The sequence below is a fragment of the Bordetella bronchiseptica genome, assembly GCF_900636925.1.
Classification (GTDB): Bacteria; Pseudomonadota; Gammaproteobacteria; order Burkholderiales; family Burkholderiaceae_B; genus Bordetella; species Bordetella pertussis.
The window spans coordinates 4,125,163-4,354,712 of sequence record NZ_LR134326.1 but is presented as its reverse complement, the minus strand read 5'-3'; the positions used below and the strand labels follow the sequence as shown (position 1 = coordinate 4,354,712).

194 protein-coding genes, 1 tRNA gene and 2 riboswitches (2 of these 197 only partly in view) are annotated in these 229,550 nt (G+C 68.6%); of the genes, 106 read left to right on the top strand and 89 right to left on the bottom strand.

Features of this window, described 5'->3' with window-relative positions:
* The 9 genes in view from EL288_RS20305 to EL288_RS20265 are tightly spaced (at most 34 nt apart) and all read right to left on the bottom strand, a layout consistent with a single transcriptional unit that may run on beyond the window.
* A protein-coding gene (locus tag EL288_RS20305) for a tetratricopeptide repeat protein (RefSeq protein ID WP_003808247.1) crosses the window boundary here: on the bottom strand, positions 1–302 show its beginning. 601 nt of this gene lie to the left of the window's left edge; 302 of the gene's 903 nt are visible here — the first part of the coding sequence; it begins with the start codon at positions 300–302; its stop codon lies beyond the left edge, outside the window.
* The gene (mshL, locus tag EL288_RS20300) at positions 299–1,936 is read right to left on the bottom strand and encodes a pilus (MSHA type) biogenesis protein MshL (RefSeq protein ID WP_003808249.1); all 1,638 of its coding nucleotides are present in this window, start codon (positions 1,934–1,936) and stop codon (positions 299–301) included. The genes EL288_RS20305 and mshL overlap by 4 nt, the downstream gene beginning before the upstream one ends.
* Before the next feature lie 13 nt (positions 1,937–1,949).
* A complete protein-coding gene (locus tag EL288_RS20295) occupies positions 1,950–2,714 on the bottom strand; it encodes a type II secretion system protein (protein WP_003808251.1) in 765 nt (254 codons plus the stop codon).
* Positions 2,711–3,310: a hypothetical protein gene (locus EL288_RS20290; RefSeq protein WP_126622025.1), complete on the bottom strand. Its 600-nt coding sequence runs from the start codon at positions 3,308–3,310 to the stop codon at positions 2,711–2,713. Before EL288_RS20290 ends, EL288_RS20295 begins: the two co-directional genes overlap by 4 nt.
* Before the next feature lie 25 nt (positions 3,311–3,335).
* Positions 3,336–3,845 carry a hypothetical protein gene (locus EL288_RS20285; protein WP_003808255.1) on the bottom strand — a complete coding sequence of 170 codons (510 nt, stop codon included), beginning with the start codon at positions 3,843–3,845 and terminating at the stop codon, positions 3,336–3,338.
* Positions 3,842–5,212: a hypothetical protein gene (locus EL288_RS20280; RefSeq protein ID WP_033473244.1), complete on the bottom strand. Its 1,371-nt coding sequence runs from the start codon at positions 5,210–5,212 to the stop codon at positions 3,842–3,844. Before EL288_RS20280 ends, EL288_RS20285 begins: the two co-directional genes overlap by 4 nt.
* 4 nt (positions 5,213–5,216) lie before the next feature.
* On the bottom strand, positions 5,217–5,723 hold the full coding sequence (locus EL288_RS20275; protein WP_003819516.1) for a hypothetical protein: 507 nt from the start codon (positions 5,721–5,723) through the stop codon (positions 5,217–5,219).
* Between the two features lie 6 nt (positions 5,724–5,729).
* Complete coding sequence (locus tag EL288_RS20270) at positions 5,730–6,524, bottom strand: type II secretion system protein (protein ID WP_003808263.1); 795 nt, start codon at positions 6,522–6,524, stop codon at positions 5,730–5,732.
* 34 nt (positions 6,525–6,558) lie between these two features.
* Positions 6,559–7,599 carry a type IV pilus twitching motility protein PilT gene (locus EL288_RS20265; protein WP_003808265.1) on the bottom strand — a complete coding sequence of 347 codons (1,041 nt, stop codon included), beginning with the start codon at positions 7,597–7,599 and terminating at the stop codon, positions 6,559–6,561.
* A 234-nt stretch (positions 7,600–7,833) separates the two neighbouring features.
* On the opposite strand from EL288_RS20265, the gene EL288_RS20260 reads away from it, so the two are divergent.
* The 19 genes from EL288_RS20260 to tssH all read left to right on the top strand — a co-directional run bounded on the left by EL288_RS20260 (position 7,834) and on the right by tssH (position 29,807).
* Complete coding sequence (locus tag EL288_RS20260; RefSeq protein ID WP_223851126.1) at positions 7,834–8,673, top strand: prepilin peptidase; 840 nt, start codon at positions 7,834–7,836, stop codon at positions 8,671–8,673.
* Positions 8,674–8,821: 148 nt separating this feature from the next.
* Positions 8,822–11,185 (top strand): type VI secretion system Vgr family protein, encoded by a 2,364-nt coding sequence (gene tssI / locus EL288_RS20255; protein WP_003808272.1) that lies wholly within the window; start codon positions 8,822–8,824, stop codon positions 11,183–11,185.
* Between the two features lie 16 nt (positions 11,186–11,201).
* The gene (locus EL288_RS20250) at positions 11,202–11,615 is read left to right on the top strand and encodes a DUF3592 domain-containing protein (protein ID WP_003808274.1); all 414 of its coding nucleotides are present in this window, start codon (positions 11,202–11,204) and stop codon (positions 11,613–11,615) included.
* Positions 11,612–14,236, top strand: a complete 2,625-nt coding sequence (locus EL288_RS20245) for a DUF2169 family type VI secretion system accessory protein (protein ID WP_126622024.1) — start codon at positions 11,612–11,614, stop codon at positions 14,234–14,236. The genes EL288_RS20250 and EL288_RS20245 overlap by 4 nt, the downstream gene beginning before the upstream one ends.
* Positions 14,226–15,287 carry a pentapeptide repeat-containing protein gene (locus EL288_RS20240; protein ID WP_010925945.1) on the top strand — a complete coding sequence of 354 codons (1,062 nt, stop codon included), beginning with the start codon at positions 14,226–14,228 and terminating at the stop codon, positions 15,285–15,287. Before EL288_RS20245 ends, EL288_RS20240 begins: the two co-directional genes overlap by 11 nt.
* Before the next feature lie 30 nt (positions 15,288–15,317).
* Positions 15,318–16,226: a PAAR-like domain-containing protein gene (locus EL288_RS24560; protein ID WP_126622023.1), complete on the top strand. Its 909-nt coding sequence runs from the start codon at positions 15,318–15,320 to the stop codon at positions 16,224–16,226.
* The gene (locus EL288_RS20230; RefSeq protein WP_232018708.1) at positions 16,207–16,827 is read left to right on the top strand and encodes a suppressor of fused domain protein; all 621 of its coding nucleotides are present in this window, start codon (positions 16,207–16,209) and stop codon (positions 16,825–16,827) included. The genes EL288_RS24560 and EL288_RS20230 overlap by 20 nt, the downstream gene beginning before the upstream one ends.
* Positions 16,828–17,482: 655 nt before the next feature.
* Complete coding sequence (gene tssA, locus EL288_RS20225; RefSeq protein ID WP_010925946.1) at positions 17,483–18,532, top strand: type VI secretion system protein TssA; 1,050 nt, start codon at positions 17,483–17,485, stop codon at positions 18,530–18,532.
* Between the two features lie 42 nt (positions 18,533–18,574).
* Positions 18,575–19,138, top strand: coding sequence for a type VI secretion system contractile sheath small subunit (gene tssB / locus EL288_RS20220; RefSeq protein WP_003808284.1), 564 nt, complete (start codon positions 18,575–18,577; stop codon positions 19,136–19,138).
* A 21-nt stretch (positions 19,139–19,159) separates the two neighbouring features.
* Positions 19,160–20,662, top strand: coding sequence for a type VI secretion system contractile sheath large subunit (tssC, locus tag EL288_RS20215; RefSeq protein ID WP_003808286.1), 1,503 nt, complete (start codon positions 19,160–19,162; stop codon positions 20,660–20,662).
* Between the two features lie 57 nt (positions 20,663–20,719).
* Positions 20,720–21,205, top strand: a complete 486-nt coding sequence (locus EL288_RS20210) for an Hcp family type VI secretion system effector (RefSeq protein ID WP_033449640.1) — start codon at positions 20,720–20,722, stop codon at positions 21,203–21,205.
* A gap of 49 nt (positions 21,206–21,254) precedes the next feature.
* Positions 21,255–22,064, top strand: a complete 810-nt coding sequence (locus EL288_RS20205; protein WP_033456254.1) for a type VI secretion system accessory protein TagJ — start codon at positions 21,255–21,257, stop codon at positions 22,062–22,064.
* Positions 22,061–22,579 (top strand): type VI secretion system baseplate subunit TssE, encoded by a 519-nt coding sequence (gene tssE, locus EL288_RS20200; RefSeq protein ID WP_003808292.1) that lies wholly within the window; start codon positions 22,061–22,063, stop codon positions 22,577–22,579. Before EL288_RS20205 ends, tssE begins: the two co-directional genes overlap by 4 nt.
* A complete protein-coding gene (gene tssF / locus EL288_RS20195) occupies positions 22,579–24,492 on the top strand; it encodes a type VI secretion system baseplate subunit TssF (RefSeq protein ID WP_010925948.1) in 1,914 nt (637 codons plus the stop codon). The genes tssE and tssF overlap by 1 nt, the downstream gene beginning before the upstream one ends.
* A 34-nt stretch (positions 24,493–24,526) precedes the next feature.
* Positions 24,527–25,186 (top strand): DUF3540 domain-containing protein, encoded by a 660-nt coding sequence (locus tag EL288_RS20190; RefSeq protein WP_010925949.1) that lies wholly within the window; start codon positions 24,527–24,529, stop codon positions 25,184–25,186.
* Positions 25,183–26,277, top strand: coding sequence for a type VI secretion system baseplate subunit TssG (gene tssG, locus EL288_RS20185; RefSeq protein ID WP_015064508.1), 1,095 nt, complete (start codon positions 25,183–25,185; stop codon positions 26,275–26,277). Before EL288_RS20190 ends, tssG begins: the two co-directional genes overlap by 4 nt.
* Positions 26,274–26,807, top strand: coding sequence for a DUF2778 domain-containing protein (locus EL288_RS20180; protein WP_003808301.1), 534 nt, complete (start codon positions 26,274–26,276; stop codon positions 26,805–26,807). The genes tssG and EL288_RS20180 overlap by 4 nt, the downstream gene beginning before the upstream one ends.
* A complete protein-coding gene (locus EL288_RS20175; protein WP_015064507.1) occupies positions 26,797–27,174 on the top strand; it encodes a DUF2195 family protein in 378 nt (125 codons plus the stop codon). The genes EL288_RS20180 and EL288_RS20175 overlap by 11 nt, the downstream gene beginning before the upstream one ends.
* 23 nt (positions 27,175–27,197) lie before the next feature.
* The gene (tssH, locus tag EL288_RS20170; protein ID WP_010925951.1) at positions 27,198–29,807 is read left to right on the top strand and encodes a type VI secretion system ATPase TssH; all 2,610 of its coding nucleotides are present in this window, start codon (positions 27,198–27,200) and stop codon (positions 29,805–29,807) included.
* 98 nt (positions 29,808–29,905) lie between these two features.
* Here tssH and EL288_RS20165 read toward each other — a convergent pair whose 3' ends face one another.
* Positions 29,906–30,706 carry a hypothetical protein gene (locus EL288_RS20165; protein WP_010927651.1) on the bottom strand — a complete coding sequence of 267 codons (801 nt, stop codon included), beginning with the start codon at positions 30,704–30,706 and terminating at the stop codon, positions 29,906–29,908.
* A gap of 27 nt (positions 30,707–30,733) precedes the next feature.
* Positions 30,734–31,129, bottom strand: a complete 396-nt coding sequence (locus EL288_RS20160) for a TssQ family T6SS-associated lipoprotein (RefSeq protein WP_010925952.1) — start codon at positions 31,127–31,129, stop codon at positions 30,734–30,736.
* Between the two features lie 264 nt (positions 31,130–31,393).
* On the opposite strand from EL288_RS20160, the gene tssJ reads away from it, so the two are divergent.
* The 8 genes from tssJ to EL288_RS20120 all read left to right on the top strand — a co-directional run bounded on the left by tssJ (position 31,394) and on the right by EL288_RS20120 (position 43,026).
* On the top strand, positions 31,394–31,936 hold the full coding sequence (gene tssJ, locus EL288_RS20155) for a type VI secretion system lipoprotein TssJ (protein WP_003808314.1): 543 nt from the start codon (positions 31,394–31,396) through the stop codon (positions 31,934–31,936).
* 45 nt (positions 31,937–31,981) lie between these two features.
* On the top strand, positions 31,982–33,316 hold the full coding sequence (gene tssK, locus EL288_RS20150; protein WP_003808316.1) for a type VI secretion system baseplate subunit TssK: 1,335 nt from the start codon (positions 31,982–31,984) through the stop codon (positions 33,314–33,316).
* 20 nt (positions 33,317–33,336) lie between these two features.
* Positions 33,337–34,617, top strand: a complete 1,281-nt coding sequence (locus EL288_RS20145; RefSeq protein WP_003808318.1) for a DotU family type VI secretion system protein — start codon at positions 33,337–33,339, stop codon at positions 34,615–34,617.
* Positions 34,614–38,219 (top strand): type VI secretion system membrane subunit TssM, encoded by a 3,606-nt coding sequence (tssM, locus tag EL288_RS20140; protein ID WP_033459559.1) that lies wholly within the window; start codon positions 34,614–34,616, stop codon positions 38,217–38,219. The genes EL288_RS20145 and tssM overlap by 4 nt, the downstream gene beginning before the upstream one ends.
* Positions 38,216–38,950, top strand: coding sequence for a type VI secretion system-associated protein TagF (gene tagF, locus EL288_RS20135; protein ID WP_003808323.1), 735 nt, complete (start codon positions 38,216–38,218; stop codon positions 38,948–38,950). Before tssM ends, tagF begins: the two co-directional genes overlap by 4 nt.
* Before the next feature lie 24 nt (positions 38,951–38,974).
* Entirely contained in the window at positions 38,975–40,177 is a 1,203-nt protein-coding gene (locus EL288_RS20130) for a serine/threonine-protein kinase (RefSeq protein ID WP_033459557.1), read from the top strand.
* 97 nt (positions 40,178–40,274) lie between these two features.
* Positions 40,275–41,441: a calcium:proton antiporter gene (locus EL288_RS20125; RefSeq protein WP_003808328.1), complete on the top strand. Its 1,167-nt coding sequence runs from the start codon at positions 40,275–40,277 to the stop codon at positions 41,439–41,441.
* A 172-nt stretch (positions 41,442–41,613) separates the two neighbouring features.
* The gene (locus EL288_RS20120) at positions 41,614–43,026 is read left to right on the top strand and encodes a DUF1254 domain-containing protein (protein WP_003808331.1); all 1,413 of its coding nucleotides are present in this window, start codon (positions 41,614–41,616) and stop codon (positions 43,024–43,026) included.
* A gap of 7 nt (positions 43,027–43,033) precedes the next feature.
* On the opposite strand, the gene EL288_RS20115 is transcribed toward EL288_RS20120, so the two are convergent.
* Positions 43,034–45,997 carry a BB0821 family autotransporter gene (locus tag EL288_RS20115; protein ID WP_003808333.1) on the bottom strand — a complete coding sequence of 988 codons (2,964 nt, stop codon included), beginning with the start codon at positions 45,995–45,997 and terminating at the stop codon, positions 43,034–43,036.
* A gap of 353 nt (positions 45,998–46,350) precedes the next feature.
* Here EL288_RS20115 and EL288_RS20110 point away from each other — a divergent pair, with 353 nt between their 5' ends.
* Positions 46,351–47,925 carry a phospholipase D family protein gene (locus tag EL288_RS20110; RefSeq protein WP_214443067.1) on the top strand — a complete coding sequence of 525 codons (1,575 nt, stop codon included), beginning with the start codon at positions 46,351–46,353 and terminating at the stop codon, positions 47,923–47,925.
* A 6-nt stretch (positions 47,926–47,931) separates the two neighbouring features.
* On the opposite strand, the gene modC is transcribed toward EL288_RS20110, so the two are convergent.
* From modC to EL288_RS20090, 4 genes are all read right to left on the bottom strand, one after another.
* Positions 47,932–49,041 carry a molybdenum ABC transporter ATP-binding protein gene (gene modC, locus EL288_RS20105; RefSeq protein ID WP_010925958.1) on the bottom strand — a complete coding sequence of 370 codons (1,110 nt, stop codon included), beginning with the start codon at positions 49,039–49,041 and terminating at the stop codon, positions 47,932–47,934.
* Between the two features lie 11 nt (positions 49,042–49,052).
* Positions 49,053–49,733 carry a molybdate ABC transporter permease subunit gene (modB, locus tag EL288_RS20100; RefSeq protein WP_003808339.1) on the bottom strand — a complete coding sequence of 227 codons (681 nt, stop codon included), beginning with the start codon at positions 49,731–49,733 and terminating at the stop codon, positions 49,053–49,055.
* A 21-nt stretch (positions 49,734–49,754) separates the two neighbouring features.
* Positions 49,755–50,510 (bottom strand): molybdate ABC transporter substrate-binding protein, encoded by a 756-nt coding sequence (gene modA, locus EL288_RS20095; RefSeq protein ID WP_003808340.1) that lies wholly within the window; start codon positions 50,508–50,510, stop codon positions 49,755–49,757.
* 135 nt (positions 50,511–50,645) lie between these two features.
* Positions 50,646–51,530 carry an alpha/beta fold hydrolase gene (locus tag EL288_RS20090; RefSeq protein ID WP_080705006.1) on the bottom strand — a complete coding sequence of 295 codons (885 nt, stop codon included), beginning with the start codon at positions 51,528–51,530 and terminating at the stop codon, positions 50,646–50,648.
* Between the two features lie 87 nt (positions 51,531–51,617).
* Between EL288_RS20090 and EL288_RS20085 the strand changes: the two genes are divergently transcribed.
* Positions 51,618–52,199, top strand: coding sequence for a CGNR zinc finger domain-containing protein (locus EL288_RS20085; protein WP_033446719.1), 582 nt, complete (start codon positions 51,618–51,620; stop codon positions 52,197–52,199).
* A gap of 101 nt (positions 52,200–52,300) precedes the next feature.
* Here the strand turns inward: EL288_RS20085 and EL288_RS24555 are convergent, their stop codons facing one another.
* From EL288_RS24555 to EL288_RS20055, 6 genes are all read right to left on the bottom strand, one after another.
* Positions 52,301–52,423 carry a hypothetical protein gene (locus EL288_RS24555; RefSeq protein WP_003808344.1) on the bottom strand — a complete coding sequence of 41 codons (123 nt, stop codon included), beginning with the start codon at positions 52,421–52,423 and terminating at the stop codon, positions 52,301–52,303.
* 45 nt (positions 52,424–52,468) lie between these two features.
* Positions 52,469–52,768: a DUF4148 domain-containing protein gene (locus EL288_RS20075; RefSeq protein WP_003808346.1), complete on the bottom strand. Its 300-nt coding sequence runs from the start codon at positions 52,766–52,768 to the stop codon at positions 52,469–52,471.
* A gap of 151 nt (positions 52,769–52,919) precedes the next feature.
* Positions 52,920–53,396, bottom strand: a complete 477-nt coding sequence (locus EL288_RS20070; RefSeq protein ID WP_172607929.1) for a hypothetical protein — start codon at positions 53,394–53,396, stop codon at positions 52,920–52,922.
* Positions 53,397–53,411: 15 nt separating this feature from the next.
* Entirely contained in the window at positions 53,412–53,765 is a 354-nt protein-coding gene (locus EL288_RS20065) for a DUF6152 family protein (protein WP_003808351.1), read from the bottom strand.
* Between the two features lie 67 nt (positions 53,766–53,832).
* Positions 53,833–55,932 (bottom strand): TonB-dependent receptor, encoded by a 2,100-nt coding sequence (locus EL288_RS20060; RefSeq protein ID WP_033451722.1) that lies wholly within the window; start codon positions 55,930–55,932, stop codon positions 53,833–53,835.
* The gene (locus tag EL288_RS20055) at positions 55,929–56,357 is read right to left on the bottom strand and encodes an Lrp/AsnC family transcriptional regulator (RefSeq protein WP_010931297.1); all 429 of its coding nucleotides are present in this window, start codon (positions 56,355–56,357) and stop codon (positions 55,929–55,931) included. The genes EL288_RS20060 and EL288_RS20055 overlap by 4 nt, the downstream gene beginning before the upstream one ends.
* 153 nt (positions 56,358–56,510) lie before the next feature.
* Between EL288_RS20055 and rocD the strand changes: the two genes are divergently transcribed.
* Both rocD and rocF read left to right on the top strand, forming a co-directional pair.
* Entirely contained in the window at positions 56,511–57,752 is a 1,242-nt protein-coding gene (rocD, locus tag EL288_RS20050; protein ID WP_003816336.1) for an ornithine--oxo-acid transaminase, read from the top strand.
* A complete protein-coding gene (rocF, locus tag EL288_RS20045; protein ID WP_003808362.1) occupies positions 57,749–58,693 on the top strand; it encodes an arginase in 945 nt (314 codons plus the stop codon). Before rocD ends, rocF begins: the two co-directional genes overlap by 4 nt.
* Before the next feature lie 16 nt (positions 58,694–58,709).
* Here the strand turns inward: rocF and EL288_RS20040 are convergent, their stop codons facing one another.
* Positions 58,710–59,519 (bottom strand): response regulator transcription factor, encoded by an 810-nt coding sequence (locus EL288_RS20040; protein WP_003808364.1) that lies wholly within the window; start codon positions 59,517–59,519, stop codon positions 58,710–58,712.
* Positions 59,520–59,831: 312 nt separating this feature from the next.
* Between EL288_RS20040 and EL288_RS20035 the strand changes: the two genes are divergently transcribed.
* From EL288_RS20035 to EL288_RS20025, 3 genes are all read left to right on the top strand, one after another.
* Positions 59,832–60,359: an META domain-containing protein gene (locus EL288_RS20035; protein WP_003808367.1), complete on the top strand. Its 528-nt coding sequence runs from the start codon at positions 59,832–59,834 to the stop codon at positions 60,357–60,359.
* A 91-nt stretch (positions 60,360–60,450) separates the two neighbouring features.
* The gene (locus EL288_RS20030) at positions 60,451–61,266 is read left to right on the top strand and encodes an META and DUF4377 domain-containing protein (protein ID WP_003808369.1); all 816 of its coding nucleotides are present in this window, start codon (positions 60,451–60,453) and stop codon (positions 61,264–61,266) included.
* 60 nt (positions 61,267–61,326) lie between these two features.
* The gene (locus EL288_RS20025) at positions 61,327–62,061 is read left to right on the top strand and encodes a sulfurtransferase (RefSeq protein ID WP_015064495.1); all 735 of its coding nucleotides are present in this window, start codon (positions 61,327–61,329) and stop codon (positions 62,059–62,061) included.
* Positions 62,062–62,098: 37 nt separating this feature from the next.
* Here EL288_RS20025 and metG read toward each other — a convergent pair whose 3' ends face one another.
* Together metG and EL288_RS20015 are read right to left on the bottom strand one after the other, a co-directional pair.
* A complete protein-coding gene (gene metG, locus EL288_RS20020) occupies positions 62,099–64,177 on the bottom strand; it encodes a methionine--tRNA ligase (protein ID WP_010925962.1) in 2,079 nt (692 codons plus the stop codon).
* 249 nt (positions 64,178–64,426) lie between these two features.
* On the bottom strand, positions 64,427–64,699 hold the full coding sequence (locus EL288_RS20015) for a hypothetical protein (protein WP_003808374.1): 273 nt from the start codon (positions 64,697–64,699) through the stop codon (positions 64,427–64,429).
* A 101-nt stretch (positions 64,700–64,800) separates the two neighbouring features.
* Here EL288_RS20015 and apbC point away from each other — a divergent pair, with 101 nt between their 5' ends.
* From apbC to dcd, 4 genes are read left to right on the top strand one after another with little or no spacing between them, the layout of a single operon-like run.
* Positions 64,801–65,886: an iron-sulfur cluster carrier protein ApbC gene (gene apbC / locus EL288_RS20010; protein WP_033448044.1), complete on the top strand. Its 1,086-nt coding sequence runs from the start codon at positions 64,801–64,803 to the stop codon at positions 65,884–65,886.
* 3 nt (positions 65,887–65,889) lie between these two features.
* A complete protein-coding gene (locus tag EL288_RS20005; RefSeq protein ID WP_003808378.1) occupies positions 65,890–67,794 on the top strand; it encodes an autotransporter assembly complex protein TamA in 1,905 nt (634 codons plus the stop codon).
* Complete coding sequence (locus EL288_RS20000) at positions 67,791–71,465, top strand: translocation/assembly module TamB domain-containing protein (protein ID WP_126622022.1); 3,675 nt, start codon at positions 67,791–67,793, stop codon at positions 71,463–71,465. Before EL288_RS20005 ends, EL288_RS20000 begins: the two co-directional genes overlap by 4 nt.
* Positions 71,466–71,525: 60 nt before the next feature.
* A complete protein-coding gene (dcd, locus tag EL288_RS19995; protein WP_003808382.1) occupies positions 71,526–72,089 on the top strand; it encodes a dCTP deaminase in 564 nt (187 codons plus the stop codon).
* A gap of 7 nt (positions 72,090–72,096) precedes the next feature.
* On the opposite strand, the gene EL288_RS19990 is transcribed toward dcd, so the two are convergent.
* Genes EL288_RS19990 through EL288_RS19980 form a run of 3 tightly spaced genes read right to left on the bottom strand, consistent with a single transcriptional unit; the run spans position 72,097 to position 73,513 of the window.
* Positions 72,097–72,519, bottom strand: a complete 423-nt coding sequence (locus EL288_RS19990; RefSeq protein WP_003808385.1) for a VOC family protein — start codon at positions 72,517–72,519, stop codon at positions 72,097–72,099.
* A gap of 27 nt (positions 72,520–72,546) precedes the next feature.
* Positions 72,547–72,966 carry a VOC family protein gene (locus EL288_RS19985; RefSeq protein WP_003808387.1) on the bottom strand — a complete coding sequence of 140 codons (420 nt, stop codon included), beginning with the start codon at positions 72,964–72,966 and terminating at the stop codon, positions 72,547–72,549.
* A 28-nt stretch (positions 72,967–72,994) separates the two neighbouring features.
* Positions 72,995–73,513: a GNAT family N-acetyltransferase gene (locus EL288_RS19980; RefSeq protein ID WP_003808390.1), complete on the bottom strand. Its 519-nt coding sequence runs from the start codon at positions 73,511–73,513 to the stop codon at positions 72,995–72,997.
* Positions 73,514–73,565: 52 nt separating this feature from the next.
* Here EL288_RS19980 and EL288_RS19975 point away from each other — a divergent pair, with 52 nt between their 5' ends.
* From EL288_RS19975 to gcvP, 8 genes are all read left to right on the top strand, one after another.
* Positions 73,566–74,063, top strand: a complete 498-nt coding sequence (locus tag EL288_RS19975) for a hypothetical protein (RefSeq protein WP_003808391.1) — start codon at positions 73,566–73,568, stop codon at positions 74,061–74,063.
* Positions 74,064–74,217: 154 nt separating this feature from the next.
* The gene (locus EL288_RS19970) at positions 74,218–76,488 is read left to right on the top strand and encodes an arginine/lysine/ornithine decarboxylase (protein WP_003808393.1); all 2,271 of its coding nucleotides are present in this window, start codon (positions 74,218–74,220) and stop codon (positions 76,486–76,488) included.
* A gap of 75 nt (positions 76,489–76,563) precedes the next feature.
* Positions 76,564–77,769, top strand: a complete 1,206-nt coding sequence (locus EL288_RS19965) for a BaiN/RdsA family NAD(P)/FAD-dependent oxidoreductase (RefSeq protein WP_050484719.1) — start codon at positions 76,564–76,566, stop codon at positions 77,767–77,769.
* Between the two features lie 102 nt (positions 77,770–77,871).
* Positions 77,872–78,507, top strand: coding sequence for a superoxide dismutase (locus EL288_RS19960; protein ID WP_033446726.1), 636 nt, complete (start codon positions 77,872–77,874; stop codon positions 78,505–78,507).
* A complete protein-coding gene (locus tag EL288_RS19955) occupies positions 78,504–79,397 on the top strand; it encodes a ZIP family metal transporter (RefSeq protein WP_003808402.1) in 894 nt (297 codons plus the stop codon). The genes EL288_RS19960 and EL288_RS19955 overlap by 4 nt, the downstream gene beginning before the upstream one ends.
* Positions 79,398–79,477: 80 nt before the next feature.
* Positions 79,478–79,570, top strand: a riboswitch (glycine riboswitch).
* A 21-nt stretch (positions 79,571–79,591) separates the two neighbouring features.
* Positions 79,592–79,711: riboswitch (glycine riboswitch) on the top strand.
* An 80-nt stretch (positions 79,712–79,791) separates the two neighbouring features.
* Complete coding sequence (gcvT, locus tag EL288_RS19950) at positions 79,792–80,892, top strand: glycine cleavage system aminomethyltransferase GcvT (protein ID WP_003808404.1); 1,101 nt, start codon at positions 79,792–79,794, stop codon at positions 80,890–80,892.
* Between the two features lie 81 nt (positions 80,893–80,973).
* On the top strand, positions 80,974–81,348 hold the full coding sequence (gcvH, locus tag EL288_RS19945; RefSeq protein WP_010929676.1) for a glycine cleavage system protein GcvH: 375 nt from the start codon (positions 80,974–80,976) through the stop codon (positions 81,346–81,348).
* 59 nt (positions 81,349–81,407) lie between these two features.
* Complete coding sequence (gene gcvP / locus EL288_RS19940) at positions 81,408–84,278, top strand: aminomethyl-transferring glycine dehydrogenase (RefSeq protein ID WP_126622021.1); 2,871 nt, start codon at positions 81,408–81,410, stop codon at positions 84,276–84,278.
* A gap of 354 nt (positions 84,279–84,632) precedes the next feature.
* Here gcvP and EL288_RS19935 read toward each other — a convergent pair whose 3' ends face one another.
* Positions 84,633–85,373 carry a FadR/GntR family transcriptional regulator gene (locus EL288_RS19935; protein WP_003808411.1) on the bottom strand — a complete coding sequence of 247 codons (741 nt, stop codon included), beginning with the start codon at positions 85,371–85,373 and terminating at the stop codon, positions 84,633–84,635.
* Positions 85,374–85,442: 69 nt separating this feature from the next.
* On the opposite strand from EL288_RS19935, the gene EL288_RS19930 reads away from it, so the two are divergent.
* Genes EL288_RS19930 through EL288_RS19920 form a run of 3 tightly spaced genes read left to right on the top strand, consistent with a single transcriptional unit; the run spans position 85,443 to position 88,481 of the window.
* The gene (locus EL288_RS19930) at positions 85,443–86,654 is read left to right on the top strand and encodes a CaiB/BaiF CoA transferase family protein (protein ID WP_003808413.1); all 1,212 of its coding nucleotides are present in this window, start codon (positions 85,443–85,445) and stop codon (positions 86,652–86,654) included.
* 28 nt (positions 86,655–86,682) lie between these two features.
* Positions 86,683–87,651 (top strand): Bug family tripartite tricarboxylate transporter substrate binding protein, encoded by a 969-nt coding sequence (locus tag EL288_RS19925; RefSeq protein WP_003808415.1) that lies wholly within the window; start codon positions 86,683–86,685, stop codon positions 87,649–87,651.
* A gap of 17 nt (positions 87,652–87,668) precedes the next feature.
* Positions 87,669–88,481: an enoyl-CoA hydratase/isomerase family protein gene (locus EL288_RS19920; RefSeq protein WP_033448787.1), complete on the top strand. Its 813-nt coding sequence runs from the start codon at positions 87,669–87,671 to the stop codon at positions 88,479–88,481.
* 50 nt (positions 88,482–88,531) lie between these two features.
* Here EL288_RS19920 and EL288_RS19915 read toward each other — a convergent pair whose 3' ends face one another.
* From EL288_RS19915 to EL288_RS19875, 9 genes are all read right to left on the bottom strand, one after another.
* Entirely contained in the window at positions 88,532–90,556 is a 2,025-nt protein-coding gene (locus EL288_RS19915; protein ID WP_010925965.1) for a DUF945 family protein, read from the bottom strand.
* A 127-nt stretch (positions 90,557–90,683) separates the two neighbouring features.
* Entirely contained in the window at positions 90,684–92,132 is a 1,449-nt protein-coding gene (locus EL288_RS19910) for a YdgA family protein (RefSeq protein ID WP_003808423.1), read from the bottom strand.
* Between the two features lie 175 nt (positions 92,133–92,307).
* Positions 92,308–93,783, bottom strand: coding sequence for a M81 family metallopeptidase (locus tag EL288_RS19905; RefSeq protein WP_003816379.1), 1,476 nt, complete (start codon positions 93,781–93,783; stop codon positions 92,308–92,310).
* 43 nt (positions 93,784–93,826) lie between these two features.
* Positions 93,827–95,485, bottom strand: a complete 1,659-nt coding sequence (locus tag EL288_RS19900) for a dipeptide ABC transporter ATP-binding protein (RefSeq protein ID WP_050486124.1) — start codon at positions 95,483–95,485, stop codon at positions 93,827–93,829.
* A 3-nt stretch (positions 95,486–95,488) separates the two neighbouring features.
* Positions 95,489–96,388 carry an ABC transporter permease gene (locus EL288_RS19895; RefSeq protein ID WP_003808428.1) on the bottom strand — a complete coding sequence of 300 codons (900 nt, stop codon included), beginning with the start codon at positions 96,386–96,388 and terminating at the stop codon, positions 95,489–95,491.
* Between the two features lie 2 nt (positions 96,389–96,390).
* Complete coding sequence (locus tag EL288_RS19890; protein ID WP_003808430.1) at positions 96,391–97,332, bottom strand: ABC transporter permease; 942 nt, start codon at positions 97,330–97,332, stop codon at positions 96,391–96,393.
* A gap of 45 nt (positions 97,333–97,377) precedes the next feature.
* Positions 97,378–98,943: an ABC transporter substrate-binding protein gene (locus tag EL288_RS19885; protein ID WP_015039029.1), complete on the bottom strand. Its 1,566-nt coding sequence runs from the start codon at positions 98,941–98,943 to the stop codon at positions 97,378–97,380.
* A 285-nt stretch (positions 98,944–99,228) separates the two neighbouring features.
* Positions 99,229–100,722 carry a CoA-acylating methylmalonate-semialdehyde dehydrogenase gene (locus tag EL288_RS19880; protein ID WP_003808433.1) on the bottom strand — a complete coding sequence of 498 codons (1,494 nt, stop codon included), beginning with the start codon at positions 100,720–100,722 and terminating at the stop codon, positions 99,229–99,231.
* Between the two features lie 31 nt (positions 100,723–100,753).
* Positions 100,754–102,079 carry an aspartate aminotransferase family protein gene (locus tag EL288_RS19875; RefSeq protein ID WP_033446730.1) on the bottom strand — a complete coding sequence of 442 codons (1,326 nt, stop codon included), beginning with the start codon at positions 102,077–102,079 and terminating at the stop codon, positions 100,754–100,756.
* 182 nt (positions 102,080–102,261) lie between these two features.
* On the opposite strand from EL288_RS19875, the gene EL288_RS19870 reads away from it, so the two are divergent.
* On the top strand, positions 102,262–103,719 hold the full coding sequence (locus EL288_RS19870; protein WP_003808438.1) for an aminotransferase-like domain-containing protein: 1,458 nt from the start codon (positions 102,262–102,264) through the stop codon (positions 103,717–103,719).
* On the opposite strand, the gene EL288_RS19865 is transcribed toward EL288_RS19870, so the two are convergent.
* From EL288_RS19865 to EL288_RS19855, 3 genes are read right to left on the bottom strand one after another with little or no spacing between them, the layout of a single operon-like run.
* Entirely contained in the window at positions 103,683–104,180 is a 498-nt protein-coding gene (locus EL288_RS19865) for a dihydrofolate reductase (RefSeq protein WP_172607928.1), read from the bottom strand. The genes EL288_RS19870 and EL288_RS19865 overlap by 37 nt on opposite strands.
* Positions 104,181–104,210: 30 nt before the next feature.
* Positions 104,211–105,182 (bottom strand): thymidylate synthase, encoded by a 972-nt coding sequence (locus tag EL288_RS19860; RefSeq protein ID WP_003808442.1) that lies wholly within the window; start codon positions 105,180–105,182, stop codon positions 104,211–104,213.
* Between the two features lie 52 nt (positions 105,183–105,234).
* Positions 105,235–105,672 carry an OsmC family protein gene (locus EL288_RS19855; protein ID WP_003808444.1) on the bottom strand — a complete coding sequence of 146 codons (438 nt, stop codon included), beginning with the start codon at positions 105,670–105,672 and terminating at the stop codon, positions 105,235–105,237.
* 123 nt (positions 105,673–105,795) lie between these two features.
* On the opposite strand from EL288_RS19855, the gene coq7 reads away from it, so the two are divergent.
* The 10 genes from coq7 (at position 105,796) to EL288_RS19805 (ending at position 118,586) form a co-directional block, all read left to right on the top strand.
* Positions 105,796–106,464 carry a 2-polyprenyl-3-methyl-6-methoxy-1,4-benzoquinone monooxygenase gene (gene coq7, locus EL288_RS19850; protein WP_003808447.1) on the top strand — a complete coding sequence of 223 codons (669 nt, stop codon included), beginning with the start codon at positions 105,796–105,798 and terminating at the stop codon, positions 106,462–106,464.
* Between the two features lie 727 nt (positions 106,465–107,191).
* Positions 107,192–108,295, top strand: coding sequence for an MraY family glycosyltransferase (locus tag EL288_RS19845; RefSeq protein WP_003808448.1), 1,104 nt, complete (start codon positions 107,192–107,194; stop codon positions 108,293–108,295).
* Positions 108,296–108,400: 105 nt separating this feature from the next.
* Positions 108,401–109,675 carry a Vi polysaccharide biosynthesis UDP-N-acetylglucosamine C-6 dehydrogenase TviB gene (tviB, locus tag EL288_RS19840; RefSeq protein WP_033450575.1) on the top strand — a complete coding sequence of 425 codons (1,275 nt, stop codon included), beginning with the start codon at positions 108,401–108,403 and terminating at the stop codon, positions 109,673–109,675.
* A gap of 11 nt (positions 109,676–109,686) precedes the next feature.
* The gene (locus EL288_RS19835) at positions 109,687–110,712 is read left to right on the top strand and encodes an SDR family oxidoreductase (protein WP_010925970.1); all 1,026 of its coding nucleotides are present in this window, start codon (positions 109,687–109,689) and stop codon (positions 110,710–110,712) included.
* Between the two features lies 1 nt (position 110,713).
* The gene (gene murJ / locus EL288_RS19830) at positions 110,714–112,081 is read left to right on the top strand and encodes a murein biosynthesis integral membrane protein MurJ (RefSeq protein ID WP_126622019.1); all 1,368 of its coding nucleotides are present in this window, start codon (positions 110,714–110,716) and stop codon (positions 112,079–112,081) included.
* Complete coding sequence (locus tag EL288_RS19825) at positions 112,082–113,218, top strand: glycosyltransferase family 4 protein (protein WP_010925971.1); 1,137 nt, start codon at positions 112,082–112,084, stop codon at positions 113,216–113,218.
* A gap of 46 nt (positions 113,219–113,264) precedes the next feature.
* Entirely contained in the window at positions 113,265–115,190 is a 1,926-nt protein-coding gene (gene asnB, locus EL288_RS19820; protein WP_126622018.1) for an asparagine synthase (glutamine-hydrolyzing), read from the top strand.
* Entirely contained in the window at positions 115,187–116,308 is a 1,122-nt protein-coding gene (locus EL288_RS19815) for a glycosyltransferase family 4 protein (RefSeq protein WP_003808455.1), read from the top strand. The genes asnB and EL288_RS19815 overlap by 4 nt, the downstream gene beginning before the upstream one ends.
* Positions 116,305–117,459: a glycosyltransferase gene (locus EL288_RS19810; RefSeq protein WP_003808458.1), complete on the top strand. Its 1,155-nt coding sequence runs from the start codon at positions 116,305–116,307 to the stop codon at positions 117,457–117,459. The genes EL288_RS19815 and EL288_RS19810 overlap by 4 nt, the downstream gene beginning before the upstream one ends.
* Positions 117,456–118,586 carry a glycosyltransferase family 4 protein gene (locus tag EL288_RS19805; protein WP_003808460.1) on the top strand — a complete coding sequence of 377 codons (1,131 nt, stop codon included), beginning with the start codon at positions 117,456–117,458 and terminating at the stop codon, positions 118,584–118,586. Before EL288_RS19810 ends, EL288_RS19805 begins: the two co-directional genes overlap by 4 nt.
* A 7-nt stretch (positions 118,587–118,593) precedes the next feature.
* Here EL288_RS19805 and pgi read toward each other — a convergent pair whose 3' ends face one another.
* Both pgi and EL288_RS19795 read right to left on the bottom strand, forming a co-directional pair.
* Positions 118,594–120,159, bottom strand: coding sequence for a glucose-6-phosphate isomerase (gene pgi, locus EL288_RS19800; RefSeq protein WP_003808462.1), 1,566 nt, complete (start codon positions 120,157–120,159; stop codon positions 118,594–118,596).
* A gap of 6 nt (positions 120,160–120,165) precedes the next feature.
* Positions 120,166–121,548, bottom strand: a complete 1,383-nt coding sequence (locus EL288_RS19795; RefSeq protein ID WP_003808464.1) for a phosphomannomutase/phosphoglucomutase — start codon at positions 121,546–121,548, stop codon at positions 120,166–120,168.
* Positions 121,549–121,826: 278 nt separating this feature from the next.
* Between EL288_RS19795 and EL288_RS19790 the strand changes: the two genes are divergently transcribed.
* The 5 genes from EL288_RS19790 to EL288_RS19770 all read left to right on the top strand — a co-directional run bounded on the left by EL288_RS19790 (position 121,827) and on the right by EL288_RS19770 (position 128,030).
* The gene (locus tag EL288_RS19790) at positions 121,827–122,438 is read left to right on the top strand and encodes a BPTD_3102 family carboxylase-like protein (protein WP_003808465.1); all 612 of its coding nucleotides are present in this window, start codon (positions 121,827–121,829) and stop codon (positions 122,436–122,438) included.
* 91 nt (positions 122,439–122,529) lie between these two features.
* On the top strand, positions 122,530–123,945 hold the full coding sequence (locus tag EL288_RS19785) for an FAD-binding oxidoreductase (RefSeq protein ID WP_003808467.1): 1,416 nt from the start codon (positions 122,530–122,532) through the stop codon (positions 123,943–123,945).
* A gap of 14 nt (positions 123,946–123,959) precedes the next feature.
* Complete coding sequence (locus tag EL288_RS19780; RefSeq protein WP_003808473.1) at positions 123,960–124,670, top strand: response regulator transcription factor; 711 nt, start codon at positions 123,960–123,962, stop codon at positions 124,668–124,670.
* Complete coding sequence (locus EL288_RS19775) at positions 124,667–125,989, top strand: sensor histidine kinase (protein WP_003808475.1); 1,323 nt, start codon at positions 124,667–124,669, stop codon at positions 125,987–125,989. Before EL288_RS19780 ends, EL288_RS19775 begins: the two co-directional genes overlap by 4 nt.
* A 79-nt stretch (positions 125,990–126,068) precedes the next feature.
* Positions 126,069–128,030, top strand: coding sequence for an LTA synthase family protein (locus EL288_RS19770; protein ID WP_003808478.1), 1,962 nt, complete (start codon positions 126,069–126,071; stop codon positions 128,028–128,030).
* Positions 128,031–128,141: 111 nt separating this feature from the next.
* Here the strand turns inward: EL288_RS19770 and fahA are convergent, their stop codons facing one another.
* Both fahA and hmgA read right to left on the bottom strand, forming a co-directional pair.
* The gene (fahA, locus tag EL288_RS19765) at positions 128,142–129,455 is read right to left on the bottom strand and encodes a fumarylacetoacetase (RefSeq protein WP_003808480.1); all 1,314 of its coding nucleotides are present in this window, start codon (positions 129,453–129,455) and stop codon (positions 128,142–128,144) included.
* A gap of 108 nt (positions 129,456–129,563) precedes the next feature.
* Positions 129,564–130,862 (bottom strand): homogentisate 1,2-dioxygenase, encoded by a 1,299-nt coding sequence (gene hmgA, locus EL288_RS19760; RefSeq protein WP_126622017.1) that lies wholly within the window; start codon positions 130,860–130,862, stop codon positions 129,564–129,566.
* 182 nt (positions 130,863–131,044) lie between these two features.
* Here hmgA and EL288_RS19755 point away from each other — a divergent pair, with 182 nt between their 5' ends.
* Entirely contained in the window at positions 131,045–131,953 is a 909-nt protein-coding gene (locus EL288_RS19755; protein WP_003808483.1) for a LysR family transcriptional regulator, read from the top strand.
* A 9-nt stretch (positions 131,954–131,962) separates the two neighbouring features.
* Here EL288_RS19755 and EL288_RS19750 read toward each other — a convergent pair whose 3' ends face one another.
* The 4 genes from EL288_RS19750 to mutM all read right to left on the bottom strand — a co-directional run bounded on the left by EL288_RS19750 (position 131,963) and on the right by mutM (position 135,835).
* The gene (locus EL288_RS19750; RefSeq protein ID WP_003808487.1) at positions 131,963–132,172 is read right to left on the bottom strand and encodes a DUF2783 domain-containing protein; all 210 of its coding nucleotides are present in this window, start codon (positions 132,170–132,172) and stop codon (positions 131,963–131,965) included.
* 11 nt (positions 132,173–132,183) lie between these two features.
* The gene (locus EL288_RS19745; protein ID WP_003808489.1) at positions 132,184–133,863 is read right to left on the bottom strand and encodes an FAD-dependent oxidoreductase; all 1,680 of its coding nucleotides are present in this window, start codon (positions 133,861–133,863) and stop codon (positions 132,184–132,186) included.
* A 101-nt stretch (positions 133,864–133,964) separates the two neighbouring features.
* Entirely contained in the window at positions 133,965–134,918 is a 954-nt protein-coding gene (locus EL288_RS19740; protein WP_010931313.1) for an MBL fold metallo-hydrolase, read from the bottom strand.
* Between the two features lie 89 nt (positions 134,919–135,007).
* Entirely contained in the window at positions 135,008–135,835 is an 828-nt protein-coding gene (mutM, locus tag EL288_RS19735; protein WP_010925978.1) for a bifunctional DNA-formamidopyrimidine glycosylase/DNA-(apurinic or apyrimidinic site) lyase, read from the bottom strand.
* On the opposite strand from mutM, the gene EL288_RS19730 reads away from it, so the two are divergent.
* The 19 genes from EL288_RS19730 (at position 135,834) to EL288_RS19650 (ending at position 160,799) form a co-directional block, all read left to right on the top strand.
* On the top strand, positions 135,834–137,720 hold the full coding sequence (locus tag EL288_RS19730; RefSeq protein ID WP_003808496.1) for a tetratricopeptide repeat protein: 1,887 nt from the start codon (positions 135,834–135,836) through the stop codon (positions 137,718–137,720). The two genes, mutM and EL288_RS19730, sit on opposite strands and share 2 nt — an antisense overlap.
* The gene (gene lolB / locus EL288_RS19725) at positions 137,717–138,316 is read left to right on the top strand and encodes a lipoprotein insertase outer membrane protein LolB (protein WP_015039049.1); all 600 of its coding nucleotides are present in this window, start codon (positions 137,717–137,719) and stop codon (positions 138,314–138,316) included. The genes EL288_RS19730 and lolB overlap by 4 nt, the downstream gene beginning before the upstream one ends.
* A 48-nt stretch (positions 138,317–138,364) precedes the next feature.
* Positions 138,365–139,264 (top strand): 4-(cytidine 5'-diphospho)-2-C-methyl-D-erythritol kinase, encoded by a 900-nt coding sequence (ispE, locus tag EL288_RS19720; protein ID WP_003808500.1) that lies wholly within the window; start codon positions 138,365–138,367, stop codon positions 139,262–139,264.
* A gap of 1 nt (position 139,265) precedes the next feature.
* Positions 139,266–139,342 (top strand) — tRNA-Gln (locus EL288_RS19715).
* Between the two features lie 130 nt (positions 139,343–139,472).
* Positions 139,473–140,423: a ribose-phosphate pyrophosphokinase gene (locus EL288_RS19710; protein WP_033446928.1), complete on the top strand. Its 951-nt coding sequence runs from the start codon at positions 139,473–139,475 to the stop codon at positions 140,421–140,423.
* Between the two features lie 122 nt (positions 140,424–140,545).
* Positions 140,546–141,160 carry a 50S ribosomal protein L25/general stress protein Ctc gene (locus EL288_RS19705; protein WP_003808505.1) on the top strand — a complete coding sequence of 205 codons (615 nt, stop codon included), beginning with the start codon at positions 140,546–140,548 and terminating at the stop codon, positions 141,158–141,160.
* Between the two features lie 128 nt (positions 141,161–141,288).
* Positions 141,289–141,885, top strand: coding sequence for an aminoacyl-tRNA hydrolase (gene pth / locus EL288_RS19700; RefSeq protein ID WP_033446931.1), 597 nt, complete (start codon positions 141,289–141,291; stop codon positions 141,883–141,885).
* On the top strand, positions 141,882–142,664 hold the full coding sequence (locus EL288_RS19695; protein ID WP_033449273.1) for a CPBP family glutamic-type intramembrane protease: 783 nt from the start codon (positions 141,882–141,884) through the stop codon (positions 142,662–142,664). Before pth ends, EL288_RS19695 begins: the two co-directional genes overlap by 4 nt.
* 72 nt (positions 142,665–142,736) lie before the next feature.
* Positions 142,737–143,828 (top strand): redox-regulated ATPase YchF, encoded by a 1,092-nt coding sequence (gene ychF / locus EL288_RS19690; RefSeq protein ID WP_003808511.1) that lies wholly within the window; start codon positions 142,737–142,739, stop codon positions 143,826–143,828.
* Between the two features lie 279 nt (positions 143,829–144,107).
* On the top strand, positions 144,108–144,350 hold the full coding sequence (locus tag EL288_RS24485) for an Arm DNA-binding domain-containing protein (RefSeq protein WP_232018707.1): 243 nt from the start codon (positions 144,108–144,110) through the stop codon (positions 144,348–144,350).
* Positions 144,351–144,359: 9 nt separating this feature from the next.
* The gene (locus EL288_RS24480; RefSeq protein WP_172607918.1) at positions 144,360–144,806 is read left to right on the top strand and encodes a tyrosine-type recombinase/integrase; all 447 of its coding nucleotides are present in this window, start codon (positions 144,360–144,362) and stop codon (positions 144,804–144,806) included.
* Positions 144,751–145,236, top strand: a complete 486-nt coding sequence (locus EL288_RS24475) for a tyrosine-type recombinase/integrase (RefSeq protein WP_172607917.1) — start codon at positions 144,751–144,753, stop codon at positions 145,234–145,236. Before EL288_RS24480 ends, EL288_RS24475 begins: the two co-directional genes overlap by 56 nt.
* Before the next feature lie 242 nt (positions 145,237–145,478).
* Positions 145,479–146,372: a WYL domain-containing protein gene (locus EL288_RS19680; protein ID WP_033447746.1), complete on the top strand. Its 894-nt coding sequence runs from the start codon at positions 145,479–145,481 to the stop codon at positions 146,370–146,372.
* A gap of 7 nt (positions 146,373–146,379) precedes the next feature.
* Entirely contained in the window at positions 146,380–149,937 is a 3,558-nt protein-coding gene (locus EL288_RS19675) for a helicase-related protein (protein ID WP_126622016.1), read from the top strand.
* Positions 149,934–150,986 carry a hypothetical protein gene (locus EL288_RS19670; RefSeq protein ID WP_033448697.1) on the top strand — a complete coding sequence of 351 codons (1,053 nt, stop codon included), beginning with the start codon at positions 149,934–149,936 and terminating at the stop codon, positions 150,984–150,986. Before EL288_RS19675 ends, EL288_RS19670 begins: the two co-directional genes overlap by 4 nt.
* Positions 150,987–153,884 (top strand): DUF1156 domain-containing protein, encoded by a 2,898-nt coding sequence (locus EL288_RS19665; RefSeq protein WP_033448694.1) that lies wholly within the window; start codon positions 150,987–150,989, stop codon positions 153,882–153,884.
* A 3-nt stretch (positions 153,885–153,887) separates the two neighbouring features.
* Positions 153,888–156,683 carry a TrlF family AAA-like ATPase gene (locus tag EL288_RS19660; protein WP_033459551.1) on the top strand — a complete coding sequence of 932 codons (2,796 nt, stop codon included), beginning with the start codon at positions 153,888–153,890 and terminating at the stop codon, positions 156,681–156,683.
* A gap of 1 nt (position 156,684) precedes the next feature.
* Positions 156,685–157,959 carry an ATP-binding protein gene (locus EL288_RS19655; protein WP_033459550.1) on the top strand — a complete coding sequence of 425 codons (1,275 nt, stop codon included), beginning with the start codon at positions 156,685–156,687 and terminating at the stop codon, positions 157,957–157,959.
* Positions 157,956–160,799 (top strand): ATP-binding protein, encoded by a 2,844-nt coding sequence (locus tag EL288_RS19650; RefSeq protein WP_033446622.1) that lies wholly within the window; start codon positions 157,956–157,958, stop codon positions 160,797–160,799. Before EL288_RS19655 ends, EL288_RS19650 begins: the two co-directional genes overlap by 4 nt.
* 138 nt (positions 160,800–160,937) lie before the next feature.
* On the opposite strand, the gene EL288_RS19645 is transcribed toward EL288_RS19650, so the two are convergent.
* The 5 genes from EL288_RS19645 to EL288_RS19625 all read right to left on the bottom strand — a co-directional run bounded on the left by EL288_RS19645 (position 160,938) and on the right by EL288_RS19625 (position 167,415).
* The gene (locus EL288_RS19645; RefSeq protein WP_033446623.1) at positions 160,938–161,801 is read right to left on the bottom strand and encodes a phage integrase N-terminal domain-containing protein; all 864 of its coding nucleotides are present in this window, start codon (positions 161,799–161,801) and stop codon (positions 160,938–160,940) included.
* A 601-nt stretch (positions 161,802–162,402) separates the two neighbouring features.
* Positions 162,403–163,251, bottom strand: coding sequence for a hypothetical protein (locus EL288_RS19640; protein WP_232018706.1), 849 nt, complete (start codon positions 163,249–163,251; stop codon positions 162,403–162,405).
* 872 nt (positions 163,252–164,123) lie between these two features.
* On the bottom strand, positions 164,124–165,128 hold the full coding sequence (locus EL288_RS19635; protein ID WP_014905962.1) for a Bug family tripartite tricarboxylate transporter substrate binding protein: 1,005 nt from the start codon (positions 165,126–165,128) through the stop codon (positions 164,124–164,126).
* Positions 165,129–165,501: 373 nt separating this feature from the next.
* Positions 165,502–166,242, bottom strand: a complete 741-nt coding sequence (locus tag EL288_RS19630; RefSeq protein WP_003808529.1) for a TetR/AcrR family transcriptional regulator — start codon at positions 166,240–166,242, stop codon at positions 165,502–165,504.
* Between the two features lie 225 nt (positions 166,243–166,467).
* Entirely contained in the window at positions 166,468–167,415 is a 948-nt protein-coding gene (locus EL288_RS19625; protein ID WP_003808531.1) for a hypothetical protein, read from the bottom strand.
* A gap of 216 nt (positions 167,416–167,631) precedes the next feature.
* Here EL288_RS19625 and EL288_RS19620 point away from each other — a divergent pair, with 216 nt between their 5' ends.
* On the top strand, positions 167,632–168,807 hold the full coding sequence (locus EL288_RS19620) for an MFS transporter (RefSeq protein WP_003808533.1): 1,176 nt from the start codon (positions 167,632–167,634) through the stop codon (positions 168,805–168,807).
* A 46-nt stretch (positions 168,808–168,853) separates the two neighbouring features.
* On the opposite strand, the gene EL288_RS19615 is transcribed toward EL288_RS19620, so the two are convergent.
* The 5 genes from EL288_RS19615 to EL288_RS19595 all read right to left on the bottom strand — a co-directional run bounded on the left by EL288_RS19615 (position 168,854) and on the right by EL288_RS19595 (position 175,896).
* Positions 168,854–169,564: a GntR family transcriptional regulator gene (locus EL288_RS19615; protein ID WP_033452270.1), complete on the bottom strand. Its 711-nt coding sequence runs from the start codon at positions 169,562–169,564 to the stop codon at positions 168,854–168,856.
* Between the two features lie 71 nt (positions 169,565–169,635).
* Entirely contained in the window at positions 169,636–171,297 is a 1,662-nt protein-coding gene (locus tag EL288_RS19610; protein ID WP_010925994.1) for a thiamine pyrophosphate-binding protein, read from the bottom strand.
* Between the two features lie 74 nt (positions 171,298–171,371).
* A complete protein-coding gene (locus EL288_RS19605; protein ID WP_010931485.1) occupies positions 171,372–172,337 on the bottom strand; it encodes a tripartite tricarboxylate transporter substrate binding protein in 966 nt (321 codons plus the stop codon).
* Between the two features lie 54 nt (positions 172,338–172,391).
* Positions 172,392–173,300 (bottom strand): TauD/TfdA dioxygenase family protein, encoded by a 909-nt coding sequence (locus EL288_RS19600; protein WP_003808542.1) that lies wholly within the window; start codon positions 173,298–173,300, stop codon positions 172,392–172,394.
* A gap of 307 nt (positions 173,301–173,607) precedes the next feature.
* On the bottom strand, positions 173,608–175,896 hold the full coding sequence (locus tag EL288_RS19595) for an NADP-dependent malic enzyme (protein ID WP_126622015.1): 2,289 nt from the start codon (positions 175,894–175,896) through the stop codon (positions 173,608–173,610).
* 141 nt (positions 175,897–176,037) lie between these two features.
* Between EL288_RS19595 and EL288_RS19590 the strand changes: the two genes are divergently transcribed.
* The 6 genes from EL288_RS19590 to EL288_RS19565 all read left to right on the top strand — a co-directional run bounded on the left by EL288_RS19590 (position 176,038) and on the right by EL288_RS19565 (position 184,107).
* A complete protein-coding gene (locus EL288_RS19590) occupies positions 176,038–177,009 on the top strand; it encodes a LysR substrate-binding domain-containing protein (protein WP_010931487.1) in 972 nt (323 codons plus the stop codon).
* Positions 177,010–177,260: 251 nt separating this feature from the next.
* Positions 177,261–178,202, top strand: coding sequence for an ABC transporter permease (locus EL288_RS19585; RefSeq protein WP_003808548.1), 942 nt, complete (start codon positions 177,261–177,263; stop codon positions 178,200–178,202).
* Entirely contained in the window at positions 178,202–179,035 is an 834-nt protein-coding gene (locus tag EL288_RS19580; protein ID WP_003808549.1) for an ABC transporter permease, read from the top strand. The genes EL288_RS19585 and EL288_RS19580 overlap by 1 nt, the downstream gene beginning before the upstream one ends.
* A 3-nt stretch (positions 179,036–179,038) precedes the next feature.
* Positions 179,039–180,889 (top strand): dipeptide ABC transporter ATP-binding protein, encoded by a 1,851-nt coding sequence (locus EL288_RS19575; RefSeq protein ID WP_126622014.1) that lies wholly within the window; start codon positions 179,039–179,041, stop codon positions 180,887–180,889.
* Positions 180,890–180,957: 68 nt separating this feature from the next.
* Positions 180,958–182,550 carry an ABC transporter substrate-binding protein gene (locus EL288_RS19570; protein WP_003808553.1) on the top strand — a complete coding sequence of 531 codons (1,593 nt, stop codon included), beginning with the start codon at positions 180,958–180,960 and terminating at the stop codon, positions 182,548–182,550.
* Positions 182,551–182,568: 18 nt separating this feature from the next.
* A complete protein-coding gene (locus tag EL288_RS19565; RefSeq protein WP_126622013.1) occupies positions 182,569–184,107 on the top strand; it encodes a M81 family metallopeptidase in 1,539 nt (512 codons plus the stop codon).
* A gap of 93 nt (positions 184,108–184,200) precedes the next feature.
* Here the strand turns inward: EL288_RS19565 and EL288_RS19560 are convergent, their stop codons facing one another.
* Positions 184,201–185,142, bottom strand: coding sequence for a LysR family transcriptional regulator (locus tag EL288_RS19560; RefSeq protein WP_003808557.1), 942 nt, complete (start codon positions 185,140–185,142; stop codon positions 184,201–184,203).
* Between the two features lie 144 nt (positions 185,143–185,286).
* Here EL288_RS19560 and EL288_RS19555 point away from each other — a divergent pair, with 144 nt between their 5' ends.
* Complete coding sequence (locus EL288_RS19555; RefSeq protein ID WP_226376503.1) at positions 185,287–186,051, top strand: hypothetical protein; 765 nt, start codon at positions 185,287–185,289, stop codon at positions 186,049–186,051.
* A 61-nt stretch (positions 186,052–186,112) separates the two neighbouring features.
* On the opposite strand, the gene EL288_RS19550 is transcribed toward EL288_RS19555, so the two are convergent.
* Together EL288_RS19550 and EL288_RS19545 are read right to left on the bottom strand one after the other, a co-directional pair.
* Positions 186,113–186,619: an SRPBCC family protein gene (locus tag EL288_RS19550; protein ID WP_126622012.1), complete on the bottom strand. Its 507-nt coding sequence runs from the start codon at positions 186,617–186,619 to the stop codon at positions 186,113–186,115.
* Entirely contained in the window at positions 186,616–186,954 is a 339-nt protein-coding gene (locus EL288_RS19545) for an ArsR/SmtB family transcription factor (protein ID WP_003808563.1), read from the bottom strand. The genes EL288_RS19550 and EL288_RS19545 overlap by 4 nt, the downstream gene beginning before the upstream one ends.
* A gap of 428 nt (positions 186,955–187,382) precedes the next feature.
* On the opposite strand from EL288_RS19545, the gene EL288_RS19540 reads away from it, so the two are divergent.
* Both EL288_RS19540 and EL288_RS19535 read left to right on the top strand, forming a co-directional pair.
* Positions 187,383–189,902 carry an AsmA family protein gene (locus tag EL288_RS19540; RefSeq protein WP_003808566.1) on the top strand — a complete coding sequence of 840 codons (2,520 nt, stop codon included), beginning with the start codon at positions 187,383–187,385 and terminating at the stop codon, positions 189,900–189,902.
* Positions 189,899–190,285, top strand: coding sequence for an MOSC N-terminal beta barrel domain-containing protein (locus EL288_RS19535; RefSeq protein WP_003808567.1), 387 nt, complete (start codon positions 189,899–189,901; stop codon positions 190,283–190,285). The genes EL288_RS19540 and EL288_RS19535 overlap by 4 nt, the downstream gene beginning before the upstream one ends.
* Before the next feature lie 7 nt (positions 190,286–190,292).
* Here the strand turns inward: EL288_RS19535 and EL288_RS19530 are convergent, their stop codons facing one another.
* From EL288_RS19530 to rsmD, 4 genes are read right to left on the bottom strand one after another with little or no spacing between them, the layout of a single operon-like run.
* Complete coding sequence (locus tag EL288_RS19530; protein WP_033459313.1) at positions 190,293–191,510, bottom strand: benzoate/H(+) symporter BenE family transporter; 1,218 nt, start codon at positions 191,508–191,510, stop codon at positions 190,293–190,295.
* On the bottom strand, positions 191,507–191,758 hold the full coding sequence (locus tag EL288_RS19525; protein ID WP_003808570.1) for a YfhL family 4Fe-4S dicluster ferredoxin: 252 nt from the start codon (positions 191,756–191,758) through the stop codon (positions 191,507–191,509). The genes EL288_RS19530 and EL288_RS19525 overlap by 4 nt, the downstream gene beginning before the upstream one ends.
* Positions 191,759–191,812: 54 nt before the next feature.
* On the bottom strand, positions 191,813–192,322 hold the full coding sequence (gene coaD / locus EL288_RS19520) for a pantetheine-phosphate adenylyltransferase (RefSeq protein ID WP_003808574.1): 510 nt from the start codon (positions 192,320–192,322) through the stop codon (positions 191,813–191,815).
* 20 nt (positions 192,323–192,342) lie between these two features.
* Complete coding sequence (gene rsmD, locus EL288_RS19515) at positions 192,343–192,963, bottom strand: 16S rRNA (guanine(966)-N(2))-methyltransferase RsmD (RefSeq protein WP_003808577.1); 621 nt, start codon at positions 192,961–192,963, stop codon at positions 192,343–192,345.
* Positions 192,964–193,170: 207 nt separating this feature from the next.
* On the opposite strand from rsmD, the gene ftsY reads away from it, so the two are divergent.
* A complete protein-coding gene (gene ftsY, locus EL288_RS19510) occupies positions 193,171–194,238 on the top strand; it encodes a signal recognition particle-docking protein FtsY (protein WP_010925998.1) in 1,068 nt (355 codons plus the stop codon).
* Positions 194,239–194,284: 46 nt separating this feature from the next.
* Here ftsY and EL288_RS19505 read toward each other — a convergent pair whose 3' ends face one another.
* The 7 genes from EL288_RS19505 to EL288_RS19475 form a co-directional block, all read right to left on the bottom strand.
* Complete coding sequence (locus tag EL288_RS19505) at positions 194,285–195,883, bottom strand: CYTH and CHAD domain-containing protein (RefSeq protein WP_033453969.1); 1,599 nt, start codon at positions 195,881–195,883, stop codon at positions 194,285–194,287.
* Between the two features lie 187 nt (positions 195,884–196,070).
* Positions 196,071–196,892, bottom strand: a complete 822-nt coding sequence (phnE, locus tag EL288_RS19500; RefSeq protein ID WP_003808584.1) for a phosphonate ABC transporter, permease protein PhnE — start codon at positions 196,890–196,892, stop codon at positions 196,071–196,073.
* The gene (gene phnE / locus EL288_RS19495) at positions 196,889–197,758 is read right to left on the bottom strand and encodes a phosphonate ABC transporter, permease protein PhnE (protein WP_172452875.1); all 870 of its coding nucleotides are present in this window, start codon (positions 197,756–197,758) and stop codon (positions 196,889–196,891) included. The genes phnE (EL288_RS19500) and phnE (EL288_RS19495) overlap by 4 nt, the downstream gene beginning before the upstream one ends.
* 17 nt (positions 197,759–197,775) lie before the next feature.
* The gene (gene phnC, locus EL288_RS19490; RefSeq protein WP_003808589.1) at positions 197,776–198,546 is read right to left on the bottom strand and encodes a phosphonate ABC transporter ATP-binding protein; all 771 of its coding nucleotides are present in this window, start codon (positions 198,544–198,546) and stop codon (positions 197,776–197,778) included.
* Between the two features lie 2 nt (positions 198,547–198,548).
* The gene (gene phnD / locus EL288_RS19485) at positions 198,549–199,556 is read right to left on the bottom strand and encodes a phosphate/phosphite/phosphonate ABC transporter substrate-binding protein (RefSeq protein ID WP_003808591.1); all 1,008 of its coding nucleotides are present in this window, start codon (positions 199,554–199,556) and stop codon (positions 198,549–198,551) included.
* A 148-nt stretch (positions 199,557–199,704) separates the two neighbouring features.
* Positions 199,705–200,532: an IclR family transcriptional regulator gene (locus tag EL288_RS19480; RefSeq protein ID WP_003808594.1), complete on the bottom strand. Its 828-nt coding sequence runs from the start codon at positions 200,530–200,532 to the stop codon at positions 199,705–199,707.
* Between the two features lie 5 nt (positions 200,533–200,537).
* The gene (locus EL288_RS19475; protein WP_010927717.1) at positions 200,538–201,335 is read right to left on the bottom strand and encodes an HAD-IIB family hydrolase; all 798 of its coding nucleotides are present in this window, start codon (positions 201,333–201,335) and stop codon (positions 200,538–200,540) included.
* Positions 201,336–201,480: 145 nt separating this feature from the next.
* On the opposite strand from EL288_RS19475, the gene ribBA reads away from it, so the two are divergent.
* From ribBA to EL288_RS19445, 6 genes are read left to right on the top strand one after another with little or no spacing between them, the layout of a single operon-like run.
* On the top strand, positions 201,481–202,656 hold the full coding sequence (gene ribBA, locus EL288_RS19470; RefSeq protein ID WP_003808597.1) for a bifunctional 3,4-dihydroxy-2-butanone-4-phosphate synthase/GTP cyclohydrolase II: 1,176 nt from the start codon (positions 201,481–201,483) through the stop codon (positions 202,654–202,656).
* 13 nt (positions 202,657–202,669) lie between these two features.
* Positions 202,670–203,197 (top strand): 6,7-dimethyl-8-ribityllumazine synthase, encoded by a 528-nt coding sequence (ribH, locus tag EL288_RS19465; RefSeq protein ID WP_003808598.1) that lies wholly within the window; start codon positions 202,670–202,672, stop codon positions 203,195–203,197.
* A 7-nt stretch (positions 203,198–203,204) separates the two neighbouring features.
* Positions 203,205–203,669 carry a transcription antitermination factor NusB gene (gene nusB / locus EL288_RS19460; RefSeq protein ID WP_003808599.1) on the top strand — a complete coding sequence of 155 codons (465 nt, stop codon included), beginning with the start codon at positions 203,205–203,207 and terminating at the stop codon, positions 203,667–203,669.
* 39 nt (positions 203,670–203,708) lie between these two features.
* Positions 203,709–204,725 carry a thiamine-phosphate kinase gene (gene thiL / locus EL288_RS19455; protein ID WP_003808600.1) on the top strand — a complete coding sequence of 339 codons (1,017 nt, stop codon included), beginning with the start codon at positions 203,709–203,711 and terminating at the stop codon, positions 204,723–204,725.
* Positions 204,722–205,264, top strand: coding sequence for a phosphatidylglycerophosphatase A family protein (locus tag EL288_RS19450; protein ID WP_003808602.1), 543 nt, complete (start codon positions 204,722–204,724; stop codon positions 205,262–205,264). The genes thiL and EL288_RS19450 overlap by 4 nt, the downstream gene beginning before the upstream one ends.
* Positions 205,261–205,827, top strand: coding sequence for a CinA family protein (locus tag EL288_RS19445; RefSeq protein ID WP_003808604.1), 567 nt, complete (start codon positions 205,261–205,263; stop codon positions 205,825–205,827). The genes EL288_RS19450 and EL288_RS19445 overlap by 4 nt, the downstream gene beginning before the upstream one ends.
* 137 nt (positions 205,828–205,964) lie before the next feature.
* Here EL288_RS19445 and pyrF read toward each other — a convergent pair whose 3' ends face one another.
* The 4 genes from pyrF to EL288_RS19425 all read right to left on the bottom strand — a co-directional run bounded on the left by pyrF (position 205,965) and on the right by EL288_RS19425 (position 209,541).
* Positions 205,965–206,786: an orotidine-5'-phosphate decarboxylase gene (gene pyrF, locus EL288_RS19440; protein WP_003808606.1), complete on the bottom strand. Its 822-nt coding sequence runs from the start codon at positions 206,784–206,786 to the stop codon at positions 205,965–205,967.
* A 7-nt stretch (positions 206,787–206,793) separates the two neighbouring features.
* Positions 206,794–208,113 (bottom strand): NAD(P)/FAD-dependent oxidoreductase, encoded by a 1,320-nt coding sequence (locus EL288_RS19435; protein WP_003808608.1) that lies wholly within the window; start codon positions 208,111–208,113, stop codon positions 206,794–206,796.
* Between the two features lie 50 nt (positions 208,114–208,163).
* Positions 208,164–208,562, bottom strand: coding sequence for a diacylglycerol kinase (locus EL288_RS19430; RefSeq protein WP_003808610.1), 399 nt, complete (start codon positions 208,560–208,562; stop codon positions 208,164–208,166).
* 88 nt (positions 208,563–208,650) lie between these two features.
* Positions 208,651–209,541: a YihY/virulence factor BrkB family protein gene (locus EL288_RS19425; protein WP_003808614.1), complete on the bottom strand. Its 891-nt coding sequence runs from the start codon at positions 209,539–209,541 to the stop codon at positions 208,651–208,653.
* A gap of 301 nt (positions 209,542–209,842) precedes the next feature.
* Here EL288_RS19425 and brkA point away from each other — a divergent pair, with 301 nt between their 5' ends.
* Positions 209,843–212,875, top strand: coding sequence for a serum resistance autotransporter BrkA (gene brkA / locus EL288_RS19420; RefSeq protein ID WP_033459310.1), 3,033 nt, complete (start codon positions 209,843–209,845; stop codon positions 212,873–212,875).
* Between the two features lie 101 nt (positions 212,876–212,976).
* On the opposite strand, the gene groL is transcribed toward brkA, so the two are convergent.
* The 3 genes from groL to EL288_RS19405 all read right to left on the bottom strand — a co-directional run bounded on the left by groL (position 212,977) and on the right by EL288_RS19405 (position 216,208).
* A complete protein-coding gene (gene groL, locus EL288_RS19415; protein ID WP_003808619.1) occupies positions 212,977–214,620 on the bottom strand; it encodes a chaperonin GroEL in 1,644 nt (547 codons plus the stop codon).
* Positions 214,621–214,652: 32 nt separating this feature from the next.
* Positions 214,653–214,940 (bottom strand): co-chaperone GroES, encoded by a 288-nt coding sequence (groES, locus tag EL288_RS19410; RefSeq protein WP_003808621.1) that lies wholly within the window; start codon positions 214,938–214,940, stop codon positions 214,653–214,655.
* 284 nt (positions 214,941–215,224) lie between these two features.
* The gene (locus tag EL288_RS19405; RefSeq protein WP_033446540.1) at positions 215,225–216,208 is read right to left on the bottom strand and encodes a helix-turn-helix transcriptional regulator; all 984 of its coding nucleotides are present in this window, start codon (positions 216,206–216,208) and stop codon (positions 215,225–215,227) included.
* Between the two features lie 265 nt (positions 216,209–216,473).
* Here EL288_RS19405 and EL288_RS19400 point away from each other — a divergent pair, with 265 nt between their 5' ends.
* Positions 216,474–218,450 carry an alkyl/aryl-sulfatase gene (locus EL288_RS19400; RefSeq protein ID WP_003808624.1) on the top strand — a complete coding sequence of 659 codons (1,977 nt, stop codon included), beginning with the start codon at positions 216,474–216,476 and terminating at the stop codon, positions 218,448–218,450.
* A 220-nt stretch (positions 218,451–218,670) separates the two neighbouring features.
* On the opposite strand, the gene EL288_RS19395 is transcribed toward EL288_RS19400, so the two are convergent.
* From EL288_RS19395 to EL288_RS19365, 6 genes are all read right to left on the bottom strand, one after another.
* Positions 218,671–219,300: a DUF4286 family protein gene (locus tag EL288_RS19395; RefSeq protein WP_010926000.1), complete on the bottom strand. Its 630-nt coding sequence runs from the start codon at positions 219,298–219,300 to the stop codon at positions 218,671–218,673.
* Positions 219,297–219,998: a maleate cis-trans isomerase family protein gene (locus EL288_RS19390; RefSeq protein ID WP_003808629.1), complete on the bottom strand. Its 702-nt coding sequence runs from the start codon at positions 219,996–219,998 to the stop codon at positions 219,297–219,299. The genes EL288_RS19395 and EL288_RS19390 overlap by 4 nt, the downstream gene beginning before the upstream one ends.
* 48 nt (positions 219,999–220,046) lie before the next feature.
* Positions 220,047–220,682 carry a DUF4286 family protein gene (locus tag EL288_RS19385; protein WP_003808631.1) on the bottom strand — a complete coding sequence of 212 codons (636 nt, stop codon included), beginning with the start codon at positions 220,680–220,682 and terminating at the stop codon, positions 220,047–220,049.
* A 43-nt stretch (positions 220,683–220,725) separates the two neighbouring features.
* Positions 220,726–222,435: an FAD-dependent oxidoreductase gene (locus EL288_RS19380; protein WP_033446960.1), complete on the bottom strand. Its 1,710-nt coding sequence runs from the start codon at positions 222,433–222,435 to the stop codon at positions 220,726–220,728.
* Positions 222,436–222,496: 61 nt separating this feature from the next.
* Positions 222,497–223,447, bottom strand: a complete 951-nt coding sequence (locus EL288_RS19375; protein ID WP_003808634.1) for a tripartite tricarboxylate transporter substrate binding protein — start codon at positions 223,445–223,447, stop codon at positions 222,497–222,499.
* A 605-nt stretch (positions 223,448–224,052) separates the two neighbouring features.
* Positions 224,053–225,027, bottom strand: a complete 975-nt coding sequence (locus EL288_RS19365) for a LysR family transcriptional regulator (RefSeq protein ID WP_309545047.1) — start codon at positions 225,025–225,027, stop codon at positions 224,053–224,055.
* Positions 225,028–225,113: 86 nt separating this feature from the next.
* Here EL288_RS19365 and EL288_RS19360 point away from each other — a divergent pair, with 86 nt between their 5' ends.
* Both EL288_RS19360 and EL288_RS19355 read left to right on the top strand, forming a co-directional pair.
* Positions 225,114–226,859, top strand: a complete 1,746-nt coding sequence (locus EL288_RS19360) for an FAD-dependent oxidoreductase (protein WP_003808638.1) — start codon at positions 225,114–225,116, stop codon at positions 226,857–226,859.
* 146 nt (positions 226,860–227,005) lie between these two features.
* The gene (locus tag EL288_RS19355) at positions 227,006–227,935 is read left to right on the top strand and encodes a Bug family tripartite tricarboxylate transporter substrate binding protein (protein ID WP_225665669.1); all 930 of its coding nucleotides are present in this window, start codon (positions 227,006–227,008) and stop codon (positions 227,933–227,935) included.
* Positions 227,936–227,971: 36 nt separating this feature from the next.
* On the opposite strand, the gene EL288_RS19350 is transcribed toward EL288_RS19355, so the two are convergent.
* The 3 genes from EL288_RS19350 to EL288_RS19340 form a co-directional block, all read right to left on the bottom strand.
* Entirely contained in the window at positions 227,972–228,724 is a 753-nt protein-coding gene (locus EL288_RS19350) for an IclR family transcriptional regulator (RefSeq protein ID WP_003808642.1), read from the bottom strand.
* Positions 228,725–228,838: 114 nt separating this feature from the next.
* Positions 228,839–229,222 (bottom strand): carboxymuconolactone decarboxylase family protein, encoded by a 384-nt coding sequence (locus tag EL288_RS19345; protein ID WP_003808644.1) that lies wholly within the window; start codon positions 229,220–229,222, stop codon positions 228,839–228,841.
* A gap of 15 nt (positions 229,223–229,237) precedes the next feature.
* Positions 229,238–229,550: the end of an NAD(P)-dependent oxidoreductase gene (locus tag EL288_RS19340; RefSeq protein ID WP_225665673.1), read on the bottom strand. The gene runs 596 nt beyond the window's last position; 313 of the gene's 909 nt are visible here — the last part of the coding sequence; the start codon falls outside the window, past its right edge; the stop codon is at positions 229,238–229,240.

The following is a 229,550-nucleotide window of genomic DNA, read 5'->3' as shown; positions in this document are numbered from 1 at the left end:
AGCGCATTGAGCTGCTGCGCATCGGAGGCGGGGCCGCGCGCGGCCTGCGCGGGCAGGCCGTCCGGCGCCGCCGGCGGCGGCAGCGGGCGCGCCGGGCCGGCGCCGTCGGCCAGGCCGTCGGCGGCCAGGATCCAGCCGGCCATGCCCAGGCTGGCGCCGAACACGACCGCCACGGCCAGGCTCCTGGCGAACTGGCCGCCGCGCGCGGGCCGCGCCGGCGCGCCGGCAAAGCCGCGGCCCACCGGAGCGCCCGGACCCGTGGCGGACGGGCCATTGCGCAATGCGTCGTAGATCAGGCTCATATCACGCGTACCCTCAGGATGATGACCAGCTCGCGGCTCTTGTGGCTGTCGCTGCGGTTGTCGAACAGCACGCCCGCGCCGGGGATGTCCGACAGCCCGGGCAGCCCCTTGTTGGCGTTGGTGAATTGCTGGTCGATCAGCCCGCCCAGCACGACGGTGTCGCCGTTGTTCAGGTTGAGCGTGGTGGTGATGCTCTTGGTGTTGATGATGGGCAGCGTCACGCTGTTGCCGTTGCCCACGTCCACCAGCGCCAGGCTCTGCGGCTGTACCTGGGTCTGCATGGGATGCACGAACAGCTCGACCCGGCCGTCCTCGTGGATGAAGGGCGCCACGCCCACCACCACGCCGGAGAACAGCGAATCGGTCTGCACGTCGGAGGACGAGTTCGACGAGCCGCCGCCGATGTTGTTGAAGGTGGTGCTGATCTCGGTGACGTAGCGCACGTTGGCGCCCACGCTGAGATAGGCGGGCACGCCGTTGCGCACGCGCACGGTCGGGTTGGACAGCACCTTGACCGATCCGAACGAGCGCAGGGCGTTCAAGGCCACCGAGAAGCTGTCGTTGGCGAAGCCGATGCCGCCGCCCACGCCGGCGGCGCTGCCGATGACCTGGGCCGGGATGTTGATCGAGCGCGGCAGCAGTCCGCTGCCCGGCTGCGTGCCGGCCGGCGTGTTGGCCGTGATGGCGCCCGAGCCGTAGCGGCCCGACAGGTGGTTGGTCAGCAGGTTCCAGTCCACGCCGAACTCGAATCCGTCGTTCAGCTCGATGTCGATCAGCTGCGCCTCGACCTGGATCTGGCGCCGTATGGTGGCCTGGTTGCGGCGGATCAGCTCCTCGACCGCGCGCACCTTGGCCGGGCGCGCGCGCACGTACAGCGAGCCGGTGGTGCGGTCCAGGCTGTAGCGGCTTTTCTCGGCCGGCGCGCCGCCCGGCACGCCCGACGAGGTGTCTTCCAGCACCTTGCCGATGGCTTCGGCCAGCTGCTTGTAGGCGTCGGCATCGTCGCCGACCTTGCCGCTGAGCTTGAGGTCGCCGCGCAGCGTGCTGCTGCCGCCGCTGCTGCCGCTGCCGCCGAACACGTCGCCGCCGGTCTGGATGTCCAGCGCGGTGTTGCCGCCCAGCATCTCGATGGTGAACACGCGCTCCTGCATCAGCGACACGGTCAGCACGTTGCCGTGCACCGCGCCGTGCAGGTCGAATACCTGCAGGATGCGGTCGAACACCTCGCGGGCCGATACGCGCTGCAGGTACAGGCTGGCGCGCTGCGGCATGTCCAGCACCTGCGGATCGACCACCAGGTTCATGCGCAACTGGTCGGACAGCGCCCACAGCAACTGGCCGACCTTGGCGTCGTGCATGTTGACGCTGATGATCTTGTCTTCCAGCGGGTCGTATTGCGGTGCGATCGGGTCTAGTTTCGGCACGGTGGGCTGGATGCGCTGCACGCGCTGGAGCATTTCGTCGTTATGGGCCAGCAGCTTGGCCGATTCCTCGGCCACGGCGTTCGAGGTGGTCTGCAAGGCCGCGTGATCGGTCTTGGGGAAGTTCTGCACGCTGCGGGGCGTGTCGGCGCAGCCGGCCAGGGCCAGCACGAGCGCGAGGGGGGCGAGGGGAGCGAAGGATCGGGATTTCATCTGGGCAACTGTGTCAATGCGCGCGGGCGGCAAGCCAGCCCAGCAGTTCCGCTGTGCCGACTGCCGCGACCGCGTCGCTGTTCTGGTTGGCGCGCCCGCCGGCCGGGGCGATGGCGCACAGCGCCGCGCCGCGTGCCAGCGCGGCATGCGCGGCGGAGAAAACCGGTAGCGCGCCGCCGGCGGCCGGCGTGGCGGGCGCAATCACGACGAACGCCGGATTGACCTGCGTGGCGCCGGCGCACGGGTCGGCCACGCCCTGGCGGGCGGTGGCCAGGCGCAGCGCCGCGCCGTCGTAGGGCATCTGGCCGGCGCGGCGCAGCGTCTCGTACAAGGCCGCTTCGCCGCCGGGGCTGTAGTCCACCGGCGCGGCGCCGGCGCTCGGACGGAACAGATCGGGGCCGCCGGGCACGCGCAACGCCGCGTAGGCCAGCCGGCGGCCGTTGGCGCCCGGCGCGGCGGCGCCGGCCAGGCCCAGGGTTTCGTAGGGCAGCCAGCCCGAGGCCTGGCTGCACTGGCCGTCGGCATGGCTGGCCCAGCCGTTGCCGGTGGTGTCCGGGCAGGGCAGGCGCTGCATGCGCAGCGCGTAGGCCAGCACCGCCTGGCGCGCCCGCTCGGCCTCGGCCTGGGCCTGGCCCTGGCTGCCATGGCTGTACAGCGCCTGCTGGGCGCCATACAGGCCCGCGCCCAGCAGCCCGACGACCGCCAGCGCGATGGCGACCTCCAGCAGGGTGTAGCCCTGCTGGCGGCCGGCCGCCGAGGGGCGGGCGCGGCGCGTCATGGGCGCGCCGCCGGGGTGTCGATGACGTAATCGGTACGCAGCTGCTTTTGCAGCGCCGCGACTTCGTCGCCGATCCTGCGCATCGCTTCGGCGCGGCCCGGTTCGCTGGCCGGCTGCTGCTGCAGCGCCTGCAATTGCTGGCCCAGCACCGACAGGCGCTCGGCCACGCGCAGGTTGGCGCGCAGCACGTCCAGGCGCACGCCGCCCACTTCGGGCGAACCGTGGGCCTGCTCCAGATCGCGCAGCGCGCGGTCCAGTTCGGCCAGATCCGGGGCGGGCGAGGCGCTCAGGCGCTGCAGCCTGGCGTGCGCCTCGGCCATGGCCTGTTCGCGCGCCGAGAGGGCTGGCGCGGCCGCGGGCGCGGGGCGAGCGGCCGGCGCCGGCCGGGCGCGGTTGCCGGCCGCCCAGGGCGGCGGCGCGCTGTCGGCCGCCGGCTCGGGCAGCACGGGCGGCGCCGGCGGTTGCGGCCGTTCGGCGCTCAAAGGCGGTTCGACCGGCGCGGCGGGCTCGGGGGGCGGCGCGAACTGGCGATAGGCCAGCAGGCCGGCCGCGGCTATGGCCAGGACGGCCAGGGTGGCGTAGACGCGGATTCTCATGTCGTCATCCGGGCGCGGGGGCGGGTCATGGGTTGTCCTTGAAGGCGTGGCGCAGGGGGTAGGTGCGCTGCAGGCCGATGGCGTCTTCCAGCGTCACGGCGGCCATGTCGATGCGCGCGACGCGCGTGCCGTCGGCCAGCCGCTGTCCTTCGCGCACGTACTCGCCATCGACGATGGCCAGCCGCGCGCCGCGTCCGCCGGCCATGATCATGGTGACCACGCGGGCCGATTCGCCGCTGCCGGCGCGCCCCGGCGCGGCGCCCGCGCGCGGCAGGCCGGGCTGGGCGTCGGTGGCCAGCGCCACGTTGCGCGCCGGCGCCGCGCCGGCCGCGTCGGCCTGCGCCATCGATTGCAGGGTGGCGGCCAGCTTGTCGGCCGCCTCGATATCGCGCAGCAGCGCGGGCGGCACCGCCGCGGCCGGCGCGCGCATGGCGTACAGGCGCACCGATGGCTGCGTGGCGTAGTTGTAGGCGGCCCAGCCGCCCAGCAGCAGCCAGGCCGCCAGCGCGCTCAGCGCATAGTGGCGCGGCTTCATGGTTGCTTCCTCGCAAGCGCCACCGGCGGCGCCTGCCTCAGGTGATAGGAGAAGAATCCGGCCGGCGGCTGCGACGAGGCGCTGGCGGCGTTGGGGTCGACCGAGGTGGCCACGTAGCCGTTCTCGCGCAGCACGCCGACAAAGCGCGCCAGCAGCGCGCCCGGCGTGCTGCCCTGGCTGCCGTCGAGCACGCCGTCGACCGCCAGCAGCCGTTCGCCCGCCGCGCCCGCCTGCTGCGGGCGCGTGGTCGTGACATGCACGCGCAGGATGCGGATGCCGCCGGCGCTGGCCGAGCGCAGCGCGTTGAGCACCTCGACCGGATCGGTCTGTTCGCGCAGGGCGTCGGCGCGTTCGAGAAAGGCGCGCTGCGCCGGGTAGGCCTCGGGCATGGCGCGGGTGGCGGCCAGCCGGCCGATCTCGGCGCGCAGGGGTTCGCTGTCGCGGGTTTCCTGCAAGGCCTGCTGCTGCGCCTTGCCGGCTTTCAGGGCCCAGCTGCCGGCCTGCACCGACAGCACCGCGGCCAGCGTCAACGAGGCCACGCTGGCCCAGGGCAGGGCGCGCTCGGCCAGGTACATCAGCTTGGACGCGTTGTCGTTGACGGCCACCCGCACCGGGGCGGCGGCCACCAGCGCCGGCAAGGCGCTGTAGACGGCGCGCCCGGCCTCGTCGCGCAAGGCCTCGGCCGGCGCCAGCCGCGTCGCCAGGCCGCTTTGCTCGGCGAAGCGGCGCGCCAGGCGCTCGTCCATCTCCAGGCTGTCGGCGGCCAGGCTGACGGTCCAGGAGATGAGCAGGCGCTCGACGTCCTCCGGGTTGTCGCCCACTTCGTCGCGAATGCTGGCGGCCAGGTTCAGCACCGCCGTGTCCAGGTCTTCCTCCTGGTCGCTGAATGTGATGGCGCTGGCGTACAGCATGCGGTGCTTGGCCTGCGCCATGAAGATCAGCTGGCGGCCCAGCCGCAGCATCACGCCGCGTCCGCTGCCCACCGCCGACCACAGCAGCGCCGCCAGCGGCACCAGCGGGCAATGGTCGGCCTGGTTGCCGCTCCAGGTGGTCAGGTTCTGCCAGTCGGCCAGCGTCACCGCGGTGTACAGCGCCTGGTAGCCCTTGCCGAAATGCTTGACGTGGTGCACCAGGATGCGCGATTCCTGGTCGATCATGCCGTCGGCGCGCAGCTTCTTCTCGATGACGGCGGCGGCATGCTGCGGGCTGCCTTCGAGCAGCGTCATGCCCAGGGTGGCCTGGCCGAAGTCGGACACCGCTACCACCGGCCGGGCCAGGGTCGGGTAGCCGGCCTGCGCGGTCAGCTGGCCGTCGGCCAGCAGGTGCCAGGCGCCCTCGTGGTGCAGCAGAATGGATTGGATATGCATGGCGCTACCTGTCCAGGCGGAACAGCAGGGTGCCGCGCAGGGTCAGCACGACGTCCGGGTTGTTGCCCGAGGTGGCATGGAACAGGCCGTCCTCGGGGCGCGTGACCGACAGGTCGAACTGCTCGGCGCCGAACAGCCGGCCGGTGCCGGTGGAGGCTTCCCTGAGCAGGTCGTTGACCGCATGGCGCGTCATGGCCGATTGCTGGATGCTGATGCGGCGCTCGCTCCAGCCGCCGGCGGCAAAGCCGGTGGCCTCGGCGCTGGCCAGGATGCGGCGCGCCGCGTCGGCGCGCTCGGCTTCCTTGCGCGCCACGGTCAGTTCCTGCGTGGTCTGCACGCGCTGGCGCTCGCTCAGCGACAGGGCGGCGTAGGCGTGGTCCAGGTCCTGGCGCGCGCCATGGAAGCCGTAGGCGGCCACGGCCAGCACCAGCAGCGACAGCGCGAACAACTGCAGCGAGCGCTTGCGCGACAGCTGCCAGCGTCGCCCGGAGAGTCGGGGAAATCGCGGCATGGCGGCCTACTGGTTCATCTTGTAGTGGGCGATCAGCGTCAGGACCTGGCCTTCGGCGTTGCCGGTCTCGACCTTCTCGGCGTCGCCCGTGCTGCCGTACGTCTGCGTGTTGTTGCCCTTCCATTCGACGCCGGGCTGCGAGCCCGCGCCCGAGGCCACCGAGTTCTGGCGGAAGCTGCCGCCGCTGGCGTCGCCGTTGCCGTCGATGGCCGACGACAGCGAGCGCGCCAGGTCCGGCGTCAGGCCGGTGAGAATCATCACGTTGCCCGAGCCCGAATGCGTGCCGGGCGGGTTCCACTGGAAGCAGACCTGGATTTCCTGCGGGTTGCCGTTGGTGTCCAGGTAGACGTAGCGGTCTTCGTAGCCCTGGCCGCGTCCCTGCGGCAGGGTGATGCCGGCGCGCAGCATGACTTCGCGCAGCTGCACGTCGCCGTCGACCGGACGGTCGATGCCGGGCGCCGTGCCGCCATTGCAGATGGCCGAGGGCAGGTTGGAGATGCGGCTCATGTCGCCGCCCGACAGCGATCCGTTGGAACCGGTGAACTTGGCGCCGTTGACCATCAGGCGCGGCGCGCGCTGGTCGTCGCCGGGCGGCACGCCGGTGCGCTGCACGTAGTTGTTGTAGGCCAGCGCCCACTGGTTGACGAAGTTCTGGCGGATGCGCGTGTACTCGGCGTTGCGTTGCGCGTCGCGGCCTATCATGACGGCGCCCAGGATGATGCCGATGATGACCAGGACCACGGCCATTTCCACCAGCGTGAAGCCGGCCTGGAGCTGGCGGGAGCGTTGCGGTGCGTTCATAGGAAGAGCTCTGCGTAAAAGGGAAATGGGGGGCTCACAGGCCCAGCGAACGCCGGTCCCTGGCGTAGGCCAGGGCCTGCTCGGCGGAAATCAGTTTCTTGCGCAGCAGGTCCTGCAGCGCCTGGTCCAGCGTCTGCATGCCGTGGGCCTGCCCGGTCTGGATGCTGGAGACCATCTGCGCGATCTTGTCTTCGCGGATCAGGTTGCGGATGGCCGGCGTGCCGACCATGATTTCCCAGGCGGCGCAGCGTCCGCCGCCTTCCTGCTTGAGCAGGACTTGCGCGATGACCGCGCGCAGCGATTCCGACAGCATCGAGCGGATCATGCTTTTCTCGCCGGCCGGAAACACATCGATGATGCGGTCCACCGTCTTGGCGGCCGAGTTGGTGTGCAAGGTGGCGAACACCAGGTGGCCGGTCTCGGCGGCGGTCATGGCCAGGCGCATGGTTTCCAGGTCGCGCAGCTCGCCCACCAGGATGATGTCCGGGTCTTCGCGCAGCGCCGAGCGCAGCGCGGCCGAGAAGCTGTGGGTGTCGCGCCCGACCTCGCGCTGGTTGACCAGGCTGCGGCGCGATGGGTGCACGAACTCGATCGGATCCTCGATGGTGAGGATGTGATGCTCGCCTTCGCGGTTGAGGTGGTCGATCATCGCCGCCAGCGTGGTCGACTTGCCCGAGCCGGTCGGGCCGGTCACCAGGATCAGCCCCTGCGGCTGGCGCACTAGCTCCTTGAACGAGGCCGGGCAGCCCAGTTCGTCCAGCGTGCGGATGGCCGACGGAATGGTGCGCAGCACCGCGGCCGGGCCGCGCTGCTGGTTGAAGGCATTGACGCGAAAGCGCGCCAGGCCTTCGACGTCGATCGAGAAATCCAGCTCCTGGCGCGTCTCGTATTCTTCGCGCTGGGCCGGCTGCATCAGCTGGTGGATCATGGCGCGCAGGGCGTCGGGCGTGAGCGCCGCGACGTCCTGGCGCACCACGTCGCCGTTGATGCGCAGCATGGGCGGCAGCCCCGCCGACAGATGCAGGTCGGAGGCGCCGCGCGCCACGGTCAAGGCCAGTAGTTCATCGATGGTCATGGTGGTTCGGCTGCCGTGCCGGCGCGCCGTGGCGCGCCCGGATGTGTCTTGCGACAAGGAGGTCGACGCAGTGGAAATCTGTGTCAGAATGCGGCGCTCTTCATGCGTATCCCGCCCACTGCCAAGTCGTACTGAATTCTAGGAATTTCGTAATGTGACGACTTGTCAGCGCGTGCCAACTTGTTGGCATGGCGTCCCAATTGTTGGCATGGCGTCTCAACCAAGGAGGCGAGGGTGCAAACCTGGATGGAAATCCGCCTGCCCGGCCTGGACGGGGCGGGCTGGCTGGCCGGCGCGGCCGTGCTCGGACTGGCGCTGGGCAGTTTTCTCAATGTGGTGCTGGCGCGCCTGCCGGCCATGCTCGAATACCGCTGGCGCCTGGACGGCCAGCCGGACGGCGCTGCCGCGTGCGCGCCGCCGCCCGGCCTGGCGCATCCGCCGTCGCGCTGCCCGCATTGCGCGACCGCGCTGCGCTGGCGCCACAACGTGCCGGTGCTGTCGTGGCTATGGCTGCGCGGGCGCTGCGCATTCTGCGCGGCGCCCATCGCCGCGCGCTATCCGCTCGTCGAGGCCGCCACCGGCGCGCTGTGCGCCGGCATCGCCGTTCTGTACGGCCCCACGCTGCTGGCGCTGGCCCTGATGGGGCTGGCCGCCATGCTGCTGGTGCTGGCCTGCTTCGACCTGGAGCATCTGCTGCTGCCCGATTGCCTGACCCTGCCTCTGCTGTGGGCCGGCCTGCTGGCCAACGCCGCCGGCATGGGCCTGGCCACGCCGGCCCAGGCGATCGCCGGCGCGGCCGCGGGCTATGCGCTGCTGGCTGGCGTGGCCTGGGCGTTTCGCCGCCGCACCGGCCGCGACGGCCTGGGCCTGGGCGATGCCAAGCTGCTGGCGGCGCTGGGCGCGTGGCTGGGCTGGCAGGCGCTGCCGGCCTTGCTGCTGGCGGCCGGCCTGTGGGGCGTGGCGGCGGGGCTGCTGGCGCGCTGGCGCCGGCGCGCGGCCTTGCAGCCGCTGGGGCCGGGGCTGGCGTTCGGCGCCGCCCTGATCGTGGCCGGGGCCGGGCTGATGGCGCGCTGAGCCGCGCGAATTTGTGTGCGGCGGCAACTTGTGTAACGTCGTCCCGGGGAGGGATGTTACGAAGCCGCCTGGGTGAAGCTTGGGCGTCATGCTGGCTTCCTAGGATCGTGCCCAACCGTTCGCGGCCCTGTCGGCCCCGGGCGTACCCATGGAGACGATCCTCGCAATGGCCGAACGCATCGTACGCGCCCTGACCCCGCTGCCCCCGCAAGCCCTGCAGTTTCGCAGCATGCACGGCCACGAAGGCCTGTCGGCGCTGTACGAATTCGAGGTGGACCTGCTGGCGGCCACCCATACGCTGGAACTGAAATCGCTGCTGGGCAAGCCGGTTTCGCTGGAAATCGAAACCGGCGGCGCGCCGCGCTACCTGTCGGGCCAGGCGACCCGCTGCGCCCTGGTGGGGCGCGAAGGCGACAGCGCGCGCCAGTATGTGTACCGGGTGACCATGCGGCCCTGGCTGTGGTACCTGACGCAGACCTCGGACAGCAAGATCTTCCAGCAGATGTCGGTGGTGGACGTGCTGCGCCAGGTGCTGGCCGACTACCCGTTTCCGGTCGAGTACCGGCTGGCCGGCAGCTACCGCCGCTGGGAATACTGCGTGCAGTACCAGGAAACCGATTTCGCCTTCGTCAGCCGCCTGATGGAGCACGAGGGCATCTACTACTGGTTCCGCCACGAGTCGGGCAGGCACACGCTGGTGCTGACCGACGACATCACCCAGCACGACGAGTGTCCGGGCGCGGCGCAGCTGCCGTATTACGGCCCGGATCGCGCCACGGTGCCTCAGGAGCAATACGTATCGCAGTGGCAGGTGGCCGAGGAGATCACGCCCGATGGCTTCGCCACCGTGGACTACGACTTCAAGAAGCCGGCCGCCAGCCTGGACGCGCAATCGAGCAACCCGGGCGCCTACGAGCCGGGCGGGCTGCAGGTGTACGAGTGGCTGGGCGGCTATACCGAGCCGGACCAGGGCGAGCGCTATTCGCGCATCCGCCTGGAGGCCCTGCAGGCGCACGGCGAAAGCGTGACCGGCGCGTGCAACGTGCGCGCCTTCGCGCCGGGTTACCTGTTCACGTTGCGCAACCATCCGCGCCCGGCCGAGAACCGCCAATACCTGATCGCGCAGGCGCATTACCGCATCCAGGAAGGCGGCTACGCCAGCGGCGCCGAGGATGCCGTCTTCGATATCGACTTCCGCGTCCTGCCGGCCACGGTGCCGTTTCGCGTGGCGCGCGCCACGCCGGTGCCGCGCACGCACGGGCCGCAGACCGCCACGGTGGTGGGCCAGGCCGGCGAAGAGATCTGGACCGACGAGTACGGCCGCGTCAAGGTGCACTTCCACTGGGACCGCTACGGCAAGAAGAACGAGAACAGCTCGTGCTGGGTGCGCGTGTCCAGCCCCTGGGCCGGCGGCGGCTTCGGCGGCATCCAGCTGCCGCGCGTGGGCGACGAAGTGATCGTGGACTTCATCGGCGGCTATCCCGACCGGCCCATTGTCATCGGCCGCGTCTACAACGCCAGCAACATGCCGCCCTGGGACCTGCCCGGCAACGCCACGCAAAGCGGGTTTCTCAGCCGCTCCAAGAACGGCGACCGGGGCACCGCCAACGCGCTGATGTTCGAGGACAGCGCGGGCGCCGAACGCATCTGGCTGCACGCCGAGCGCGACATGGACTGCGAGGTCGAGGCCAACGAGTCGCACACGGTCGACGGCAACCGCACCACCCTGATCGGCGGCAACGATACGCTGACGGTGCGGGGCACGCGCACCACCACCATTGACGGGCTGGACACCGAAACCTTCAACGCCGGCGCCACGCGCACCGTCACCGGCGAGGTGTCGGAGACCACCACCGGCAACGAGACGCGCACCTTCAACGGCGACGTGACCGAAACCGTCAACGGCGTGGAGACGCGCACGGTCAACGGCGACTGGAAGGAAACCATCACCGGCGAGATGACCGAAACGCGCACGGGCGACGAAACCCGCACGGTGACCGGCGCCGTCACGGAGACCATTACCGGCGACGTGACGCAGACCATCACCGGCGCGGTCACGCAAACACAGACCGGCGCGCACGACATCACCATCACCGGCGACCAGACCTCCAGCATCACCGGCGCGGTGTCGCACACGGTCACCGGCGCGTATACCCAGACGGTCACCGATCCGGTCACGGTCAACGCCAACACCAGCATGACCGTGGTCACGCCGTCGTGGACCGTCTCGTCGGCGTCGCAGCAGGCGTTCTGGACCGCCAACACCTTGCGCGGCACGCCGGCGCGCCTGACGGTGGTCGGCGCCGCGGCCGACTTCTGGGGCGTGCGCCAGCAGGTCTACGGCGGCATCAACTCGCAGTGGTCCACCGTGAAGATCGACCTGGCCGCGTTCAAGAACGGCTCCAACGGCTTCGAGAGCGGCCAGGCCGGCGCGCAGATCAAGGCCATCGGCGCGCAGATCAAGACCGGCGGGGCGGCGGTGATCTCGCGCGTCATCAATCTCTTCACCTAGCGGGCGGCGCGACGGCATGGGCAGCACGGCATGGTGGATAGCGGGTACGTTGGCGACGCTGGCGGCGGTGGGCTTGGTGGCCTTGCTGGTGCGCGGCGGCGCGCGGCCCTACGAGACCGAGCGCGCGCTGGCCGCGCAGCTGGCGCGAACGGGCCGGCCGGCCCAGGCCGAAGTGCTGGCGCTGGACCGCCAGCCCGGCGGCGAGCTGTACGCCGCGCCGATGAAGCTGGCGCTGCGCTACGCCGACGCCATGGGCCGCGCGCGGCAGGCCGAACTGCACGTCTACATCGACAGCGAGCTGCTGGTCAACTTCATGCCCGGGCAGGCCATCCATGTGCGCTTCGACCCGAACGACGCGGCGCGCATCGCGGTGGACCGCGAGCGCTCGCCCACCGAAATCCCCGCCGCCTGGCGCCGCCGCCATCCATGAAGATCGTCAAGCCCTTGCGCCTGGGCCTGCTCAGCCGGCCCTACCGCATGCGCGGCCGCCAGCGCCTGGGCCTGGCCGTGTTCGCCCTGGCCACGCTCGACGAGCAGGCGCTGCTGCAGCCCGAGGCCGACCTGTGGAGCCTGGCTGGCGAGGCGCTCGGCGAGGACGGCGTGCTCGACCTGGCAGTGCCCAAGCCGTGCGCCGAATTCCTGGTCAGCGGCGCCGCCTACACGGCCCACCAGCAGGACCGCACGGCCTGCATGGCGCGCGTGCGCGTGGGCGAACTGGAGAAAACCCTGGCGGTGTTCGGCGACCGCTATTGGCTGGACGGCAAGCCCACCCCGCCTGCGCCGTTCGAGGCCATGCCGCTGGACTGGGCCCATGCCTTCGGCGGCCCCGAATACGCCGACAACCCGCACGGCCGCGGCGCCGGGGACGAACGTATCGCCGGGGTGCGCACGCGCCGCCTGCCCAATGTCGAGCCGGCGCGGGGCCGCATGCAGCGGCCCGACCAGCGTCCCGAGCCGGCCGGCTTCGGGCCGGTTTCGCCCCTGTGGCCGCGCCGTTTCGCGCGCGCCGGGCAGTACCACGAAAGCTGGCTGGATGACGGGTTTCCCGGCTTTCTGGATACGCTGGACCCGCATTTCTTCAATGCCGCCGCGCCCGACCAATGGTGGCCGGGCCAGCCCGGACTGGCCGCGGGCACGCCGTATGCCCTGTGGAACCTGCACCCGCACCTGCCCTGCCAGCAAGGCGCGTTGCCGCGCTGGCGCGCGCGCTGCCTGTTGCGCCGCGCCGGCGAAACCGCGCTGGAGGACGTGGCGCTGCGCCTGACCACGGCCTGGTTCTTTCCCGACCGCGAGCGGCTGCTGCTGATCTACCACGGCGCGACCGACATCGCGCAGGACGACGGGGCCGACATCGAGCTGGCCATGCCGGCGCTGGATGCCGCCGATGCGCCGCGTCCGCTGGCGCACTACGAAGCCGTGCTGGCGCAGCGGCTGGATGCGCAGGACGGGGCCTTGCACGCGCTGCGCGACAAAGACTTGTTGCCGGCGCAGGCGCTGGGGCCGTGGGACGCCCTGCAGGCGGCCAATCCGATGGAGCAGCCCTTCGCCGTCAACCAGCGCGCGCGCGGCGCGGCGATCCGCGCGCAGCTGGGCGAGCAGGCGCGGGCGCACGGCGTCGACCCGCGCGCCTACGAGCCGCCGCCGGCGCCCATGCCGGCCGCGCCGCAACTGGACGACCTGCCGGATATCGCCCGGCACATGCGCCAGGCCGCGCAGGAGGCGCGCATCGACGCCTTGCATGCGCGGCGGCGCATGGCCGAGGCCCTGCAGGCGCGCGGGGCAGAGCTGCCGCCGGCCATGGGCGCGGCCGCGCTCGCCGCCGCCGCCGATGGCGCGGGGCGGGGCGGTCCGCCCTCGCTGCACAGTCACCCCGCGCTGGCCACGCTGCAGGAACTGGCCCGCGCCCAGCCGCTGGGCAGCGGCGCCGACCGGCTCGACGCCGGCTCGGTCGGCGCGCGCCTGCGCGAGGCGCAGCAACAACTGGGCCGCCTGTACCTGCATGCCGCCCATCACCAGCCGCCGGCCGAAGCGGCGCGGCCCGCCCGCGCGGCGCGACTGCGGCGCCGCGTGCAGGCGCTGATGGCGGGCAGCCGCGACCTGGCGGGCCTGGACCTGACCGGCGCCGACCTGTCCGGGCTGGACCTGCGCGGGGCGCGTTGCGTGGGCACGTGGATGGAGGGCGCCGACCTGTCGGGCGCGTTGCTGGACGAGGCGGACCTGTCGCAGGCCGTGCTGGCGCGCGCGCACGCCGAAGGCGGCTCGTGGCGGCGCGCCGTGCTGGCCGGCGCCAACCTGGGCCAGGCGGCGCTCGACGGCGTGGACCTGGCCGGCGCGCGCCTGTCCTCGCCCGTGCTCGACGGCATCGTCCTGGTCGATTGCGCCTTGTCCGCCAGCCGCTGGAACGATTGCCACCTGGCCGGCGCGCGGCTCGAGCGCTGCCGCTTCGACCAGGCCGAGCTGGATACCGTGACGTTCTGGCAGGGCACGCTGCTGCGCGAGACCGGCTTCGCGGCCGCCCGGCTGGCGCGCGTGACCTGGCTGGACTGCGAACTGGATGGCCTGGATTTCGCCGGCGCGCGCTTGCGCCGCTGCGCCTGGGTGCAGTCGCAATGCGGCGCGGCGCCCAATTGGGCCGGCGCCGAATTGCAGACATGCTGCGTGGTCGAGACCGATATGCCGCATGCCGTGTTCGCCGGCGCCACGCTGCGCGAATGCAGCCTGCGCGATACGGTGCTCGACCACGCCGATTTCACCGGGGCGGCGTTGTGGCGCTGCGATCTGTCGCAAGCCAGCCTGGGCGGCGCCAGCCTGGCGCGGGCGCGCGCGCCGGACAGCCTGTTCATTCGCGCCGACCTGGGCGGGGCCAGCCTGGCCGAGGCCGACCTGCCCGGCGCGCTGCTGCAGAAGGCCACGCTCACCCATGCCGACCTGCGCGGCGCCAACCTGTTTCGCGCCGACCTGGGGCTGGCCGTGCTGGACGATACCAGCGACACGCGCGGCGCCTATACCCACCTGGCCAACACGCGGCCGCGAGCCCGTCATGGACGCTGAGACGCTGCGCGACTGGGTCCGGCAGGGGCGGCCGCTGGTCGGCCTGGACTTGCGCGCGGCGGCGTTGCAAGGCGCGGACCTGGCCGGCGCCCTGCTGCAGGACTGCGACCTGCGCGGCGCGGCGCTGGCCGGCAGCCGCTGGCGCGACAGCCGCTTCAGCGGCTGCCGCATGGAGCAGACCGATTGGCGCGGCGCCGATGTGGCGCAGTGCGCGTTCTTCCGCTGCGAACTGGCCGAGGCGGTGTTCGCCGCGGCCGAGTGCGCCGGCGCCTCCTGGGTGGAGTGCCGCGCCGCCGGCGCCGATTTCCGCGCCACGCCGCTGCATGGCAGCCATTTCGTGCAGTGCGCGCTGGACGGCGCGCGCCTGGACCGGGCCGAGATGCGCGAGGGGGGCTTTGCCGAGTGCACGCTGGAGCAGGCCAGCCTGGCCGGCGCGGCATTGCGCCAGACGCTGTTCTTTCGCGCCGACCTGCGCACCGCCGATCTGGCCGGGGCGCGGCTGGAGCGCGTGGTGTTCGTGGAGTGCGACTTGAGCGGCCAGCGCCTGGCCGGGCAGTTCCTGGGCGGCAGCCAGTTCGTCGAGGCGCGCATGGATGGCTGCGACCTGCGCGAGGCCAGCATGGCGCAATGCAATTTCAAGGGCGCGTCGCTGCGCCGGGCCTGCCTGGCCGGCGCCAGCGGCGCGCGCGCCATGTTCGCGCAGGCCGACCTCGGCGGGGCCGATTGCAGCGGCGCGCGCATGCCGCAAAGCCTGTGGGCCGACGCCATTCTCGACGGCGCCGTCTTCAGCGGCGCCGACCTCGCCCAGGCCATGCTGCACCGCGCGCGCGCGGCCGGGGCGCGCTTTGACGGCGCGGGGCTGCACTACGCCGATTTTTCGTATGCCGACCTGCGCGACGCCGACCTGCGCGGCGCCCGCTGCCTGCGCACCCAGCTGCATCGCGCCCTGCAGGAGGGCGCGCGCTGGGATTCGCGCATCGGCGTGCTGGAGAACGACCCCGCGCTGTACGAGGCCGAGCTCTGGTCGGCGCGCCGGCGCGCCGGCCCGTAAGGCGCGGACCGCCAGACTACAAGGAGCCACATGTTCGCCGATTGCCAGTTGATGGGGATGGACCTGGCCTTTCCCGATATCTGCAAGACGCCGCCGGCGCTGCTGCCGATTCCCTATCCGAACTTCGCGCTCGGTCCGATGGGCATCCCCAATGTGTGGAACGTGCTGCTGATGGCCATGCCCGCGCACAATCTGCTGACCACCATCGCCCTGTCCAACGGCGACAACCCCGGCATCGGCATGGGCCTGATATCGCAGACCGTGATGGCGCAGGCGCGCCGCATCACCTGCGTGCCCAACGTGCTGTTCGGCTGCATCCCCGCCACCCGCCTGACCGGCCTGACGGTTCAGAACACCATCAACACGGTCGGCATGCGCGTGGTGCCCAGCCAGTTGAAGGTCGTGCTGCTGGGCGGCGGCGGCGGGGGCGGCGGCGCGGCCAAGGCGGCGAAGTCCGCCAAGGCCGGCAAGGGGCCGGGCGCGCGCGCCGGCGCCACCGCGCGGCGCGGCGCCGGCGGCAAGGGCGGCGCGGCAGGCAAGGGCGGGCAGGGCGGCGGCAAGGCGGCCGGCTCGGGCAAGCCCGGCGGCGGCAAGGGCGCCAAGCCCCGCAAGCCGGGCGACGATCCGCGCTACCGCCGCGGCAAGTTCCGCAAGGGGGTGCGTGACAAGGCCTGGGACCAGGAGGCCAGGCGCAGCAAGGATGGCGTGGTGCGCGACCCGGTCTCGGGCAAGAAGATGAAAAAGGACGAGCCCTGGGACATGGGCCACAAGCCCGGGTACGAACACCGCAAGCACGTACGCAGCGCCAAGGAACGCGATATCGATCGCAAACAGTTCCTGGATGAATACAATGACCCTTCGCACTATCGTCCCGAGTTGCCCAAGTCGAACCGCGGGCACCAGGGCGAGCTGAAAACGGATGACTACTTTGGCCCCTGAATCGAAAGCCTCCGCCCAGCCCTCGCCGCGGCACAAGGCCGTGGCGCGCCACGCCCTCAGGGTATTCGGCGGCACCCCGGTCGTGCATGCCTACCGCCACGACCAGATCGACACCCTGTCGATCGACATGCTGGCCGTCGACGACAGCCCCGACGACGGGCTGGTGTCGTACAGCACGCTGGGGCTGTTCGACCTCGAGCTGCGCCACGACGACGGCCAGCCCATGGCCACGCGGGTGGAGCTGTGCGCCGACATGCCCGAGGACCTGCAGTCGTGGGCCAACGTGCTGGCCACCGCCGCGTTCGGCCTGATGCGCAGCGGCCAGGCGGTCATGCCGGGCTCGGTGCTGCCCGATTGCGTGGCCGAATACTATCCCGACGCCACCGTGCCGCACCTCTACCTGTGCGTGCCGTTTTCGTGGCAGGACGGCGAATTCCCGCGCTGCGACGCCGATGGCTTGCTGGTGAACTGGCTGCAGGCCGTGCCCATCAGCGAAACCGAGCGCCAGTTCATCGAAACCGCCGGCCCCGACGCCTTCGAGGACGAACTGCTCGAAGCCGACCCCGACATCTACGACCTCTCCCGGCCAGCGGTACGCTGACCGCGCCGGGTCCCAGGCTCCCGGCCTGCGCCCGGGTGCCTCGCCTGGGTGCCTGGCACCCATGGCCGGCACCGTCTCTTCCACGCCAACAACCACGACCTCAGCGGACCCGGGTGCCTGGCTCCCGCCACACCGGCCCGCGCCACTGCGCCGCCCTGCGCGGCGGGTGCCTGGCACCTTGCCGCCACCCACGTGCCAGGCACCCGCCGCATACACCGCGCTGCTCGCAGCGGCCATCGCAGCGGGTGCCAGGCACCCATGGCCGGCACCGTCTCTTCCACGCCAACAACCACGACCTCAGCGGACCCGGGTGCCTGGCTCCCGCCACACCGGCCCGCGCCACTGCGCCGCCCTGCGCGGCGGGTGCCTGGCACCTTGCCGCCTCACCCGCGTGCCAGGCACCCGCCGCATACACCGCGCTGCTCGCAGCGGCCATCGCAGCGGGTGCCAGGCACCCATGGCCGGCACCGTCTCTTCCACACCAACATGACACCACCGCGTCAACACGCCGGAAGAAGTGTTTGAATCTCTACGCAGGTGTTAATGGAACGTAAGAAGAAGCAGCACTTGTTAGTTGTCATAAAGGGGCGCCGGATGCGCTGCCTAGAATGCCGTCGACGCATAGGGACGCCCATCGGCGCCCGGCACAGGATGCTTGCCGCGCATGACGACGAACATGGAATTTGCCGACCTGTTGAAGACGCTGACGCCCAGCCTGCCCTGCGGGGAGGACCTGGAGTACGACGCTGATTTCCTGCAGTTGCAGCAGGCTGCCGTGGGCCGCAGCGAGCAGCAGTTCGGCGCCACCATCATCCCCGCGCAGGCGCCCGACTGGCGCGCGGTGGAGCGGCTGGCGCTGGGGCTGCTGGAGCGCACGCGCGACCTGCGCATCATCGCCTACCTGACGCGCGCCTGGACCGAGATGCGCGGCCTGCCCGGCTATGCCGAGGGCGTGACGCTGGCCGCCGGCACGCTGGAGCAATACTGGGACGCGGTGCATCCGATGCTGGCCAGCGGCGGCGAGGAAGACCCGATGCCGCGCGTCAATGCGCTGGCCTCGCTGGGCGACCCGCAGGGCTGCGTGCGCGGCATGCGCTCGGCCTGCCTGCTCGACGATGTGCATGGCCGCCTGTCGCTGCGCGATGCCGAGGCCCTGCTCGACGGCGGCAGGAGCGAGGCCGACTATCCGGGCGGGCGCACGCGCCTGATCGAGAACCTGCGCCAGGCGCGCCTGCGGCGCGACGACGCGGCGCTGGCCGTGGGCGCGGCCGCCGGCGCGCTGCGCCGCATCCAGCAGCAGGCCACCCAGCGCCTGGGCTCGGCCTGGTGTCCGGACTATGCGCAGGCGCTGCGCGCGCTGGATGCCTTGCTGCGCACCTGGAGCGACCTGGACGAAACCGCGGCGGCGCCCGCCGCGGCCATGCCGGCCGAAGCGCATCACGCGGCCCCGGCGCCTGAACCCCAACCCGCGCCCGCCAGCTGGCACGACGCGCGCATCGCCACGCGCGAAGACGCGATGGCCATGCTGGCCAAGGTCAGCGCCTACTTCGAAACCCATGAGCCCAGCCATCCGGCGCCCTATCTGATCCGCCGGGTGCAGCAGCTCATTCCCCTGGATTTCCACGACATCCTGCGCAACCTGGCCCCGCAGGGCCTGGCGCAGTTCGAGGCGTGGACCGCGCGCGAGGCCGCCAGCCAGTCCTAGGACCGGTTCAGGCCCCAGTCCCTTCATCAGGAGATAACAACCATGGCAACCACGCTCAAAGGCAGCGGCCAGAAATTCATCGCCAGGAATCGCGCGCCGCGTGTGCAGATCGAGTACGACGTGGAGATCTACGGCGCCGAGCGCAAGATCCAGCTGCCCTTCGTCATGGGCGTGCTGGCCGACCTGGCCGGCAAGTCGAACACGCCGCAGCCCGAAGTGGGCGAGCGCAAGTTCCTCGACGTCGATATCGACAATTTCGACGAGCGCATGAAGTCGGTCGCCCCGCGGGCCGCGTTCCAGGTGGCCAATACGCTGACCGGCGCCGGCCATCTGAACGTGGACATCACCTTCGAGAGCATCGACGATTTTTCCCCGGCCACCGTGGCGCGCAAGGTGGGCGCGCTCAACGAGATGCTGGAGGCCCGCACGCAGCTGGCCAACCTGCTGACCTACATGGACGGCAAGACCGGCGCCGAGGAGCTGATCGGCCAGGTGCTGCAGAACCCGGCCCTGCTGGGCGCGCTGGCGGCCGCGCCCAAGCCCGCCGACGCCGGGCCGGCCGATGCCGACGCCGAGAGCGCGCAGCCCGGCCCGCAAGCCCGATAAGCCATCGATACGGAGAACGCCATGACCGCAGTGGCCCGGCGCGAACGCGCGCAAGCCGAATCCAGCCTGGCGGCGGACGACCTGTCCGCCCTGCTGAAGAAAGAGTTCAAGCCCAAGACCGAGCAGGCGCGCGAGGCCGTGGAGCACGCGGTGCGCACGCTGGCGCACCAGGCCCTGGAAAACAGCGGGCTGGGCCTGTCCTCGGACGCCTACCGGACCATCCAGGCCATCATCGCCGAGATCGACCGCAAGCTGTCCGAGCAGATCAACCTGGTGATGCACCATCCCGACTTCCAGCAGCTCGAAGGCGCCTGGCGCGGACTGCACTACCTGGTCACCAACACCGAGACCGACGAGCTGCTGAAGATCCGCTTCATGTGCCTGTCCAAGAACGAGCTGGGGCGTACGCTCAAGCGCTACAAGGGGGTCGGCTGGGACCAGAGCCCGATCTTCAAGCGCGTCTACGAGGAAGAGTACGGCCAGTTCGGCGGCGAGCCCATCGGCTGCCTGGTGGGCGACTACAGCTTCGACCACAGTCCGCCCGATGTCGAGCTGCTGGGCGAGATCGCCCGCATCAGCGCCGCCGCCCACTGCCCCTTCATCGCCGGCGCCTCGCCCAACGTGATGCAGATGGATTCCTGGCAGGAGCTTTCCAACCCGCGCGACCTGACCAAGATCTTCACCAATACCGAGTACGCCGCCTGGCGCAGCCTGCGCGAATCGGAAGACGCGCGCTATGTCGGCCTGGCCATGCCGCGCTTCCTGGCGCGCCTGCCCTACGGCGCGCGCACCAATCCGGTCGATGAGTTCGATTTCGAGGAAGAAACCGACGGCGCCAACCACGACCGGTACACCTGGGCTAATTCGGCCTACGCGATGGCCGCCAACATCAACCGTTCGTTCAAGCTGTACGGCTGGTGCACCTCGATCCGCGGCGTGGAATCCGGCGGCGCGGTCGAGAACCTGCCATGCCACACCTTCCCGACCGACGACGGCGGAGTGGACATGAAGTGTCCCACCGAGATCGCCATCAGCGACCGGCGCGAAGCCGAGCTGGCCAAGAACGGCTTCATGCCGCTGGTGCATCGCAAGAACTCCGATTTCGCCGCCTTCATCGGCGCGCAGTCGCTGCAGCGTCCGCAGGAATACCACGACGCCGACGCCAGCGCCAACGCCAAGCTGGCCGCGCGCCTGCCCTACCTGTTCGCCTGCTGCCGCTTCGCGCACTACCTGAAGTGCATCGTGCGCGACAAGATCGGTTCGTTTCGCGAGCGCAGCGACATGGAGCGCTGGCTCAACGACTGGATCATGAACTACGTCGACGGCGACCCGGCCAACTCTTCGCAGGAAACCAAGGCGCGCAAGCCGCTGGCCGCCGCCGAGGTGCAGGTCACCGAGATCGAGGACAACCCGGGCTATTACGCCGCCAAGTTTTTCCTGCGGCCGCACTATCAGCTCGAGGGGCTGACGGTGTCGCTGCGGCTCGTGTCCAAGCTGCCTTCGCTCAAGCAGAACGAAGGCTGACGGGCATCCATCCGCGCCGGCTCGCGCCGGCCCCGCGACTATTGAGGGAGAAAGCAAGTGGCTGTTGATATGTTCATGAAGATCGAAGGCGCCAATGGCGAATCCAAGGACGCCAACCACAAGGACTGGACCGATATCGTGTCCTTTTCGTGGGGCGCCACCCAGCCGGCCAGCCTGGCGACCGGCGGCGGCCAGGGCGCGGGCAAGGCCAGCTTCAACGATCTGCACGTGGTGGCCCGCATCGACAAGGCGGCGCCGGCGGTCATGAAGCACTGCGCCAGCGGCAAGCACCTGGGCAAGATCGAACTGTCGGTGTGCAAGGCGGGCGGCGCGCAGGTCGAGTACAGCAAGGTCACGCTGGAAGACGTGCTGGTCACCTCGGTGCAGATCGCCGCGGACAACGGTTCGGAGGCGGTGCTGGTCAACTATGCCTTCCAGGCCGCCAAGGTGCGCCAGCAGTACTGGGAGCAGACCGAGTCGGGCGGCAAGGGCGCCGAGAGCCTGGTCGCGTGGGACATCAAGCAGAACAAGGAAATCGGCTGAACGGCGCCGGGGCCGCCCGGCCCCGGCACGCCTTGCCGAACACGTATTCATGCAGACATCCGTGCTTGCGATGCCCCCGCGCGACGGCGGCCTGGCCGGTCAGGCCGCGGCCGTGCAGGCGCGCATCCGGCGCGCGCCGGCCGACGCCGATTTGCGCGCGCAACTTTTCCAGCTGGCTGCCGTGCAGGGCGACTGGCGCCGCGCCGCCGAGCAATTGCAACTGTGCGCCCGGCTGAACCCGCTGGCCCAGCCGATGGCCAATCTCTACCTGGCGGCCATCCATGGCGAGCTGCGGCGCGAAGCCGTGCTGGCGGGCCAGGCCGAACCCGGCTTCCTGGCCGAGCGGCCCTGCTGGTGCGAGCCGTTGCTGCAGGCGCTGCGCGCCCAGGCGAGCGACCCCGAGCGGGCCGCCATGCTGCGCGCCCAGGCGTTCGATGCGGCGCAGGCCAGCGCCGGCACGCTGGAGGACGCGGCCGCCGGCCAGGCCGGCTATGCCTGGATCTGCGACGGCGATAGCCGCCTGGGGCCGGTCTGCGAACTGATTCTCGACGGCAGCTATGCGTGGCTGCCGTTCGCGCAGGTGGCCGCCGTGCATCTGCCGGCCCCGCAAGGGCTGTGCGATCTCGTCTGGGCGCGCGCCGAAATCGCCCTGGCCGACGGCGCGGTCGTGCGCGGCCTGGTTCCGGCGCGCTACCCGCCGTCGGCCGGGCAGGATGACGGCCTGAGGCTGGGCCGGGCCACGTGCTGGCGGCCGCTGGGCCAGGACGGCTACGCCGGCGAGGGCCAGAAGATGTGGCTGACCGACGCGGGCGAGTTCGCGCTGCTGGACGTGCGCGCCCTGCGCCGGGAGGCGCCATGAGAATCGCCGACGAACGGGTGGCGCGCGACCGCCTGCAGCCGTCGCTGCTCGATCGCCTGGTCGATGACGAGCCATGGCGCCGCAGCGAGGCGCCCGAAGCGGCGCTGTTGACGCACGCCGGGCTGCGCGCCGCGGTGCTGCGCGACCTGCGCTGGCTGCTCAACACGGTCAACCTCGCCTCGTCGCAGGATCTGGCGCCGTACCGGCACGTGCCCGCCTCCAGCGTCAATTTCGGCGTGCGCGCCATGGCCGGACGCCGCATGTCGGAGATCGACTGGGTCGATGTCGAGACGTCGATCCGCGACGCCATCGCGGCGTTCGAGCCGCGCATCCTGGAATCCTCGGTCGAGGTGCGCTGCGTCAGCGACACCCGCACGCTCGAGCACCACAATGTGCTCAGCCTGGAAATACGCGGCATGCTGTGGTGCGTGCCGCACCCGCGCGAGTTCCTGTTCCGCACCGATATCGACCTGGAAAGCGGGCACATGGACCTGCGCGACCTGGGAGGGGCGTGATGGACGCGCGCCTGCTCGACTACTACAACCGCGAGCTGGTCTATATGCGCGAGCTGGGCGCCGAGTTCGCGCGCCAGCATCCCAAGGTGGCGGGGCGGCTGGGCATGCACGGCACCGAGGTGGCCGACCCGTACGTCGAGCGCCTGCTCGAAGGCTTCAGCTTCCTGGCCGCGCGCATCCACCTGAAGATGGACGCCGAGTTTCCGCGCTTCACGCAGCGGCTGCTGGAGGTGGTGCATCCGCACTATCTCGCGCCCACCCCGGCGATGGCGGTGGCGCAGTTCTCGCCCAGCATGAACGAAGGCACGCTGGCCGGCGGCTTTACCCTGCCGCGCGGCACCGTGCTGCGCGGCGGCCTGGCGCGTGGCGAACAGACGCCGTGCGAGTTCATGACCGGCCACGCGCTGCGGCTGTGGCCGCTGCGCGTGACGGCGGCCGAACTCACCGGCGCGCCCACCGACCTGCCGCTGGCCCGCCTGGGCCTGGGCGGACGCGAGGCCGGCGTGGCCAGCGCGCTGCGCCTGCGGCTGGAAGTCTGCGGCGGCGTCAGCCTGGAAGAGCTGGACCTGGATCAACTGGTGTTCTACCTCAACGGGCCGGACGCGCCCATGCAGCGCCTGCTGGAGCTGATCATGTGCCACACGGTCGCCGTGCTGGGCCACGACAGCGAGCGGCCCGTCTCGTGGATCAACCGGCTGCCGGCCGACGCGGTGCGCCACGAGGGGTTCGCCGACGACCAGGCGCTGCTGCCCACCGACACGCGGGTCTTCCAGGGCTATCGGCTGCTGCAGGAGTACTTCGCGTTCGCGCGCCGCTATCTGTTCTTCAGCCTGAACGGCCTGAAGCAGGGCCTGTGCACGCGGCGCGCGGCGCCGGCCGCGGCGGCTGGCCCGGCCGGCACCCGGCGTTTCGACCTGACGCTGCTGCTGTCGGCCGCAGCGCCCGAGCTCGAAGGCGCGATCTCGGCCGGGAACCTGGCGCTGCACTGCGCGCCCATCGTCAACCTGTTTCCGCGCCGCGCCGACCGCGTGGCGGTCACGCCGCGCCACCACGAGTACCACGTGGTGGTCGACCGCACCCGGCCGCTGGACTTCGAGGTCTACAGCCTGACGCGGGTGCTCGGCCATATGTCGGCGCAGCGCCCCGAACAGGAGTTCCGTCCGTTCTACGGCTCGTTCGGCGCGGACGCCGACGATTACGGCGCCTATTACTCGTTGCGGCGCGAGCCGCGGCTGGCCTCGGACAGCGCGCGCCGCCATGGCACGCGCACCAGCTATACCGGCAGCGAAGTCTATCTGTCGCTGGTCGATCGGCACGAGGCGCCGTTTGCCGATACGCTGCGCCATCTCGGCATCGACGCGCTGTGCACCAACCGCGACCTGGCGCTGCTGCTGCCGCTGGGCGGCGCCAGCGATTTCAGCCTGCGCGTGTCCGCCCCGGTGGGCGCGATCAAGGTGCTGCATGGGCCGTCGCGGCCGGCCGCGGCCATGGCCGACCACGGCACGGCATGGCAATTGATCAGCCACCTGGGGCTGCACTACCACAGCCTGACCGACCTGGACGAGACGCGCGGCGCGCAGACGCTGCGCGAGCTGCTCAACCTGTACGGCAACCTGGCCGATCCGGTGGCGCGCAAGCATATCTCGGGCGTGCGCCACGTGCGGGTCGAACCCATGCACCACCGCCTGCCCGTGCCCGGCCCCATCGTCTACGGCCGCGGCGTGCGCATCGACCTGCAGGTCGACGAGACCGCCTTCTCGGGCATCAGCCCCTACCTGTTCGGCGCGGTGCTGGAGCAGTTCTTCGCGCGCCACGTCTCCATCAACATGATGTCGGCGCTCACCCTGTCCACGCCGCAGCGCGGCGCCGTGGCGAGCTGGCGGCCCCGCATGGGCCGCCGTCCCGCGGTCTAGGCGGCGCCGCGTCCGCCGCAACGAGGAAACCCACATGCAGACCCGCAACGCCCGCCGCCTCTATCCTGTCTACGACCCCGTGCACCTGATCGGCACCGTGGCCCGCCGCGAAGACGACGGCGCCTGGACGGTGTGGTGCGACGGCCGCCCCTGGCGCGTGCGCCGGGCCGCCAGCTGCCTGCTGGTCCCCGAAGAGGGCGATACGGCGCTGATCAGCGGCCCGGATGCCGAACGCGTGTACCTGATCGCGGTGATCGAGCAGGCCGACGCGGCCCAGGCCACCCTGGAACTGGAAGGCCGCGTCAGCTTGCGTTCGCGCACCGCCGATGTCAGCCTGGAGGCGGCCGGCGAGGTGCGCCTGCGCGGCGCGCAAGCGGTGCGCGTCGAGACCGAGGCCTTGTCGGTCAAGGCCGGCCAGGCGGCGTGCGCGGCCGCCCGCATGCATTATGTGGCCGACGAGGTCGAAGGCGCGGTGGGCAGCATGCGGCTGGTCGGCAAGGTCTACGAGGCGGTGCTCGACCGCCTGACGCAACTGGCCCGCATGGCCGTGCGGCAGACCAGCGAGGTCGAGCACGTGCGCGCCGGCACCCTGGACTACCAGGCCGAGCAGAGCGCGCGCGTGCATGCGCCCTATACGATGCTGACCGCCGATGCGCTGGTCAAGGTCGACGCCAAGCAGATCCACATGGGTTGAGCATGGACGCAGCGGCCAGGACGGATCGACACGCGGCGCCGGCGGTGCTGCCGCCTGCCTTCTGGCAGGCCCTGGCGGCGGCGCCGCACGGGCACGACCTGTTTCACGTGCTGCGCTGGATCGACGCGCGCGCCGGCGCGCGCGCGCCGCTGGGCCGCGGCGCCTCGCCGCGCCACGAACCGGTGCGCATGCGGCAGGAGCCTTCGCTGGCTTTCGCGCCGGCCACCCTGGCCGCGGCGCGCGCGCCGGGCGAGGGCGCCGCGCCCGAGCTGTCCATCTACAGCTTCGGCCTGTTCGGTCCCAATGGGCCGCTGCCGCTGCACCTGACCGAGCACGCCCGCGAACGCCGCCAGCATCACGGCGACCACTCCCTGGCCGCGTTCGCCGACCTGTTCCACCATCGCCTGATCCTGCTGTTCTACCGCGCCTGGGCCGATGCGCAGTCCACCGCCAGCCTGGACCGCGGCCAGGAGCGCTTCAGCGGCTACGTGGCCAGCCTGCTGCACCTGGGCGCGCCGTCGCTGCGCCGGCGCGACAGCGTGATGGACCATGCCAAGTACCACATGGCCGGCCATCTGCTGCGCCAGACCCGCAACCCGGAAGGCCTGTGCCAGGTGCTGCGCGCCTTCTTCGGCCTGCCCGTGGGGGTAGACGAGTTCGTGGCGCAGTGGATAAGGTTGGAGGCCGGCCAGCGGCTGCGGCTGGGGGCGGGCGGCGGGCTGGGCGGCGGCGCGCCCCTGGGCGTGGCCGTGCGCGACGCCCAGCACAAGTTCAGGATCCGCCTCGGGCCGCTGGACTGGCAGGACTACCTGGCGTTCCTGCCCGGTTCGGCCCGCGCGCGCCAGCTGCTGCATTGGGTGCGCCTGTATGTGGGCGTGGAGTTCGCCTGGGAGGTGCGGCCGGTGCTGCGCCGCGACGCGGTGCGCAGCGTGCGCCTGGGCGCGGCGGCGCCGCTGGGGCTGGCGTCCTGGCTGGGCCGGCGGCCGCCGCGCCTGGGCGACGCCGCCGAGCTGTTGCTGGACTACGAGGGGCGCGAGCGCCAGGCGGCGCGGCGCGCGCAAGCGTTTCATGAAAAGGAGCAAGCGGCATGATCCACGATATGTCATACGACGGCCAGATACTGGCCTGGCCCGGCCACGGGCAGTTCCGCGCCACCAGCGGCATGCGCGGGTTCCAGCATCCCGGCCAGGCCTGCACGCCCGACAGCGGTCCGGTGCCGCCGGGGCTGTACCGCGTGCTGCTGGCCGATCGCGGCGTGGCGCTCGACGACGGGCGCGGCGTGTGCAACCTGGCGCCGGCCTGGGGCATCCAGCAGGTGCCGCGCGGCGCGGCCGCCGGCGAGTGCGAGCCTTACTGGGCCAACTGGGGCGAGAACCGCGCGCGCATGGAACCGGCCGACGCCGCCACGCGCAATCGCTGCGCCCCGGCACGCGGCGGGTTCTACCTGCACGACTCCACCAAGGGCTTCAGCCACGGCTGCATCGAGGTCGAGGGGCGCATCTTCGCGCTGCTGCGCTCGTATGCGCGCCAGCGCGGCCGCAACGCCATGATCCTCAAGGTGGCCTATGTCGCCGACCGCGCCACCAACGGCGGCACCGCGGGAGACGGCCATGCGCGCTGATCGCCATGCCTGGCTGCTGGCCGCCTGCCTGGCGCCGGCGCTGGCCGCCGCGGGCCCGCTGCGCGTGGAGAACCGGCTGGCCGAATGCGTGCGGGTGCAGCCGGGCCTGCGCAGTGTCGAGCACAACGTGGTCCTGCAGCGGTTCGACCTGACGGTCGTGCGCCCCATCGGCGATTGCGGCTGCAAGTCCGCCCTGGTCGCCTACCAGGCCAGCGTGGTGCGCGAGGACGGCACGCGCGGCGCCAGCCAGTCCGGCGTGTTCGGCGCCATGCGCTCGGGGCCGCGCATCCTGCCGCTGGCCAGCGACGCCGCGCTGCTGGGCGAGCGGCCGGTGGCGCTCGGCCTGGGCTGCGCGCCAGCCGACTGATTTCCAACGACTGACGGAGCACCATGTCCGATATCGGCCGCGCCGAGCTGTTCGGCAAACTCGATTCCCTGTCCTATCGCGCCCTGGAGGACGCCACCGCCCTGTGCAAGCTGCGCGGCAATCCCTACGTGGAGCTGGCGCACTGGGTGCACGCCATCGCGCACGCGCAGGACAGCGACCTGCACCATATCGCGCGCGCGTTCGAGCTGGATCTCGGCGCGCTGCAGCAAGACCTGGTGCGCGCGCTCGACCAATTGCCGCGCGGGGCGGGGGCGGTCTCGGACCTCTCCGAGCACGTGGACCACGTGGTGGAACGCGCCTGGGCGCTGGCGTCGCTGCGCTACGGCGCTGCGCGCATCCGCAGCGGGCACCTGCTGCTGGCGCTGCTGCGCGACCCCAGCCTGCGCGGCGTGCTGGCCGGCATGTCGGGGCAGTTCGCCCGCGTCGTGCCAGACCTGCTGCTGCAAGGCCTGCCCGAGATGACGCGCGGCTCGCCCGAGGCGCGCGCCGACGCTGCCGTGGCCGATGCGCCGCCGGATGGCGGCGGCGCGGCCGGCGCGCTGGCGCGCTACGCGGTGGACCTGACCGCCCAGGCGCGCGCCGGCCGGCTCGATCCGGTGACCGGGCGCGACGACGAAATCCGCCAGTTGATCGACGTGCTGATGCGGCGGCGCCAGAACAATCCCCTGCTCACCGGCGAGGCCGGCGTGGGCAAGACCGCGGTGGTCGAGGGCCTGGCCCTGCGGCTGGCGCGCGGCGATGTGCCGGCGCCGCTGCGCGAGGTGGCGCTGTACCTGCTGGATATCGGGCTGCTGCAGGCCGGCGCCGGCGTCAAGGGCGAGTTCGAGCAGCGCCTGCGCCAGGTCATCGACGCGGTGCAGGGCAGCGAACGCCCCATCGTGCTGTTCATCGACGAAATCCATACCCTGGTGGGGGCCGGCGGCGCGGCGGGGACGGGCGATGCCGCCAACCTGCTCAAGCCGGCGCTGGCGCGCGGACAGCTGCGCACCATCGGCGCCACGACCTGGGCCGAATACAAGCAGTACATCGAGAAAGACCCGGCGCTGACGCGGCGCTTCCAGGCCATCCAGGTGCACGAGCCCGACGAGGCCGGCGCGCGGCGCATGCTGCGCGGCCTGGCCGGCGCCCTGCAGGCGCATCATGGCGTGCTGCTGCTGGACGAGGCCGTGGAGGCCGCCGTGCGGCTGTCGCATCGCTACATCCCGGCGCGCCAGTTGCCGGACAAGGCGGTCGCCCTGCTCGACACGGCCTGCGCGCGCGTGGCGGTCAGCCAGCAGGCCACGCCGGCCGCGCTGGAAGACGCGCGCCGCCGCATCGACGCGCTGGATCTCGAGCTGGAAATCGCCGCGCGCGAGGCGCGGCTGGACGCCGGCCCGGCCGAGCGCGTGGCGGGGCTGCGCGAGCAGGGCCAGGCGGCGCGCGCCGAGGCCGACGCCCTGGCGGCGCGCTGGGAGCGCGAAGCGGCGCTGGCCGGCCAGGTGTTCGGCCTGCGCGAACAGCTGGACGCGGCCGACGAGCAGTCCGCGCCGGCCTTGCGCGCCGCGCTGCGCGAAGCCGCCGACGCGCTGGCGCGCAGCCAGGGCGAGGCGCCGCTGATCCACCCGGCGGTCGATGCCGCGGCCGTGGCGGCCGTGGTGGCCGATTGGACCGGCATCCCCGTGGGCCGCATGGTGCGCGACGAAGCGCAGGCCGTGCTGGCGCTGGCCGACACCCTGGAGCGCCGCGTCGTCGGCCAGCGCCATGCGCTGGAACTGATCGCGCGCCGCATCCAGACCGCGCGCGCCGGTCTGACCGACCCGGGCAAGCCGGTCGGCGTGTTCCTGCTGTGCGGCCCGAGCGGCGTGGGCAAGACCGAGACCGCGCTGGCCCTGGCCGAGGCCCTGTATGGCGGCGAGCAGAATCTCATCACCATCAACATGAGCGAGTTCCAGGAGTCGCACACGGTGTCGACCCTGAAGGGCGCGCCGCCGGGCTATGTGGGCTACGGCGAGGGCGGCGTGCTGACCGAAGCGGTGCGGCGCCGCCCGCACAGCGTGGTGCTGCTCGACGAGGTCGAGAAAGCCCACGCCGACGTGCACGAGATTTTCTTCCAGGTGTTCGACAAGGGGTGGATGGAAGACGGCGAAGGCCGTTACATCGATTTCCGCAACACGGTCATCCTGTTGACCGCCAACGTGGGCGCGGACCTGATCGCCAGCCTGTGCGCCGACCCCGAGCTGGCGCCCGAGCCCGACGCGCTGGCGGCGGCCCTGCGCGCGCCGCTGCGCGACGTGTTTCCCGCGGCCTTGCTGGGCCGCCTGGCGGCCGTGCCCTATCTGCCGCTGTCGGACAGCATGCTGGCGCACATCGTGGCCTTGCAGTTCGAACGCGTCGGCCAGCGCCTGCGCGAGCGCCACGGCATGGATTTGGAAGTCGAACCGGCCGCCGCCGAGCTGGTGGTGGCGCGCTGCGTCGAGGTCGAATCCGGCGCGCGCATGGTCGACGCCATCCTGAGCCAGCGCGTCCTGCCGCAGATCGGCCGCGAATTGCTGGGCGCCTCCCTGCAGCAACGCACCTGGCGCCGCGTGCGCGTGCGGGCGGTCGACGGCGAGTTCGCCTGCGAGTACGAGTAGAACGGATCCGCGGCGCGCCTGGTCCCCGCATGGGGATGAGGTGCCTGCCCGCGCGGCGCGCCTGTCCCAGCGGGGACAGGCGCGTCCTGCCGCGGATGTCAGTCCGCCTGGTCCGCGCGCGGCGCGGCCGGGCGCAGGAAGGTGCCTCCCGCCGGCGCATGGTCGTGCGCGGCCGGGCCGTCGCCGGCCGCGTGGCGCGGCAGCAGCGTGTCGCGCACCGGGTCGGCGCGCAGCGGCGCCAGCGGATCGTGCGCGGGCAGGGCCGACGGGGTGGCGTCGGCGAACACGTCCGCGCCGCCATGCGGCGCGTCGAACAGCGCCAGCGGGTCGCCCGCCGGGCGGCTGACCGCGGCGTCGCCGGCCGGCAGATGCGCCAGCGGATCGGCGGCGTTGCGCGCCTGCGCCGAATCCAGGTCGAAGGGGTGCGTGGCGGCATCGGCGGTGCCGCCCACCGGCAGGGTGCCGGGGCCGAACAGGCCGCTGAATATGTCCTCGGCCGCCCCGGCGCCGGCTTGCCCGCGCCGGGGCGCATCGGCGGGCGTGTCCGCCGCCGCCTCGGGCAGTGCTGCCGGCCGTGCGTCGGGCGCATCGGGCCCGCTCACCTCCAGCGTGTGCGCGCCCACGCGCAGCGTATCGCCCGCCTGGATGGCGCGCACGGCGCCGGGCGCGAGCGCCGCGTCGTTGATGTGCACCGCGGCCATGCCGCTCAGGTTGTGCAGGCGCCAGCCTTGCGCGTCGGCGCGCAGCGCGGCCTGCACGCGGCATAGCTGGCCGGGCGCGGCCGGCAGGGCCAGGCAATTCTCGGCGTCGCGGCCCAGCGTGCCGCCGGGCGCGTGGAAATCCGCCCGGCGCGCGCTTGCGCCAGGCTCGGGGTTGCGTACGATCAGCGTCAGCATCATGGCGTGGGTCCGTGCCAGGGAAGGGCGTCAGCCGGCTGGCGCCGCGCGGGCGCGCTCGTAGGCCGGCCCCCATTGCGGATGGCCGGCCTCGTTGGGTTCCAGCGTGAACGCGGGATCTGCCTGCAGGATGCGGCGAAAGCCCGCCTCGCACAGCACCCGGTGGTCCGTGACGCAGTAACTGAAGGCCTGCAGCTTCCAGGCCTCGATGCGCATGGACTGGGGCGCCTGCGCCAGCGCATCGGCGTGCGCCACCTGGCGGATCACGTCGCCATAGGCGCCGGCGCTGTATGACTGGCGGATCTGTTGCAGGTCGCGCTCGGCCTGGTCGCTGGCTGGCTCGCCGGCGCGCTCGGAGGTGGGGCTGGCGCAGCCCGCCAGCAGGATGGCGCAGCCCAGCAGGGTCGCGTGAAATCGCAGAGTCATGAACGGAAAGGTCGTGGCGGTCTTCGATTCCCGCGCGGCGCGTTACCGCATGTGTGCCGCGTGGATGGTCTGGCCATGATATCGGCGCCGTGCGACAGAAATAATTCGAGGGGTAAACCAATCATGACCAATTGCTGGCGCGGCGCGCCGCGGACGTAACAGGCGTAACCATATCTTCGTTGTCATAAAGGTGCCGTGCGCGTCGCTTGTCATAGCGGCTTTCCTCGACATGGAAAACGGACCTGCCGGATGGCGAATCGACGCTTGCTTGTTGCTGTGCCCACGCGGCGCGCGTTGCGCGCGGCGGCCTGGATTGCCGTCGCGGTGCTGGCCGCCGGGTGCGCGTCCACGGCCAGCCGCAAGGCGGCGCCTTACGCGATCGAGCTGAAGGCCGATCCGCGCGTCAATCCCGATGCCTCGGGCCGGCCCTCGCCGATCCAGGTCACGCTGTACGAGCTGCGTTCGTCCGCCGAGTTCGAGGCGCGCGATTTCTTCACCCTGCAAGGCGACGCGCAGGCCGCGCTGGGCAAGTCGCTCATCGAAACCGACCAGGTCATCCTGCAGCCCGGCGAAACCCGCAAGCTGTCGTATCCGGGCAATACCGAGGCGCGCGTGGTCGGCATCGTGGCGGCCTATCGCGACCTCGAGCGCAGTCCCTGGCGCATCGTCGTGCCCCTGCCGCAGGCCCAGAACACCAACATCTACAAGTTCTGGCAGTTCTCGCCCAACGAGGAGACCGTGCGCGTCGCGGTGGGCGGACAGGGCGTGCAAATCGTCGACCGGGAGCGTTCCTGGTGGCCCTTCTGACGCCGCGCCGCGGGCGCCGGCGTGTCTTCATCTCTTGAATCGCATATGGCACTGGACAACAAGGTCGTCTGGTCGGAGGGCATGTTCCTGCGGCCGCAACATTTCCAGCAGTTCGAACGGCATATCGAGGCGCAGTTGCGCGTGCGCGCCGCGGCGGCCTCGGGCTGCGGCTGGGGCTACACCGCGCTGGAGATCGATCGCGACGCGCTGGCGCTGGGCAAGCTGGCGCTGGCGCGCGCCGCGGGCGTGCTGCCCGACGGCACGCCGTTCGAGTTCGAGCGCGCCGACGAGGGGCCACCGGCGCTGGACATCGACCCGGCCATGCGCGATGCGCGCGTGATGCTGGCGCTGCCGCGCCGCCGCGCCGGCGCCTGCGAAGTGGTCTACGAAGACGGCGCGGATACGCTGGCGCGCTATTGCGTGCATGAAGGCGAGATCGAGGACTCCGGCTCGGTGGGCCTGGAGCCGGCGCTGGTGCAGCTGGGCCGTTTGCGCCTGCGGCTGGTTCCCGAAACCGAGCTGGGCGACGAATGGGTGGCGCTGGGCGCCGCGCGGGTGCTGGAGCGCCGCGCCGACCACCGCGTGGTGCTCGACGAGATGTACATCCCGCCCTGGCTGGCCGCCGACGCCAATCCGGCGCTGCGCGGCTATGCCGGCGAGCTGTCCGGGCTGCTGCAGGCGCGCGCAGCGGCGCTGGCGCAGCGGCTGGCGCAGCCGGGCCGCGGCGGCGTCTCCGAAGTGGCCGACTTCCTGCTGCTGGCGCTGGTAAACCGCTACGCCGGCGCGCTGTGGCACGCGCGCCAGGTGCCGGCCCTGCATCCCGAACGGCTGTTTCGCGACTGGCTGATGCTGGCCTGCGACCTGGCCACCTATACCTGCGCCACGCGCCTGCCCGAGGTGCTGCCCGATTACCGCCACGACGACCTGCAGGCCAGTTTCGGGCCGCTCATGGCCGAGCTGCGCCGCTCGCTGTCGGTGGTGCTGGAGCAGCACGCCGTGCAGATCCCGCTGCATGACCGCGGCCAGGGCGTGCGCGTGGCGCAGATCGCCGATGCCGAACTGCTGCGCAGCGCCGGCTTCGTGCTGGCCGTGCACGCCGACATGCCGGCCGAGACGGTGCGCACGCGCTTTCCGGCCCAGGTCAAGATCGGCCCGGTCGAGCGCATCCGCGACCTGGTGCACCTGCAATTGCCCGGCGTGGCGGTGCGCGCCCTGCCGGTGGCGCCGCGCCAGATTCCCTACAGCGCGGGCCACGTGTACTTCGAGCTGGACAAGAACGGCGAGTTCTGGCGGCAGCTGGAGCGCACCGGCGCGCTGGCCCTGCACCTGGCGGGCGAGTTTCCCGGCCTGGCGCTGGAGTTCTGGGCCGTGCGCGACTGAACCGGGCACAGGAGACCATCATGCACGCCGCCAATCCTCCCTTTCCCGACTTCGGCGCCGACGCGGCGGCCGACCCCGGCGCGGCCAGCCGGCTGCGCCCGCACGAGTACGTCATCAGCGGCTCCAACCCGCTGGTGGCGGCGGCCAATCCGCTGCTGGACCTGATCCCGCAGATCCGCGCCACCACGGCCCATCCCGCGCCGGCCATGCTGCGCGAGTACCTGGTCGACGAAGTGCGCCAGTTCGAGCTGCGCGCGCAACAGGCCGGCATTCCCAACGAAACCATCCTGGGCGCGCGCTACTGCCTGTGCACGGCGCTGGACGAGGCCGCCGCGCTCACGCCGTGGGGCGGGGGCGGCGTATGGTCGGCGCACAGCCTGCTGGTGACGTTCCATAACGAAACCTGGGGCGGCGAGAAGTTCTTCCAGCTGCTGGCCAAGCTGTCGCAGAACCCGGGCCAGCACCTGGATTTGCTGGAGCTGCTGTACTACTGCCTGCTGCTGGGCTTCGAGGGCCGCTACCGCGTCATCGACAACGGCCGCACGCAGCTCGAGACCTTGCGCCAGCGCCTGCTGCGCATCCTGCGCGGCGCGCGCGGCGAGTATCCGCGCGCGCTCTCGCCGCATTGGCGCGACACGCCGGTGCAGCAGGCGCTGCGCCGCCTGCCGGTGCCGCTGTGGGCCTACGGGGCGCTGGCGGCGGCGCTGGCGCTGGCGTTGTTCTGGGGCCTGTCGTGGCGCCTGGGCGAACGCTCGGATGCCGTGTTCGCCGCGGTCGCGCGGCTCAAGCCGCCCACGGTGCAGATCGCCCCGGCGCCGCGCCCGGCGCCCGCGCCCCGCCTGGCCGTGTTCCTGCAACCCGAGGTGCGCGACCGCCTGGTGACGGTGCGCGACGAGGTCGATCGCAGCGTGGTGGTGCTGCGCGGCGACGGGCTGTTCGAATCGGGCGCGGTCGCGGTGCGCGACCGCTATGCGCCGGTGCTGGCGCGGGTGGCCGAGGCGCTGGGCCAGACGCGCGGCGATATCGTGGTGCGCGGCTATACCGACAACGTTCCCATCCGCACGGCGCGCTTTCCGTCCAACTGGCATCTGTCGCAGGCGCGCGCCGAGGCGGTCAAGGCGGTGATCGACGCGCGCCTGGGCCAGGCCGGACGCGTGCGCGCAGAAGGGCGCGGCGAGGCCGATCCGCTGGCCCCCAATGACACCCCCGCCGGACGCTCGGTCAACCGGCGGGTCGAAATTACCGTGATGGTGCCGCCGGCGCCGCATGCCCGCACGCCCGAAGAAGGAGCCACGCCATGATCCCGCGCCTGTTCGGATGGCTGTTCTCGCGCGGCCTGTGGAGCTTCCTGGGCCTGGTGGCGCTGGCCCTGCTGGTGTGGATCGCCGGGCCGCTGCTGGCGATCGGCGCGCTGCGCCCGCTGGAAAGCGAGACCGCGCGCGTACTGGTCATCGCCGCGCTGTTCGCCTTCGCGCTGCTGCGCCTGCTGTGGCGCAAGTGGCGCGAAGGCCGCCTCAACGCCCAGCTGCTGGGCCAGCTGCGCCGGCCGGCCCGTCCCGAGGCCGAGGCCGCGGCCGAGCCGCCGCCTTCGGACCTGCGCGAACTGGAAGGCCGTTTCGACGAGGCGGTGGAGCTGTTGCGCAAGACGCGCTTCGACGGAGGCGGCGGGCGCGGCTGGCTGCAGCGCTATTCGCGCCAATACCTGTACCAGCTGCCCTGGTACGTCATTATCGGCGCGCCAGGCTCGGGCAAGACCACGGCCCTGGTCAACTCGGGCCTGGACTTCCCGCTGGCCGAGCGCTTCGGCAAGGCCGCGCTGCGCGGCGTGGGCGGCACCCGCAACTGCGATTGGTGGTTCACCGACGACGCGGTGCTGCTCGATACCGCCGGCCGCTACACCACCCATGAAAGCGACCCCACCGGCGACGAGGAGTCCTGGCGCGGCTTTCTCGGCCTGTTGACGCGCTTTCGGGGCCGCCAGCCCATCAACGGCGCCATGCTCACCGTCAGCATCGAGGACTTGCTGGCCGCGTCCGACGCCGAGCGCGCGCGCCACGCCGCGGTGCTGCGCCGGCGCCTGCAGGAGCTGCGCGAGCAGCTGGGCATCCATTTCCCGGTCTATGTGCTGGTGACCAAGGCCGACCTGCTGGCCGGCTTCGAGCAGTACTTCGCCTCGTTCAGCCGCGAAGACCTGGAGCAGGTATGGGGCTTCACCTTGCCCTATGCGCGCGCCCAGGAGCCGGACTTCGACCTGTACGAAGCCTTTCATGCCGAGTACCGGCTGCTGCAGCGCCGGCTCGACGATGCCCTGCCCGAAGTGCTGGCCGCCGAGCCGGACGAGGCGCGCCGCGCGCTGGCCTACCTGCTGCCGCAGCAGTTCGCCGGCCTGCAGGCCGTGCTGGGCCATTTCCTCAGCGACGTGTTCGCCAGCTCGCGCTTCGAGGAGCGCCTGGTGCCGCGCGGCGTGTACTTCACCAGCGGCACCCAGGGCGGCGAGACCTTCGACCAGGTCACCGGCCACCTCAAGCGCTATCTGCGCATCGAAAGCGGGCCGGCCCCGGCCGCCGCCGAGGAAGGCCGCAGCTTCTTCCTCAAGCGGCTGCTGCAGGACGTGATCTTTCCCGAGGCCGGCCTGGCCGGCCGCAACCTGCGCTGGGAGCGCCGCTACCGCCGCCTGCACTGGGCCGGCTACGGCCTGATCACGCTGGCGTTCCTGGGCCTGGCGGCGGGCTGGCTGGCCAGCTACGGCAACAACGTGCGCTATCTCGACGAAGTGGCGCGCCGCGTGCCGACGGTGGACAAGCTGGGGCGCGATATCAAGATCACCCGCTCGGGCGATGTGCTGGGCCTGATGCCCTTCCTGGACGGCCTGTGGTACCTGCCGCGTGACGCCGCCTTCGAGCCGGACGCGCCGCCGCTGTCCTATCGCTTCGGGCTGTACCAGGGCGGCAAGATGCACGCCGCGATGCAGGGCGTTTATCGCGGCACGCTCGACAGCGTCCTGCTGCCGCAGGTGGCGCGCCGCATCGAGGCGGCGCTGCGCGCGGCCCGCGCCGACGACCTGGAGTACGGCTACGAGGCCCTGCGCGCCTACCTGATGCTGTACGAGGCTGACCACTACGACGCCGAGTTCATGCACGCCTGGCTGCTGTCCGACATGCAGGGCACGCTGCCCGAGGGCTACACGCGCCGGCAGTACGACCTGATGTCGCTGCACCTGCGCCAGCTGGCGCAGGGCGGCGTGCTGGCCTCGCCGTTTCCGCGCGACGAGGCGCTGGTGCGGCAGGCGCGCGACGAACTGGCGCGCCACACGCTGGCGCAGCGCGCCTACAGCCGGCTGCGCCGCATGCTGGCCGGCGCCGACGATCAGCCGCCGACCACCGCGGTGACGCTGGGCGGGCCGCAGGCCAGCGCCGTCTTCGTGCGCAAGAGCGGCAAGCCGCTGGCCCAGGGCATCGCGGCGCTGTACACCTACCGCGGCTATTGGGACGTGTTCAATCCGCGCGTCACGCGCGTGGCCGAGCGCCTGCGCAGCGACGATGCCTGGGTCCTGGACATCGCGCCGCCGGGCGTGCTGGACGAGGCTGCGCGCCAGCAGCTCATCGTCGACATCAAGCGCCTGTACCTCAACGACTACGTGGCGCGCTGGGACGGCTACCTGGACGACCTGGCGCTGGCGCCGCGCAGCTCGCTGCTGCAAAGCATCCAGCTGGCGCGCACCCTGTCGGCGCCCGATTCGCCGCTGGTGCGGCTGACCCAGGGCGTGGCGCGCGAGACCACGCTGCTGCGCGACGCGGGCGGCGACGAGCGCTCGCTGGCGGACCAGGCGCGCGACCGCGTCAGCAGCACGCGCGAGGCGCTGGAGCAGATGTTCGGCCCGACCGGCCCGGGCGCGGCCACGCGCGCCGACGCCGGCGACGGCAAGCTGGAGCGCGTGGTCGACCAGCACTTCGAGCCATGGCGCAGGCTGGCGCGCGCCGACGGGCAGGGCGGCGCGCCGATTGCCGCCACCACCAGCCTGGTCAACGAGCTGTACACCTATCTGACGGCGGCCGACGCGGCTCTGCGCAGCGCCAGCCCGGCGCCCGCCTCCGATGTGGTGACCAAGCTGCGCGCCGAGGCTGGCCGCCTGCCGCGGCCCTTGCGCGACGTGCTCGACGACTTGTCCACCGGCGCGGCAGGCGAAGTGTCCGGCGTGGCGCGCGAGCGGCTGGGCGAAGACCTGTACGCCACCATCGGCCTGTTCTGCCGCCAGGCCATCGCCGGCCGCTATCCTTTCGCGCCCGGCTCGCCGCGCGACGTCGCGCCCAATGACCTGGCGCGGCTGTTCGCGCCCAACGGCATGATGGACGAGTTCTTCCAGAAGAACCTGGTCAGCCAGATCGATGTGTCCGAGGCGCGCTGGCGCTTCAAGCCGGGCATGGACGGCACGCCGGGCCAGGCGTCGGCGCTGCTGGATTCGTTCCAGCGCGCCGCCGCGATCCGCGACGCCTATTTCCTGGCCGGTAGCGCGGAGCCGGCCTTTCGCGTCTCGATCCGTCCGGTGGAAATGGACCCGGCCATCACGCAATTCGTCATGGACGTGGACGGCCAGACCGTGCGCTATGCGCATGGCCCGCAGGTCGCCACCTCCGTGCAATGGCCGGGGCCGCGCGGCGCCAACCAGGTGCGCATCGAGCTGACGCCCCAGGTCGGCGCGGCGGGCCTGTCGGCCAGCGGACCGTGGGCGCTCAATCGCCTGCTCGACCAGGCCCGCGTCACGCGCGGCGCCTCGCCCGAGATCTCGCTGGCCAGCTTCGATATCGGCGGCCGCAAAGTGGTGCTGGAGATTCGCGCGGGCAGCGTCAGGAGCCCCTTTCACCTGGCCGAGATGCGGGGTTTTTCCTGCCCGGGCCGTTCATGAGCGGCGGACGCGCCATGCCGGGCGCGGACCCGGACGGCGGCGTGGGCTGGTACGGCAAGATCCCGGCCGCCGGCGACTTCATGCGCCGGCGCCTGTCGCACGGGCTGGTGGCCTGGTGGGACAAGTGGCTGCAGTACGGGCTGGCCGCCTTGCGCCAGATGCCCGCCGGCGGCGCCGAGTGCGCCTACGCGGCCGCGCCGTTGTGGAACTTCGCCATCCCCGCCGGGGCCGGCGCCGGCGCGGTCCTGCTGGGCGGCATGGCGCCCAGCCGCGACCGCGTGGGCCGCGCCTATCCGTTGAGCGCCATGGCGGTCGTGCCCGCGCAGGCCTATCAGCCCGGCCTGCTGGAGGACGCCGGCGACTACTACCGCCAGCTTGGCGCCACCTTGCTGGCGGCGGTGCGGCGCGGCGGCGCGGCCGAGCAGCTGGACCGCCAGCTGCAGGCCATGCCGCTGCCCGTGGCCATGCCGCCGGCGCGGCCGGCCCCGGCCGGCCAGGACATCCTGGACATCCTCAACGCCGGGCAGGCCGGCAATGCGCCACTGGCCGGCGCGCGCGGGCTGGCCGCCTGGCCCGAGCTGCCGTTCTGTTTCAACCCCGGTTCGCACACCAGCTACTGGTGGACCAACCAGGCCGATGGCGCCGCCTTGCAGACGTACGTGCACGGCGGCGCCCTGAACGCCACGCTGTTCCTGCGCCTGTTCGCGGCGCCGCCGGCGTGGCGCGTGTAACGCAAGGCCGCCTCCGGAGCCCTCATGCGCCCATCTTCCGCCACCGATACCGCGTCCGTCCTCGAGGCCGCCGCGCCGCGGCCCCTGGACGTGGATGCGGCCGCACCCATGCCGCCGGCGCGTGTGCGCCGGGTGCTGGCCGACCTGCTGGAACAGCTGGCGCCCTTGCATGAGCGCTGGCGCGTGCACGGCCGCATCGCGCCGCGGACCGTAGGCCTGGACGGCGACGGGCGGGCTCGCCTGCTGGTCGACGCCGCGCAGCCGGCGGCCGATGCCGAGGCGCTGGCGCACGCGGCCGGTTTCGCCGCCTTCGAGCAGTACAGCGACGATCCAGGCCAGCCGTGCGGACCCTGGACCGACATCTACGGACTGAGCGCGCTGGCCTATGCGCTGGCCACAGGCGCGGCGCCGCCGTCGGCCCTGCGGCGCTGCGTGCGCGACGATTGCGCGCCCTTGGCGCGGCGCCTGGACGAGAAGCGCTGGCAGGCGCTGGCGCAAGCCATCGATGCCGGGCTGGCGCCCGACTATCGCGATCGTCCGGCGAGCCTGGCGGCGTTCGCGCGCCTGCTGGATGCGGCCGACAGGCAGGCCGAGCCGCCGCCGATCGCGCCCGTCGCGTCCGCCACGTCCGCCACGGTGGCCGTGGCGCAGGCACCGGCGCCGGCCGCCTTGCCGTCCCGGGCGCCCGCGCGGCGTCCGGCGCGCACGTCCGCGCTGGCGGTGCTGGCTGTCCTCGCCGTGCTGGCCGTCGTCCTGTATGCCGCCCTGGGCGGCCGCGCCGGCGACGAGCCGGCCGCATCCCTGGCCGCCGCGCCCATGCCCGCGCCGACGTCCGCGCCGACGTCCGCGCCCATGCCTGCCCCCGAACCCGCGCCCGAGCCTCCAGCGCCCGCGCCCGAACCCTCGCCGGCCTCCGAGCCCGCCCCGTTGCCCGAGCCCACGCCAACCCCCGAATCCGTATCGGCGCCGGCGCCGCAACCGGCGCCCGCGCCGGCCGCGCCACCGCCGGCCGCGCCGCAGCCGGTCAGCGTACGCGTCGATATCCGGCCATGGGGCGAGGTCTGGATCGATGGCCGCTCGCGCGGGGTCAGCCCGCCGCTCAAGCAGCTGAGCCTGCCGCCGGGGCGCTATGCCGTCACGGTGCGCAACCCGGCCGGCCCGGACCATCGCCTCGACCTGCACGTCGCCGCGGGGCAGGGCGCCGCCATCGCCCATGCATTCGAATGAATCGCCGCGCCGGGTTATGCTATGGCCTTCTTCAATCCCGCGCCGGGACGACCCGGCGCGTGTACTGGCCTGAGGACGACCTCGCGAGATCCCATCCGTGTCGTCCATCCATCCCGCTCCCACCGATTCGCGCACCCTGGTGCCGCGCGCCACGCGCATCCGCCTGGCGATCGCCTGGCTCGTCACCCTGCTGTTCCTGACCCTGGGCGAAGGCCTGCTGGCCGCGCCCACCGCGCCGCTGGCCACGCTGCTTTCCGTGCTCCTGGTCGGCACCATCATCATGGCCGCCTTCGTGGTGGTGCGTGAGGCCGACCATCTGGCCGAACAGCTGGGCGAGCCCTATGGCACGCTGATCCTGACCCTGTCGGTGGTCGGCATCGAGGTCATCCTGATCGCCGCCGTCATGCTGGGCCCGGGCGAGTTTCCCACCATCGGCCGCGACTCGATCTTCGCGGTGATGATGATCATCCTCAACCTGGTGACAGGCCTGTGCGTGCTGCTGGGCGCCTGGCGCCACGGCGCGCAGGCGTACAACGCGCAGGGCGCGTCGGCCTACCTGGCCATGATCGCGCTGCTGACCGGCATGGCGCTGCTGCTGCCCAATGCCACCGTGTCCGGCGGGCCGGGCATGTTCTCGCCCGCGCAGGCGATTGCGTTCTCGGTGCTGACGGTGGCGCTGTACGCGGCGTTTCTGGCGCTGCAGACGGGGCGCTGCCGCCACTTGTTCATACAGCCCGCCGGCGGCGCCATGGCGATTGCCGCGCCGGCGAGCGCGCCGCGTCCCGAGGCCGGCCATGGCGCCGGCGGACGCCGGACCGCGCTGGTGCGTTCGCTGGTGCTGCTGGCCGCGCTGCTGCCCATCGTGCTGCTGTCGCACAGCCTGGCCGTGGTGGTCGACTACGGCATTTCGGCCGCGGGCCTGCCTGCCGCGCTGGGCGGGCTGGTCATCGCCATCATCGTGTTCACCCCCGAATCGGTCACGGCGGTGCGCGCGGCCCGCGCCAACGAAATGCAGCGCGTCATGAACCTGTGCCTGGGGGCCTTCGTGTCCACCGTGGGGCTGACCGTGCCGGCCGTGCTGGCCATCGGCCTGCTGACCGGCAAGACGGTGGTGTTCGGGATCTCGGCGGCCGAAACCGTGCTGTTCGCGCTGACGCTGTTGCTCAGCCTGTTCACCTTCATGGGCCAGCGCACCACGCCGGTCACCGGCCTGGCGCACCTGGCGCTGTTCGCCGTGTTCGGCGTGCTGCTGTTCGCGCCGTGACGGCGCGCCGCGCAATCGTCCATCCGCATAGTCCGCGCGCCCGATGCCGGCCTAGTCCGTCCGCCGGCGGATCGCTGCTAGTCCCGTATGGCAAACGCGCCGCCGTTGTGCGACGCTAGTGCGGCGCGGGGCGGTCCGGCGCGGGCGGCATTCTCCGGGACGGGAGTACGGCATGGGCAAGGCGACGTGGCGACAAGTGTGGGAACGGGCGCGGGCGCTGGCCGGCGCGGCGGCCCTGGCGGTGCTGGCCGGGTGCGCGGCGCCCGGCGCGCAGGATCCCGGGCAGGCGCGCAACACGGCGCGCGAGGCCTACATCTATGCCTACCCGATGCTGTACCACTACCGCTCCATGTACGAGCAGGCCATCGATACGGCCTCGCCCGCCTACCTGGGCGGCTTCGGCGTGTTCCAGCATCGCGCCGAGCCGTACACGCCGCAAAGCGTCGACGTGGCCACCCCCAACGTCGACACGCTGTACTCGCGCGCCTGGCTCGACCTGCGCGCCGAGCCCTGGGTGCTGTCGCTGCCGGCGGTGCCGAAATCGCGCTACAACGCGTTCCAGCTGGTGGATATGTACACCTACAACCTGGCCTACCTGGGCACGCGCGCCACGGGTTTCGGGTCGGGGCATTACCTGATCGCCGGCCCGGGCTGGACCGGCCCCGTGCCCAAGGGCATCACGCAGGTGGTGCGCGCCGACACCGATTTCGTCGCCGTGCTCGGCCGCACCGCGCTGAACGGCCCGGCCGACATCAAGGCCGTGCACGCGCTGCAGGCGCGCTATGGCCTGCGGCCGCTCAGCGCCTACACCGGCACGGCTGCGCCGGCCGGCGCGCCGCCGGTCGATTGGCTGCCCTGGAACGAGCAGCGCGCCAGTTCCATCGGTTTCATCGCCTATCTGAACCAGTTGCTGGCCCATACGCAGCCGCAGCCGGAGTCCGAAGCCGACATGATGGCGCGCTTCGCGCGCATCGGCATCGCGCCCGGCCGCGACTTCGAACCGGCCAGGCTGGACGCGGCCACGCGCCGCGCCATGGACGCCGGCATCGTCGATGCCCAGCAGGCCATCGAGCAGGGCGCCCGCCACGCCGCGGCTCCGGCCACGCCGGCCAGCCTGTACGGTTCGCGCGAGCAACTGGGCGGCGACTATCTCAAGCGCGCCGTCGCGGCGGCTGTCGGCATCTACGGCAACACGGCCGACGAAGCCATCTACCTGACCATCGGCGAAGACGCGCAGGGCAGGCCGCTCGATGGCGCGCGGGCCTACGAGCTGCGCTTCGCGCCCGGCCGCCAGCCGCCGGTGCGGTTCTTCTGGTCGATCAGCGTGTACGCCTTGCCCGCGCGCGGCCTGGCCGAAAACCCCATCGACCGCTATGCCATCGGCAGCCGCACCAAGGGCATCAAGCGCGGCCGCGACGGTTCGCTGACGGTGTATCTGCAGCACGACGCGCCGGCGCGCGCGCATGCGCCCAACTGGCTGCCCACGCCGGCCGGGCCATTCGTCGTGGTGGCGCGCTTCTATGGCCCCCAGCCGGCGCTGCGCGACGGCGCCTGGGTCATGCCGGCGCTGGTGCCGGCGCGCTAGGGGCGCCTCACCACGAATAGCGCACGCCGATGTTGCCGTAGTAAGCCTGGCGCTGGTTGCCGTCCAGGTCGAAGCCGTAGCCCGCCGAGGCGTACAGCTCGGTCTGGCGGTTCAGCGGCGCGGCCAGGCCGATGCGCAGGTCCATCGAAGTCGACCCGTACTCGGTGCGGATCGAATCGCTCGGCCCGAACGAGACCGATTCGCCGTGGCTGAAGCGGTGCCAGAGATTGATGCGCGCGTAGGGGCGGATCCTCTCCGGCTGGTCGGCGTTGCCCTGCAGCAGCAGGCCGATGCGGCCGGTCAGCGCGCCGCCGCCGTGGTAGCGGATGGTCGAGTAGGCGTCGTGCGTATCGTCCAGCGAGGTGTACTGGTAGACCAGTTGCGCCTGTGGCTGCAGCATGATGTCGTGGCGCGGAAAGAACGAATAACCGGCTTCGGACGAGGCCGTGAAGCCCCAGCCCTCGAGCGAGGCGGCCACTCCTCGGTCCGAGCGCGAGCGCCCCGTGTAGTAATTGCCCATCAGCACATTGTCCCAGTACCAGTTGGTGTGCTTGAGCCGCGTCCAGTAAAGGCCCAGGCCATAGGCTTCGACGCGCAGCTTGCCGGCCTGCTTGCCGTGCTCGCCCTGCACGAAGCCATCCACGCGGCCGTCGGCCTGCCCATAGGCGCCGAACAGCCCGAGGCGGTCGCTCAGGCCGTCGTCGCGATCGCGCTCGAGCATGTCGGCGCCGGCCTGCGCGATCCAGATGTTGCCCTTGAAGCGCGGCTCCACGTCGCCATCCCAGCGTTGCGTCAGGCGCTGGCCGATCACCCGGCCCCAGCCGGCCTTGCGTTGCGCCGAGTTCAGCAGGGCGTATTGGTCGCCCATCCGGTCATGGAAGGTATCGAGCATGCGCGCGCCGACCTGGCGCGCCACTTCGGGCGCCATGACCGCGCCCGGGGTCTCCGGACGATAGGTGGGGATGGGCTCGCCCGGCTGGTCCGGGTTGGTCGGGTCCACGGGCGGCAGGATGGCCGAGCGCAGGTACCAGTTCTGTTCCTGCTCGGGTGTCTGCGCGCCCCGGTACAACTGGTAGTCGTAGGCGCCCACCACCACGGGTTCGGACAGCGAGAACGCGGTCGCCGTCGTGGTGCCGCCGTTGCGGGTGTCGACCACCAGGATGCCCTGCGCCTGGGTCGCCGCGCCCGGGCCGCCGGTATTCTTGATGCGCAGCTTGCTGCTGCCGCTGGCGGTGCCGCCATCGATCACCAGCTTGTCCGACGGGGAGTCGTCCGCGCCCAGGTAGGTGTTCAGGGCGATGGTGCCGTCGCCGCTGTAGTTGCCCACGGTCAGTGTCTTGTAGGCGCCGCCTTGCGGCGCCGCGAAGTCGATCAGGCTGGGATCGTTGACCAGGTTGGTGATGGTCGAGCTGCCCGTCATGTGCCAGGTGGTGTCGATCAGCGTGACGTGCGAGGTGTTGCCCGGCTCGGTGATGGCCGCGCCGGTCAGGTCGGCATTGCGCGCCACGACCGTGGCCGTGGCGGCGATGCCGGCGGCGCGCGTGCCATGCAGGATGGCGGGAAAGGCGGGCGCGTCGGTCTGGCTCGGATCGCGCCCGGGCACGGTGACGTCGCGCAGGACCGCCAGGGCGCCCGAGTCGGCCACGTGCAGCCAGTTGGTCGCGCCGTCGACGGCCGTGCCGTCCAGTTCGACGCGCGCGGTGCCGCCCTCGATGCCGATGGCGCTGCCGCGCAGGCTGCGCAGGCTGCCGCCGCTGACGGTGGCGGTCTGCGCATCGCGGTCGCTGGACATCAGCAAGGCCATGGCGCCGTCGCCCTGCGCCTGTATCGCCGTGCCGTCGGCCGAGAACCTCGATTCGCCGGCCACCACCACGGCGTGCGCCTGCGCGCCGCTGGTGGCGACCGTGCCGCGGGTCAGCGCCACATCGGTGCCGTAGCCTTGCGCGAGCACGCCATAGCTTTGCGCGCCGGCGGTGGCGATGGCGGTGTCGGCCGCCCGCACTTGCGTGGCCGTCTCGCCGATGGTGGTCAAAGCGTACAGGCCGGCGGCCTCGTCGCCGCGCGTCTGCAGGCTGGCGTTGGCGAACTCCGCCTGCGAGCCGTTGATCGCCCACAGTCCATGGCTGCCTTGCCCCTCGGTCAGGATGGTGGCGTGGCCGCCGGCGTGCGGCGCAACCAGCAGATGGCTGGTCGGCGCGCCATAGCGATACAGATAGAAGCCCGTGCTGTTGGCGCCGGTCGTATGGATGTCGGTATTGCCCTGCATCAGCGCCTCGCCCACGCCCAGCATGTAGAAGGCGTCGGAGTCCTGGCCCGTGGTGCTCAGGTTCAGGTTCGAGCCCGGCGCCGCGGTGAACTTGTCGGCCGCTGCGTCCGGGTAGGTCAGGCTGATGGACAATTCCAGCGCCCGCGCATAGCGTCCGCCGCTCGTGCCCAGGCCCAGCGTGCCGCCGCTGGCCACGACGACCGAATTGTTGTTGTTGATCAGCAGGCCCTTGGGCGCCATGCCGGTGCCGCTGGCATTGACGCGCAGGGTCGCGCCGTCGCCGATGCTCAGGCGGTTGGGGGCGGCCCGCGGCGTATGCGCGAGGTTGATGCCCTGGTAAGCGTTGATGGTCAACGAGGAGTCCGCCTGCAGATCGATGGCTGTGTTCGAACTGGACGAAGTCAGGATGCCCACGCCGGCGGTGGGCGATGTGACGTTCAGCGTGACGACGCTGCTCGGCAGGAAATTGATGAGCGCGCCCGCGCCGTTGGTGGCGAAGATGCCAGTGCCTGTCGCGTTGACGGTGATCGGGCCGGCGCCGAAATTCAGCGTGGCGCTGCTCATGCGCACGGCGGTGGCGCCGTTGACGGTGTCGTTGCCCTGCAGCGTGAAGTCGTCGCCCGGGTTCAAGGTCAGCCCCGGATAATCGGCGGCATATGCCGAAGCGGCGCAGCACGCCGCCAGCCATCCCAGGTGGCGCAGCATGCTTGCGCCCGCTGCCAGTCTCGTGCTTGCTGCCATGGCGATACCCCCAACGCATGCCGGCGCAGACCAGAAACGCTACCGGCGGATTGGCGCGCCGCGGATGCGGGGCGCGGGGACCAGCGACCAGCTTGAGGAGCTCAGGACGGCGCGTTCCCGGACGGGCCGGCGCCAGCATGGATTGTTGCGCTTTATTGCGTATCTGTATTTGAATTTTGCGTCCCTATGTATCCACCAGGCGCCCGGCGCGCCCGCCAGCGCCGCGCTTTCCCCCGCCGGGGATCTTTTGCATAATCGTGGCCTGCGTCGGCCGGCCCAGCCGCGTCCGACTCCGTTTCAAGGCCCTCCGGAGTTCCATGCCCCGTCTACTCTCGCGCATCCGAGCTGTCCGCGCGCGGGCGGCCGCGCTGTTGGCGTTGGCCGGCTGTGCCATCCTGCTGGGAGCCTGTACCTTGCCGCCGCCCGTCGACCGCACCGCCTCGCACGCCCTGGATGCCTCGCAGGCGCGCGCCACGCCACTGGGCCAGGGCATCGGCGATCTGGCCGACGCCCATCCCGGGCTCAGCGGTTTCCATGCGCTGGGCGATGCGCAGGACGCCTTCGCCGCGCGCATGCTGCTGGCGCGCGCGGCCACCCGCACGCTGGATGTGCAGTACTACATCTGGCGCAACGACATGACCGGCACCCTGTTGCTGCAGGCCCTGCACGCGGCCGCCGAGCGCGGCGTGCGGGTGCGGCTGCTGCTCGACGACAACGGCATCTCCGGCCTGGACGACGCGCTGGCCGCGCTGGACGCGCATCCCAACGCCGAAGTGCGGCTGTTCAATCCGTTTCCCACGCGCTCGTTCAAGGCGCTGGGCTACCTGACGGATTTCTCGCGCCTGAACCGGCGCATGCACAACAAATCATTCACCGTCGACAACCAGGCCACCATCATCGGCGGGCGCAATATCGGCGACGAGTACTTCGGCGCGACCGACGGCGTGCTGTTCGCCGACCTGGACGTGCTGGCGGTGGGGCCGGTTGTGGGCGATGTGTCCGCCGAGTTCGACGCCTACTGGGCCAGCGAGTCCGCCTGGCCGGCCGGCCCGCTGCTGCCCGCGCCGGGCGCGCAGACACTGCGCGCCCTGGCCGAGCGCGCCGCGCGCATCGAACAGGACCCGGCCGCCGGCGACTACATGAGCGCGCTGCGCGAGTTGCCCTTCATCCGCGAATTGATGGCCGGCCGCCTGCCGCTGCAATGGGCGCCGGCCCGCATGGTCAGCGACGATCCGGCCAAGGGCCTGGGCAAGGCGCCGCCGGCCGGCCTGCTGACGCAGCAGCTCAGGAACATCCTGGGCGAGCCGCGCCGCACGCTCGACCTGGTGTCGCCGTATTTCGTGCCTACCGAGGCCGGCACGCAGGCGTTCGCCGCGCTGGCCCGGGGCGGCGCGCAGGTGCGCGTGCTCACCAATGCGCTGGAAGCGACCGACGTGGCCGTGGTGCATTCCGGCTACGCCAAGCGCCGCAAGGCGCTGCTGCAGGCGGGCGTGCGGCTTTACGAAATGCGGCGCAGCTACGCCGGGCCCAAGCCGCAAGGCAGGGGCCGATTCGGCAGCTCCGGGTCCAGCCTGCACGCCAAGACCTTCGGCGTCGACGGCGAGCGCGTCTTCATAGGCTCGTTCAACTTCGATCCGCGCTCGGCCAATCTCAACACCGAACTGGGCTTCGTGATCGAAAGCCCCGACATGGCGCGCCACATCGCCGCCACGTTCGACCAGGATATTCCCGCCGCCACTTACGAGGTGCGCCTGGACGACGACGGCAGCCTGTACTGGCTGGAACAGCGCGACGGCGCCACCGTGCGGCACGACAGCGAGCCGGGCGTCAGCCTGTGGCGGCGCTTCAGCGTGTGGCTGTTCTCGCTGCTGCCGCTCGAGCCGCTGCTGTAGGCGCGCTCAGGCCAGCAGCGACACGGCCTTGATCTGCGCCCAGGCCTGCATCCCGGGCGCCAGCGCCAGCCGGTCGCGCGAGTAGCGGGTGATGCGCGCCAGCAGCGGCGTGCCGTCGGCGTCCAGGCGCACCATGACATGGGCCGGGTTGGCCGCCGGCGCCATCTCCAGCACGCGCACCGCCAGCACGTTCAGGATGCTGCCCTCGCGCGGCTGCTGCAGCGCCAGGCTGACATCGCGCGCATGCACCACCACGCGCAGGCGCTGGCCGGCCGGCGCGGCCTGGTGCACGAAGCGCAGCCGCGCCCGCCCGCCGGGCAGCTGCAGCGTCAGCAAGGCATAGCCGGGGTCGAAACCGGCGGCCTCGCCGGTCACCACGACCGAGGCGTCGTCGGTCATCGCCATGGGCAGGTCCAGCCGCGTCAGCAGCGCGTCCAGCGGGCCGCTGGCCACCGCGCGGCCCTGCTCCAGCAGCACCAGGTGATCGGCCAGCCGCGCCACTTCGTCGGGCGAATGGCTGACGTAGATCACCGGGATGTCCAGTTCGTCGTGCAGGCGCTCCAGGTAGGGCAGGATTTCGCGCTTGCGCTGCACGTCCAGCGCCGCCAGCGGCTCGTCCATCAGCAGCAGGCGCGGGCTGGTCAGCAGCGCGCGGGCGATGCCCACGCGCTGGCGTTCGCCGCCCGACAGGCCGGCCGGCATGCGCGCCAGCAGGTGGCCGATGCCCAGCAGCCCGGTGGCCTGCTCCAGGTCGACGCGGCGCAGCGCGGGCGGCACGCGCTTCATGCCGTAGCGCAGGTTGGCCAGCACGTCCAGGTGTTCGAACAGGCTGGCTTCCTGGAATACATAGCCCAGCGCGCGCTTGTGCGTGGGTACGGCGCGGCGCGCCGCGCTGTCCAGCCACACCTCGCCGTTGATGTCGAGGTAACCGTCGCTGACCGGGGCCAGCCCGGCCATGCAGCGCAGGCAGGTGGTCTTGCCCGAGCCCGACTGGCCAAACAGCGCCGTGACGCCGCGGCCGGGCAGCCGCAGATCGACATCGAGGGAGAACTCGGGATAGTCCACCCGGAAGCGGGCGTGGATGCCGGCCTGGCCCGGCGGGAAATCGGATGGCATGCGGTATGCGCTCAGAGTGCCGCCGTGGCGCGCTGGCGGCGCGAGTACAGCAACAGCAGGATGATGAACGAGAACACGACCATGCCGCCGGCCAGCCAATGCGCCTGCGCATATTCCAGCGCCTCGACGTGGTCGAAAATCTGCACCGATACGACACGGGTCTTGCCCGGGATGTTGCCGCCTATCATCAGCACCACGCCGAACTCGCCCACCGTGTGGGCAAAGCCCAGGATGCCGGCGGTCACGAAGCCGGGCCGCGCCAGCGGCAGGGCTACCGAGACGAACCGGTCCCACGGGCCGGCGCGCAGGGTCGCGGCGGCCTCCAGCGGACGGCGGCCGATGGCCTCGAAGGCGTTGTGCAGCGGCTGCACCACGAACGGCATGGAGTAGAACACCGAGCCCACCACCAGCCCGGCGAAGGTGAACGGCAGCGTGCCCAGCCCCAGGCTCTGGGTCAGTTGCCCCACATAGCCGTTGGGTCCCATCGCCACCAGCAGGTAGAAGCCGATCACCGTGGGGGGCAGCACCAGCGGCAGCGCCACGATGGCGCCCACCGGCCCCTTCAGGCGCGAGCGCGTGCGCGCCAGCCACCAGGCGATGGGCGTGCCGATCACCAGCAGCAGCAGCGTGGTCAGCGAGGCCAGTTCTATCGTCAGCCAGATGGCGGCCCAGTCGGCGCTGGTCAGCGACAAGGGCGGGACTCCTGCAAGGGGTTACAGCTGATAGCCGAAGGACTTGATGATAGCCGCGGAACGGGGCGACTTCAGGTACTCGACGAAGGCGCGCGCGGTGGCGTTGTCCTGGCCTTTCTTCAGGATGACGGCGTCCTGGCGGATCGGCTCGTGCATCGAGGCCGGCACGATCCAGGCCGAGCCGCCGGTCAGCTTGCCATCCTTGTAGATCTGCGAGAGGGCCACGAAGCCCAGCTCGGCATTGCTGCTGGCGACGAACTGGTACGCCTGCGAGATGCTCTGCCCTTCGACGATGCGCGGCGCCAGCTTGTCGGCCAGGCCCAGCTTGGCCAGCACCTGGGTGGCGGCCAGGCCGTATGGCGCGGTCTTCGGGTTGGCGATGGACAGGTGCTTGAAATCGCCTTGCTTGAGCACGGCGCCCTGGTCGTCGACATAGCCGGCGCGCGCCGACCACAGCGCCAGCGCGCCGGTCGCGTAGGTGAAGCGCGAGCCGGGCACGGTTTCCTGCTCGGCGTCCAGCTTGGCCGGCGTGCTGTCGTCGGCCGCCAGGAACACTTCGAACGGCGCGCCGTTCTTGATCTGCGCGTAGAACTGGCCGGTGGCGCCGAAGGAGGCCACCGCCCGGTTGCCGGTGTCTTCCTCGAACGCCTTGGCGATCGCCTGCATGGGCGCGGTGAAATTGGCGGCGACCGCCACCTGCACCTCGCCGGCGAGCGCGGGGGCGGCAAGCAGGGTGGCGGCCAGGGCCCACAGCGTCGGAATGGCACGGATTTTCATGGAACTTTGCCTTTGTGGTGAGAAGGTTCGCGCGCCCGTCGCGGCAGGCCCGCATAGCGCGCAGCAGAGCGTTATGTAGTGGAATATATAACGAAATGCGTCGCGCCCACAAAAGCAGGCCCGCGCCCCGCCCGCTTAGCGGACCTTGGCGTCCAGGAAGGCCCGGATCGCCGGGATGATTTCCGCGCCGTGCGTCTCCAGGGCGAAGTGGCCGGTGTCGTAGAAGCGCACCTCGGCCGCGGGGATGTCGCGTTTCCAGGCCTCGGCGCCGGCGGGCAGGAAGTACGGATCGTTCCTGCCCCAGACCGCCAGCAGCGGCGGCTGCCTGTCGCGGAAATAGGCCTGGAACTGCGGATAGCGCTGCACGTTGGACGCGTAGTCGAGCAGCAGGTCCAGCTGGATCTCGGCATTGCCCGGCCGGGATACCTGCAGCCCTTCCAGCGTGTAGCCGTCCGGGGCGACCAGGCTGGGGTCGGGCACTCCTTCCAGGTACTGCCACTTGATCGACGCAGGGGTGGGAAAGCCATGCAACGCGGCGCGGTTCTCGGCCGTCGGCGACGCCCAGAATCGCCTGATCGCATCCCAGCCTTGCGCCAGGCCTTCTTCATAGGCGTTGCCGTTCTGGGAAACGAGGGCGGTGACGCGGTCCGGATGCGCGCTCGCCAGGCGCCAGCCCACCGGCGCGCCGTAGTCGTGCACCATCAACGCATAGCGGTCCAGCTTCAGCTGTTCGGTGAACCGGTCCATGGTCCTGGTGATGTTGTCGAACGTATAGGCGTAGGCGTCCCGTGCCGGCGATTCCGTGAAGCCGAAGGACGGCAGGTCGGGCGCCACGACGCGATAGCCGTCGGCCAGCGCCGCGATCACGTCGCGGTACATGTACGACGAGGCCGCGAACCCGTGCAGCAGCAGCACGGCGGGCGAGGCGGGGTCGCCCGCCTCGCGGTAGAAGATCTTCACGTCGCCGACCTGCTCATGGCGATAGTGGACGGGGCGTGGGGCGGCGTTGCCAGGCATCATGGTCTCCTTGGTAACCATTGAAAATTGAATTTGAAGGTTACGTGGATCCGGTGTAACCTGTCAATCTCAAATTCACTAGTTACGAATATGGCGACGCCTGCCACGCATCCCCCGCATTTCATCGCCAACAACCTGGCGCTGGATTTCATCAACAGCGCGTTCGGCGTCGGGCCGGCCAGCCATGACTGCCTGGGCGACGACGAGAGCGTCCTCGCCTGGCTCGAGGCGGCGGGACATGTGCCGGCCGGCCTGGCGCGCCCGCCCGCGGGTTTGGCCGAACTGGCCCGCGCGCTGCGCGAGGCGGCGGCGCGCATGGTGCGGGCCGCCCAGGCCGGGCAGGGCGGCGACGCGGCGCTGGTGAACCAAGTCCTCGAGGCGGGCCGGCCAGCCAGGAAGCTGGCGTGGGACGACGGCCAGGGCGGCTACACGCTTGCCGAATGCCCGCGCGACCACAGCGCCGCCAGCCTGCTCGAACCGGTGGCCGCCGCGCTGGCCGATTTGCTCGCCGGCGATGCGCTGCGGCATGTGCGCCGATGCGAGGCGCACGATTGCACGCTGGTTTTCCTGGATGTCACCAAGTCGCACCGCCGGCGCTGGTGCAGCATGGCCTTGTGCGGCAACCGGATGAAGGTGGCGGCGTTCCGTTCCCGCAGGCAGGGCGCCGGCTGACGCCGGGCCGGGCATGGCGCCGGCGCGTACCGCAAAAGGACGCGGCCGCCCCGGGGGGGCGGCCGTCATGGGGCGAGACCGACGTCGCGTCGCGGCGCTGGCTAGCGCCGCTCAGTGCGCGTCGGTTCGCCGGGCAGGATGGGCAACAGGCGTTGGGGCCCGGCGACGCTGGCCTGGGCGTCGACGCCGAACAGGGCCAACAAGGTAACGGCAAACTGCTTCATGATGGGCTCCTTGCGAGGGATGGGCGGCGGGCCGCGATGGCGGGGTTATGCGCCGGTCTCGACGTACTCGGACGCGGCCGACGCATTGCGCGCCTGGGCCAGTTCGGCCTGGACCTGCGCGCGGGTGGCGGCGCTGCCGGCCAGCTGGGGCGCGGGTTCCTGCGATTCGCCAAAGACCAGTTGCCCCGCGGCGCGCGCGATCGCCAGTTCGTGTTGCACCTGCGAGCGCGTCAGGCTGCCGCCCTGGGCGCCGGCGGGCGGATAGTCCAGCTCGCCGGAGCCGGCAAAGGCGTTGAAGCCGAACAGGGCGGCGGCGAGCAGGGCGGCGGACGTGAAGGTTCTCATGATGGCTCCAGAAAATTATCTACTACTAGATAGATGGCGAGGGAAATAAAAACACCGGAAGGCGGTGGTTCATGGACTGTATGTTATCTACTAGTAGATAGATAAACAAGCCATGGCCCCATTGTTTTTTCGTATCCCGCCGATAGCCGCCTCAGGCGTAGGCGATCAGCCTGCCCAGCGTGGCGACCGCCAGCCACAGCAGCAGCGACAGGGCCGCCTGCAGGCGGCCCCAGGGCGGCGGGCGGCTGTCCCAGCCCGCCAGGCGGGCGCCCCACAGCGCGCGAAACAGCAGGGCGTTGGCCACGCCCAGGGCGATGCCCGCCGCCTTGTATTGCATCAGCGCGTTGCCCGACAGGGGCGCGGCGTCGGCGCTGAACAGCAGCGCGCCGCTGGCCAGCTGCAGCAGCAGTCCGCCCGCGGCCAGCGGCGTCAGCACGGCCGACACATCGGCCAGCGCAAAGCGGCGGCCCAGTCCCAGCAGCCGCAGGTCCAGCAGCATGGCGCCCACCAGCAGCACCAGGCCCAGCAGGTGGGCCAGGTTGGCCGCGGGATAGGCCCAGGACGAGCCGCGCATCCACGCGCCCAGCGCGCAGGCTTCGAGCAGCGCGGCCCAGGCAGGCGGATCCATGCCGGCCGGCCCGCTTCAGCGCAGCTCTATGGTCTTGCCATCGACGGTGATGCGCTCGGCCCGCACCTCGTGCGTGCCGTCCTTGCGCGGATAACCGACGATGGTGACCGTCTTGCCGACCGCCAGCGCATCCTTGGCCAGGCCGCGCGACTCCATGCGCGAAACGGGCGCCAGCACCACTTCCCAGCTGGCGCCCTGGTAATCCACTTTGACTTCGGCGTGCGGGTTGCGATAGCGCACTTCGGTCAGGGGCGCTTCGATGGTGAGGGTCTGGTCGGCGTCGTAGGAACTCCAGCCGTGGTGGGCCCAGGCCGGCGCGGCCAGCGCGGCCGCCAGGCCGCCGGCGGCGAGCAGGTGTCGGATCGTCATGGGGGCTCCGTATCGCGCGAAAACGCCAGCCCACTATAGGGCCGCGGGCAGTGCGCCGGCAAGCCGTTCAGAATGTGTAGGCGGCGCTCAGGCCGATGCTGCCGTTGCGCCCCGGCGCCGGCTCGTAATAGCGCTGGTTGGCTTCGTTGACGATGACCGAGCCGGCGTAGCGCCGGCCGAACAGGTTGTCCACCCGCGCATAGGCGTTCCACGACCAGGCGCCGGCGCGCCAGGCGTAGCCGGCGCTGGCCGCGGCGACGAAGTAGGCCGGCGCGGCTTCGCTGTTGGCGTCGTTGACCTCGATGCGGCCCAGGTAGCGCGCTTCGATGCCGGCCTGCCACCCTTGCGGCGGGGCCCACGACAGCGCGGCGTAAAGCGCCTGCGCCGCCACGCCCGGGATGCGGTTGCCGGCCCGGATGGCGCCCGGACCGTCGTCGCGATAGCGCGCGTCCAGCCAGGTATAGGCCAGCTGCGCGCGCGCGTGGCGGGCGAACTCGCCGTTCCATTGCAGCTCCACGCCGTCGCGCCGCGTGCGGCCGGCGTTGCGGTACGTGGCGCGCCCGCCCAGGCTGCCAGCCGAGACGATTTCGTCGTCGGTTTGCGTATGGAATAGCGCGGCGGTCACCAGGCCGGCGCCGGTGCGCCATTTGACGCCGGCCTCCAGGTTGGTGCTGACGGCTGGCCGCAGGCCGAAGTTCAGTCCCGGGGCCTGGTCGGGCCGGTACGACAGTTCATTGAGCGTGGGCGTCTCGAAGCCGCGTCCGTACGAGGCGTACAGGCTCAGGTTCTCGTTGGCCGCATAGCGCAGCGCCGCCACCGGCAAGGCCTTGCGATAGGTGGCGCGTCCGCTGTCGTCGCCGTTGCCCGGCGCCTGGTAATGATCGTCCGAGTCGAAGCGCACCGTGCTGTAGCGCAGCCCCGCGTCCAGCGTCCAGCGCTCGGCGAACTGCCACGAGGCCTGCAGGTACGGGTCCAGGTTGTAGACCGTGTTGGTCTCGTCGCGCCGCAACGCGCCCTTGACGCCCAGGCCGGTGGGCGCGGCGGGCGGGCCGGTGTAGTTGTCGTAGCCGCGGCGCTGCTCCTTCATGGTGTCATAGGCCAGTCCGCCGATCAGGGTCAGCGGCAGGCCGGCCACCTGCTGGCGCGAGGTCCAGCGCAGGTCGGCGCCGCCGTAGTCGCGGCCCAGGTCGATCACGCCGCCGGCCTGCGTGGGGCTTTGCTGCACGGCCACCGGGATGGATTGGTATTGCGTGGTGCGGCGTTGTCCGTAGTACAGCATCACGCGCAGGTCGTTGCGCGTGTCGAAGGCGCGCTCGTACAGCAGGCCGCCCTGGGTCTGGCGCACGGTCTTGCGCGTATCGAAGCGCTCGGCCACCGGCGCGCTGCGCGGGTCGTCCTCGAATTGCTCGCGCGTCAGGCCCAGCGGATCCTGCGCGGTCAGGTCCACGTGGTTGGCGCTCAGCGTCAGGCGGCTGCCGTCGTCCATGCGCAGGCCCAGCCGCGCGTTGCCCAGGTTCTTGCGCGCGGCGCTGTGGTCGCGATAGCCCTCGGTCGTGAAGCGATTGAAGTCCAGCACGTAATCCAGGCCGTCTGCCGCGCTGGCGCCGCGCAGCTTGGCGCCGTAGCGCCAGGTGCCGAAGCTGCCCGCCGCCGCGCTGCCCGTCGCCTCGGGCGGATCGCTGCCCTGTTCGGTGAACACCTGCACCACGCCGCCCGACGAATTGCCGTACAGGGCCGAGAACGGGCCGCGCAGCACTTCCACGCGGCCGGCCGAGCCGATGTCGATGTTCGAGGTCTGGCCCTGGCCGTCGGGCATGGTGGCCGGGATGCCGTCCACGTACAGCCGCACGCCGCGCACGCCGAAGGTCGAGCGCGCGCCGAAGCCGCGTATCGACAGCTGCAGGTCCTGCGCGTAATTCTGGCGGTTCTGCAGCTGCAGTCCGGGCACGCCGGCCAAGCCTTCGGACAGGTTGACCTGCAGGTTGCGCGCGCGCAGCTCGTGGCCATCGACCACGTCCACGGACGCGGGCGTATCGAGCACCGAGGTGCCGGTGCGCGTGCCGCTGATGCGCACCGGCTCCAGCATGGCGGGCGCCTCCTGCGCGGCGGCCGGCCCGCCCAGCGTGGCGGCGGCGCCCAGGATGCGCAGGCGTCGCAGCGTGTTCATCGGTGGGCCGTCAACAGCAGGTTGCTTTCCGAGTTGGCCACGCCGTCGATGCTGCGCAGGTCGCGCAGCACGCGGTCGAAGGCGGGCAGGTCGGCGGCGCGCAGCTCCACCACCAGGTCCCAGCGGCCGTTGGTGGAATGCACCTGCAGCGCCTCGGGGATGCGGCGCAGCGCCGCGACCACGGCATCGGTGGCCGCGCCGCGCACTTCGATCAGCGTGATGGCGCGTATGCCGTGCTCGTCCTCATTGCGCAGGCGCACCGTGTACCCGGCCACGATGCCGCTGCGCTCGAGCCGCGCCATGCGGTTCTGCACCGTTCCGCGCGACACGTGCAGCTGGCGGGCCAGCGTGGCGGTGGGCAGGCGGGCGTCCGCGCGCAGCAGCGCCAGCAGGCGGCGGTCCAGGGCGTCGAGCGCATGATCCATGGCAGTCTCCAGGCCGTTTGGGCAGATCGCCAGCCGTAGCTGGCGATCTGCTCCATATTGCCTCAGGATTGCCATTTTTCTGGCTTTTCGCTAGCCGGGCATTTCCCTAAGATGGTCTGCAGGCCAGGCAGGACCATCCCGCAGGAGACCGCCATGAACATGCCAGCACCCGCCGCCACGCGGCGCGACCGGATCGAGGACGAACTCGGCGCCCACAACTACCAGCCGCTCGATGTGGTGCTGGCGCGCGGCAGCGGGGTCTGGCTGTACGACACGGCGGGGCGGCGCTACCTGGATTGCCTGTCCGCCTACTCGGCGGTCAACCAGGGGCATTGCCATCCGCGCATCCTGGCCGCGATGGTCGAGCAGGCGCAGCGGCTGACGCTGACCTCGCGGGCCTTCCGCCATGACCAGCTGGCGCCCCTGTACGAAGACCTGGCGCGCCTGACCGGCGCGCACAAGGTGCTGCCCATGAACAGCGGCGCCGAGGCGGTCGAGACGGCGCTCAAGGCGGTGCGCAAATGGGGCTACGAGGCGCGCGGCGTGCCGGCCGGGCAGGCGGAGATCATCGTGTGCGCCAACAACTTCCACGGCCGCACGCTGGGCATCGTCGGCTTTTCCACCGACCCGGATGCGCGCGGCGGCTACGGGCCTTTCGCGCCGGGCTTCACGGTGGTGCCGTTCGGCGACTTCGCCGCGCTGCAGGCTGCCGTCACGCCGCGCACGGTGGCCTTCCTGGTCGAACCCATCCAGGGCGAGGCTGGCGTCATCCTGCCGCCGCCGGGCTATTTCCGCCAGGTGCGCAAGCTGTGCAGCGAACGCGATATCGTGCTCATCCTCGACGAGATCCAGACCGGGCTGGGGCGCACCGGCGCTTTCCTGGCCGAGGCGCACGAAGGCATCGAGGCCGATGTCACGCTGATCGGCAAGGCCCTGTCGGGCGGCTTCTATCCCGTGTCCGCGGTGCTGTCGAACCAGGCGGTGCTGGGCATTTTCCAGCCGGGCCAGCACGGCAGCACCTTCGGCGGCAACCCGCTGGCCTGCGCGGTTGCGCGCGCCGCGCTGCGGGTGCTGCATGACGAAGGCATGATCGACAATGCGCGCGAGCAGGGCGCCTATTTCATGCAGCGCCTGCGCGCGCTGCCCGGCCCGGTGCGCGAAGTGCGCGGCCGCGGCCTGATGCTGGCGCTCGAACTCGAGCCCGACGCCGGGCCGGCGCGCGCCTATTGCGAGCGGCTGATGGCGCGCGGCATGCTGGTCAAGGACACGCACGGCCAGACCCTGCGCCTGTCGCCGCCCTTGATTGTCACGCGCGAACAGATAGACTGGGCCTGCGCGCAACTGGCGCACGTGCTTGCGCATTCCGCGCCAGGCTCTTCCGGAGGTCCATCGTGATCGCTGCATCGTTCCCCCACGGGGTCAGCCTGATCGGCGCGCCCACCGACATCGGCGCGGGCCAGCGCGGCGCTTCCATGGGGCCCGAGGCCCTGCGCGTGGCGGGCCTGGTGCGCCTGCTCGAGCGGCGCGGCCTGCAAGTGACCGATCGCGGCAACCTGCAGGGCGCGCCCAACCCGTGGCGCCCGCCGGCCAACGGCTACCGGCACCTCAACGAAGTCATCGGCTGGAACCAGCTCGTGCACGACGCCGTCAGCGCCGAGTTGCGCCAGGAGCGCCTGCCCATCCTGCTGGGCGGCGACCACAGCCTGGCCATCGGCTCGATCAGCGCGGTGGCGCGCCATTGCCGCGCGAGCGGCCGCAAGCTGCGCGTGCTGTGGCTGGACGCGCACGCCGACTTCAATACCAACCGGCTCACGCCCACCGGCAACGTGCACGGCATGCCGGTCGCCTGCCTGTGCGGCAACGGCCCCGCGGCACTGACCGGCATGGCCGGCCGCACGCCGGCCATCGAACCGGGCTGGGTGCGCCAGATCGGCATCCGCAGCGTGGACGAAGGCGAACGCAACCTGGTCTACGACGCCGGGCTGGAGGTCTACGACATGCGCTATCTCGACGAGGTCGGTATGCGCGCGGTGATGGAGGCCGCCCTGGCCGGGCTGGACCCGCAGACGCATTTGCACGTCAGCTTCGACGTCGACTTCCTCGACCCCGAGCTGGCGCCGGGCGTGGGCACGACCGTGCCCGGCGGTCCCACCTATCGCGAAGCCCAGCTGTGCATGGAAATGATCGCCGACACCGGCCTGATGCGCTCGCTGGACATCGTCGAACTCAATCCCGCGCTGGACGTGCGCAACAAGACCGCCCAGGTCGCGGTGGACCTGGTCGAAAGCCTGTTCGGCAAATCCACCCTGATGCGCCGGCGCCCCGGCAGCGCCTGAACGTGCGCGCCGGCCGCTAGTGCCTGCCGCGCGCGCCGGCCTCGTCGGCCACTTCGGCGGCGAACATATAGCCCCAGCCATGCAGGGCGCGGATCGGCAGGGGCATCTGGTGATGCGCCGCCTTGCGGCGCAAACGGCTGATCATCACGTCCACGAAACGGCTGCGTTGCGCGCCCTGGTCCGCTGCGCCGGGGGCGGACAGGTCGTCGGCGATCAGCGCCTCGCGGCTGATCTTGCGCTCGGGCGCGCGCATCAGGCGCGACAGGAACTCGCGCTCGCCCGTGGTCAGGCCCAGCGTGCGCCCGCCCGGGCTGACCAGCGTCCATCCCTGGTTGGTCAAATGCCATTTGCTGTCGGGCGGCGCCATGGCCGGCTCCAGGGCGAGCGCCTCCATGCCCAGGTCGATGCCCGGCTCGGAGCCGCGCGCAAGCTCGGCGGTCTCGGGCAGAGGCGCCAGCGCGACGATGCGGCGCAGCAGGGCCTGCAGCACGGCCGCCAGCTCCAGTCCGCTGACGTCCGTGGGCAGGCACGCGTCGGCGCCGCACAGCAGGGTGCGGATACGGCTTTCGCTGTCGGCGAACGCTTCCATCGCGATGATCCCCACCCGCCGGTCGATGGCGCGCAGCCGCGCCGCGGCGATATGGATGTCGGCAAGCGGCGCGCTCAGTATCACCAGGGGGCAGGCGTGCGCCGCGCAGTTGTCGTAGACCTCGATCAGCTCCGTGCAGGCTCGGATCTTGAAGCCGAGATAGGCAAGGTGTTCCAGCTGTTTTTGGTGCGCGGCATCGTCTCTGACCAGAAAGATGACATCGAGCGTACTGTTCATGAGTGGTGCTTCCGAATCGACTGAAGGCCGGGCGCGCGGAAAGGCGTGGCGCACCGGCGGCGCCGTCAAGCCGCACGCGCGCAACCCGCGCCGGGACGCGGCACCAATGTTGCATTTAAACATGCATGTTTTCATTTGTGAATATATATTTCAAAACATCCCTGCACGCGGGATGCTCCCGTGCGTGGCCGCCACGCAGCGCCCGTGCCGCCGCGTATAGCCTGCTTACCAAGCGGCCGGGCAAAGGGGGGCCGAATGGGGCGCACGGGCGGTTACAGTAACGGTTGTGAGATAAGCCCGGAGACCTCCCTCATGCCGATCCGCCCGTTCACGCGCGCCTGCCTGGTTGCGGCATTGGGCGCCGTCCTGGCCGGCTGCGCCAGCAACACCGGCCAGGCGCAGGCCGAAGGCGCCGCGGCCGCCAACGCCGCCACCAGCGCCGATTCCTTCGCCCAGACGACCTGGGAGCTGGTGCGCTGGACCAAGGCCGATGGCGGCTACCGGGTCATTCCCCACGGCGACAACGGCGAGCCGATCTTCCTGACCTTTTTCGCGCAGGGCAAGCAGTACCGGGTCAGCGGCTTTGCCGGCTGCAACCGCTACACGGGCGCCTACCGGCTGCGCGACGGCAAGCTGCAGATCACCGCGCCGGCCAGTACCCGCATGGCCTGCCCGCAGCCCGAGCGCGCCCGGCTCGAAGCCGACTACCTGCGCGCGCTGGCGCAGATCCGCTCGTTCACGCTGGACAGCGGCGGCGCCCCGCGCCACCTGACGTTCAACGTGCAGGGCGGCGACGTGCTGGATTTCATGCGCCGCCAGGATCCTCCCACGCCGGAATAAGCCGCGGCGCGGGCGCGTGCCGCGCGGGCAGGCCCTAAAATCGCTCCCGTGGCGCGGCCCGGCTGGGCCGCCGGTTCCTAGGAGTCCTGTCATGTCCGCAATCTCGCCGGGGCGCGTGGCGCTGTCTTTTTCCCTCTTGCTGGCCCTGGCCGCCTGCGCTGCCGATCCGGCCGGCGGCGGCGCCAGCCGGGCGCAGGCGCCCGAGCGGCACAGCGACATGCTGGCCCAGACCAATTGGGAGCTGGCCCGCTGGACCCGCCCCGGCGGCGCGCTGCGGCCGGTTCCGCATGGCGGCGCCGGCAAGACGGCGCCGATCACGCTGTCGTTCACGCACCAGCGCGGCGCCGCCCGGCTGGCCGGCTTTGCCGGCTGCAACAATTACTCGGGCCAGTACACCATCGCCAACGGCCTGCTGATCGTCACCGCGCCGCCGGTGAGCACCCGCATGGCCTGCGCGAACGCCGACCTGGCCCGCCTGGAGCAGGATTACCTGGCCGGCCTCACCGCCGTGACCGCCAGCCGGCTCGACCATGACACGCGGCCGCAGCGGCTGACGCTGGCGCTGCGCTCGGGCGACGTGCTGGACTTCGCGCGCCGCGCCGATCCGCTGGCCGGTGGCCAGCCCGGCGCGGCCAAGCTGGTGTACGTCGCGTCGAGCAAGGCGCCTTGCAGCGCCGGCGCGGGCCGGGCCCAGTGCTACCAGGTGCGCGACAGCGCCTCCCAGCCCTGGCAGCTGTGGTACGGGGACATCACCGGTTTCGCCTTCCAGCCCGGCATCGAATACCGGCTGCGCGTGGTGGAAGTGCGCGACCCCAATCCGCCGGCCGACGCGTCGGGGGTGCGCTGGGTGCTCGACCACGTGGTCGAGCAGCGCGTGGCGGCGCCGCGTCCAGCCCCCGCGCCGTAGCGCCTTGGCGGGGCGGTTTACTATTACGCCCTGTTTTTCCTTCGTTCGTGCTTTTCCGCCATGACCGCCGTCGTCAATATCGCCGCCTATAAATTCGTCAGCATCGCCAACCCGGCCGACCTGCGCGAGCCCATGCTCGAACAGGCCCGCCAGCGCCAGCTCAAGGGCACGGTGCTGCTGGCGCCGGAGGGCATCAATCTGTTCCTGGCCGGGGCGGCCGACGCTATCGAAGGCTTTCTGCGCTGGCTGCGCGCCGACGCGCGCTTTGCCGACCTGCAGGCCAAGTACAGCGAATCCGCGCGCATGCCGTTTCGCAAGCTGCTGGTCAAGGTAAAGCGCGAGATCATTCGCATGGACCACCCGGCCATCCGGCCCGAAGCGGGGCGCGCGCCCGCGGTCGACGCCGCGACGCTGCGGCGCTGGCTGGCCCAGGGCCGCGACGACCAGGGCCGCGAGCTGGTGATGCTGGATACGCGCAATGCGTTCGAGGTGGAGGTGGGGACGTTTCGCGGCGCGCTGGACTGGCGCATCGAGCGTTTCACGCAGTTCCCGCAGGCGGTGCGCGACAACCAGGCCGCGCTGGCGGGCAAGACGGTGGTCAGCTTCTGCACGGGCGGCATCCGCTGCGAAAAGGCGGCCATCTACATGGCCGAGGCCGGCATCGAGCATGTCTACCAGCTCGAAGGCGGCATCCTGAAATACTTCGAAGAGACCGATGGCGCCGGCTTCGACGGCGCCTGCTTCGTATTCGACGAGCGCGTCGCGCTCGACGCGGCGCTGGCGCCGCAGGCCTGAAACGGCCGGCCCGCGTGGCGGGCCGGCGGCGGCGCGCTCAGCGCACCCGCATGCCGGGCTGGGCGCCCGGCCAGGGTTCGAGCACGTAGATCCCGGGTTCGGCCTTCTCGTCGGCGTGGCTGGCGGCCAGCACCATGCCCTCGGACACGCCGAACTTCATCTTGCGCGGCGCCAGGTTGGCCACCAGCACCGTCAGCTTGCCGACCAGGTCCTGCGGCTGGTAGGCCGACTTGATGCCCGAGAACACATTGCGATGGCGTCCCTCGCCCACGTCCAGGGTCAGGCGCAGCAGCTTGGTCGAGCCTTCCACTTCTTCGCAATTGACGATGCGCGCGATGCGCAGGTCGATCTTGGCGAAGTCGTCGATGGTGATGGTGTCGGCCAGGGCCTCGCCGCCCGGCAGGGCGGCCGGCGCGCTGGCTTCGGCGGCGGGCGGCTCGAACAGGTCGTCCAGCAGCTTGGGATCGACGCGCTGCATCAGGTGCTTGAACGGCGCCACCCGCTGCGGCAGCTGTTGCGCGTCGCCCCAGGCGAAGTCGGCGTTCGCGCCGAACAGCTCGCGCGCCACGCGGCTGGCCAGCGCGGGCAGCACCGGCGCCAGCATCACCGACAGGGCCTTGAAGCCGGCCAGCGCGCGCGAGCAGATGTCCTGCAGGCGGGCGCGCGTGGCCGCGTCGGCGGCGCCGATGCCCTTGGCCATCACCCAGGGCTGCGCCGCGTCGAACGCCTGGTTGATGCGGTCGGCATGGGCCATGATTTCGCGCACCGCGCGGTTGTACTCGCGCGCCTCGAAGGCGGCGCGGATCGATTCGGCCTGCTGCGCGAACTCGGCCGCCAGCGCGTCCGTGTCGCCGTCGTACGCCAGTTCGCCGTCGAAGTGGCGGGTAATGAAGGCGGCGGCGCGGCTGGCGATGTTGACGTACTTGCCCACCAGGTCGCTGTTGACGCGCGCCACGAAGTCTTCGGGGTTGAAGTCCATGTCCTCGACGCGCGCGTTCAGCTTGGCCGCCATGTAGTAGCGCAGCCATTCGGCGTCCATGCCGATTTCCAGGTAGCGCAGCGGCGAGATGCCGGTGCCGCGGCTCTTGGACATCTTCTCGCCGCTGACGGTGATGAAACCGTGCACATTCAGCTGGTCGGGCGTCTTGCGCCCGGCGAACTTCAGCATCGCCGGCCAGAACAGCGCGTGGAAGTAAATGATGTCCTTGCCGATGAAGTGCACCTGCTCGGTCGGGCCGGCCGGGTCGAGCAGCGCGTCGAAGTCCAGGCCCTTGACCGCGCAATAGGATTTCAGCGAGGCCAGGTAGCCCACCGGCGCGTCCAGCCAGACATAGAAATACTTGCCCGGCGCGTCGGGAATCTCGATGCCGAAATAGGGGGCGTCGCGCGAGATATCCCAGTCGCCCAGCTTGGCCTCGCCGTCGTCGCCGCCCAGCCATTCGCGCGTCTTGGCCTGCACTTCGGCCTGCAGGTGCTTGACGCCCTGGCGGTTGGCGCCGGTGGTCCATTGCTGCAGGAACTCGACGCAGCGCGGATCGGACAGCTTGAAGAAGAAGTGATCGGACGACTTCAGTACCGGCGCGGCGCCGGTCAGGGCCGAATAGGGGTTGATCAGCTCGGTGGGCGCATACACGGCGCCGCACACTTCACACGAATCGCCGTACTGGTCCTTGGCGTGGCAGCGCGGGCATTCGCCCTTGATGTAGCGGTCGGCCAGGAACATGCCCTTGACCGGGTCGTAGAACTGCTCGATCGAGCGCGTCTCGATCAGCCCCTCGCTCTTGAGCGCGCGATAGATTTCCTGCGAGAGCGCCACGTTCTCGGGCGTATCGGTGCTGTGCCAGTGGTCGAAGCGGATATGGAAGCCGTCCAGGTAGCGCGGCCGCTCGGCGGCGTAGCGGGCCACCAGCGCCTGCGGCGTGATGCCTTCCTTTTCGGCCTTGAGCATGATCGGCGCGCCGTGCGCGTCGTCGGCACCCACGAAATGCACCGTGTGGCCCGCCATGCGCATCGAACGGACCCAGATGTCGGCCTGGATGTACTCCATGATGTGGCCGATGTGGAACGATCCGTTGGCGTAGGGCAGGGCAGTGGTGACGAAGAGCGTGCGTGACATGTCGTAGGAGGCTCAGGGGGAAGGAACGGACAAGCCGGCTATTTTAGGGCCTTTCCGCGCGGGCGCCCGGGCGCGGCCGCGCCGGCGCTCGACTGGAGGGGGGAAGGTATGGCCCGTGCCGGGGGGCGGCGTGCGCGGGCTGGCCTCAGGCCGGGCCAGGCCGGCTGGGCATGACGGGGGGCTCAGGCATGAAAACGCGCCGCCAGGCCGTGCCACGGCGGCGCTGCAGGGGCCGGCGGGACGCCGGCGTCAGCGCACTTCGCGGGCTTCGACGTCGATGACGTCGCCGCGGGGCTGGCCGAACGGGGCGCTGGCGGCCTGGAACGGACCCGGCCGGGCGGCCTGGCGCTGGCTCCAGTAGGCGCGCACGCCGAACGGCTTGCCGCGTACCTTGGCGACCAGGTACAGCACGCCCACCGCGATGGCCGTGGAGGCCATGAACACCAGGGCCATCATCATCCCGATGAGGCCGAGGAGGGCAAATAGCGCGGCGCTGAAAAAGCGGAACAGTGTATTGACCATGTAGATATGGATGTAAAACCAGGCTAAAGGTTCCCGCGTATCCGCTATCCTTCGAGTAACGGCTCGCGTAATGGCGCGATGACCCTGGGAACCATAGTGTGATGAGTATAACGATAGAACAAATCCGCGGCGCGTTGGCGGGCGTTGCCGATCCGCAGACCGGCCTGGAGCTGAATGTTTGTGTAAAAGATCGTGACATCCATCTGGCCGCGGACCCGGCCGCCCTCACGATAGAGCTGGGCTATCCGGCCGGCGGCGTGGCCGATTCCGTGCGCGCGCTGGCCGGCGCCGCGCTGGCCGCCGCGGGCCTGGGCGCGGTGCGCGTCGCGGTTACCTGGAACATCATCGCGCACGCGGTGCAGCCTGGCCTCAAGCCCTTGCCGCAGGTGCGCAACATCATCGCCGTGGCGTCGGGCAAGGGCGGCGTGGGCAAAAGCACCACGGCGGTCAACCTGGCGCTGGCGCTGGCGGCCGAGGGCGCGCGGGTCGGCCTGCTCGATGCCGACATCTACGGCCCCAGCGTGCCCGCCATGCTGGGCCTGGCCGGCCGTCCCGAAAGCCGCGACAACAAGACCATGGAGCCCCTGGTCGGGCACGGCCTGCAGGCCAATTCCATCGGCCTGCTCATCGACGCCGACGCGCCGGCGATCTGGCGCGGCCCGATGGTCACCCAGGCCCTGGAGCAATTGCTGCGCCAGACCAACTGGCGCGACCTCGATTACCTGGTCGTCGACATGCCGCCGGGCACCGGCGACATCGCGCTGACCCTGGCGCAGAAAGTCCCGGTCGCGGGCGCGGTCATCGTCACCACCCCGCAGGACATCGCGCTGCTCGATGCGCGCAAGGGCCTGCGCATGTTCCAGAAGGTGCATGTGCCCATCCTCGGCGTGGTCGAGAACATGGCGGTGCACATATGCCCCCAATGCGGCCATGCCGAGCACATTTTCGGCGCAGGCGGGGGCCGCCGCGTGGCCGAGCAGTACGAGGTGCCCTGGCTGGGCAGCCTGCCGCTGCAGCGCGCCATCCGCGAGCAGACCGACGCCGGCAACCCCACCGTGGCGGCCGAGCCGGATGGCGAGGTTGCCGGCATCTATCGCGACATCGCCCGCCGGGTGGCGGCGCGCATTGCGGCCCTGCCGCGCGACATGGCGGGCAAGCTGCCCGCCGTGGTGGTCCGGCCCGCCTGACGCATGCGTCGGATATTGCGTGTCTGCCCCGCTCTCCTGTTCGCGCTTGCCGCGGGACAGGTCCATGCCAAGCTGCCGGAGGTGATCGTCGATCCCGGCGGCGTGCCGCCGGCCGCGCTGCAGGCCATCAACAGCGCGGTCGACGCCATCGCGCGCCTGTCCGAGGACCAGGACGGCGGCGAAATCGACCGCCTGCGCCGCCGGGCGCGCGACGCGACGCTGGCCGCGTTGGCGACGCAGGGTTATTTCACGCCCACCGTCACCCTGACGCCGGGCACCGACGTGGGCGGCGAAACCTGGGACATCGCCATCGAGCCGGGGCCGCGCGCCCGGGTCGCCAGCGTCGACCTGAAATTCACCGGCCGGGTCGCGCGCCCGGAATACGCCGCGCGCATCCAGAAGTGGCGCGACGACTGGGCCCTGAAGGCCGGCCAGCCCTTCATCAACGGCGACTGGAACAAGGCCAAGTCCGGCCTGCTCGACGCCGTGTCCACGCGCGACTTCCTGCTGGCGCACATGACCCATTCGCTGGCCGAGGTGGACGCCGAAACCGCCCAGGTGCGCCTGTCGGTGGAGATCGACAGCGGCCCGGCGGTGCGCATGGGCGCATTGCAGACCGACGGCCTGCAGCGCGTGCCGGAAAGCCTGGTGCGCCGCTATGTGAAGTATTCCGAGGGCGCGGCCTACGACCAGGACAAACTCGACCAGTGGCAGCAGGAGCTGCAGTCCACGGCGTTCTTCCGCGGCGCGTTCGTCACGCTGGACCAGGGCGCGCGCGGCGGCCAGGACGACGTGAAGGTGACCGCGCCGGGCGCGGGCGCCCGCGCGCCCGGCTCCAGCGGCCTGGCCTCGGTGGCGCCGGCCGGCGATGCCGAGGTGGCGGGCGGGCCGACGGCCGCCGCGCCCGTGCTCGACTCGCAAGGCGAGATCACCCTGCCGGTGGACGTGCGCGTGGTCGAGGCCCCGCCCAAGCGCCTGGCGGTATCGCTGGGCGTGGACGACGAGGCCGGCGTGCGCTTCGAGACCATCTACCGGCAGAACGTCGTGTTCGGCCAGCCGGTCACCATGGAAACCGGCCTGGGCGTGGACCGGCTGCGCCAGCGCGCCTACCTGGACTTCAACCTGCCGCCCGACGAGCGCGGGCGCAAGGATTCCTTCGGCCTGCTGTTCGACCACTCCGACGTGCAGGGGCTGGACGTCACGCGCTATGCGCTGGGCGTCACGCGCCTGCAGGAGCGCAAGGGCGCCGGCGACAGCCGGGTCGAATACGAGACGCGCTGGGGCGGCCTGCTGGCGCACGACCACGTCAAGATCGATGGCGGCGACGAGTACGACCTGCCCACCGCCACGCTCACGGCCGAGTGGCTGCGGCGCGACGTCAACAGCAAGTACGACCCGCGCGAGGGCAACCTGATCGCCGTCGGCGGCGGGGTGGGCGCCACGCTCGACGATGGCCAGCCCTACATGCGCCTGCGGCTGCGCGGCCAGAAATGGTGGCCGATCGGCAAGCTGGACGTGCTGACCCTGCGCGGCGAGGTCGGCCGGCTCTGGTCCAACGGCCGCACCCGCGTGCCCGACGACTTCGGCTTTCGCACCGGCGGCGCGCGTTCGATCCGCGGCTACCGCTACCAGAGTATCGGCGTGGAGCAGGACGACGCCATCGTCGGCGCGCCCACGCTGGCCGTGGCCAGCGTGGAATACGACCACTATTTCAATGAACGCTGGGGCATAGGCGTGTTCGTCGACGCGGGCGACGCGGCCGAATCCTTCGGCGACATGGACATCGCCGTGGGCTATGGCGTCGGCGCGCGCGTGCGCACGCCGGCCGGCCCGCTGTTCCTGGACGTCGCGTACGGCCAGCGCGAACGCGACCTGCGGCTGCACTTCTCGTTGGGGATCGCGTTTTGAGCAAGATATGGGGCGTCGTGCGCCACATCCTGGTCTGGTGGGTGCCGGGCGTGGCCATGCTGGCCGCGCTGGCGTGCGGGTTCGTGTTCTGGACCGTGGCGTCGCAAAACGGCACGCGCCTGCTGCTCGACACCGTGGCCCGGCAGCTCGACGGCGAGATCGCGGGCGTGCGCGGCAGCGTGCTGCGCGGCCTGCGGGTCGACCGTATCCGCCTGTCGGTGGCCGACGTGGATGTGGCCGTCGACGACCTGCGGCTGGACGTGGCGTGGCGGGCGCTGGGCCAGCGGCTGCTGCATGTGCGCGAGCTGGCGGCCACGCGCGTCGAGGTCGGCCTGCATACGCCGGCCACGCCGCCGCCCGACAGCGACGAGCCGTTCGCCTTGCGCCTGCCGGTGGAGCTGGCGCTGGACCGTCTCAGCCTGGGCGAATTCGTCCTGCGCCAGGATGGCGAGCCGCTGCCCGTGAGCGCGGGCGAGCTGCAGGCCAGCCTGGCGGCGGGCCGCCACGGCGCGCGCCTGACCCTGGACAGCCTGCGCGTGACCCATGCCGTGGGCACGCTGCGCGCGCAAGGCCGCCTCGATGTGGCGAGCCTCGCCCAGCCGTGGCCGCTGACGGCCAGCCTGGATTTGCAGGCGCAGGGCAGCGGCCCCGAATCGCCGCTGTGCCTGGCGCCGCTGCTCGACGCCAGGGACAAAACGGCCAAGGACAAGGCCGCCACGGACAAGGGCAAGGACAAGGGCAAGGACAAGGGCAAGGACAAGGGCAAGGACAAGGGCAAGGACAAGGGCAAGGACAAGGGCAAGGACGACGCCGGGGAAAAGCCGGACGAGCCGGCCGACCCGTGCGGCCTCGCGCTGCAGGTCCAGGCGCAGGGCACGCTCGAACAGCTGGAGGCCGAACTGACCGGCGCCGGCCAGGGGCTGGCCCTGGAGGCGCGCGCCGGCCTGTTGCCGCAGGCGCCCTTTCCGCTGCGCACGGCCAGCCTGAAACTGACGCGGGAGGACAAGTCCAGCCTGGCCGCCACGCTGGATTGGCAGCCGCAGCCCGGCCAGCCCGGCCGCGACCGCGTCGTCGCCACGTTCGAGGCCGAGCGGCTGGACCTGCAGCGCCTGGCCGGCGAGGCCATCCCGCCGGCGATGCTGAGCGCGCGCGGCGGCCTGGACGCCGAAGTCGACGATCTCAGCCGCCTGCACCGCGCCACGCTGACGCTGGACGTGACCAAGGGCAGCAGCTGGAACCGCCACCCCCTGGCCGGCAAGGTCGCCGCCAGCGTGAGCGCGCTGGGCGATCCCCCGGGGGCTTTCGCCACGGCCGCGCCGGCGCAGCCGCACGCGCTGCCGGGCGGGCTGCGGGTCGACCAGCTCGACGTCGACCTGCAACTGGGCCCGAACCGGGTGCGCGCCCAGGGCAAGCTGGACGAACGCGCCGGCGCGCTCAAGCTGGACGCGCAGGCGCCGCGCCTGGACGCGTTCTGGCCCGGCATTCCGGGCGCGGCCAGCGTCAAGGCCGCGCTCGATGGCGCCCTGGCCCGTCATCGCGGCCGCATCGAGGCCGCCTATACGCCGGCCGACGCCCGCGCGCGCGTGCTGGGCCGCGCGCGTGCGCAGGCGCAGCTGGAGTTCAGCGGCGGCTGGGGGGCGGGGCCGGCCGCCGAGGGCGCCGCCGCCGGCTGGCGCGGCTCGGTATCGCGCCTGACGGCCGACAGCGCCGGCTTCGCGCTGGCCCTCGAGCGTTCCGTCACGCTGGCCTACGTGCCCGAGGCGCTTGCCCCGCAATGGCAGTGGCAGGTCGGCGCCACCACCCTGGCGCTGACCTTCCCCGACAAGCAGCGCGTCGCGCTGGCGCATGCCGCCTCGCGCGGCGGCGCCGGGCGCTGGGAAACCGCGGGCCGCGCCGACGCGCTGGTGATCACCGCGGCCATGGTGCGCCAGATACTGGTGGCGCTGGATCCCGAGGCCGTGGCGCGCGCCGAGCGCGACAGCGGCAGTCCGGTCAACGCCCCGGTGCCGGCGGCGCAGCGCCGCATTTCGCTCGACGCCTCGTGGGACCTCAAATTCGCCGGCGCGCTGGCCGGCAAGGTCCGGGTGGCGCGGCGCGACGGCGACCTGCGCATTCCGGGCGATCCGCCGATCCCGTTGGGCCTGCGCACGCTGGTGCTCGAGGCCAACGCCACGCCCACCGGCGGGCAGGCCAGCCGCCTCGACGCGCGGCTGGACATGGCGACCGCCAGGATGGGCGCCATCAACGGCACCGCCAGCGCCACGCTGGGCGGCCTGGCGCTGGACCCGCGCCAGCCGATCCGCGTCGCCCTCGATGCCGACGTGACCGACCTGGCCTGGCTGGGTCTGTTCGTCGGCGACACGCTGGAGGTCGGCGGCATGCTCAAGGCCAATGTGCGCGCGCAGGGCTCGCTCGACGGCAAATGGAACGCCAGCGGCACGGTCAACGGCGACAAGCTGCGCGTGGTGCGCATCGACGACGGCGTGCGGCTGATCGACGGCACGCTGCGCGCGCGCCTGCAGGACGATCGCGTCATCCTGGATTCCCTGCGTTTTCCGGCCTCGCTGCGCGTCATGCCGGCCGAATGGCGCACGCGCGAGTGGGTCAGCACCAATCCCGACGCCAAGGGCGGCTACCTGGAGGCCACCGGCCAATGGGAGCTGTCGGCCGCGCGCGGCCAGGTGCGGCTGCAACTGCATCGCTTCCCGGCGCTGCAGCGCTCGGACCGCTACGGCATGGTGTCCGGCGTGGTGACGCTGGATGCCGCGCTGCCGCGCATCTCCATCAATGGCGACATCACCGCCGACGCCGGCTGGGTCAGCCTGGAGATCCTGCAGGGCGTGCCGACCCTGGACGACGACGTCAAGGTGGTGCGGGCCGGCCAGAAGAACGCCCAAGGCGACGGTCCGCCGCTGCAGATCGACATGAACCTCAAGGTCGACATGGGGCCGCGCTTCTACATCACCGGCATGGGCCTGGATGCCGGCCTGCTGGGCTCGATCCAGATCCGCCTTCAGGAGGGAAGGCTGACCGGCTATGGCGCGCTGCGCACGCGCGGCGGGGGCATCGAGGCCTACGGCCAGAAGCTGCGCCTGCGGCGCGGCACGCTGACCTTCCAGGGCCGGCTGGACAACCCGCTGCTCGACATCGAGGCCTTGCGCACCGGCGAACAGGTCGAGGCGGGCGTGCGGGTGGCCGGCACGGCGCAGCGGCCGCGCATCGACCTGGTGTCCTATCCGGATGTCAGCGACGTCGAGAAGCTGTCGTGGCTGGTGCTGGGCCGCGGCCCGGACGCCAGCGGCGGCGACACGGCGCTGCTGCTGTCGGTCGGCACGGCGCTGCTGGGCGGCGGGCAGCCGTTCTACAAGCAGTTCGGCCTGGACGACGTCAGCGTGCGGTCCGGCGCGATCGGCAGCTCCGGCAGCCTGCTGCCCGACCGCACCGTGGCCGCCGGCGTCAACCGCGACAGCGACGCCGACCTGGCGACGCAGTTCCTGGTGGCCAGCAAGCGCTTCGCCAACGGTATCACGCTCAGCGTCGAGCAGGCGCTGGCCGGCAGCGAAACGGTCGGGCGCGCCAGCTACCGCCTGGCGCGCGGCCTGTCGCTGGACCTGAAGGCCGGCTCGGTCAACGGAATCGCGCTGGTATATCGGATCTTGCTGGATGACTGAGCGCCAAGGCGGCGGCCGGCGGCGGGTAGAATACCCTTCATTCAATCGAGGCGCCCAACCATGAGCATCAAAAGCGACCGCTGGATCCGCCGCGCGGCCGAAGCCGGCATGATCGAACCCTTCGAGCCGGGCCAGGTCCGCACCGCGGGCGGCAACCGCATCGTCAGCTACGGCACCAGCAGCTACGGCTACGACGTGCGCTGCGCGGACGAATTCAAGATCTTCACCAACATCAACTCCACCATCGTCGATCCCAAGCAGTTCGACGAGAAGTCGTTCGTCGACTTCAAGGGCGATGTCTGCATCATCCCGCCCAACTCGTTCGCGCTGGCGCGCACGGTCGAGTACTTCCGCATCCCGCGCAGCGTGCTGACGATCTGCCTGGGCAAGAGCACCTACGCGCGTTGCGGCATCATCGTCAACGTCACGCCGCTCGAACCCGAATGGGAAGGCCACGTCACGCTGGAGTTCTCCAACACCACGCCGCTGCCGGCCAAGATCTACGCCGGCGAGGGCTGCGCCCAGATGCTGTTCCTCGAAAGCGACGAGGTGTGCGAGACCTCGTATCGCGACCGCGGCGGCAAGTACCAGGGCCAGCGCGGCGTCACCCTGCCGCGCACCTGAGCGGCGGCTATTGCCAGGGGTCGTACGAGCCGACGCTCCAGATATGCCCCTCCGGGTCGCGGCACGAAAAGCCGCGGCCGCCGTAATCGGCGTCGGCAATATCGATCAGTATCTCGGCGCCCGCGGCCTGCGCGTCCCGGTAGGCCTGGTCGGGGTCGGCCACCACCAGGTACACGCTTTGCGTCTCCACGCCGCCGACCTCGTCGGGCTGCTTCATGTAACGGGAAAACGGTGTGTCCGTCACCGACGCCAGCATGATCATGCCGCTGCCCAGCGTCAGCTGGGCATGCACGATGGTATCGGCCGGGCCGGGCACGATGCGTTGCGCCTCGAACCCGAACGCGTGCACCAGCCATTCGATGGCGGCGCTGGCGTTGCGGTAGCGCAGGCAGGTCACGACGGGTGAGGCGACGGTGGCTGGGGCTGGCATGGCGGTCTCCGGTTCGGCGCGGCGCGTTCAGGGCGCCGCGGCGGCGAGGGCGTCGTAGCCCTCGCCCAGGAACTGCAGGATGCACACGCCGTTGCCGTAGGGGTCGGACAGATGCGCGATGCGGCCCCAGGCGTGGCTGTGCGGCGGATCTTCCAGCATAGCGCCGGCGGCCACCGCCGTGGCGACCGCCCTGTCGCAATCGTCCACCACGAAATCCAGGTGCACCGGCGTCCAGTGGCGCGCGTAGTCGCGCCCCTGGCTCGTGCCCGTGGCCGCCTGCGAGCCGGTTGCCTTCTCCAGCAGGTAGATGGGCACGGCGGCGCCCGCCATCTCGATGGCCTGCGGCCCCAGCCGGCGCCGCGGACGCAGGCCGAAGGCGCGTTCGTAGAACAGCGCGGCCCGCGCCGCGTCGGGAACGTCGATATTGATCAGTACCTGTGCCTGCATGGTGTCGGCTCCAGTCCGGGACCGGCCCTCAGCGCGCGGCCAGCGGGCGGATCATGAGAATATTGGCCAGCAGGCGGCCGCCCACCAGCATCGCGTCGGGCTCGCGGCCATACTCGGCGAAGCCCAGGCTGGCGTACAGCGCGTGCGCGGCGCCGTTGTCGGCGCCCACGCTCAGCAGCACGTGGCGTACCCCGGTCATCCGGGCCGCCCGTGCCAGCAGCGCCTCGGTCAATTGGCGCGCCAGGCCGCCGCGGCGTTGCGCGGGTACAACGTAAATACCCCAGATTTCAGCCTTGTGACGTTGTTTCATTGTGTGCCCGCGCGCCACGCCGCCGACCCCGGCCAGGGCGCCGTCCACGAAGGCGCCCAGCAGCACGTAACCCTCGCGCGGGGCAAGGCGGGCGCGCCATTGCGCGATTGTGTCAACGCTTTCTTCTTCGTAACTGGACCCGAAGGCTTCGGGCGCCTCGCGCAGGGCGGCCAGGCGAACGCGTTGAAATTCTGCAGCATCCTCGGGCGTCAAAGGGCGTATGGTGGAAAGATTCACGTCTGGCTCCGCAGCGTACGCGCAGGGTGGCGGCAGGGTTGCGCCAAATATAATGAAGATACGTGAAAAGCGCGGCTGTTTCGCGGCGCAGGAGCCCCAGATGTTCGGTTTCCGCAGGAAAGACACGCAGCAGTACGACCAGGAGGCGCAGGACGCCTTCGTCGAACGGGTCGCCGCGGCGGCGCGCGATTTCGTGGCCGCCGTCCCCGCCGGGGCGGGGCTGGACTACTCGCCGGCCAGCATCGCCGCGCTCGACGCCGTGCTCGAACAGGCCCACCTGGGCGCCCTGGCGCTGGACCCGGTGCAACGGGTGGGGGCGGCCGCCTACCTGTACGAGGTGGCGCGGCGTCGCCACGGCGGGCTGTACGAGGTCTGCGACGACGACGATCCGGTGGTGCTGGTGACCGGCGAGCCCGAGTTCGACGTCTGCCTGTGCGCCATCGCCAAGGTCGAGCGCCGCATCGACGCCGGCCCGCAGGAAGACCTGCGGCCGTTTTTCGGCCGCTACGAGCAGGCCGTCGCGGCGCGCCGGCCCGACATCATTCGCTGACGCCGCGCGCCGGCGGGCGCACCCGCTTTCAATCCGTCCTACAATTCCCCGAGGTCGGCCCGCTCGTCGGGCCGGTTGCTTTTTTGTCACCAGCCCGACCCCGTCTGGCAGTACACTCGCGTCCGTTTTGCCTTGCCCGCCCAGGAGCGCCCGCATGAAATTCCGCTTCCCCATTTTCATCATCGACGAAGACTATCGCTCCGAGAACGCCTCGGGGTTGGGCATTCGCGCGCTGGCTTCGGCGATCGAGGCCGAGGGCGTGGAGGTCATCGGGGTGACCAGCTACGGCGACCTGAGCTCGTTTGCCCAGCAGCAAAGCCGCGCCAGCGCCTTCATCCTGTCGATCGACGATGAGGAGTTCGACGTCGATTCTCCGGAAGACGTGGCGGGCGCGATCAAGAACCTGCGCACGTTCATCGGCGAGCTGCGTTTCCGCAACGCCGACATCCCCATCTACCTGTACGGCGAGACGCGCACGTCGGAACACATCCCGAACGACATCCTGCGCGAGCTGCACGGCTTCATCCACATGTTCGAGGACACGCCGGAGTTCGTGGCGCGCCACATCATCCGCGAAGCGCGCAGCTACGTGGACGGCCTGCCGCCGCCGTTCTTCCGCGAGCTGGTCAAATATGCCCAGGACGGTTCGTATTCCTGGCACTGCCCGGGGCACTCGGGCGGCGTGGCGTTCCTCAAGAGCCCGGTGGGCCAGATGTTCCACCAGTTCTTCGGCGAGAACATGCTGCGCGCCGACGTCTGCAACGCGGTCGACGAGCTGGGCCAGCTGCTGGACCACACCGGCCCGGTGGCCGAGTCCGAGCTGAATGCCGCGCGCATTTTCCATGCCGACCACTGCTTCTTCGTCACCAACGGCACCTCGACGTCGAACAAGGTCGTCTGGCATGCCAACGTGGCCGCCGGCGACGTGGTGGTGGTGGACCGCAACTGCCACAAGTCGATCCTGCACGCCATCACCATGACCGGCGCGATCCCGGTGTTCCTGCGCCCCACGCGCAACCACCTGGGCATCATCGGACCGATCCCGCTCGACGAATTCGACCCGGAAAACATCCGCCGCAAGATCGAGGCCAACCCGTTCGCGCGCGAGGCGCTGAACAAGAAGCCGCGCATCCTCACGCTGACGCAGAGCACCTATGACGGCGTCATCTACAACGTCGAGATGATCAAGGAAAAGCTGGGCACCTACGTCGACACGCTGCATTTCGACGAGGCCTGGCTGCCGCACGCGGCCTTCCACGAGTACTACCGCGACATGCACGCGATCGGCCCGGACCGCCCGCGCAGCCAGGACGCCATGGTGTTCGCCACGCACTCCACGCACAAGCTGCTGGCCGGCATCTCGCAGGCCTCGCAGATCATCGTGCAGGAGTCCGAGAGCCGCAAGCTGGACCGCAACCTCTTCAACGAGGCCTACCTGATGCATACGTCGACCTCGCCGCAGTACGCGATCATCGCGTCGTGCGACGTGGCCGCCGCCATGATGGAGCCGCCGGGCGGCACCGCCCTGGTCGAGGAAAGCATCCGCGAGGCCATGGACTTTCGCCGCGCCATGCGCAAGGTGGCCTCCGAGTTCGGCAAGGACGACTGGTGGTTCAAGGTGTGGGGCCCCAACCGCCTCGCGCCCGAGGGCATCGGCCATCGCGACGACTGGGTGCTGGAGTCGGGCGACCACTGGCACGGCTTTGGCGACCTGGCGCCGGGCTTCAACATGCTCGACCCGATCAAGGCCACCATCATCACCCCGGGCCTGGACATGTCGGGCAGCTTCGGCGAAAGCGGCATACCGGCCGCGCTGGTGTCGAAGTACCTGGCCGAGCACGGCGTCGTGGTGGAGAAGACCGGCCTGTATTCGTTCTTCATCCTGTTCACCATCGGTATCACCAAGGGCCGCTGGAACACCCTGCTGACCGCGCTGCAGCAGTTCAAGGACGACTACGACCGCAACCAGCCCCTGTGGCGCATCCTGCCCGAGTTCTGCCGCGGTCACCGCCGCTACGAGCGCATGGGCCTGCGCGACCTGTGCCAGCAGATCCACGAGGCCTATCGCGAACGCGACGTGGCGCGCCTGACCACCGAGATGTACCTGAGCGACATGGTGCCGGCGCTCAAGCCCTCGGACGCCTTCGCCCGCATGGCGCACCGCGAAGTCGAGCGCGTCGAGATCGACCAGCTCGAAGGCCGCGTGACCGGCGTGCTGCTCACGCCGTACCCGCCGGGCATTCCGCTGCTGATCCCGGGCGAGCGCTTCAACCGGACCATCGTGCAATACCTGCAGTTCGCGCGCGAGTTCAACGAGCGCTTCCCCGGCTTCGAGACCTACATCCACGGCCTGGCCGACGAAGAGGGCCCCGATGGCGCCAAGCGCTATTACGTCGACTGCCTGAAGGACGCCGGCGAGCAGTAAATCCGACGCGCCGCGCCGGGCCGCCCGAGGGGGCGGCCCGGCGCGGCGTTGTCTTCGAGGGAGTATCCCGTTTCGATGTTCGATGTCGCCGTCATCGGCGCCGGGGCCGCCGGCATGATGTGCGCCGCCGTGGCGGGCCAGCGCGGCCTGCGCGTGGTGCTGATCGATCATGCCGCCAAGCTGGCCGAGAAAATCCGCATCTCCGGCGGAGGGCGCTGCAACTTCACCAACCTGGGCGCCGGCCCGGCCAATTTCCTGTCCGACAACCCGCATTTCTGCCGCTCGGCGCTGGCCGGCTACACCCCGCAGGATTTCCTCGGCCTGTTGCGCCGCCATCGGGTGCATTGGCATGAAAAGCATCGCGGGCAACTGTTCTGCGACGACAGCAGCGAAACCATCATCGAGATGTTGCGCGCCGAGTGCGGGCAGGGCGGGGTGGCCTGGCGCATGCCGTGCCGCGTGGACGAGATCGCCCGCCGCGAGGGCGGCGGCTTCACGCTGCGTACCAGCACCGGCGCGATCGACGCGCGCGCGGTCGTGGTAGCCACCGGCGGCATGGCGATCCCGCAACTGGGCGCGACCGACTACGCGCTCAAGGTGGCGCGCCAGTTCGGCCTGAAGGTCGTCGAGCCGCGGCCGGCCCTGGTGCCGCTGACCTTCGATCCCGCGCAATGGCAGCCGTTCGCCGCGCTGTCGGGCGTCGCCCTGGAAGTCACGCTGTCGACCGGGCAGGGCAAGGGGCGCGCGGCGTTCCTGGAGGACCTGCTGTTTACCCACCGGGGCCTGTCCGGCCCCGCCATCCTGCAGATATCGAGCTACTGGAAGCCGGGCGAGCCCATCGTGCTGGACCTGGCGCCCGGCCGCGACCTGGCCGCCGAACTGATAGGCGCCAAGCCGGGCAACCGGCAGCAGTTGCATACCGTGCTGGCCGGCCTGTGGCCCCGGCGGCTGGCCGATACCTGGCTGGACGTGGCCGGGCGCGCCGTCGGCGCGGACCTGGCCGCCGCGCGCCTGGCCGACGTGCCGGACCGCACGCTGCGGGCGCTGGCGGCGCTGATCCATGACTGGCGCCTGGTGCCCAGCGGCACGGCCGGCTACAAGAAGGCCGAAGTGATGCGCGGCGGCGTCGACACGCGCGCCCTGGACCAGAAGTCCATGCAGGCGCGCGGCGTGCCGGGGCTGTACTTCATCGGCGAGGCGGTCGACGTGACGGGCTGGCTGGGCGGCTACAACTTCCAGTGGGCCTGGGCGTCGGGGTACGCCTGCGGCAACGCCCTCTAGCCTGGCGGGCACGGCGCATGCGGGCAGGGCCGCGCGCCTATTGTTTTGGTAAATGGAAATGACTATCATTTGTCTTTACCAAATGCAAATGCCGGAGACCGCATGCCATACGTCCTGCCTGCCCTTTCGTATGCCTACGATGCGCTCGAGCCGCATATCGATGCACGCACGATGGAAATACACCATACGCGCCATCACCAGACCTACGTCAACGGCCTGAACGCCGCGCTCGAAGGCGCCGGCCTGGACAGCGAGGAGCCGGTCGAGCAACTGTTGCGCCGCATCCCGGCGCTGCCGCCGGGCATCCACGGCGCGGTGCGCAACCACGGCGGCGGCCATGCCAACCACAGCCTGTTCTGGACCGTCATGTCGCCGTCGGGCGGCGGCCGCCCGGATGGACGGCTGGCGGCCGACATCCAGGCCCAGCTGGGCGGACACGACGCCTTCCAGGCGGCCTTCACGCAGGCCGCGCTGGGCCGATTCGGCAGCGGCTGGGCCTGGCTGACCGTCACGCCTGCCGGCCGCCTGCGGGTCGACAGCAGCGCCAACCAGGATTCGCCGCTCATGGAGGGCAACACCCCGATACTCGGCCTGGATGTCTGGGAGCACGCGTATTACCTCCAGTACCAGAACCGCCGTCCCGAATACATCGAGGCCTTCTACCGGGTGGTGGACTGGGCCGAAGTGGCGCGCCGCTACGAGATCGCCCTGGCCGAGCTCGGCCGGGAGGCCGCATGAATACCCACAGCCGCCACCGCGTCCGTCCGGCGCTCACCAGCGTCAGCGCCATGACCCTGGCGGTGCTGGTGGCCTGCCTGGCCTGCTACCAGCTGTGGGAGTTCCTCGACCGGCGCTGGCCGCACGTCGCCCTGGCCATGGCCGGCGGCATGGTGGCCGCCGGCGCCACCGCGCTGGGCGCGGTGCCGGTGCTCTTCTCCCAGACCCTGTCGCAGCGCGTGCAGGACTGCATGTTCGGCTTCGGCGCCGGTGTCATGCTGGCGGCCAGCGCCTTCTCGCTGGTGGCGCCGGGCATCGCCGCGGCCGGCGCGCAGGGCTACGGCCCCTGGGGGGCGGGCATCCTGGTGGGGGCGGCCATCCTGCTGGGCGGCGCGGTCCTGCTGGCCAGCGACAGGCTGCTGCCGCACGAGCACTTCATCAAGGGCAAGGAAGGGCGCGCCTCGCGCACCCTGCGCCGCACCTGGCTGTTCGTCTTCGCCATCATGCTGCACAACGTGCCCGAAGGCCTGGCCATCGGCGTGGGCTACGCGGGCAGCGACAGCCTGCGCGGCGCGGCGCTGGCAACCGGCATCGCCATCCAGGACGTGCCCGAAGGGCTGGTGGTGGCGCTGGCCTTGCTGGCCGCCGGCTACGGCCGTGCGTTCTCGGTGGCGCTGGGCATGCTGTCCGGGCTGGTCGAGCCGCTGGGCGCCATCGTGGGCGCGGCGGTGGTGGGCTGGTCGGCGGCGATGCTGCCGTGGGGGCTGGGTTTCGCGGCCGGCGCCATGCTGTTCGTCATCAGCCACGAGATCATTCCCGAGTCGCACCGCAAGGGGCATGAGGTGCCGGCCACCGCCGGCCTGATGCTGGGATTCGTGCTGATGATGCTGCTCGATACCGCGCTGGGCTGAGGCGCCGAAACAGGGGCGGATCGCTGCCCATCCGGACGCTTTGCGGCATGGCGCTTTCGATGTATGCTTTGCGCGCTGTCACGCATGTCGCGGGAGAGAGCGGCCGATTGCGGCTGCCGCCGAAGGCGCAATTCGCCCGGAATCGCTCAGGTAACCCATACCGCGACTGCATCGAGTAGCGCCTGGCGCGCTCGAAACAGCACTCTGGAGAGACCTGGCGCGGCCACCTTCGCGGTGCGCAAGCAGCCCAGGCGCCGAAGGTGCAAACCCGCTCGCGCGGGGCAACTCTCAGGCAAAAGGACAGAGGGGCGGAAAATTCGACCGGTTCCCGGACGCTTTCCGCATCGGGGCCGGCATTCCGTAATCCTGGCAATGCTGCCGCTGGAGCCCTCGCATGTCCGCACCGCTCAAACGCACCCCCTTGGCCGAAGAACATCTTGCCGCCGGCGCCCGCATGGTCGACTTCGGTGGCTGGGACATGCCGCTGGCCTATGGCTCGCAACTGGAAGAGCACCACGCGGTGCGCCAGGACGCCGGCATGTTCGACGTCTCGCACATGCTCAACGTCGATGTCGGCGGCGCCGACGCCACCGCCTTCCTGCGCCGCCTGGTGGCCAACGACGTGGCCCGCCTGGCCACGCCGGGCAAGGCCCTGTACAGCTGCATGCTGAACCCGCAGGGCGGCATCATCGACGACCTCATCATCTACTACTTCGCGCCCGACCAATGGCGCGTGGTGGTCAACGCCGGCACGGCCGACAAGGACATCGCCTGGATGCAGCGCGTGGCCGCCGCCGACGGCTTCGATGTCGCGATCGCGCCGCGCCGCGACCTGGCCATGGTGGCGGTGCAGGGCCCCAACGCCCGCGCCAAGGTGTGGGCGGCCCGTCCCGCGTGGCAGGCGGCGTCCGAGCCGTTGGCGCCGTTCTCGGCCGCGGCCGTCGAGGCCGGCACGCTGGTGGCGCGCACCGGCTATACCGGCGAGGACGGGTTCGAAATCGTGCTGCCCGCCGACGCGGTGGTCCAGCTGTGGCGCGACCTGCTGGCGCAGGGCGTGCGGCCCTGCGGCCTGGGCGCGCGCGACACGCTGCGCCTGGAGGCGGGCATGAATCTCTACGGCCAGGACATGGACGAACTCGTCCATCCCGACCAGGCCGGCCTGAGCTGGACCGTTGCGCTCAAGGACGAGGCGCGCCGCTTCGTGGGGCGCGATGCCATCGAGCAGTTCGCCGTGCCGCGCGCCTTCGTCGGCCTGAAGCTGCAGGAGCGCGGCGTGATGCGCGCCCACATGCCGGTGCGCTGCGCGCAGGGCATGGGCGAGCTCACCAGCGGCACCATGTCGCCCACCCTGGGCGTGTCGGTGGGCTTTGCCCGCGTGCCGGTGGGCGTGCAGCCCGGCGACGCCGTCGAGGTGGAAATCCGCGGCAAGTGGGTGCCCGCCCTGGTATGCAAATTGCCGTTCGTGCGTCACGGCAAAGCCGTCGAACACTCGTAAACTCGAGGCTTCCGCGCGGCCGCTGGCCGCCGGAGGCGCGCAAACTTTCTCCATTCCCACCGAATTGCCAGAGGAGCTCCCATGAGCCTGCCCACCGATCGCAAGTACACCGAGTCCCACGAATGGGTCCAAGCCGAAGGCGATGTGTTCGTCGTCGGCATCACCGACAACGCCCAGGAGCAGCTGGGCGATCTGGTCTTCGTCGGCGACGTCAAGGTCGGCGCCACGCTGAAGGCCGGCGAAACCGCCGGCGTGGTCGAGTCGGTCAAGGCCGCCTCGGACATCTATGCGCCGGTCGACGGCGAGATCGTCGCGTTCAACGACGAACTCGAAGCCAACCCCAGCCTGATCAACGAATCGGCCTATACCGCCTGGATCTTCAAGATCAAGCCGGCCAACGCGGCCGACCTGGACAAGCTGCTTGACGCGGCCGGCTACCAGGCCGTCGCCGGCTGACAGGCCGCAACGGGCCGGCCCGCGGGCCGGCCCCGCCTCCCCGTTATTTCGAGAAAACCATGTCGCGCGCCCCTGACACCCATTCCGATTTCATTCCCCGCCATATCGGCCCCTCCGACGAGGACCAGGCCACCATGCTGGCCGCCATCGGCGCAGCCAGCCTGGATGCCCTGATCGACGAAGTCGTGCCGCCCCGCATCCGCATCCGCAGCCGCGCGCCGCTGGCGCTGCCCGCCGCGCGCAGCGAAACGGATGTGCTGCAGGACCTGAAGCGGATGGCCGCGCGCAACCAGATCTACCGCAACTACATCGGCCAGGGTTACTACGGCACGCACACGCCCAACGTGGTGTTGCGCAACGTGCTCGAGAACCCGGCCTGGTACACCGCCTACACGCCGTATCAGCCCGAAATCTCGCAGGGCCGCCTGGAGGCGCTGCTCAATTACCAGACCATGGTCGCCGACCTGACCGGCCTGGACATCTCCAACGCCTCGCTGCTGGATGAAGGCACCGCCGCGGCCGAGGCCATGACGCTGGCGCGCCGCGGCAGCCGTTCGTCCAGCCCGGTGTTCTTCGTGTCGCAGCACTGCCACCCGCAGACGCTCGAAGTGGTGCGCACGCGTGCCGAGGGCCTGGGCATCGAACTGGTGATCGGCGACGAGTCGCGCGGGCTGCCCGAATGCTTCGGCGTGCTGCTGCAGTATCCGCACAGCCTGGGCGGCGTGGCCGATTACCGCGAACTGGCGCAAGCCGCGCACGCGCAGGGCGCCGTGGTCGCCTGCGTGACTGACCTGCTGGCGCTGGCGCTGATCGAGCCGCCGGGGCAATGGGGCGCCGACATCGCCGTGGGTTCGGCGCAGCGCTTCGGCGTGCCGTTCGGCTTCGGCGGCCCGCACGCCGGCTTCATGGCCTGCCGCGATGCGTACAAGCGCAACATGCCCGGCCGCCTGGTCGGCGTCTCGAAGGACGCCCAGGGCAACCCGGCGCTGCGCCTGGCCCTGCAGACGCGCGAGCAGCACATCCGCCGCGAGAAAGCGACCTCCAACATCTGCACCGCCCAGGTGCTGCTGGCCGTGATGGCCGGCCTGTACGCCGTGTGGCATGGCCCGCGCGGCGTGCGCCGCATCGCCGAGCGCGTGCAAAGCCTCACCGGCGCGCTGCGCGCCGCGCTGGCCGGGCTGGGCGTGAAAGTCGCCAACGACACCTGGTTCGACACGCTGTTGCTGGAAACCGGCGTGGCCACCCCGGCCATCCTGGCCGCCGCGGATTGCGCCCGGATCAACCTGCGCCAGGTCGATGGCGCGCGCCTGGCGGTGTCGCTGGACGAAACCGTGACCCTCGCCGACCTGCAGGCCCTGGTCAACGTGTTCGCCGCCGGCCTGGGCAAGGACGAGGTGGCGCTGCCGGCGCCGCAGGCGTCGCTGGACGGCATCCCGGCGGCGGTGCGCCGCCAGGGGCCCATCCTGTCGCACCCGGTGTTCTCCAGCGTGCAGTCCGAGACCGACATGCTGCGCTACCTGCGCAAGCTGGCCGACAAGGACCTGGCGCTGGACCGCACCATGATCCCGCTGGGTTCGTGCACCATGAAGCTGAACGCCACGGCCGAAATGATCCCCATCACCTGGCCGGAGTTCGCGCTGATCCACCCGTTCGCGCCGGCCTCGCAGACGCCGGGCTATCGCGAGCTGATCGACGGCCTGTCGGCGCAGCTGTGCGAAATCACCGGCTACGACGGCATCAGCCTGCAGCCCAACTCGGGCGCGCAGGGCGAGTACGCCGGCCTGCTGGCGATCCGCGCCTACCACCAGGCCAATGGCCAGCCCCAGCGCAATGTCTGCCTGATCCCGGCCTCGGCGCACGGCACCAACCCGGCGTCGGCCCAGCTGGCCGGCATGGACGTGGTGGTGGTGGCGTCCGACGCCAACGGCAACGTCGACCTGGCCGACCTGCGCGCCAGGATCGCGCAAGTGGGCGAACGCCTGGCGGCGCTGATGATCACCTATCCCTCGACGCACGGCGTGTTCGAGGAAGCCGTGACCGAAATCTGCGACGCGGTGCACGAGGCCGGCGGGCAGGTCTACCTGGACGGCGCCAACATGAACGCCATGGTCGGCGTGGCGCAGCCCGGCAAGTTCGGCTCCGACGTCTCGCACCTGAACCTGCACAAGACCTTCTGCATCCCGCACGGCGGCGGCGGGCCGGGCGTGGGCCCGGTGGCGGTGCGCGCGCACCTGGCGCCCTACCTGCCGGGCGTGCTCGACGCCCAGGGCCGCCTGGACCCCGAGGCCAAGGTCGGCCCGGTCTCGGCCGCGCCGTATGGCTCGGCCGGCATCCTGCCGATTCCCTACGTGTACATCGCGTTGATGGGCGCCGAGGGCCTGCGCCGCGCCACCGAGGTGGCCATCCTCAACGCCAACTACATCGCCGCGCGCCTGCGCGACCACTACCCGGTGCTGTATGCGGGCCGCAACGGCCGCGTGGCGCACGAGTGCATCCTGGACGTGCGGCCCCTGAAGGAAACCAGCGGCATCAGCGCCGAGGACATCGCCAAGCGCCTGATGGACTACGGGTTCCACGCGCCGACCATGAGCTTCCCGGTGGCCGGCACGCTGATGGTCGAGCCCACCGAATCCGAAGGCCTGGCCGAGCTGGAGCGCTTCATCGAGGCCATGATCGCCATCCGCGCCGAGATCGCACAGATCGAAAGCGGCGAACGCGACCGCGACGACAACGTGCTGCGCAATGCGCCCCATACGGCCCAGATGCTGCTGGCCGAGGAATGGCACCACGACTATCCGCGCCAGCAGGCCGCCTATCCGGTGGCGTCGCTGCGCGAGAACAAGTACTGGCCGCCGGTGGCGCGGGTGGACAACGCCTATGGCGACCGCAACCTGGTGTGCGCCTGCCTGCCGGTGGAAGCCTACGCGTAAGCGGTGCGCGCTCATGGCGCATGACGAGGAGCCGGCCCCCGCATGGGGACTGGCACCGGCAAGATTTCATGGCACCTGCCCGTGCGTGTGCCTGTCCCCGCTGGGACAGGCACATTGCCGTACGCCATCCGGGGTGCCTGTCCCCGCAGGGGGACTGGCACCGGCAAGATTTCACGGCGTCTGCCCGTGCATGTGCCTGTCCCCGCTGGGACAGGCACATTGCCGTACGCCATCCGGGGTGCCTGTCCCCGCATGGGGACTGGCACCGGCAAGATTTCATGGCGTCTGCCCGTGCGTGTGCCTGTCCCCGCTGGGACAGGCACACTGCCGTACGCCATCGACTCTTGCCGGCGATCACGCCGAAGGCGTGAGTCCCAGCCGCTCGTAGTGTTCCTGGTAGCCGGCGACGTGGCGCTCCATGCGGCGGCGGGCGGCCGGCGCGTCGCCGGCGATGACGGCGTCGACCACGCGGCGGTGCGACTGCAGGATGAGGCGCCGGGTGGGTTCGGGCGTTTGCCCTTCGCGGCTGGTCGCCGCCAGGATCAGGCCGGCGATGGACACGATGAACGCGCGCAACAGGTCGTTGTGGCAGGCGTCGGCCAGCGCGAAGTACCAGCGCACGTTGAGATCCAGGAACTGTTCCACGCGGGGCAGGGCCTCCTGCAGCAGGTCGGTCGCCTGTATCAGCGCCTGCAGGTCTTCGGGCGTGCGGCGCAGCGCGGCGAGTTCGGCGATGGTCGGCTCGATGGCGACGCGGGCTTCGATCATCTCCTGCAGCGAGATGCCGCGCGCGCGGGCAAACAGCGCCACGGGGCGGGCCAGCGCGTCGTTGGCCGGCAGCTTGACGACCGAGCCGCCATAGCGCCCCTGGCGGGTTTCGATCAGGCCTTCGCTTTCCAGCACACGCAGCGCGTCGCGGACCGCGGCGCGGCTCAGGCCGGTCTCTTCGGTGAGCTCCCGTTCCGAAGGCAAGGCCACGCCGCTGGGGCGGGCGCCGCTGAGGATCTGTTCGCGCAGGGCGTCGGCCAGCAGGTCGCGCGAACGCACGGCCTTGATCGGACCCAGCGGATTAGGGTTTGTCTCTACGGTTTTCATCGCTGCAGCCATTGTACAGCGTTTGGTTATCCATATAATGGTCAACCATTGAACTTTTAATCGAGCATCATGGCTGCAGTCTCTTCTTCCGTGCCGCCCACCCCGCTGGGCGGCGTGCGCGTGCTGGACCTGTCCAAGGTCCTGGCCGGGCCGCTGTGCACGCAATACATGGCCGACATGGGCGCCGACGTGATCAAGGTCGAAGCGGCCGGGCAGGGCGACGATACGCGCGGCTGGCCGCCGTTCCAGGATGGCCAGGCGGCGGTGTTCCTCAGCTGCAACCGCAACAAGCGCAGCATCGCGCTGGACCTGAAGTCGGCGCACGGGCGCGCCGTGGTGCAGCGGCTGGCCGCCTGGGCCGACGTGGTGGTCCACAGCTTCGGTCCGGGCGTGGCGCAAAAGCTGGGCGTCGATTGGGAGGCCCTGTCCGAAATCAATCCCCGCCTCGTGTACTGCGCCATCTCCGGTTTCGGCCCGGTCGGCAGCCTGAGCCACGGCAAGGGGTTCGATGTGGTGCTGCAGGCGTTCTGCGGCATGATCTCGATCACCGGCGAGACCGAGGGCGGCGCGGTGCGCAGCCCGTTCTCGCCGGTGGACCAGGCCACCGGCCTGCATGCCCTGATCGGTATCCTGGCGGCCTTGCGCCAGCGCGACGCCAGCGGCCGCGGCGTCACCGTGGACGCCTCGCTGTTCGATACCGCGCTCGGTTTCATGGGCTACTTCATGCAGGGTTACTGGGCCCGCGGCACCGAGCCCGCGCGCGCGGGCGCCGGGCACGAGTCGCTGTGCCCGTACCAGGATTTCGCGACCGCCGACAAGCCCATCATCCTGGGCATCGCCAACGATGCGCTGTGGCGCGCCTTCTGCACCCTGGCCGGGCGTCCCGAACTGGTCAGCGACCCGCGCTTTGCCACCAACGCGCAGCGCGTGGCCAACCGCGCGCAGACCCTGGCGGCCACGCGCGAGCTGCTGGCGGCGCGCACGCGCGGCGAATGGCTGCCCGCGCTCGAGCAGGCCGGCATCCCCTGTTCCCCCATCCATACGCTGGCCGAGGTCGATGCGCATCCGCACACGCGCGAATCGGGCATGGTGTTCGACTACCCCGAGACCGGCGCCGATACCGGGCCGCTCAAGGGCGTGGCCCAGCCGGTGCGCTTTGACGGCATGCGCCTGACCACGCCCAAGCGGCCGCCGAGCCTCAATCAGGACTGGGCGTCGGTGCTGGCCGACGCCGGCTACTCCGATCCGGAAGTCCGGGATCTATTGCAACAGATGGCCTGAAAGAGCCATCCCACTCGTACAAGGAGACATGATGAATGTTTTGATACGCCGCGCCCTGTGCGCCGCCATCGCCTCGCTGGCGGCCGCCGCCGCGCACGCCGCCTATCCCGAACAGCCGGTCCGCATCGTGGTGGCGTTCGCGCCCGGCAGCGGCACCGACAACGTTGCCCGCTACTACGCGACGCGCCTGAGCGAGGAACTGAAGCAGCCCTTCGTCGTCGAGAACAAGCCCGGGGCCAACGGCAGCATCGCGGCCACGCAGGTGGCCCGTACGCAGCCCGACGGCTACACCCTGTTCCTGGGGTCGAACTCCACGTTGTCGGCCGCGCCGTTCCTGTTCAAGAAGCTGCCGTACGAGCCGCTCAAGGATTTCACGGCCGTCGCGCGCCTGTCCGATATCCCGTCCATGCTGGTGGTCGGCGCCGATTCGCCGATCCGCGATTTCGACCAATTCATCGGCAAGGCGCGCGCCGAGCCGGGCAGGGTGACCTGGGCCAACGCCAATACGGCCCACCTCGCCGCAGGCATGGCGCTGACCAAGCAGGCGCAGCTGGACATGATTTCGGTGCCCTACAAGAGCAGCCCTCAGGCGCTGACCGACGTGATCGGCGGCCAGGTCACGGCCATGGTCGTCGATACCTCCGCGGGCACCGCGTTCGTGCAGCAAGGCAAGGTGCGTGCGCTGGCGGTGACCACCGCCCGCCCGGTGGCGGCCATGCCCGGCGTGCCCAGCATGAGCGAGCGCTTTCCCGGCATCGACGTCTACTCCTGGCTGGGCATCGTGGGCCCTGCCGGCATGCCCGACGAGGTGGTGAGCGTGGTCAACCAGGCCATCCTGAAGATCAACGCCAGCGAGGACACGGTCCGCTTCCTGCGCGAGAACGCCGGCGCGGAACCGCCGCCGTCCTCCAGCCCGGCCGAGTTCACGCAGTTCATGCACGCGCAGCTCGAGGTGTGGCGCAAGCTGTTGCGCGACGCCAACGTGGAACCCATGTGAGCCAGCAGGAGAGCCGCATGTCCGCACCCGCCTGCGTGTCCGAGTTCGTCCGCTACGACGTCGACGCGGGGGTGGCCCGCATCACGCTCGACCGGCCGGATCGCCGCAACGCCATCGACGTTCCCATGCGTGCGGCCCTGCTGGCCGCGGTCCAGGCCGCCACGGCCGACCCGGCGGTGCGCGCCGTCGTCCTGACCGGGGCGGGCGGCCATTTCTGCAGCGGCGGCGACGTCTCGACCATGCGCGGCGCGTCCATGAGCGCCGAGCAGGGGCGCGACCGGATGGCGCCGATCGGCGCCTGCGCGCGGGCCTTGCTGGAAATGCCCAAGCCGGTGATCGCCGCCGTCGACGGGATCGCCTTTGGCGGCGGCTTCGGCCTGTGCCTGTGCGCCGACCTGGTGCTGGCCACGCCGGCGGCGCGCTTTTGCCTGTCGTTCATGCGGATCGGGCTGGTGCCCGATTTCGCCGCGGCGTTCACCTTGCCGCGCCTGGTCGGCCTGCAGCGCGCGCGCCAGCTGATCTACACCGCGGCCGAGATCGATGGCCGCCAGGCGCTGGAATATGGGCTGGTGAGCGAGCTGGTCGATGCCGGCAGGCTGGCGCCGCGCGCCGCGGAGGTGGCCACGGCCATGGCCGGCATGCCCGCCACGGCGTTCGCCCTGACCAAGCAGGCGCTGCTGCGTTCCAGTTCGAGCGAACTGGCGGCCATGGTGGAGATGGAAATGACCTCGCAGGGCGTGGCCTTCAACACCGGCTACCACCAGCAGGCGGTGGAACGCCTGCTGGAGAAAAAGCCGCCGCTGTATTCCTTTCCCGCCCCGACGGCCTGAAGGCGCGATGGCGGCCCGGCCGGCCGAGCCGGCGCGGGCTGCCGCCGCGTTCAACGCGCGGCGTAGACCTCGTCTTCGAAGTTCCCGACCATCTGCATGAAGGTATTGACCATGATGGAGAGGTTCTCGCGGCCCACGCCGCCCTCGGCGCTGAGGTCCATGCGCAGCACGGCCTGGTTGTCGTCGTCCAGGTAGGCGCGCGTCCAGCGGTATTTCTGGTTCCAGGCATTGAGCGCCTTGAGCGAGGTCTTGCGCTTGCCGAAACTGGCCTTCATGCTCACGTCCATGCACTCGTCGTCGTCGATGCAATACAGCTCGGCGCGCAGGTCGCGCAAGGGCAGGCCGTTGGCGTCGATGACGATCACCGGGCCGGACGCGCCTTCCTCGGTCGTGCTGTCGTAGCCGCCTTCGGCCAGGATGGACGTCAGCAGGCCGGCGTTGACGCTGCGCAGGCTGTCGCCCTCGGTGGCCCAGGCGGCGGCGTCGGCGGCCTCCTGGGCGGCCTCGGCCGCCGCTGCTTCGGCGGCCGCTTCCACGGCCTCGGAGGCCGCCTCGGCGCTCATCGCCGCGTCGTCCTCGTGGTTGTGCTCGTCGTCGTCCAGGCTGGCGCTGGCGCTGTCGTAGAGGTTGTCGAACAGCTCGTTGACCGGCACGTCGCGGCCGTTCAGCTTGGCCACCCCGGCCGCATAGGTGAAGGTGCCGACCAGCTTGTCGCCGTCGTTGCGGCCGATGTTCAGGATTTCGGCCATGCCGGCGAAGGCGTCGATGGTCTCGTCGGCTTCCTTGGCGGCTTCCTCGGGTGTCTTGCCCTGGCTGGTCTCGTAGTGGATCGCCAGGTCGCGCACCATCGGCTTGGATACCACCATCTTGACGTCGATCGCCTTGACTGCCTCTTCGAGATACTCGCGCGGCGTCAGCTCGCCGCTCGTCGTTGCCGGCTTGACCAGGACGATCGAGGACATCAGGCTGCTTTCGCCCTTCTCGGTCCTCCAGGCCACGGGACCCAGGCTCAGCGAGGGGCCGCCGGCCAGCAGGCGGCCGCCGTTCTCGATCAGCATCGTGAGCTGCTCGTCCTTCAGGCCCTCGTCGGTTTCGCCGGTGGCGAAATAGCCACGCAGCAGCTGGTTGTAGCCATCGCTGAGCGCCTTGAGCGCCTGGCCGTCCAGCCGGCTGGCCTTCACGTTCAGTTCGCCGCTGCCAAAGGGTATCTTGTTGACCGTCAGGGGGCCGGTCTTGTAGGCGGCTTCGATGTCGATGTAATCGCCATCCTCGGTGGCCAGGGCGCGATAGCTCAGGTCGTCCAGCGAGATATCGAGCGATTCGCGCTTGTCGATCATCGCGATGCGCTTGATGGCCATGGTGCTTTCGCCCAGCGTGAAGCCATGCTTGCCCTGGTGGCTGCGCATGTCCACGCTCCAGCCGGTGGCGCTCATCTGCGTATCCTGGTCGCCATCGGCGGTAAAGCGCACGTACTCGGCGTCCAGGCGCGCCGTGCCCGAGCGGGTGGCGCGCTGGAAGGTGCCGGTGAGCGTGGCGCCGCTGAACGACAGCGTTACGTCGTCCTCGGTGAAATCGATGGGCGCCAGGCCGCTGCGGGTGCTGGCGTTGCCGCTGTAGGACACGATGGTGTCGCTCCACAGCGGGGCGGCGTTCTTGGTCAGTTCGAACAGCGGCTTGACCAGCTCGGTCCGGGCCAGCTCGGCGTGCACGAACGCCATCTGCGGCAGGAACTGGCCGCTTGCCAGGGCAGAACGGGGGAAGGGGCCGTGCTCGAAGCGGGCGTCGAACTCCGTCGAGCCCAGCGGCAGGGGCGTGACCGTGCCGGATTCCTCCTTGATGTCCTGGGACAGCGACAGGCCGTAGCGGGCCTGCGTGGTGAAGAAGCCGCGCTCGTACTTGAGCTGGTCGACGCGCAGCGTGTAGCCGGGCACCACCGCGGCCAGCTTCTCGTTCAGCACGCCCAGCCGCTGCTGCGTTTCGGTCTCGATCCGCTTGCCCGTATACCAGGTGCCGCCCAGCCAGCCGCCGGCCAGCACCACGATCACGCCGGCGGTGATGCCTATGCTCTTCTTCATCGTATGGATTACCTAAAGGGTTGTTTTTCCGCCGGGCCATCCCCGGGCAGGACTCTGCCCTCGGGATGGCGGCGAGCCCGCGCAAAACGGGCGCGCCGCCGCGAACGGGCGGCGCGCGGGACGGCGCTCAGCCGCCCAGGATGCTGCCCAGCAGCTGGTCGGCGGGCATCTTGCGGCCGTTCAGGTCCACCGTGCCGGCGGCGTAGTGGAACTTGCTGACGATGTTGTCGCCCTCGTTCTTGCCGAGGTTCATCATCTCGGCCATGCCGGCCAGCGAGCTGACCTGCTGGTCGGCCGCGGCGGCGGCCTGCTGCGCGTCCATGCCTTCCTGGCTTTGCAGGTAGCCGACCATCAGCGCCTTGATCATGGGCTTGGACAGGGTGGCGGAGGCGTCGATCGACTCGATCGCCTGGCTGAAGTAGTCGACCGCCATGAGGTCGCTGGAGGCGGGCTTGCTCAGCGCGACCCTGGCGTTGAAAACGCTTTCGCCCTGGGCCGTCTTCCATTGCACCGGGTCGAGCGTGAGCACCGGCTTGCCGGCCAGCAGCGTGTCGGCCTGCGCCATCAGCAGCTTGCGCATCTCGGCGTTGTCGGGCACCGGGTCCTTGCCCTCGGCCTGCAGCTTGATGGCCTTGTTGTATTCGTCGGCCACCACCTTGATCGCCGCGGCGTTCAGGCGCTCGGCCTTGAATACCGCCCGGCCGTTGCCCAGCGCGATGCCGTTGTAGGTGATCTCGCCGGCGCCGTAGCTGATTTCGCCGTTGATGAATTCGTCCTGCTCGCCGATCCTGGCGGCATAGGCCATGTCCGCCACCGTGAGGTGGGCATCGCCTTCCGGTTGCTTGACTTCCAGGCGCTTGACCGACAGGGCGCTGTCGCCGATCGACAGGCCGGACTTGCCCATGCGGCTGTCCACCGTCACGGCCAGGCCGTCGAGCGTGAACAGCAGCGGGCCGCCGTCGTCGTCCGCGCTGGCGTCCAGCGCCAGGCTGTCGGCCTTGAGCGAGCCGATCGCCGCCTGCGTGGCGCGCTGGTAGCTGCCGTCGAAGGTCGCGCCGCTGAACGCGAACTTGCCTTCGTCGCCGCTGTAGTCGATGGCGGCCAGCCCGCCGGTGCTGGTCGAGTCGCCGTTATAGGCGACCACCGTGTCGCTCCACAGCGGCGTGGCGCCCTTGGTCACTTCGAAGACTTTCTTGAGGTCTTCGGTGTTGGCCACTTCGGCATGCACGAACGCCAGCTGCGGCATCAGCTTGCCGCGCGCCAGCGCGCCGGGCGCGAACGGGCCGTGTTCGATACGCGCATCCACTTCCACGGTGGCCTCGGGCTTGCCGGTTTCCTCCGACTTGCCGACTTCCACGCCGTAGCGCGCCTGGGACGTAAAGAAGCCGCGCTCCAGCTTGAGCTGGTTGATGCGCACGGGAAACTCGGGGAAAGCGGCCGCGAGCTGGGCGTTGATTTCGTTCAGGCGGGTCTGCGACTCCGTTTCGATACGCTGGCCCGTATACCAGGTGCCGGCCAGCCAGCCGCCCACCGCCACAATGATCACGCCCGTGGTGACCGCTACCGATTTCTTCATCTTCTATGCCTTATGGAAGTGCGGCCATGCCACGCGCACGGGCCGCTTATATGCGTAGCCCGAAGGCTGGCGGCGAGTATAGCGAGAGGCGTGGCCGGAGCGGGCGAAACATATTACAAAAGACGACAAAATGTTCAAAAACAGCGGGACAGGCCGCAAAAGCGCGGCCAAGCGCCTAGATGGCGTCGAGCGGATAGACAGGCCGGCGCACATGCCGGAACTCGACCTGGCCATAGTCGGAAGTGGTCACGCCCACACCGGTGCATTCGATGACATGGGTGGCCATATCGGCAAAGCCGGCGCGCCAATGCACGCGTGACTTCAACGCCACGTAGCGCTTTTGCAGCGGGTCGATGCCGGCCGACAGCAGGCAATTGATGTCGAAAGGCTCCTGGTGGCGCGACACCACCACGATCTCGACCTTGCCGGTGTCGAGCACGACGGTCAGGCCCGTGTCGTTGCGCACGCCGCGGTACATGGGGCCGCGGTTCAGGTATACGCCGTCGAACAGCAGCTTGACCCGGGCGGTCAGGTGCAGGGGCGGGCTGGCCTGGCGCAGCGCCGGCATCGCCACCTTGCCGCCCAGGGGCAAGGTCACGGTGGCGCCCACGCCGGCCGCCGCGGCCTGCTGCGCGGCCTGCGGGTCGCAGATGGCGTAGAACGCCACGTTCTCCAGGCCCTGGTCCAGGATCTCGGCCAGCACCGCGGTGGTGTCCATGGTGCCGCCCGAACCGGTATTGTCGTAGTGGTCGAGCAGCACCACCGGTCCGTTCTCGATGGCCTTGGCGCGCGCGATGGTGGGCGCCAGCGGCTCGGCGTGGAACACCCAGTCGGCGCGTCCGCGCCAGGCGGTCTCGAGCAGCTCGTCGCGGTACTGCTCGGCCTGCGCCAGGTTGGCATCGGTGCACACCACCGCGCTCAGCCCCGCCTCGCGGATGTCGGCATGCGGAAAGCCGACGAACACCGAGGCGGCGATCACGCCTTCGGACTCCAGCGCCTTGCAGCGCGCCTGCAGCGATTTGTTGGGTTCGGCATGCGTGCCCTGGCGCATGATGTGCGGCAGCATCGGCTTGTTGGCCCAGCTCATGACGGGCTTGATCTCGCCGCGCAGCGTGCGGGCGATGGCGTTGGCCGCGCGCAGCCCGGCGGCGCGGATATCGACGTGCGGATAGGTGTGAAAGCCCGAGATGACGGTAGCGTGGCGCACGATGTCGTCGTAGATGTTGGCGTGCATGTCCAGCGTCACGCCCACCGGGATGGCCGGGGCGATGTCGCGCAGGCGGCGCAGCAGATCGCCTTCGGCGTCTTCCACGCCTTCGGCCACCATGGCGCCGTGCAGGTCCAGCAGGATGGCGTCGAAGCCGCCGCGGCGCGCCTCGTCCAGCACCAGGCCGCACAGGCGCTCGTACGTGGCGCGGTCGGTCGGCGCGCTGGGCCAGGACTCCGCCGCCACCGGCACGACGATTTCGGCGCCTTCGCGGCGTGCCACCTCGATATAGCCGCCCAGGCCGCTGTCGGTGTTCTCGTAGGCGCGTATGGCGCGCTCGCCGGCCAGGATCTCGGGGCTGCCGCGGAAAAACCGCTCCAGCGGGGTGGGAACGGGCGAGAACGTATTGGTCTCGTGCTTGATCATCGCCAACAGCCAACGCATGGTGTGCTCCTTGTCGTGCGCAATTCCTGGCGGCGCGCCCCGGTCAGGCGGGCAGCGGGCGGAAATTGCGGAAATCCCAGCCGCGGCCCGGCGCGGCGTCGATCAGGGCGCGGGTATACGCATGGCCGGGCCGGGTCAGCACCGTCAGCGCCGCGCCGGTCTCCACCACCTTGCCATGCTGCATGACCGCGATGGTGTCGCACACCTGCGCCGCCACGCGCAGGTCGTGCGTGATGAACAGCACGCTCACGCCGGTACGTTCGCGCACCTGCTCGATCAGCTCCAGCACCTGCGCCTGCACCGATACATCCAGCGCCGAAACGGCTTCGTCGGCCACCAGCACTTCGGGGTCCATGACCAGGGCGCGCGCGATGCAAAGGCGCTGGCGCTGGCCGCCCGAGAACTGGTGCGGGTAGCGCCGCATCACGTCGGGACCGAGGCCGACCACGCCCAGGGTGCGGGCGGCGCGCACCAGCGCCTGCGCGCGCGGCATGCCGAAGTTGAGCAGGCCCTCGATGATGGACTCGCCCACCGCGCGGCGCGGGTTCAGCGACCGGTAGGGGTCCTGGAACACGATCTGCACCTTGCGCCGCAGCGGACGCAGGCCCGCGCCGCTCAGGCGCGCGATGTCGGTTTCGCCCAGCAGCATGCGGCCGGCGCTGGGCTCGATCAGGCGCACGATGCAGCGCGCCACCGTGGACTTGCCCGAACCCGATTCGCCGACGATGCCGAGGATCTCGCCGCGCCGCAGGGTCAGGTCCACCTCGCTGGCGGCCACCACCGTGCGCGTCGCGCCGAAGAGCGAGCGCCGCTCGGCGTAGGTGCGGCCCAGCCCGGTGATGCGCAGCACCGGTTCGCCGCCTGGCGCCTCGCGCTGCGTCGGCACCAGGCTGGGCACCGACGACACCAGGCGGCGGGTGTAGTTCTGGCTCGGCCGCGCCAGGATCTCGTCGCGCGTGCCGGCCTCGGTGAGGTCGCCGCGGTTCATGACGACGATACGGTCGGCGATCTCGGCCACCACGCCGAAGTCGTGCGTGATGAAGAGCACGGCGGTCTGGTGCCTGTCCTGCAGTTCGCGGATCAGCGCCAGGATCTGTTTCTGCGTCGTGACATCCAGCGCCGTGGTGGGTTCGTCGGCGATCAGCAGCTTGGGTTCGAGGATCAGCGCCATGGCGATGACGATGCGCTGGCGCTGGCCGCCCGAGAGCTGGTGCGGATACGCGTCGTAGATGCGCTCCACGTCGGGCAGGTGCACCGAGCGGAACATTTCGAGCACCTTGGCGCGCCGTTGCGCGCGCGGCATGCGGCGGTGCAGGCGCAGCACTTCGTCGACCTGGCTGCCCACCCGGTGCACCGGGTTGAGTGCGGTCATGGGCTCCTGGAACACCATGGCCATGCGTGTGGCGCGCAGTTCGCGCCGCCGCCGCGCGCTGGCCGTGACGATGTCCTCGCCCAGCACGCGGGCCGAGCCGCCGGAGACCTCCAGGATGCCCTCGGGCAGCAATCCCATGACCGCCAGCGACGTGACCGACTTGCCCGACCCGGATTCGCCCACCACGCAGACCGTCTCGCCGGCGTGCACGTCCAGGCTGAGGTTGCGGACCACGCGGTTGCCCGCGCCGCAGACGCTCACCGACAGGTTGCGGATCGCCAGCACCGCGGCGCTGGTGTCGCCGGCCGGAGGGTAGGGGGCGTAGGGCATCGCTCAGGTCCTCCGCGTCATTTTCGGGTCCAGCGCGTCGCGCAGCGCGTCGCCCAGGATATTGACGCTGAGCACGGTCAGCGACAGGAACAGGCCGGGAAACAGGATCAGGCCCGGCAGCATGCGGAAGTACATGCGGCCCTCGGACATGATGTTGCCCCACGAGGCGATCTCGGGCGGGATGCCGGCGCCCAGGAAGCTGAGTATGGCCTCGGTCAGCATGGCCGAGGCGAACACATAGGTGCCTTGCACGGTCAGCGGCGCCACGGTGCTGGGCACCAGGTGGCGCCACAGCAGCAGGGGCAGCGGCGTGCCCAGCGCCAGCGCGGCTTCGACATAGGGTTCGCCGCGCACGCTGAGGATCTGGCCGCGCACCAGCCGCACCACGCGGGGAATCTCCGGGATGGTGATGGCCACCAGCACCGTGGCCAGGCTGGCGCCGGTCACCGACACCAGGGCGATGGCCAGCAGGATGCCGGGGATGGCCATGACGGCGTCCATGGTGCGCATGATCAGGCCGTCGAGCGTGCGGAACCAGCCGGCGATGACGCCTATCACCAGGCCCAGCGTCACGCTGACCAGCGCCGCGCCCAGGCCGGCCACCAGCGATACGCGCGCGCCATACACCACGCGCGACCAGATGTCGCGCCCGAACGCATCGGTGCCGAACAGATAGTCGCCGAAAGGCGGCTTCAGGCGCGCGCCCGGATCGATGGCGGTCGGGTCCACGGTGCCCAGCCACGGCGCCAGCAGGGCCGCGCCCACCACCAGGGCCAGCACCGCCAGCGCGGCCAGCACCGGCGCGCCGGAGAATTCGCGGCGCACGCGCCGCCACGCGCCTGCCTGGGGCGGTCCGTTCTCGGGCAGGGCGCCGTCGGCGACGGCATCGCTATGCGTGGGCATCGTCAATACCTGATGCGCGGGTCGAACACCGTATAGGCGCAGTCGACCACCAGATTGATGAACACGTAGACGAACGCGAAGAACAGCGTCAGCCCCTGGATCACGGGGTAATCGCGCGCCATCACGGCCTCGACCACCAGGCGGCCCAGGCCGGGAATGTTGAACACCGACTCCGTCACCACCACGCCGCTGATCAGCAGCGCCACGCCCACCCCGATCACCGTGGCGATGGGCACCGCGGCATTGCGCAGGGCGTGGCCCAGCAGCACGCCGGTCTCGCCCAGCCCCTTGGCGCGCGCGGTGCGGATGAAGTCCTCGCCCATGACTTCGATGATGCTGGTGCGGGTGATGCGCGCGATCAGCGCCACATACACCGTGGACAGCGCCAGCGAGGGCAGGACGAGGCGGTGCAGGTAAGGCCAGAATCCCTGCGCCAGCGGCGTGTAGCCCTGCACGTTGAACCAGCCCAGCTTGATGGCGAAGGCCCAGATCAGCACGTAGCCGGTCACGAACACCGGCACCGAGAATCCCAGCACCGAAAAGCCCATCACGGCGCGGTCGAGCAGGCGGCCGCGCCGCCACGCCGCCAGGATGCCCAATGGAATGGCGACCGCCAGGGTGAACGCCAGCGTGATCACCGCCAGGCTGAGCGAGGGCTCCAGGCGCTGGCCGATCAACTGGGTGACCGGCACGCCGGACATCAGCGAAGTGCCCATGTCGCCGCGCACCAGCCTGCCGGTCCAGATGAAGAATTGCTTGACCAGCGGCTGGTCCAGTCCCATGACCTGGCGGATCTGGGCAATGCGTTCGGGCGTGGCGGCGTCGCCGGCCATGATGATGGCCGGATCGCCGGGGCTTGCGCGCAGGATCGCGAAGACCACGACCGCCACCATGATCAGGACCGGTATGGTGGCCAACAGCCGGCGCGCGATGAATGCCAGCATGGAACTCCCTCGGGTTGCGCGGGCGGGCCAGGCCCGCCCTGGGCTTCAAGGCGCCTTCTTGACGTTCCAGAAGGCGAACACCGGCGCGTGCACCAGGCCGCTCAGCTTGGTGGTGTAGACGGTGGGCACGGACATCTGGCCCAGTGGCACGTACAGGCCCTCGTCGATGCCGATGCGTTGCGCCTCCTCGGCCAGCTTCTTCTGCTCGGCGGGGTCGGAGCTCAGGGCGAACCTGGTGCGCAACGTCTCGATTTCCGGAATGTCTGGCCAGCCGAACCAGGCGTTGTCGCCATTGGCCGCCGCCGGGGCCGAGCGCACCGGGTCCATGATGTCGGTGGCGTACCAGTTGGTGTTGTGGATGTTCCAGCCGCCTTGCGCCGGCGCGGCCTTGGAGGCGCGCCGCGTGGCCACGCTTTGCCAGTCCATCGCCGCCAGGTTGACGTTGAAGCCCGCCTTGCGCAGCGCCTGCGCCATCACCACGGGCTGGGCGCTGAGCGTGCCGACGTCGGTGGCGTGCATCACCAGGATGGGCGTGTTGTCGTAGCCGGCCTCCTTGAGCAGGGCGCGCGCCTTCTCGATGTTGGACGGCACCACCATGTCCTTGCCGATGTCGGTCTCGAACGGCGTGCCGCAGCCCCACAGCGAGGCGCAGGTCTGCCAGTACTTCGGGTTGCCCACCAGCGCCTTCATCACGTCTTCCTGGCCGATGGCGTACATGGCGGCCTGGCGGATCTTCTTGTTGTCGAAGGGCGGGTACTTGAAGTTGAACCGGTACATGGTGAAGTAGCCCACCGGACTGAGCGCTTCCTCCTTCAGTGCCGGATTGCCCTCCACCATGGGCAGCAGGTCGTACGGGAACTGCTCGACGAAGTCGATCTCGCCGCCCAGCAGGGCGTTGGCCGTGGTCAGGGCGTCGGGCATGACGTTCCACTCGACCCGGTCGATGTGGACCGCCTTGCCGCCGGCCAGGCCGCTGGCTGGCTCCTGGCGCGGCACGTAGTCCGCGTTCCTGACGTATACGGTCTTCACCCCGGGCTTGAACTCGGCCACCTTGAACGGGCCCGAGCCGGTCATGTCGGTAATGGGCTGGCCGATGGGAATGTCGGCGATGCGCTTGGGCATCATGAAGGCGGCCGTGCCGGTGGGCTTGGACAGCGCGCGCAAGGCGAGATCCGTGGGCTCTTTCATGACGATGCGCAAGGTCTGGTCGTCGACGGCCTCGATCCTGTCGGTGAACTTCATCAGCGTGCGGCCCATGCCGTCGCCGCCCGCCCAGCGCTTGATCGACGCGACGCAGTCCTCGGCGGTCACGGGCTTGCCGTCGTGCCACTTCTGGCCGGGGCGCAGCGTCATGGTGTAGGTCTTGCCGTCGGGCGAGACTTCCCACTTTTCGAGCATCTGGGGCTGGATCTTGTTGTCGGCGTCGGTGGCCAGCAGCGTGTCGTAGATCATGTAGCCGTGCCACGTCGTGATGTATGCCGTGGTGGCGTGGGGGTCGGTCAGCCGCAGGGGCGAGTGCATGACCGCCTTGATGACGGTTTCGGCGCCGGCGCCCTGGGCTGCCAGGAGCATGGCGCCGGCCAGCGCGGCGATGCGGACGGACTTCAGCATGGATGTTCCCCTTTCTGAGTGAAGCCGGCGGCGCCAGGGCGCCGCCGTTGTCGTCGGAAACGCGCCGCCGGGGGCGCGCGAGGATCAAGCTGTGACCGTGGGCCGGCGTCGGACGCGGGTCCACAAGGCCCCATTCTGATGCCCGGTGGCGGGCCTGTCCATGGTTGTTTTCTTGCGTCCGCGCGCGCCGGGGGAGGGGTGGCGCATGGCGGCGAGGCCGGTCCGCCGGCGGGCCGGCCTCGGGAATACCCGCATGCCCGTTCGAGGGCCCGGGCCGTGGCGCGCCTACTTGGCCACGGGCATGGTGAACTCGGCGCCCTTGCCGATGCTGTCGGGCCAGCGCTGCATCACGCTCTTGTAGCGCGAATAGAAGCGCACGCCTTCCTCGCCGTAGGCATGGTGGTCGCCGAACAGCGAGCGCTTCCAGCCGCCGAACGAGTGCCATGCCATCGGCACCGGAATGGGCACGTTGATGCCGACCATGCCCACCTTGATCTGGCGCGCGAAGGCGCGCGCGATGCCGCCGTCGGACGTGAAGCAGGACACGCCGTTGCCGAATTCATGGGCGTTGATCAGTTCCACCGCGGCGGCGAAGTCCGGCACGCGCACGATGCACAGCACCGGGCCGAAGATCTCCTCGCGATAGATGTTCATGGCGGGCGTGACGTGGTCGAACAGCGTGCCGCCCAGGAAGAACCCGCCTTCGTTGCCGGGCACCTGCAGGCCGCGCCCGTCGACCACCAGCGTGGCCCCGCAGGCCTGGCCGTCCTCGATGTAGCCGGTAACCTTGGCGCGGTGCTGCGCGGTCACCAGCGGCCCCATCTCGGCGTCGGCCTGCATGCCGTCCTTGACCACCAGGGCGCGCACGCGCGGTGCCAGGCGGGCCACCACCTCGTCGGCCACCTCGCCCACCGCCACCGCGACCGAGATCGCCATGCAGCGTTCGCCCGCCGAGCCATAGGCCGCGCCCATCAAGGCGTCGGTGACCTGGTCCAGGTCGGCGTCCGGCATGACCACCATGTGGTTCTTGGCGCCGCCCAGGGCCTGCACGCGCTTGCCGCGGCGCGTGCCCTCGGCGTAGATGTATTCGGCGATCGGCGTGGAGCCGACGAACGACAGCGCCTCGACCTGCGGATGCGCGATCAGCGCGTCCACCGCCTGCTTGTCGCCCTGCACCACGTTGAACACGCCGTCGGGCAGGCCAGCCTCCTTGAGCAGCTCGGCCAGGCGCAGCGCGGCCGAGGGGTCGCGCTCGGACGGCTTGAGCACGAAGGTGTTGCCGCAGGCCAGCGCCACCGGGAACATCCAGCACGGCACCATCATGGGAAAGTTGAACGGGGTGATGCCCGCCACCACGCCCAGCGGCTGGCGCATGCTCCAGTTGTCGATGCCGCCGCCGATCTGGTCGGTGTACTGGCCCTTGAGCAGGTGCGGGATGCCGCAGGCGAACTCCACCACCTCGATGCCGCGCGTCACCTCGCCCTTGGCGTCGGAGAACACCTTGCCATGCTCGGCGGTGATCAGCGCGGCCAGCTCGTCCTGGTGCTCGTCCAGCAGGGCCTTGAACTTGAACAGAATGCGCGCGCGCTTGAGCGGCGGCGTTTCCGACCAGGCCGGAAACGCCGCCGCGGCGGCCGCCACGGCGGTGTCGACGTCCTGCGCCGAAGCCAGCGGAATCGAGCTGGAGACCTCGCCGGTGGCGGGGTTGAAGCCTTGCGTGTAGCGGCCGTTGCGGCCTTCGTACGGCTGGCCGTTGATGAAATGCGGAATGGTCTTCATGGGTATGGTCTGTTGCGTGGCGGGTGCCGGGTCAGGCGATTTCCTTGAGCACCTTGCCGATGCCCTCGAAGAGCTCGCCGATCTGCGCCTCGTCGATGATCAGCGGCGGCGAGACGGCCAGGATGTCGCCGGTATAGCGCACCATCAGCCCGCTGTCGAAGCATTTGCGGAAGGCTTCGGCCGCGCGCGCGCCCGGCGCGTCGGGGCGCGAGGCCAGCTCGATGCCGGCCACCAGGCCGATGTTGCGCACGTCGATGACGTGCGGCGCGCCTTGCAGGGCATGCGCCGCTTTCTCGAAAGCGGGCGACAGGTCGCGGGCGCGGCCGAACAGGTCGTCGCGCCGGTAGATGCCCAGCGTGGCCAGGATGGCGGCCGCCGCCAGCGGGTGGGCCGAATAGGTGTAGCCGTGGAAGAACTCGATGCCGCCCTGCACGCCGTTGACGATGGCGTCGTGGACTTCGCGCTTGACCGCCACGGCGCCGGCCGGCACCGCGGCGTTGCTCACGCCCTTGGCCATGGTGATGATGTCGGGCGTGACGCCGAAGTGCTCGGCCGCGGTGGGCGAGCCCAGCCGCCCATAGGCGGTGATCACTTCGTCGAAGATCAGCAGGATGCCGTGCCGCGCGGTGATTTCGCGCAGGCGCTGCAGGTAGCCCTTGGGCGGCACCAGCACGCCGGTCGAGCCGGCCATGGGCTCGACGATCACCGCGGCGATGGTCGACGCGTCGTGCAGCGCCACGATGCGTTCCAGTTCGTCGGCCAGGTGTTCGCCCCAGGCCGGCTGGCCCTTGGAGAACGCATTGTGCTCGAGGCTGTGCGTATGGGGCAGATGGTCCACCGCGGGCAGCAGCGCGCCCGAGAACGTCTTGCGGTTGGCCGATATGCCGCCCACCGAAATGCCGCCGAAGCCCACGCCGTGGTAGCCGCGTTCGCGCCCGACCAGGCGGGTGCGCTGCGCGTCGCCGCGCGCCCGGTGGTAGGCCAGCGCAATCTTCAGCGCGGTGTCGACCGATTCGGAACCGGAGTTGGTGAAGAACACGCGGTCGATGCCGGCCGGCATGAACGAGGCCACCGCGGTGGCCGCCTCGAACGCAAGCGGGTGGCCCAGCTGGAAGCCCGGCGCGTAATCCATCTCGCCGGCCTGGCTGGCGATGGCCTGCACGATCTCCGGGCGGCAGTGGCCCGCGTTCACGCACCACAGGCCGGCCGTGCCGTCGAGGATCTGGCGGCCATCGGTCGAGGTGTAGTACATGCCCTCGGCACGGGCCAGCAGGCGCGGCTGGGACTTGAACTGCCGGTTGGCGGTAAACGGCATCCAGAGATGCGACAGGTCGGGCGGGCTGGCGGGGGCATTCATGAGGGTCGCTCCAGAGGTAACGCCTGCGGTGTGCGCCGACCGCGCGTGCGGTGGCCGGGCAGGGGACGAGATCGATTCTGGCCCGCCTGCCAGGGAATGAAAATATACAATCGACGTAAATACCGCTAACTGTATAGTTGGATTCTGGCTAACTGTACAGAAATCTACCTGGCAGACCTTCCGTGATCGATTTCCAACCCGTGCGCGGCCGCGCGCAGGCGCCTTCGCTGGTCGAGCAGGTCGTGCAGGCGTTCAGCAGCGCCATCGCCCGGCAAGAGTTGCGGCCTGGCATGCCCGTGCCGTCGGTGCGCGAGTTCGCGCGCCAGCACGGCATCAGCACCTTTACCGTGGCCAGCGCCTATAGCCGGCTGGCCGCGCAGGGCTGGCTGGCTGCCCGGCCCGGATCGGGCTACCGGGTCGCCTCGCCGCAGGCGGCCGCGCCGCGCGCGGGCACCCCGGGGCAATGGTCGCCGCCGCGGCTCAACGACAGTTGGCTGCTGTCCGATATCTATGCCGACCACTCCATCCCGATCAAGTCGGGCTGCGGCTGGCTGCCGCCCGAATGGCTGCACGAAGAGGGCCTGCACCAGGCGCTGCGGCACCTGGGCCGGGTGCCGGCGCTGCGCATTGCCGGCTATGGGCATCCCTATGGCTACGCGCCGCTGCGCGAGACCATCGCCGCCGGCCTGGGCGCGGCCGGCATGCCGGCCGAGGCCGACCAGGTGCTGCTGACGCAAGGCGTCACGCACGGGCTGGACCTGGTCATGCGCACCCTGTTGCGCCCCGGCGATACGGTGCTGGTCGAGCAGCCCTGCTACGCCAATCTGCTGCAGTTGCTGCGGCTGGCGGGCATGCGCGTGGTCAGCGTGCCGCGTGGCGTCGACGGCATCGACTGCGAGGCGCTCGACGCCGCCGCGCTGGCGCACCGTCCGCGCGCCTTGTTCGTCAACACGGTGCTGCAGAACCCCAGCGGCGCCAGCCTGGGCATGGCCAACGCGTTCCGCGTGCTGCAGGCGGCCGAGCGCCACGGACTGTGGATCGTGGAAGACGATATTTCGCGCGAGCTGATGCCCGCCATTGCCCCCTTGCTCGCGGCGCTGGACGGCGCGCAGCGCGTGGTCTACCTGAGCGGCTACTCCAAGGCCATCAGCCCGTCGGTGCGGGTCGGCTACATCGTGGCGCACCGCGACCTGGTGCGCGACCTGGCGCGCACCAAGATGGCGGCCGGGCTGACCTCGCCCGAGATCATGGAGCGCGTGGTGCACCAGGTCATCCGCGAGGGGCGCTACCGCGCCCATGTGCTGCGCACCCGCGAGCGCCTGGGGCAGGCGCATGCGCAGGTCGTGCAGGCGATGGACGAGCATGGCCTGCAACTGTGCGCCCGTCCCCAGGCCGGCCTGTTCCTGTGGGCGCGGCCCGGCGGGGCCTGGCGCGAGCGCGGCGCCAATGCCTTGGCCGAGCTGGCGCTCAAGGACGGTATCTGGCTGGCGCCGGGATCCTATTTCGACGCGGCCGACGCGGACATCCCGTGGCTGCGCTTCAACGTGGCGTATTCGGACGCCGCGGCGCTGTGGCGGTTCCTGCGCGGCGCGGGGGCGAGCGCTCAGCCCGCCACGCGCTCATATTCCACGAAGTCGTAGCGCAGGCCGTTCTCGGCCGGTTGCGCCGCGCGCTGCGTTTCGCGCCACTGCCCGGCCGGCAGCGGCGGGAAGAAAGCGTCGCCCTCGATCTCGGCATGCACCTCGGTGGCCACCACGCGCTGCGCCAGCGGCAGGGCCTGGACGTAGATCTGCGCGCCGCCGATGACGCAGGCCACGGCGGCGTCGCCGCAGGCCTGGATGGCGGCGTCAAGCGAGCCCACCACCACGGCGCCGGCGGCGCCATAGGCCGGGTTGCGGGTGATCACGATATTGGTGCGCCCCGGCAGCGGGCGGCCCAGGGATTCCCAGGTGTTGCGGCCCATGATGATGGGATGGCCGAGGGTCGTGCGCTTGAAGTGCGCCAGGTCGCCGGGCAGCTTCCAGGGCAGGGCGTTGTCGCGTCCGATGACGCGGTTGGTCGAATAGGCGACGACCAGGCTGAGCAGGGGAGTGGCGGGCATGGGCAAGGGCGTGAGGCGTCGTCGGGCCGCTCAGACCGCCATGGGGGCGGTCAGCGGCGCGTGGTGCTGGTAGCCGCTCAGCGTGAAATCGCCCGGCTCGACCTGCTCCAGCCATTGCGGCTCGTACTTGCCGGTCACGGCGAAATCGGGAATGCGGTCCGACAGCACCAGCTGCGGGGCCGGATAGGGCTCGCGCGTCAATTGCTCGCGCAGCATCGGCAGGTGGTTTTCGTAGACGTGCGCATCGCCGATGAAATAGCTGAACCAGCGCGGCTTGTACCCGGTCAGGCGGCCGACCAGGTGCAGCAGCGCCGCGCCCTCGGTCAGGTTGAAGGGCGTGCCCAGGCCTACGTCGTTGGAGCGGATGTACAGGCACAGCGAGATTTCGCGCGTGCCGGCATTGGGCAGGAACTGGTAGAGCAGATGGCAGGGCGGCAGGGCCATTTCCTCGATCTGCGCCCAGTTCCAGCCATGGAACAGGATGCGGCGGTCGCCCGGCGATTGGTGGATGGTGTCCAGGCACTGGCGCAACTGGTCCACCGCCTTGTACAGCAGCACGTGCGGCGCGCCGTTTTCCGCGACCTCGGCCACTTGCCGGTAGCCGCGCGCCAGCGCGTCGGCCACCTGGCCGCCGGCGCTGCGCGGCAGCAGCTTGTAGGCCGGCCAATGGCGCCATTGGACGCCGTAGACCGGGCCGAGGTCGTCGGGACCCTCGCGGTACGGGTTGGCCAGCCATTGCTCGTTCTCGTTGGCGTTCTGGTCCCAGACCTTGCAACCCAGCGCGCGGAACTGCGCGGCGCTGCGCGTGGCGCGCAGGAAGCCCACCATTTCGCCGATGGCGGACTTGAACGCCAGCTTCTTGGTGGTGACGGCGGGAAACCCCTGCTGCAGGTCGAAGCGCAGCGCCGCGCCGGGCAGCGAGAGCGTGCGCACGCCGGTGCGGTTTTCCTGCCAGGCGCCCTGGTCGAGAATGGATTGGACGAGGTCTAGATATTGTTTCATCGTGGTGACGGCGGGCCGCGGGGTGTCTGCGCGGCCCGGTTTGCGGCTTGGGTTACGCGGCTTGGGTATCGACGATGTCCACCGAGAAGCTGAGCTCGGCGGTTTTTTCCAGCATGGCCGAGGCCGAGCAGTACTTCTCGTGCGACAGCTGCACGGCGCGTTCGACCGCGGCGCGCGGCAGTTTGCTGCCGGTGACGGTGAACGCGAAATGGATGCGCGTGAAAACCTTCGGATCGGCGTCGGCGCGTTCGGCCTGCAGCTTGACGCTGCAGCCGGTCACGGCGTGGCGGCCGCGCTTGAGGATTAGCACCACGTCATAGGCGGTGCAGCCGCCGGTGCCGGCCAGCAGCATTTCCATCGGGCGCGGCGCCAGGTCATGGCCGCCGCCATCGACCGCGCCGTCCATCACGGCCACATGGCCGCTGCCCGTGCTGGCCGTGAACAGCATGCCCGCAGGGCCGCCCCAATCGATCGTGCATTCCATCTGCATAGTCCTGTAGCGGTGGGCGCGGTCTTGCGCGCCATCAAAAAGCGATCATACCCGTTGCGTACAATGGTTGGCGGAGAACCCCGCCCGCCGACAGGGCGGCGCGACTTTCCAGGGAGTATCCATATGTCCACCTCCAGTTCCGCTTCCGCGCTCGGCCGTCGCGCCGGCCCGCTCGATGGCCTGATCGGCGAAATCGACCGCGCCTTGCGCGTGCTTTCGGGCGCCGCCACCGCCGCCCGGCCGTATCCCGCCCAGGCGCCCGAGGCGCCGGATGCCTTGTCCGAGCGCGAGAGGCGCCATGCCGCCGGCCTGATGCGCGTCAATCACGTGGGCGAAGTGTGCGCGCAGGCGCTGTATCGCGGCCAGGCGGCCGCCTGCCGCGAACCGGCCGCGCGCGAGCTGCTGCGCCAGGCCGCGGCCGAGGAAGTGGATCACCTGGCGTGGTGCAACGAGCGCCTGCGGGAGCTGGGCAGCCGCCCCAGCCTGCTCAACCCGTTCTGGTACACCGGCTCCTTCGCGCTCGGCGTGCTGGCCAGCTACGCCGGCGTGCCGCGCAATCTGGGTTTCATGGCCGAGACCGAGCGCCAGGTCGAGGCGCACCTGGACGGCCACCTGCGCACCTTGCCGGTGCAGGACCGGCGCTCGCGCGACATCGTGCAGAAAATGAAGGAAGACGAAGCGCAGCACCGCGCCAGCGCCGAGCGCGCCGGCGGCGTGCCGCTGCCCGCGCCGGTGCGCGGCGCGATGCGGGCGATGTCCAAGGTCATGACGTCCACCGCCTATTGGCTCTGAAATGGGGACAATCTGCCCATTTATGGTGCATTGCGGCAAAAAGCGCCGCCCGGGCTTGGGGCGGCGCGCCCCGGCCGCTTCTAAATGCTTGAAATCTCTAGGGTAATCCCGCAAGGGTTTTCCCTTTCGGCATTAACCCGCTTCACGCTGCAGCCCAATATCGACGCGGGTTTCGCCGTGAGCCGCCCAGGCGGTGCGGCAAAAATCCAACGACCGGGGGCCGGATCCGGGCAATGCAAAAAATTTCTTGCATCGCACAAAAGAATCCTCTACTATTTGCACATCGGATGTTGAAACGCAGACGGTGCGGTGCCAGAACCGCCGGCCCAAGGCCAGCAAACATGGATACCCCGACTGCCGCGATTTCCGGGTCGCAAGGCCTGACGCAATCCCGACATGCCACGGTTGTCTCCTCCACCCTCCTCCTTTGGTGGATTTAGCCCGAGATCGCAAGATCTCGGGCTTTTTTTTCGCCGCGACGCGCGGCGCGCAGGGGGCAGGCCGGGCGCTCATCCGGCTTATTGGTGTTTTCCCTGAACTTTCCCCGCTGCACGAGGGCGGAAAGCTCTACAATCGCCTGGACGGTTCCAGACCGGCAAGCCCGGCGGGCCGAGACGTTACTTTCTGTACTGGCGACTTGCACTTCATTATTGCTGCCATATATGGGCGTTACACCTGCGGCCGATAATGGCGGACTCGTCTCCATAGACCAACCTAAGGTGACTCTGTGACCTGGCTGTACATATGCGTGGTCGCATTCATGGTGGGGGGACTCATCGTGGCGTCGGAGCGCTGGCATGGCGCGTTTACCGGCGATAGCGACCTCAACAAGCCGCAGGCTTCGCACACGCGGGCAACGCCGCGCGTGGGCGGGCTGGCGGTCCTGGCCGGCTCGCTGGCCGGCCTGCTGGTGCTCGGCCCCAGCAACATGACGCTGACCTGGCTGTGGCCGGCGCTGTTCGTGGCGGCGCTGCCCGTGTTCGTGGCCGGCCTGCTCGAAGACATTACCAAGGACATCGGCGCCAGCAAGCGCCTGCTCGCCGCGTTCGCCTCGGCGGCGATCGCCTGGTGGCTGCTGGGCGGGGTGAGCCGCGTGGGCATCGCGCCGGTCGACTGGGTGCTGTCGTTCTGGCCGGTGTCGCTGATCTTCACCATGTTCGCGGTGGGCGGGTGTACGCACGCGCTGAACATCGTCGACGGCATGAACGGGCTGGCCGGCATGATCGCCACCCTGATGGCGGTGTCGATCAGCCTGGTGGCGCTGCAGGTCGGCGACATGCCCATTTTCATGATCGCCGCGGCGCTGGCTTCGGCCACGCTGGGGTTCCTGGTCTGGAACTTCCCGTTCGGACGGGTGTTCCTGGGCGATGGCGGCGCGTACTTCCTCGGCTTCATGCTGGCGGAGCTGGCCGTGCTGCTGGTGGTGCGCAATCCGTCGGTGTCGCCGTTCTACGCGCTGGCGGTGCTGTTCTATCCGGTATTCGAAACGGGCTTTTCGATCTGGCGGCGCCGCTTCAAGCGCGGCGTGCCGGTCGACCAGCCGGATGCCCTGCACCTGCATCAGCTGGTGTTCCGCCGCCTGGTGCGCGTGACGTTCAGCCGCGGCCGCCGCCATGCGGTGCCGGCATTGTGCAATGCCCTGGCCTCGCCCTACATGTGGGTGCTGGCGCTCATCGGCCTGGTGCCCGCCACCATCTGGTGGGACAACGCCTGGTTCCTGTGCGCCAGCCTGGTCGTGTTCGCCGCGGTCTACACGTGGCTGTACATGCGGCTGGTGTCCTGGCGCCGCCCCGGCTGGCTGCTGCTGCCGTCCGTCATTCGAACGCACTGATCCATCGTGGCCCCCGTGCCCGCGCGCGGGGTGCTACAACGCTACAAACACGTTCAAACTACATACAATTCCGTAGCCGTCACACGGTTGATAGGGAGATTTATCTTGCGCATTGATGATGTGAAACTGGCCGTTGTCGGCCTCGGATACGTGGGGCTGCCGCTGGCCGTGGAGTTCGGCAAGAAGCGCCCGGTGATCGGCTTCGATATCAACGAGCGCCGCATCGCCGCGCTCAAGGCCGGCCACGATCACACCCTGGAAGTCGAGGACGACGAACTGGCCCGGGCCGCGCAGCTCAGCTACACGGCCGAGCGCGCCGACCTGGCCCAGGCCAATGTGTTCATCGTTACCGTGCCCACGCCGATCGACGAGTACAAGCAGCCCGACCTCACGCCGCTGGTCAAGGCCAGCGAGACCATCGGCGCGGTGCTCAAGCGCGGCGACATCGTGATCTACGAATCGACCGTGTACCCGGGCGCCACCGAGGAAGACTGCGTGCCGGTGCTCGAGCGCGTGTCGGGCCTGAAGTTCAACCAGGACTTCTACGCCGGCTACAGCCCCGAGCGCATCAACCCGGGCGACAAGGCGCACCGCGTCAACACCATCAAGAAGGTGACCTCGGGCTCGACGCCGGAAGTCGCCGAGCTGGTTGACCAGCTGTACAACGAGATCATCACGGCCGGCACCCACAAGGCCTCGAGCATCCGCGTGGCCGAGGCCGCCAAGGTGATCGAGAACACGCAGCGCGACGTCAACATCGCGCTGATCAACGAGCTGGCGCTGATCTTCAACAAGATGGGCATCGACACCGAGGCCGTGCTGCAGGCCGCCGGCACCAAGTGGAACTTCCTGCCGTTCCGTCCGGGCCTGGTGGGCGGGCACTGCATCGGCGTGGATCCGTACTACCTGACGCACAAGGCGCAGTCGATCGGCTACCACCCCGAGATCATCCTGGCGGGCCGCCGCCTGAACGACTCGATGGGCGGCTACGTGGTCTCGCAGCTGGTCAAGGCCATGGCCAAGCGCCGCATCCACGTCGAGGGCGCGCGCGTGCTGCTGATGGGCCTGACGTTCAAGGAAAACTGCCCCGACCTGCGCAACACGCGCGTGGTGGACATCGTGCGCGAGCTGGGCGAGTACCACGTCGACGTGGACGTGTACGACCCGTGGGTGGACCCGGCCGAGGCCGAGCACGAGTACGGCATCACGCCGGTGGCCAAGCCGGCCGCCGGGGCGTACGACGCGGTCATCCTGGCGGTGTCGCACCACCAGTTCGTCGAGATGGGCGCCGAGGCGATCCGCAAGTTCGGCAAGGCCGAGCACATCCTGTACGACCTGAAGTATGTGCTGGCCCCCGACCAGGCCGACCTGAGGCTGTAAGAAGGAACTCCATGACGAATCGCTTTGAGACCACGTGCGCGCAGTTGCGGGCCCAACCCCAGAAATGGCTGGTGACCGGCTGCGCCGGCTTCATCGGCTCGAACCTGCTCGAGACGCTGCTCGGGCTGGACCAGGCGGTGGTGGGGCTGGACAACTTCGCCACGGGGCACCAGCACAACCTGGACGAGGTGCGCGCGGCGGTGACGCCCGAGCAATGGGCGCGCTTCACCTTCATCGAAGGCGACATCCGCGACCTGGCGGCCTGCCAGCGCGCCGTGCAGGGCGTGGACCGGGTGCTGCACCAGGCCGCGCTGGGTTCGGTGCCGCGTTCGCTGAAAGACCCGATCACGACCAACGAGGTCAACATCGGCGGTTTCCTGAACATGCTGGTGGCCGCGCGCGACGCGCAGGTCCAGGCGTTCGTCTATGCGGCCTCGAGCTCGACCTACGGCGACCATCCCGACCTGCCCAAGGTCGAGGAGCGCATCGGCAATCCGCTCTCGCCGTACGCGGTGACCAAGTACGTCAACGAGCTGTACGCCGACGTGTTCGCGCGCTCGTACGGGTTTTCCAGCGTGGGGCTGCGCTACTTCAACGTGTTCGGCAAGCGCCAGGACCCGGACGGCGCGTACGCGGCGGTGATTCCGAAGTGGACGGCGGCGATGATCAAGGGCGAGGACGTCGTGATCAACGGCGACGGCCAGACCAGCCGCGACTTCTGCTTCGTGGAGAACGCGGTGCAGGCCAACCTGCTGGCGGCGATGGCCGCACCGGAAGGCGCGAACCAGGTCTACAACGTGGCGTACAACGCGCGCACGACGCTGACCGAGCTGTTCGAGCACCTGCGGCGCGCGCTGGCCGGGCAGGGCGTGTCGTACGAGAAGGCGCCGGTGTACGCGGAATTCCGCGCCGGCGACGTGCGCCACTCGCAGGCCGACATCGGCAAGGCCGGCAAGCTGCTGGGCTACGAGCCGGCCTACGACATCCTGCGCGGGCTGGAAGCCGCCATGCCCTGGTACACGCAATTCCTGCGTTGATTTGAAAGCCATCCGCCGCAAACTCGACGCGATCCATCCGGACCACCAACGCATTTTCAAGGGTGCGTTCCGGGTGGCCGTCTTCCTGATACTGGGCAAGGCCGCCGGCGCCATCAAGGAGATGGCGGTGGCGTACCGCTATGGCGTCAGCGACGCCGTCGACGCCTACCAGTTCACCATGACCATGGCCACCTGGCTGCCGGTCACCATCGTGGGCGCGCTGTCTGTCGTGCTGATCCCCGTGCTGGTGCGGCTGCGCCGCGCGGGCGGACACGAGCGCGACCGGTTCGTGCGCGAACTGCAGGGCTGGTCGCTGGCCGCGGGCCTGGCCCTGGCGCTGCTGACCTGGATGGCCTGGCCCCATGTGCTCGACTGGCTGGGCGGCGGGCTGTCGGGCGCCGTCGACGGCATGACGCACGAGCTGCTGCTGGCCTTCGCGCCGGTGGCCGCCTTGCTGCTGATGGCCGGCATCAGCGCGGCGCGCCTGCGCTCGCACGAGCGCCATGTCAATACCCTGCTCGACAGCGTGCCGGCCGTGACGACGCTGGCCTGGGTCATGCTGGCGGCCTCGGCCGACAGCGTGGGCCCGCTGCTGTGGGGCACCCTGGTGGGCTACGCGATCCAGGCCGCCTGGCTGGCCTGGCTGGCCGCGCGCGCCGACGGCGGATTCTGGGGCTGGCCGGCGTTCACGCTGCGTTCGCCGCACTGGCCGGAGCTGGCCGCCGCCGCCGGCGTCATGCTGGTCGGGCAGGTGGCCATGAGTTTCGTCGGCCCGCTCGACCAATACGCGGCGGCCAATCTGGGCTCCAACGCCAACGCCACGCTGGGCTACGCCAGCCGCCTGCTGTCGCTGGTGCTGGGCATCGGCGCGGTGTCGGTGGGGCGCGCCGCGCTGCCCGTGCTGGCCGATGTGCAAAGCCGCGGCGATGGCGCGCGCGCGCGCGCCATGGCGCTCAAGTGGTCGGCGCTGATGGTCGGCGCCGGCGCGGCCGCCGTGGTGGTGGGCTGGCTGCTGGCGCCCTGGGGCGTGGCGCTGCTGTTCGAGCGCGGCGCCTTCACCGCCGAAAATACCCAGGCCGTGGCGCAGGTGCTGCGCTGGGGCCTGCTGCAGCTGCCGTTCTATTTCGGCGTGCTGATCCTGGTGCAGCTGCTGGCCAGCCAGAACCGCTACCGCATCATGGCGCTCATCGCCGTGGCGAACTTCCTGCTCAAGGCGGTGCTCAATACGGTGCTGGCGCCGCGCATGGGCACCGCGGGGATCATGCTCGCCACCAGCCTGATGTATCTGCTGTCGTTCGCCTGCTATACGGTCGTGGCCCTGCGGCCGGCGCCAGGCGCGGACGGCGGCGACGACAGGGAGAAACGCTGAATGCCCGGGCCCGCCGAACGTCCCTTGCGCGTACTGATCTTCATCCATTCTCTGCACGGCGGCGGCGCCGAGCGCGTGGCCGCCGATCTCAGCGCCCACTGGGCGCGCGATGGCCGCGCGGTCATGCTGGTGACGCAGGCCGATGCGTCGGGCGACGTCTACCCGCTGCATCCGCAGGTCCTGCGGCGTACGCTCGATACGGCGGGCGAGGGCGGCGGCTGGCGCGGGGTGCTGGCCAACCTGCGGCGGATCCGCGCCTTGCGCGCGCTGATCAAGGATTTCCAGCCCGATATCGTGCTGGGCATGATGACGACGGCCTCGGTGCTGGCGGTGCTGGCCGCGCGCGGCCTGGGTTGCCGCGTCGTGGCCACCGAACATACCCATCCGCCGTCGCAGGCGCTCTCGGGCATGTGGCTGCGCCTGAGGCGCTGGACCTATCCGCGCGCCGCGCGCGTGGTGGCGCTGACGCGCGGCACCGCCGACTGGCTGCGCACGCATGTGCCGGGTTCGCGGCTGGCGGTGATCCCCAATCCGGTGCACTGGCCCTTGCCGCGCACCGAACCCGTGCTCGTGCCGCCCGCCGACGGCCGGCCGCGCCTGCTGGCGGTCGGCCGCCTGCATCCGGACAAGGGCTTCGACGTGCTCATCGACGCCTATGCGCGCATCGCGCCGCGATACCCCGATTGGGACCTGGTGATCCTGGGCGAGGGCGACGAGCGCGCCGCGCTGCAGCGCCGGGTCGACGAGGCCGGCCTGGCGCAGCGGGTGGCGCTGCCCGGGCGGGCCGGCAACGTGGGCGACTGGTACGCCTGCGCCGCCCTGTACGTGCTGACCTCGCGTTTCGAGGGATTGTCCAATACATTGCTGGAATCGATGGCCAGCGGCCTGATGCCGGTCAGCTTCGACTGCGACACCGGGCCGCGCGAGATCGTGCGCCCCGGCGTGGACGGCGTGCTGGTGCGGCCGGCGGGCGACGCCGGGGCCATGGCCCAGGCGCTGGCCGCCGCCATCGACGACGAGCCGGGCCGGCGCGCCATGGCCGCCCGCGCCATCGACGTGCGCGAACGCTTCTCGGCGCGCCATGTGCTGGACCTGTGGCAACAACTATTCGATGATGCGCTGAGCCAGGCGAAGTAGCCGCCGCTCCCGTCGTCGTCACGATCATCGTGGGAAACTGAACATCATGTGCGGAATTGTCGGAATCTGGGGTCCCTTGCGGGACAAGGCCAATGTGCTGGCCGAAAGCTGCCGGCGCATCCGCCACCGCGGCCCCGACAGCAATGGCTATTGGGAAGACGCCGAGGCCGACCTGGCGCTGGCGCATGTGCGCCTGGCCATCCTGGACCTGACCGAGGCCGGCCACCAGCCCATGGTGTCGGCCTGCGGCCGCTACGTCATCGTTCTCAATGGCGAGATCTACAACCACATGGAGTTGCGCGAGCGCCTGCAGCAGGACGGGCTGGCGCCGGCCTGGCGCGGCCACTCCGATACCGAGACGGTGCTGGCCTGCTTCGCCGGCTGGGGCCTCGAGCAGACCCTGCAGGCCGCGGTGGGCATGTTCGCCATCGCGCTCTGGGACCGCGCCGAGCGCAAGCTGGCGTTGATGCGCGACCGCATGGGCGAGAAACCGCTTTACTACGGCTATTCGCAGGCCAACCTGCTGTTCGGCTCGGAACTCAAGGCGTTCATGCCGGTGCCCGGCTTCGGCCGCGAGCTCGATCGCAATGCCCTGGCCTCGTTCATGCGCCACAACTACATTCCCGCGCCGCAGTCGATCTACGCCGGCATCCGCAAGCTGCCGCCGGGCGCCTGGGTCGAGATCGACGCGGCGCAGATGCGCCGTGGCGAGTTGCCCGAACCCCAGATGTACTGGTCGGCGCGCCGCGCGGCCGACCAGGGCCTGGGCGACCGGCGCCGCTTCGAGTCCGACGCGCAGGCGATCGACGCGCTGGAGCAGGTGGTGTCGCAGGCGGTGCGTGGCCAGATGCTGTCGGATGTCAGCCTGGGCGCGTTTCTTTCCGGCGGCATCGACTCCTCCACCGTCGTGGCCCTGATGCAGGCGCAAAGCGCGCAGCCGGTGCGCACCTTCGCCATCGGCTTTCACGAAAAGGGCTATAACGAGGCCGAGCACGCCAAGGCCGTGGCGGCGCACCTGGGCACCGAGCATACCGAGCTCTACGTCACCGCCGAGGATGGCCTGGCCGTGGTGCCGTCCCTGGCAGACATGTACGACGAGCCCTTCGCCGACTCGTCGCAGATCCCGACCTCGCTGGTCACGCGCATGGCGCGCCAGCACGTGACGGTGGCCTTGTCGGGCGATGGCGGCGACGAGCTGTTCGGCGGGTATTCGCGCTATTTCCGCGTCGACAACTGGTGGCGCAAATGCGCCGCCATGCCCGGGCCGCTGCGCCATCTGGCGGGCGCGGCGCTGCGCGGCTCGGCCGCGCTGCCGGGGGCCGGCGCCTGGCGCGGCAAGGTCGGCAAGCTGGGCGAGCTGCTCGGCGCCGACACGCGCGGCGAGTTCTATCGCCTGTTCGTCTCCTACTGGGCCGATCCGGGCCGCGTGGTGATCGGCGGCACGGAGCCGCTGTCGCCGTTCGAGCAACCGATGGAGGGCTCCACCTTCGACGCCATGATGAAGCTGGACACGGTCACCTACCTGCCCGACGACATCCTGGTCAAGGTCGACCGCGCGGCGATGGCCGTCAGCCTGGAGACGCGCGTGCCGCTGATCGACCATCGCGTCTACGAATTCGCCTGGCAGCTGCCGTTCGAATACAAGGTGCGCGGCGGCACCGGCAAGTGGCTGCTGCGCCAGTTGCTGTACCGCCACGTGCCGCAGGCCATGGTGGATCGGCCCAAGCGCGGCTTCGCCGTGCCGCTGGCCGCCTGGCTGCGCGGGCCGCTGCGCGACTGGGCCGAGGCCTTGCTGGACCCGGCGCGCCTGCGCCAGGAAGGCTGGTTCGAGCCCGAGCCCATCCTGCGCAAATGGCGCGAACACCTGTCGGGGCACCGCAACTGGGACAGCCATCTGTGGGGCGTGCTGATGATGCAGGCCTGGCTGGACCGCTATCGCGCCGGGGCCGGCGATGAGGCCGGCCGCCGATGAAGATATTGTTGCTGGTCAGTTCCATGCACGCCGGCGGCGCCGAACGGGTCGCCGCCACGCTTGCCAATGGCTGGGCCGCGCGTGGCGACCAGATCACGCTGATGCCCACCTACTCGTCCAAGGGCACTTGTTTTTATCCGCTGTCCGACGATGTCGAACTGCTGTGGCTGGCCGATCGGGCCGGCACCCGCTCGGGCGGCGCCGTGGCGGCATGGCAGCGCCTGCGGGCGCTGCGCGCCGTGGTGCGAGAGCGCGCGCCCGACGTGGTGGTGTCCTTCCTGACCAACGTCAACGTGGCGGCCATCCTGGCCACCCGGGGCCTGAAGACGCCGCTGATCGTGTGCGAGCGCACCAACCCTGTCGTCGATACCAGCATCGGCCGCGTATGGCGCGTGCTGCGCCGCGTCCTGTACCCCCTGGCCGACATGGTCACGGTGCAGGCCGACGCGACGGTCGAGCCGTTCGCGCGCCAGGTGCCCGGCCTCAAGCAGTTGTGCGTGATTCCCAATCCGCTGCCGCCCGAGCTGTTCGACGCCACGCCGGCCGCCGGCAGCGGCGCCGCGCCGGCCGCGCGCAAGCGGCTCATGGCGATGGGGCGCATGGTGCCGGACAAGCGGTTCGATCTGTTGATCGACGCCTACGCCGGCCTGGCCGACGAATTCCCCGACTGGGACTTGTGGATCTGGGGCGAGGGCCCGCGCCGCGACGACCTGCAGGCGCAGGTCGCGGCGCGCGGGCTGGTCACCCGCATCCATATGCCCGGCCGCACCGCCGCGCCCTGGGACGAGCTGGCCAAGGCCGATGCATTCGTGCTCAGCTCGGCGGTGGAGGGGTTTCCCAACGTGCTGCTGGAAGCCATGTCGCTGGGCTTGCCCTGCGCCGCCTTCGACTGCCCCAGCGGCCCGGCCGAAATGACGCGCGGCGGACGCGACGCCCTGCTGGTGCCGGCAGGCCAGCGCGACGCGCTGCGCGATGCGCTGGGCCGCCTCATGCGCGACCCGGAGCTGCGCCGCGACCTGGGCCGGCGGGCGGCGCAGTCGGTGCGCCAGCGCTATGCGCTGCCGGCGGTGCTGGCGCAATGGGATGCGCTGTTCGAGCGCGTGCGGGGCGGCGCATGACGCGGATCCTGCGCGTCATGCACGTGATCACCGGCCTGGGCCAGGGAGGCGCCGAATCCGTCCTGTTCCGGCTCGCCACCTGGCCTGACCAGCGGGTGCGCCATAGCGTGATCTCGCTGACTGACGAAGGCGTCTATGGCACGCGCCTGCGCGCCGCCGGGGTGCCGGTGCATGCACTGGGCATGCCGCGCGGCCGCGTCACGCTGGGCGGCCTGCTGGCCCTGCGCGCGCTGCTGCGGCGCGAACGTCCCGACGCCGTGCAGACCTGGATGTACCACGCCGACCTGATCGGCGGCGTGGCCGCGCGGCTGGCCGGGATCCGCGCGGTCGCATGGGGTATCCGCAATTCCGGCGAACATCTCGATCGCAGCAGCCGTTCCGCGCGGCTGGTGCTCAAGCTGTGCGCGCGGCTGTCGGCGCGCCTGCCGGCGGCCATCGTGTGCGCGGCGCAGGATGCGGCCACGCGCCACCGGCGGCATGGCTACGACGGCGCGCGCATGGTGGTGATCCCCAATGGCTATGACCTGTCGCGCTACGCGCCCGATGCGCAGGCGCGCGAGCGCATGCGATCGCTGTGGGGCGTGGCCCCCGAGACGCCGCTGGTCGGCTGCGTGGCCCGCTGGGATCCGCTCAAGGACCACGCCAACCTGCTGGCCGCGTTGGGGGGGCTGGTGCGCGAGGGGCGCGACCGCGGGCTGCAGTGCGCCCTGGTCGGCCGCGGCATGTCGCCGGGCAACGCAGGCCTGGCCGCGCTGATCGATGCCGAAGGCCTGCGCGGCCGCGTGCTGCTGGCCGGCCCCAGCGACGACGTGCCGGCGGTCATGAACGCGCTCGACCTGCATGTGCTGTCGAGTTGCGCCGAAGGCTTTCCCAATGTCGTGGCCGAGGCGATGGCCTGCGGCACGCCCTGCGTGGCCACCGATGTCGGTGACGCCGCCTACATCGTCGGCGACACCGGCGGCGTGGCGCCGGCCCAGCAGCCGGCCGCGCTGGCGGCGGCGATCGAGGCCGCGCTGGCCGGGATCGCCGCGCGTGGGCGCGACGCGGCCGGCGCCGCCGGCCGCCAGCGCGTGCTGGCCGAGTTCGACCTGCGCCGCATGGTCGAGTCCTACGAGGCCGTGTGGCGCCGCATTTCCGGAGAACGCGCATGACATCGCCGCGCCGCCTGCTGTTCGTCGTCAACAACCCGGCCTTCTTCCTGTCGCACCGGCTGCCGCTGGCCGAGGCCGCGCGCGCCGACGGCTACGAGGTGCACGTGGCGACCATGGACGGCCCCAGCGTGCCGGATATCGTGGCGCGCGGCTTTGCCCATCATGCCATTCCGATGACGCGCAGCGGCAAGCAGCCGCTGCAGGAGCTGCGCAGCGTGTGGGCGCTGGTGCGCCTGTTCCGGCGCCTGCGGCCCGGCCTGGTGCATCTGGTGACCATCAAGCCGGTGCTCTACGGCGGCATCGCCGCCCGGCTGGCGGGCGTGCCCGCCATGGTGGCGGCCATCTCCGGGCTGGGTTTCGTGTTCGTGGCAGGCGGCCTGAAGGCGCGCCTGCTGCGGGCCGCGGTCGGCCGTCTCTACCGGTTGGCGCTGGGCCATCGCAACAGCCGCATCGTGTTCCAGAACACCGCCGATCGCGATGTGCTGGCGCGCCTGGGCGCCGTGCGCGCGGAGCAGGTGGTCATGATCCGCGGTTCGGGCGTCGACCTGGGCCAATACCGCGTCGTGCCGGAGCCCGCGGCGCCGGTGACGGCGCTGATGGCCGCGCGCCTGCTGCGCGACAAGGGCGTGCGGGAATTCGTCGAGGCCGCGCGCCTGCTGCGCGGGCGCGGGCTGTCCGTGCGCATGCAGCTGGCCGGCGGCGTGGATCCCGGCAACCCGGCGTCCATCACGCCGGAGCAGGCCGCGCAATGGCAGGACGAAGGCTGCGTCGAGGTGCTGGGCGAGCGCAAGGATATCGCGGCCCTGTACGGCGCGGCGCACATGGCGGTGCTGCCGTCCTACCGCGAAGGCCTGCCCAAGTCCCTGCTGGAGGCCGCCGCCTGCGGGCGCGCCGTGGTCACCACCGACGTGCCGGGCTGCCGCGACGCGATCGACCCCGATGTCACCGGCCTGCTGGTGCCGCCGCGCGACGCGCCGGCCTTGGCCGACGCGATCGCCCGGCTGGCCGAGGACGCGTCCTTGCGCCAGCGCATGGGCGCGGCCGGCCGCGCGCTGGCCGAGCGCGAGTTCGGCATCGAGGATGTATGCCGCCGCCACCTGGCCATTTATCGCGCGCTGGCGCGCTGAACCGTTCCTAGGGCTGCTTGCGCAGCGCGTCGATCCAGTAGCGGGTCGAGGGGTCCTGCTGGTTCACCTCGCTCGACGGGTTCTCCAGCTCGCGGATGATATTGCGCGCCAGCGCCTTGCCGTATTCCACGCCCCACTGGTCGAACGGGTTGATCCCCCACAGCACGCCCTGCGCGAACACCTTGTGTTCGTACATGGCCAGCAGCGCGCCCAGCGCGTGGGCCGACAGGCGCGGCAGCATGATCAGCGTGGACGGGCGTCCGCCCGGATGCACGCGGTGGTGCGCCAGGATCTCGGCCTGCTGCGGATCGGACTCGACCAGCCGCGCTTCCTTGAGCGCTTCGTCGAACGGCTTGCCGCGCAGCAGCGCCGCGCGTTGCGCCAGGCAGTTGGCGATCAGCAGCTTGTGGAAGTGGTCGTAGGGATGGTCGGCCTGCTCGCAGACGATGAAATCCACCGGCGCGCCGGCCGTGTCCTGGTGCAGCCACTGGAAGAAGGTGTGCTGGCAGTCGGTGCCCGTCATGCCCCAGACCACGGGGCCGGTGGGAACGCCGGCCGGCGAGCCGTCATGGCCGGCGACCTTGCCCAGCGACTCCATCTCCAGCTGTTGCGCCCACGGCACCAGGTGCGTCAGGCGCGAATCGTAGGGCGTGATCGCCAGCGAGCCGTAGCCCAGCACGCTGCGGTTGGCCACGCCCGCCAGCGCCATCTGCAGCGGCGCGTTGCGGCGCATCGGCGTATGCAGGAAATGCTGGTCCATGGCGGCCGCGCCGGCCAGCAGTTCGTCCAGCGCGTCGCAGCCCAGCGCCAGCGCCACCGGCAACCCGATGGCGGACCACAGCGAATAGCGGCCGCCCACCCAGTCCCAGAAACGGAAGATGTGCTGCGGCGAAATGCCGAAATCCAGCGCCGCGTCGACGTTGGCGGTGATCGCCACGACCTGCCGCACCGGGTCGGCCACGCCGGCGTTGCGCAACCAGTTCATGGCGACTTCGGCGTTGGCGAGCGGCTCGGTCGTGGTGAACGACTTGGACGCCACGATGATCAGCGTATCGTGCGGGTCGAGATGATGCAGCGCGTCGGCGACCGCATGCGAATCGACGTTGGAGGCGAAGCGCACTTCGCGCTTGAGGCCGTTGTGGCGCAGCGCGCGCGTGACCATGCGCGGGCCCCAGTCGCTGCCGCCTATGCCCAGGTGCAGGACATGGCGGTAGGCGCCGCGCATGTCGGCGTCCTGCACGAAGCGGCGCAGCCTGTCGCGCTCGCCCAGGATGGCGCCGGCCACCGGCGTGGGCGGCCGGGCGGCGCGCAGCGCCGTGTGCCAGGCCGGGCGGTGTTCGGTCCAGTTGGCCGGGCCGCCGTCGAACAGCTGGGCGCGGGCGTTGTCGAAATCCTGCTGCGCCAGCAGGTCCTCGGCGGCGCTGTCGAGGTCGTCGGAGTGCGCCTGGGCGGTCAGGTCCACCCGCAGCCCCGCCGCTTCGATGACGCGCAACCGGGCGCCGCGGCGCGACGAGTGGCGCGCCGCGTCGGCGAACGCGAGCCAGGCGGAACTGGAGGGCAGCGGTGTAGGCATGGGTGGTCAGAAGGGCAGTTTGGCTTGCGGAGCCAGCCGCAGCAGCTGCTGGCGGAATTCCTGCTGGATGCGGGCCAGGCCCGGCTCGGTCTCCGCCTCGAAGCGCAGCACGACGACGGGGGTGGTATTGGAGGCGCGCGCCAGCCCGAAGCCGTCCGGGTATTCCGCGCGCACGCCGTCTATCGTAACCAGCCGGCTGGCGCTGGCGAACTCGCCCTGCTGCTGCAGGGCGGCGATCAGCGCATGCGGCTCGCCCTCGGCCATTTCCAGCTTGAGCTCGGGGGTCGACAGCGCCTGCGGCAGGGCCTCCAGCGGGCGCGACGCATCGGTTTCGCGGGAGACGATTTCCAGCAGGCGGGCGCCGGTGTACAGGCCGTCGTCGAAGCCGTACCAGCGCTCCTTGAAGAAGATATGGCCGCTCATCTCGCCGGCCAGCGGCGCGCCGGTCTCGGCCAGCTTGGCCTTCACCAGCGAATGGCCGGTCTGCCACATCAGCGGCACGCCGCCGCTTTGCTCGATGGCCACGCCCACGTGCCGGCTGCACTTGACGTCATAGATGATGGTCGCGCCGGGGCAGCGGGCCAGCACGTCGCGGGCGAACAGGATCAGCTGGCGGTCGGGCCAGATGATCTGGCCGGACTTGGTCACCACGCCCAGGCGGTCGCCGTCGCCGTCGAAGGCCAGGCCCAGCTCGCAGTCGGTGCTGGTGACATGGGCGATCAGGTCCTGCAGGTTGCGCGGTTCGGCCGGGTCGGGATGGTGGTTGGGAAACGTGCCGTCGACCTCGCAATAGAGTTCGTCCACTTCGCAGCCCAGCGCGCGGAACAATTGCGGCGCCAGGGCGCCGGCCACGCCATTGCCGCAGTCGACGGCGATCTTCATGGGGCGCGCCAGCTTCACGTCCGACACGATGCGCTCGATATAGGCGGGGACGACATCGAGCTGGCGGCGTTCGCCCCAGGTGCCCGGCGCCGCAGCCGGCGCCAGCATGGCCGGGCGCAGCGCCTGCACGGCCGGGCCGTACAGGGCCTGGCCGCCCATCATCATCTTGAAGCCGTTGTACTGCGGCGGGTTGTGGCTGCCGGTGACCGCCACGCCCGAGCCCGTGCCCTGGGTGTGCGCCGCGAAATAGACCAGCGGCGTGGGCACCTGGCCGATATCCAGGGTATCCACACCGCCTTCCATGATGCCTTCCTGCAGCGCGCCGGCCAGGTCGGGGCTGCTCAGGCGGCCGTCGCGGCCGACCACCAGGGCGCCGATGCCCTGCGCGCGGGCGCTGGCGGCCAGGGCACGGCCCAGCGCCCGGGCGAATACCGGGTCGAGCTGGTCGGGAACCGAGCCACGGATGTCGTACGCCTTGTAGACCGATGCGGGAAAGGGGTGCGCCACGGAAATCCTTGTCCAATGCTGAAGCGGCGGGCGCAAGTCCGCCGCGGGTTGTGTCCGCCGGCCGCCGGCCGGCCATGACCGGAATTATCCCCGATTTCGGCCCCGTCCCCCGCGCCGCGCCCGATTTCGGTGCGTCCGGCCTCGGCGCGGTGCCGGCCAGGCCCCCGGCGAGGGCGCGCATGGCCGGCGCGGCGTAGGAATAAGCACGGCACGAAAATTGCATAAGCCAGAAGGTGATACGCTTATCGTTATTGACGAACTTGAACGGGAGGTGGCCGATGAGCGCCGATATTTCGTTCGTCTCGACACGCCGGCGCATGGCGCCGGGCCGGGTCGACCTGACTGCCGGCGGCGAACGCCGGCTGGATATCCCCGTGCACGCGGGCATCGACGGCAGCGTCGAGGCCGGCCGTGCCTGGGAGCGCTGTGTCTGGCGCGCCGCGCGGGTGCTGATCGCCGAATGCCCGGCGCCGCGCCTGTCCGCCCGCCTGGAGGCAACCCTGCGCGGCGTGGCGGTGCGCATCGCCCGCGATCGCGGCTGGCGCGGCATCGGCACGGTCGTGTTCTCGCTGGACGTGGGCACGGGCATGTTCCGCATGATCGAGGCGCGCCTGTGCGGCCTGCAGCAAGGCGGGCCGGCGGCCGATGCCGCTTCCGGCGGCCACGCGCTCGAAGTGCGCATCAGCGCCTGCGCCGACAGCGGGCGGCGCGGCGCGCACCTGCTTACCTACGGCGCGACCCGGGGCGAGGCGTTGCGGCGCGCCTACCAGGCGCTGGCCAAGCTGCCCGGCCTGGCCCAGGCCGACCGCGCCTTCCTGATGGACCGCATCGCATCGCCCGCCTTCTGCTCGGGCCTGACCGGCTCGCAACTGGACCGCATAGCCAGCTGAGGGGCGAGCCGGCCCTGGCCGCGTGCCACTACAATAAGCCGATTCCGTATCGCGGGCCCGGCGGGGCCCGCCGCAGCGAGCGCGCCGAACCATGACCTTGCCAAGCGAATTGCGGGCCCTGCTGGGCCCGTCCCATGTGCTGACCGGCGACGACGCCGAGCCGTTCCTGCTGGACTGGCGCCGGCGCTATCGCGGCCGCGCGCTGGCCGTGGCGCGGCCGGGCAGCGCCGAGGAAGTCGCGGCGGTGGTCCGGTTGTGCCAGGCGCATGGCGCCCCGCTGGTGCCGCAGGGCGGCAACACCGGCCTGTGCGGCGGGGCCACGCCGGACGACAGCGGCAGCGCCGTGGTGCTGTCCACCACGCGGCTGAACCGCGTGCGCGCCATCGATACCGACAACGACACGATCACGGTGGAAGCAGGCTGCGTGCTGCAGGCCGTGCAGCAGGCGGCCGAGCAGGCCGGCCGGTTGTTTCCGCTCAGCCTGGCCGCCGAGGGCAGCTGCACCATCGGCGGCAACCTGGCCACCAACGCGGGCGGCACGCAGGTGCTGCGCTACGGCAATGCGCGCGAACTGACGCTGGGCCTGGAAGTGGTGACCGCCGAAGGCGAGATCTGGAACGGCCTGCGCGGCCTGCGCAAGGACAACACCGGCTACGATTTGCGCGACCTGTACGTGGGCAGCGAAGGTACGCTGGGCATCATCACCGCCGCCACGCTCAAGCTGTTTCCCTTGCCGGTGGCAACCTGCACCGCCTTGCTGGCGCTGGACAGCATCGATGCGGCGGTCGAGGTGCTGTCGCGCGCGCGCGGCGGCTTTGGCGCCTCGCTTACCGGTTTCGAACTGATGGCGGCCGATTGCCTGCAGGCCGTCACCCGGCTGTTTCCGCAACAGCGCCTGCCGTTCGACGGCGCCAGCGCGGACTCGCCCTGGTTTGCCTTGCTGGAGCTGTCCGACAGCGAAAGCGAAGCGCATGCCCGCGCGCGCTTCGAGGCGGTGGTGGGCGCGGCCATCGAGGACGGGCTGGTCGCCGACGCGGCCATCGCCGAGAACCTGGCGCAAAGCCAGGCGCTCTGGCACCTGCGCGAGAGCATTCCCTTGGCCGAGGCCGAGCTGGGCAAGTCGATCAAGCACGATGTGTCCATTCCCATCTCCGCCATCGCCGCCTTCGTGCACCAGACCAACGGCCTGCTGCAGGGGCGTTTCCCCGGGGTGCGCAATGTGATCTTCGGCCACCTGGGCGATGGCAACCTGCATTACAACGTGGCGCGCGGGCCGGGCCAGACCGAAGCCGACCTGCTGGGGCTGCAGTCGCAGGTGTACGACGCGGTGCACGGCAGCGTGCAGGCGTTCGCGGGCTCGATCAGCGCCGAGCATGGCGTGGGGCAGCTCAAGCGCGATGAATTGCCGCGCTACAAGAGCGCCGTCGAGCTGGCCCTGATGAAGAGGCTCAAGGCGGCGCTCGATCCGCGCGGCCTGCTCAATCCCGGCAAGGTCCTGCAGGCCTGACGCGCCCCGCCGCCATGACCGCCGCGCCCGCCAACCGGCATTTCCGCGTCCTGATCGTCGAGGACGATCTCACCATCGCGGCCAACCTGTACGACTACCTGCAGGTGCGCGGCTTCGTGCCGGACGCCGCCTACGATGGCCGTTCGGCGCTGGCCCTGCTGGACGAACACGCTTTCGACGCCATGGTGCTGGACGTCGGGCTGCCCGGCATGGATGGCCATGCCGTGCTGCACGCGCTGCGCGTCGAGCGGCGCGCCGCCTTGCCGGTGCTGATGCTCACCGCCCGCGACGGCCTGGACGACAAGCTGGCCGGCTTCGCGCATGGCGCCGACGATTACCTGACCAAGCCGTTCGCGCTGGCCGAGGTCGAGGCGCGCCTGCTGGCCCTGATCCAGCGCTCGCGCGGCGCCGTGGTCGATAGCCTGCGCAGCTTCGGCCCCCTGCAGTTCGACAGCGCCACGCGCGAGGTCGCGGTGCACGGCAAACCGGTGCACCTCACCCGCAAGTGCGGCATGATCGTCGAGGTGCTGCTGCGCGATCCCGGCCGGGTGGTCTCGCGCGAGCAACTCGAAAACGCCCTATGGGGCGACGACCCGCCGTCCTCGGACGCCTTGCGCAGCCAGGTGCATCTGCTGCGCCGCGCGCTGGCCGATGCCGGGTTCGACGGCATCGAAACCGTGCACGGAACGGGCTGGCGGCTGGCGCTGCCGGCGGGTGGCGCATGAGTGCACGGCCTGTTTCCGGCAATGGATCGGGATCGCTGACGCAGCGCGTCGTGTGGGCATTGACCGGCAGCGTGGCGCTGTTCGTCACCGCCCTGGTGCTGCTGTCGTACCTGACGTTCGACAAGATGGAAGACGATCTCGTCAACGACATCCTGTCCACCGAGACCGACCGCCTGATCCAGCACGTGGCCGCCGACGACCACTTCCTGCCCGACCGCGGGGCGCGCGAACTGGGCGGCGCGATGCGCGCTTGGCTGGTGCGCGCGGGCGCCGCGCAGTCCGACTTGCCGCAGCCGCTGCACGGCCTGGGCGTCGGCATGCATCTGCTCGAGCCCGGCGCCGAAACCTGGCACGTCATGGTGGCCGATGTGGAGGACGCGCGTATCTACGTGCTCTACGACGCCACCGACAACGAGGCCCGGGTCCATGATTTCGGCCTGTTCGTGCTGGGCGTGGGCGCCATCTGCATCGTGGCCGCCTATGGCATCTCGCGGCGGGTGGCCGGCGTGGCGGTCGGCCCGCTGGTCGAGCTGACCCGCCGCCTGGCCAACTGGGCGCCGGGCGCGCCCGACCTGGCCGTCACCCGCGACGACGAGGCGGGCCGCCTGATCGAGGCATTCAACCGGGTCCAGAACCAGGTCGACCGTTCGATTGCGCGCGAGCGCGAGTTTTCGGTCAACGTCAGCCACGAGGTGCGCACGCCGCTGGCGGCGATCCGCTCCGACAGCGAGATGATGCTGCTGGCCGCCGGGCTGGACGAGGGCCTGCGCACCCGGCTGGTGCGCATCGTGGCCAACGTGGACAACGTGTCGACGGCGCTGGAGAGCGCCCGGGCCATGGCGCGCGACGAGCCGCGCGCGCCCGAGCGCGTCGATCTGGCCGCCTGCATGGACGACGCCTGGCGCGGGCTGGAGGTCAACGCCGAAGCGGCCGGCCTGGCGTTCGCCAACCGCATTCCGGCCGGCAGCGCGCACGTGCTGGACCGCTACGCCATGCTGACCGTGCTGCGCAACCTGGTGCGCAATGCCATCGAACACGCGGCTCCGGCCACGCTCACGGCGGCGCTGCGCCCCGATGGCGCCCTCGAACTGCGCGACGATGGCCGCGGCATCGCCGCCGAAGAGCTGCCGTTCGTGTTCCAGCGCTTCTACAGCGGGCGGTTGCGCGATAGCGCCGACAACGGCTCGAACGAATTGCCGCGCGGCCTGGGGCTGGCCATCGCCAAGCGCGTGTGCGACATGCAGGGCTGGCAGCTTTCGGTCGATTCCGAGCGCGACGGCCCGGCGCGCGGCACGCGGTTCGTGCTGCGCTTTACCTGATTCGGAGTGCATTCGTCCATCTGGTGGACGATTTTGGCTACACAAAATTTGACATCGATTTGACGCCCAACAGGTATGCTTGCGCGTCTTTTTTTGCAACGAGGCGGACGAGGCCCTGGCCCTCCCGCCGCCGACGAGGAATCCCGTGCGCAGGCTGACCATACGTTTCGCGATCGCCATCCTGGTCCTGCTGACACTCAGCCGGCTGGGCCTGTCCGCCTGGCAATGGGACCGCGTCCAGGCCGCCGGCGGCCTGGGCCCCATCATGCTCGGCGGCCTGCGCATGGACCTGCGCCTGCTGGCCCTGGTCCTGGCCTTGCCGGCCGTGCTGGCGCCGTGGTTCGGGCACCGCGCCTGGGCCGCCAGCGCCACGGCATGGTGGTATCGCGTCTGGTGGATGCTGTTTGTGTTGCTGGAAGTATCCACGCCGCAGTTCATCGCCGAATACGACACCCGGCCCAACCGCCTGTATTTCGAGTACCTGGTGCATCCGCGCGAAGTCGCCTCCATGCTGTGGGAAGGCTACAAGGGCGTGCTGCTGGCATCCTTCGTGGTGCTGGTGCTGGCCGCCTGGCTGGCCGTGCGGCTGTTTCCCACCGGCCGCCAGGACGGCTTCATGAAGTGGTGGAAGCGCCCCTTCGTCACCCTGGCGGTGCTGGCCGTGGTGGTGCTGGCCGCGCGCGGCACCCTGCAGCACCGGCCCATCAATGCCTCCATGGTGGCCTTCAGCAGCGACGCCATGGTCAACACGCTGCCGCTCAATTCGCTGGGCAACGTGCTGGACGCGGCCTATCGCCTGCAGGACGAGCGCTCGTCGGCCGCCTTGTATCCGCCCATGAAAACCGAGGAGATGAACCGCATCGTGCGGGCGGCGGCCGGGCTGGAAGATCCGCCGCTGGACGCCCGCTACCCCAGCCTGCACAAGCAGACGGCCACCGTGCGCCGCGACAAGCCGCTCAACCTGGTGATCATCCTGCAGGAGAGCCTGGGCGCGCAGTACGTGGGCAGCCTGGGCGGGCGCGACCTCACGCCCCAGCTGGATCGCCTGGCCAAGGACGGCTGGATGTTCAACCGCGCCTATGCCACCGGCACGCGCTCGGTGCGCGGCCTGGAGGCGGTCACCGCGGGCTTCCTGCCCACCGTGGCCGAGGCGGTGCTGAAGCTGCCGCGCTCGCAGACCGGCTTCTTCACCCTGGCCGACCTGCTGGGCCGCCACGGCTTCCATTCGCGCTTCATCTACGGCGGCGAAGCGCACTTCGACAACATGCGCGGCTTCTTCCTGGGCAACGGCTTCAACGAGGTGATCGACCGCCAGTCGTTCGTCGACCCGGTGTTCGTGGGGTCGTGGGGCGCGTCCGACGAGGACATGTTCAACCAGCTCGATCGCCTGCTGCGCGCCGACGACGGCAAGTCCACCTTCACGCTGGCCTTCTCGGTCAGCAACCATTCGCCGTGGGAATATCCGGCGGGGCGCATCGAGCCGGTGGGCGACCCGGCCTCGGTGGACAACACCGTGCGCTACGCCGACTGGGCCATGGGCCAGTTCTTCGACAAGGCCAGGAAGGCGCCGTACTGGGACAACACCGTGTTCCTGGTGATCGCCGACCACGATTCGCGCGTGTATGGCGCCAACCTGGTGCCGGTGCGGCATTTCCAGATCCCGGCGCTGATCCTCGGCGGCACGGTCCCGCCGCGCAGCGACGATCGCATCGTGAGCCAGATCGACATGGGGCCGACCCTGCTGTCGCTGATCGGCCTGGACAACGTCAACCCCATGCTGGGCGCGGACCTGACCCAGCGCGACCCCAACCGGGCCATCATGCAGTATGGCGACAACTTCGGCTACCTGAAGGGCGATTCGCTGCTGGTCATCGAGCCCGGCAAGGACCCGCGCGAGTACCGCTATACGGCGGCGGCGTCCATGCGCGACGAGAAGTACATCCCCATCGACATCGACCCGGCGTTGCGCGACGAGGCGCTGGCCTTCGCCCTGTGGCCCAGCTGGGCGTACCGCGAAGAGCGCTACAAGCTGCCGAAGTAGGCCCGCAAGGAAAAAAGGTGCCTGTCCCGGTTGGGACAGGCACCTTCGTCACCCGCGGGGCGTTGTGGGCCCGCGGGAGATGGTGCCGGGGGAGCCAGGCACCGGAGGGGATTACTTGGCGGCCAGCACGGTTCCCACGCAGTCGCCGAAGCCGATGCGGGGATAGCCGGGCTTGCTGCATTCGGCGCGCATGATGATCTGGTCGCCGTCCTGCAGGAAGGTGCGCTGTTCGCCCCAGGGCAGGTCGAGCGGCTGCTTGCCGCCGTTGGTCAGCTCCAGCAGCGAGCCCGCCTCGGAGGCTTGCGGGCCGGACAGCGTGCCGGTGCCCATCATGTCGCCGGGTTGCAGGTTGCAGCCGTTGACCGTGTGGTGGGCCACCAGCTGCGCGATGTTCCAGTAGGCGTCGCGGAAGTTGCTGCGCGACAGCAGCGCCGGCTGCGCATGCTTGGCGCGCGACTGCTCGGTCGAGATCAGCACTTCCATCTGCACGTCGAACGCGCCGTGCGCGCGATTCTCGGCCGATTCCAGGTACGGCAGCGGCTGCGGGTCGGCGGCGTCGCGCGTCCACGCGGCGCGGAAGGGCTCCAGCGCTTCCAGCGTGACGATCCAGGGCGAAATCGTGGAGGCGAAGTTCTTGGCCAGGAAGGGGCCCAGCGGCTGGTATTCCCAGGCCTGGATGTCGCGCGCGGACCAGTCGTTCAGGATGCACAGGCCGAACACGTGCGATTCGGCTTCGCCCAGCGCGATGCGCTCGCCTTGCGCGTTGCCGCGGCCCACGAAGATGCCCAGCTCCAGTTCGTAGTCCAGCCGCTGGCACGGGCCGAACTGCGGCGCCTCGCCTTCGGCCGCCGGACGGGTCTGGCCGACCGGGCGCGCAAAGCGCTGGTCCACGCCGATGCTGGAGGCGCGGCCGTGATAGCCGATGGGCACCCACTTGTAGTTGGGCAGCAGGGGGTTGTCGGGGCGGAACTGCTTGCCCACGGCGGTGGCGTGGTGCACCGAGATATAGAAATCGGTGTAGTCGCCGATGTGCGCCGGCGTGGTGTATTCGGCCTCGGCCTGCGCCACCAGCAGCGGCTCGATGCGCCCCTGCAGGGCCGAGCCCGTGCGCAGCGCGCGCGACAGCGCCAGGCGCAGCGCGCTCCAGTGCGCCTGGTCGAGCGCCATCAGCGCGTTGAGCCGTTCGCCCTGGCAGGCGGCCAGCGCGGCCGCGGCGGTGCCGTCGAACGGCGCCTGGGCGGCCAGCGCCGCCAGGTCGACAATGGCGTCGCCGATCGCCACGCCGGGGCGGAACGGGTCCTGCGTACCCTTGCGGCGGAACGCGGCGAACGGCAGGTTCTGGATCGGGAACGAGGTGTCGGCGGCGTTGGCGCTGGCAACCCAGCTTTGCAGGGCTGGATCGTGGGTTTCGTTGAGCTTGCTCATGGCTGCTTGTCTCTGCTTTTGAATCGGAAAATGGCCGGGCCGCAATGCCCAACGGCGATGAACATCGCGCTCATCGCCGCTGCATGCCGGCGCCGGGGCGTCGCGGGCTCAGGCCTGTTCGGGGTCGAAGTGCTTCTGCAACCCCTGCCAGCACTGATAGTAGTCATCCTGGCGCTGGGGCGAAGTCAGGGCCTGCGCCGTGGGGCGGATCACGCGGCGCGTCTCGAACATGAAGGCCATGGTATCGCGAATGTAGTGGGCCTGGCTGGTATCGGCATGGCTGGCTTTCTCGAAGGTGTCGGCGTCCGGGCCATGGCCGCTCATGCAGTTGTGCAGGCTGGCGCCGCCCGGCGCGAAGCCTTCGGCCTTGGCGTCGTAGACGCCGTGGATCAGGCCCATGAATTCGCTGGCGATATTGCGGTGGAACCAGGGCGGACGGAACGTGTTCTCCATCGCCAGGATGCGCGGCGGGAAGATGGCGAAATCCATGTTCGCGGTGCCCGGGGTGTCCGAGGGCGAAGTCAGCACGGTGAAGATCGACGGATCGGGGTGGTCGTAGCTGATCGAGCCGACCGTGTTGAAGTTGCGCAGGTCGTACTTGTAGGGCGCGTGCGTGCCGTGCCAGGCCACCACGTTCAGCGGCGAATGGGCGATCGGCGCGCGCCAGAAGCCGCCGGTGAACTTGGCGATGAGCTCGAAATCGCCCTCGACGTCTTCGTACCAGGCCACCGGGATCTGGAAGTCGCGCGCGTTGGCCAGGCAGTTCGAGCCGATGGGGCCCAGTTCCGGCAGGCGCATGGCCGTGCCGAAGTTCTCCAGCATGTAGCCGCGCGCCACGTCGTCGAGCAGTTCGACGCGCAGGCGCACGCCGCGCGGGACGACGGCGATTTCATAGGGTTCGATGTCGATCAGGCCCAGTTCGGTGGCCAGGCGCAGGCGGCCCTGCTGCGGCACGATCAGCATTTCGCCGTCGGCGTTGTAGAAGAAGCGCCCCTGCATCGAGCGGTTGGCTGCGTACAGGTGGATGCCCACGCCGCTTTGCTCCTCGGGGCCGCCGTTGCCGCCCCAGGTATGCATGCCGTCGATGAAATCGGTGGGCGCGTCCGGCATCGGCAGCGGGCTCCAGCGCAACTGGTTGGGCGTGACCGGCTGGCGGCCGAAGTCGCTCAGCCAGCGCTGCGCGCCGGCGAACGGCGCGAACGGCAGGTGCTGCACGCCCGGACGGATGCGGTACAGCCAGGAGCGGCGATTCTCGGCGCGCGGGGCGGTGAAGGCCGTGCCGGACAGTTGCTCGGCGTACAGGCCGTAGGGACAGATCTGCGGCGAATTGCGGCCGGCGGGCAGGGCGCCGGGCAGGGCTTCGGTGGCGCAGGCGTTGCCGAAGCCGGTCTGATATTGCAAGGACATGGATGCCTCCTGGCGGTGCAGCCTGGTTCGGCGCGGTGGCCGTCCGGGCTTTTTTTCGTGGGGGCGGCGCGCGGGAAGCGGCCGTGGAAAAAGCGCGTTCGAGCCATTCTGCGCAAAATTGCCCGCTATGGCTACGGGAATGCAAAAATAGTGGCTATAACTTTCGTGAATAATGGTGCTCCATGGCGGAACTGCGCAACATCGATCTCAACCTGCTGGTGATCTTCCAGCGCCTGCTGCAGGAGCGCAGCATCTCCGCCGTGGCGCGCCAGCTCGACCTGTCGCAGCCGGCGGTCAGCAATGCGCTGCGGCGCCTGCGCGCGGCCTGCGGCGACGATCTGTTCGTGCGCACGGCGCAGGGCATGCAGCCCACGCCGCATGCCGAGCGCCTGGGCGGGCCGGTGGGCGAGGCGCTGGCGCTGCTGTCGCATGCGCTGGACGCCACCCAGGACTTCGAGCCGCAGGCCAGCACACGGCGCTTTCGCATCGCCATGTCGGATGTCGGGGAAATTCATTTCATGCCGCGCCTGATGGACCAGTGCGCGCGCCATGCGCCGGGCGTGCGCATCGATTCGCTGCGTCTGCAGGGCGCCGACCTGCAGCGCGAGATGGACGCCGGCCGGGTCGACCTGGCGATCGGCGCGTTCGCCGACCTGGGCGGCGCCGTCATGCAGCGCATGCTGTTTCGCCAGGGCTACGCCACGCTGTATCGCCAGGGGCATCCCAGCGCGCACGAGGGCATGAGCCTGAAGGCGTTCCGGGCCGCGCATCATCTGGTGGTGTCGCACGCCACCCCTTACGGGCAGGTGAACCAGTCGCTGGAGCGCGCCGGCGTGACGCTGGGCGAGCACTTCAGCGTGCCGCATTTCGCGGCGGTGCCGTACATCGTCAGCACCACCGATCTGCTGGCCACGGTGCCGCAGAAACTGGCGGCCAGCGCCGCCCCGCATTTCGGCCTGGGCTTGCTGACGCCGCCCCTGCGCATGCCCACGCTGCAGACCAACCTGTACTGGCATCGGCGCTTCCAGCGCGACAGCGGCAGCCAGTGGTTGCGTGCGCTGATCGTGCAGGCGTTCGCCGACGCGCCCTGAACGGCCGGCTCAGGGCGCCGGCGGGGCGACGACGGACTGGCGCGCGTGCTCCAGGGCTGCGCGCAGCACCGCCATGTCGCCGATATGGTTGGCCAGCAGCAGGATCAGCGCGGCGTTCAGCTCGCGGCTCTGTTCGTCGCTGAGGTCGCGGTGCGTGTCTATCAGCGCTTCGTAGAAATTGTCGGGGCCCGCCAGGTTGGGCGTGGTGATCAGGGGCATGATGGGCTCCTTTACGCGCGGCCGATGGCGCGCGCCAGCGCCCGCCGGACGGCCTGGGCGTCGAAGGCGCGAAAGCGCGCCGCAATGTGTTGGTCGGGGCGGATCAGGTAGCAGGTGCCGGGCCGGGCGTCGTAGCGGCGGGCCAGCCAGCCTTCGCTGTCCTCGACCACGCGCACCCCTGCGGGCGCGGCGGCCGGCGCGGCGCCGGCGTCGCAGACCAGGATGGGCTGCACGGGCACCTCGTCCTGCTGCAGCGCCCGCAGCGCGTCCAGCATATCGGCCCGCGGCGTCTCGGCGCCGCAGAACAGCGCCAGCGCGAACCCGCCATCGAGCTGGGACAGCCACCAGCCGGGCTGCGCGTCCGCCCGTACGGGCGCGTCCAGCGCCACGGCGCCCGGCCGCATCGTGCCGGCGTAGGGGTCGCTGTCGGGCGTGTTCAGCGGCGAGTCGGCGTAGGCGGCCGGCACCGACAGGCGGCCGCTGTTGACCAGCGTGCGCGCGAACGGATGCTGGCGCGCCAGGTTGAGCACGGCGTTGCGGAAGGTGCGGCTGACTTCGCTCTTGGGCGTGATGAAGTCGGTCGAGCGCGATGAGTTCAGGATGTTCTCGTCGGCGGCGTATTCGCGCTCGGCGGCGTAGCTGTCGATCAGCGATTCGGGGGCGTGGCCCGCCAGCACCAGCTTCAGCTTCCAGGCCAGGTTCTCGGCGTCCTGCACGCCGCTATTGGCGCCGCGCGCGCCGAACGGCGAGACGCGGTGGGCCGAATCGCCGGCGAACACCACGCGCCCATGGCGGAAATGGTCCATGCGCTCGCAGGCGAAGGTGTAGACGCTCACCCACTCCAGTTCGAAGTCGGCGTCCGGGCCCAGCAGGGCGCGGATGCGCGGCAGCACGTTCTCGGGCTTGACGGCCTCGACAGGGTCGGCGTTCCAGCCCAGCTGGAAATCGATGCGCCAGACATTGTCGGGCTGCATGTGCAGCAGGACCGACTGATTGGGGTGGAAGGGCGGGTCGAACCAGAACCAGCGCTCGGCGGGATAATCGGCCGCCATCTTCACGTCGGCGATCAGGAAGCGGTCCTTGAATACCCGGCCATGGGTTTCCAGGTCCAGCAGCTTGCGCACCGGCGAGCGCGCGCCGTCGCAGGCGACCAGCCAGTCGGCATGCAGGGCGTAGGCGCCGTCGGGCGTGTCGACCGTGACCTGCACGCCATCGGCCTGCTGCGCCACGCCCACCACCTTGCTTTTCCAGCGCAGCTCGATGCCCGGCTGGGCGCTGGCCAGTTCGTGCAGGTAGCCCTCGGCGTAATACTGCTGCAGGTTGATGAAGGCCGGGCGCCGGTGCCCGGGCTCGGGCAGCAGGTCGAAGCGCCAGACTTCCTGGTCGCGGAAGAACACCTTGCCGACGTTCCACGATACGCCCTTGTCGACCATGCGCTGGCCCACGCCCAGGCGGTCCCAGATCTCCAGCGTGCGCTTGGCGAAGCAGATGGCGCGCGAGCCGGTCGACAGGCGGTAGTCGTCATCCAGCACCACGACCCGCAGGCCTTGCCGCGCCAGGTCCAGCGCCGTGGTCAGGCCCACCGGGCCCGCGCCCACCACGATCACACAGTGCCGGGCCGGCGTGTCGCGCTGCTGGTCGGCGCATTTCGTATAGGCGAACTCGATCGCCTGGTAGTCGATGTCTCCCACGACTGTCTCCTGCGTGGCGGGTATGTCTTGGTCTTTTGTTCATGCAGGGCGCGCGGCCGGCGCAAAGGCCGCCGGCCGGGCCCATCGATGCGGCGCGGCGGTCAGCCTTCGAGCTGCTGCCACATCTCGATGTCGCGCTTGTCGGTCCAGATGCGCGGATCGTAGTGGCCGGTCGCCTCGTCGTAGGCGCGCGAGACGTTGAACGGCATGCAGTGGTCGAAGATCACCCACTGGCTGTAGCGCGGCTTCATGAAATCGTAGACCTCGCGGTAAATCGTCTTGAGGTCCTTGCCATCGGCCACGCCGCGGTTGACGGCGGCGTACAGGTCGGTCAGGAAGGCGCGCGTGCCGGCCAGGCCCTGGCGCACTTCGGTGGCGCTCTTGAGCGCCGGGCCGCGGCCCGGGACCATTTTCTCGGCCTCGAAGCCCGCCAGCGCGTCCAGCGTGGCCGGCCATTCGCGGAAATAGCAGTCGCCGCAGTACGGGGTGGATTGGTACTCGACCAGGTCGCCGGCGAACAGGATCTTCTGCTCGGGCAGCCAGGCGATGGTGTCGCCCTTGGTATGGCCGCGGCCGACCTGCAGCAGCTTGACTTCCAGGTTGCCCAGGTCGACCGTCATTTCGCCCTTGAACGTCATGGTGGGCCACACCAGGCCGGGCGGGATCGATTCGACGTTGCGGAACAGGCGCGGGAAGCGGCCGATCTCGCTGGCCTTGTCCTGTTCGCCGCGCTCGGCGATCAGGTCGTAGGTGTCGCGGCTGGCCAGGATTTCCTGGGCGCCGTAGGCCGAGGCGCCGAACACGCGCACGGCGTGGTAGTGGGACAGCAGGATGTACTTGATGGGCTTGTCGGTGACTTCGCGCACGCGGCGGATCACGTCCTGGGCCATGACGGGCGTGGCCTGGGTATCGACCACCATGACCGCGTCGTCGCCGACGATGATGCCGGTGTTGGGGTCGCCTTCGGCCGTATAGGCGTAGGCGTTGTCGGAGAGTTTTTCGAACGAAACGACCTTGTCTTCCAGGTCGGCATGCGAGGCGAATTGTTTGCTCACGGTGGGCTCCTTCCACTTATACGAATGCGTGGAAGGAAATATAGCGCGGCGTTTGTTTTTGTGCAATACGTTTGCTATAGACGAATTCCCTAGCGTTTCTGGCAGCTCGGACAGAAATACGTGGCGCGCTGGCCCTGCACCAGGCGGCGGATCGGCGTGCCGCACACGCGGCAGGGCAGGCCGGCGCGCTCGTAGACGGCGGCGTGGATGGCGAAATACGCGCCCGGCTCGCCGCTGGCGCCGACGTAGTCGCGCAGCGTGCTGCCGCCGGAATCCAGCGCGTCCGACAGGGTGGCGCGGATGGCGGCCGCCAGCCGGTCGCAGCGCGCCGCCGAGACGCGCTGGGCGGCCGTGCGCGGATCGATGCCGGCGCGAAACAGGCTTTCCGATGCGTAGATGTTGCCCACGCCCACCACGGCGTCGCCGGCCAGCAGGGCCTGCTTGATGGCGACCCGGCGTCCGCGGAAGTAGGCGTGCAGCCAGCGCCCGTCAAAGCGCGGGTCGAACGGTTCGATGCCCAGGCGGGCCAGCAGCGGGTGGGCGGCGATCGGGCCGGCCTCGTCGGGGTGCCACAGCACCGCGCCGAAGCGGCGCGGATCGTGCAGCCGCAGGACGGCGTGGTCGAATACCCAGTCGACGTGGTCGTGCTTGCGCGGCGCCTCCTGCTCGGGCACCCGGCGCAGCGATCCGGACATGCCCAGATGCACGATCTGCACGCCATGGTCGAAGCGCAGCAGCAGGTATTTGCCGCGCCGCCCGCATTCGAGCACGGTGCGGCCGGCCAGCAGATCGGGCAGGGCGGGTGGAATGGGCCAGCGCATGCGCGCTTCGCGCACGACCAGGCGGCGTAGCGTCCGGCCCGTTATGACGGTGTCGATTCCCCGTCGGGTGGTCTCGACTTCAGGCAGTTCCGGCATGAGCCAGTGTAAGATCATCAATTGCGTGTACGAAGATTGTGCCATCAACCGGACGGGCCGCGTGAAGTTGTCGCTCAAACACATTAATTTCGGAGTAGCCGCGCTGGCGCTGGCGTTGGCGGGCTTGCAGTCCCTACCTGCGCAGGCCGCCGAGGTGCGTCCGCGCGATGCCACCGGCCCGCGCCTGATCCAGCCGAGCAAGCAGCCCGAGACCGAAGTCATCCGCCTGCGGCCGGGGCAACTGCCCTATGTTTCGCTTACCGCCGACATCTTCTATCGCATCGTCGGCGCCGAACTGGCCGCACAGCGCGGCATGTACGGCACCGCCGCCGCCACGCTGGTGACGCTGGCGCGCGAGACGGGCGATCCGCGCCTGGCCCGCCGCGGGCTGGAGTTCCAGCTTGCCGGGGGCAACCTGCCGGGCGCCCTGGATGCGGCGCGCGCCTGGTCCAGCCTGGCGCCCAACGATATCGAGGCCAGCTCCACCGAGCTGGCGCTGGCCGCCGCCAACGGCGAGACCTCGGGGCTGGCGACGGCGCTGCGCAAGCGCATCGACACGGCGCGCGACAAGCCGGCGGCCATCGTGCAGGCCATGGGCGTGCTCAGCCGCCTGAACGACCGCCGCCTGGCGCTGCGCATCCTGGACGAATCGCTCAGCGACAGCGCCCGCAAGCTGCCCGCCGCCCACCTGGCCTTGGCCGACGTGGCGCAGGCCGCCGGCGACTACCCGCGCGCCGCCAACGAAGCCTACGCCGCGCTGGCCGCCGACCCCAAGTCCGAGGCCGCCGCGCAGCGCGTGCTCGAATACGGCGCCAAGGTCGACGCCACGCGCGCGCAGCACCAGGCGCGCGCCTTCATCAACCGCAATCCGGACGCGCGCAAGCTGCGCCTGATGCTGGCCGGCCAGATCGCCGACGGCGGCGACTACGACGGCGCGCTGGCCGAGCTGCAGGCGATGGCGCGGCGCTCGCCCGAGGATTTCGACCTGATGTTCATGCAGGCCCAGCTGGCCTACAAGGCGGGACGCCTGGACCAGGCGCGCGGCTACCTGCAGCAATACCTCGACGTGCAGAACCAGCGCCAGATGGCCACCGCGCCGGGCGCCACCGACGCCGGCGCCGCCGCGGCCGACGCCCACGTGCTGCTGTCGCGCATCGCCGAAGACCAGGGCCGCTACGACGAAGCCATCCGCGAGCTGGGCCGCATCGACGACCCGGCCATGCGCTATTCGGCGCACATGCGCCAGGCCACGCTGCGGGCCCGCCAGGGGCGCATCGACGACGCGCTGGCCATGGTGGACCGGGCCGATCCGCAGGACGACGAAGAGCGCACGCTGGGCGTACTGACCAAGGCGCAGATCCTGCGCGACGCCGACCAGGTCGATCGCGCGGTGGCTATCCTGGTGGCGGCCGACAAGGCCATGCCCGACACGGTCGAGATCAAGTACGAACTGGCCATGCTGTACGAGCGCCAGGGGCGCATCGACCAGCTCGAGCGCCTGCTGCGCGAAGTCATCGCGCTCGACCCCGACCATGCCCATGCCTACAACGCGCTGGGCTACACGCTGGCCGACCGCAACCAGCGGCTGCCCGAGGCGCTGGACCTCATCACCCAGGCGCTCGAGCTGTCGCCCGAGGATCCCTTCATCCTCGACAGCATGGGCTGGGTCAAATTCCGCATGGGCGAGCCTTCCGCCGCGATCGAGTACCTCAAGCGCGCCTATGCGCTGCGCCCCGAGGCCGACATCGCCGCCCACCTGGCCGAAGTGCTGTGGGTGCAGGGCGAGCGCGACAGCGCCACCGAACTGCTGCGCACCGCCTACGCCAAGGATCCCAAGAACCGCGCCCTGCTCGACACGATGCGCCGCCTGGAGGTGCGCCCGTGAGCGCCTGCCCGGCGCCGCGCTCGCCCGTCCGCTGGCTGCACGCATTCACGCTGTGCCTGCTGCTGGCCGTGCTGGCTGGCTGCGTCAGCGTGCCCAAGCCCATGGCCGGCGCGGGCGAGGACGTGTTCTCGCGGGTGGGCCGGTTCGCCATCACCGTCACGGAGTCCGACGGCAAGCAGCAGGCCGTGCAGGGCGGTTTCGCGTGGCGCGACGATGGCGGCAGCTATCTGCTGGACCTGACCAATCCGCTGGGCTCGACCGAGGCGCGCGTCGAAGGGCGCCCCGGCATGGCCGTCCTGACACGCGCCAATGGCGAGCGCCTGGCGGCCGAGCATCCCGATGCGCTGGCCGAGGACGCCCTGGGCAGCCCGGTGCCGGTGACGGGGCTGCGCGACTGGCTGCGCGGCCGCCTGATGGCCGGCGCGGCCCCGGATGGCCTGGAGCGCGACGCGCAAGGCCGCCCCACGGCCTTCGAGCAGGACGGCTGGAACGCGCGCCTGAGCCGCTACGACGCGCAAGGCCCGCAACTGCTGGTGCTGCAGCGCCAGGAGCCCGGCCGCCGCATCCTGGTGCGGCTGGTGATTACCCAGCCCTAGGCGGGCGGCGGTCTAGAATAGGGGCATCCCCAGCCCCTCGCTTCCGCCGTGACGCTCTACGACGTACCCGCACCCGCCAAGTTGAACCTGTTTCTGCACGTGGTGGGCCGCCGCGCCGACGGCTACCATCTGCTGCAGACCGCGTTCCGCTTCATCGACCTGGCCGACACCCTGCATTTCGAAGCGCGCGCCGACGGTGCCATCGGCCGCGCATACGAACTGCCCGGCGTGGCCGAGTCCGACGACCTGGTCGTGCGCGCCGCGCGCAGCCTGCAGCGCGCCACCGGCACCCGCCAGGGCGCGCAGATCGGCCTGCACAAGCGCATCCCGCAGGGCGGCGGCCTGGGCGGCGGATCGAGCGACGCCGCCACCACCCTGATCGCCCTGAACCGGCTCTGGGGCACCGGCCTGTCGCGCAGCCAGCTGATGCAACTGGCGCTGCCGCTGGGCGCCGACGTCCCGGTCTTCGTCTTCGGCCAGTCGGCCTTCGCGCAAGGCGTGGGCGAAGACCTGACGGCCGTGGCGCTGCCGCCGGCGGCCTATCTGGTGGTGCAGCCCGACGCCGGCGTGCCCACTGCCGCCATTTTTTCCGACCCCGATTTGACAAGGGATTGCGCTTCGGTCACAATAGCGGACTTTCTTGCTTTGCCAACTTCCTGCTTTGGCAGGAATGATCTGGAGCCGGTGGTGTTGCGGCGGTATCCTGAGGTTTCAGGGGCTGTTCGCTGGCTTTTCGAGCACGGTTTGCGTGTTCGGATGTCGGGATCTGGGGCGTGTCTTTTCGCCGAATTTCCCACCCTGCCGGAAGCCGTTTTGGCACAAGAGGAAATAACCGCTACAATGCGCGTCGCTGGAAAAACAACCAGCCACACGCATCCCGGGTTCCGGTTGGTACAGGCTAGTACTGGATTGACTGAACATCCGTTGCGGAACTGGATTGCAAGCTAGTTGGGGAGTCGCCAAGCTGGTTAAGGCACCGGATTTTGATTCCGGCATGCGAAGGTTCGAATCCTTCCTCCCCAGCCAAACCAATACATAAAAAAGCTGTTGAACGCGCCCGTCAGACACTGGCTCCAGTTCAGCAGCTTTTTTGTTTTACGAGATTTTCAGCGCGCACCTGCGTACGTGACCTGAAACCGACCACTGCATCAACATCATGGCAAACGACAGCTTCATGATTTTCACGGGCACCGCCAACACGCGGCTGGCCGTGGACGTAGTCAACCACCTCGACATGTCGCTGGGAAAAATGACCGTCGGTCGTTTCTCCGATGGCGAGGTGATGGTCGAGATCAACGAGAACGTGCGCGGCAAGGACGTCTTCGTGCTGCAGCCCACCTGTGCGCCCACGAACGACAACCTGATGGAAATCATGGTGATGGTCGATGCCCTGCGCCGCGCCTCGGCCGGCCGCATCACCGCCGCCATCCCGTATTTCGGCTATGCCCGCCAGGATCGCCGGCCGCGCTCGGCGCGCGTGGCGATCTCGGCCAAGGTCGTGGCCAACATGCTGCAGGTCGCCGGCGTCGACCGCGTGCTGACCATGGACCTGCACGCCGACCAGATCCAGGGGTTCTTCGACATCCCGGTCGACAACATCTATGCCGGTCCGATTCTGCTGGGCGACATCTGGCGCCGCAATTTCTCGAACCTGGTGGTGGTGTCGCCCGATATCGGCGGCGTGGTGCGCGCCCGCGCGCTGGCCAAGCAGCTGGAAGCCGACCTGGCCATCATCGACAAGCGCCGTCCGCGCGCCAACGTGTCGGAAGTGATGAACATCATCGGCGAAGTCGACGGCCGCACCTGCATCATCATGGACGACATGGTCGACACCGCCGGCACGCTGTGCAAGGCGGCCCAGGCCCTGAAAGACCGCGGCGCCGGCGCCGTCTACGCGTATTGCACGCACCCGGTGCTGTCGGGCGGCGCCATCGAGCGCATCGAGACTTCCTCGCTGGACGAGCTGGTCGTCACCGACACCATCCCGCTGTCCGAGCAAGGCCAGGCCTGCGGCAAGATCCGCCAGCTGTCGTGCGCCGCGCTGCTGGGCGAGACCATTCTGCGCATTTCCAACGCCGAGTCGGTCAGCTCGCTGTTTGCCGACTGATCGGCGCCCGTATTCCCGAATTTGTGCGCCGCTGGTCGCGGCGGCGCGCAAAAACCACGCAGCGCATGTCGCGCCGCGTGTCTTAACCGGCGATCCATTCGCCAGATTGTTTGGAGTTTTCCATGAAATTCAACGCCACTGCGCGTAGCGTCCAGGGTTCGAGTGCGAGCCGCCGCCTGCGCCGCGCGGGCCGCGTGCCTGCCATCGTTTACGGCGGTACCGCTGCCCCCCTGAACATCGAGCTGGATCACAACGAGATCTACCATGCCCTGCGCAAGGAAGAATTCCACGCGTCGATCCTGAACATGGTCATCGAGGGCGGCAAGACCGAAGAAGTGCTGCTGCGTTCGGTTCAATGGCACGCCTACAAGCCGCAAGTCATGCACGTCGACTTCCAGCGCGTCGATGCCAACCAGGCCCTGCACACCAAGGTGCCCCTGCACTTCATCAACGCCGAAGTGTCGCCGGCCGTCAAGCTGAGCGGCGCGATCATCTCGCACGTGCTGACCGAACTGGACATCACCTGCCTGCCGGCGCTGCTGCCCCAGTTCATCGAAGTCAACCTGGGCGACCTGCTGGGTGGCGGTTCGATCCACCTGGCCGACATCAAGCTGCCCAAGGGCGTGACGTTCAACGCCCACGGCGGCGACACCAACCCCCTGATCGCCGCCGCGGTGGTCAAGGGTGGCGGTGCCGCTGACGAAGGCGACGCTGCCGCCGAGCAACCTGCCGCCTGAGTGCGCCAGGGCGCGGCGGCGACCGTCCGCCGCGGGCTCGTGCCCGACGTTCCCGAAACCCTGCGCATGCGATTTGCATGCGCAGGGTTTTGTACTTTACAAATACGCGTCCCGATGCATACGCCACCATGTCAGATCCCATTCGCCTGATCGTCGGGCTGGGCAACCCCGGCCCCGACTACGAAACGACCCGCCACAACGCCGGTTTCTGGCTCGCCGACCACCTGGCCGACGACCTGCGCACCGCGTTTGCGCTGGAGAAAGGGTTCTTCGGCATGCTCGCCAAGGCGCGCCACGCGGGCGAGAACGTCGTGCTGCTCAAGCCCATCACCTACATGAACCGTTCCGGCCAGTCCGTCGGCGCGGTGGCGCGCTTCTACAAACTGGCGCCCGAACAGGTGCTGGTGCTGCATGACGAACTCGACCTGCTGCCGGGGCAGGTCAAGATCAAGCAGGGCGGCGGCCACGCCGGCCACAATGGCCTGAAAGACATCCAGGCCGCGCTGGGCAGCCCCAATTTCTGGCGCCTGCGCATCGGCATCGGCCATCCCCGCAGCCTCGGCCTGGCGCAGCAAGTCGCCGACTTCGTCCTGCACCCGCCGCGCCGCGAAGAACAGCAGCAGATCGATACGGTCATCGACCGTTGCCGCGCCGTCGTGCCGGCGATGCTGGCCGGCGATTTCGCGCTGGCCACGCGCGAGCTGCACGGCGCCAACGGGGCTTGAGCGACGTGACCACGGCGCGGCAGGGCGCGGCGCGCGCCACGACGTTTCGCCAGGACCTGGCCGATTGCTGGCGCTTCCTGCGCCGGCCCACCCTGAGCGGCCGCCTGCCCGGGCGGCGCGCCGACAGCGGCTGGGCCAGCGACTGGCGGCCCGGCGTCGGCGCCGCGCGCCTGCTGGCCTGGGCCGCGGTGCTGTGGGCCCTGAACCTGTTCGCGCTCGGCCCCATCGCCGTCACCGTGGCCGGCGCCGGCGGCGCCATGCACCGGCTGGATCCGGCCAACATCCCCTGGCTGACCGCCATACTGTGGGCGCCCCTGGTCGAGGAACTGCTGTTTCGCTACGGCCTGCGCCGGCCCGCGCAGGCGCTGTGGTTCTGCCCCATGGTGCTGCCGGCCATCCTGTGGGGCGCGCAGGGCTGGACGCTGGCGCTCGTCGCCGTGGCGGTCTGGCTGGCGTGGCTGTCGCTGCGCCGAGGACGCGCCTCGCTGGCCGGCTGGGACACCAGCTGGCGCCGCTACTACAGCTACCGTTTCGGGCTGGTGTTCCATCTGGTGGCGCTCACCTTCGCCGCGGTCCACCTGAACAACTTCTCGCTCAGCCAGACCCCCGTATGGCTGCTGCCGCTGCTGGTGCTGCCCCAATGGGCCACCGGCCTGGTGCTGGGATGGATGCGGGTGCGGCGCGGCATCGGCGCGGCGATCGCGCTGCACGCGCTGTTCAACGGCGGCCCGGTACTGATGATCTGGCTGCTGATGACACTGATGCCGGCCGGCGCCTGAAGGCAGGGCGCCGCCACAGGCGGTAAACTGCACCGTTAACGCTTTGATTACACATACTTAGACAGGAATTCCATGGCTCTGCAATGCGGCATCGTCGGCCTGCCCAATGTCGGCAAATCGACGCTCTTCAACGCCCTGACCCGCGCCGGCATCGCCGCCGAGAACTATCCGTTCTGCACCATCGAGCCCAACGTGGGCGTGGTGGAAGTGCCCGACCCGCGCCTGGACAAGCTGGCCGAGATCGTCAAGCCCGAGCGCATCCTGCCGGCCACCGTCGAATTCGTCGACATCGCCGGCCTGGTGGCCGGCGCCAGCCAGGGCGAGGGCCTGGGCAACCAGTTCCTCTCGCACATCCGCGAAACCAACGCCATCGTCAACGTGGTGCGCTGCTTCGAAGACCCCAACGTGGTCCACGTCGCCGGCAAGGTCGACCCCATTGCCGACATCGAAGTCATCGAGACCGAACTGGCGCTGGCCGACCTGCAGACCGCCGAGAAAGCGCTGCACCGCCACTCCAAGACCGCCCGTTCCGGCGACAAGGACGCGCAGCGCCTGGTGACCGTGCTGGAGAAATGCATCGCCCAGCTCAACCAGGCCAAGCCGGTGCGCGGCCTGGACCTCAGCGACGAAGAGCAGGCCCTGATCGCGCAGCTGTGCTTCATCACCGCCAAGCCCGCCATGTACGTGGGCAACGTCAGCGACGACGGCTTCACCGACAACCCGCTGCTCGAGCGCCTGGCCGAATTCGCCAAGTCGCGCAACGCGCCCATGGTCGCCATCTGCGCGGCCATCGAATCCGAAATCGTCGACCTGCCCGAAGAAGACCGCCAGGCCTTCCTGTCGGACATGGGCATGGAAGAACCCGGCCTGAACCGCCTGATCCGCGGCGCCTTCACCCTGCTCGGCCTGCAGACCTACTTCACCGCCGGCGTGAAGGAAGTGCGCGCCTGGACCATCCCCATCGGCGCCACCGCGCCGCAGGCCGCCGGCGTCATCCACACCGACTTCGAACGCGGCTTCATCCGCGCCCAGACCATCGCCTACGAAGACTTCATCGCCTGCAAGGGCGAGCAGGGCGCCAAGGAAGCCGGCAAGATGCGCGCCGAAGGCAAGGAATACGTGGTCAAGGATGGGGACGTGATGAACTTCCTGTTCAACGTCTGACGATTTTTGCTGGATCTCGGTGGCGCTCAGTAGCGCTTGGTAGACAGACTGACCCGTTTTAAATCAATGGGTTGTAGAAACAATACGGTCTGTCGAGCGTTCCTATTGTTCATCGAGGTCCAGAAAATTCTGGGGTAGCGGTGGGGGTACTCGTGTTCAACCGTGGGGGTACTTTTCCACGCGTTGGAGTCCAACGATGCCCGAGAATCTACTCACCGACCTCAAGGTCAGGTCGGCCAAATCGACTGATCGAGACTGGAAACTTTCAGACGGCGGGGCTTGTTCCTGCTGATCAAGCCTACTGGCGGCAAGCTCTGGCGGTGGAAGTGCCGCCTGCAAGGCAAGGAGAACCTCTTTGCCATCGGCGGCTTTCCTCAAGTAAGCCTTGCGGAGGCGCGCGCGGCCCGCGAGAAAGCGCGTGCCTTGGTCAAGCAAGGCATCCATCCCGCCCATGAGCGGCAGCAGGTCAAGCAGCGCAACCTCGAAGCGCTGGAGGAACGCAAGCGCGTCCGTGAAAGCTAGTTCGCCAAGGTGGCAAAAGCGTACCTGGCCGAGATCAAGCCAGTCTTCGCACTCAGTTCCTATCGCACGAAAGAGTCCCGCATCAGGAAGTACCTGTCGCCCAAGTTCGATGGGATGCCGATGAGCGACATTGGAGTGAAGCAGATTCGCCCGCTGCTGGAGGAATGCAAGGCCCACGGCGCGTGGGCGGCCATTCATGTCAAAGGCGATCTTTCGGCCATCTTCGAGTTCGCGGTGGTGCGTGGTCTGGTCGAGGCCAATCCGATCCCCAGCCTGCGCGGGCTGCTGCGCGTGCCGTTCAGCGAGCGCAAGGCGGCGATGACGCGAGAGCAAATCCAGAGGTTCTATCAGGAGTTGCGCGGCTACCGGGGCTATCCGGAAACCTTCTTTGTGTCTGCGGTTGATTGCGCTGACCGCCTGCCGTCCAGAGGAAGCGGCGGATGCCGAGTGGGATGAGTTCGACTTTGAGGATGCACTGTGGCGTCGGCCTGCGGCGAAGATGAAAGCGCGGCGCGACCATGTCAGCTCGTTGTCTGCACGGGCCATTGCCGTGCTGAAGGATTTGCAGTGCATCACGGGTGGTGGACGCTATCTGTTCCCACACCGGAGCGGCAAGGGCTTCACTACGCCCAACCGACTCACCTACGCCATGCGTGACATGAACCTGGGATGGGGCACGACGCCGCATTGCTGGCGGACGATCTTTTCGACCTGGGCCAATGAGAACGGATACCGGCCTGATGCAATTGAGCGGCAGCTTGCTCACGTGGAAAGCAACAAGGTGCGGGCGACGTACAACAAGGCGCTGCTGCTGGATCAGAGAAGGTCGCTGTTGCAGGACTGGGCGGACTACCTGAGTGCTGCGGAGGGCAGCGGCACGGCGTAGGGAAGAGTTGGCTAGGTGTTGCAGAACGAATGGATAGGGCGGCCTTTTCCTTTTCTGGATAGGGCCGTTGTCCCTTGAGTGCCGTTCCCTTGTGCCCCTTTTGCTGCCCATCTGACGCGGCACGGCTTTAGCTGCTAAATGGTCATCAAAATGGTTCTATTGAAAGATTCATTTTGATTGCAGTGTGGCTCGATAGGGATGATAATTGCGCGTCGTCCATCTATTTGCGCGTCGGCCCGTACATGTCCAGCGAATCTCTCCTGTCACTCACCCAAGCGCAACGCGACCGTCTCGCGTTCGTCGATCTGCGGCTGCGATTCGTAGGTGAGATTCGGCGGCAGGACTTGACGGCGCGGTTCGGCATCCAGATGGCGGCTGCAACCAGGGATCTTGCACAGTACAAAGAGCTTGCTGCTGGCAACTTGGAGTACGACACGCGAAGCAAGGTCTATGTCCGTGGCACATGGTTCCGGCCGTTGTTCGACTTTCCCGCAGGGCGGGTGCTGACCTGGCTATCCGAAAGCTATGGAGATGGGGAGCCCCTTCAATGGAAGGGCGTCGTGTCATGGGAAGGCGCCAACCTGCCTGGAAGAATCAATCTTGAGTTGCTTTCGGTTCTGACCCGCGCCATTCATCAAGGTAGCGCTGTCGAAATTTCCTACCGAGCGCTGTCCAGCGGGCGGACGACACGTGAAATCGTGCCATTCTCCCTGGCCGACAACGGCCTGCGCTGGCATGTACGTGGTTTTGACCGGCGCAGCGGCGAGTTTCGCGATTTCGTGCTGGGGCGACTTGAGGATGCTCGCATCCTTCCCGGCCCTGTGGCTTCACATGAGAAATCCGAGCAAGACATTCAGTGGGCCCGCATCACCGAGCTTGAACTCGTACCGCACCCAGCCAACGTGCAGCACCCCGACACCATCGAAGCCGAGTACGGCATGGAGGGCGGCGTGATCAACGTGCGTGTGCGTGCGGCAATGGCGGGCTATTTGTTACGCCACTGGAATGTGGACTGCACTGAAGACCATAGCCTCAAGGGCGGCGAGCACCACCTATGGCTGCGCAATCGCCAGGCGCTCTACGGCGTGGCCAACTTGATCTTGGCACCGGGTTACAACGCCTCTGGCAAGGAATGATCGCATCATGCTGAAGCTCGAACATATCCAGAAGAATGCGGCCATTTCGGGGGTAGAGCCCGGCCAGGTGGTTCGCATCGTCACGACCGAGCCAGTTGGTGACAACGCGCTTACCGTCTACTACAAGACGGCCGACGGCAAGCTCCTTGAGCGAATGCTGTTCCGTACCGACGAGGCCAACATTTCGCTTGCCGAAGCAGGCCGACCGTGGGCCTTCGATGCGCCAGGCGAAGCGTTCAAACTTGCCGCAGAGGCCTACCGGATCGACCTAGCTCATCTGTTCGATCCGATGATGGCTGTGCACACGTCTAACGTGGAACCGCTGCCACACCAGATCACGGCGGTGTATGAGTCGATGTTGCCGCGCCAACCGTTGCGTTACGTTCTGGCCGATGACCCGGGTGCGGGCAAAACCATCATGGCGGGACTGTTCATCCGAGAGCTGCTGATGCGCGCAGACGCCAAGCGCGTACTGATCGTTGCTCCCGGCAGCCTGGTCGAACAATGGCAGGACGAAATGTTCGAGAAGTTCGGTCTGTCGTTCACGCTGTTCTCGCGGGAGCAGGTCGAGCAATCCCGCAGCGGCAATCCCTTCGACGACATCGACCTGATGGTGGCCCGTGTCGATCAGCTTTCCCGCAATGAAGACCTCCAGGAAAAGCTCCGCCTTTCCCACTGGGATCTGGTGGTCGTCGATGAAGCACACAAGCTGTCGGCCAGCTACTTTGGCGACAAGGTCAACAAGACCAAGCGTTTCCTGCTCGGCGAATTGCTGGGCTCGATCACCCGCCACTTTCTGCTGATGACAGCGACGCCGCACAACGGCAAGGAGGAGGACTTCCAGCTCTTCATGTCGCTGCTCGATGCAGATCGCTTCTATGGAAAGTTCCGCGATGGCACGCACAAAGTCGATGTCACCGACCTGATGCGTCGCATGGTCAAGGAGGACATGCTCCGTTTTGACGGTACGCGGCTCTTCCCCGAACGCCGGGCCTACACGGTCAACTACAAGCTCTCCGATCTCGAAGCCGCCCTATACGCAGCGGTGACCGATTATGTGAAGACTGAGTTCGCCAAGGCCGATCAACTGGCCGATGGCGGACGCAAAGGCACCGTCGGTTTCGCGCTGACAGCCTTGCAACGTCGGCTGGCATCCAGCCCTGAGGCCATTTATCAGTCGCTCAAACGCCGCCGCAACAAGCTCAAGCGCCGTGTCGAGGACGAAAAACTGCGTCAGCGCGGCCAGATCCTGGCCGAAACCCTTCTCGGTACGGGCACGAATGGCGCGCCGGAAGACATCTGGGAGTCGGCAGACGCACTCCTGCCTGAAGACTACGAGTACTTCGAGGAAGCCGTGGTGGACCAGGCCACGGCCGCTCAGACGATCCAGGAGCTCGAAGCCGAAATCATCATTCTCGAAGGGCTGGAAGAACAAGCCCGTCAGGTCGTGCATTCAGGCCAGGATCGGAAGTGGGAAGAACTCTCGCGTCTGCTGCAGGACACACCGGAAATGCACGACGCCGAAGGCCGACAGCGCAAACTGATCATCTTCACCGAGCACCGCGACACGCTGAACTATCTGGCGACCAAGATCCGTGGTCTAGTCGGAAGTGAGGAAGCCGTGGTAATGATCCACGGCGGCGTCAAGCGCGAAGAACGCCGCAAAGTGCAGGAGCTGTTCCGCAACGATCCCGCCTCGCGGGTGCTCATCGCCACCGATGCGGCTGGCGAAGGCGTGAACCTTCAGAACGCTAACCTGATGGTCAACTACGACTTGCCTTGGAACCCGAACCGCCTGGAACAGCGCTTTGGCCGCATCCACCGCATCGGCCAGACTGAAGTCTGCCATTTGTGGAACATGGTGGCGGCCGAAACCCGCGAGGGCGATGTCTTCCAGCGGCTGTTCGAGAAGCTGGAGATCGAGCGCGCGGCTCTCGGTGGCCGTGTGTTCGACATCCTGGGTGAGGTGTTTGAGGATCGCAGTCTCAAAGATCTGCTGATCGAAGCCATCCGCTACGGCTCCGACCCTGAGGTTCGTGCCCGGCTCTTGCGCCGGGTGGAAGGCGCCCTGGACACCCAGCATCTGGAAACCATCATCAAGCGCAACGCGCTGTGCGAAGAAGTGATGGACGAGAAGCGCCTGTTCGCCGTCAAGGAAGAAATGGAGAAGGCCGAAGCGCGCAAGTTGCAGCCCTTCTTCATCCGCTCTTTCTTCGGCCAGGCCCTTCAGCAGTTGGGCGGAGAACTGCGCCAACGAGAGCCGGGTCGCTACGAGATCACCAACGTCCCTGCCATCATCCGCGAACGCGACCGCCAGATCAGTGGCCGCGACCGGCGCAACGCCAACCCGGTGCTGCGCCGCTATGAGCGTGTTTGCTTCGAAAAACAGTACGTGCGCTTGACCGAGCGTGTCGGCGCATCCATGGCCAGCCTGCTGCACCCCGGGCATCCACTAATGCAGTCGGTGACCGACCTGATACTGGAAGCCCATCGCGCCAAGCTCAAGCAGGGCGCCGTGCTGGTAGATCCCAGCGATATGGGGTTGACGCCAAAGGTCATGTTCATCATTGACCACTCGGTCAAGGAAGGCGCCGCGCCCGACGGTCAGCACAGCGAAGCACATTCTTCGACGCATGTGGCGTCGCGCCGCATGCAGTTCGTCGAAATCGACGCATCGGGCAACGCAATCAATGCAGGCTGGGCACCTCACCTGGATCTGGAGCCGCTGGCCTCGGCCGACAGAGTCCTGATCGAAGATGTACTGGCCGCTCCCTGGATCGCCAAGGATCTGGAACAGGCCGCTCTTGCTCACGCCTCCACCCATCTGGTTCCCGAACACTTCGATGAGGTTCGTGCCCGTCGTGAGAAGACTGTGGACAAGACGCTGGCAGCCGTCCACGAGCGCTTGGTCCGGGAAATCAACTTCTGGTCCGATCGCTACATCAAGCTGCAAGACGATATCGCTGCCGGCAAGGATGTGCGTCTCACGCTGGAGAACGTCCGCCGCACCATCGACGATCTGACCGCACGCCGTGAATCACGCGAGAAGGAATTGCTGGCCATGCGCCATGTCATCTCCGCCACGCCGGTCATCCTCGGCGGCGCACTTGTGATCCCCGCTGGCCTGCTGTTGCAGCGCAAGGGCCAGCCGGGCTGGACTACCGACGCAGCCGCCCGGGCCCGTGTTGAGCAAGTGGCGATGCAGGCGGTGATGAGCGCCGAACGGGCGCTGGGACATGAAGTCATCGACGTGTCGGCGGAAAAATGCGGCTGGGACATCACCAGCCTGCCCAAAGCGCAGGGCGGCCTGCTGCCGCCTTCACGCCACATCGAGGTCAAGGGCCGCGCCAAGGGCCAGACCACGATCACGGTAACACGCAACGAAATCCTCTACGGCTTGAACCAGGCTGACAAGTTCATCCTGGCCATCGTGCTGGTGGATGGTGACCAACACGAAGGGCCGTTCTACGTACGGAATCCTTTTACCCAGGAACCCGATTGGGCGGTGACCAGCATCAATCTGGATTTGGATCAGTTGTTGGCTAAAGCGGAGAGTGTCGAATGAATCAGCACGACATCTTCGACTCACTGACCCGCAACGCCTTCGACTTCTTGGAACGCGGCATCGGGGAGTTCGACAAGTCTCCCAAGTATTCCGTCATCCATTTCTGCGCGGCGGTCGAGATGCTGCTCAAGGCACGGCTGATGAAGGAGCACTGGTCGCTGATCGTCTCCAAGCCCGATCAGGCTAACCTCGCCAAGTTCATGGCCGGTGACTTCGCCTCGGTCACGCTGGAAGATGCCAGGGCGCGGATTCGGGACGTCGCAGGCGAGGACATCGGCGACGATGCCTACGCCAGCTTCCGCGCGCTGGCGAACCATCGCAACAAGATGGTTCACTTTTTCCACAACGGGCTGGAGAGCGACGAGAAGGCCAAGGCGCAGATCGTCGCCGAGCATTGCCGCTCGTGGTTTCATCTGCATCGCCTGTTGAACCGGTGGAACAGCTACTTCCACGACTTCAGCGGCGAAATCGCCCACGTGGATCGGGTGATGAAGGGGCACCGGAAGTATTTGGCCGCCAAGTTCAAGGCGCTCAAGCCCGATCTGGACGCCGCGCGCAAGGCAGGCCATGCGCCGAAAGCATGCAGCGCCTGCAGCTTCGACGCCGCCATACCGGACGCCCTTGACGACCAGGTCGCCTCGCTGCGCTGTGTGGTGTGCGATCACGTCGAAACGCAGGTCGAACTCGATTGCCCACACTGCGACGAACCCATCGTCATTGCGTCCGAGGGCTATGCGAAGTGCGAGCACTGCGGGGAAGGCATCGAACCAGAGCATCTGGTGGACGCGCTGACAGATCACGACGCAGCGCATATTGGCATCAAGGACGGTGACGACCGCTGGGAGCCTGCCAACTGCGGCAACTGCGAGGGTTATCACACTGTGGTCAGGCGCGGCGATCACTACTTCTGCACGAACTGCTTCGACATCTTCGATGGCGTCGAGCAGTGCCAGTGGTGCAACGAATACAACACCGGCGATATGGAACACAGTTACTCGGTCGGCTGTAGCCAATGCGATGGCAATGTCGGCTGGGAGAAGGACGACTAAATGCAAAACATCAAAACACCAAAAAAACTTATCGAAGTCGCCCTGCCGCTCGATGCCATCAACAAGGCCGCCGCGCGTGAGAAGTCCATCCGCCACGGCCACCCCAGCACGCTGCATCTGTGGTGGGCGCGGCGTCCGCTGGCGGCGGCGCGGGCGGTCATTTTCGCGCAGATGGTCAACGACCCCGGCTATCAGCAGGGCAGCGGGTTCCGCTACGGAGTCAACAAGGAAAAGGCGCAGGCCGAGCGCGAGCGGCTGTTCAAGATCATCGAAGACCTGGTGCAGTGGGAGAACACCAACAACGAGGAAGTGCTGGAACGCGCCCGTGCCGAAATCCGCCGCTCGTGGCGCGAGGTCTGCGAATTGAACAAGGCGCACCCGCAGGCCGCTGAACTGTTCAACCCCGACAATCTGCCCGCCTTCCACGATCCCTTCGCGGGCGGCGGCGCGCTGCCGCTGGAAGCACAGCGTCTGGGCTTGGAAAGCTACGCCAGCGACCTCAACCCCGTGGCCGTTACCATCAACAAGGCCATGATCGAAATCCCGCCGCGCTTCGCGGGCCGCGCGCCCGTGGGGCCGCGCCTGCCGGGTGACAAGCAGGGCAAGTTGAGTGAGGACTGGTCGGGCGCGAAGGGGCTGGCCGAGGACGTGCGTCGCTACGGCGCGTGGATGCGTGCCGAGGCCGAGAAGCGCATCGGCCATCTGTATCCGCAGGTCGAGATCACCGCCGAGATCGTGAAGGAGCGCCCCGACCTCAAGCCGCTGCTGGGCCAGAGGCTCACGGTCATCGCCTGGCTGTGGGCGCGCACGGTGAAAAGCCCCAACCCGGCCTTCAGCCATGTGGATGTGCCGCTGGCTTCCACCTTTATCCTCAGCAGCAAGGCGGGCAAGGAAAGCTATGTGCAACCCGTGGTCGAGGGCGACAAGTATCGCTTTACGGTGAAGGTGGGTGCGCCGCCGGAAGCGGCGAAGAACGGAACCAAGCTGACGCGCGGAGCGAACTTCCGTTGCCTCGTGTCGGATTCGCCCATCGAGCCGGACTACATCAAGGCCGAAGGCGTTGCTGGGCGCATGGGAGCCAAGCTCATGGCTATCGTCGCCGAAGGCGCGCGTGGCCGCGTCTATCTTGCGCCGACCGCTGAACACGAAGCCATCGCGCAGCAGGCGAAGCCGACATGGGAGCCGGAAACTGAGATTTCGCCAGATCGTCGCTCAATGTTCACGCCACTCTACGGCTTGACGCATTTCAAGCACCTCTTCACCCCACGCCAACTGGTGGCGCTGACCACCTTCTCCGATCTGGTGGGCGAAGCCATCGCCAAGGTCAAGGCCGATGCCATCGCCGCTGGACTGCCCGACGACGGCGAACCCCTCGAAAAGATTGGCGCTGGCGCGACGGCGTATGCGCAGGCGGTGGGGGTGTATTTGGCTCTGGCGACCAGCAAGATCAGCGATGCGCAATCATCGCTGTGCCGTTGGAAGACGACGATGGATCAATCCATTGCTACATTCGGGCGGCAGGCGCTGCCGATGGTTTGGGACTATTCCGAGGCCAATGCTTTCGGTGGCATGGCGGGCGATTTCGGCGTGTCACTGAAAAACATGATGCGTGTCTTGGACGAATTGCCAAGCCGGACATTCGCTCATGTCACGCAAGCCGATGCGCAAGGCCAGAACATCAGCGATAACAAGCTCATCTCCACCGACCCGCCTTACTACGACAACATCGGCTACGCCGACCTGTCCGACTTTTTCTATGTCTGGCTGCGCCGCTCACTGCGGCAGATTTATCCCAACCTGTTCGCCACGGTCGCCGTGCCCAAGGCGGAAGAACTGGTTGCAACGCCGTATCGCCATGGTGGCAAGGGACAGGCCGAGCGGTTCTTTCTCGGCGGCATGACCGAGGCGCTGCGCAACCTGGTACGGCAGGCGCATTCGGCTTTCCCCGTCACCATCTATTACGCCTTCAAGCAGTCCGAGACCAAAGACAACGCGGGCACGTCCAGCACCGGCTGGGAAACCTTCCTCGAAGCCGTGCTCAAGGCCGGTTTCGCGCTGACCGGCACCTGGCCGATGCGCACCGAGTTGGGCAACCGCATGATCGGCTCCGGAACCAACGCCCTGGCATCAAGCATCGTCCTCGTCTGCCGCCAGCACCCAGCCGATGCGCCCACCGTCACGCGCCGCGAGTTCATCCGCGAACTCAACGCCACGCTACCCGATGCGCTGGACGAAATGACGCGTGGAGGCGTCAATTCGCCCGTCGCGCCGGTGGACTTGTCGCAAGCCATCATTGGCCCCGGCATGGCGATCTTCAGTCAATACGCCGCGGTGCTGGAAGCTGACGGCACGCCGATGAGTGTGCGCACTGCGCTGCAACTCATCAACCGCTTCCTCGCCGAAGACGACTTCGACCATGACACCCAGTTCTGCCTCCACTGGTTCGAGCAACAGGGTTGGGCCACCGGCAAATACGGCGATGCCGACGTGCTGGCCCGCGCCAAGGGCACCAGCGTTGGCGGCCTGCAAACCAGCGGCGTGGTCGCGTCGAGCAAGGGCGAACTGCGCCTGTTACGCTGGGCCGAGCTACCGAAAGATTGGGTCCCCGAATCCGATGTCCGCACGCCCATCTGGGAAGCCCTGCACCAGCTCATCCGTGCCCTGAACCAGGACGGCGAATCCGCTGCCGGCACCCTGCTGGCCCGCATGCCCACCCGCGCCGAACCCATCCGCGCCCTGGCCTACCGTCTCTACACTTTGTGCGAGCGCCAAGGCTGGGCCGAAGAAGCGCGCGCCTACAACGAACTGGTGGGAGCGTGGAGCGGCATGGAACAGGCTGCGAGCGAGGCCGGGGTGCTTGGCGCGCAAACACAACTGGATATCTTACCGGGAGAATGACGCATGGCAACGACCGAATGGCCTTTTCCCGGTTCCCGCTGGCGGAAGTTCGATTTCCATACTCATACGCCGGCCTCGAAAGACACCAACGGCTGGCAGCAAGCGATAGGCACGCCCAATGAATTGACGCCTGAAACGTGGCTGCTCAAGTACATGGCGGCGGAGATCGACTGCGTGGCCGTAACGGACCATAACAGCGGTGCCTGGATCGACCCGCTCAAGGCCACCTATGCGGCCATGAAGGCGTTGGCCGATCAAGGGCAGCCACCTGCCGGGTTTCGGGAGCTGACGCTCTTCCCCGGGGTGGAAATCTCCACCCAGGGCGGCGTGCACGTGCTTGCTGTTCTCGATCCCGCAGCAACCACCAGCGATATCGACACCTTGCTGGGGAGCGTGGGCTATCAAGGTGCCAAGGGTGACAGCGATGGCGTAACCAGCCGAGGGATCGCCGAAGTGATCCAGGCCATTCTGGCTGCTGGTGGGGTTGCGATCCCGGCACACGCCGATGCGCCGAAAGGGCTGCTGCAGTGCCGTGCGGGTTCCAGTCAAAGCCAGCTCGATGCCAACACCCTGCGCCAAGCCATTGCCGTGGAGGGGCTACAGGCTGTGGAGTGGTGCGATGACGCAAGTCCGTGGCCGGACTGCGTCGCCCAGGCCGCTTCTCGCTTTGCACGGGTATTGGGCAGCGACTGCCACAGCTTCCAGGGAGCAGCTGTTCCTGGGAGTCGTTACACCTGGGTCAAGATGGCCAGCCCGACGCTCGAAGGGCTTCGTCTGGCCTTGCTGGATGGCAATGGTGTGTCGATCCGGCGCAGTGATGAAGGAGCATTCGACCCCTTCCGGGTACCCGCTCATGTCATCACCGCCATCGAAATCGAGAATGCGCGTTACATGGGCAATGGCCAGCCGGCAAGACTGGCTTGCTCGCCGTTTTTCAATGCGGTTGTTGGCGGCCGTGGAACGGGGAAGTCCACCGTCGTGCATGCCCTGCGGCTGGCGGCGCGGCGTGACCAGGAATTGACGGCGCTGGGCCAGGGCAACGAACCGCGTGCGCATTTCGATGCCTTTCGCAAGGTTGTCAATGGTCGTGACGACAAGGGCGCGCTGCGTGCCAATACCGTTATCCGTGTGGAGTGGCAGCACGAGGACGTGCGGCTTCGCTTGCTGTGGCGAGCCGATGGCCAAGGCACGGCGGTGGAAGAATGGCGCGACGACCGGTGGCAGACGTCTCCCAGCCAGAGTGTGAATCCGGCACGCTTTCCACTGCGCATTTTTTCCCAGGGGCAGATTGCGGCCTTGGCCGGCAGTGGGCGGCAGACCCTGCTGTCGATCATCGACGAGGCCGCCAACGTCGAGCCGCTGAGGCAGGCCTTTGACGAGGCGCAACGGACCTTCTTTACCCAACGTGCCCGACTGCGCGAACTGGATGGCAAGCTGGCCGGCCAAGCCGAGGTCGAGCGCAAGCTGGATGAGGCCGGGAAAAAGCTGGCGGCGCTGTCGCAAGCCGACCATGCCACCGTGTTGCGCGCCTACGCCCAGGCGCAGCATCAAACCAGGGAGGTGAAGACGCTGTTCGAGCAATTGAACGACATCGCCACCCGCATTGCCGAACTGCCGGAGCACATCGGACTTGACGACTGGCCCAGCCAGCACTTCACCGAGCAGGATGCCGACCTGTTGACGTGGCGCAAGGATGTCGATCTGCAGGTGGATCAGCTTCGCCTCGATCTGCTGGAGCGGGCACGCAAGCTCCACGCTAGCATCGAGTCGTTGCAAAAGGATAGCCGGCTTGCACAGTGGAAAGCGCGTGCCCTTGCAGCGCAGCAGGCGCATGCCGCACTGCAAGAACAACTCGTTGCGCAAGGCGTCAGCGACCCGCAGGCCTTTGCACGCCTGACACAGGAACGCCAGCAACTGGAGCTCCAGCGCAAGGCACTCCAGCAAATGCAGGGTGACCGGCAGACGCTGGCACAGCAGATTGACGCGCAGCGAGCACTGTTGACGCAGAAGCGGCAAGCCATCACGCAGGCGCGCCAGGCATTTATCCAGAACGCGCTGGCGGGCAATCCGCATGTGCGGATTGCTGTGGTGCCCTTCGGGTTCGAGGCCAAACAGATTGAACGCGAGTTGCGCGAATTGATCGAGGCGACCGACGAGCGCTTTGCCGACGACATTCTGCTGACAGAGGACGGCGAGGCCTCCAGCGGCATGGCATTCGATCTGGCGCAGGCGGATGAGCCTGGCAAGATCGGGGCTGTCGGCAGCGTCAAGCAACGGCTATTGGACGTCGATGCTACCCTGGGCGGTCGCCTGCGCAATTATCTGCAACGCAAGCATGAGAAGCCGGAGTTCGCCGACCGTGTCCTGGCCTGGTTTCCAGAGGACGACCTGCGGATCGAGTACCAGCGCGATCATCGCTGGACCTCCATCAGCCAGGGCTCGCAGGGACAGCGTTCGGCCGCATTGCTGGCCTTCCTGCTGGCTTTCGGTGAGGAGCCCATCGTGCTCGACCAGCCCGAGGACGATCTCGACAACCACCTGATCTACGACCTTATCGTGCGTCAGATTCGGGAAAACAAGTTGCGCCGTCAGCTCATCATCGTCACGCACAACCCCAATGTGGTGGTCAACGGCGATGCGGAGCTGGTGCATGTCATGGAGTTCAGGCGTGGACAGTGTTTTGTGCAGCAAAGCGGTGCCTTGCAGGAATCGGCAGTGCGCCGTGAGGTCTGCCGCGTGATGGAAGGCGGATACGAGGCGTTTGCGCGGCGCTGGAAGCGACTGGGAACGGAGGTTTGATATGTTGGCGACCCGTAGCGAACTGATCGAAAAGATCCGGCTAGGCGAAGACAGCTTCCTGGAACTGAAGGAAGTCCGATTTGCCGGCGACAAGATACGAGGCCCTTCACAGAACGACCTCGCCGATGAACTGGCTGCGTTTGCCAACAGCTCGGGTGGCGTGTTGCTACTGGGCGTGGAGGACAGAAGCCGCGAGGTGATCGGCATCGAACTGGACAGGCTCGATGCCGTGGAGGCACTGCTGCGCCAGGCGTGTGAAGACGCGATCAGGCCGCCATTGGCCCCAGTCATCGAACGCATGACCTTGCCCGATGCCGGCGGCGTAGAGCAACCGGTCATTCGCGTCGAGGTCCTGCACAGCCTGTTCGTGCATCAAAGCCCGGGCGGCTACATGCAGCGCGTTGGCTCATCGAAACGCCCCATTCCGCCTGACCAACTTGCACGTCTGTTCCAGCAGCGCAGCCAATCGCGCTTGATTCGCTTCGACGAAACGCCCGTCGCGCGCGCCACGCTGGCCGACCTAGACGAAGATTTGTGGCGGCGCTTCGCTCCTGCACGAATTGCCGATGCGCCTGAGATTCTGCTGGGTAAACTTGCGATGGCGGCGCACGATGATCAAGAAGGCGTCTGGCGCCCTACAGTGGCCGGCCTGCTCATGGGGAGCCATGTTGCACAGCGGTTCCTGCCAGGCGCATTCATTCAGGCCGTGGCATACCAGGGAACCAATGTTTTGCCCGCTGGCGAAGCGATGTACCAGCGCGATGCCCAGGATATCACCGGGCCACTGGACCGACAGATCATCGACGCTTGTGCCTTCGTGCGCAAGAACATGCGCGTGGCTGCCTACAAACACGCGCAAGGCGGACGCGAGGATCTTCCACAATTCGACATGCTGGCGGTGTTCGAGGCCGTGACCAATGCGGTCGCCCACCGTGATTACTCCATGGCCGGTGCCAAGGTGCGGCTGCGTCTGTTCGACGACAGGCTGGAGTTGTATTCGCCCGGTATGCTGCCCAACACCATGACACCGGAGAGCTTGCCGTTCCGCCAGGCAGCACGCAACGAGGCGTTGACCAGCCTGCTTGCGCGCTGCCCTATCGACGATGACACACTGGCCGTACACCGCCAGCACATCATGGACAAGCGCGGAGAAGGCGTGTCCATCATTCTTGAAACGAGTGAGCGGCTGGCGGGCCGCCGCCCCGAGTATCGTCTCAACGACGACAGCGAGCTGATGCTGGTCATCTACGGCGTACGTATGGAGCAGGAACCATGAGTTTGAAACCGTGGCGTGAGATCGCCGTCCCCCATGAAGATGTGCTCAAGGGCACCTTCCAGCAGGCCGAGTTCGCAGCCGACCTGTCCCGCGTGCATGCAGGTACAGCGACTGCTGAATACCAGGACGCTTCGCTGTTCTTCGAGCGCACCTTCATTACCGAAGGCATGCGCCTGTTGCTGGACTCGGTAGTGAAACGGCTATCGGGCCGGGGCGGCGATCCCGTCATTCAGTTGCAGACGGCCTTTGGCGGTGGCAAGACGCACACGATGTTGGCGGTCTATCACATGGCCAAGAGTGAGGTGGCAGCCAGTGATTTGCAGGGGGTGGCCGCCATCCTGGATGCGGCGCAGGTAACGGAGCTGCCGCGTGCCCGTGTCGCGGTACTGGATGGGATCAAGTCCTCGCCCAACCAACCTCTCAAGCGAGATGGTCAGGAAGTACGCACGCTGTGGGGAGATCTGGCTTGGCAGCTCGGGGGCGCGGAGGGCTACGCGCTGGTGGCCGAGGCCGATGCCTCGGGAACCTCGCCAGGCAAAGCTGTGCTGGAGACTCTGCTGGCACGCTGCGCACCTTGTGTAATACTGGTCGATGAGTTGGTCGCTTACGTGCGCCAGTTCGAGGAAGGCAAGGCACTGAGCGGAGGCACGTTCGATTCCAACCTGTCGTTCGTACAAGCGCTGACTGAGGCACTGAAGGCCGTGCCCACGGCGGTTTTGCTGGCCTCCCTGCCGGAGTCCGACAAGGAGGCAGGTAGCCAGCGAGGAGTAAAGGCATTGGAGGCGCTGTCGCACTACTTTGGCCGTGTGCAGGCCCTTTGGAAGCCGGTGGCAACAGAGGAGGCGTTCGAGATCGTCCGCCGCCGTCTTTTCGCCTCGATCAACGACCGGTTGGCGACGGAATCTGTCTGCCGCAGGTTCGCCGATTTCTATGCGGATAACCGCGACGACTTTCCACAGGAAACCCAGGATAGTCGCTACTACGAACGGTTGGTCCATGCCTACCCGATTCACCCAGAGGTATTCGACCGGTTGTACGAGGACTGGTCCACACTGCATAACTTTCAACGGACGCGTGGTGTGCTCAAGTTGATGGCCAAGGTGATCCACCGTTTGTGGAAGGACGGCAACAACGATCCATTGATCATGCCCGGTAGCTTGCCGCTGTACGACGTCGATACACGCAACGAGGTGATCTATTACCTGCCCCAGGGTTGGGATCCGGTGATCGAGCGCGATGTGGATGGTGAGCGCGCCGAGACCACGGAAATTGAGAATAAGGACACCCGATTCGGCAGCGTCCAGGCCTGCCGCCGCTCGGCACGCGCCGTGTTCCTGGGCAGTGCGCCCAGCACCACGAATCAATTGGTGCGGGGCCTGGAGTTGGAGCGTGTGATGCTCGGCGTCATCCAGCCCGGCCAACAGATCGGCCTATTCAAGGACGCGCTGCGGCGGCTGTCGGACCGGCTTCATTACCTCAACCACGCCAACAACCGCTTCTGGCTCGATACGCGGCCGAACCTCCGGCGTGAAATGGAGGAGCGCAAGCGCCGCTTCCAGGACCGGGAAGACGTGTTCCCAATGGTTCGAGAACGTGTGCAGCGCGGCTTTGCCAGCGGAGTTTTCGGCGGCATCCATGTGTTTACGGACAGCGGCGACGTGCCCGACGATTGGGCATTGCGCCTTGTGGTGCTGCCACCCGATGCGGCCTTCAGCAAGAGCGGCCAGAGCCTGGCCATCGACCGTGCTACCGAGATCCTCAAGAAGCGCGGAGATCAGCCCCGTTTCAAGCAGAACAGGTTGATCTTCCTGGCGGCCGACTACGATAGCGTCAGCCGGCTGAAGGACCACGTTCGCTCTTACTTGGCATGGCGCAGCATTGTTGCCGATTACAAAGACAACCGTATCGTCCTCGACAACCTGATGGCCAAGCAGGCGAGTGCTGCCTTGGAGCAGGCCGAAGAAACTGTGCGCCGCATGATCCGCGAGACCTACAAATGGATCGTAGCGCCGATGCAGGAAGCCCGGCCAGGCAAAGGCTTGTCCGAGTTGCGCTGGGAACACTTCCAGGTCAATCCCGGCGCGCAGAGCTGGTCGCAGGAAATCGAGCGAGTCCTCAAAGAGAACGAACTGCTCATCAATGAATGGGCACCTATCCATCTGGCAAAGGTGTTGAAGGACTGGTTCTGGAAAGAGGACATCAAGGAAGCCAATGCCTTCAATGTCTGGCAGCAAAGCTGCCAGCAACTCTACCTGCCACGCCTGAAGGACGATACGGTCTTTCAGATGACGATGGCCGCGGGCGCCGAAAGCCGAGACTTTTTTGGTTTTGCACAAGGCAAGGAAAATGGCCGCTACATCGGTTTCAGCTATGGCAAACGAACTTCATTGATCATGGATGGCTCGTTGCTGCTGATTGAGCCGTTTGCCGCTGGGGCCTACTTGGAAACATTGCGCGCGGCGGAGGAAGCATCGCGGGCCAAGGTAACTGCCACAGGCACCGATGGCGTGGCACCCATAATTACTGGTGGCGGTGACACACCTCGTGTCAATGAGCCGATCGGAGGCTATCCCACTGGGACTAGTGTTGCGGGCCTAGCCGCAAAGAAGCAGTTCTACGGCAGCATCGACCTGGATCCCATCCTGGCCAAGAAGCAGTTCGCCGACTTGGTGGATGAGGTTGTCCAGCAATTTACCTTGCGTCCTGGCGTGAAGGTGAGGATTGCTATCGAGATTCAGGCCGACTCCCCTGTTGGGTTCGATGAAGGCCTTCAGCGTGCAGTGAAGGAGAACTGCAATGTGCTGAAGTTCAAGAACGCTGAATTCGAGGCCGGGGACTGATTGATACAGCAGACAAGCCTTTTCGTGTGTCGTAGAGACGAATGGCCGGGCTATTCGCTGGCGATGCACACCGTTGGCAAGCACCTGAGCAACTATCCGGAGATTCCGGATAGTTCAATAGAGCGAAAGACAAATGCATCAGGTTCCCAGATAGATCGCCGTCACTGCCGCCCGCTCATGACCGAGTTCGCGGCTGATCTGTTGCCGGGCTTGTTGATCCAGAAGGCGTTGAGACGAATCCAATTGCACTGTACTGAGGTCGCCCACAACCGGTGCCTTCCATCCCGTCAATACCTCATACCGCATCTGCGCATACCGATGCCGCAGTCCATGCATGTTGCTCAACCTTGCCGCCTTGCATTGCCCGTCGTAGACATGCCGCTGCTGGATGTAGGTCTTACGCGATGGGATTAGTGATCCCGGACCTGCCAAGCGATGGACCTCATCCAGCACTGCCCGCTGTCCCGGAGTCGTGATCAACACGGTCCGATCACGCCCGCCTTTTGCCCACGATCCTTTGATGGCGATATGGTCACCACGGTCGGCATAACGGGGTTGGAACTTGATGGACTCTTCTCGCCGCAAGCCGAAGGCAGCCTGCAAACGCAGGCTCATGTGGACATGAGAGTCGGTGATGCGGTCCAACCTATCACCCAACTCCTTGGCCTTGCTTTCATTGGTCACATAGCGCCGTTCGGGAATGCCCATTTTGGTGTTATCCGCCGGCAAGATGCTTGCCTTGCCAACTTTCTCGGCCCACGAGCGCACATGCGCCATACGGTTCTTCAACGTACCGGCTGACAGGCCTTCGGCTTGCCAGCGTTGCAGCAAATCTTCGACATGCTTGCCCTTCAACGAGGTGGCACGCATCTGGCGGAAGCCTGCCTCGCCCAGTTGACGAGCGACTAGCGTCAGCGAACGCATCCGGTCGGCCTGTGTGTTGTAGCTACCGTCACGGTTGCGCTGGCAAAGCTGTCGCAGGGTGTAGGTCAAGTCATCCATTTTCCGGCCTCCAAGCAAAGCGCCGTACTGCGTTGTCCTGAAATTCAGTGGTTAGTGTTGGTGCCAACTCACCAAGGCGAAATCCCGTGAGGGCAAGGGCATGGTGTTCAGGAGACACCAGAGCCTCGAATGAGGCGTCCGTCTTGCTTCCTGCTGGAAGCCCGGACGGAGGTACTGCAAGACGAAAATGATGCGAACGTGGACGAGTCCTTCTATGAAGTGAGTGGGATGGGAAATGCAGCGGGAACCCTGCGCGTTGTGTACAGGCAATTGCCGCAAAGGACAGTGCGCCAGGCGGCGCGGTAGGGATGAGTTAAAACAGACGAAGAAGGCTCTGCCCTGGGTAGGGCCGGTATGCGGTCGGAGCCTGGGCATACCTGGGGTGGTTCCGCCCTGTCGGGCCAGCGCTTGCAGGAACCTGCGCTGTTGGGGGGGGCGATGTACGAAGCCCATCGGTCTTGGCAACTGCCCGGTCAATGTAGGGAGGCCATCATCATGTATGCCGCACGAAATAGGAACTGGCTTTCGCCCGCATTGTTGGCGGTGTTGCGCGGGGCGTCACTGCGGCGTGCAGTGACGACCCGTTTCGCGGCAGCATTTACTACGCAGGATGCGGCTGCCATCCCCTGGTCTGCATTGCCTGCGCTGCAATGTCCCCAGCGTTCGTCGAGGCGTTCAGCATCTTGCGGATATGGGCGATGTGCGCCAGGGCGGTTTCACGCGATGCCGGTTGCGCAGTCGGTACTGGGGGGTCTTCGGTACGCGGCGGAGCTGCGGGCCGATTCTCGGCAGTCCTTGGGCTGGCAGACATCTCCTTGCGTCCTGCCCACAGACGGAACTCGCCTGCAAAGACGCGCTTCACCAAGGCGAAGAAGTAGGCCACGACATTGCGTACGGTGCCGCTCTGGCTGCGTGCCTGCAGCTCGTCGAGTACTTCCTGGCGATGCTGCGGCGGCAGCCGCCGCAAGGCGGCCTGCACGTCCTTTCGCTGATCTGCCTGGGCATTGCTCAGGCAAGGCGGCAAGCTCACCGACTGCGATGCCGAATCGCCGTCGCCTTCGCCTTCGCGCGCGCGGTACGTACGTTCTTTTTTATACATATACGTCTTATACGTACCGCCCTGCTCAGCCGTCATGTGGCGAGCGTGTTCGGTCTGTTGCGGAACAAGCGTGCTGCCAGCGGAATCGCCAGGCAATGGCAGTGGGGCGGCTGCCTCGCTCGCCGGCGACGGCGGCGTCGGGGGCAAATTATCGTCATCGCGGAATTGATTGTGGGCCGCAATGGAAGCGGCTTCAGGTGCCTGCGCCAGCGTTGCCTGAATGTGGACGGCCACCCGAGCCACCTGGTTGTTTTCGTGGCCGATGGAGGCTTGCAAAAGCGCGGGCAGACTGGCATCGAGTGCGCATGCCTGCTGGAAGTGCAGGGCGCTTTCGTGAACCTGATAGCTCACTGAGCACATGGCCGGTCAGAGGATCGCTTTGCTGGCCCACCAGACTGATCCACCCCGTCAGCCGAAGCACGATGAGAACGCGCCGGGCCGTCTCGTACCCGGCCCGCTGCCCCAGGGGGGTAGTGGTGAGATAGCGGCGCAACTGCCCCAGATTCGCCAGGGGGCTGATGCCCTCGGCAGAGCGCAGCATGCGCAGAACCTGCCAGCCGTTGCGCTCCAGCGGCGTAAGGCGGGCGTCAAGCATGAGCGATGCCGGCGTGGCGAACAGGGCGTCTTGCCCAGGCGGGTTGTGGCGGGTGTGGTGGTCTGTCATGAGCGTTCTCCGAGGTCTGGGCCACAGTGGCCCGTTCCCCTGCATCTCATCGCGTACCGTTCCAGGCGTCAGCCAACAATGCGGTCTGCGCCATAACCGTTTTATCCGGCAGGCGCAGCGCTGGCACCCGCATCCAGACTGATCTATCATCCCGATACCCCCTTGGGGGTACAACTGGGGGTATTTCCAGCGATTCCCGCGAAGCCCGTGGTTCGATTTCCCCGTGAAACCTAGCACTCAGGGCCCTTTGCCGACCGATCAACGTTTAAACGTGTGATTGACGTCTGACGCTCCGCGCCATCCCCGCCCGTGCCTGCCTCGCGCTGGCGCGGGCGTTGTCTTCAGAACCTTCGCTGCCCGATCCGATTCCACCGTGTACACCGCCCGCGAGCGGTAGCGCTGGACGACGTCGGCCAGGGATGCGCGTCGAAGCCAGCGCCGTCATTCCAGGTGGGGTTTTCAGCCGGCGGACGGTTTTACCGGTCGCCGGTTCAACGGCAGGTTCATTCGATTACTGCGGCTCGAACCGGGAACCACGCTCGAAACGCGGAACGGGCCTCTATTGCCTGGCCCCGATATCGTCGACGATTTTCTGCCACTTGGCTTCCTCGGCTTCCAGGAACTGGCCCAGTCCCTCGGGCGAGGACGGGCGCAACTCCACGCCCATGGTCACCATCTGCGACATGAACTCCGGATTGCGCAGGACCGCCTGGGTGCTTTGGTTCAAGCGCGTGACCACGTCGGCGGGAACGCCCGGCGGGGCCAGCAATGCATACCAGATGCTGCTGGTGACGTTGGGCAGGCCGGCATCGTTGGCGGTGGACAGGTTCGGCATGAAGTCCGGCATGCCGGCCTCCCGCGTCGTGGGCAGGTCGGGCATGAGCGTACTGCGCCCGGCGCTGGTGACCGCCAGGGCGCGAACCTTGCCTGATTGGACCAGCGGCGCCAGATGGCCCACCGTGCTCAGCAACAGCTGTATTTCGCCGCTCATGAGGGCAACGCTGGCAGGAGCCGCTCCCTTGTAGGGGATGCGTTGCATGTCCAGGCCCGCGGCGCGCAGCATGTATGCTGTTTCGAGATAGGTATTGCTGGCCGACGTTCCGTAGTTCAATTGCCCGCCGTGCGCCTTGGCATAGTCGATGAATTCCTGCAGGGTCCTGGTCGGCAGCATCGGGGCAATGGCGATCGCGACCGGCGCCTCGCCGATCATGGAAATCGGCGTGACGTCATCGCGGACCTTGAATTTCGCCTCGCTGAACAGGCTTGGGTTGACCGCGTGCGTCGATGTGGCCAGGTATATGGTGTAGCCGTCCGGCTTTGCGTTCTTGATGGCCTGGGAGGCCAGCAGGCTGTCGGCGCCGGGGCGATTCTCGACCACGATCGGCACGCCGATCTCGGCGTTCAGGTATTTCGCGAACGCGCGCGTCAACACGTCGGAGCCGCCGCCGGCGGCAAACCCCACCACCAGGCTGATCGGCTTGCTCGGATAGCTGTCGGCGGACGCGTGCAGCGGCAGCAGGGCACTGATTGCGGCCGCGGCTGCGGCAAGTATTCTCCTGTACATCGCCATCTCCTCTGTTCCCGGATGAAGGATCCAATCGCAGCTTGAGTCGCCGGTACGGCAGGGGCGTTCCCAGCTTGCGGATAGGGCGCTTCGATTGCTTGAATAGTCATATGAGCGCGAAGTGAATTTATCATGAAATTGAATGGTTAATCATTCAATTTTCATGGCCAGGGCCCGGCCGCCACAGGCATGGGCAGTTGCCTGGGTGGACTTTCAGAGGGGAAAGGGCGTCGCGCGGCGATTTGCGGCCGTGATGGAGGCGGTGCCGTATGAGTATTGAATGGCTAACCATTCATGTCGTGTGGCCCGGCCTGGTGGTCCGGGCGGGAGGGGCGGGAGGGCCGGGCCGGACTGTGGCGTCCGGCGGCCAGGCTCAGGCGGCGCGGCCGCGCCGTGCGCGCTTCTTCGGTTCCGTGCCCGCCGCGCGGGAGGCGCCGTCGTCCGATTCGCCGGCGAGATGGACGGGCCGGAGTTCGCCGGCCCGGCGCAGTTCTTCATATCGGCTGCTGCCGCGCGGCAGCAGCAGGTCTTTCCAGGCGGCATGGATCGCCTGGTCGAGATACTCATCCAGCGTGACGATGCGACGCAAGCGCCAATGCTTCAGGGGCCATGCATGCGCCGCAATGATGATGCGGTACACCAGCAGCTCCACGTTGGTGGGCGCCAGGTAGCCCGCGCGTATGCAATCCGTGGCGCATGCTTCGATAAGCCTGTTGGTGTCGAGTTCGAGCTGCTTCATCTGCTCGATGTATTCGGGCTTGAGAGACTTGGTCTCGCGGTAGGTCAGCAGCACGGCTTGCTGGTTGGCGGCCATGACGCGCGTGTAGGCATCGATGGCGCGGTACAGGCGCGCGATGGGATCTTCGACGCCCAGCAAGGCCGACGGCACTTCTTCCTTGTTGCGCTGGACGATGTGCTGCAGCGCCAGGAACAGCAGGTCCTGCTTGTCCGGCACGTACTGGTACATCAGGCCGGCGCTGACGCCAGCCTCCTGCGCGATGTCCTTGACCGTGGCGGCGTGGTACCCCATGCGCGAAAACAGCTTGATCGCGGCCTTTACCAGTTGCGCGCGGCGTCGTGTTACCAGGGAGGAGTCGTCGACGGAATGGGGCATGTTGGGGGGGGCTCCTGCGGCGCCGCCGTGGGCGCCGCGGTGGACTGACGGCCTGCAGTGGTGGCCTGGCCGCTGACAACAACGGCCGCCGGGTCTGCATTATGGAGCCATGTTCGCCCCGCCGCCAAGCCGGGCGGGGCTGGGCCATGGCCCTGGCGTATTGTCGCTGCGCCCGGTTCGGACCGGGGCGCCGCCTGCAGGCAGGCCGTTGCAGGCGACCTGCGCCTACCTGATCTCCGAATCCACCGCGAATACCGCCTGCGAGCGGTAGCGCTGGATGACGTCGGGCAGGGATTCGCTGCCGCCGCCCTTGCGGATCAGCCAGTAGTTGATGGCGGCCATGCCGACCAGGAACTCCTTGCATTGCTGCCTGGCGTCGATGATGGCGGAATAGGCGAGATAGATGACCTGGGCCTGCATGCGGGCCGGGGCCTTGTAGAAGCCGCCGATGACGTTGGAGACGACGCGCATGAGCAGGTCCTTCTCGCCTTCGAAATCGCCTTTGTCCACGCATGCCCAGTAAGCCTCCTCCTTGCCGCTGGGCACGAAGCTGTCCACCCACTGGCGGTAGTCCTTGTCGGCGACGATGGACATGGCCATGCGCTGCAGCGCTTCGTGGTCGGCCTGCTCGAGCGGATGCGCGGCGCAGAAGTCGCACAGGGCGCGCACTTCCTTGAACAGCGACTCGTGGCCCCGGCCGATATTGTTGTAGCTGTCCATCAGGCGCTGCAGGTTGCGGCGGAATTCCTGGATCTGCGATTCGCCGCCTTCGATGCTGTCGAGCAGGGGATAGATCTGGTAGTTGTAGGCGCAGATCGCGTTGATGTAGTCGCTGATGGCCTGCGTGGTGTTGGCCATGGCGTCCATCAGTACGTTGGCCCGCTTGGGGTCGAGTTCCAGCGATTTTTCCAGGCGCTCCAGGCCGCGGCTGACGGAGGCCTGCAGGGGGACGGTGTGCCGGACGATTTCCTTGACGTAGGCCGTCGACAGGTTGCCGAGCGCCGATTGGAATTCGTCGACGGTTACGGCGCGCACGGATTCGTCGAGCTGCCGGCGCTTGGTTTCCCGGGTCTTGAGGCGCTGGTTGATCAGGAAGGTGATGGCCGAGGCCAGAATCGCCAGGCTGGTGGCGACGTCGACACCGAATTGAATTTTCGACAAATCCATCTGCAAGAATTCCCGTTTTTATTTCACAATGTAAACAATATCAACATATCACGTTTTTATTTCGCTCAATGAAAAAGGGGCGTCCGGACTTGCCTGTTACCAACTGGTCCGCCGGGGCCGTGCTGGCCGCTGGGGGCGGGATGGATAATTACCACTGGTAATATCCATATATCCGAATCCGCATATTCCGCCTGCGCGCAATCGCAGGGCACGCCGCTCAATATGAATCGCAATCTCTGGCTGTTGTCGGTCCTGCAGGGCCTGTTCCTTACCAATAACGTTACTTTCATCGCCATCAATGGCCTGGTCGGGTTCGCGCTCGCGCCGTACGGCTGGATGGCGACGCTGCCGGTCATGGGTTATGTGGTCGGGGGGGCGCTGTGCACGGGGCCGGTCGCGTGGACGCAGAAGCGCTACGGCCGCAAGGGCAGCTTCATGCTGGGGCTGCTGGTGGCGGCCGGTTCGGCGCTGCTGTGCGCTTTCGCGGCCTATATAGGCAATTTCTGGTTGCTGTGCGCCGCGACCGCGATCGCGGGCTATTACTCGGCCAACGGGCAGCTTTACCGGTTCGCGTCGGCGGAGCTGGCCGCGCCCGGCGCGCGCGAGAAGGCGGTGTCGCTGGTGATGGCGGGCGGCCTGCTGGGGGCGGTGGTGGGGCCCAACCTGGCTTCGTTCACCAAGGAATTGTTCGTCACGCCGTTCCTGGGCGCGTATCTGGCGCTGGCCGTGGTGGCGCTGCTGGCGATGGCGGTGCTGGCGCGCATCGAGTTTCCGGAGGTGGCGCAGCGCGCCAGCGCGAATGGTGGGCGGCCGTTGTCGGTGATTGCGCGCCAGCCCGCGTTCATCGTGGCCACCGGGGCCGGCGCGCTCGGCTACGGGGTGATGAACCTGCTGATGGCGGCCACGCCGTTGGCGATGCAGCACCATGGCCTGCCGTTCGCGGATGCCGCGTTCGTGCTGGAGTGGCATGTCATCGGGATGTTCGCGCCCGGCTTTTTTACCGGCCATCTCATCAAGCGTTTCGGCGTGCTGCCCATCATGGGCTGGGGCGCCGCGCTCAATCTGGTCTGCATCGGCGTGGCCCTTTCCGGGGTGGAGCTGCACCATTTCACGGTGTCGCTGTTCCTGCTGGGGGTGGGGTGGAACTTCCTGTTCACCGGCAGCACGACGCTGTCGCTGTCGACCTATACGGCCGAGGAGAAAGACCGGGCGCAGGCCGCCATGAATTTCTGCGTGTTCGCGGTGATGGCGGTGACTTCGCTGACGTCCGGGATGCTGGTGACGACCCGGGGATGGACCGTGCTGAACGTGGGATCGCTGGTGCCGATGCTGATGATATGCGTGGGCCTGGCGTGGCTGGCGTGGCGCAAGGCCCCCAGCCGGGCGGCCGTGGGCTAGCGCCCGCGCCCGCCGGCCAGGCGGGTTGCTTCTGCGCGCGGCGCTTTCAGGAAGCGAGCTGTCCGCGCACGGCGCGGTAGGAGGCGCCCAGCAGCAGCTTGGCGCTTTCTTCGGCGGCGGCGGCATCGCGCGCGCACACTGCCTCGAGCAGGCGCTGCCAGTCGCCCACGGACTCGCGCCGGCGCTGCTGGCTCTGGAAGCTGAGCGACTTGCCGCGCACGGAGGTTTTCCAGAGCATCTGGTTGCTCAGGCCCTCGTACATCGTGCCCAGCTGTTTCCAGCCTACTGCCTGTATCAGCAATTGCTGGGTCTCGATGGAGACCTTCGCATAGGACGCCGGCGAGGTGGATGGTTTGTCGGCGAGCTGGCGCAGGCGTTCCACCTGTTGGCGCAGCTGCGCCAGGATTTCGTCGTCGCCATGTTCGGCCACCCGGCGCGCGGCCAGTCCGAGCAGCTGCGCGCGGATGCAGAAGATTTCTTCTATTTCATCGGCGCGGATCTCGCGCACGCGCGCCCCGAAGCGGGGCACGCGTTCGATGACGCCGCGGCGCTCCAGGGTGCTGATGGCCTCGCGCACGGTGGTGCGGCTGACCGCGAATCGATCGGACAGCGTTTCTTCCTTCAGGCGTTCCCCCGGCTGCAGCACGCCGGTCTGGATCGACTGCATCAGCCGGTCGGCGACCTGTTCAGGCAGCGACTTCGACGTTCGTCCCAGGGGGAGTTCTTCTATATCGGCCGACTGTGGTTGGCGAGTCATTGAGGTGCGGTCAGGAAGAAAGGGCCATGATGGAGAGCGGATAGTATATCCCGCGCCCATGCGCGGATGCCTCATGCGGCAAGGGTCGGCAGGTCGCGGCGCGCCGAGATCGCGGCGGGGTCGGTGCGTATCTCGATGAGCGCGGCCCGGCCGCTGGCGCAGGCCCGTTCGAACGCCGCGGGGAAGTCGTCGTGGTGCGCCACGCGCTCGGCATGGGCGCCGTAGGCGCTGGCGAGCGCGACGAAGTCGGGGTTGCGCAGCGAGGTGCCCGACACGCGCCCGGGGTAATGCATTTCCTGGTGCATGCGGATGGTGCCGAACATGCCGTTGTTGACGACGATGAAGACCACGGCGGCGTCGTGCTGGATGGCGGTGGCCAGTTCCTGGCCGTTCATCATGAAGCAGCCGTCGCCGGCGAAGCAGACCACGGTGCGGGCCGGCGCCGCCAGCTTGGCGGCGATGGCGGCCGGCACGCCGTAGCCCATGGCGCCGTTGGTGGGCGCGAGTTGCCGGCGCTGCGGCGAATACTGGAAGTAGCGGTGCACCCAGCCGGCGTAGTTGCCGGCGCCGTTGGTCACGATGGCGTTCTGCGGCAAGTGCTGGTTGAGCCAATGCATGACCTGCGCCAGGTCGGTGTCGCGGCGGGAAGGGGCGACGGCCAGGTCGGTCCGGTAGTCGTCCGCCAGCTCGCGCAGCCAGGCGTCGCAGCGGGCGGGCGGGTTGTCGCAGGCATCCAGTTGCGCCGCGAAGGCCTGCACGTCGGCCGCGATGGGCAGGTCGGCCGGATAGACGCGGCCCAGTTCCTGCGGATCGGGATGGACGTGGATCAAGGTCTGGCCGGGATGCTCCGGCGTGATGAGCGCGTAGCTGTCCGTGGTGGCGTCGGCCAGGCGCGCGCCGACGACCAGCAGCAGGTCGGCCTGCCGCACATGGCGCGCCAGGCTGGGCGCGATGCCCAGCCCGATGTGGCCGGCATAGCAGGGGTGGCGGTTGTCGAAGCGATCCTGGCGCCGGAACGCCGTGGCCACGGGCAGGCCGGCGCGCTCGGCATAGCGGGTGATGGCGGCGCTGGCCGCCTCGTTCCAGCCGCCGCCGCCGACGATCAGCAGCGGCCGCCGGGCCGCCGCCAGCAGTTCGTGCAGCCGCTTCATGTCGGCGCTGGTTGCGCAGGCGCGGGCGATGCGGTGGGGAACGCGGTCGGCGGCGTGCGCCGTCGCCCGCAGGACGTCCTCGGGCAGGGCCAGCACCACGGGCCCCGGCCGGCCCGACAGCGCGACCTGGTGCGCCCGATGGACGAATTCCGGGATGCGCTGCGCGTCGTCGATGCTGGCCACCCACTTGGCCATCTGGCCGTACATCCTGCGGTAGTCGATCTCCTGGAAGGCCTCCCGTTCGGCCACGTCGGCGCCCACCTGGCCGACGAACAGAATCATCGGTGTCGAGTCCTGGAAGGCGGTATGCACGCCTATGCTGGCGTTGGTGGCGCCCGGCCCGCGCGTCACGAAGCAGATGCCGGGCTTGCCGGTCAGCTTGCCATAGGCTTCGGCCATGAAGGCCGCGCCGCCCTCCTGGCGGCAGACAGTCAGCCGGATGGCCTGCGCATCGTCGCGCAGGGCGTCCAGCACGGGCAGATAGCTTTCGCCGGGCACGCAGAAGGCCTGGTCCACGCCGTGGACCTTCAACGCATCGACCAGGATACGGCCGCCGGTACGGGCGGCAAGAGTCGGATTCATGATTTTCTGGATGGGCAGTCTTGCGATAATCGGCACGGCAGTGGGGGCGGCCGGGGCCGCCCGCCGGGCTGCCGTCAGTTGAGGTTGATGTGGGCGGTGCGGATGACCTTGCCCCATTTGTCGACTTCTTCCGCGATGTAGGCGTCGGCCTGCGCCGGCGTGCGCGCGACGGCCTCGCCGCCCAGCTTGGCCAGTTGCGCCACGAAGTCAGGGTCGGCGGAAATCTTCTTCAGGGCGTCGTTGTAGGCCTGCACCGTCGCGTCGGGCGTCTTGGCCGGCGCCAGCAGCGTGAACCATCCCAGCACTTCGAAATCCGGGTAGCCGCTTTCCGCCATGGTCGGCGTATCGGGCAGGAAGCGCGAGCGCGTCTTCGACGTGATGGCCAGCGGCCGGACCGTGCCCTGCTGGATGTGCGGCAGCATCACGGCGATGTTGTCGAACATCATGGGCACGCGTCCGGCGATCAGGTCGGGCAGGGCGGCCGCGCTGCCCTTGTAGGGCACATGCATGATGTCGACGCCGGCCTCGTCCTTGAACAATTCCGCCGCCAGGTGCTGGCCCGTGCCCGGGCTGGCGGACGCGAACTCCACCTTGCCCGGGTTGCGCTTCAGGTAATCGACGAAGTCGCGCAGGTTGGTGGCCTGCATGCCGGGATTGACGACCAGGACATAGGGCGTCACCGCGACCATGCCGACGGCGCGAAAGCTCTTGACGGTGTCGAACGACTGGTTGGTGTAGAGCGAGGCATTGGTGGCGTGGCTGCTGGGGGCGAACAGCAGCGTGTTGCCGTCCGGGTCGGCCTTGGCCACCGTCGCCGCGGCCAGGTTGCCGCTGGCGCCGGCGCGGTTCTCGACCACGACCGAGCGGCTCAGTTCGCCGCCCAGCCGTTGCGCCACCAGGCGCGCGATGACATCGGTCGTGCCGCCGGGGGGAAAGCCGACCATCATGCGCAGGGGTTGCTGCGCGCAGGCCACGCCGGCCCACAGGGGCATGGCCACCAGGGCGAGCGCGAGCGCCGCCTTCTCGAATATCCGCTGCATGTCTTGTCTCCGTATATAAGTGTTGTATGGCGCGGTGCGCCGGCGTGCGCGTGGTCAGGACACGGCGGCGATCGCGCTGCGCGCGGCCTGCTCGTCCAGCGGGGCGTCCTCGATCACGTAGCCGGACGGCTCGCCCAGCATGGAGCAGCGCATCATGTGGCGCGGCTTGCTCTGGTCGAAATCCGGCAGCGCGATGTGCAAGGTGCAGCGGTTGTCCCACATCACGATGTCGTTCACGCTCCAACGGTGCCGGTAGACGAACTCCGGCGACGTGGCATGGCGGTTCAGGAAGTCCAGGATCGGACGGCTTTCTTCTTCGGTCATGCCGACGAACGTGCGGACCCGGTCGCTGACGAACAGGCATTTGCGGCCGGTTTCGGGATGGATGCGCACGACCGGATGGGCGATGGGCGGGTTGCGGCGCTTGAGCGCGGCGGTCTGCTCCGGATCGCGGCGGTCGAACCCCTTGATCAGGCTGATGTCGTGCACGGCGTGCAGGCCGTCGACGAAGCGCTTGAACGGCGCGCTGAGCGACTCGTAGGCCTGGTACATGTTGGCGAACATGGTGTCGCCGCCGACCGGGGGCTTTTCCTTGCACATCAGTACCGAGCCCTTGGCGGGCCGGTCGGTATAGCTGAGGTCGGAGTGCCAGTTGCGGCCGGTGTTGCGGGTTTGCGAAGGCTTGCCGTCGCGCGGCTTGTTCGTCACCAGCAGGACTTCGGGGTAATCGGGGTCGCGGTAATAGGGCACGCTGTCGTTGCGCTCGACGTCGCCGAAATGGCGCGTGAAATCGATCAGTTGCGGGGCGTTCAGGTCCTGGCCGGGGAAGACCAGCACCAGGTGTTCATGCCAGGCCGCGCGCAGCCTGGCCAGTTGTTCCGGCTGCAGCGCCTGCCGCAGGTCGATGCCCGATACCGCCGCGCCGGCCGCGTAGCCGAGCGGGCGAACCGTGATGTCGCTCATGTCTGTGTCTCCTCGGGCGGCCGGGGGAGGGCCGCGATGTCACGCGCCGGATTCACGCGTCCGGAAATCATAGTCCGTATCTTGCACATTGTCGACATCGACAAAAAACAATGTGCAATGTGCGGGAAAGAAGCAAGGCAAGGAACGCGACGAGGGCGCGCCCGGAACGTCGGCGAGGACGCGCTATTTGCGGGCGGGAATGGCGGGGAGGGGCGCGGCGTCGGCGGCCGGCGGCGGTGCGCGGCTGGCGGGGCCGCGTGAAGGGGGGGAGAGGGGGCGGCAGCCCTGGCGCTGCCGCCCCGCCGTCTTACTGCGGGCGGTTGGCGTCCAGCACGCAGAGCGCCGCCATGTTGATGATGCGGCGCACGGTGGCGCTGGAGGTGACGATGTGCACCGGCGCGTTGGCGCCCAGCAGGATGGGACCGACCGCCACGTTCTTGCCGGCCACCGTCTTGAGCAGGTTGTAGGCGATGTTGCCGGAGTCCACGTTGGGGCACACCAGCAGGTTGGCCGAACCCTTCAGGGGAGAGTCGGGCAGCAGGCGCAGGCGCAGCGATTCGTCCAGGGCGCAGTCGCCGTGCATCTCGCCGTCGATCTCCAGGCCGGGGGCCTGGCGGTTGACCAGCTCCAGCGCGTGGCGCATCTTGGCGCCCGAGGCCGAGCTGCCCGAGCCGAAGTTCGAGCGCGACAGCAGCGCCACCTTGGGCGCCAGGCCCAGGCGCTGCATTTCCTCGGCGGCCGCCACGGTGTACTCGGCGATCTGCTCGGCGCTGGGGTCTTCATTGACGTGCGTGTCCACCAGGGCCACGGTGCGCTCGTCCAGCAGCAGGATGTTCATCGCCGCGTAGGTGGTGGCGCCGGGCTTTCTGCCGATGACCTGGTCGATGAAGCGCAGGTGGTCGTGGAAGCCGCTGACCGCGCCGCAGATCATGCCGTCGGCGTCGCCCAGGTGCACCATCATGGCGCCGATCAGGGTCAGGCGGCGGCGCATTTCCACGCGCGCCATCTCCTTGGTGATGCCGTTGCGGCACATCATGTCCCAGTAGGTGGTCCAGTACTGGTGGAAGCGCTCGTCGTATTCCGGGTTGCAGACCTCGACGTCCTGGCCCAGGCGCAGGCGCAGGCCGAATTTCTCGATGCGCGACAGCAGCACCTGGGGGCGGCCCACCAGGATGGGCTTGGCGACTTTCTCGTCGACGATGACCTGCACGGCGCGCAGCACGCGCTCGTCCTCGCCCTCGGTGAACACGATGCGCGCCCGTCCGCCGTCGCGCACGATCTGCTTGGCCTGCGAGAACAGCGGCTTCATGAAGGCGCCGGAGTGGTAGACGAACTGCTGCAGCTGCTCGGCGTAGGCGTCCAGGTCGGCGATGGGACGCGTGGCCACGCCGCCCTCCATGGCCGCCTTGGCCACCGCCGGCGCGATGCGCACGATCAGGCGCGGATCGAACGGCTTGGGAATCAGGTAGTCGCGGCCAAACGAAATGTCATAGGTGCCGTAGGCCGCGGCCACGACCTCGTTCTGTTCTTCGCGCGCCAGGTTGGCGATGGCCAGGACCGCCGCCTTTTCCATCTCGCGCGTGATCGTGGTCGCGCCCACGTCCAGCGCGCCGCGGAAGATGTACGGAAAGCACAGCACGTTGTTGACCTGGTTCGGGTAGTCCGAACGGCCGGTGGCCATGATGATGTCGTCGCGCACCGCGTGCGCGGCCTCGGGCAGGATCTCGGGGTTGGGGTTGGCCAGCGCCAGGATCAGCGGGTTGGTCGCCATGGTGGCCACCATCTCGGGCTTGAGCACGTTGCCGGCCGACAGGCCCAGGAACACGTCCGCGCCCTCGATCACCTCGGCCAGGGTGCGGGCCTTGGTCTTGCGGGCGAAGCGTTCCTTGTCGGCGTCCATCAGCTTCTTGCGGCCCTCGTAGACCACGCCTTCGATGTCGGTGACCCAGATATGCTCCAGCGGCAGTCCCAGGTCCACCAGCAAGTCCAGGCAGGCCAGGGCGGCGGCGCCGGCGCCCGAGGTCACCAGCTTGACGTCCTCGATGCGCTTGCCGGCCACGGCCAGGCCGTTGACCACGGCCGCGCATACGGTGATGGCGGTGCCGTGCTGGTCGTCGTGGAACACCGGGATCTTCATGCGCTCGCGCAGCTTGCGCTCGACCGTGAAGCACTCCGGCGCCTTGATGTCTTCCAGGTTGATGCCGCCGAAGGTGGCTTCCAGCCCGGCGATGATCTCCACCAGCTTGTCCGGGTCGGTCTCGTTGATCTCGATGTCGAACACGTCCAGCCCGGCGAACTTCTTGAACAGCACCGCCTTGCCTTCCATCACCGGCTTGGAGGCCAGCGCGCCGATGTTGCCCAGCCCCAGCACCGCCGTGCCGTTGGTGATCACGCCCACCAGGTTGCCCCGCCCGGTGTAGCGGAACACATTGGCCGGGTCCTCGACGATCTCCTCGCAGGCGGCGGCCACGCCCGGCGAGTAGGCCAGGCTGAGGTCGCGCTGCGTGACCAGCGGCTTGGTGGCCGTGACCGAGATTTTTCCGGGATGCGGATAGGCGTGGTAGTCCAGTGCGGCTTGGCGGTCGGTGTCTTTCATGTCGTCCTCGAAGGGTGGCGGCGCCGGTGTGCGGCGCCCGGCCTGTTACGCATGGCCCATTCTAGGCACAAGATATAAGCAAACTATTTTGTTTTAAGATATAGGCATAACTTTTAAGTGATATTACTGCGTTCCGTCCCTATGACTGGTTCTCCTTCCGTCGACGCCGCCGAGATCGTCCGCCGGCTCACTTCGCGCCTGAAAATGCGCCACCTGCAGTTGCTGCTGCACGTGCGGCAGCTGGGATCGCTGACGCGCGTCGCGCAGCAGTTGTCCACCAGCCAGCCGGCGGTCACCAATGCCCTGGCCGAACTGGAGGACATGTTCGGGGCGCCGCTGTTCCAGCGCACCGCGCGCGGCATGACGCCCACGCCGCTGGGCCTGGTGGTGCTGGCCCGCGCCGAGGCCATCATCCACGACCTGCGCCATCTGGTGGACGACATGGGGGCATCCGCGTCGGGCTACACGGCGCGCCTGCACCTGGGCGTGACGCCGTTTGTCTCCAGCCGCCTGATCGCTGCGGCCATCGGGCGCGCGCAGCGCGCCGACCATCGGCTGGCCGCCAGCGTGCACGACGGCATCAGCGGCAAGCTGCTGGCCGGCCTGCGCGACCACAGCCTGGATGTGGTGGTGGCGCGGGCCGGCCCGGCGCTGGACGTCGAGGGCATTGTCTTCGAGCCGCTGTACGTGCAGCAGCCGCGCCTGATCGCCAGCCGCCGGCTGGCCGCGCGGCTGGCCCGCCGCGCGCTCGACTGGAGCGCCCTGGCCGAGCTCGACTGGATCCTGGGCGTGCCGCAGACCGCCATGCGCGACCAGGTCGCCAGCCTGTTCATGCAGGCCGGCATCCGGCCGCCCGCCGCCACCACCGAATGCCATTCGGCCAAGCTGATCGGCGAACTGATCGCCGCCAGCGACCGGGCCCTGTCGATCGTGCCGGCCGACATCGCCGACGAACTGGTCAGCGTGGCCGGCGTGGCCATCGTGCCGTTCTCGTTCACCTGGCACCTGCCGCCGATCGCCGTATTCATGCGCCACGAAAGCCAGGGCAGCGCGCCCCACCGGCTGTTCGCCGAGGCCCTGCGCGAAGAGTGCCGGCACGCCCGGGCCGGCTGAACAGGGCGTTTCCCTGGTCCGCGCGCATAGGGGGATACCCTAGGCGACGGCCGCCCCCTGTCCACGCGTGCCCAGCGCTGGCAAGGCTTTGCATGAGAGTTCTAATAAAGGCAATGCTTTTTTAAGAATATTGATATGGTTGGAATGCTCCCCCCTATCTAGAATGCGCCGCAGGTCGTTGCGGCCCGGCGTGCCCGGTCCGCGCCGACAGCGGCCGGGCCGATGGCCCGTTCTCACTGGAAGGGGATTCAATGCTTTCGTACACATTGCGACGGCTGCTCATGACCTTGCCCGTCATGCTGTTCGTCGCGCTGTTCGTCTTCGGCCTGCTGGACCTCGCGCCCGGCGACCCGGCCGCCCTGCTGGCCGGCGAGGACGCCACGCCGCAGGACATCGCGCGCATCCGCGCCACCCTGGGCCTGGACCAGCCGTTCCTGCAGCGCTTCGCGGAATGGGGCTGGAACGTGCTGCATGGCGACCTGGGCACCTCGCTGTTCACCGGCCTGCCGGTCAGCCACATGATCGGCCAGCGGCTCGTTCCCACGTTTTCGCTGATGCTGATGACGCTGCTCGTCTCGGTCGTGATCGCCATCCCCATCGGCGCGCTGGCGGCCTGGAAGCACAACCGCCTGCAGGACCGCGGCATCATGGTCCTGGCGGTGTTCAGCTTCTCCGTGCCGTCGTTCGCGGTGGGCTACCTGCTGGCGTGGATCTTCGGCCTGCAGCTGCGCTGGTTCCCGGTGCAGGGCTATGTGCCGCTGGCCACCGGTTTCTGGGCCTCGGTGCACACCCTGGTGCTGCCCGCCCTGGCGCTGGGCAGCGTCTACGTGGCGCTGATTACCCGCATCACGCGCGCCACGCTGCTCGAAACCCTGTCGCAGGACTACATCCGCACGGCGCGCGCCAAGGGCGTGGGCAACCGCGGCCTGCTGTTCCGGCACGCCCTCAAGAACGCGGCCGTGCCCATCATCACCGTCATCGGCAGCGGCGTGGCCCTGCTGATCAGCGGCACCGTGGTGACGGAAACCGTGTTCTCCATCCCCGGCCTGGGCCGGCTGGTGGTCGACGCCATCCTGCGGCGCGACTACCCGGTCATCCAGGGGGTGATCCTGCTGTTCAGCTTCATGTACGTGCTGGTCAACCTGCTGGTCGATCTGCTCTATCGCGCCTTCGACCCGAGGATCAAATACTGATGAGCAATATTGCCGGTTTTCTCAAGCGCCACCCGACCACGGCGGTGGGCGGCGGGCTGCTCCTGCTGCTGTTCCTGATGGCGGTCTGCGCGCCCTGGCTGGGCACGGTGGACCCCACCGCGCTCTCGCCCATCCACCGCACCCGCGCGCCGAGCGAACAGTTCTGGTTCGGTACCGACCTGCTCGGCCGCGACGTGTACTCGCGCGTGATCTACGGCGCCCGCGTCTCGCTGATCGTGGGGTTCACCGTCGCCGCGCTGTCGACCGTGATCGGCGTGGTGATCGGCCTGGCCGCGGGTTTCGTGCGCTGGGTCGATGCGGTGGTCATGCGGATCATGGACGGCTTCATGTCGATTCCCACCATCCTGCTGGCGATCGCGCTGATCGCGCTGACCCGCGCCTCGCTGCAGAACGTCATCATCGCGATCACCATCGCCGAAGTGCCGCGCGTGGTGCGCCTGGTGCGCGGGCTGGTGCTGTCGCTGCGCGAGCAGCCGTATGTCGAGGCGGCGGTGGCCGCGGGCGCCAGCCGCCTGCGCATCGTCGCGCGGCATATCTTCCCCAACACGCTGGCCGCCCTGATGGTGCAGGCCACCTACATCTGCGGCGTGGCCATCCTGGCCGAGGCCAGCCTGTCGTTCATCGGCGCGGGCGTGCCGCCGTCGGTGCCGTCGTGGGGCAACATCATGGCCGAAGGCCGGGCGCTGTGGCAGATCAAGCCGCATCTTATCGCCTTCCCCGCGGTGTTCCTGTCCATCACGATCCTGGCGATCAACATGCTGGGCGACGGGTTGCGCGATGCGGTCGACCCGCGCATGGCCAAGAGGATCTGATCGATGACCACAACGACGACACAAAGCCGGCGCGTGCTGGAGCTGGAAAACCTCTCGATCGCCTTCGGCCGCGGCGTCCATACGTTTCACGCCGTCAAGTCGCTGAGCCTGCACGTGGACCGCGGCGAGACGCTGGCCATCGTGGGCGAATCGGGTTCGGGCAAATCGGTGACCTCGCTGGCGGTGATGCGCCTGGTCGAGTTCGGCGGCGGACGCATCGAAAGCGGGCGCATGACCTTCTATCGCGGCGCGGGCGAGGCGGTGGACCTGGCGGCCGCCTCCGAGGACAGCATGCGCGCCATGCGCGGCAACGACCTGGGCATGATCTTCCAGGAGCCCATGACCTCGCTCAATCCGGTGTTCACCGTGGGCGCGCAGATCGTGGAGGCCATCCGCCTGCACCAGGCCTGCGACGCCAGGGCGGCGCAGGCGGCGGCCAAGCGCATCCTGGACCAGGTGCGCATTCCCGATTCGGCCAGCATCCTGGGCCGCTACCCGCACGAGCTGTCGGGCGGCATGCGCCAGCGGGTCATGATCGCCATGGCCCTGTCCTGCAAGCCGGCGCTGCTGATCGCCGACGAGCCGACCACGGCGCTGGACGTGACGATCCAGGCGCAGATCCTGCAGCTGATCCGCGAACTGCAGCGCGAGATGGACATGGGCGTGATCTTCATCACGCACGACATGGGCGTGGTGGCCGAAGTGGCCGATCGCGTGCTGGTGATGCGCAAGGGCGACGTGGTCGAGAACAACGACGTGCACGGCCTGTTCAATGCGCCCAGCCATCCCTACACCAAGGCGCTGATGGCGGCGGTGCCGCGCCTGGGCGCCATGCAGGGCACGACGGCGCCGGCGCGCTTCGCGCTGCTGAGCGACGCGCAGGCCCGCCACGAGGCCGAGCCGCCCGCCGTGGCGCCATCGGACAAGGTGGTGCTGCGGGTGCGCGACCTGGTGACGCGCTTCGATGTGCGCGGCGGCATTTTCGCGCGGGTCAAGAAGCGCGTGCATGCCGTCGAACAGGTCAGCTTCGACCTGCATGCCGGCGAAACCCTGTCGCTGGTGGGCGAGTCGGGCTGCGGCAAGACATCGACCGGCCGGTCCCTGCTCAGGCTGGCCAAGACCACGCGCGGCCAGATCGAGTTCGACGGCAAGCCGGTGCGCCAGGAGGATCCCGCCTCGCTGCGCGCCCTGCGCCGCAACATGCAGTTCGTGTTCCAGGATCCGTTCGCCTCGCTCAACCCGCGCATGCGCGTGGGCGATTGCGTCAAGGAGCCCATGCTGATCCACAACCTGTACAGCGGGGCGCAGGCCGACCGCAGGGCGGCCGAGCTGTTCGAGCGGGTCGGCCTGGACGCGGCCATGATGCAGCGCTGGCCGCACGAGTTCTCCGGCGGGCAGCGGCAGCGCATCTGCATTGCGCGCGCGCTGTCGGTCGACCCCAAGGTGCTGATCGCCGACGAGTCGGTGTCGGCGCTGGACGTGTCGATCCAGGCGCAGATCGTCAACCTGCTGATCGACCTGCAGCGCGACCTGGGCGTGAGCTATCTGTTCATCTCGCACGACATGGCGGTGGTCGAGCGGATCAGCCACCGGGTAGCGGTGATGTACCTGGGCCAGATCGTCGAGATCGGCCCGCGCCAGGCCATCTTCGAGAGCCCGCAGCACCCCTATACGAAGAAATTGATGCAGGCCGTGCCGATCGCCGACCCCGGCGCGCGGCGCAGCATCACGCTCGAACTGAGCGAGTTGCCCAGCCCGGCTCGGCCGGTGGGCGACGAGCCCGTCGTCAAGCCGCTGGAGCAGGCCGGACCGGGGCATTTCGTGGCGCGGCACCGCATCGGCGGCGCGTATTAGGGCTGGCGGGCGTCCGTCGGGACGCCGCCCGGCCCGGGATCGTTTTTCCTTTATCTGGGAGATAGACAATGGATCGTAGAAGTTTCCTGCTGGCTTCCTCCGCTACGGCGGCCGCCTGGGCCTTGCCCGGCATGTCCTGGGCCGCGCCGGGCAAGAGCGCGTTCCGCTGGGTGCCGCAGGCCGACCTGGCGCTGCTGGACCCGATGTTCACCACCGTGGCGATGACCCAGGTGCACGCGCAACTGGTGTTCGACACCTTGTTCGGCCTGGATTCGCAGTACCTGCCCAGCCCGCAGATGGCCGCCGGCCATACCAGCGAAAACGACGGCCTGCTGTGGAAGATCACCCTGCGCGACGGCCTGGCGTTCCATGACGGCTCGCCGGTGCGGGCGCAGGATGCCGTGGCCAGCATCAAGCGCTGGTCCAAGCGCGACCTGATGGGCCGTTCGCTGATGCAGGCGACCGAGTCGCTGACCGCGCTCGACGACAAGACGATCCAGTTCAAGCTGAGCAAGCCTTTCCCGCTCATCCTGCACGCGCTGGGCCGCCAGTCCGGCAACATGGCGTGCATCATGCCCGAGCGCCTGGCCTCGCAGCCGGAAACCGAGGCGGTCAAGGAAATGGTGGGCAGCGGCCCGTTCACCTTCGCGGCCGCGAAATGGGTGTCCGGCTCGCGCGTGGTGTACGAGAAGTTCGCCGGTTACGTGCCGCGCAAGGACGACCGCAAGCCCGACTTCGCCGCCGGTCCGAAGATCGCCCATGTCGACGAAGTGCACTGGCACATCATCCCCGACCGCGCTACCGCCATCGCCGCGCTGCAGGCCAACGAGGTCGATGGCGTCGAGATGGTCGACAGCGACTTCCTGCCCATCCTGACCCAGGACCCCAACATCAAGCTGGTCAAGCGCAGCCTGCCCACCATAGGCGTGATGCGCTTCAACCACCTGCATGCGCCGTTCAACAACGTGGAAATCCGCCGCGCGGTGCTCAGCGTGGTGAATCAGACCGAATACATGACCGCCATGAACGGCGCCGATTTCCCGGAGTACTGGAGCGACCGCTGCGGCGTGTTCGTGCCCGGCTCGCCGATGGACAGCGACGCCGGCATGGAGAAGCTGACCGGCAAGCGCGATATCGAGAAGGCGCGCGCCGCCATCAAGGCCGCCGGCTACAACGGCGAGAAGGTGGTGCTGCTCGATCCGGTCGATTTTCCCACCTGGCACGCCGCCGCGCTGGTGACGGCCGACCTGTTCAAGCGCCTGGGCTTCAACGTGGACCTGCAGACCATGGACTGGGGCACCGCCGTGCAGCGCCGCAACAACCAGGAGCCCGTGTCGGCCGGCGGCTGGAGCGTGGCGTTCACCGGCAATACCGGCCCGAACAACCTGGATCCGGCCGGCCACCTGCCCATGCGCGGCAACGGCAAGCAGGCCTGGTTCGGCTGGCCCACCAGCGAGCGCCTGGAGCAGCTGCGCATCGACTGGTTCAACGCGCCCGACCTGGACGCGCAGAAGAAGATCTGCCGCGAGATCCAGCTGCAAGTGTTCGAGGACGTGCCGTACATTCCGCTGGGCGCCACCTATCCGGTCTCGGCCCTGCGCAGCGAATGGAAGGATTTCCAGCCCCAGATGTCGCTGTTCTACACGCTGCACAAGGCTTGAGCGGAACCGGAGATTTTCATGAGCAGTAACGCCCCGAAAGTGGCCATCCTCGGTTTCCACCTGGAGTCCAACGCCTTTTCCCCGCTGTCCGTCGAGGCGGACTTCCTGGCGCAATGCTGGGAGCAGGGCGAGGACATCACGCGGCTGGCGCGCGGCGCCAGCCGCCTGCCCAGCGAAGTGCCGGGTTTCTATGCCCGCATGGACGAGCTGGGCGCGTGGACGCCGGCGCCCCTGATCGTGATCGGCGCGCCGCCGGGCGGTCCGGCCAGCGCCGGTGTGTGGCGGCGTTTCCTGGCGGAAGCCGAGACGCGCCTGCGGGCGGCCTTGCCGGTCGATGCCGTGTACGTGGCCAATCACGGGGCGTCCTCCGCCGAGGGGCAGGACGATACCGAAGGCGAGCTGATGGGCCGGCTGCGGGCCATCGTCGGCCCGGGGGTGCCCATCGTCGCCAGCCACGACCTGCATTGCAATGTGTCCGAGCAGACCGTGCAGGCGCTCGACGGGCTGATCTCCTATCGCACCAATCCCCACGTCGACCAGCGCGAGCGCGCCGCGGACGCGGCCGATATGATCCACGAGATCCTGGGCGGCACGCGCATGGTGTCGGCCTATGTGCGGCTGCCCCTGACGCCGCCGTCGGTGACCTTGTTGACTTCCAGCGGTCCCTATGCCGATCTGGTGGCGCTGGGCGCCTCGTTGATCCAGAAGCCGGACGAAGGCCCCATCGCCAATGTCTCGGTGTGCTCGGGGTTCGTGTTTTCGGACCTGCCCAAGTGCGGCCTGACGATCACCGTCACCGCGCGCGGCGACCTGCAGGCCGCGCGCCGCGCGGCGCTGCGGATCGCGCGGGCCGGCTGGGCCGACCGCAAGCGCTACGTGGCCAACACGGTCGAGGTGGCGCGCGCGGTCGAGCTGGCGCGCGCCGCGGGCCAGCCCCTGTTGTTCGCCGACGTGGCCGACAACCCGGGCGGCGGCGGCGGCGGCAACACGGCCTGGCTGCTGCGGGCTTTCCACGAAGCGCGCATTCCCGGCGTGGTGCTGGGCGTGTTCGTCGATCCGGAACTGGCCGCGCAAGCCGCGCAGCTGGGCGAAGGCGCCGAGTTCGACGCGGTGTTCAACCGCATCGAAACCGACTATGCGCGGCGCTACCAGGCGCGCGCGCGCGTGCTCAGGCTGACCGACGGCGAGGGCATGGGGCGGCGCGGCATCCTGCGCGGCCGCAAGTTCTCGCTGGGGGCGTCCTGCCTGCTGGAGCTGGTCGACTCGGGCATGAGCGTGGTGGTGGGCAGCCTGCGCCGGCAACTGGCCGAGCCGGCCATGCTGGAGATGCACGGTATCGACATCGCGCGGGCCGGGCATGTGGTGGTCAAGAGCCGCGGGCACTACCGCGCGGGGTTCGACGAGTTCTTCCCGGACGATCGTATCCACGACGTCGACAGCCTGGGCCTGACCACGCCCAACCTCAAGCAGATCGCCTTCAAGCGCCTGCCGCGGCCGGTCTGGCCGCTGGACGACGCGGCCGCCTGGCAGGAGCCGGACTGGGCCGAGGGGCTGTAGCGGCGTTCGCGCCGCGGGCGACTGTGCGGGGCGCCTGTCCCCGCGGGGACAGGCACTCGGGCCTCTCCGCGGGGACAGGCACCCTTGCACCCTTCACAGCGCGCCCGAGCCGCGCCCGGCGGCCAGCCAGGCCGGGTCGGCGTAGGAGGCGTCGATGCGCGAGGCCAGCGCCTGCACGAAGCGCCCGACGCTGGCGGGCAGTTGCCGGCCGGCCATGGTCTGGATGTGCATGATGCGCTGGTGCAGCTCGCTGTTGGCCATGGGGATGGACACCAGCTCGCCGCGCTCGGTGGGCGTCATGACGGTCAGGTCGCCCGAGAAGCTGATCGCGCCCCATTGCTGGCAGCAGGTCTGGATGGCGCCCTGGTTGTTGCAGGTCATCGCGATGTTCAGTTCGATCTTTTCATGCATGCAGCACAGGTCGATGAAGAAGCGATTGGTGCTGCCCGGCCCCATCAGCACCACCGGATAGTCGCCGATGTCCTGCATGGACAGCATGTCGCGGCCGGCCAGCGGGTGCTGCGGCGCCATCACGGCGAACAGCGGCATGCGGCGCGCGTATTGCACGTGCACATCCTGCGGCGGGGCCAGGTTGTAGCTCAGGCCGATATCGTCCTCGCCCTCGCGCACGCGGCGGTTGATCTCGGACGACTGCAGGATATTCAGCTCGAAGCGCACCGTCGGTTCGATTTCGCGGAACTCGCCGATGACGCGTGGCAGCAGCTCGCGGCCGAACGCCTGGTTGGCCGAGACGCGGATCAGTTTCTGCCCGATCTGGCTCAGCTCGCGGATCTCCGCGCGGGCCCGCTCGGCGTCCAGCGAGGCGCGCCGCGCATAGGCCTTGAGCAATTGGCCGGCCTCGGTCAGCACCATGCCGCGCGCGTGGCGCTCGAACAGCTGGGCCTGGTGCTCGTCCTCCAGTTTGCGCACCATGCGGCTGACCGCCGACGGGGCGACATGCAGCTTCTGCGCGGCCAGGGTCAGCGAGCCGGCGTCGACGACTTCCAGAAAATAGCGTAGGGCGGTATTGAGCATAATGAAGGCATATTATGCGGATACTGATTTTCGGTGCGGTAAACTTGTCCGGATATTCAAGCGCAAAATGTGATTGCGCCGCCGCTCGCGAGACACGCGCGAGTTTGTCGATGGCCGCGGCGCGCGATAAGCATATATATACGGATGATCAAGAAGCGATATTTGGCCACCGCCGTCGTGGCGCTGGCCGTAGCGGTCGCGGCGGCGCTGTATGCCCGCCAGGACGAGCCCGAACATTTCGACGAAGTCGTGTTGCAGTGCCTGGACGACCAGGCGATGAGCACGGTGCGGCGGACCGGCAGCGTCGACGGCATACTGCCCGCCTGCCAGCCCGAGTTGGCAGAGGTGCTGGGCGAGGACTTCGGGGCCGTCGACGAGCCCACGCTGCGCGCGGTGCTGGCGACGGTGGCTGCCGCCAATTTCGCCGAATATGGCAGCTCGTCCGCGGTCGCCTATGAGGCGATCGAGAAATCCCAGCACCTGAATTGCGGGAACCTGGTGTTCCTCATGGGTTATCTCTACGGCGGCCTGAAGGAAAAAGGCATACGTCCGATAGGCGTGGACGGCGGCGCGGTCGGCAACCACGCGCAGATCATGTACAAATCGGGCAATAACAGGTTGCTGCTCGATCCGACCACCGGCGTGGTCGCGGCGATTACCTTCAACAAGCTGATGAGCGGCCAGCCCGTGCCCGAGGAGCAGGTCAGGGTGTTCCGGGTCAAGGCCAAAACCATCGACTCTTTCCGCGACAGAGTCTATCGCGCGGTCGTCGGCGGCGGATATCTGCCTTCCGATTTGATGTACATGCACGAATCGCTCTGGGAGCTGAAAACCAAGGGCAGCAGTTCGGTGTACTTCACGCCTGGCGGCATCACGGTACGAAAGAAGTTGGCACAGGCCGCTGGATAATGTCGGGCGGCCCGCGAAAAAGCCCTCCAGCGGAGGGCTTTTTTTCTGAGGCGGCCGGTATTCAGCTTGCCTGCTGCATATTCCGGGCGTGCGCCACCAGCTGGTCCAGCGCCGCGCCCCAGCCGTCGTGGAAACCCATGTCGCTGTGCTGGCGGCAGCCGGCCTGCGTGCCATGCATGGCGGTGGCCGTGTAGCGCGTGCCCTGGTCGTGGGGTTCGATGCGGATGACGGCGGTGAAGGCCGGTACGTCGCCGCCGCCGCCGGCCGGCCGGAAGCCGGGCAGCAGGGCGTTGGTCCAGACCAGCCTGCTGCCTTCGACGATTTCCAGGTAGCAGCAGTCGTGGGTGTGTTCTTCGCCCTCGGGCGAGCGCATCACGAAACGGAAGCGTCCGCCTGGGCGCAGGTCTACGTCGCAGCGGACGGTCTGCCAGGGCGCCGGAGTAAGCCAGTGCTTGATGTGCTCGGGCTGGGTCCAGGCCTGCCAGACCAGGGCGGGAGGCACATCGATGGTGCGTTCGAGGACGAGGTCCAGCTTGGGGTTGGGCTGTGTGGAATGCTGTCGGGTCATCGCTTCTGCTCCTTCAGATCCTGTAGATACAGGTCGAGTTGGTCGAGGCGGCGCTCCCAGATCGCGCGTTGCCGGGTCATCCAGTGTTCCGCCATGCCCAGCGGTTGCGGCGCAAGGGTGTAGATGCGCACGCGGCCGCTTTTCCGGGATCGCACCAGGCCGCAGCGCTCGAGGACGTCCAGATGCTGCGAGAACGAAGGCAGGGCCATGTTGAATGGCCGCGCCAGTTCGCTCATGGCGGCGGACCCCTGGCACAGGCGCTCGAGTACGGCGCGCCGGGTAGGGTCGGACAGGGCCTGGAAGACCTGGCTGAGCTGGGCAGCTTGATTGGGCATGCCATCCAGTCTAGGGCGGCTCTTATACTTAGGTCAACACCTAAATATTGAACGACAGGCGATATCCAATGTCGTAGAAAAGTGCTTTCTTCTCGTCTGAAATATCAGCAAGAGCTTACTTCCGAGCGTCGCGGGATTCCCTTATGCTCGAACGGGTCGCGCGGCCAGGGGGCGCGAATGCGGGTTCGTTCCCTGATTTGTTACGATAGCGGTATTCCGGCGCACTGCGTCCGGACCTCAGGCTCGCCGACGTTCCACCCCCAATCGAAATCCTGCCCTGGCCCATGCTTGGCCATGGCGGGCGCCAGCCACCCGCCGCGCGGAGCAGGCGGATCGGGCAGGGCGGCGCGGGCGCGTATGCGACTGTCCGCTTCGGCGCGGCAGGCTTTCTCAGGAACATTCCAAGTCGAGGTCTCGACGGGGCAGCAATGAAAACGTGGTTCAAGCGAATTGTGATTGGCCTGGTGGTGTTGGTTGTCGTGGCCGTCGTCGGCCTGGCCATCTTTTTGCTGACATTCGATCCCAACGCCTACAAGTACAAGCTGGAAGAGGCGGTGCAGGCGCGTTATGAGCGCACGCTGAACATCGAAGGCGAGATCGAACTGTCGCTGTTTCCGCGCATAGGCCTGGCGGTGCAGGGGGTATCGCTGTCCGAACCGAACAGCCCCGACGTCTTCGCCTCCATCGACAGCATGCGGCTGGCGGTGGCGGTGTGGCCGCTGCTGTCGAACAGCCTGGTGGTCGATCACGTCACCATCAACGGCTTCAAGGCGCGCGTCATCCGCGGCAAGGACGGCCATTTCAACTTCGAGAACCTGGTCGGCGGCTCGGTCCAGAGCACCGACGTGCCCGGCAACGCCGCCGAGGCCACCGCCGGCGCGATCACCGGCACGGCGCAGGCCATCGTCAACGGCACCGTCAGCACGCCCAAGAGCATGCAGATCGATATCGCCGGCCTGGACCTGAAGGATGGCGAGATCCAGCTGCAGGACGCCATGAGCGGCATGGCCGTGGCCATCACCAAGCTGAACGCGGCCACCGGCCGGGTGACCTATAACCAGCCGTTCGACGTCAGCCTGTCGGCGCGGGTCGAGGGCGGCAACCCGCGCCTGGACGCCGGCCTCACGGGCCAGGCGCAACTGACGCTCGATCCGCTGGCCAAGCGCTATGCGGCGCAGAGGCTGGACCTGCGCATGGAAGGGCGGCTGCCCGGCGCGCAGGCCAAGAGCCTGGCCGCGCGCGGCAATGTGGCGTTCAATGGCATGACCTCGTCGCTCGACGTGGCCGGCCTGGAAATCCTGTTCCAGGGCGATATCGTCGACACGGCCACCAAGCTGACCAATGTCGAGGCCAGCGTGGCGATGCCCAAGCTGGCCGTGGACCCGCACAAGACCGAGCTGCAGATCGACAAGCTGGCGGTGCGCGCCAAGGGCGCCATGCCCGGCGGCCCCTTCGAGCTGGCGGTCGACGCGCCCGCGCTGAACATTTCGCCGACCAACGCCAGCGGCGACGCCTTGAGCGGACGCGTGCGCACCCAGGAACTGGACGCCAGTTTCGGCCTGAACGGCATCAGCGGCAACGCTGGCGAGCTCGACATCAAGGAGGCGAAGCTGGACAGTACGCTCAAGCAGGGCGAGCGGGTGGTCAAGTCGGCGTTCGCCTCGCCGGTCACGCTGAACCTGCTGCAGCGCAGTATCGGCCTGTCGGCGCTCAAGGGCGACGTCAACATCACCGATCCCGGGTTGCCCAAGGGCAGCCTGCAGATCCCGGTCATCGGCAGCGTCAATGCCAACCTGCTCAAGGACCAGGCCAATGCCAGGATCAACGCCGTGCTCGAAGGCGGCAAGTTCGACCTGAGCGCCGATATCGTGGCGTTGTCGGCGGTGCCGCGCGTGACCTTCGCGCTGGCCGTCGATACGCTGGATCTCGACAAGCTGGCGCCGCCGGCAGGCGCCAGCGCGCCGCCCAAGCCGGCCGGCGATGGCAAGCAGGACGAATCCAAGCCGCCGGCCAAGCCGCAGCCCGCGCCGGCGCCGGCCGCGGCCGATGACAGCATCAACCTGTCGGGTCTGGTGGGGCCGACCGCCAGCGGCACCATCAAGATCGGCCAGCTCGTGATGCGCGGCCTGAAGGCCGAGCAGGTGGCGGCGAACATCAAGCTGGAAAAGGGCAAGCTGGACATCTCCACCCTGACCGCGGCGCTGTACGGCGGCAAGCTGGGCGGGGTGATGTCGGTGGACGCGGTCAACGGCAACCAGCTGGTGGCGAAGATGTCGCTGGCCGGCATCGCCATCCAGCCCCTGCTTTCCGACCTGGCCGGCAAGGACACCCTCAGCGGCACGGGCAGCCTGGCGTTCGACCTCAAGACGGCCGGCGCCAATACCTACGCCATGAAGAGCGGCCTGGCCGGCACCATGCAGGTGCGGCTGCGCGACGGCGCCATCAAGGGCATCAACGTGGCGCAGACGCTGCGCGAATTGAAGGCGATGTTCCGCGGCGAGGCGCACGACCCCACCGTGCAGGACGACCAGACCCGGCAGACCGATTTCACCTCGCTCGAAAGCGACCTGGTGTTCAACAAGGGCGTGGCCACCGTCAAGCGCCTGGACATGGCCGCGCCGCTGCTGCGCGTCAACCAGGGCAACCCGGCCAACATCGATTTCGTGCGCAGCGAGCTGGATTTCGTGGCACGCGTGCGCGTGGTCAACACGTCCACCGGCCAGGACGGCAAGGACCTGGCCGAACTGCGCAACCTGACCATCCCGCTGCTGATCACCGGCCCGTTCGACAAGCCCGTCTACACGCTGCAGTGGCGCGAAGTGGCCGGCGAAGCGCTCAAGCGCGGCCTGGAAAAGCAGCTCAAGGAAGCGCTGACCGGCGGCGAAGGCGCGTCCGGCAGTCCGGCGAAGAATATCGACAAGGCACTCAAGGGGATCCTGGGCAAATGAGCACCACCGCTTATCAACCCATCGCCGAATGCGGCGCAACCACGCAGTCCGAAGCGGCTGCCTACCAGAAGCGCTGGCTGGTGGCCAACGACGCGGGGCAGTGGCTCAACCGCGACCTGTGCCCGCGCCTGGCCGAGGTATCGGTCGAGCTGCGCATGGGTTACCTGGTATTGAAGGCGCCGGGCATGCTGCGGCTGGATATTCCGCTCGACGTGATCGAGGACGACGACAGCGTGCGCTACCAGATGCTGGTGGGCGAGCAGACGGTCGACGTGGTGGACGAAGGCGAGCTGGCGGCGGCGTGGATATCCAACCACGCGGGCGTGCCGTGCCGGATCCTGAAAGTGCACCCCGACATGGCCGAGGTGCGCTGGCCGTCGTAGGCCGCGCTCAGGCGCTGCGCGCGCGGCGCCAGGCCAGCGCGCCGTGCGTCGCCAGGCCGGCTGCCAGGCCCCAGAAGGCCGAGCCTATGCCCCAGAAGCTGATGCCCGAGGCGGTGGCCAGCAAGGTAACCAGCGCGGCTTCGCGCCGTTGCGGGTCGGCCATGGCGGTCGTCATGCCGCCCATGATGGCGCCCAGCAGCGCCAGCCCGGCCAGCGCGGCGATCAATGCGCCCGGCAGGGCCTGGAAGAACACGGCCACGGCGCCCGCGGCCACGCTCAGCAATACGTAGGTCAATCCGTAGGTGGCCGCGGCCACGTAGCGCCTGCCCGGATCGGCATGGGCTTCGGGGCCGGCGCACAGCGCCGCGATGATGGCGCCCAGCGTCACGCTGTGGGCGCCGAACGGCGCCGCCAGCAGGCCGGCCAGGCCCGTCAGGCCGACCAGCCGCGAGGCGGGCGGCCGATAGCCGGCCGCCTGCAGGATGGCCAGGCCGGGCAGGTTCTGCGAGGCCATGGCCACCACGAACAGCGGAATGCCCAGGCTGATGGCGGCCTGCCAGGTGAACGATGGCGTGGTCCAGACGAATTCGGTCCAGGCCCATTGCACGTGGCCCAGGCGCAGCAGGTCCAGGCTGCTGGCCGCGGCCAGGCCCACGACCAGCACCGCCAGCACCGCGAAGCGCGGCGCCCAGCGCCTGCCCAGCAGGTAGGCCGCGCACATCGACAGGACCAGCACCGGCTGGGCCGCAATGCTGCCGAAAATACCCATGCCGAAATTGAGCAGCACGCCGGCCAGCATGGCCGCGGCCAGCTCGGCCGGAATGCGCCGCACGATGGGATCGATCCAGCCGAACACGCCGCAGGCCAGCGTCAGCGCCGCGGCCAGCACGAAAGCGCCGACCGCCTGGTTGAACGGCACGCCCACCAGCCCCGTGACCAGCAGGGCCGCACCCGGCGTGGACCAGGCAAACACGACGGGCATGCGGCTGCGCAGGCTGATCAGCGCGCCGCCCACGCCCAGCGCCAGGCAGATCGAGCCCAGCCACGATCCGATGCGGGCGGCGTCCAGGCCGGCGGCATGGCCGGCCTGCACCATCAGCACCGCCGTGCCGCCGAAGCTGACCAGCACCGCGACCAGCCCGGCGACGATGGCCGACAACGAAAGCGCGCCGGTGACAGGCCGGCGCGCCGCGAGGGGGGAGGAGGCGGAGTCGGCGCCGTTCATGCGGCACCGGTCAGGCGACGGTACTTGGCCATCAGTTGTTCCTGCCCTTCCTGCCATTGGGGATGCAGTTCGATGCACTCCACCGGGCAGACCACCTTGCATTGCGGTTCGTCGTGGTGGCCGACGCATTCGGTGCAGCGATCAGGATCGATGACGTAATAGTCCGCGCCCATGGAAATCGCTTCGTTCGGGCACTGTGGCTCGCAAACGTCGCAATTGATGCATTCTTCGGTGATCTTGAGGGCCATGGCGGGTCAGGCGGGGGGCGGACAGGCCGATTGTAGCCCGCCCGCGCGGATGCCTCAGGCGCCGCCCTGCGCGGACTGCTCGCGGCGTTCCTTGGCCTTGGCCTGCAGCCAGCGCTCGACGGACGGAAAGACGAACTTGCTGACGTCGCCGCCCAGCTGGGCGATCTCGCGCACGATGGTGCCCGAAATGAACTGGTATTGGTCGGACGGCGTCATGAACATGGTTTCGACGTCGGGCAGCAGGTGGCGGTTCATGCCGGCCATCTGGAACTCGTACTCGAAATCGGACACCGCGCGCAGGCCGCGGATGATGACGCGGCCGTTCTGGTCGCGCACGAAATCCTTCAGCAAGCCGCCGAAACTGTGCACCTCGACGTTGGGATAGTGGCCCAGCACTTCGCGTGCGATATCCACGCGTTCCTCGATGGTGAAGAACGGCTTCTTGTTGCGGCTGTGTGCAATGCCCACCACGACCTTGTCGAAGAGCGTGGCCGCACGGCGGACCAGGTCTTCGTGGCCTCGGGTCAGCGGGTCGAACGTGCCGGGGTAAACAGCGATGATCATAGGGGCTCCGTACCTTTTGTTCAGTGGCTTGCACCATCCTCCAATGCCGGATTATTCATCGATTTGCGCATTGCAGCAAATTGGAAGAGGCGATAGTGCACGGCGCCGGCCTTGCCCTCGCGCAGCAGCTCGAATCCGGCCGGCGGCGCCGGCGCGGTTTCGGACTCGACATAGACCAGTCCGTCCTCGGCCAGCACGGCGGGCAGCAGTGGCCACAGGCGTTCCAGCCAGCCCTGGCCGAACGGCGGATCGAGCAGGACCAGGTCGAAACGCGAGGCGTCCATGCGCTCGATCACCTGCATGGCGTCGCCGGCATGGATGCGCACCGCGCCCGCCTGCAGCTTGTCGCGCAGCGTCCGCAAGGCGGCCGCCGCGCCGCGGTCGCGCTCGACCATCTGCACCTGACCCGCGCCGCGCGAGGCCGCCTCGAAACCCAGCGCTCCGCTGCCGGCGAACAGGTCCAGCACCCGCTTGTCGGCGAATTCGCCGCCCCACAGGTGGTTGAGCCAGTTGAACAGGGTCTCGCGCACGCGATCGGGCGTGGGGCGCAGGCCCGGCGCGTCGGCAACGGGAATGAGTGTGCGGCGGTAAAGGCCGCCCACGATGCGGATGGGTTTGCTGCCCGGGCGGGATGGTTTCAAGAACGGGGACCTCCTGGGCGCAATAGTAGCGTCCCCCGCGGGGACGGATGTAGGGAAACGAATATACTTTTGCCCATGTTCAGCTTCTTCAAGAAAAAATCCCCTCCGCCCGCCGCGCCGGCCCAGCCCGCGCCGCCGCCGGAGGCAGTGGACGCAGGGTCAGCCGCACCTGCGCAGCCTCAACCCGCCGAGCCGCAACCGGCCCCGATGCCGGCCCCCCAGCCCGAGCCGCAGCCCGAGCCGCAGCCGCAACAACCGCCCGAGCCGGCGCCGCCGGCCATGGCGTCGCCGCCTGTCGCCGAGCCGCAGCCACCGGTCGCCGAGCCGCAGCCACCGGTCGCGGCCGCGCCCGAGGCGCCCCGCAAGGCCTCGTGGCTGAGCCGGCTCAAACAGGGCCTGTCGCGCACCGGCCAGAACATCGGCGGGCTGTTCGTCGGCGTGAAGGTCGACGAGAACCTGTTCGAGGAACTGGAGTCGGCGCTGATCATGGCCGACGCGGGCATCGAGGCCACCGAGAAACTGCTGGCCGCGCTGCGCGCGCGCGTCAAGAAAGAGCGCATCGACGATCCGGCGCAGGTCAAGACGGCGCTGCGCCAATTGCTGGCCGACCATCTGCGGCCGCTGGAGCGGTCCTTCGACCTGGGGCGGGCCCAGCCCCTGGTGGTCATGATCGCCGGCGTCAACGGCGCGGGCAAGACGACCTCGATCGGCAAGCTGGCGCATACCTTCCAGCGCCAGGGCGCCAGCGTGCTGCTGGCGGCCGGGGACACCTTCCGCGCGGCGGCGCGCGAGCAATTGGTCGAATGGGGCAGCCGCAACAATGTGACCGTGATCTCGCAGGATGGCGGCGATCCGGCCGCGGTGGCGTTCGACTCGGTCAATGCCGGACGTGCGCGCAACGTGGGCGTGGTGATGGTGGATACGGCCGGCCGCCTGCCCACGCAGCTGCACCTGATGGAAGAATTGAAGAAGATCCGCCGCGTCATCGGCAAGGCCGAGGCCAGCGCGCCGCATGAAGTGCTGCTGGTGGTCGATGGCAACACCGGCCAGAACGCGCTGGCGCAAATCCGCGCCTTCGACGCCGCCATCACCCTCACCGGCCTGGTCGTCACCAAGCTGGACGGCACCGCCAAGGGCGGCACGCTGGCGGCCGTGGCCGCCGGCAGCCAGGGCGTGCGGCCCATCCCGGTCTATTGGATCGGCGTGGGCGAGGGGTTGGAGGACCTGCAGCCCTTCGTGGCCGACGAGTTCGCCGCCGCCCTGCTGGCTGACTGAACGGGGTTCGCGCCTGCCCGCAACGCCGCCCGTCCGGGCGGCGTTGTCATTTCCAGAACGGCTTGGCGTGCGCGAGCTGGTCGAACGCTTCCTGGGCCTGCGGCGTCAGGCCGTCGAGCCGGGCGCCGATCCAGCCCACCGCGAACCAGGCCTGCGGGTGCGCCTGCAGCGCCGCCTGGTAGTAATCGCGCGCCACCGCCAGATCGTTGATCTCGCCCAGCAGGTCCTGCACGCGGGCCAGTTGCTTGCGATAGGTGCGCAGCCGGGCTGCCGGCAGCAGGGATTCGGCGAACGACAGGCCGTAGCGCAGGCGCTTGACCCGTTTGCGCAGCTCGTGGCGCGCCTCCAGCTCCAGCGCGCCGAAGCGCAGGCCTTCGTCGATGACCTTGAGATGCCAGCGGCGCAGCCGGCCGGTAAGGCGCTTGCGCAGGGCGGGCGGTGCGGCCTCGGCGGGCGGCGCCAGCGGAATGATGGTGGGGCTGGCCGGCGCGGCCTCGGCCGTGGCGGCCGGGGCGGGCGGGGGCGGCACGTCCAGGCTCCAGGCCAGCAGCTCCAGCAGCCAGCCCTGGAAGGCGCGGTCGGCGGCCAGCGACTGGGCATTGTCGTTGGACGGCGCGGCCTCGGCGGGCAGGGCGGGCATGCCGGCGCGCGCCAGCAAGGGCATGATGGTGTCGGCCAGTACGTCCTGGTCGCGCGCCATGCCGAACGCGCTGAAATGCGTACGGGCGCCCTGCGCGAGGGTTTCGGACGGGTCGGCGACCCAGCCGTCGAACAGGCGCCAGGCCGAGCGCAGCCGCCGCACGCCCACGCGCAGCTGGTGCACGTGTTCGGGCGTGCCGGCGCGATAGACGCCCAGGGTGTCCACCTCGGCCAGCACGGCGGCGTTGCGCGCGATGTGGTCCACGCATTCGGCCGCTACCGCCGCCATGGCCTGCATGGGGGTCATCGACTCGTCCAGCTTGACCGCGCCGGCGTTGCGCGGCGCCCAGAAGCCGGCGACGGCCTGCTGGTCGCGCGTTGCCCGCGCGGCGTCATCAGCCTCGCCCGGCGCGGCGGCCAGGTCGTGCGCCAATTGCGCCAGCGCATCGCCCCGTTCGGATTTGCTGCGCGCATCCAGCACCAGCCCGTGGCGTTGCAGCCAGCTGCGCGCCATGGCGAAGATGGCCGCGGGCCGGCCCGAAACCAGTTCGAACTCCAGTTCGGAGATCGGCAGTTCGAGCGCGCCGGCGCGCAGCACGCCCGTGTCGTAGGCCAGCTCGACGGTGCCATGCCGGCCGCGCACCTTGCAGAACAGCCGTTGCACGTCGGTTTCGTAGCGCAGCCCCAGCTCGCCCTTGATGGCCGTCAGCGCGGCCTGCGCCTCGGTGCCGGCGTAGACGGACAGGTCCAGCACCGGCCCGGGGCGCGGGTGGTTGATCTCCACGCGGCTGATGGCATTGGCGCCCGGCATCTTCAGCGTCTGCACCCAGTCGCGCCCTTCCTGGCGCAGCCGGATCGCGATGCGGGCGCGCGCCAGCTCGCGGCCGGGGGTGTCGAAATACATGGCGTGCAGGCGGATGCGCGCGGCCTGCCGCTGCTGGATCTGCTGCTGCACCGCCGCCCGCGCCGCCGCCGGGACGTGCAGCTTCAATTCTTGTTCTGACATGATCGGACCCGCCGAGCCGAAAGCCTAGGATAGTACCCAAAGCTAACCCGGAAATTGATGACGGGTCATATTTCGGTCATGGGAGGGGCGCTGCGGGGGGGCATGGGGGTGCCTGTCCCCGCGGGGACAGGCACGCGGCGTGGAAGTCAGCCGGTGCCAGTCCCCCTTTGGGGACAGGCACGCGGCGTCAGAGGATGCGCTTGCGGGCCTGGGTGATGACGATTTCGGCGGCGACGACGACGATGAAGATGGCGGCCAGCACCAGGGCGACGCGGTCCCACTGGAACAGGTTGAGCGCGGTGTCCAGCGCCATGCCGATGCCGCCGGCGCCGACCAGGCCGAGCACGGCGGATTCGCGCACGTTGATGTCCCAGCGCAGCAGCACGATGGACCAGAACGAGGGGCGGATCTGCGGCCAGTAGCCGTACCACAGCACGGCGGCCTTGCTGGCGCCGGTGGCGGTCAGCGCCTCGATGGGGCCGCGCTGGGCTTCTTCGATGGCTTCGCCCACCAGCTTGCCGACGAAACCGATGGAGCGGAACGCGATGGCCAGGGTGCCCGCCAGCGCGCCAGGACCGAAGATGGCGATGAACAGCAGCGCCCACACCAGCGAGTTGACCGAGCGGCTGGAGACCAGGATCAGGCGCGCCAGCATGTTGATGGTGCGGCTGGGCGTGAGGTTGTTGGCCGCCAGCAGGCCCACCGGCACGGCCATCCCGACCGACAGGATGGTGCCCAGCGTGGCGATGTGCAGCGTTTCGACCAGCGCGGCGTGCACCCCCTCGGGGTAGTACGACCAGTCGATCGGCCACATGCGCCGCAGCAGGTCCGCCATCTGTTCGGGCGCGTCGTACAGGAACTCGGGGATCACCTCCACGCTGCGCACGGCCTGCACGATGGCGGCCACCAGCAGCAGGTACAGCATGAAGCGCAGCGCCTTCTGGCCGCCGCTGTAGCGCTGCCAGGTGCGCGGATGGCCCGGTTCCAGGCTCGTCACGGAGGTGTTCATTCGTCCACCTCCCCTTTGCGCGCCAGCGGCGTGGTCGAGCCCAGGCCCCGGGCCGCGGTGAAGCGGCGTTGCAGGATGCGTTCGAAGCCCATGTTGTCCAGGAATACCTTGCGCACGAAGCCCGCCAGGATTTCACCCAGCATGATGATGGCGATCAGCGTCAGCAGGATGGCTGCCACGAAGTCGTAGTCGAAGCGCTGGAACGCCGAGAACAGCGTGCCGCCGATGCCGCCGGCGCCGACGATGCCGACCATGGTCGAATTGCGCAGGTTGGAGTCGAACTGGTAGGTGGCAAAGCCCACGAAGCGCGCGAACACCTGCGGCAGCACGCCGAAAATGATGACGTTGCCGAACGAGGCGCCGGATGCCCGCACGGCCTCGACCTGCTTGAGCGAGATCTCCTCGATCGCCTCGGTGAACAGTTTGCCGATGAAGCCGATCGAGGCCACGGTCAGGGCCAGGATGCCGGCCAGTGCGCCAAAGCCCACGGCCTTGACGAACAGGATGGCCACGATCACCGGGTGCAGGGCGCGGCACAGCGCCACCAGCGCGCGCGCGGGCCAGGAGGCCCAGGCCGGCATCAGGTTGCGCGCGCCCAGCAGGCCGATGGGCAGCGACAGCAGGATGCCCAGCACCGAAGCCAGCACGGCGATTTCCAGGCTTTCGGCGATGCCCTTCCAGAGGGTGTCGGGTTTCTCGAAATTGGGCGGGAACATGCGCGCCAGGAAGGTCGCCGCATGGCCCAGGCCGGTTTCGAAGCGCGCCCAGCTGAAATCCAGCTGGGCGGCGGCGTAGAAGGTGTACAGCACCACCAGCAGCACGCCGGTCTTGGCGCGCCACGACAGCGAGAAAGGACGGCGCGCCATGTTTGCCGTGCGCACGGTCACTCCAGCCAAGACTCGCCTCCGTAGATGGTCTTGAGCATGGTGGCGTCCAGCCCCTTGCCGTCGCCGTCGTAGACGACATGGCCGCCCGACATGCCGACGATGCGGTTGGCGTAGCGGCGCGCCAGTTCGACGTCATGGATGTTGACCAGCACTGGGATGCCGTTGACGCTGCCCTGTTCGGTCAGCAGTTCCATGATCTCGACCGAGGTCTTGGGGTCCAGCGACGAGGTCGGCTCGTCGGCCAGCAGCAGTTGCGGCCGCTGCATCAGCGCGCGCGCGATGCCGACGCGCTGGCGCTGGCCGCCCGACAGGGCGTCGGCGCGCTGGTCGGCAAAGCCGGCCAGGCCCACCGTGTCGAGCAATTGAAAGGCGCGTTCGATGTCGGCCGGATCGAAGCGCCGCATCCAGGCATTGAGCGCCGAGGTGTAGCCCAGCCGTCCGGTGAGCAGGTTCTCCATCACGGTCAGGCGCTCGACCAGGTTGTACTCCTGGAACACCATGCCGATGCGCCGGCGCGCGCGGCGCAGCGACTGGCCGCGCACGCGGGCCAGGTCCACCGTGCCCTCGGCGTCCTTGAGCACGATTTCGCCGCTGGTCGGCTCGATCAGCCGGTTGATGCAGCGTAGCAGGGTGCTTTTGCCGGTGCCCGACGGCCCGATGATGGCCGTCAGGCCCTGGCCCGCGATATCGAGATCGATGCCGTTGAGAACCGGCTTGCCGGCCCGGTATTCCTTCACCAGGCCGGTGATGCGCAGAGACGTCGCCATGCTTACTGCTTGCCCTTGCTCTTGGCGGTTTCGCGGTCGTAGGCCGCGCGGTTGAACTTCTCGCCGCCGGATTCGGCCACTTCGCGCACGATGGCCCAGTCCTTCTGGTAGGTCACCGGATAGAAGCGGTCGGCCCCGTCAAACGCCTTTTTCATTTCGTCGGGGAAGCGGTAGTCGTAGAAGCACTTGAGCATCTTGTCGCGGAAGGCCGGCTCCAGGTCGTGCGCGTAGGCAAACGACGAGGTCGGGAATTTCTCGCTGCGATAGATCACGCGGAAATCCTCTTCCTTGACCTGGCCGCGTTCGGCCATGCGCTTGAACACGTCGGAGGCGACCGCGGCGGCGTCGTAGTCGCCGGAGTTCACGCCCATGACCGACTGGTCATGCTTGCCCGAGAAGATGACCTTGTAGTCCTTGTCGGGGGTCAGGCCTTCCTTGGGGAACAGGGCGACCGGCGCCATGTGGCCCGAGTTCGACGACGGCGCGGTGTGCGCCAGCTTCTTGCCCTTGAGGTCGGTCAGCTTCTGGTAGGGGCTGTCCTTCTTGACGATGACGATCAGGTTGTAGCCCTGGAATTCGTCCGCGTAGCCCTTGACGGCGAACGGAACCGCGCCGGCGATGTTCACGGCGAAGGCGGTCGGGCCGGTCGAGAAGCCGCCCACGTGCAGCCGGCCCGAGCGCATGGCTTCGATTTCGGCCGCGTTGCTCTGCACCTGGTAGAACACCACGCGCTTGCCGGTGCACTCGCTCAGGTGCTTGGTGAAGGGCTTGAAGATGTCTTCGTAGACGGCGGGATCTTCCACCGGCGTGTAGGTGAAGACCAGCGTCGATGGCGTTTTCAGCTTGGACTTGTCGGTCGGCGTATCGGCGACCAGATCCTTGTTCGCATCGCAATACATATTGTCCAGATCGCCGCGATTCGAACACGCGGCGTCGGCCGCCTGCGCGGCGTAGGAACCGAAAATCAGGGCGGTCACGGCGGCGGCTTGCAACAGGCGCTTGGCTCGCATGGGCGTCTCCTCGGAGTGCGTTTGGTATATGAATTGTCACGCCATTCAAACACAAACGAGCCTATCCGCGCACTCGGTGAAGTCCCTGTCTTTCTTTTCGTCTTTTGTTCGTTTTGTTCGTTTTGTTTTCTTTTTTGTTTCGAACGCTTCAATTGCCGCGATAGCCCAGCTTGCGCGAGATTTCCTGGGCGCAGGCCAGCAGCGGCCGGGCGATGGCGCCGGTGAAGGAGGCGTCGAACAGGCCGGTCGGCCCCAGGCTGGTCAGCGCCAGCACGATGCCGCCGGTGTGGTCGAACACCGGCACCGACAGGGCGTCCACGCCGGGCAGGGGGTTGCCCAGCGCCCGGGCCATGCCGTGCACGCGGATGTCGGCCAGCATGGCGTCCAGGTTGGCGCGGGTCGTCTTGCGCGGCGTCAGGCTGGCGATGACCGCAGCGTCGCCGTCTTCGCGGGCGATGTAGTGCTCGGCCACCTTGGGGGGCAGCCAGGCGGCGAACACCTGGCCGGTGGCCGTGTGCAGCATCGACATCACCGTGCCCTTGCGCATGTTGACATGCACCGGGTAGCTGGCCTCGGTGATGTGGATCATGGTCGGGCCGTGCGAGCCCAGCACCGCGATGCCCAGGGTGTGGCCGATCTCGGATTGCAGCTTGTCGACTTCGGGCAGGGCCACCCGCACGGGATCGAGCCGCTGCAGGCTGACCAGGCCCATCTGCAGCGCGAACGGCCCCAGTTCGTACTGGCCGGTCACCGTGTCCTGCTGGACCAGGCCGACCCGGGTGAAGCTGACCAGGTAGGGGTGGGCCTTGGCCGAGGTCATGCCGGCGGCGCCGGCCAGGTCGCGCAGCGTCAGGGGGCGGCCGGCGTCGACCAGCGCGGCCAGCAGCGGGAAGCCGACCTCGACCGACTGGATGCTGCGGCGGCCGTCGTTGCCTGGAGCGGCGGCGGGCTTGGCGGTGGATTTGGCGGCGGACATGGCGCTTATCCCCGGTTCGCCAGCAGGCGCTCGGCCATTTCGACGAAGCCGTCGCCGCCGCGCGCGGCCGCGACGAACGCCGGGCGATGCTGGATGCGATGCAGCTGCGACTGGATGTTGGCCACGCCGACCGAGATCGGGAAGAACTTGAACATCGGCTCGTCGTTGGGCGAATCGCCGATGAACAGGGTGTGCTGCAGGGCCGAATCGATGTTCAGGCCGAATTCGCGCTCGAACAGGGTGCGCGTCATGGTCAGCTTGTCGTAGTCGCCGAACCAGCCGTTGACGTGGATGGAGCTGACCTTGGCCTGCGCCCCGGCTTCGTGGAAGATCTCGACGATGCGGCCGACCGCGCCGTCGGGCAGGGCCGGGACGTCTTCGCAGAAATCGATGGCCAGGTCCGCCACCCGGTAATCCTGGTCGCTGGCCACGGCGGTGCCCGGCACTTCGCGCAGCACCCGTTCGCGGATGGCCTGCAGCGCCTGCCGGTTGGCCGCGCGGGTGGCGGCGTCGGCCCAGTAATGCGCGTTCATGCGGCGCGCCGAGCGGTCGTAGGCGTAGTAGAACGCGCCGTTTTCGCCCACGACGGCCCGCACCGGCCACATCCGCGCGATGTGGTCGCACCAGCCGGCGGGCCGGCCGGTGATCGGCACCACGACGATGCCGGCCTGTTCCAGGCGCTCCAGCGCCGCGTAGGCGCCGGCCGGCAGGCGGCCTTCCGTGGTCAGGGTGTCGTCGATGTCGGTCAGTACGATGCGTACCGACGCGGCTACCGGGGCTGGCATGGCCGCAAGCGCTTGCATGGGGCTCCTCGAGGGGATTTGTCGTTATCGGGGCGCGATTCTCAAGCGCGAAGTTTACCGTGCGCGCGCGGCCCGGCGCCGCGCGGGGCGCGACCGCGCCAAGGGCGCTAAAATTGCAGCTTTCCAGCCTGGACGCGCCCGATTCATGTCTGCCCAGATTTCCTCGCTCAACGCCGGCGCCGCGCCGGAATCTTTCGGCATCGCCTCGGTGCCCGAGATCATTGCCGAATTGCGGGCAGGCCGCATCGTCATCCTGGTCGACGAAGAAGACCGCGAGAACGAGGGCGACCTGGTCATGGCCGCCGAGTTCGTCACGCCCGAGGCCATCAATTTCATGGTCACCCACGGCCGCGGCCTGGTGTGCCTGACCCTGACCGAAGAACGCTGCCGGCAGCTCGACCTGCCGCTGATGGCCAGCCGCAACGGCACTCGATACGGCACCAATTTCACGCAATCCATCGAGGCGGCCGAAGGCGTGGAGACCGGCATTTCGGCCGCCGACCGCGCCCGCACCATCCAGGTCGCGGTGGCGCGCGACGCCCAGCCGTCCGATCTGGTGCAGCCCGGCCACATCTTCCCGGTGCGCGCGGTGCCCGGCGGCGTGCTGGTGCGCGCCGGCCACACCGAGGCCGGCTGTGACCTGACCGCCATGGGCGGGCTGACCCCGGCGGCCGTGATCTGCGAAATCCTCAAACCCGACGGCACCATGGCGCGCCTGCCCGACCTGGTCGAATTCGCGCGCGAGCACAAGCTGAAGATCGGCACCATCGCCGACCTGATCCAGTACCGCAGCGAGCACGAATCCATCATCGCGCGCATGGGCGAGCGGATGATGCAGACTCCCTGGGGCGATTTCCGCTGCATCGCCTACCGCGACGACGCCACGCGTTCGCCACATCTGGCGCTGGTACACGGTAATATCGATCCCGAGCGCGAGACATTGGTGCGGGTGCACGAGCCCGCCTCGCTGCTCGACGTGCTGGATACGGGCGCCAGCCCGCACAGCTGGAGCGTGGGCCAGGCGCTGCATGCCATCGCCGCCTCGCCGGCCGGCGTGCTGGTGCTGATGAACTGCCAGTCGTCTACCGAACACCTGTTTGGCCAGATCGCCAACTGGGCCGGCCCCGCCGAGCGCGCGGCCGCCCAGGAAGGCGACCGATTCGGGCTGCGCACCTACGGCATCGGTGCGCAGATCCTGCGTGATTTGAACGTGGGCCGCATGAAACTGCTGGCCCGTCCCCGCAAGATGCCCAGCATGGCGGGCTTCGCCCTCACCATTACGGGTTACGATTGCGCCCCTCCGAACCTACGCAACGACTGAACAAGGCCGACACATGAATCCCTACATTCTTACCCCCGACCTGAACGGCGAAGGGCTGCACATCGGCATCGTGCGTGCCCGTTTCAACGAAGAAATCGGCCAGGCCCAACTGCAGGCCTGCCTCGAAGAGCTGGGCAAGCTGGGCGTGGACGAGCGCGACGTGATGGTGGTCAGCGTGCCGGGCGCGCTGGAGCTGGGCGTGGCCCTGGCGCGCATGGCCGAAAGCTATGAATTCGACGCGCTGATCGCCCTGGGCGCGGTCATCCGCGGCGAAACCTATCACTTTGAAGTGGTCAGCAACGAGAGCGCCGCGGCCATCAGCCGTATCGCGCTCGAAACCGGCATCCCCGTGGCCAATGGCGTGCTGACCGTCGATACCGACGAGCAGGCGCAGGCCCGTGCCGCCGGCAAGGGCGCCGATTGCGCCCAGGTGGCCGTGGAAATGGCCAACCTGGCGGCGGCGCTCGAGCCGGAAGAAGACGACGAAGACGAAGACGACGAGGACGAAGATTTTGACGACGAAGAAGACGACGGCCGCTGATAACGCGGTGCAGGCCCGCGCCAACGCGCGCAGCGCGCGGCGCCGCGCGCGCGAGTTCGCGCTGCAGGGCGTGTACGCGTGGCTGTTGCGCGGCGGCGAGGGCACCCAGGACGCCGGCGAAATCGACGCCCACCTGCGCGATGCCGAGGATTTCTCCGAGGCCGACGCGCAGTGGTTCAAGACGCTGCTGCACGGCGTGCTGCGCGAGGCGCCGGTGCTGCGCGAGCGGTTCCTGCCGTACATCGACCGGCCGCTGGCCGAGCTGTCGCCGGTCGAGCACGGCATTCTGCTGATAGGCAGCTTCGAGCTGATGCACCATGTCGAAGTGCCGTACAAGGTTGCCATCAACGAGGCGGTCGAACTGGCCAAGTCGTTCGGCGGCACCGACGGCTTCAAGTTCGTCAACGGCGTGCTCGACAAGCTGGCGGCCGACGTGCGCACGGCCGAAGTCCAGGCGGCGCCGCGGCGCTGACTTTCCGCGGGCGCGCCCGCGCGGCGCGTCCGTTCGCGTTTGCTGGCAGGAGTCGCCTTGGCGTCCGAGTTCGACCTGATCGCGCGGTATTTCACCAGGCCGGCTCCCGATGGCGTGCTCGGCGTGGGCGATGACTGCGCGCTGTTTCCCGTACCGCCCGGCCAGCAAGTGGCCACCAGCACCGACCTGCTGATCGAAGGGCGGCACTTCTTTCCCGACGTCGATCCGCAGGCGCTCGGCCACAAGGCGCTGGCCGTCAATCTTTCCGACCTGGCCGCCATGGGCGCGCGCCCCGTCGGCTGCCTGCTGGGGCTGGCGCTGCCCGGCGTGGACGAAGCGTGGCTGGCGGCGTTTGCGCGCGGCTTCCAGGCCCTTGCCGATACGCACGCCTGCCCGCTGATCGGCGGCGACACCACCCGCGCCCCGCAAGGGCTGCTGGCCATCAGCGTTACCGTGTTCGGCGCCGTGGCGCCCGGCCACGCGCTGCGCCGCGCCGCCGCGCAGCCGGGCGACGATGTCTGGGTTTCCGGGGAGCTGGGCGCGGCCGATATCGCCTACCGCCTGCTCGATCGCCAATTGCCCGCCGACCCCTTGCGCCTGGCCGCCACCCGCGCGGCGCTGGAGTGGCCGCGGCCGCGTGTCGAGCTGGGCATGGCGCTGGCCGGCCTTGCGCGCGCCGGCATCGACATTTCGGACGGCCTGCTGCAGGACCTGGGCCACATTCTTGCCGCCAGCGGCGTGGCGGCCGAATTGCGTTACGACGCGCTGCCCGTCGCGGCCGCGCTGGCCGGCCTGCCGGCCGAGACCGTGCGCCGCGCCGCGCTGGGCGGCGGCGATGTCTACGAACTCTGCTTCACCGCCGACCCGGCGCATCGCCAGGCCATCGGACAGGCGGCGCACGGCGCGGGCGCGCCCGTCAGCCGCATTGGCCGCATCCTGGCGGGACAAGGACTGCGCGTGCTGGACGCCGATGGCGCGCCGCTGGGCGAACTGCCGGGCGGCTTCGATCATTTCTCCGACGCAACGGACCAGCCGGCCCCCGGCCGCCGACCATGAACCCGCCCGACGCCAACCCCGACCCGACTTCGATGCAGGCGCGCACGCGCGTGTCCTATCCCAGCTGGAGCTGGGTGCGCGCCAGGCCCGCGCGCCTGCTGGCTTTCGGCCTGGGCAGCGGCCTGTTGCGCCCGGCCTCGGGAACCTGGGGCACCTTGCTGGCCTGGCTGAGCTGGTTCGTCTTCGCGCCGCTGGCGCCCGACTGGGCGCTGGGCATGGGCATAGCCGCGGCGTTTGCCTATGGCTGCCTGGCCTGCGGACAGGCCGGCCGGGAACTCGGCGTGTCCGACCACGTCGGAATGGTATGGGATGAAATCGTGGCGTTCTGGCTGGTGCTGTGGCTGGTGCCGCAGACCGTGGCCGCCCAGGCGCTGGCGTTCGTCCTGTTTCGCGTATTCGATATTGCCAAGCCGCCACCCATCAAGTATTTCGACGCGCGCATCAAGGGCGGGTTCGGCGTGATGTGGGACGATATCGTAGCCGCCGCCTATACCTTGCTGGTCATGGCGATTCTGGTCCGCATGGGAGTATTCACATGAGCTTGCACGACACCCAGGGGCGCGCCGGCCTGGCGCCCACGCCGCTGACGGCGGCCGCCATCCAGGGGCTGGCGGAAATGGTCGGAGAGGCGCTGTTGCGGCGCGACTGGATGATGGGCACCGCCGAGTCGTGCACCGGCGGGCTGCTGGCCGGCGCGGTCACGTCGGTGGCCGGTTCCAGCGACTGGTTCGAGCGCGGCTTCGTCACCTACAGCAATGCGGCCAAGGTCGCCGAGCTGGGCGTTTCGGGCGAGACGCTCGATCACTATGGCGCGGTCAGCGAGCCCGTGGCGCTGGAAATGGCCAATGGCGTCCTGCTTGCCACGCCGTCGGCGCAAGTCGGCGTGTCCACCACGGGCATCGCGGGTCCGGGCGGCGCCACGCCGGGCAAGCCCGTCGGCATGGTGTGCTTCGGCTTCGCCATGCGCGCCCACGGCGGCATCACCTCGCGCGCCATCACCCATGTGTTTCCCGGCGATCGCGCCCAGGTGCGCAACGCCTCGGTCGAGTTCGCGCTGCGTGGCATCCTGGAATTCCTGGGAGAGCCGGTCAATCGAGGCTGACTTTCTCGGGTGCCAGTCCCCGCCGGGGACAGGCACCTGGACACCCAGATTCAACGTGTGCCTGTCCCCCTGCGGGGACAGGCACCCTGAGAAGTCAGCGGGTGCCAGTCCCCCTTCGGGGACAGGCACCCGGGGGGTTACGTTCTTACCGCGTTGATGGCGTCGCGCAGGCCGCGCGCGGCTTCGCCGGCGGCCTGGCGCCAGTCTTCGCCCGTGCTGGCGTACAGGATGGCGCGCGACGAGTTGATCATCATGCCCGCGCCGGCGCTGTTGGCGCCCGCCTGCACGGTGGCGTTGATGTCGCCGCCCTGGGCGCCGATGCCCGGCACCAGCAGCGGCACGGCATCGCCGATGCGCTGGCGCACCGCCGCCAGTTCGTTGGGGAAGGTCGCGCCGACCACCAGGCCGCACTGGCCGTTGGCGTTCCACTTGTCGGCCACCAGGCCCGCCACATGCAGGTACAGCGGCTGGCCGTCGGCCATTTTCAGGAACTGCAGGTCCGAGCCGCCAGGGTTGGACGTGCGGCACAGCACGATGACGCCGCGGTCGCCCCAGGCCAGGTACGGCTCGACCGAGTCCAGGCCCATGTAGGGGCTGACCGTCAGCGCGTGCGCCTGGTAGCGTTCGAATGCCTCGCGGGCGTAGTTCTCGGCGGTCGAGCCGATGTCGCCGCGCTTGGCGTCCAGCACGATGGGCAGGTCGGGATGCTGCGCGCGGATGTGCTGGCACAGGGCTTCGAGCTGGTCTTCGGCGCGGTGCGCGGCGAAATACGCGATCTGCGGCTTGAAGCTGCACGCGTACGGCGCGGTGGCGTCGACGATGTCGCGGCAGAACTGGAAGATGGCGTCGGGCTTGCCTTCCAGTTCGCGCGGAAAGCGCTTGGGGTCGGGGTCCAGTCCCACCTGCAGCAACGATTGGCTGGCGCTCCAGGCGTGTTCGAGTTTCTTCAGGAATGTCATGGCGAGGTCAGTGCAGTTTGACCCTGGGACGGGTGCGCCGCATCAACAGGCGCGCCAGGGCAAGCGTGGCGGTCCGCGAAATACCGAGCACCGCGCGGTGGTGCATCAGGTGCAGACTCATGTACATCAGGCGCGCCAGTGTACCGCTTACGAACAGGCCGCGCCCGGCCAGCTTGCCCATCAGGCTGCCCACCCCGGACCCCTGGCCCAGCGAAACCAGCGAGCCGTGGTCGTGGTACGCATAGGCCTCGGTGGGTTCGGCGGCGTTGCGCAGGCGGGCCGTCAGCTTGCGCGCCAGGTAGTCGGCCTGCTGGTGCGCCGCCTGCGCGCGGGCCGGCACGGTGCGTCCGTCCTTCCAGGGCGCCGCGCAGCAATCGCCCAGCGCCAGGATGTGGGGATCGGGGCTTTCCAGGCGTTCGTTGACTTCCAGCTGGCCCAGCCGATTGAGCGGCAGGCCCAGTTGCCGGAACAGCGGCGGCCCTTCGATGCCGGCGGCCCACAGGCACATCGTGGCCTCGAAGCGCCGGCCGTCGGCGGTGACGACATGGTCGGCGCCGACTTCGGCCACCCGGCAATCGGTTTCGACGCGCACGCCCAGCTCGGTCAGGCGGGCGTGGGCCGCGCGCGAGATCTTCTCGGGCAGGGCCGACAGAATGCGCGGCGCGCCTTCGACCAGCGTGATGACCAGGTCGCGGTCGGCGCGGAAATTGGGCAGTCCGTAGGCGCTGACCACATGGCTGGCCTCGATCAGCTCCACGGCCAGTTCGACGCCGGTGGCCCCGCCGCCGACGATGACCAGGTCCAGGCGCGCGGAGGGGTCGTGAACCTTGCGCAGGTCCACCTGCACCATGGCCTTGAGCATGGTCAGGCGGAACTGCTCGGCGTTCTCGGTGGTGTCCAGGGTAACGGCGTGTTCGGCCGCGCCCGGCGTATTGAAGAAGTTGGAAGTGCTGCCCATGGCCAGCACCAGCGTATCGTACGAGAGTTCGCGCGGCGGCAGGACCTGCTGGCCGGACGGGTCGGCCACCGGCCCGACCTGGATCTGGCGCCGCTCGCGCTCGATGCCCTGCAATTCGCCTTGCGCGAACGTGAAGTTGCACATGTTGGCCAGCATCAGGTAGGACAGGCCTTCCTGGTGGATGTCCAGCGTGCCGGCGGCGGCTTCGTGCAGGGAGGGTTTCCAGATGTGGAAAGGGCGGCTGTCGACCAGCGTGACGCGCTCGCGCCCGTGGGCGCGGCCCAGCTTGGCGGCCAGTTCGAGGCCGCCGGCGCCGCCGCCCACGATGACCACGCGATGAGGGGAACCTGTATTCGGGGTCTGCGTCATGCGGCAAGTATAGAGTGGCCCGGCGCGCTTGGAAACGGCGGCGCCGCCGCTCAGTCCAGGACGAAGCGGCTGATGAGCACCGCCACCCAGACCGCCAGGGTGAACAGCAGCATCAGCATGACCGCGGCGCTGCCGAGGTCCTTGGCCCGGCCCAGCAGGGGATGGGTCTCCACCGACAGGGCGTCGGCCAGCGCCTCGATGGCGGAATTGAGCAGCTCGGCCACCAGCACCAGGATGACCGAGGCGATCAGGATGAAGACTTCGTCGGTGGTGCGGCCCAGGAAGAATGCCGCGGGCACCAGCAGGATGGCCAGGACCAGCTCCTGGCGGAACGCCGCCTCGTATTTGATGGCTGCCTTCAGCCCTTGCAGCGAGTAGCGCAGCGCGTTGAGAATGCGGCGCAATCCGCCTGTGCTCTTGAAGGGGGAGGGATGAGGGGTATGGGCCATGGTCGGATTGTGCGGCGTCTAGGGTTGGCTGGCCGCGTTTTTAACAGATATGTGTTGCCCGCGTGAGCCCTGCGGCCGCCTGCCGCCTTCAGGCGGGGGCGGCCCGGCGCAGGCTGCCGAAGCGCTCGGCGAACTGCCGGGTGAAGACGGCGCCGAAGAAGAAAATCTGCGCTGAATAATAGATCCACAGCAGCAGCGCGATCAGCGAACCCGCCGCCCCGTACGCCGATACCGCCGCGCCGCGTCCCAGGTACAGGCCGATGCCCCATTTGCCGGCCAGGAACAGCGCCGCGGTCACGATCGCGCCGGGTATCACGTCGAGCCAGGGAATGCGCTTGCTGGGCAGCAGCTTGTAGACCACGGCGAACAGCGCGGTCACCACCGCGAACGAAAAGAGGTTCGACAGCCAGTCGGCCGCCATCGCGAAGGCCGATGTGCTCCATAGATCGCCGTAGTATCCCTTGGCCGCGCCCAGCGCCGCGTTGAGGGTCAGCGAAAGCAGCAGGAACAGCGCCAGCACCAGCACCAGGCCGAATGACAGCATGCGGCTGCGCACCAGTCCCTGCAAACCGCTCTTGTCTTCCTTGACGTCCCACAGTTCGTCCAGGCTGGCCTTGAGTTCGGCGAAGGCCGTGGTGGCGCTGAACACCAGCACGCATATCGACAGCAGCGCGGCCAGCCAGCCGCTGCCCGATTCGTGCGCGCTGGCCAGCACCGTCTGGATCACCTCGGCGCCGCGCTCGCCGGTGAGGTCGCGCACCTGGCTGAACAGTTCCGAGCGCACGGCCTCTTCGCCAAAGAAGGCGCCGGCCACCGCGATCACCAGGATCAGCATGGGCGCCAGCGAGAACACCATGTACAGCGACAGCGCCGCCCCCTTGCTGGAAGCGCGATGGCGCGACCATTCGCGGGCCGAATCGGTCAGCAGCGCGCCGATGTCGCGGAGGTGGGGCAAGCGGATCTGGCGTGGCAAGCGCATGGCCTCGGGTTGGATGGGACAGCTTGGTGGCGGAAGTATCGACCGTGGCCGGCCGCGGTTCGAGGAGGTCTTCCGGACTTCATGACGTCGTGCGCAATTCTCATAGGAAAGCACGGCTATTCAGGAAAGCTCTTGTTGGGCCTCGGACTTCATCCGGCATTCATTATGACGTGGGCTTTGGATACTGCGCAAATCCCCGCATGGCTCGTGCCTGATCCCGCCGGGACGCGGTCGTTTCCTTCGCGTCACCGGCGTCGTACGGCAGGCGGGTCGGTTTGTTCAACTTCTCTTTTGGTGGCACATGTATCTCGATAGATTCCGTCAATGTCCGTCTTCCTTGCAGATCCCGCGTTCCGCGTGGCGCCTGCATGCGCTGGCCGCAGCCCTGGCGCTGGCCGGCATGGCCCGGCTGGCGCCCGCGGCGGCGCAGGCGCCGCAGCCGCCCGTGGCCGGCGCGCCGCATGCGCAGGACGCCGGGCAGGAAGGAGAGTTCGACCACCGGGACAACACGCTCATTGCAGTCTTTGACGACGGCGTCGGCATCAATCTCGACGACGATCCCGACGAGCTCGGCGAGACGGCGCCCCCCACGCTCAAGGACATCCACATCTCGGTGGAGCACAAGAACCCGATGAGCAAGCCGGCCATCGGGGTGCGTGTCAGCGGCGCCGGCCGCGCGCTGACGCTGGCCGGTTCGACCATCGATGCCACCGAGGGCGGCATTCCCGCAGTGGTACGGCGCGGCGGCACGCTGGAGCTGGATGGCGTCACCGTGGCGGGCGGGGCAGGGATGGAGCCGATGACGGTCTCTGACGCCGGCAGCCGCCTGAGCGTGCGCGGCGGCGTGCTGGGCGGCGAAGCGCCGGGCGTCGGCCTGGTCCGGGCCGCGCAAGGCGGCCAGGCGAGCATCATCGACGCGACGCTGCAGAGCATCCTCGGGCCCGCGCTCATTGCCGACGGCGGCTCCATTTCCGTCGCCGGCGGTTCGATCGACATGGACATGGGCCCGGGATTCCCGCCGCCGCCTCCACCGCTTCCCGGGGCGCCGCTGGCCGCGCATCCGCCGCTCGATCGCGTTGCCGCGGTGCACGCCGGCCAGGACGGCAAGGTGACGCTGCGGGAGGTGGCGCTGCGGGCTCACGGGCCGCAGGCGACGGGCGTCTATGCGTATATGCCTGGCAGCGAAATCACCCTGCAGGGAGGCACAGTCAGCGTGCAGGGCGATGACGGGGCCGGCGTGGTCGCCGGCGCGGGCCTGCTCGACGCCTTGCCGCCCGGCGGCACGGTGCGGCTGGACGGAACCACGGTGTCGACCGACGGCGCCAACACCGATGCCGTGCTGGTTCGCGGCGACGCGGCGCGCGCCGAGGTCGTCAACACCGTGCTGCGCACCGCCAAGAGCCTGGCCGCCGGCGTATCGGCCCAGCATGGAGGCCGCGTCACGCTGCGGCAGACCCGCATCGAGACCGCGGGCGCGGGGGCCGAGGGCATCTCCGTGCTGGGCTTCGAGCCGCAGTCCGGCTCCGGCCCGGCCAGCGTCGACATGCAGGGCGGCAGCATCACCACGACCGGCAACCGCGCCGCCGGCATCGCGCTCACCCACGGCAGCGCCCGCCTGGAAGGCGTGGCGGTGCGCGCCGAGGGCAGCGGCTCGAGCGCCGCGCAGCTGGCCAACGGCACGCTGGTCGTCAGCGCAGGGTCGCTGGCCTCGGCCCAGTCCGGCGCGATCAGCGTGACCGACACGCCGCTGAAGCTGATGCCGGGCGCCCTGGCCAGCAGCACGGTCTCGGTCCGGTTGACCGACGGCGCCACGGCGCAAGGCGGCAATGGCGTGTTCCTCCAGCAGCATTCCACCATTCCGGTGGCGGTTGCCCTCGAGAGCGGCGCCCTGGCTCGCGGCGATATCGTCGCCGACGGCAACAAGCCCGTCGATGCCGGGATCTCCCTCAGCGTGGCCAGCGGCGCCGCCTGGCACGGCGCCACCCAGGTGCTCCAGTCGGCCACGCTGGGCAAGGGCGGAACCTGGGTCGTGAACGCCGACTCCCGGGTGCAGGACATGTCGATGCGCGGCGGGCGGGTCGAATTCCAGGCGCCCGCGCCCGAGGCCTCTTACAAGACCCTGACCCTGCAAACCCTGGACGGCAACGGCGTGTTCGTGCTGAACACCAACGTCGCCGCCGGGCAGAACGACCAGTTGCGGGTCACCGGCCGCGCCGATGGCCAGCACCGCGTGCTGGTGCGCAATGCCGGAGGCGAGGCCGACAGCCGGGGCGCCCGCCTGGGCCTGGTGCATACCCAGGGGCAGGGCAACGCCACCTTCCGGCTGGCCAACGTCGGCGAGGCGGTTGACCTGGGCACGTGGCGCTACAGCCTGGCGGAGGATCCGAAGACGCATGTCTGGAGCTTGCAGCGCGCGGGCCAGGCCCTGTCGGGGGCGGCCAATGCCGCCGTGAACGCGGCGGATCTTTCCAGCATCGCCCTGGCCGAGTCCAACGCGCTGGACAAGCGCCTGGGCGAGCTGCGCCTGCGCACCGACGCCGGCGGGCCATGGGCGCGTACGTTCAGCGAGCGCCAGCAGATCAGCAACCGCCACGCCCGCGCCTACGACCAGACGGTCAGCGGGCTGGAGATCGGCCTGGACCGTGGCTGGAGCGCGTCGGGCGGGCGCTGGTACGCCGGCGGCCTGCTCGGCTACACCTATGCCGACCGCACCTATCCCGGCGACGGTGGCGGCAAGGTCAAGGGCCTGCACGTCGGCGGCTACGCCGCCTATGTCGGCGATGGCGGCTACTATCTCGACACCGTGCTGCGGCTGGGCCGCTACGATCAGCAATACAACATTGCCGGCACCGATGGCGGCCGCGTCACCGCCGACTACCGCACAAGCGGCGCCGCATGGTCGCTCGAAGGCGGGCGCCGGTTCGAGCTGCCCAACGACTGGTTCGCCGAACCGCAGGCCGAGGTCATGCTGTGGCGCACGTCAGGCAAGCGCTATCGCGCCAGCAATGGCCTGCGCGTCAAGGTGGACGCCAACACCGCCACGCTGGGCCGCCTGGGCTTGCGCTTCGGCCGCCGCATCGCCCTGGCCGGCGGCAACATCGTGCAGCCCTACGCCAGGCTCGGCTGGACGCAGGAGTTCAAAAGCACGGGCGATGTGCGCACCAATGGCATTGGCCATGCCGGCGCAGGCCGCCACGGCCGCGTGGAACTGGGCGCGGGCGTCGACGCCGCGTTGGGCAAGGGGCACAACCTCTATGCTTCGTACGAGTACGCGGCGGGCGACCGGATCAACATTCCGTGGTCGTTCCACGCCGGCTACCGCTACAGCTTCTGAGCGAGCTCCCATGAAAAACCCCGCCAGGCGAACCTGGTGGGGTTTTTTTTCGGGAAGGCCGCCGCGGCAAGCCGCGGCGGTTTCGGCCGGGAAGGCGGGACTTAGAAGTCCATGCCGCCCATGCCGCCCATGCCGCCGGGCATTGCCGGAGCAGCAGCGGGCTTGTCTTCCATCAGCTCGACCACGGCGGCTTCGGCCGTCAGCAGCAGGCTGGCCACCGAAGCGGCGTTCTGCAGCGCGGTGCGGGTGACCTTGGTCGGGTCCAGCACGCCTTGCTCGACCAGGTCGCCGTACTCGCCGGTCGCGGCGTTGTAGCCGTAGTTGCCCTTGCCGTTGAGCACGGTGTTGACCACCACGCTGGCTTCGTCGCCGGCGTTGGTGACGATGGTGCGCAGGGGCTCTTCGACAGCGCGCAGGATCAGCTTGATGCCGGCGTTCTGGTCAGCCGTGTCGCCCTTCAGGCCAGTGATGGCCTGCTTGGCGCGCAGCAGCGCAACGCCACCGCCAGGAACCACGCCTTCTTCCACCGCGGCACGCGTGGCGTGCAGGGCGTCTTCGACGCGAGCCTTCTTTTCCTTCATTTCGACTTCGGTGGCAGCACCGACGCGAATCACGGCAACGCCGCCGGCCAGCTTGGCCACGCGCTCTTGCAGCTTCTCGCGGTCGTAGTCCGAGGTGGCTTCCTCGATCTGGGCGCGGATCTGCTTGACGCGCGCTTCGATCGACTTGCCGTCGCCGGCGCCGTCGATGATCGTGGTGTTTTCCTTGGCCACTTCGATGCGCTTGGCCTGGCCCAGATCCTGCAGCGTGGCCTTTTCCAGCGACATGCCGGTTTCTTCGGAGATCACCGTGCCGCCCGTCAGGATGGCGATGTCTTCCAGCATGGCCTTGCGACGGTCGCCGAAGCCCGGGGCCTTGACGGCGGTGGTCTTCAGGATGCCGCGGATGTTGTTCACGACCAGGGTGGCCAGCGCTTCGCCTTCGACGTCTTCGGCGATGATCAGCAGCGGACGGCTCGACTTGGCGACTTGCTCCAGCACGGGCAGCAGGTCACGGATGTTGCTGACCTTCTTGTCGTAGATCAGGACATACGGATCGTCCAGCGCGGCGACTTGCTTTTCCGGGCTGTTGATGAAGTAGGGCGACAGGTAGCCGCGGTCGAATTGCATGCCTTCGACGACATCCAGTTCGTTTTCCAGCGACTTGCCGTCTTCGACGGTGATCACGCCTTCCTTGCCGACCTTGTCCATCGCGTCAGCGATGATCTGGCCGATCGAGGCATCGCTGTTGGCCGAGATCGAGCCAACCTGGGCGATTTCCTTGCTGGTGGTGACCGGCTTGGACAGCTTCTTCAGCTCTTCCACGGCGGCGGCCACGGCCTTGTCGATGCCGCGCTTGAGGTCGATCGGGTTGAAGCCGGCGGCGACGTACTTCAGGCCTTCCTGAACGACGGCCTGGGCCAGCACGGTGGCGGTGGTGGTGCCGTCACCGGCGTTGTCGGAGGTCTTGGAGGCAACGTCCTTGACCAGCTGGGCGCCGATGTTCTCGAACTTGTCCTTCAGTTCGATTTCCTTGGCGACGGACACGCCGTCCTTGGTCACCGTCGGGGCGCCGAACGAGCGCTCCAGCACGACGTTGCGACCCTTGGGGCCCAGGGTGGTCTTGACGGCGTTGGCGAGGACGTTCACGCCGCGCACGATGCGCACGCGGGCTTCGTCGGCAAACAGAACTTGCTTGGCAGCCATTGTTAGCTTCCTTAGAGAATTCGGTTACGCAATTACTGGATCACGGCGAGGATTTCGTCCTCGCGGATGACGAGCAGCTCTTCGCCATCGACCTTGACGGTCTGGCCGGCGTACTTGCCGAACAGGACCTTGTCGCCAGCCTTCAGGTCGACCGGCAGGATCTTGCCGTCTTCGGTCTTCTTGCCGGGGCCGACGGCCACGACTTCACCTTGATCCGGCTTTTCGGCGGCGCTGTCGGGAATGACGATGCCCGAGGCAGTCTTGCGCTCGTTGTCCAGGCGTTTGACGATCACGCGATCGTGCAGGGGACGCAGGGCCATGAGGAACTCCTGTTTCTAAAGAAAAGAAGAAAAATGATCGGTATTTGGCGCGGGGAGCCTGTTGTTAGCACTCACCGGCGACGAGTGCTAATTATAGGGATGCTTCCGCAGGGTTCAAGGGGGGAGGACGCACTTGTTACATATTGGGGCGGCCGGCGCGCGGGGCGAGGCTCACTGAGTCCGGACGTCGTGCACTGAAGTTTGAACTGCCTCTCTATGCGGATGCTGGCATTGTCGCGGCTTGCCGGGCGACTTCGTGGAGGTGGTTGCTCCGACCTTGCCGCTCAGGCATGGGCCCGAGGCCGTTTAAGCGTGTCGCGAGGCAATTCCCCAAAAATCGTGCGGTAGTACTGGGAAAAGCGGGACATATGCTGGAACCCCCAGCGCGCAGCAATTTCCGCCACCGGGCATGCTTCGTCGCAAGTCAGCAAGTCGCGCAGCGCGCCATTCAACCTCGCTGTCATGAACCAGCGACCTGGCGTCATATGGGTGGTGCGCCGGAATATCAATTCCAACGCGCGCAAGCTGTAGCCACTGCGCCTGGCGACTTCTCCCAGCGTAATACGGGCGTCGGCGCCAGAGAGCACAAGTTGTTCGCAAGCGCTGATCAATTGGCAGGCGCGTTTTTCAGCCGATTGTTTTTGCGATCGCCCGGTGGCAGGCTCCGCGTCGGCCAGGGCATCCACATAGCCGACGAGCAAGCCCTGGTATACCTCGGCGGCCAGGCACGGAGCCATGCCTCCAGTGTCTTGCAGGCGGTGCGCCAAATTCATGGCGTCATCGGCCAGTCGGACCAACTCGCTTCTGGCGCCCGGACGTAACCGTACGGAATAGCTGACATGGCGCGACATGCTCAGCGGCCGGCCCGTCCGTGCCAAGGCGACGGACTGCAGGCGTCCTTCCGGCACGATGAATGTCACCCATCGCGAATGTCCATGGGCCTGGTACAGAAGTTCCGCCCGGCAGGGATAGATCTGGACCTCGTCCTCGCCAACCGATGCCGTGTTCAAGCTGGTGAGGTCTCCGCCCTCCGCCATGAGCCCGATGCACAGGGCGTTGGCCGGCATGGCGCCTCGGGCTATTACGGGAAGGTTGTACATACCCGTTTCCAGCCGGATATCGCCCAAGGCCAGGTGACGATGGGCCATTCTGCCCGGTTGGGACGATAACAAGCGATGCTCGAAGCTGGCGCCATGAACAACATCAAACGCCTGAGCCATCGCAGGGCCGGAATAGACTTGTTGCACATATAGAGCCTGCAACGTCACGACGAAAACTCCTTGGGAATTTCGCTTTTCGGATAAAGCCTGGCCTGGCTTCGCAAAATATGCGTACCTGGCAAGATAATATAAAACTGCGTTTGAGGTCCTGGTATCTATAAGCCCGCATTCACGCGTGTGCGCGTGGCACGTTCACAGCAATTTCTGTTAGCAGCCTACTTCGGTGGCTAAATCTTTTGTTTGTGGAGACGACACCATGAGATTCGCCTGCAGTGTGCAATATCCTCAGAACACCAGCCGCCATTGGCGCACGATGGCGTTACGCGCACATCTCGCGCCGGTGGCCTTGGCCTTGTCGACATTGGCCCTGTCGAATCCGGCATGGTCGGCGCAAGCGCCGAAGCCTGCCGAAGCTGCGACGCGAGAAGCCAACGCCGCGCTGCTGAAAGAACTGCCGTTCTCCGACAAGACATCGTTCGAGCTGGCCCACAAAGGTTTCGTCGCGCCGTTGCCAGATGCCATGATAAAAGGCGCTCAGGGGAACATGGTGTGGGATCCCACCAAGTACAACTTCATCAAGGAAGGCTCCGAGGCGCCCGCCACAGTCAACCCCAGCCTGTGGCGGCAGTCGCAGCTGCTGAATATTTCGGGCCTGTTCGAGGTGGCCGACGGCATTTATCAGGTGCGCAACCTGGACCTGTCCAATATGACGATCGTCGAGGGCAAGGAAGGGCTGACCATCATGGATCCGCTCATTTCCACCGAAACGGCCAAGGCCGCGCTGGACCTGTATTACCAGCATCGCCCCAGGAAGCCCGTGGTGGCCGTGATCTACACGCATAGCCACGTCGATCACTATGGCGGCGTGCGAGGGGTGGTGGACGAGGCCGACGTCAAGGCCGGCAAGGTGAAAATCTATGCGCCACTGGGTTTTCTTGAGCACGCGGTGGCCGAGAACGTCATGGCTGGCACGGCAATGAGCCGCCGCGCCAGCTATATGTACGGCAACCTGCTGCCGCCCAGCCCGACCGGCCAGGTCGGCGCAGGGTTGGGGACGACGACCTCGGCGGGCACGGTCACGCTGATTCCGCCTACCGACATCATCGAGAAAACCGGCGAAACCCGTACCATCGACGGCCTGACGTACGAATTTCTGTATGCACCGGGCAGCGAGGCGCCGGCCGAGATGCTGTACTACATCAAGGAAAAGAAGGCGCTGAACACGGCGGAGGACTCCACCCACACGCTGCACAACACATATTCGCTGCGTGGCGCCAAGATTCGCGATCCGCTGGCGTGGTCGAAGTATCTGAACGAAGCCCTGGCACTGTGGGGCGACGATGTGCAGGTCATGTACGCCATGCACCACTGGCCGGTGTGGGGCAACAAGGAGGTCGGCGAACAGCTCAGCCTGCAGCGCGATATGTACCGCTACATCAACGATGAGACGCTGCGCCTGGCCAACATGGGCTACAACAAGGAAGAAATCGCCGAGCAGGTCAAGCTGCCCGAGGCGATCGCCACCAAGTTCTCAAACCGAGGCTATTACGGTTCGCTGAACCATAATGTGCGCGCCACCTATGTGCTTTATCTGGGCTGGTTCAACGGCAATCCGGCCACCTTGCACACGCTGCCTATCGAAGAGGGGGCCAAGCGTTACGTGGACATGATGGGGGGCACGGACGCCCTGCTGAAGAAGGCGCGCGAATATTACGCCAAGGGGGAGTACCGCTGGGTGGCTGAGGTCGTCAACTATGCGGTATTCGCTGACCCCAAGAACCAGGCGGCGCGCGATCTTCAGGCCGATGCCCTGGAGCAGATGGGTTACCAGGCCGAAAGCGGGCCGTGGCGCAACTTCTACCTGACCGGCGCGAAGGAGCTGCGCGAGGGCGTGCAGAAACTGCCTGTACCGGATACCGCCAGCCCCGATACCGTGCGGGCCATGACGCTGGATATGTTGTTCGACTATTTCGCGGTGCGCCTGAATCGCGAAAAGACCGCGGGCAAGCACGTCGTGCTGAATCTCGACTTCACGGACACCAACCAGAAATACATCCTGGAGATGGGCAATAGTGTGCTCAACCATACCGAAGGCAAGCAGGCCAAGGACCCGGATGCCAGCCTGTCTCTGGCGCGTGAAACGTTGAACGACATCATGCTGAAGAAAACGACGCTCAAGGATGCCCTGGCCAAGGGGGACGCCAAGCTCAGCGGCGACCAGTCCAAGCTGAACGACGTGTTCGGCTCGCTCGACGACTTCGAGTTCTGGTTCAACATCGTGACGCCGTAGCTTTGAGACGGCCGGCCGTCGGGGGCCGGCCGACGCCCGCGCGGACGCCGCGCCATGGGTCATATGCTGCCGTGGCGACAGCCTTCAAACCTTGCTGGCTGTCGGACGCAAGCCCGTATCGGAGGGGCTTGTGGCGGCGTGGCTGCAATAAGGGGCCGGGTTCAAGCGCGAGGCGGTGCGGCCGTTGCGCCTGGGCGGGCAGGGGGCGGCGTTGCTGGGCTCAGCTCTCGGGATACACGCCGTGCAAGGCGCCACGCGTCCAGTATGGGGTGTACTCGTTGATCATGTCCAAGTGCCTGGCGTAGGGGCCCAGTCCAGAGGTTTTTTCCTGGTGCGAGAAGGATTCGTGGGCTTCAACCAAGGCCAGGAATCGTGGGCCGTTATCGGCGGGCTCGCGATACACGCGAAGCTGCTGAACGCCGGCCCGGTTCGAGAAAGCGCTGCGCAGCGTGCTTACCAGGTCTGCCTCGTGTTGCAGCGTCAAGCCGACGAACCTCAGCAGCAGCAGCCTTGGCGCGCGTTGCGTGATGGCCTGCCGGGGATAGACCTGCTGCGCGGCCATGCGCGACTGGCCGCGCACCCGGTTGAGCACGCGTTTGCTCCATGGGCTGAAGCGCTCGCCGGATACGTCCTGGTAGGGCTTGTCGTCCAGGACCTCGATATTCGACAGGTCATACAAGGCCAGGTAGCGCGGCCAGCCCGCCACGCACACGTATCGCAGGGCGGTCTCGAATCCTGGCAGGCCGGCCCGTTCCGGCAGGTGCTCGGTGTCGTACCAGTCGTTGAATTCCGCTTCCATGCCGGCGGGCGGTTCCATGGAGACAAGCAGCAGGGCTTTGGAGTGGGTCATGATGCGATTGCCTGGATTTGCGTTGCCATGGCCTGGATCGACGAATAGACCGGCCGGCCGAATTCGGTTTCAAGCTGGTGCAGCACGTTGAAGGTGGGCAATTGCGCACAGGCGATGAACATCGCTTCGCAATCGTCGTTCATGGTCTGCCTGGCGATATGCGAGACGGCCTGGGCGCTGATTCTGCCCAGCTCATCCACATCCTTGGCGTACAGGCTGTCGAAGGCGGCGATCTCGATGCCGGCATTTGAAATAAAGCCTTTCAGCTGGGCATTGACGGCATCCGAGTACGGGGTCACCACCGCAACCTTGCGTATGCCGTCCTGGGTCAGCACGGACGTCATGGAGCTGGCTATGGTCGCGACGGGCTTGCCGGTGTTTTCGCGCAGTTGGCGCGCCAGTTCCTGGTCGCCCACGGGGCCCAGCAGGAATCCGGCGGCCGTGCAGCCATATGCCACGACATCGATGTCGCCGGTACCCAGCTTTTCCCTGGCCAGGGCCAGCGCGTTTTCCTTGTAGGCCGGCAAGGCCGCCGCATTCAGCAGGCCTTTGTCTCGTGGGATTTTGACGACTTCAAGGCGGCAGCCGGGCAGCCAGAGCGGCAGTTCCTCTGCTACCCTGGTGTTGTTCTCTGGAATCAAGACGCCGATGCGTATGGCCGTGGGCATGATGAACCTTTGGTAGTGTGACTTGTGCACGCCTGCGCGCCGGGGGCGGCGTGCGGCGGGAAGGCAGGGGGCGCTCTTTTACTGAGCCTCGAAAACCGAAGGCACGTAGCCTCTGCGCCAATACGGGATGTAGAACGTCATCAGGTCCAGATGGTCGGCCGCCGGTCCAAGGGCGCTGGCGGTGACCGGAATCCGCGGGTCGTGCGCGCGGCATTCCACCAGCGCGATATAGTCGCCCTGCAGTGGCCCGGATCCCCTGAAAACCCTGGCCTGAAGCAGATCTTCAGACGAATCCACGATGGCCTGCAGCCCCTCGATGAGCGCTGCCTCATGGGCGCCCGGCATCTCGCGAAAACGCATCACCGCCACTTGCAGCGGCCGGCCCCGATCTCCCATCAAGGCGGGGCCGGGGTATATCTGGTCGCCGGAAAACCGGTACTGGCCATGCAGCTTGGTCAGGATGCGCTGCGCCCAGGGCGAGAAGCGGGCGCCCGGAGCGCGCGTGTACTGGGGGTGTTCAAGCGCATCGACCGAGGCAAGGTCGTACAGGGCCACATATTTGGGCCATCCTTTTACCGCGACATACCGCGACGAGCGATCGAAGCCGGGAACCGTCGACAGGCGCGGAAAGTGTTCCGTGTCGTACCACTCGTTGAACTCTTCTTCCAGGTCCCCGGGCGGGGTCATCATGGCAAGCAGCAGGGCCTTCGTCATATGTCATCCTGGTAAGGTGGTGGTCTCAAGGGCTGGCGCCGCGTCACGGTTTCGAGAGCGACTGGACGGCAAGGTAGGCGCCCACGATCGCGGGCCCCAGTGTCGATCCGCCGCCGGGGTAGAAGCCCCGAAACGGCGAGGCCTGGTCGTTGCCGCAGGCATACAGGCCGGATATGGGTTGCCCTGCGGCATTCAGGGCCTGCCCGGACGCGCTGGTCTTCAGGCCCATCGCGGTGCCTATCGTCGCGGGGTGGATCCGCAGGGCGACAAAAGGCGGCGTTTCGATAGGCGCGAGATTGGGGTTGGGCCAGGTCATATTGTGGCCGAACATTCTGTTGTAGGCCGAGGCCCCCTTGTGGAAGTCGGGGTCCTGGCCCGTGCGGGCGCTTTGGTTGTGGCGCTGCACGGCGGCGGCCAGGGCGCCTGGATCGATGCCGATCTTCGGGCCCAGCTTGTCGAGCGTGCTGGCGACGGTGATGTAGCCACGGCGAATCCAGGGGCGCAGCGAGCGGTTCCATGGCCAGGGCCGTATGAGCCCCAATCCGTGCCTGCGGACGAACTCGCGGTCGGTGATGAAGTAGAAGGGTTTTCCATCCGCCCCGCCGTTGGCGAAGATCGCGGTGACGATATCGTGGTAAGAGTTGGCCTCGTTGACAAACCGTTCCCCTTGTTCGTTGACCGCGATCACCCCGGGCCGGCCGCGATCGAGATAGCCGTAGATGACGGGAGTATCGGCGCCGTTCTTTTCGCGGCTGGCCGACGCGGGGGTCCAGAAGCCGACGCTGCTGAGCTCGCGGTCTACCGAGGCGCCCGCATCCAGCGCCGCCTGGATCCCTGTGCCCGTGCAGGCGGGGTTGCACAGGCTGAAGCGATGCGGAGTCGCCGGGCCGTAGCGCCGCAGCATTTCCTGGTTGTGCGCGAACCCGCCAGTGGCAAGCAACACGGCTTTCGACGCCCGGATACGCTTGGGCACGCCGCCGACGACCACGGTCGCGCCGATCACCCGGTCATGGTCGATCGCCAGGCTTTCAAGGTCGGCCTGGGTCAGAATCCTGCAGCCGAGTTTGTCGACACTGTAAAGAAGCCGCGCCGCCAGGGCGTTGCCCGAGCGCAGGTCGGTGCCACGGGCATACCGGATACGGTCCATCCCATACCGCAGCAGCTTGCGCAGCACGCGCATGAGGGCCCGGGGCGATGAGAACGGGCGCAGAAAGTCATGGACCTCTTCGGGGCCGAGCATCAGCCCGCCCAGGACCATCAAGCGGTGCAAGGGGGGATGCAGCAAGGAAAAATTGCGTCCCAGCTTCTTGCCGTCGAAGGGTTGCGGAAACAGCGAGCGTCCGCGTGTCGCGCCGCCCGGCAGGCTTGACCGATAGTCCGGCCAACTCGACAGGTCGAACTTCACCTCCGTATTTTCATTCAGGAAGTCGATGACCTTGCCTCCCGTGGCAAGGTAGGTGTCTATCACTTCCTCCTGGTAGAAATCGCCCAGCAGCGCCTTCAGGTATGTCCTGGCCGCCTCGAGCGTATCGCCCGCGGCCAGCCCGGCCTTGGTGCCAGGCACCCAGATGCCGCCGCCCGAGGTCGCGGTGGTGCCGCCCACATAGGCGAGTTTTTCGCAGATCAGTACGCGCAGACCTGCCTGCGCGGCAAACAGTGCGGCGGACAGGCCGCCGGCCCCGCTGCCTATCACCAGGACGTCGGTCTCGTCGTCCCAGCGTTCTGGACTGGCTTCAGATACTACGGGGCTCATCGCCGCACTCCTGGCAGGAATCTCTTGGTGTCTTGCTGCATGCATGCCGTGCCCAGGGACCCTATTGCTGCCTGGCGCCCAATTCATCGACCGTCGCCATCCATTTGGCTTCTTCCGCCGCCAGGAACTGGCTCAGTTCTTCGGGCGAGGAGCCCCGCTGTTCCACGCCTTGCGCCGTCAGCTTGGCTATGAGGTCGGGATTCTGCAGCGCGGCCCTGGTGCTTTCGTTCAAGCGCTTGACGATGTCTGGCGGAACGTTTGCCGGGGCCAGCAGTGCGTACCACACCGTGCTGGTGAAGCCGGGCAGGCCCGCCTCGATGGCGGTGGGCAGGTCGGGCAGCAGTGCGCTGCGTTTCGCGCTGGTGACGGCCAGGGCCCGGATCTTCTGCGACTGTATCTGCGGCACCATGGGGCCGATGCCGCTCATCATGAACTGCACATCGCCGCTCATCAGCGCAACCGCCGCGGGCGCCGCGCCCTTGTATGGAATCCGCTGCAAATTCAAGCCGGCGGATTTCAGCATGAGCGCGGTCTGCAGATAGGTGATGCTGGCCGTGGTCGCGTAGTTGAGCTGGCCGTCGCGCGCCTTGGCGTAGTCGATGAATTCCTTCAGCGTCCTGGCCGGCAGGTCGGTTGGAATGGCGACGACGTTGGGCACTTCGCCGATCGTCGAAATGGGCGTGAAGTCGTCGCGAACCTTGAATTTCGCGTCCTTGAACAGGCTGGGATTGATGGCGTGCGCGGAAGAGGCCAGATAAATGGTGTAGCCGTCGGGCTTTGCGTTCCGGACGGCCTGGGAGGCCAGCAGGCTGTCGGCGCCGGGGCGGTTTTCGACCACTATCGGCACCCCCAGCTCGGCGGCAAGCTGCTGGGCGAAGGCGCGCGCCATGACATCGGTGGGGCCGCCGGCTGCAAACCCGGCTATCAGGGTGACCGGCTTGGATGGGTAATCGGACGCCATGGACAGCATGGGCATCAGTGCGGCCAGGCCGGCAAGCATTAATTTGATCATTTTGTCTCCCTTAATAAGTTATTTGAATCTGCATAATCAATAATCAGAATGAATGCTGCATGAATATCGGTGCCGCCCGGCGCCGTGTTTATGAACGGCATGGTATGAATACTCATTCAATATTGGGCGGATAAAGGGCCAGCCCCGATGGCGGCCGCCGGACCGCCGGGATGTGTTCAGTGCGGGAAGATGCGTGTTATTGCCGGGCGCCGATTCCGCGTGCGGCATGCGGCATTTCGGAGCCGGTCGCCGAGGGCGCGCCGGGCCACGGCGTGCTGTCGCCCACGCTGCTTGCCGCCAGGGCGCGCGCCTTGCCGGAGTCCACAAGAGGGCCCGCATGGCCCGCGGTTGCGGCTGTGCCGCGCAGCGGCGTCGGCGCGGCAACCGTCGCGGCAAGCCCGGCGGCAATTCCCCTTGTCATTTTGTCTCCTTCATTATTGAAGTGAATCGACCTGATTGCGAATCTGAATAATGCGAAGCACGCGCTTCACAATATGCATATAGGCAAGGAAGGCGGCCACTTCAAACTGCAGATCAATATGAATGAATGTCCATTTAATCTACAGAACTTGCAAGCACAAGTCAACGCGCCGTGGCTGGGAATTTTATTTTTCCGCGGGTTTTGCGGTAGACGGTATTAATCGTTCCGCAACAGGCAATACCGTGGCCAGGCCGCGCGACAGGATCTGGATCAGAGGGTCCGTTTCGGCGCTGCGCGCGTAGGCGAAATGCATGGTGGTGCGGTGCACGCTGATCGGAACGATGAAAAACGCGCCGCGCGCCTGCTCGGCCTCGGCGAATTCGCGGCGGGTGAACCCCAGCCCGACTCCCTGCGACACCATGGCGCGCAGCAATCGTTCGGTGTTGACTTCAAGCGCGGGACGAATGGTGATGTTGTGGGACCGAAACAGTTGAGCAGTGATCTCGGAGTGCGCGCTGCCCGTCGTGGTCATGACCCACGGCAGCTTGGCGAGTTCCGGCCAGGTTGCCGTGGCGACACGTTCGCGCCAGCTTTGGGGGGCCACCACCACCAGTTCGCGCTGTCCGATTTCGTACTCGCGCAGGTTGGCTTCATTGGTGCATGAAACGTAAAAGCCCGCGTTGATTTCCCCGGTGAGGATTCCCTGGCGGACCGAGGACGAGTTGCGGGATTCGATGCTGAGTTCGATCAGCGGGTAGTGTTCATGAAACCACTTGACCAGCGATGGCAGGGCCGCGTGCACCGAGGGGTCTTCGATGGTGCCGATTGCAATCCTGCCCGAAGCGCTGCCGCGCAGTTCGCTGGCAGTGCTGAGCAGTTCCAGCGACGAGGCAAGCAGCCGCGCGGCCTGTTCCGATAGCTGCAACCCCGCCGCGGTGGGAACAACCCCTCGCGGCGTGCGCGTGAACAGCGGAAGGCCGAACTGCTGTTCAAGTGAGCGCAGGTGGTGGCTGGCCGCCGGCTGGCTGATGCGCAGGCGTTCGGCGGCGCGTGTCAGATGACCTTCCTGCACCACAGCGACCAGCGTTCTCAGGTGCGTGAGGTTCAGCACGCCGGACGCGCGAGATTCGGCGGGAGAATCGTGGTCATTCGAGTTCACTATTGGACGCCCCTCATCTTGGTGAATAGTATTCGGCATCACTCTAGCAGAGGCAAGGACGGGCGGACCAGGTGGAAACCACAGCAATGAAAGACGTTACCCCGGCGCGTGCCGACTACCCATGGGATGGTGAGCGGGACGTCATCGTCATCGGCAGTGGATGCGCCGGTCTGAGCGCGGCGCTGCTGGCCGCAAAGAAATCGTTGGACGTGGTGCTGTGCGAGAAATCATCGCAAGTCGGCGGCACCACCGCCAGCGCAGGCGGCGTGATGTGGATTCCGAACTCCCGCGAGGCTCGCGCCGCCGGGGTCGATGATTCATCGGAGCAGGTGCGCGTGTATCTGCGCGCGCTGATGGGAGCGTATTACCGCGCAGACCTGGTCGATCCGTACTTGAAGTCGGCCCCGCTTGCCGCCCAGGCGATTCAGGAGGATACCCAGGTACGGCTGAAGCTGATGCCGGCCATGTCGGATTACCATGCGTCGCTGCCCGGTGGAAAGGCGGGAGGGCGTTCGCTCGAGCCCGAACGCTTCGATGGCCGGCGGCTTGGCGCCGACTTCGAGCTCGTGCGCGCCCCGATCAAGCGCCTGATGCTGCTGGGCGGCCTGTACATCGACAAGCGCCGCATCGACGAGTTTCTCAATCCATTTGGCTCGTTCAGGAATTTCATTGGCGTCATAAGAACGCTGGCTCGCTATGCGATCGATCGCACCAGGTTTTCCCGGGGCACCGATATCGGGGCCGGCAACGCGTTCGTTGCGAGTGCGCTGCTCAGCTTGCGTGAGCGTGGCGTGCCGATATGGCTCAATTCCCCCATGGTGTCGCTGGTGCGCAACCCGCAAGGCGGCGTCGCCGGCGTGGCAATATGCCGCGACGGCAAGTTGCAGCGGATACGGGCGCGCAAGGGCGTCATCCTGGCCGCCGGCGGTTTTCCACGCAATGCGGCCCTGCTTGAAGAGCTGGCGGGCGGTTTTCCGCACGACCAGAGCGTGGGATATGAAGGCAATGTCGGCGATACGCTGCAGGCCGCCCGCCAGGCCGGCGCGGCCATCGACGCCGACCTGGCGTCGCCGTGCTGGTGGACGCCCACGTCCAGGAACAAGGAGGCCGACGGCAGTATGTCGACGGTGCTGTACGGGTATCTCGACCGCAGTCGTCCGGGCATGATCGCCGTGAACGCGGCAGGCAAGCGGTTCGTCAACGATTCGGACTCGTACCACGACATTGTGTACGCGATGTTCAAGGACGGTGTCACGCCGGACAGCCGCTTTTATCTGATTTGCGACCGCCGGTTCGTATGGAAACGGGGCCTTGGCAACTTGATCAAGCCGTATTGCCTGTCTCTGGGACGTTACGTGCGTAGTGGCTACATTAGCACCGGGCGCAGCATACGCGAACTCGCGGCCGCGATCGGGATCGATCCCGATGCGCTGGAAGTAACGGTCACGCGGCACAACGGCTTCTGTGAAACCGGCGTAGACCTGGATTTCGGCAAGGGGGGCAATCCGTACAACCGGATGTTCGGCGATCCGCGGGTCAAGCCGAATCCCAATCTGCTGGCGATCCGCCATGCTCCTTTCTTTGCCCTGCGTATCTACCCGGGCACACTGGGCACGATACTGGGGCTGAAGGCGACGGCCGATGCGCAGGTGGTGGGTCAGGACGGCGAGGCGATTCCGGGCTTGTACGCATGCGGAAACGATATGTCGTCGGTGTTTCGCGGGTTTTATCCGGGGGCAGGCGCCACGCTGGGTCCGGGCCTGGTATTCGCGTATCGCGCCATCGAGCACCTGGCGCGGTCCTCAGGCGGATCGGCCGCGCAATCCGCTTGACAGCACGAGATGGTCTCATTTAAAACTATTCACATGCATAAAATAAAATTCACACATGTGAATAAATAGCGGGCCCGGCATCGGGACCTGCCCACCACCAGGAGACCATCGTGAGCTTCTTTGGCCGTCTAGGCATGGCGTGCGCCATGCTGACACTCGCTGTGCCTTTGGCTGTACGTAGCGCATATCCGGAAAAGCAGGTTCGCATCATCGTGCCCTTTGCCTCGGGCAGCCTGACCGACGTGGTGTTCCGCAGCCTGGCCATGGAGCTGGAGCGCGAGCTCGGCCAGCCGGTCATCATCGACAACAAGCCGGGCGCCAGCGGCATCATCGGAACCCGCGCCGCGCTGAGCGCCGCGCCGGACGGCTATACCCTGGTGTCCGTAGGCGTGACGAACGGCGCCAGCAACAAGTCGCTGTTCAAGGACCTGCCGTATGACCCGAGCAAGGACTTCACGCCCATAGGCAAGGTGGCCGATTCGCCGTTCGTGCTGGTGGTCAGGGCCGACTCGCCGATCAACTCGCTGGCGGACCTGTACAAGCAGGCCCGCGCCGAGCCGGACTCGGTGCGCTACGGCTATGCCTCCGGCAGCGCGCAGGTGTCGGGCGCCATGCTGGCCAACGCGGCAGACGCGCGGTTCGCGTTGATTCCGTACAAGAGCTCGCAGCAGATCCTCACCGATATCGTCGGGCAGGTGGTGGACGTCACCCTGAGCGACTTCGCCGGCGGCATGGCGCTGGTGCGCGGCGACAAGCTCAAGGCGCTGGGCGTGACCTCGCGCACTCGCTTTCCCCTGGCGCCGGAACTTCCCACTTTGATAGAAGGCGGCGCCCAGGACTACGAGATCACGGTCTGGTTCGGGCTGGTGGGGCCGGCGCAGCTGCCGCAAGACGTGCAGCGGCGCCTGTCCGATGCCCTGGTCAATGCGCTCAAGCGTCCGCAATTGATCGAGCGCTTCACCACCCAGGGGCTGACGGCCACGCCGAGCTCATCGCAGGAGTTCAAGACGTTCCTGGACAAGGAAATCCTGGTCTGGGGGCAGATGATCAAATCGGCCGGCCTGACGCCGCAGTAGCGGCGGGGCGGCGGCGGATCCGCAGGGCGCGGTCCGCTACTGCCCTTCGTGCACGGCGATGGCCTGGCGCAGCCGGGCGCCTGTTTGCAGCAAGGTTTCGACGTGCGCGTCCCAGTTGCGCTCCATGCGCTCGTACGGGCCGACGATGGAAACCGCATACCACTCCGAGGCCAGCTGGAACGGCAGGGCGACGGCCGCCAGGTCTTCCACGCTCTCGCCCACGTTGCTGGACCAGCCGCGCGCCTTGGTTTGCGCCATGTCACGCAGGAAGGCCTCGCGCGTGGCGATGGTGCGCGAGGTGAGGGCGCGCCAGTTCGCCTTGGCCAGCAGCGCTTTCTGTTCCTTCTCGTCGAGCATGGGGAAGATCGCCTTGCCGATGGAGTTGGTGTGCGCGGCGCGGCTTTCGCCGACCTGGACGTGATAGCGGATGGGTTGATGCGACAGCGCCACGTCCAGGTAGATGACCTGCCCGTCCTGGCGCTTGCCCAGTACGGCTGTTTCCTGGCTGATGTTGCGCAGTTCCTCCAGGAACGGGCGCACGAGTTCGAGCACCTGATCGGCCGCGTCGATGGACTGGCAGACGAGCAGCATCTTGCGCGTGGGGAAGTAGCCGCCGCGCTTGCGGGTCTCGTAGAGATAGCCCTTGGCCACCAGGGTGCGAACCAGCGCCAGCGTGCTGGACATCGGCACGTCGAGCGCGCGCGCCATGTCGGTCAGCGACAGTGGCTTGCCTTCCTTCGAGAACAGTTCGAACACATCCAGTGTGCGGACAACCAGCTTGACTTCCATGGCAGACCATTCGTAGCAAAAACCCGCTGCCGCCGAGCGGATCGGCGGACAGTTCGAAGGTGCGTCAGTTTACCCGAAGCCCCGCGCCGCTGCGGCCGCCGCCGTCCGCGCCGCTCAGTCGATCAGCTTGCGTTCGCGCAGCACGCCTTCGGCGGTGCGCGTGCCTTCCACGCCCGCGGGAATACCGCAATAGATGGCGACCTGCATCATGACGGCACGGATTTCCTCCACATTGCAGCCATTGTTGACGGCGCCGCCCACGTGGGTCTTGAGTTCCTGCACGCGCCCCATGCACGCCAGCAAGGCGATGACCAGCATGCTGCGTTGCTTGGGCGTGAGGGTTTCGTCGCCCCATACCTCGCCGAAGCAATATTCGTCCGTCAGGCGCCGCAGGCTCCCGTTGAAGCTGTTGGTGCTGTCGACCCGTTGCGCGTAGTACGCGTCGCCGAGCGTCTGCTTGAGGATGTCGCGTCCGACTTCAAGGCGTGTCTTGGCCATGTGGCGCTCCGTGCGTCAGTGTTGGGGTTGCGGTTCGCTGCCGAACTGGGTGCCAGCCCAGGCTTCGTAGCGCTTGATGACGTTGCCGTAGTCGACCGGGCCGTCTCCCTGCGAGATGGCGAACTGCAGCATCTGCCGCGCGGCGTCGCTGACCCACATGGGCACGCCTTGCCGTGCGGCTTCGTCCAGGCACAGCTTGACGTCCTTGTGCAGCAGCGTGGTGGTGAAGCGCAAGGGGAAATTCCGGTCCACGACGCATTGCGGAATCTTCACTTCGGTGGAGAAGTTGCGCCCGCTGGAGACATTGATGATGTCGAGCATGACGCGC

What these genes read in the sequence shown, in the direction of transcription:
- mshL (WP_003808249.1), bottom strand. Translation starts at nt 1,936, where the DNA reads ATGAAATCCCGATCCTTCGCTCCCCTCGCCCCCCTCGCGCTCGTGCTG.
- EL288_RS20295 (WP_003808251.1), bottom strand. Translation starts at nt 2,714, where the DNA reads ATGACGCGCCGCGCCCGCCCCTCGGCGGCCGGCCGCCAGCAGGGCTAC.
- EL288_RS20290 (WP_126622025.1), bottom strand. Translation starts at nt 3,310, where the DNA reads ATGAGAATCCGCGTCTACGCCACCCTGGCCGTCCTGGCCATAGCCGCG.
- EL288_RS20285 (WP_003808255.1), bottom strand. Translation starts at nt 3,845, where the DNA reads ATGAAGCCGCGCCACTATGCGCTGAGCGCGCTGGCGGCCTGGCTGCTG.
- EL288_RS20280 (WP_033473244.1), bottom strand. Translation starts at nt 5,212, where the DNA reads ATGCATATCCAATCCATTCTGCTGCACCACGAGGGCGCCTGGCACCTG.
- EL288_RS20275 (WP_003819516.1), bottom strand. Translation starts at nt 5,723, where the DNA reads ATGCCGCGATTTCCCCGACTCTCCGGGCGACGCTGGCAGCTGTCGCGC.
- EL288_RS20270 (WP_003808263.1), bottom strand. Translation starts at nt 6,524, where the DNA reads ATGAACGCACCGCAACGCTCCCGCCAGCTCCAGGCCGGCTTCACGCTG.
- EL288_RS20265 (WP_003808265.1), bottom strand. Translation starts at nt 7,599, where the DNA reads ATGACCATCGATGAACTACTGGCCTTGACCGTGGCGCGCGGCGCCTCC.
- tssI (WP_003808272.1), top strand. Translation starts at nt 8,822, where the DNA reads ATGGAGACGATCCTCGCAATGGCCGAACGCATCGTACGCGCCCTGACC.
- EL288_RS20250 (WP_003808274.1), top strand. Translation starts at nt 11,202, where the DNA reads ATGGGCAGCACGGCATGGTGGATAGCGGGTACGTTGGCGACGCTGGCG.
- EL288_RS20245 (WP_126622024.1), top strand. Translation starts at nt 11,612, where the DNA reads ATGAAGATCGTCAAGCCCTTGCGCCTGGGCCTGCTCAGCCGGCCCTAC.
- EL288_RS20240 (WP_010925945.1), top strand. Translation starts at nt 14,226, where the DNA reads ATGGACGCTGAGACGCTGCGCGACTGGGTCCGGCAGGGGCGGCCGCTG.
- EL288_RS24560 (WP_126622023.1), top strand. Translation starts at nt 15,318, where the DNA reads ATGTTCGCCGATTGCCAGTTGATGGGGATGGACCTGGCCTTTCCCGAT.
- EL288_RS20230 (WP_232018708.1), top strand. Translation starts at nt 16,207, where the DNA reads ATGACTACTTTGGCCCCTGAATCGAAAGCCTCCGCCCAGCCCTCGCCG.
- tssB (WP_003808284.1), top strand. Translation starts at nt 18,575, where the DNA reads ATGGCAACCACGCTCAAAGGCAGCGGCCAGAAATTCATCGCCAGGAAT.
- tssC (WP_003808286.1), top strand. Translation starts at nt 19,160, where the DNA reads ATGACCGCAGTGGCCCGGCGCGAACGCGCGCAAGCCGAATCCAGCCTG.
- EL288_RS20205 (WP_033456254.1), top strand. Translation starts at nt 21,255, where the DNA reads ATGCAGACATCCGTGCTTGCGATGCCCCCGCGCGACGGCGGCCTGGCC.
- tssE (WP_003808292.1), top strand. Translation starts at nt 22,061, where the DNA reads ATGAGAATCGCCGACGAACGGGTGGCGCGCGACCGCCTGCAGCCGTCG.
- tssF (WP_010925948.1), top strand. Translation starts at nt 22,579, where the DNA reads ATGGACGCGCGCCTGCTCGACTACTACAACCGCGAGCTGGTCTATATG.
- EL288_RS20190 (WP_010925949.1), top strand. Translation starts at nt 24,527, where the DNA reads ATGCAGACCCGCAACGCCCGCCGCCTCTATCCTGTCTACGACCCCGTG.
- EL288_RS20180 (WP_003808301.1), top strand. Translation starts at nt 26,274, where the DNA reads ATGATCCACGATATGTCATACGACGGCCAGATACTGGCCTGGCCCGGC.
- EL288_RS20175 (WP_015064507.1), top strand. Translation starts at nt 26,797, where the DNA reads ATGCGCGCTGATCGCCATGCCTGGCTGCTGGCCGCCTGCCTGGCGCCG.
- tssH (WP_010925951.1), top strand. Translation starts at nt 27,198, where the DNA reads ATGTCCGATATCGGCCGCGCCGAGCTGTTCGGCAAACTCGATTCCCTG.
- EL288_RS20165 (WP_010927651.1), bottom strand. Translation starts at nt 30,706, where the DNA reads ATGATGCTGACGCTGATCGTACGCAACCCCGAGCCTGGCGCAAGCGCG.
- EL288_RS20160 (WP_010925952.1), bottom strand. Translation starts at nt 31,129, where the DNA reads ATGACTCTGCGATTTCACGCGACCCTGCTGGGCTGCGCCATCCTGCTG.
- tssK (WP_003808316.1), top strand. Translation starts at nt 31,982, where the DNA reads ATGGCACTGGACAACAAGGTCGTCTGGTCGGAGGGCATGTTCCTGCGG.
- EL288_RS20145 (WP_003808318.1), top strand. Translation starts at nt 33,337, where the DNA reads ATGCACGCCGCCAATCCTCCCTTTCCCGACTTCGGCGCCGACGCGGCG.
- tssM (WP_033459559.1), top strand. Translation starts at nt 34,614, where the DNA reads ATGATCCCGCGCCTGTTCGGATGGCTGTTCTCGCGCGGCCTGTGGAGC.
- tagF (WP_003808323.1), top strand. Translation starts at nt 38,216, where the DNA reads ATGAGCGGCGGACGCGCCATGCCGGGCGCGGACCCGGACGGCGGCGTG.
- EL288_RS20130 (WP_033459557.1), top strand. Translation starts at nt 38,975, where the DNA reads ATGCGCCCATCTTCCGCCACCGATACCGCGTCCGTCCTCGAGGCCGCC.
- EL288_RS20120 (WP_003808331.1), top strand. Translation starts at nt 41,614, where the DNA reads ATGGGCAAGGCGACGTGGCGACAAGTGTGGGAACGGGCGCGGGCGCTG.
- EL288_RS20115 (WP_003808333.1), bottom strand. Translation starts at nt 45,997, where the DNA reads ATGCTGCGCCACCTGGGATGGCTGGCGGCGTGCTGCGCCGCTTCGGCA.
- EL288_RS20110 (WP_214443067.1), top strand. Translation starts at nt 46,351, where the DNA reads ATGCCCCGTCTACTCTCGCGCATCCGAGCTGTCCGCGCGCGGGCGGCC.
- modC (WP_010925958.1), bottom strand. Translation starts at nt 49,041, where the DNA reads ATGCCATCCGATTTCCCGCCGGGCCAGGCCGGCATCCACGCCCGCTTC.
- modA (WP_003808340.1), bottom strand. Translation starts at nt 50,510, where the DNA reads ATGAAAATCCGTGCCATTCCGACGCTGTGGGCCCTGGCCGCCACCCTG.
- EL288_RS20090 (WP_080705006.1), bottom strand. Translation starts at nt 51,530, where the DNA reads ATGATGCCTGGCAACGCCGCCCCACGCCCCGTCCACTATCGCCATGAG.
- EL288_RS20085 (WP_033446719.1), top strand. Translation starts at nt 51,618, where the DNA reads ATGGCGACGCCTGCCACGCATCCCCCGCATTTCATCGCCAACAACCTG.
- EL288_RS24555 (WP_003808344.1), bottom strand. Translation starts at nt 52,423, where the DNA reads ATGAAGCAGTTTGCCGTTACCTTGTTGGCCCTGTTCGGCGTCGACGCC.
- EL288_RS20075 (WP_003808346.1), bottom strand. Translation starts at nt 52,768, where the DNA reads ATGAGAACCTTCACGTCCGCCGCCCTGCTCGCCGCCGCCCTGTTCGGC.
- EL288_RS20070 (WP_172607929.1), bottom strand. Translation starts at nt 53,396, where the DNA reads ATGGATCCGCCTGCCTGGGCCGCGCTGCTCGAAGCCTGCGCGCTGGGC.
- EL288_RS20065 (WP_003808351.1), bottom strand. Translation starts at nt 53,765, where the DNA reads ATGACGATCCGACACCTGCTCGCCGCCGGCGGCCTGGCGGCCGCGCTG.
- EL288_RS20060 (WP_033451722.1), bottom strand. Translation starts at nt 55,932, where the DNA reads ATGAACACGCTGCGACGCCTGCGCATCCTGGGCGCCGCCGCCACGCTG.
- EL288_RS20055 (WP_010931297.1), bottom strand. Translation starts at nt 56,357, where the DNA reads ATGGATCATGCGCTCGACGCCCTGGACCGCCGCCTGCTGGCGCTGCTG.
- rocD (WP_003816336.1), top strand. Translation starts at nt 56,511, where the DNA reads ATGAACATGCCAGCACCCGCCGCCACGCGGCGCGACCGGATCGAGGAC.
- EL288_RS20040 (WP_003808364.1), bottom strand. Translation starts at nt 59,519, where the DNA reads ATGAACAGTACGCTCGATGTCATCTTTCTGGTCAGAGACGATGCCGCG.
- EL288_RS20035 (WP_003808367.1), top strand. Translation starts at nt 59,832, where the DNA reads ATGCCGATCCGCCCGTTCACGCGCGCCTGCCTGGTTGCGGCATTGGGC.
- EL288_RS20030 (WP_003808369.1), top strand. Translation starts at nt 60,451, where the DNA reads ATGTCCGCAATCTCGCCGGGGCGCGTGGCGCTGTCTTTTTCCCTCTTG.
- EL288_RS20025 (WP_015064495.1), top strand. Translation starts at nt 61,327, where the DNA reads ATGACCGCCGTCGTCAATATCGCCGCCTATAAATTCGTCAGCATCGCC.
- metG (WP_010925962.1), bottom strand. Translation starts at nt 64,177, where the DNA reads ATGTCACGCACGCTCTTCGTCACCACTGCCCTGCCCTACGCCAACGGA.
- EL288_RS20015 (WP_003808374.1), bottom strand. Translation starts at nt 64,699, where the DNA reads ATGGTCAATACACTGTTCCGCTTTTTCAGCGCCGCGCTATTTGCCCTC.
- apbC (WP_033448044.1), top strand. Translation starts at nt 64,801, where the DNA reads ATGAGTATAACGATAGAACAAATCCGCGGCGCGTTGGCGGGCGTTGCC.
- EL288_RS20005 (WP_003808378.1), top strand. Translation starts at nt 65,890, where the DNA reads ATGCGTCGGATATTGCGTGTCTGCCCCGCTCTCCTGTTCGCGCTTGCC.
- dcd (WP_003808382.1), top strand. Translation starts at nt 71,526, where the DNA reads ATGAGCATCAAAAGCGACCGCTGGATCCGCCGCGCGGCCGAAGCCGGC.
- EL288_RS19990 (WP_003808385.1), bottom strand. Translation starts at nt 72,519, where the DNA reads ATGCCAGCCCCAGCCACCGTCGCCTCACCCGTCGTGACCTGCCTGCGC.
- EL288_RS19985 (WP_003808387.1), bottom strand. Translation starts at nt 72,966, where the DNA reads ATGCAGGCACAGGTACTGATCAATATCGACGTTCCCGACGCGGCGCGG.
- EL288_RS19975 (WP_003808391.1), top strand. Translation starts at nt 73,566, where the DNA reads ATGAAGATACGTGAAAAGCGCGGCTGTTTCGCGGCGCAGGAGCCCCAG.
- EL288_RS19970 (WP_003808393.1), top strand. Translation starts at nt 74,218, where the DNA reads ATGAAATTCCGCTTCCCCATTTTCATCATCGACGAAGACTATCGCTCC.
- EL288_RS19965 (WP_050484719.1), top strand. Translation starts at nt 76,564, where the DNA reads ATGTTCGATGTCGCCGTCATCGGCGCCGGGGCCGCCGGCATGATGTGC.
- EL288_RS19960 (WP_033446726.1), top strand. Translation starts at nt 77,872, where the DNA reads ATGCCATACGTCCTGCCTGCCCTTTCGTATGCCTACGATGCGCTCGAG.
- EL288_RS19955 (WP_003808402.1), top strand. Translation starts at nt 78,504, where the DNA reads ATGAATACCCACAGCCGCCACCGCGTCCGTCCGGCGCTCACCAGCGTC.
- gcvT (WP_003808404.1), top strand. Translation starts at nt 79,792, where the DNA reads ATGTCCGCACCGCTCAAACGCACCCCCTTGGCCGAAGAACATCTTGCC.
- gcvH (WP_010929676.1), top strand. Translation starts at nt 80,974, where the DNA reads ATGAGCCTGCCCACCGATCGCAAGTACACCGAGTCCCACGAATGGGTC.
- gcvP (WP_126622021.1), top strand. Translation starts at nt 81,408, where the DNA reads ATGTCGCGCGCCCCTGACACCCATTCCGATTTCATTCCCCGCCATATC.
- EL288_RS19935 (WP_003808411.1), bottom strand. Translation starts at nt 85,373, where the DNA reads ATGAAAACCGTAGAGACAAACCCTAATCCGCTGGGTCCGATCAAGGCC.
- EL288_RS19930 (WP_003808413.1), top strand. Translation starts at nt 85,443, where the DNA reads ATGGCTGCAGTCTCTTCTTCCGTGCCGCCCACCCCGCTGGGCGGCGTG.
- EL288_RS19925 (WP_003808415.1), top strand. Translation starts at nt 86,683, where the DNA reads ATGATGAATGTTTTGATACGCCGCGCCCTGTGCGCCGCCATCGCCTCG.
- EL288_RS19920 (WP_033448787.1), top strand. Translation starts at nt 87,669, where the DNA reads ATGTCCGCACCCGCCTGCGTGTCCGAGTTCGTCCGCTACGACGTCGAC.
- EL288_RS19915 (WP_010925965.1), bottom strand. Translation starts at nt 90,556, where the DNA reads ATGAAGAAGAGCATAGGCATCACCGCCGGCGTGATCGTGGTGCTGGCC.
- EL288_RS19910 (WP_003808423.1), bottom strand. Translation starts at nt 92,132, where the DNA reads ATGAAGAAATCGGTAGCGGTCACCACGGGCGTGATCATTGTGGCGGTG.
- EL288_RS19905 (WP_003816379.1), bottom strand. Translation starts at nt 93,783, where the DNA reads ATGCGTTGGCTGTTGGCGATGATCAAGCACGAGACCAATACGTTCTCG.
- EL288_RS19900 (WP_050486124.1), bottom strand. Translation starts at nt 95,485, where the DNA reads ATGCCCTACGCCCCCTACCCTCCGGCCGGCGACACCAGCGCCGCGGTG.
- EL288_RS19895 (WP_003808428.1), bottom strand. Translation starts at nt 96,388, where the DNA reads ATGCCCACGCATAGCGATGCCGTCGCCGACGGCGCCCTGCCCGAGAAC.
- EL288_RS19890 (WP_003808430.1), bottom strand. Translation starts at nt 97,332, where the DNA reads ATGCTGGCATTCATCGCGCGCCGGCTGTTGGCCACCATACCGGTCCTG.
- EL288_RS19885 (WP_015039029.1), bottom strand. Translation starts at nt 98,943, where the DNA reads ATGCTGAAGTCCGTCCGCATCGCCGCGCTGGCCGGCGCCATGCTCCTG.
- EL288_RS19880 (WP_003808433.1), bottom strand. Translation starts at nt 100,722, where the DNA reads ATGAAGACCATTCCGCATTTCATCAACGGCCAGCCGTACGAAGGCCGC.
- EL288_RS19875 (WP_033446730.1), bottom strand. Translation starts at nt 102,079, where the DNA reads ATGAATGCCCCCGCCAGCCCGCCCGACCTGTCGCATCTCTGGATGCCG.
- EL288_RS19865 (WP_172607928.1), bottom strand. Translation starts at nt 104,180, where the DNA reads ATGCCCGCCACTCCCCTGCTCAGCCTGGTCGTCGCCTATTCGACCAAC.
- EL288_RS19860 (WP_003808442.1), bottom strand. Translation starts at nt 105,182, where the DNA reads ATGAAACAATATCTAGACCTCGTCCAATCCATTCTCGACCAGGGCGCC.
- EL288_RS19855 (WP_003808444.1), bottom strand. Translation starts at nt 105,672, where the DNA reads ATGCAGATGGAATGCACGATCGATTGGGGCGGCCCTGCGGGCATGCTG.
- coq7 (WP_003808447.1), top strand. Translation starts at nt 105,796, where the DNA reads ATGTCCACCTCCAGTTCCGCTTCCGCGCTCGGCCGTCGCGCCGGCCCG.
- EL288_RS19835 (WP_010925970.1), top strand. Translation starts at nt 109,687, where the DNA reads ATGACGAATCGCTTTGAGACCACGTGCGCGCAGTTGCGGGCCCAACCC.
- EL288_RS19825 (WP_010925971.1), top strand. Translation starts at nt 112,082, where the DNA reads ATGCCCGGGCCCGCCGAACGTCCCTTGCGCGTACTGATCTTCATCCAT.
- asnB (WP_126622018.1), top strand. Translation starts at nt 113,265, where the DNA reads ATGTGCGGAATTGTCGGAATCTGGGGTCCCTTGCGGGACAAGGCCAAT.
- EL288_RS19815 (WP_003808455.1), top strand. Translation starts at nt 115,187, where the DNA reads ATGAAGATATTGTTGCTGGTCAGTTCCATGCACGCCGGCGGCGCCGAA.
- EL288_RS19810 (WP_003808458.1), top strand. Translation starts at nt 116,305, where the DNA reads ATGACGCGGATCCTGCGCGTCATGCACGTGATCACCGGCCTGGGCCAG.
- EL288_RS19805 (WP_003808460.1), top strand. Translation starts at nt 117,456, where the DNA reads ATGACATCGCCGCGCCGCCTGCTGTTCGTCGTCAACAACCCGGCCTTC.
- pgi (WP_003808462.1), bottom strand. Translation starts at nt 120,159, where the DNA reads ATGCCTACACCGCTGCCCTCCAGTTCCGCCTGGCTCGCGTTCGCCGAC.
- EL288_RS19790 (WP_003808465.1), top strand. Translation starts at nt 121,827, where the DNA reads ATGAGCGCCGATATTTCGTTCGTCTCGACACGCCGGCGCATGGCGCCG.
- EL288_RS19785 (WP_003808467.1), top strand. Translation starts at nt 122,530, where the DNA reads ATGACCTTGCCAAGCGAATTGCGGGCCCTGCTGGGCCCGTCCCATGTG.
- EL288_RS19780 (WP_003808473.1), top strand. Translation starts at nt 123,960, where the DNA reads ATGACCGCCGCGCCCGCCAACCGGCATTTCCGCGTCCTGATCGTCGAG.
- EL288_RS19775 (WP_003808475.1), top strand. Translation starts at nt 124,667, where the DNA reads ATGAGTGCACGGCCTGTTTCCGGCAATGGATCGGGATCGCTGACGCAG.
- fahA (WP_003808480.1), bottom strand. Translation starts at nt 129,455, where the DNA reads ATGAGCAAGCTCAACGAAACCCACGATCCAGCCCTGCAAAGCTGGGTT.
- hmgA (WP_126622017.1), bottom strand. Translation starts at nt 130,862, where the DNA reads ATGTCCTTGCAATATCAGACCGGCTTCGGCAACGCCTGCGCCACCGAA.
- EL288_RS19755 (WP_003808483.1), top strand. Translation starts at nt 131,045, where the DNA reads ATGGCGGAACTGCGCAACATCGATCTCAACCTGCTGGTGATCTTCCAG.
- EL288_RS19750 (WP_003808487.1), bottom strand. Translation starts at nt 132,172, where the DNA reads ATGCCCCTGATCACCACGCCCAACCTGGCGGGCCCCGACAATTTCTAC.
- EL288_RS19730 (WP_003808496.1), top strand. Translation starts at nt 135,834, where the DNA reads ATGAGCCAGTGTAAGATCATCAATTGCGTGTACGAAGATTGTGCCATC.
- mutM (WP_010925978.1), bottom strand. Translation starts at nt 135,835, where the DNA reads ATGCCGGAACTGCCTGAAGTCGAGACCACCCGACGGGGAATCGACACC.
- EL288_RS19710 (WP_033446928.1), top strand. Translation starts at nt 139,473, where the DNA reads ATGGCAAACGACAGCTTCATGATTTTCACGGGCACCGCCAACACGCGG.
- EL288_RS19705 (WP_003808505.1), top strand. Translation starts at nt 140,546, where the DNA reads ATGAAATTCAACGCCACTGCGCGTAGCGTCCAGGGTTCGAGTGCGAGC.
- pth (WP_033446931.1), top strand. Translation starts at nt 141,289, where the DNA reads ATGTCAGATCCCATTCGCCTGATCGTCGGGCTGGGCAACCCCGGCCCC.
- ychF (WP_003808511.1), top strand. Translation starts at nt 142,737, where the DNA reads ATGGCTCTGCAATGCGGCATCGTCGGCCTGCCCAATGTCGGCAAATCG.
- EL288_RS19680 (WP_033447746.1), top strand. Translation starts at nt 145,479, where the DNA reads ATGTCCAGCGAATCTCTCCTGTCACTCACCCAAGCGCAACGCGACCGT.
- EL288_RS19675 (WP_126622016.1), top strand. Translation starts at nt 146,380, where the DNA reads ATGCTGAAGCTCGAACATATCCAGAAGAATGCGGCCATTTCGGGGGTA.
- EL288_RS19670 (WP_033448697.1), top strand. Translation starts at nt 149,934, where the DNA reads ATGAATCAGCACGACATCTTCGACTCACTGACCCGCAACGCCTTCGAC.
- EL288_RS19665 (WP_033448694.1), top strand. Translation starts at nt 150,987, where the DNA reads ATGCAAAACATCAAAACACCAAAAAAACTTATCGAAGTCGCCCTGCCG.
- EL288_RS19660 (WP_033459551.1), top strand. Translation starts at nt 153,888, where the DNA reads ATGGCAACGACCGAATGGCCTTTTCCCGGTTCCCGCTGGCGGAAGTTC.
- EL288_RS19655 (WP_033459550.1), top strand. Translation starts at nt 156,685, where the DNA reads ATGTTGGCGACCCGTAGCGAACTGATCGAAAAGATCCGGCTAGGCGAA.
- EL288_RS19650 (WP_033446622.1), top strand. Translation starts at nt 157,956, where the DNA reads ATGAGTTTGAAACCGTGGCGTGAGATCGCCGTCCCCCATGAAGATGTG.
- EL288_RS19645 (WP_033446623.1), bottom strand. Translation starts at nt 161,801, where the DNA reads ATGGATGACTTGACCTACACCCTGCGACAGCTTTGCCAGCGCAACCGT.
- EL288_RS19635 (WP_014905962.1), bottom strand. Translation starts at nt 165,128, where the DNA reads ATGTACAGGAGAATACTTGCCGCAGCCGCGGCCGCAATCAGTGCCCTG.
- EL288_RS19630 (WP_003808529.1), bottom strand. Translation starts at nt 166,242, where the DNA reads ATGCCCCATTCCGTCGACGACTCCTCCCTGGTAACACGACGCCGCGCG.
- EL288_RS19620 (WP_003808533.1), top strand. Translation starts at nt 167,632, where the DNA reads ATGAATCGCAATCTCTGGCTGTTGTCGGTCCTGCAGGGCCTGTTCCTT.
- EL288_RS19615 (WP_033452270.1), bottom strand. Translation starts at nt 169,564, where the DNA reads ATGACTCGCCAACCACAGTCGGCCGATATAGAAGAACTCCCCCTGGGA.
- EL288_RS19610 (WP_010925994.1), bottom strand. Translation starts at nt 171,297, where the DNA reads ATGAATCCGACTCTTGCCGCCCGTACCGGCGGCCGTATCCTGGTCGAT.
- EL288_RS19605 (WP_010931485.1), bottom strand. Translation starts at nt 172,337, where the DNA reads ATGCAGCGGATATTCGAGAAGGCGGCGCTCGCGCTCGCCCTGGTGGCC.
- EL288_RS19600 (WP_003808542.1), bottom strand. Translation starts at nt 173,300, where the DNA reads ATGAGCGACATCACGGTTCGCCCGCTCGGCTACGCGGCCGGCGCGGCG.
- EL288_RS19595 (WP_126622015.1), bottom strand. Translation starts at nt 175,896, where the DNA reads ATGAAAGACACCGACCGCCAAGCCGCACTGGACTACCACGCCTATCCG.
- EL288_RS19590 (WP_010931487.1), top strand. Translation starts at nt 176,038, where the DNA reads ATGACTGGTTCTCCTTCCGTCGACGCCGCCGAGATCGTCCGCCGGCTC.
- EL288_RS19585 (WP_003808548.1), top strand. Translation starts at nt 177,261, where the DNA reads ATGCTTTCGTACACATTGCGACGGCTGCTCATGACCTTGCCCGTCATG.
- EL288_RS19580 (WP_003808549.1), top strand. Translation starts at nt 178,202, where the DNA reads ATGAGCAATATTGCCGGTTTTCTCAAGCGCCACCCGACCACGGCGGTG.
- EL288_RS19575 (WP_126622014.1), top strand. Translation starts at nt 179,039, where the DNA reads ATGACCACAACGACGACACAAAGCCGGCGCGTGCTGGAGCTGGAAAAC.
- EL288_RS19570 (WP_003808553.1), top strand. Translation starts at nt 180,958, where the DNA reads ATGGATCGTAGAAGTTTCCTGCTGGCTTCCTCCGCTACGGCGGCCGCC.
- EL288_RS19565 (WP_126622013.1), top strand. Translation starts at nt 182,569, where the DNA reads ATGAGCAGTAACGCCCCGAAAGTGGCCATCCTCGGTTTCCACCTGGAG.
- EL288_RS19560 (WP_003808557.1), bottom strand. Translation starts at nt 185,142, where the DNA reads ATGCTCAATACCGCCCTACGCTATTTTCTGGAAGTCGTCGACGCCGGC.
- EL288_RS19555 (WP_226376503.1), top strand. Translation starts at nt 185,287, where the DNA reads ATGATCAAGAAGCGATATTTGGCCACCGCCGTCGTGGCGCTGGCCGTA.
- EL288_RS19550 (WP_126622012.1), bottom strand. Translation starts at nt 186,619, where the DNA reads ATGACCCGACAGCATTCCACACAGCCCAACCCCAAGCTGGACCTCGTC.
- EL288_RS19545 (WP_003808563.1), bottom strand. Translation starts at nt 186,954, where the DNA reads ATGCCCAATCAAGCTGCCCAGCTCAGCCAGGTCTTCCAGGCCCTGTCC.
- EL288_RS19540 (WP_003808566.1), top strand. Translation starts at nt 187,383, where the DNA reads ATGAAAACGTGGTTCAAGCGAATTGTGATTGGCCTGGTGGTGTTGGTT.
- EL288_RS19535 (WP_003808567.1), top strand. Translation starts at nt 189,899, where the DNA reads ATGAGCACCACCGCTTATCAACCCATCGCCGAATGCGGCGCAACCACG.
- EL288_RS19530 (WP_033459313.1), bottom strand. Translation starts at nt 191,510, where the DNA reads ATGAACGGCGCCGACTCCGCCTCCTCCCCCCTCGCGGCGCGCCGGCCT.
- EL288_RS19525 (WP_003808570.1), bottom strand. Translation starts at nt 191,758, where the DNA reads ATGGCCCTCAAGATCACCGAAGAATGCATCAATTGCGACGTTTGCGAG.
- coaD (WP_003808574.1), bottom strand. Translation starts at nt 192,322, where the DNA reads ATGATCATCGCTGTTTACCCCGGCACGTTCGACCCGCTGACCCGAGGC.
- ftsY (WP_010925998.1), top strand. Translation starts at nt 193,171, where the DNA reads ATGCCGGCCCCCCAGCCCGAGCCGCAGCCCGAGCCGCAGCCGCAACAA.
- EL288_RS19505 (WP_033453969.1), bottom strand. Translation starts at nt 195,883, where the DNA reads ATGTCAGAACAAGAATTGAAGCTGCACGTCCCGGCGGCGGCGCGGGCG.
- phnE (WP_003808584.1), bottom strand. Translation starts at nt 196,892, where the DNA reads ATGAACACCTCCGTGACGAGCCTGGAACCGGGCCATCCGCGCACCTGG.
- phnE (WP_172452875.1), bottom strand. Translation starts at nt 197,758, where the DNA reads ATGGCGCGCCGTCCTTTCTCGCTGTCGTGGCGCGCCAAGACCGGCGTG.
- phnC (WP_003808589.1), bottom strand. Translation starts at nt 198,546, where the DNA reads ATGGCGACGTCTCTGCGCATCACCGGCCTGGTGAAGGAATACCGGGCC.
- phnD (WP_003808591.1), bottom strand. Translation starts at nt 199,556, where the DNA reads ATGCGAGCCAAGCGCCTGTTGCAAGCCGCCGCCGTGACCGCCCTGATT.
- EL288_RS19480 (WP_003808594.1), bottom strand. Translation starts at nt 200,532, where the DNA reads ATGTCCGCCGCCAAATCCACCGCCAAGCCCGCCGCCGCTCCAGGCAAC.
- EL288_RS19475 (WP_010927717.1), bottom strand. Translation starts at nt 201,335, where the DNA reads ATGCAAGCGCTTGCGGCCATGCCAGCCCCGGTAGCCGCGTCGGTACGC.
- ribBA (WP_003808597.1), top strand. Translation starts at nt 201,481, where the DNA reads ATGTCTGCCCAGATTTCCTCGCTCAACGCCGGCGCCGCGCCGGAATCT.
- ribH (WP_003808598.1), top strand. Translation starts at nt 202,670, where the DNA reads ATGAATCCCTACATTCTTACCCCCGACCTGAACGGCGAAGGGCTGCAC.
- EL288_RS19450 (WP_003808602.1), top strand. Translation starts at nt 204,722, where the DNA reads ATGAACCCGCCCGACGCCAACCCCGACCCGACTTCGATGCAGGCGCGC.
- EL288_RS19445 (WP_003808604.1), top strand. Translation starts at nt 205,261, where the DNA reads ATGAGCTTGCACGACACCCAGGGGCGCGCCGGCCTGGCGCCCACGCCG.
- pyrF (WP_003808606.1), bottom strand. Translation starts at nt 206,786, where the DNA reads ATGACATTCCTGAAGAAACTCGAACACGCCTGGAGCGCCAGCCAATCG.
- EL288_RS19435 (WP_003808608.1), bottom strand. Translation starts at nt 208,113, where the DNA reads ATGACGCAGACCCCGAATACAGGTTCCCCTCATCGCGTGGTCATCGTG.
- EL288_RS19430 (WP_003808610.1), bottom strand. Translation starts at nt 208,562, where the DNA reads ATGGCCCATACCCCTCATCCCTCCCCCTTCAAGAGCACAGGCGGATTG.
- EL288_RS19425 (WP_003808614.1), bottom strand. Translation starts at nt 209,541, where the DNA reads ATGCGCTTGCCACGCCAGATCCGCTTGCCCCACCTCCGCGACATCGGC.
- brkA (WP_033459310.1), top strand. Translation starts at nt 209,843, where the DNA reads ATGTATCTCGATAGATTCCGTCAATGTCCGTCTTCCTTGCAGATCCCG.
- groL (WP_003808619.1), bottom strand. Translation starts at nt 214,620, where the DNA reads ATGGCTGCCAAGCAAGTTCTGTTTGCCGACGAAGCCCGCGTGCGCATC.
- groES (WP_003808621.1), bottom strand. Translation starts at nt 214,940, where the DNA reads ATGGCCCTGCGTCCCCTGCACGATCGCGTGATCGTCAAACGCCTGGAC.
- EL288_RS19400 (WP_003808624.1), top strand. Translation starts at nt 216,474, where the DNA reads ATGGCGTTACGCGCACATCTCGCGCCGGTGGCCTTGGCCTTGTCGACA.
- EL288_RS19395 (WP_010926000.1), bottom strand. Translation starts at nt 219,300, where the DNA reads ATGACCCACTCCAAAGCCCTGCTGCTTGTCTCCATGGAACCGCCCGCC.
- EL288_RS19385 (WP_003808631.1), bottom strand. Translation starts at nt 220,682, where the DNA reads ATGACGAAGGCCCTGCTGCTTGCCATGATGACCCCGCCCGGGGACCTG.
- EL288_RS19380 (WP_033446960.1), bottom strand. Translation starts at nt 222,435, where the DNA reads ATGAGCCCCGTAGTATCTGAAGCCAGTCCAGAACGCTGGGACGACGAG.
- EL288_RS19375 (WP_003808634.1), bottom strand. Translation starts at nt 223,447, where the DNA reads ATGATCAAATTAATGCTTGCCGGCCTGGCCGCACTGATGCCCATGCTG.
- EL288_RS19360 (WP_003808638.1), top strand. Translation starts at nt 225,114, where the DNA reads ATGAAAGACGTTACCCCGGCGCGTGCCGACTACCCATGGGATGGTGAG.
- EL288_RS19355 (WP_225665669.1), top strand. Translation starts at nt 227,006, where the DNA reads ATGCTGACACTCGCTGTGCCTTTGGCTGTACGTAGCGCATATCCGGAA.
- EL288_RS19350 (WP_003808642.1), bottom strand. Translation starts at nt 228,724, where the DNA reads ATGGAAGTCAAGCTGGTTGTCCGCACACTGGATGTGTTCGAACTGTTC.
- EL288_RS19345 (WP_003808644.1), bottom strand. Translation starts at nt 229,222, where the DNA reads ATGGCCAAGACACGCCTTGAAGTCGGACGCGACATCCTCAAGCAGACG.